The 230686-nt window shown below is 55.5% G+C and carries 216 protein-coding genes, 5 tRNA genes, 1 rRNA gene and 1 pseudogene (1 of these 223 cut by a window edge); 117 read left to right on the top strand and 106 right to left on the bottom strand.

Going from position 1 to position 230686, the window contains the following annotated elements; genetic code table 11:
- Nucleotides 1-102 (top strand): 5S ribosomal RNA (gene rrf / locus ACOTZC_RS06450); the annotation flags it as partial.
- Nucleotides 103-336: 234 nt separating this feature from the next.
- Here rrf and ACOTZC_RS06455 read toward each other — a convergent pair.
- Nucleotides 337-412 (bottom strand) — tRNA-Phe (locus ACOTZC_RS06455).
- Nucleotides 413-581: 169 nt separating this feature from the next.
- Here ACOTZC_RS06455 and ACOTZC_RS06460 point away from each other — a divergent pair.
- Both ACOTZC_RS06460 and ACOTZC_RS06465 read left to right on the top strand, forming a co-directional pair.
- Entirely contained in the window at nt 582-1427 is an 846-nt protein-coding gene (locus tag ACOTZC_RS06460) for an AraC family ligand binding domain-containing protein (RefSeq protein WP_421635682.1), read from the top strand.
- 36 nt (nt 1428-1463) lie between these two features.
- Nucleotides 1464-2054 (top strand): LysE family translocator, encoded by a 591-nt coding sequence (locus tag ACOTZC_RS06465; RefSeq protein ID WP_023310109.1) that lies wholly within the window; start codon nt 1464-1466, stop codon nt 2052-2054.
- Here ACOTZC_RS06465 and ACOTZC_RS06470 read toward each other — a convergent pair.
- The 5 genes from ACOTZC_RS06470 to aspA all read right to left on the bottom strand — a co-directional run bounded on the left by ACOTZC_RS06470 (nt 2051) and on the right by aspA (nt 7633).
- The gene (locus tag ACOTZC_RS06470; RefSeq protein WP_023310110.1) at nt 2051-2626 is read right to left on the bottom strand and encodes a transcriptional regulator; all 576 of its coding nucleotides are present in this window, start codon (nt 2624-2626) and stop codon (nt 2051-2053) included. The genes ACOTZC_RS06465 and ACOTZC_RS06470 overlap by 4 nt on opposite strands.
- A gap of 49 nt (nt 2627-2675) precedes the next feature.
- Nucleotides 2676-4367: a protein-disulfide reductase DsbD gene (locus tag ACOTZC_RS06475; RefSeq protein WP_239631723.1), complete on the bottom strand. Its 1692-nt coding sequence runs from the start codon at nt 4365-4367 to the stop codon at nt 2676-2678.
- Nucleotides 4343-4666, bottom strand: coding sequence for a divalent cation tolerance protein CutA (gene cutA, locus ACOTZC_RS06480; protein WP_014168278.1), 324 nt, complete (start codon nt 4664-4666; stop codon nt 4343-4345). Before cutA ends, ACOTZC_RS06475 begins: the two co-directional genes overlap by 25 nt.
- Nucleotides 4667-4779: 113 nt before the next feature.
- Nucleotides 4780-6081, bottom strand: coding sequence for an anaerobic C4-dicarboxylate transporter (locus ACOTZC_RS06485; protein WP_023334226.1), 1302 nt, complete (start codon nt 6079-6081; stop codon nt 4780-4782).
- A gap of 115 nt (nt 6082-6196) precedes the next feature.
- Nucleotides 6197-7633, bottom strand: coding sequence for an aspartate ammonia-lyase (gene aspA, locus ACOTZC_RS06490; protein ID WP_003855923.1), 1437 nt, complete (start codon nt 7631-7633; stop codon nt 6197-6199).
- 335 nt (nt 7634-7968) lie between these two features.
- Between aspA and ACOTZC_RS06495 the strand changes: the two genes are divergently transcribed.
- Nucleotides 7969-8433: an FxsA family protein gene (locus tag ACOTZC_RS06495; RefSeq protein ID WP_023616652.1), complete on the top strand. Its 465-nt coding sequence runs from the start codon at nt 7969-7971 to the stop codon at nt 8431-8433.
- A 24-nt stretch (nt 8434-8457) separates the two neighbouring features.
- Here the strand turns inward: ACOTZC_RS06495 and yjeH are convergent, their stop codons facing one another.
- Nucleotides 8458-9708 carry an L-methionine/branched-chain amino acid transporter gene (gene yjeH / locus ACOTZC_RS06500; protein WP_213751746.1) on the bottom strand — a complete coding sequence of 417 codons (1251 nt, stop codon included), beginning with the start codon at nt 9706-9708 and terminating at the stop codon, nt 8458-8460.
- Nucleotides 9709-9887: 179 nt separating this feature from the next.
- Here yjeH and ACOTZC_RS06505 point away from each other — a divergent pair, with 179 nt between their 5' ends.
- The 3 genes from ACOTZC_RS06505 to ACOTZC_RS06515 all read left to right on the top strand — a co-directional run bounded on the left by ACOTZC_RS06505 (nt 9888) and on the right by ACOTZC_RS06515 (nt 12344).
- Nucleotides 9888-10181, top strand: coding sequence for a co-chaperone GroES (locus ACOTZC_RS06505; protein WP_003855929.1), 294 nt, complete (start codon nt 9888-9890; stop codon nt 10179-10181).
- Between the two features lie 31 nt (nt 10182-10212).
- Entirely contained in the window at nt 10213-11856 is a 1644-nt protein-coding gene (gene groL / locus ACOTZC_RS06510) for a chaperonin GroEL (RefSeq protein WP_023310114.1), read from the top strand.
- 134 nt (nt 11857-11990) lie between these two features.
- Nucleotides 11991-12344 (top strand): DUF4156 domain-containing protein, encoded by a 354-nt coding sequence (locus ACOTZC_RS06515; protein WP_023310115.1) that lies wholly within the window; start codon nt 11991-11993, stop codon nt 12342-12344.
- Nucleotides 12345-12391: 47 nt separating this feature from the next.
- Here the strand turns inward: ACOTZC_RS06515 and epmB are convergent, their stop codons facing one another.
- Nucleotides 12392-13420, bottom strand: coding sequence for an EF-P beta-lysylation protein EpmB (gene epmB / locus ACOTZC_RS06520; protein ID WP_047174008.1), 1029 nt, complete (start codon nt 13418-13420; stop codon nt 12392-12394).
- 40 nt (nt 13421-13460) lie between these two features.
- Between epmB and efp the strand changes: the two genes are divergently transcribed.
- The 3 genes from efp (at nt 13461) to ecnB (ending at nt 14472) form a co-directional block, all read left to right on the top strand.
- On the top strand, nt 13461-14027 hold the full coding sequence (gene efp, locus ACOTZC_RS06525) for an elongation factor P (RefSeq protein WP_008502940.1): 567 nt from the start codon (nt 13461-13463) through the stop codon (nt 14025-14027).
- Between the two features lie 58 nt (nt 14028-14085).
- Nucleotides 14086-14217 (top strand): entericidin A/B family lipoprotein, encoded by a 132-nt coding sequence (locus tag ACOTZC_RS06530; protein WP_024907352.1) that lies wholly within the window; start codon nt 14086-14088, stop codon nt 14215-14217.
- A 108-nt stretch (nt 14218-14325) separates the two neighbouring features.
- Complete coding sequence (gene ecnB, locus ACOTZC_RS06535; protein ID WP_003025482.1) at nt 14326-14472, top strand: lipoprotein toxin entericidin B; 147 nt, start codon at nt 14326-14328, stop codon at nt 14470-14472.
- Between the two features lie 36 nt (nt 14473-14508).
- On the opposite strand, the gene ACOTZC_RS06540 is transcribed toward ecnB, so the two are convergent.
- Nucleotides 14509-15108, bottom strand: a complete 600-nt coding sequence (locus tag ACOTZC_RS06540; RefSeq protein WP_023310118.1) for a helix-turn-helix transcriptional regulator — start codon at nt 15106-15108, stop codon at nt 14509-14511.
- A 261-nt stretch (nt 15109-15369) separates the two neighbouring features.
- On the opposite strand from ACOTZC_RS06540, the gene sugE reads away from it, so the two are divergent.
- Nucleotides 15370-15687, top strand: a complete 318-nt coding sequence (gene sugE, locus ACOTZC_RS06545) for a quaternary ammonium compound efflux SMR transporter SugE (RefSeq protein WP_008502938.1) — start codon at nt 15370-15372, stop codon at nt 15685-15687.
- On the opposite strand, the gene ACOTZC_RS06550 is transcribed toward sugE, so the two are convergent.
- Together ACOTZC_RS06550 and blaACT are read right to left on the bottom strand one after the other, a co-directional pair.
- A complete protein-coding gene (locus tag ACOTZC_RS06550; protein ID WP_023310119.1) occupies nt 15684-16214 on the bottom strand; it encodes a lipocalin family protein in 531 nt (176 codons plus the stop codon). The genes sugE and ACOTZC_RS06550 overlap by 4 nt on opposite strands.
- A gap of 137 nt (nt 16215-16351) precedes the next feature.
- Nucleotides 16352-17494, bottom strand: a complete 1143-nt coding sequence (gene blaACT / locus ACOTZC_RS06555) for an ACT family cephalosporin-hydrolyzing class C beta-lactamase (protein WP_045404828.1) — start codon at nt 17492-17494, stop codon at nt 16352-16354.
- Between the two features lie 132 nt (nt 17495-17626).
- Here blaACT and ampR point away from each other — a divergent pair, with 132 nt between their 5' ends.
- Nucleotides 17627-18502 carry a LysR family transcriptional regulator AmpR gene (gene ampR, locus ACOTZC_RS06560; RefSeq protein WP_421635683.1) on the top strand — a complete coding sequence of 292 codons (876 nt, stop codon included), beginning with the start codon at nt 17627-17629 and terminating at the stop codon, nt 18500-18502.
- Nucleotides 18503-18531: 29 nt separating this feature from the next.
- Here ampR and frdD read toward each other — a convergent pair whose 3' ends face one another.
- The 4 genes from frdD to frdA are packed head-to-tail and all read right to left on the bottom strand — an operon-like array spanning nt 18532 to nt 21825.
- Complete coding sequence (gene frdD / locus ACOTZC_RS06565) at nt 18532-18891, bottom strand: fumarate reductase subunit FrdD (RefSeq protein ID WP_023310122.1); 360 nt, start codon at nt 18889-18891, stop codon at nt 18532-18534.
- Between the two features lie 10 nt (nt 18892-18901).
- Nucleotides 18902-19297 (bottom strand): fumarate reductase subunit FrdC, encoded by a 396-nt coding sequence (gene frdC / locus ACOTZC_RS06570; protein WP_023310123.1) that lies wholly within the window; start codon nt 19295-19297, stop codon nt 18902-18904.
- Nucleotides 19298-19307: 10 nt separating this feature from the next.
- Complete coding sequence (locus tag ACOTZC_RS06575; protein WP_023310124.1) at nt 19308-20042, bottom strand: succinate dehydrogenase/fumarate reductase iron-sulfur subunit; 735 nt, start codon at nt 20040-20042, stop codon at nt 19308-19310.
- Entirely contained in the window at nt 20035-21825 is a 1791-nt protein-coding gene (gene frdA, locus ACOTZC_RS06580; RefSeq protein WP_248191527.1) for a fumarate reductase (quinol) flavoprotein subunit, read from the bottom strand. The genes ACOTZC_RS06575 and frdA overlap by 8 nt, the downstream gene beginning before the upstream one ends.
- 310 nt (nt 21826-22135) lie before the next feature.
- Between frdA and epmA the strand changes: the two genes are divergently transcribed.
- The gene (gene epmA / locus ACOTZC_RS06585) at nt 22136-23113 is read left to right on the top strand and encodes an elongation factor P--(R)-beta-lysine ligase (RefSeq protein ID WP_069303550.1); all 978 of its coding nucleotides are present in this window, start codon (nt 22136-22138) and stop codon (nt 23111-23113) included.
- Between the two features lie 44 nt (nt 23114-23157).
- Here the strand turns inward: epmA and mscM are convergent, their stop codons facing one another.
- The 3 genes from mscM to rsgA all read right to left on the bottom strand — a co-directional run bounded on the left by mscM (nt 23158) and on the right by rsgA (nt 28619).
- Entirely contained in the window at nt 23158-26481 is a 3324-nt protein-coding gene (gene mscM, locus ACOTZC_RS06590; protein WP_047174004.1) for a miniconductance mechanosensitive channel MscM, read from the bottom strand.
- A 19-nt stretch (nt 26482-26500) separates the two neighbouring features.
- The gene (gene asd / locus ACOTZC_RS06595; RefSeq protein WP_325798986.1) at nt 26501-27469 is read right to left on the bottom strand and encodes an archaetidylserine decarboxylase; all 969 of its coding nucleotides are present in this window, start codon (nt 27467-27469) and stop codon (nt 26501-26503) included.
- Nucleotides 27470-27566: 97 nt separating this feature from the next.
- Entirely contained in the window at nt 27567-28619 is a 1053-nt protein-coding gene (gene rsgA, locus ACOTZC_RS06600) for a small ribosomal subunit biogenesis GTPase RsgA (RefSeq protein ID WP_059445167.1), read from the bottom strand.
- 107 nt (nt 28620-28726) lie between these two features.
- Here rsgA and orn point away from each other — a divergent pair, with 107 nt between their 5' ends.
- The 4 genes from orn to ACOTZC_RS06620 all read left to right on the top strand — a co-directional run bounded on the left by orn (nt 28727) and on the right by ACOTZC_RS06620 (nt 29768).
- Nucleotides 28727-29272, top strand: coding sequence for an oligoribonuclease (orn, locus tag ACOTZC_RS06605; protein WP_163354259.1), 546 nt, complete (start codon nt 28727-28729; stop codon nt 29270-29272).
- A 196-nt stretch (nt 29273-29468) separates the two neighbouring features.
- Nucleotides 29469-29544, top strand: a tRNA-Gly gene (locus ACOTZC_RS06610).
- A gap of 36 nt (nt 29545-29580) precedes the next feature.
- Nucleotides 29581-29656 (top strand) — tRNA-Gly (locus ACOTZC_RS06615).
- 36 nt (nt 29657-29692) lie between these two features.
- Nucleotides 29693-29768, top strand: a tRNA-Gly gene (locus ACOTZC_RS06620).
- 270 nt (nt 29769-30038) lie between these two features.
- Here the strand turns inward: ACOTZC_RS06620 and queG are convergent.
- On the bottom strand, nt 30039-31178 hold the full coding sequence (queG, locus tag ACOTZC_RS06625; RefSeq protein WP_032662410.1) for a tRNA epoxyqueuosine(34) reductase QueG: 1140 nt from the start codon (nt 31176-31178) through the stop codon (nt 30039-30041).
- On the opposite strand from queG, the gene nnr reads away from it, so the two are divergent.
- The 14 genes from nnr to rlmB all read left to right on the top strand — a co-directional run bounded on the left by nnr (nt 31177) and on the right by rlmB (nt 46957).
- The gene (nnr, locus tag ACOTZC_RS06630; protein WP_174259496.1) at nt 31177-32700 is read left to right on the top strand and encodes a bifunctional ADP-dependent NAD(P)H-hydrate dehydratase/NAD(P)H-hydrate epimerase; all 1524 of its coding nucleotides are present in this window, start codon (nt 31177-31179) and stop codon (nt 32698-32700) included. The genes queG and nnr overlap by 2 nt on opposite strands.
- On the top strand, nt 32693-33154 hold the full coding sequence (gene tsaE / locus ACOTZC_RS06635) for a tRNA (adenosine(37)-N6)-threonylcarbamoyltransferase complex ATPase subunit type 1 TsaE (RefSeq protein ID WP_013095283.1): 462 nt from the start codon (nt 32693-32695) through the stop codon (nt 33152-33154). Before nnr ends, tsaE begins: the two co-directional genes overlap by 8 nt.
- 16 nt (nt 33155-33170) lie before the next feature.
- Nucleotides 33171-34511, top strand: coding sequence for an N-acetylmuramoyl-L-alanine amidase AmiB (gene amiB, locus ACOTZC_RS06640; protein WP_163354262.1), 1341 nt, complete (start codon nt 33171-33173; stop codon nt 34509-34511).
- A 9-nt stretch (nt 34512-34520) separates the two neighbouring features.
- Nucleotides 34521-36365 (top strand): DNA mismatch repair endonuclease MutL, encoded by a 1845-nt coding sequence (gene mutL, locus ACOTZC_RS06645; protein ID WP_421635684.1) that lies wholly within the window; start codon nt 34521-34523, stop codon nt 36363-36365.
- Nucleotides 36358-37308, top strand: coding sequence for a tRNA (adenosine(37)-N6)-dimethylallyltransferase MiaA (miaA, locus tag ACOTZC_RS06650; RefSeq protein WP_023310135.1), 951 nt, complete (start codon nt 36358-36360; stop codon nt 37306-37308). Before mutL ends, miaA begins: the two co-directional genes overlap by 8 nt.
- A gap of 85 nt (nt 37309-37393) precedes the next feature.
- On the top strand, nt 37394-37705 hold the full coding sequence (gene hfq / locus ACOTZC_RS06655; protein WP_008502919.1) for an RNA chaperone Hfq: 312 nt from the start codon (nt 37394-37396) through the stop codon (nt 37703-37705).
- 74 nt (nt 37706-37779) lie between these two features.
- Nucleotides 37780-39060: a ribosome rescue GTPase HflX gene (gene hflX / locus ACOTZC_RS06660; protein ID WP_023310136.1), complete on the top strand. Its 1281-nt coding sequence runs from the start codon at nt 37780-37782 to the stop codon at nt 39058-39060.
- A 56-nt stretch (nt 39061-39116) separates the two neighbouring features.
- Complete coding sequence (hflK, locus tag ACOTZC_RS06665; RefSeq protein WP_045402256.1) at nt 39117-40376, top strand: FtsH protease activity modulator HflK; 1260 nt, start codon at nt 39117-39119, stop codon at nt 40374-40376.
- A gap of 2 nt (nt 40377-40378) precedes the next feature.
- Nucleotides 40379-41383 (top strand): protease modulator HflC, encoded by a 1005-nt coding sequence (gene hflC / locus ACOTZC_RS06670; protein WP_023334250.1) that lies wholly within the window; start codon nt 40379-40381, stop codon nt 41381-41383.
- 71 nt (nt 41384-41454) lie between these two features.
- Complete coding sequence (locus ACOTZC_RS06675; protein ID WP_003855996.1) at nt 41455-41652, top strand: DUF2065 domain-containing protein; 198 nt, start codon at nt 41455-41457, stop codon at nt 41650-41652.
- A 104-nt stretch (nt 41653-41756) separates the two neighbouring features.
- Complete coding sequence (locus tag ACOTZC_RS06680; RefSeq protein WP_421635713.1) at nt 41757-43055, top strand: adenylosuccinate synthase; 1299 nt, start codon at nt 41757-41759, stop codon at nt 43053-43055.
- 192 nt (nt 43056-43247) lie between these two features.
- A complete protein-coding gene (gene nsrR / locus ACOTZC_RS06685; protein WP_126303721.1) occupies nt 43248-43673 on the top strand; it encodes a nitric oxide-sensing transcriptional repressor NsrR in 426 nt (141 codons plus the stop codon).
- 38 nt (nt 43674-43711) lie between these two features.
- Nucleotides 43712-46156 carry a ribonuclease R gene (gene rnr, locus ACOTZC_RS06690; protein WP_023310140.1) on the top strand — a complete coding sequence of 815 codons (2445 nt, stop codon included), beginning with the start codon at nt 43712-43714 and terminating at the stop codon, nt 46154-46156.
- Between the two features lie 66 nt (nt 46157-46222).
- Complete coding sequence (gene rlmB, locus ACOTZC_RS06695; RefSeq protein ID WP_028015258.1) at nt 46223-46957, top strand: 23S rRNA (guanosine(2251)-2'-O)-methyltransferase RlmB; 735 nt, start codon at nt 46223-46225, stop codon at nt 46955-46957.
- Between the two features lie 78 nt (nt 46958-47035).
- On the opposite strand, the gene ACOTZC_RS06700 is transcribed toward rlmB, so the two are convergent.
- On the bottom strand, nt 47036-48310 hold the full coding sequence (locus tag ACOTZC_RS06700) for an MFS transporter (RefSeq protein ID WP_023310141.1): 1275 nt from the start codon (nt 48308-48310) through the stop codon (nt 47036-47038).
- Nucleotides 48311-48502: 192 nt separating this feature from the next.
- Between ACOTZC_RS06700 and ACOTZC_RS06705 the strand changes: the two genes are divergently transcribed.
- Nucleotides 48503-50125 (top strand): isovaleryl-CoA dehydrogenase, encoded by a 1623-nt coding sequence (locus ACOTZC_RS06705; RefSeq protein ID WP_126303719.1) that lies wholly within the window; start codon nt 48503-48505, stop codon nt 50123-50125.
- Here the strand turns inward: ACOTZC_RS06705 and ACOTZC_RS06710 are convergent.
- The 3 genes from ACOTZC_RS06710 to bsmA all read right to left on the bottom strand — a co-directional run bounded on the left by ACOTZC_RS06710 (nt 50122) and on the right by bsmA (nt 52979).
- Nucleotides 50122-52053 (bottom strand): methyl-accepting chemotaxis protein, encoded by a 1932-nt coding sequence (locus tag ACOTZC_RS06710; RefSeq protein ID WP_421635685.1) that lies wholly within the window; start codon nt 52051-52053, stop codon nt 50122-50124. The two genes, ACOTZC_RS06705 and ACOTZC_RS06710, sit on opposite strands and share 4 nt — an antisense overlap.
- 172 nt (nt 52054-52225) lie before the next feature.
- Complete coding sequence (yjfN, locus tag ACOTZC_RS06715) at nt 52226-52513, bottom strand: DUF1471 family protease activator YjfN (RefSeq protein WP_032645202.1); 288 nt, start codon at nt 52511-52513, stop codon at nt 52226-52228.
- Nucleotides 52514-52649: 136 nt separating this feature from the next.
- Nucleotides 52650-52979: a biofilm peroxide resistance protein BsmA gene (gene bsmA, locus ACOTZC_RS06720; protein WP_029740376.1), complete on the bottom strand. Its 330-nt coding sequence runs from the start codon at nt 52977-52979 to the stop codon at nt 52650-52652.
- Between the two features lie 137 nt (nt 52980-53116).
- Between bsmA and yjfP the strand changes: the two genes are divergently transcribed.
- On the top strand, nt 53117-53839 hold the full coding sequence (gene yjfP / locus ACOTZC_RS06725; RefSeq protein WP_045402266.1) for an esterase: 723 nt from the start codon (nt 53117-53119) through the stop codon (nt 53837-53839).
- A gap of 169 nt (nt 53840-54008) precedes the next feature.
- Here the strand turns inward: yjfP and yjfY are convergent, their stop codons facing one another.
- Nucleotides 54009-54284 (bottom strand): DUF1471 family protein YjfY, encoded by a 276-nt coding sequence (gene yjfY, locus ACOTZC_RS06730; protein WP_029740378.1) that lies wholly within the window; start codon nt 54282-54284, stop codon nt 54009-54011.
- A gap of 341 nt (nt 54285-54625) precedes the next feature.
- Here yjfY and rpsF point away from each other — a divergent pair, with 341 nt between their 5' ends.
- From rpsF to rplI, 4 genes are read left to right on the top strand one after another with little or no spacing between them, the layout of a single operon-like run.
- Nucleotides 54626-55021, top strand: a complete 396-nt coding sequence (rpsF, locus tag ACOTZC_RS06735) for a 30S ribosomal protein S6 (protein ID WP_014068637.1) — start codon at nt 54626-54628, stop codon at nt 55019-55021.
- A gap of 6 nt (nt 55022-55027) precedes the next feature.
- Entirely contained in the window at nt 55028-55342 is a 315-nt protein-coding gene (priB, locus tag ACOTZC_RS06740) for a primosomal replication protein N (protein WP_008502895.1), read from the top strand.
- Between the two features lie 4 nt (nt 55343-55346).
- A complete protein-coding gene (rpsR, locus tag ACOTZC_RS06745; RefSeq protein WP_000135199.1) occupies nt 55347-55574 on the top strand; it encodes a 30S ribosomal protein S18 in 228 nt (75 codons plus the stop codon).
- A gap of 41 nt (nt 55575-55615) precedes the next feature.
- Entirely contained in the window at nt 55616-56065 is a 450-nt protein-coding gene (gene rplI / locus ACOTZC_RS06750) for a 50S ribosomal protein L9 (RefSeq protein ID WP_023310148.1), read from the top strand.
- Nucleotides 56066-56132: 67 nt separating this feature from the next.
- Here the strand turns inward: rplI and ACOTZC_RS06755 are convergent, their stop codons facing one another.
- The gene (locus ACOTZC_RS06755) at nt 56133-56777 is read right to left on the bottom strand and encodes an OapA family protein (RefSeq protein WP_045402269.1); all 645 of its coding nucleotides are present in this window, start codon (nt 56775-56777) and stop codon (nt 56133-56135) included.
- A 233-nt stretch (nt 56778-57010) separates the two neighbouring features.
- On the opposite strand from ACOTZC_RS06755, the gene fklB reads away from it, so the two are divergent.
- The gene (gene fklB / locus ACOTZC_RS06760) at nt 57011-57631 is read left to right on the top strand and encodes an FKBP-type peptidyl-prolyl cis-trans isomerase (RefSeq protein ID WP_008502892.1); all 621 of its coding nucleotides are present in this window, start codon (nt 57011-57013) and stop codon (nt 57629-57631) included.
- A 311-nt stretch (nt 57632-57942) separates the two neighbouring features.
- Nucleotides 57943-59352 carry a D-serine/D-alanine/glycine transporter gene (gene cycA, locus ACOTZC_RS06765; RefSeq protein ID WP_023310150.1) on the top strand — a complete coding sequence of 470 codons (1410 nt, stop codon included), beginning with the start codon at nt 57943-57945 and terminating at the stop codon, nt 59350-59352.
- Between the two features lie 96 nt (nt 59353-59448).
- Here the strand turns inward: cycA and ytfE are convergent, their stop codons facing one another.
- Nucleotides 59449-60111, bottom strand: a complete 663-nt coding sequence (gene ytfE, locus ACOTZC_RS06770) for an iron-sulfur cluster repair protein YtfE (RefSeq protein WP_163354274.1) — start codon at nt 60109-60111, stop codon at nt 59449-59451.
- A gap of 243 nt (nt 60112-60354) precedes the next feature.
- Between ytfE and ACOTZC_RS06775 the strand changes: the two genes are divergently transcribed.
- A complete protein-coding gene (locus ACOTZC_RS06775) occupies nt 60355-62004 on the top strand; it encodes a methyl-accepting chemotaxis protein (RefSeq protein ID WP_045402276.1) in 1650 nt (549 codons plus the stop codon).
- A 79-nt stretch (nt 62005-62083) separates the two neighbouring features.
- On the opposite strand, the gene ACOTZC_RS06780 is transcribed toward ACOTZC_RS06775, so the two are convergent.
- The 3 genes from ACOTZC_RS06780 to ACOTZC_RS06790 all read right to left on the bottom strand — a co-directional run bounded on the left by ACOTZC_RS06780 (nt 62084) and on the right by ACOTZC_RS06790 (nt 65041).
- Nucleotides 62084-63049: a DMT family transporter gene (locus tag ACOTZC_RS06780; protein ID WP_063409285.1), complete on the bottom strand. Its 966-nt coding sequence runs from the start codon at nt 63047-63049 to the stop codon at nt 62084-62086.
- A gap of 75 nt (nt 63050-63124) precedes the next feature.
- Nucleotides 63125-63949 carry an AraC family transcriptional regulator gene (locus ACOTZC_RS06785; protein WP_023310154.1) on the bottom strand — a complete coding sequence of 275 codons (825 nt, stop codon included), beginning with the start codon at nt 63947-63949 and terminating at the stop codon, nt 63125-63127.
- Between the two features lie 48 nt (nt 63950-63997).
- Entirely contained in the window at nt 63998-65041 is a 1044-nt protein-coding gene (locus tag ACOTZC_RS06790; RefSeq protein WP_421635686.1) for a GlxA family transcriptional regulator, read from the bottom strand.
- A gap of 620 nt (nt 65042-65661) precedes the next feature.
- Between ACOTZC_RS06790 and ACOTZC_RS06795 the strand changes: the two genes are divergently transcribed.
- Nucleotides 65662-67116, top strand: coding sequence for a beta-ketoacyl synthase (locus ACOTZC_RS06795; protein ID WP_421635687.1), 1455 nt, complete (start codon nt 65662-65664; stop codon nt 67114-67116).
- Nucleotides 67117-67242: 126 nt separating this feature from the next.
- Here ACOTZC_RS06795 and ACOTZC_RS06800 read toward each other — a convergent pair whose 3' ends face one another.
- Nucleotides 67243-68091, bottom strand: coding sequence for an SDR family oxidoreductase (locus ACOTZC_RS06800; RefSeq protein ID WP_047743012.1), 849 nt, complete (start codon nt 68089-68091; stop codon nt 67243-67245).
- Nucleotides 68092-68175: 84 nt separating this feature from the next.
- On the opposite strand from ACOTZC_RS06800, the gene ACOTZC_RS06805 reads away from it, so the two are divergent.
- Nucleotides 68176-68562 (top strand): winged helix-turn-helix transcriptional regulator, encoded by a 387-nt coding sequence (locus ACOTZC_RS06805; protein WP_045402291.1) that lies wholly within the window; start codon nt 68176-68178, stop codon nt 68560-68562.
- A 98-nt stretch (nt 68563-68660) separates the two neighbouring features.
- On the opposite strand, the gene ACOTZC_RS06810 is transcribed toward ACOTZC_RS06805, so the two are convergent.
- Nucleotides 68661-70604: a bifunctional 2',3'-cyclic-nucleotide 2'-phosphodiesterase/3'-nucleotidase gene (locus ACOTZC_RS06810; RefSeq protein WP_045402295.1), complete on the bottom strand. Its 1944-nt coding sequence runs from the start codon at nt 70602-70604 to the stop codon at nt 68661-68663.
- A gap of 190 nt (nt 70605-70794) precedes the next feature.
- On the opposite strand from ACOTZC_RS06810, the gene cysQ reads away from it, so the two are divergent.
- Nucleotides 70795-71535, top strand: a complete 741-nt coding sequence (gene cysQ, locus ACOTZC_RS06815) for a 3'(2'),5'-bisphosphate nucleotidase CysQ (RefSeq protein WP_045402298.1) — start codon at nt 70795-70797, stop codon at nt 71533-71535.
- On the opposite strand, the gene ACOTZC_RS06820 is transcribed toward cysQ, so the two are convergent.
- Entirely contained in the window at nt 71529-72086 is a 558-nt protein-coding gene (locus ACOTZC_RS06820) for a YtfJ family protein (protein WP_023310161.1), read from the bottom strand. The two genes, cysQ and ACOTZC_RS06820, sit on opposite strands and share 7 nt — an antisense overlap.
- 324 nt (nt 72087-72410) lie before the next feature.
- Here ACOTZC_RS06820 and ACOTZC_RS06825 point away from each other — a divergent pair, with 324 nt between their 5' ends.
- The gene (locus tag ACOTZC_RS06825) at nt 72411-72617 is read left to right on the top strand and encodes a DUF1107 domain-containing protein (protein WP_008501430.1); all 207 of its coding nucleotides are present in this window, start codon (nt 72411-72413) and stop codon (nt 72615-72617) included.
- A 71-nt stretch (nt 72618-72688) separates the two neighbouring features.
- Here the strand turns inward: ACOTZC_RS06825 and ACOTZC_RS06830 are convergent, their stop codons facing one another.
- The gene (locus ACOTZC_RS06830; protein WP_023310162.1) at nt 72689-74026 is read right to left on the bottom strand and encodes a hemolysin family protein; all 1338 of its coding nucleotides are present in this window, start codon (nt 74024-74026) and stop codon (nt 72689-72691) included.
- A 253-nt stretch (nt 74027-74279) separates the two neighbouring features.
- A complete protein-coding gene (gene msrA, locus ACOTZC_RS06835; RefSeq protein ID WP_023310171.1) occupies nt 74280-74921 on the bottom strand; it encodes a peptide-methionine (S)-S-oxide reductase MsrA in 642 nt (213 codons plus the stop codon).
- A 223-nt stretch (nt 74922-75144) separates the two neighbouring features.
- Between msrA and tamA the strand changes: the two genes are divergently transcribed.
- The 3 genes from tamA to ACOTZC_RS06850 are packed head-to-tail and all read left to right on the top strand — an operon-like array spanning nt 75145 to nt 80998.
- Nucleotides 75145-76878 (top strand): autotransporter assembly complex protein TamA, encoded by a 1734-nt coding sequence (tamA, locus tag ACOTZC_RS06840; protein WP_126303708.1) that lies wholly within the window; start codon nt 75145-75147, stop codon nt 76876-76878.
- Nucleotides 76875-80651 carry an autotransporter assembly complex protein TamB gene (gene tamB / locus ACOTZC_RS06845; protein WP_126303706.1) on the top strand — a complete coding sequence of 1259 codons (3777 nt, stop codon included), beginning with the start codon at nt 76875-76877 and terminating at the stop codon, nt 80649-80651. The genes tamA and tamB overlap by 4 nt, the downstream gene beginning before the upstream one ends.
- 2 nt (nt 80652-80653) lie before the next feature.
- Nucleotides 80654-80998, top strand: a complete 345-nt coding sequence (locus ACOTZC_RS06850) for a gamma-glutamylcyclotransferase family protein (protein WP_014830431.1) — start codon at nt 80654-80656, stop codon at nt 80996-80998.
- Between the two features lie 315 nt (nt 80999-81313).
- Here the strand turns inward: ACOTZC_RS06850 and ACOTZC_RS06855 are convergent, their stop codons facing one another.
- From ACOTZC_RS06855 to ppa, 3 genes are all read right to left on the bottom strand, one after another.
- Entirely contained in the window at nt 81314-81784 is a 471-nt protein-coding gene (locus ACOTZC_RS06855; RefSeq protein ID WP_045402308.1) for a hypothetical protein, read from the bottom strand.
- The gene (locus ACOTZC_RS06860) at nt 81781-82365 is read right to left on the bottom strand and encodes a hypothetical protein (RefSeq protein ID WP_045402311.1); all 585 of its coding nucleotides are present in this window, start codon (nt 82363-82365) and stop codon (nt 81781-81783) included. Before ACOTZC_RS06860 ends, ACOTZC_RS06855 begins: the two co-directional genes overlap by 4 nt.
- Nucleotides 82366-82587: 222 nt before the next feature.
- A complete protein-coding gene (ppa, locus tag ACOTZC_RS06865; RefSeq protein ID WP_008501423.1) occupies nt 82588-83118 on the bottom strand; it encodes an inorganic diphosphatase in 531 nt (176 codons plus the stop codon).
- A gap of 309 nt (nt 83119-83427) precedes the next feature.
- Between ppa and ytfQ the strand changes: the two genes are divergently transcribed.
- The 5 genes from ytfQ (at nt 83428) to ACOTZC_RS06890 (ending at nt 89633) form a co-directional block, all read left to right on the top strand.
- Entirely contained in the window at nt 83428-84384 is a 957-nt protein-coding gene (gene ytfQ / locus ACOTZC_RS06870; RefSeq protein WP_045402315.1) for a galactofuranose ABC transporter substrate-binding protein YtfQ, read from the top strand.
- 57 nt (nt 84385-84441) lie between these two features.
- A complete protein-coding gene (gene ytfR / locus ACOTZC_RS06875) occupies nt 84442-85944 on the top strand; it encodes a galactofuranose ABC transporter, ATP-binding protein YtfR (protein WP_008501421.1) in 1503 nt (500 codons plus the stop codon).
- 10 nt (nt 85945-85954) lie between these two features.
- The gene (ytfT, locus tag ACOTZC_RS06880) at nt 85955-86980 is read left to right on the top strand and encodes a galactofuranose ABC transporter, ATP-binding protein YtfT (RefSeq protein WP_248162513.1); all 1026 of its coding nucleotides are present in this window, start codon (nt 85955-85957) and stop codon (nt 86978-86980) included.
- Nucleotides 86967-87968: a galactofuranose ABC transporter, permease protein YjfF gene (gene yjfF, locus ACOTZC_RS06885; RefSeq protein WP_023293434.1), complete on the top strand. Its 1002-nt coding sequence runs from the start codon at nt 86967-86969 to the stop codon at nt 87966-87968. The genes ytfT and yjfF overlap by 14 nt, the downstream gene beginning before the upstream one ends.
- A 93-nt stretch (nt 87969-88061) precedes the next feature.
- Nucleotides 88062-89633, top strand: a complete 1572-nt coding sequence (locus ACOTZC_RS06890; protein WP_048702586.1) for a methyl-accepting chemotaxis protein — start codon at nt 88062-88064, stop codon at nt 89631-89633.
- Here ACOTZC_RS06890 and ACOTZC_RS06895 read toward each other — a convergent pair.
- Both ACOTZC_RS06895 and fbp read right to left on the bottom strand, forming a co-directional pair.
- Nucleotides 89605-89961, bottom strand: coding sequence for a helix-turn-helix domain-containing protein (locus ACOTZC_RS06895; protein ID WP_109845722.1), 357 nt, complete (start codon nt 89959-89961; stop codon nt 89605-89607). The genes ACOTZC_RS06890 and ACOTZC_RS06895 overlap by 29 nt on opposite strands.
- 150 nt (nt 89962-90111) lie before the next feature.
- Complete coding sequence (fbp, locus tag ACOTZC_RS06900; RefSeq protein WP_023310178.1) at nt 90112-91110, bottom strand: class 1 fructose-bisphosphatase; 999 nt, start codon at nt 91108-91110, stop codon at nt 90112-90114.
- 197 nt (nt 91111-91307) lie between these two features.
- On the opposite strand from fbp, the gene mpl reads away from it, so the two are divergent.
- Complete coding sequence (gene mpl / locus ACOTZC_RS06905) at nt 91308-92687, top strand: UDP-N-acetylmuramate:L-alanyl-gamma-D-glutamyl-meso-diaminopimelate ligase (RefSeq protein ID WP_248162527.1); 1380 nt, start codon at nt 91308-91310, stop codon at nt 92685-92687.
- 76 nt (nt 92688-92763) lie between these two features.
- Here the strand turns inward: mpl and yjgA are convergent, their stop codons facing one another.
- Nucleotides 92764-93315: a ribosome biogenesis factor YjgA gene (gene yjgA, locus ACOTZC_RS06910; protein WP_008501414.1), complete on the bottom strand. Its 552-nt coding sequence runs from the start codon at nt 93313-93315 to the stop codon at nt 92764-92766.
- Nucleotides 93316-93410: 95 nt separating this feature from the next.
- Between yjgA and pmbA the strand changes: the two genes are divergently transcribed.
- The 14 genes from pmbA (at nt 93411) to ACOTZC_RS06980 (ending at nt 104736) form a co-directional block, all read left to right on the top strand.
- Complete coding sequence (gene pmbA / locus ACOTZC_RS06915; protein ID WP_023310180.1) at nt 93411-94763, top strand: metalloprotease PmbA; 1353 nt, start codon at nt 93411-93413, stop codon at nt 94761-94763.
- Between the two features lie 41 nt (nt 94764-94804).
- Nucleotides 94805-95191, top strand: coding sequence for a cytochrome b562 (cybC, locus tag ACOTZC_RS06920; RefSeq protein ID WP_008501412.1), 387 nt, complete (start codon nt 94805-94807; stop codon nt 95189-95191).
- A 315-nt stretch (nt 95192-95506) separates the two neighbouring features.
- Entirely contained in the window at nt 95507-95845 is a 339-nt protein-coding gene (locus ACOTZC_RS06925) for a glycine dehydrogenase (RefSeq protein WP_025911967.1), read from the top strand.
- A 10-nt stretch (nt 95846-95855) separates the two neighbouring features.
- A complete protein-coding gene (locus tag ACOTZC_RS06930; protein WP_045402325.1) occupies nt 95856-96218 on the top strand; it encodes an SFCGS family glycine-rich protein in 363 nt (120 codons plus the stop codon).
- Between the two features lie 2 nt (nt 96219-96220).
- Complete coding sequence (locus tag ACOTZC_RS06935) at nt 96221-96520, top strand: DUF4312 family protein (protein ID WP_006810338.1); 300 nt, start codon at nt 96221-96223, stop codon at nt 96518-96520.
- Nucleotides 96521-96542: 22 nt separating this feature from the next.
- A complete protein-coding gene (locus ACOTZC_RS06940) occupies nt 96543-97319 on the top strand; it encodes a DUF4311 domain-containing protein (RefSeq protein ID WP_023310182.1) in 777 nt (258 codons plus the stop codon).
- 13 nt (nt 97320-97332) lie between these two features.
- Entirely contained in the window at nt 97333-97974 is a 642-nt protein-coding gene (locus tag ACOTZC_RS06945) for a DUF4310 family protein (protein ID WP_023310183.1), read from the top strand.
- Nucleotides 97975-98016: 42 nt separating this feature from the next.
- Nucleotides 98017-99150, top strand: coding sequence for an amidohydrolase/deacetylase family metallohydrolase (locus ACOTZC_RS06950; protein ID WP_421635688.1), 1134 nt, complete (start codon nt 98017-98019; stop codon nt 99148-99150).
- The gene (locus ACOTZC_RS06955) at nt 99134-100252 is read left to right on the top strand and encodes a DgaE family pyridoxal phosphate-dependent ammonia lyase (RefSeq protein WP_059445136.1); all 1119 of its coding nucleotides are present in this window, start codon (nt 99134-99136) and stop codon (nt 100250-100252) included. The genes ACOTZC_RS06950 and ACOTZC_RS06955 overlap by 17 nt, the downstream gene beginning before the upstream one ends.
- The gene (gene dagF / locus ACOTZC_RS06960; RefSeq protein ID WP_126303702.1) at nt 100249-100989 is read left to right on the top strand and encodes a 2-dehydro-3-deoxy-phosphogluconate aldolase; all 741 of its coding nucleotides are present in this window, start codon (nt 100249-100251) and stop codon (nt 100987-100989) included. The genes ACOTZC_RS06955 and dagF overlap by 4 nt, the downstream gene beginning before the upstream one ends.
- Nucleotides 100990-101072: 83 nt before the next feature.
- A complete protein-coding gene (locus ACOTZC_RS06965; protein ID WP_421635689.1) occupies nt 101073-102209 on the top strand; it encodes a lactonase family protein in 1137 nt (378 codons plus the stop codon).
- A gap of 22 nt (nt 102210-102231) precedes the next feature.
- Entirely contained in the window at nt 102232-104142 is a 1911-nt protein-coding gene (locus tag ACOTZC_RS06970) for a BglG family transcription antiterminator (protein WP_023310188.1), read from the top strand.
- A 77-nt stretch (nt 104143-104219) separates the two neighbouring features.
- Nucleotides 104220-104462, top strand: coding sequence for a type II toxin-antitoxin system RelB/DinJ family antitoxin (locus ACOTZC_RS06975; protein WP_008501400.1), 243 nt, complete (start codon nt 104220-104222; stop codon nt 104460-104462).
- On the top strand, nt 104452-104736 hold the full coding sequence (locus ACOTZC_RS06980; protein WP_047742994.1) for a type II toxin-antitoxin system RelE family toxin: 285 nt from the start codon (nt 104452-104454) through the stop codon (nt 104734-104736). The genes ACOTZC_RS06975 and ACOTZC_RS06980 overlap by 11 nt, the downstream gene beginning before the upstream one ends.
- Before the next feature lie 3 nt (nt 104737-104739).
- On the opposite strand, the gene nrdG is transcribed toward ACOTZC_RS06980, so the two are convergent.
- The 5 genes from nrdG to treR all read right to left on the bottom strand — a co-directional run bounded on the left by nrdG (nt 104740) and on the right by treR (nt 112056).
- Nucleotides 104740-105204, bottom strand: a complete 465-nt coding sequence (gene nrdG, locus ACOTZC_RS06985; protein WP_047742993.1) for an anaerobic ribonucleoside-triphosphate reductase-activating protein — start codon at nt 105202-105204, stop codon at nt 104740-104742.
- A 147-nt stretch (nt 105205-105351) separates the two neighbouring features.
- Entirely contained in the window at nt 105352-107490 is a 2139-nt protein-coding gene (gene nrdD / locus ACOTZC_RS06990) for an anaerobic ribonucleoside-triphosphate reductase (protein WP_023310191.1), read from the bottom strand.
- A gap of 376 nt (nt 107491-107866) precedes the next feature.
- Nucleotides 107867-109510: an alpha,alpha-phosphotrehalase gene (gene treC, locus ACOTZC_RS06995; protein ID WP_163354294.1), complete on the bottom strand. Its 1644-nt coding sequence runs from the start codon at nt 109508-109510 to the stop codon at nt 107867-107869.
- Nucleotides 109511-109561: 51 nt separating this feature from the next.
- Nucleotides 109562-110980, bottom strand: a complete 1419-nt coding sequence (treB, locus tag ACOTZC_RS07000) for a PTS trehalose transporter subunit IIBC (RefSeq protein WP_421635714.1) — start codon at nt 110978-110980, stop codon at nt 109562-109564.
- A gap of 128 nt (nt 110981-111108) precedes the next feature.
- Nucleotides 111109-112056 carry a trehalose operon repressor TreR gene (gene treR / locus ACOTZC_RS07005; RefSeq protein WP_045402345.1) on the bottom strand — a complete coding sequence of 316 codons (948 nt, stop codon included), beginning with the start codon at nt 112054-112056 and terminating at the stop codon, nt 111109-111111.
- Nucleotides 112057-112445: 389 nt separating this feature from the next.
- On the opposite strand from treR, the gene mgtA reads away from it, so the two are divergent.
- Nucleotides 112446-115154 carry a magnesium-translocating P-type ATPase gene (gene mgtA, locus ACOTZC_RS07010; protein ID WP_047742989.1) on the top strand — a complete coding sequence of 903 codons (2709 nt, stop codon included), beginning with the start codon at nt 112446-112448 and terminating at the stop codon, nt 115152-115154.
- A 210-nt stretch (nt 115155-115364) separates the two neighbouring features.
- Complete coding sequence (locus tag ACOTZC_RS07015) at nt 115365-117749, top strand: beta-N-acetylhexosaminidase (protein ID WP_421635690.1); 2385 nt, start codon at nt 115365-115367, stop codon at nt 117747-117749.
- Nucleotides 117750-117800: 51 nt separating this feature from the next.
- On the opposite strand, the gene ridA is transcribed toward ACOTZC_RS07015, so the two are convergent.
- The 4 genes from ridA to ACOTZC_RS07035 all read right to left on the bottom strand — a co-directional run bounded on the left by ridA (nt 117801) and on the right by ACOTZC_RS07035 (nt 119806).
- Nucleotides 117801-118187: a 2-iminobutanoate/2-iminopropanoate deaminase gene (ridA, locus tag ACOTZC_RS07020; RefSeq protein ID WP_008501391.1), complete on the bottom strand. Its 387-nt coding sequence runs from the start codon at nt 118185-118187 to the stop codon at nt 117801-117803.
- 73 nt (nt 118188-118260) lie between these two features.
- A complete protein-coding gene (gene pyrI / locus ACOTZC_RS07025; protein ID WP_023310197.1) occupies nt 118261-118722 on the bottom strand; it encodes an aspartate carbamoyltransferase regulatory subunit in 462 nt (153 codons plus the stop codon).
- Nucleotides 118723-118734: 12 nt separating this feature from the next.
- Entirely contained in the window at nt 118735-119667 is a 933-nt protein-coding gene (gene pyrB / locus ACOTZC_RS07030) for an aspartate carbamoyltransferase (protein WP_023310198.1), read from the bottom strand.
- Nucleotides 119668-119701: 34 nt separating this feature from the next.
- Nucleotides 119702-119806, bottom strand: a complete 105-nt coding sequence (locus ACOTZC_RS07035) for a pyrBI operon leader peptide (protein ID WP_022646880.1) — start codon at nt 119804-119806, stop codon at nt 119702-119704.
- Here ACOTZC_RS07035 and ACOTZC_RS07040 point away from each other — a divergent pair.
- Nucleotides 119786-119903: pseudogene (locus tag ACOTZC_RS07040) on the top strand (hypothetical protein). The gene ACOTZC_RS07035 and the pseudogene ACOTZC_RS07040 sit on opposite strands and share 21 nt — an antisense overlap.
- Before the next feature lie 3 nt (nt 119904-119906).
- Here the strand turns inward: ACOTZC_RS07040 and ACOTZC_RS07045 are convergent.
- From ACOTZC_RS07045 to arcA, 5 genes are all read right to left on the bottom strand, one after another.
- Nucleotides 119907-120386, bottom strand: a complete 480-nt coding sequence (locus tag ACOTZC_RS07045) for an arginine repressor (RefSeq protein WP_029739272.1) — start codon at nt 120384-120386, stop codon at nt 119907-119909.
- A gap of 80 nt (nt 120387-120466) precedes the next feature.
- Nucleotides 120467-121870: a YfcC family protein gene (locus ACOTZC_RS07050; protein WP_213751718.1), complete on the bottom strand. Its 1404-nt coding sequence runs from the start codon at nt 121868-121870 to the stop codon at nt 120467-120469.
- Between the two features lie 47 nt (nt 121871-121917).
- The gene (gene argF / locus ACOTZC_RS07055; protein WP_045331738.1) at nt 121918-122922 is read right to left on the bottom strand and encodes an ornithine carbamoyltransferase; all 1005 of its coding nucleotides are present in this window, start codon (nt 122920-122922) and stop codon (nt 121918-121920) included.
- An 87-nt stretch (nt 122923-123009) separates the two neighbouring features.
- A complete protein-coding gene (gene arcC / locus ACOTZC_RS07060) occupies nt 123010-123921 on the bottom strand; it encodes a carbamate kinase (RefSeq protein WP_045348354.1) in 912 nt (303 codons plus the stop codon).
- Nucleotides 123922-123931: 10 nt separating this feature from the next.
- Nucleotides 123932-125152, bottom strand: a complete 1221-nt coding sequence (gene arcA / locus ACOTZC_RS07065; protein ID WP_023310203.1) for an arginine deiminase — start codon at nt 125150-125152, stop codon at nt 123932-123934.
- A gap of 675 nt (nt 125153-125827) precedes the next feature.
- Here arcA and ACOTZC_RS07070 point away from each other — a divergent pair.
- The 5 genes from ACOTZC_RS07070 (at nt 125828) to ACOTZC_RS07090 (ending at nt 132656) form a co-directional block, all read left to right on the top strand.
- Nucleotides 125828-126280 (top strand): YhcH/YjgK/YiaL family protein, encoded by a 453-nt coding sequence (locus ACOTZC_RS07070; protein WP_126303688.1) that lies wholly within the window; start codon nt 125828-125830, stop codon nt 126278-126280.
- 254 nt (nt 126281-126534) lie between these two features.
- A complete protein-coding gene (gene yagE / locus ACOTZC_RS07075; RefSeq protein ID WP_126303686.1) occupies nt 126535-127443 on the top strand; it encodes a 2-keto-3-deoxygluconate aldolase in 909 nt (302 codons plus the stop codon).
- Between the two features lie 14 nt (nt 127444-127457).
- On the top strand, nt 127458-129425 hold the full coding sequence (gene yagF / locus ACOTZC_RS07080; protein ID WP_126303684.1) for a xylonate dehydratase YagF: 1968 nt from the start codon (nt 127458-127460) through the stop codon (nt 129423-129425).
- A gap of 226 nt (nt 129426-129651) precedes the next feature.
- A complete protein-coding gene (locus ACOTZC_RS07085; RefSeq protein WP_421635691.1) occupies nt 129652-131034 on the top strand; it encodes an MFS transporter in 1383 nt (460 codons plus the stop codon).
- A gap of 11 nt (nt 131035-131045) precedes the next feature.
- Nucleotides 131046-132656, top strand: a complete 1611-nt coding sequence (locus ACOTZC_RS07090) for a glycoside hydrolase family 43 protein (protein WP_421635692.1) — start codon at nt 131046-131048, stop codon at nt 132654-132656.
- Here the strand turns inward: ACOTZC_RS07090 and xynR are convergent.
- The 4 genes from xynR to argL all read right to left on the bottom strand — a co-directional run bounded on the left by xynR (nt 132641) and on the right by argL (nt 135579).
- A complete protein-coding gene (gene xynR / locus ACOTZC_RS07095; protein ID WP_248191541.1) occupies nt 132641-133402 on the bottom strand; it encodes an IclR family transcriptional regulator in 762 nt (253 codons plus the stop codon). The two genes, ACOTZC_RS07090 and xynR, sit on opposite strands and share 16 nt — an antisense overlap.
- Nucleotides 133403-133621: 219 nt before the next feature.
- Nucleotides 133622-134056 carry a DUF3828 domain-containing protein gene (locus tag ACOTZC_RS07100; RefSeq protein ID WP_023310210.1) on the bottom strand — a complete coding sequence of 145 codons (435 nt, stop codon included), beginning with the start codon at nt 134054-134056 and terminating at the stop codon, nt 133622-133624.
- Nucleotides 134057-134509: 453 nt separating this feature from the next.
- Entirely contained in the window at nt 134510-135514 is a 1005-nt protein-coding gene (gene argF, locus ACOTZC_RS07105) for an ornithine carbamoyltransferase (protein WP_126303676.1), read from the bottom strand.
- The gene (argL, locus tag ACOTZC_RS07110) at nt 135484-135579 is read right to left on the bottom strand and encodes a putative translational regulatory protein ArgL (RefSeq protein ID WP_213014347.1); all 96 of its coding nucleotides are present in this window, start codon (nt 135577-135579) and stop codon (nt 135484-135486) included. Before argL ends, argF (ACOTZC_RS07105) begins: the two co-directional genes overlap by 31 nt.
- A gap of 99 nt (nt 135580-135678) precedes the next feature.
- Between argL and rraB the strand changes: the two genes are divergently transcribed.
- From rraB to ACOTZC_RS07170, 12 genes are all read left to right on the top strand, one after another.
- Nucleotides 135679-136104 carry a ribonuclease E inhibitor RraB gene (gene rraB / locus ACOTZC_RS07115; protein WP_008501374.1) on the top strand — a complete coding sequence of 142 codons (426 nt, stop codon included), beginning with the start codon at nt 135679-135681 and terminating at the stop codon, nt 136102-136104.
- A gap of 46 nt (nt 136105-136150) precedes the next feature.
- Nucleotides 136151-136909 (top strand): tRNA isopentenyl-2-thiomethyl-A-37 hydroxylase MiaE, encoded by a 759-nt coding sequence (gene miaE / locus ACOTZC_RS07120; RefSeq protein WP_126303674.1) that lies wholly within the window; start codon nt 136151-136153, stop codon nt 136907-136909.
- Between the two features lie 30 nt (nt 136910-136939).
- Nucleotides 136940-137662 carry a topoisomerase II gene (locus ACOTZC_RS07125; protein ID WP_126303672.1) on the top strand — a complete coding sequence of 241 codons (723 nt, stop codon included), beginning with the start codon at nt 136940-136942 and terminating at the stop codon, nt 137660-137662.
- A gap of 105 nt (nt 137663-137767) precedes the next feature.
- Nucleotides 137768-137852: transfer RNA gene (locus tag ACOTZC_RS07130), tRNA-Leu, on the top strand.
- A gap of 189 nt (nt 137853-138041) precedes the next feature.
- Complete coding sequence (locus tag ACOTZC_RS07135; RefSeq protein ID WP_137581862.1) at nt 138042-139289, top strand: tyrosine-type recombinase/integrase; 1248 nt, start codon at nt 138042-138044, stop codon at nt 139287-139289.
- A 111-nt stretch (nt 139290-139400) separates the two neighbouring features.
- On the top strand, nt 139401-140270 hold the full coding sequence (locus ACOTZC_RS07140) for a DUF6387 family protein (RefSeq protein WP_277555069.1): 870 nt from the start codon (nt 139401-139403) through the stop codon (nt 140268-140270).
- A 120-nt stretch (nt 140271-140390) separates the two neighbouring features.
- Complete coding sequence (locus ACOTZC_RS07145; RefSeq protein WP_001523831.1) at nt 140391-140594, top strand: helix-turn-helix transcriptional regulator; 204 nt, start codon at nt 140391-140393, stop codon at nt 140592-140594.
- A gap of 383 nt (nt 140595-140977) precedes the next feature.
- Entirely contained in the window at nt 140978-142183 is a 1206-nt protein-coding gene (locus ACOTZC_RS07150; RefSeq protein WP_421635693.1) for a site-specific integrase, read from the top strand.
- Nucleotide 142184: 1 nt separating this feature from the next.
- Entirely contained in the window at nt 142185-143495 is a 1311-nt protein-coding gene (locus ACOTZC_RS07155; protein ID WP_216684128.1) for a tyrosine-type recombinase/integrase, read from the top strand.
- Nucleotides 143495-145126 carry a DNA-binding protein gene (locus ACOTZC_RS07160; protein ID WP_216684127.1) on the top strand — a complete coding sequence of 544 codons (1632 nt, stop codon included), beginning with the start codon at nt 143495-143497 and terminating at the stop codon, nt 145124-145126. Before ACOTZC_RS07155 ends, ACOTZC_RS07160 begins: the two co-directional genes overlap by 1 nt.
- On the top strand, nt 145127-145525 hold the full coding sequence (locus ACOTZC_RS07165; RefSeq protein WP_137581857.1) for a hypothetical protein: 399 nt from the start codon (nt 145127-145129) through the stop codon (nt 145523-145525).
- A gap of 97 nt (nt 145526-145622) precedes the next feature.
- Nucleotides 145623-146036, top strand: a complete 414-nt coding sequence (locus ACOTZC_RS07170) for a hypothetical protein (RefSeq protein ID WP_421635694.1) — start codon at nt 145623-145625, stop codon at nt 146034-146036.
- A 58-nt stretch (nt 146037-146094) separates the two neighbouring features.
- On the opposite strand, the gene ACOTZC_RS07175 is transcribed toward ACOTZC_RS07170, so the two are convergent.
- The 5 genes from ACOTZC_RS07175 to ACOTZC_RS07195 form a co-directional block, all read right to left on the bottom strand.
- Nucleotides 146095-146760 (bottom strand): hypothetical protein, encoded by a 666-nt coding sequence (locus tag ACOTZC_RS07175; protein ID WP_023279386.1) that lies wholly within the window; start codon nt 146758-146760, stop codon nt 146095-146097.
- Nucleotides 146761-147065: 305 nt separating this feature from the next.
- Nucleotides 147066-148334, bottom strand: a complete 1269-nt coding sequence (locus ACOTZC_RS07180; RefSeq protein WP_421635695.1) for a relaxase/mobilization nuclease domain-containing protein — start codon at nt 148332-148334, stop codon at nt 147066-147068.
- A gap of 5 nt (nt 148335-148339) precedes the next feature.
- Nucleotides 148340-148717 carry a hypothetical protein gene (locus ACOTZC_RS07185; protein WP_039021684.1) on the bottom strand — a complete coding sequence of 126 codons (378 nt, stop codon included), beginning with the start codon at nt 148715-148717 and terminating at the stop codon, nt 148340-148342.
- 1267 nt (nt 148718-149984) lie between these two features.
- A complete protein-coding gene (locus ACOTZC_RS07190) occupies nt 149985-151259 on the bottom strand; it encodes an LlaJI family restriction endonuclease (protein ID WP_111769574.1) in 1275 nt (424 codons plus the stop codon).
- A 25-nt stretch (nt 151260-151284) separates the two neighbouring features.
- Nucleotides 151285-152688, bottom strand: a complete 1404-nt coding sequence (locus tag ACOTZC_RS07195) for an McrB family protein (RefSeq protein ID WP_137581855.1) — start codon at nt 152686-152688, stop codon at nt 151285-151287.
- A gap of 81 nt (nt 152689-152769) precedes the next feature.
- Here ACOTZC_RS07195 and dcm point away from each other — a divergent pair, with 81 nt between their 5' ends.
- Nucleotides 152770-154086, top strand: a complete 1317-nt coding sequence (dcm, locus tag ACOTZC_RS07200; protein WP_225393522.1) for a DNA (cytosine-5-)-methyltransferase — start codon at nt 152770-152772, stop codon at nt 154084-154086.
- Between the two features lie 75 nt (nt 154087-154161).
- Here the strand turns inward: dcm and ACOTZC_RS07205 are convergent, their stop codons facing one another.
- The 5 genes from ACOTZC_RS07205 to ACOTZC_RS07225 all read right to left on the bottom strand — a co-directional run bounded on the left by ACOTZC_RS07205 (nt 154162) and on the right by ACOTZC_RS07225 (nt 157898).
- Nucleotides 154162-155037, bottom strand: coding sequence for an HNH endonuclease (locus ACOTZC_RS07205; RefSeq protein ID WP_204277481.1), 876 nt, complete (start codon nt 155035-155037; stop codon nt 154162-154164).
- A 733-nt stretch (nt 155038-155770) separates the two neighbouring features.
- Nucleotides 155771-156034, bottom strand: a complete 264-nt coding sequence (locus tag ACOTZC_RS07210; protein WP_047173250.1) for a hypothetical protein — start codon at nt 156032-156034, stop codon at nt 155771-155773.
- Nucleotides 156031-156306 (bottom strand): hypothetical protein, encoded by a 276-nt coding sequence (locus ACOTZC_RS07215; RefSeq protein ID WP_047173251.1) that lies wholly within the window; start codon nt 156304-156306, stop codon nt 156031-156033. The genes ACOTZC_RS07210 and ACOTZC_RS07215 overlap by 4 nt, the downstream gene beginning before the upstream one ends.
- Complete coding sequence (locus tag ACOTZC_RS07220; protein ID WP_421635696.1) at nt 156290-157426, bottom strand: PAAR domain-containing protein; 1137 nt, start codon at nt 157424-157426, stop codon at nt 156290-156292. The genes ACOTZC_RS07215 and ACOTZC_RS07220 overlap by 17 nt, the downstream gene beginning before the upstream one ends.
- A 10-nt stretch (nt 157427-157436) precedes the next feature.
- Nucleotides 157437-157898, bottom strand: a complete 462-nt coding sequence (locus ACOTZC_RS07225) for a hypothetical protein (RefSeq protein WP_047173252.1) — start codon at nt 157896-157898, stop codon at nt 157437-157439.
- Nucleotides 157899-158229: 331 nt separating this feature from the next.
- On the opposite strand from ACOTZC_RS07225, the gene ACOTZC_RS07230 reads away from it, so the two are divergent.
- Genes ACOTZC_RS07230 through ACOTZC_RS07240 form a run of 3 tightly spaced genes read left to right on the top strand, consistent with a single transcriptional unit; the run spans nt 158230 to nt 165226 of the window.
- Nucleotides 158230-160590, top strand: a complete 2361-nt coding sequence (locus ACOTZC_RS07230) for a type I restriction-modification system subunit M (protein ID WP_126303660.1) — start codon at nt 158230-158232, stop codon at nt 160588-160590.
- Nucleotides 160590-161981 carry a restriction endonuclease subunit S gene (locus tag ACOTZC_RS07235; protein ID WP_421635697.1) on the top strand — a complete coding sequence of 464 codons (1392 nt, stop codon included), beginning with the start codon at nt 160590-160592 and terminating at the stop codon, nt 161979-161981. The genes ACOTZC_RS07230 and ACOTZC_RS07235 overlap by 1 nt, the downstream gene beginning before the upstream one ends.
- Nucleotides 161978-165226, top strand: a complete 3249-nt coding sequence (locus ACOTZC_RS07240) for a type I restriction endonuclease subunit R (RefSeq protein WP_248162575.1) — start codon at nt 161978-161980, stop codon at nt 165224-165226. Before ACOTZC_RS07235 ends, ACOTZC_RS07240 begins: the two co-directional genes overlap by 4 nt.
- A gap of 139 nt (nt 165227-165365) precedes the next feature.
- On the opposite strand, the gene ACOTZC_RS07245 is transcribed toward ACOTZC_RS07240, so the two are convergent.
- Genes ACOTZC_RS07245 through ACOTZC_RS07255 form a run of 3 tightly spaced genes read right to left on the bottom strand, consistent with a single transcriptional unit; the run spans nt 165366 to nt 167477 of the window.
- Nucleotides 165366-165875, bottom strand: coding sequence for a hypothetical protein (locus tag ACOTZC_RS07245; protein ID WP_248162577.1), 510 nt, complete (start codon nt 165873-165875; stop codon nt 165366-165368).
- 44 nt (nt 165876-165919) lie between these two features.
- On the bottom strand, nt 165920-166579 hold the full coding sequence (locus ACOTZC_RS07250) for a winged helix-turn-helix domain-containing protein (protein WP_248162578.1): 660 nt from the start codon (nt 166577-166579) through the stop codon (nt 165920-165922).
- A gap of 25 nt (nt 166580-166604) precedes the next feature.
- On the bottom strand, nt 166605-167477 hold the full coding sequence (locus ACOTZC_RS07255; protein WP_047173256.1) for a phosphorothioated DNA-binding restriction endonuclease: 873 nt from the start codon (nt 167475-167477) through the stop codon (nt 166605-166607).
- Between the two features lie 300 nt (nt 167478-167777).
- On the opposite strand from ACOTZC_RS07255, the gene ACOTZC_RS07260 reads away from it, so the two are divergent.
- The 3 genes from ACOTZC_RS07260 to ACOTZC_RS07270 all read left to right on the top strand — a co-directional run bounded on the left by ACOTZC_RS07260 (nt 167778) and on the right by ACOTZC_RS07270 (nt 169181).
- On the top strand, nt 167778-168245 hold the full coding sequence (locus ACOTZC_RS07260) for a SymE family type I addiction module toxin (RefSeq protein ID WP_114979171.1): 468 nt from the start codon (nt 167778-167780) through the stop codon (nt 168243-168245).
- A gap of 167 nt (nt 168246-168412) precedes the next feature.
- Nucleotides 168413-168943, top strand: coding sequence for a DUF2778 domain-containing protein (locus tag ACOTZC_RS07265; RefSeq protein WP_163354341.1), 531 nt, complete (start codon nt 168413-168415; stop codon nt 168941-168943).
- A complete protein-coding gene (locus ACOTZC_RS07270; protein ID WP_163354343.1) occupies nt 168918-169181 on the top strand; it encodes a hypothetical protein in 264 nt (87 codons plus the stop codon). Before ACOTZC_RS07265 ends, ACOTZC_RS07270 begins: the two co-directional genes overlap by 26 nt.
- Before the next feature lie 86 nt (nt 169182-169267).
- On the opposite strand, the gene trpS is transcribed toward ACOTZC_RS07270, so the two are convergent.
- The gene (gene trpS / locus ACOTZC_RS07275) at nt 169268-170269 is read right to left on the bottom strand and encodes a tryptophan--tRNA ligase (protein WP_163354345.1); all 1002 of its coding nucleotides are present in this window, start codon (nt 170267-170269) and stop codon (nt 169268-169270) included.
- Nucleotides 170270-170468: 199 nt separating this feature from the next.
- Between trpS and fosA the strand changes: the two genes are divergently transcribed.
- Nucleotides 170469-170894, top strand: coding sequence for a FosA/FosA2 family fosfomycin resistance glutathione transferase (fosA, locus tag ACOTZC_RS07280; protein ID WP_148244983.1), 426 nt, complete (start codon nt 170469-170471; stop codon nt 170892-170894).
- Here the strand turns inward: fosA and ACOTZC_RS07285 are convergent.
- Nucleotides 170880-171887, bottom strand: coding sequence for a LacI family DNA-binding transcriptional regulator (locus ACOTZC_RS07285; RefSeq protein ID WP_047173264.1), 1008 nt, complete (start codon nt 171885-171887; stop codon nt 170880-170882). The genes fosA and ACOTZC_RS07285 overlap by 15 nt on opposite strands.
- Nucleotides 171888-172072: 185 nt before the next feature.
- Between ACOTZC_RS07285 and ACOTZC_RS07290 the strand changes: the two genes are divergently transcribed.
- Nucleotides 172073-173161 carry a cellulase family glycosylhydrolase gene (locus ACOTZC_RS07290; RefSeq protein ID WP_047173265.1) on the top strand — a complete coding sequence of 363 codons (1089 nt, stop codon included), beginning with the start codon at nt 172073-172075 and terminating at the stop codon, nt 173159-173161.
- Between the two features lie 50 nt (nt 173162-173211).
- Entirely contained in the window at nt 173212-174606 is a 1395-nt protein-coding gene (locus tag ACOTZC_RS07295) for an MFS transporter (protein ID WP_248196687.1), read from the top strand.
- A gap of 37 nt (nt 174607-174643) precedes the next feature.
- Here ACOTZC_RS07295 and ACOTZC_RS07300 read toward each other — a convergent pair whose 3' ends face one another.
- The 5 genes from ACOTZC_RS07300 to ACOTZC_RS07320 all read right to left on the bottom strand — a co-directional run bounded on the left by ACOTZC_RS07300 (nt 174644) and on the right by ACOTZC_RS07320 (nt 180757).
- Entirely contained in the window at nt 174644-175885 is a 1242-nt protein-coding gene (locus tag ACOTZC_RS07300) for a hypothetical protein (RefSeq protein ID WP_248196685.1), read from the bottom strand.
- A 125-nt stretch (nt 175886-176010) separates the two neighbouring features.
- A complete protein-coding gene (locus tag ACOTZC_RS07305) occupies nt 176011-176832 on the bottom strand; it encodes an alpha/beta fold hydrolase (RefSeq protein ID WP_248196683.1) in 822 nt (273 codons plus the stop codon).
- A gap of 30 nt (nt 176833-176862) precedes the next feature.
- Nucleotides 176863-178482 carry an MFS transporter gene (locus ACOTZC_RS07310; protein ID WP_045404555.1) on the bottom strand — a complete coding sequence of 540 codons (1620 nt, stop codon included), beginning with the start codon at nt 178480-178482 and terminating at the stop codon, nt 176863-176865.
- Nucleotides 178479-178886 (bottom strand): DoxX family protein, encoded by a 408-nt coding sequence (locus ACOTZC_RS07315; protein ID WP_045404554.1) that lies wholly within the window; start codon nt 178884-178886, stop codon nt 178479-178481. The genes ACOTZC_RS07310 and ACOTZC_RS07315 overlap by 4 nt, the downstream gene beginning before the upstream one ends.
- The gene (locus ACOTZC_RS07320; RefSeq protein ID WP_421635698.1) at nt 178886-180757 is read right to left on the bottom strand and encodes an amidohydrolase; all 1872 of its coding nucleotides are present in this window, start codon (nt 180755-180757) and stop codon (nt 178886-178888) included. Before ACOTZC_RS07320 ends, ACOTZC_RS07315 begins: the two co-directional genes overlap by 1 nt.
- A gap of 218 nt (nt 180758-180975) precedes the next feature.
- Between ACOTZC_RS07320 and ACOTZC_RS07325 the strand changes: the two genes are divergently transcribed.
- The 5 genes from ACOTZC_RS07325 (at nt 180976) to ACOTZC_RS07345 (ending at nt 188198) form a co-directional block, all read left to right on the top strand.
- Nucleotides 180976-181662 carry a hydrolase gene (locus ACOTZC_RS07325; protein WP_045404549.1) on the top strand — a complete coding sequence of 229 codons (687 nt, stop codon included), beginning with the start codon at nt 180976-180978 and terminating at the stop codon, nt 181660-181662.
- Nucleotides 181663-181723: 61 nt separating this feature from the next.
- Nucleotides 181724-181945 carry a DUF1427 family protein gene (locus tag ACOTZC_RS07330; protein ID WP_024909508.1) on the top strand — a complete coding sequence of 74 codons (222 nt, stop codon included), beginning with the start codon at nt 181724-181726 and terminating at the stop codon, nt 181943-181945.
- Complete coding sequence (locus ACOTZC_RS07335; protein WP_024909507.1) at nt 181942-182205, top strand: XapX domain-containing protein; 264 nt, start codon at nt 181942-181944, stop codon at nt 182203-182205. The genes ACOTZC_RS07330 and ACOTZC_RS07335 overlap by 4 nt, the downstream gene beginning before the upstream one ends.
- Nucleotides 182206-182225: 20 nt before the next feature.
- Nucleotides 182226-182606, top strand: coding sequence for a response regulator transcription factor (locus tag ACOTZC_RS07340; protein WP_041911343.1), 381 nt, complete (start codon nt 182226-182228; stop codon nt 182604-182606).
- 9 nt (nt 182607-182615) lie between these two features.
- Nucleotides 182616-188198, top strand: a complete 5583-nt coding sequence (locus ACOTZC_RS07345; RefSeq protein WP_421635699.1) for an ATP-binding protein — start codon at nt 182616-182618, stop codon at nt 188196-188198.
- Between the two features lie 3 nt (nt 188199-188201).
- Here the strand turns inward: ACOTZC_RS07345 and ACOTZC_RS07350 are convergent, their stop codons facing one another.
- Nucleotides 188202-188819 carry a response regulator transcription factor gene (locus tag ACOTZC_RS07350; RefSeq protein WP_045357388.1) on the bottom strand — a complete coding sequence of 206 codons (618 nt, stop codon included), beginning with the start codon at nt 188817-188819 and terminating at the stop codon, nt 188202-188204.
- A gap of 324 nt (nt 188820-189143) precedes the next feature.
- On the opposite strand from ACOTZC_RS07350, the gene ACOTZC_RS07355 reads away from it, so the two are divergent.
- Both ACOTZC_RS07355 and ACOTZC_RS07360 read left to right on the top strand, forming a co-directional pair.
- On the top strand, nt 189144-189746 hold the full coding sequence (locus tag ACOTZC_RS07355; RefSeq protein WP_023310243.1) for an ATP-dependent Clp protease proteolytic subunit: 603 nt from the start codon (nt 189144-189146) through the stop codon (nt 189744-189746).
- Between the two features lie 135 nt (nt 189747-189881).
- Nucleotides 189882-191003 carry a cupin domain-containing protein gene (locus ACOTZC_RS07360; protein ID WP_163354350.1) on the top strand — a complete coding sequence of 374 codons (1122 nt, stop codon included), beginning with the start codon at nt 189882-189884 and terminating at the stop codon, nt 191001-191003.
- 61 nt (nt 191004-191064) lie between these two features.
- Here ACOTZC_RS07360 and ACOTZC_RS07365 read toward each other — a convergent pair whose 3' ends face one another.
- Nucleotides 191065-192483, bottom strand: coding sequence for a PLP-dependent aminotransferase family protein (locus ACOTZC_RS07365; protein WP_045404543.1), 1419 nt, complete (start codon nt 192481-192483; stop codon nt 191065-191067).
- A gap of 176 nt (nt 192484-192659) precedes the next feature.
- On the opposite strand from ACOTZC_RS07365, the gene ACOTZC_RS07370 reads away from it, so the two are divergent.
- A complete protein-coding gene (locus ACOTZC_RS07370; RefSeq protein WP_045404540.1) occupies nt 192660-192821 on the top strand; it encodes a DUF1127 domain-containing protein in 162 nt (53 codons plus the stop codon).
- Between the two features lie 41 nt (nt 192822-192862).
- Here the strand turns inward: ACOTZC_RS07370 and ACOTZC_RS07375 are convergent, their stop codons facing one another.
- Nucleotides 192863-194251, bottom strand: coding sequence for a PLP-dependent aminotransferase family protein (locus tag ACOTZC_RS07375; RefSeq protein ID WP_163354352.1), 1389 nt, complete (start codon nt 194249-194251; stop codon nt 192863-192865).
- Nucleotides 194252-194353: 102 nt separating this feature from the next.
- On the opposite strand from ACOTZC_RS07375, the gene ACOTZC_RS07380 reads away from it, so the two are divergent.
- Entirely contained in the window at nt 194354-194833 is a 480-nt protein-coding gene (locus tag ACOTZC_RS07380; protein WP_008501331.1) for a carboxymuconolactone decarboxylase family protein, read from the top strand.
- On the opposite strand, the gene ACOTZC_RS07385 is transcribed toward ACOTZC_RS07380, so the two are convergent.
- Entirely contained in the window at nt 194820-195722 is a 903-nt protein-coding gene (locus ACOTZC_RS07385) for a LysR family transcriptional regulator (protein ID WP_126303637.1), read from the bottom strand. The two genes, ACOTZC_RS07380 and ACOTZC_RS07385, sit on opposite strands and share 14 nt — an antisense overlap.
- A gap of 100 nt (nt 195723-195822) precedes the next feature.
- On the opposite strand from ACOTZC_RS07385, the gene ACOTZC_RS07390 reads away from it, so the two are divergent.
- The 7 genes from ACOTZC_RS07390 (at nt 195823) to ACOTZC_RS07420 (ending at nt 201521) form a co-directional block, all read left to right on the top strand.
- Nucleotides 195823-197238, top strand: coding sequence for an aldehyde dehydrogenase family protein (locus tag ACOTZC_RS07390; protein ID WP_163354354.1), 1416 nt, complete (start codon nt 195823-195825; stop codon nt 197236-197238).
- 152 nt (nt 197239-197390) lie between these two features.
- Nucleotides 197391-197714 carry an antibiotic biosynthesis monooxygenase family protein gene (locus ACOTZC_RS07395; RefSeq protein ID WP_023310251.1) on the top strand — a complete coding sequence of 108 codons (324 nt, stop codon included), beginning with the start codon at nt 197391-197393 and terminating at the stop codon, nt 197712-197714.
- The gene (locus tag ACOTZC_RS07400; RefSeq protein ID WP_045404534.1) at nt 197707-198102 is read left to right on the top strand and encodes an amino acid-binding protein; all 396 of its coding nucleotides are present in this window, start codon (nt 197707-197709) and stop codon (nt 198100-198102) included. The genes ACOTZC_RS07395 and ACOTZC_RS07400 overlap by 8 nt, the downstream gene beginning before the upstream one ends.
- Complete coding sequence (locus tag ACOTZC_RS07405) at nt 198077-198772, top strand: ArsR/SmtB family transcription factor (protein WP_045404530.1); 696 nt, start codon at nt 198077-198079, stop codon at nt 198770-198772. Before ACOTZC_RS07400 ends, ACOTZC_RS07405 begins: the two co-directional genes overlap by 26 nt.
- A gap of 148 nt (nt 198773-198920) precedes the next feature.
- A complete protein-coding gene (locus ACOTZC_RS07410; protein ID WP_023310254.1) occupies nt 198921-199391 on the top strand; it encodes a MarR family winged helix-turn-helix transcriptional regulator in 471 nt (156 codons plus the stop codon).
- Complete coding sequence (locus ACOTZC_RS07415) at nt 199388-200455, top strand: HlyD family secretion protein (protein ID WP_100245668.1); 1068 nt, start codon at nt 199388-199390, stop codon at nt 200453-200455. The genes ACOTZC_RS07410 and ACOTZC_RS07415 overlap by 4 nt, the downstream gene beginning before the upstream one ends.
- Nucleotides 200445-201521, top strand: a complete 1077-nt coding sequence (locus tag ACOTZC_RS07420) for a DUF2955 domain-containing protein (protein ID WP_023310256.1) — start codon at nt 200445-200447, stop codon at nt 201519-201521. The genes ACOTZC_RS07415 and ACOTZC_RS07420 overlap by 11 nt, the downstream gene beginning before the upstream one ends.
- On the opposite strand, the gene ACOTZC_RS07425 is transcribed toward ACOTZC_RS07420, so the two are convergent.
- From ACOTZC_RS07425 to ACOTZC_RS07435, 3 genes are read right to left on the bottom strand one after another with little or no spacing between them, the layout of a single operon-like run.
- The gene (locus ACOTZC_RS07425; RefSeq protein WP_047173276.1) at nt 201518-202789 is read right to left on the bottom strand and encodes a DUF445 domain-containing protein; all 1272 of its coding nucleotides are present in this window, start codon (nt 202787-202789) and stop codon (nt 201518-201520) included. The two genes, ACOTZC_RS07420 and ACOTZC_RS07425, sit on opposite strands and share 4 nt — an antisense overlap.
- Nucleotides 202790-202792: 3 nt before the next feature.
- The gene (locus ACOTZC_RS07430) at nt 202793-203446 is read right to left on the bottom strand and encodes a LysE family translocator (protein ID WP_248162597.1); all 654 of its coding nucleotides are present in this window, start codon (nt 203444-203446) and stop codon (nt 202793-202795) included.
- Between the two features lie 47 nt (nt 203447-203493).
- Nucleotides 203494-204237 (bottom strand): helix-turn-helix transcriptional regulator, encoded by a 744-nt coding sequence (locus tag ACOTZC_RS07435; RefSeq protein WP_163354357.1) that lies wholly within the window; start codon nt 204235-204237, stop codon nt 203494-203496.
- Between the two features lie 151 nt (nt 204238-204388).
- On the opposite strand from ACOTZC_RS07435, the gene ACOTZC_RS07440 reads away from it, so the two are divergent.
- Entirely contained in the window at nt 204389-205759 is a 1371-nt protein-coding gene (locus ACOTZC_RS07440) for an NAD-dependent succinate-semialdehyde dehydrogenase (protein WP_045404502.1), read from the top strand.
- A 43-nt stretch (nt 205760-205802) separates the two neighbouring features.
- Here the strand turns inward: ACOTZC_RS07440 and ACOTZC_RS07445 are convergent, their stop codons facing one another.
- Together ACOTZC_RS07445 and ACOTZC_RS07450 are read right to left on the bottom strand one after the other, a co-directional pair.
- Nucleotides 205803-206123, bottom strand: a complete 321-nt coding sequence (locus ACOTZC_RS07445) for a hypothetical protein (RefSeq protein WP_028015390.1) — start codon at nt 206121-206123, stop codon at nt 205803-205805.
- Complete coding sequence (locus ACOTZC_RS07450; RefSeq protein ID WP_023310269.1) at nt 206123-206668, bottom strand: YfaZ family outer membrane protein; 546 nt, start codon at nt 206666-206668, stop codon at nt 206123-206125. The genes ACOTZC_RS07445 and ACOTZC_RS07450 overlap by 1 nt, the downstream gene beginning before the upstream one ends.
- A gap of 411 nt (nt 206669-207079) precedes the next feature.
- On the opposite strand from ACOTZC_RS07450, the gene ACOTZC_RS07455 reads away from it, so the two are divergent.
- On the top strand, nt 207080-208438 hold the full coding sequence (locus tag ACOTZC_RS07455) for an esterase-like activity of phytase family protein (RefSeq protein WP_045404500.1): 1359 nt from the start codon (nt 207080-207082) through the stop codon (nt 208436-208438).
- Nucleotides 208439-209030: 592 nt separating this feature from the next.
- On the opposite strand, the gene yjiA is transcribed toward ACOTZC_RS07455, so the two are convergent.
- From yjiA to hpaG, 14 genes are all read right to left on the bottom strand, one after another.
- Complete coding sequence (yjiA, locus tag ACOTZC_RS07460) at nt 209031-209984, bottom strand: GTPase (RefSeq protein WP_163354361.1); 954 nt, start codon at nt 209982-209984, stop codon at nt 209031-209033.
- Between the two features lie 10 nt (nt 209985-209994).
- Nucleotides 209995-210198, bottom strand: a complete 204-nt coding sequence (locus ACOTZC_RS07465; protein ID WP_003856610.1) for a YbdD/YjiX family protein — start codon at nt 210196-210198, stop codon at nt 209995-209997.
- A 100-nt stretch (nt 210199-210298) separates the two neighbouring features.
- Complete coding sequence (locus ACOTZC_RS07470) at nt 210299-212452, bottom strand: carbon starvation CstA family protein (protein ID WP_023334384.1); 2154 nt, start codon at nt 212450-212452, stop codon at nt 210299-210301.
- A 191-nt stretch (nt 212453-212643) separates the two neighbouring features.
- Nucleotides 212644-213561 carry a helix-turn-helix transcriptional regulator gene (locus ACOTZC_RS07475; protein WP_023310273.1) on the bottom strand — a complete coding sequence of 306 codons (918 nt, stop codon included), beginning with the start codon at nt 213559-213561 and terminating at the stop codon, nt 212644-212646.
- 179 nt (nt 213562-213740) lie between these two features.
- Nucleotides 213741-214253 carry a 4-hydroxyphenylacetate 3-monooxygenase reductase subunit gene (locus ACOTZC_RS07480; protein ID WP_126303629.1) on the bottom strand — a complete coding sequence of 171 codons (513 nt, stop codon included), beginning with the start codon at nt 214251-214253 and terminating at the stop codon, nt 213741-213743.
- A 17-nt stretch (nt 214254-214270) separates the two neighbouring features.
- On the bottom strand, nt 214271-215833 hold the full coding sequence (gene hpaB / locus ACOTZC_RS07485; RefSeq protein WP_126303627.1) for a 4-hydroxyphenylacetate 3-monooxygenase, oxygenase component: 1563 nt from the start codon (nt 215831-215833) through the stop codon (nt 214271-214273).
- A 177-nt stretch (nt 215834-216010) separates the two neighbouring features.
- The gene (hpaA, locus tag ACOTZC_RS07490) at nt 216011-216943 is read right to left on the bottom strand and encodes a 4-hydroxyphenylacetate catabolism regulatory protein HpaA (protein ID WP_126303625.1); all 933 of its coding nucleotides are present in this window, start codon (nt 216941-216943) and stop codon (nt 216011-216013) included.
- A complete protein-coding gene (gene hpaX, locus ACOTZC_RS07495) occupies nt 216915-218267 on the bottom strand; it encodes a 4-hydroxyphenylacetate permease (protein WP_047173284.1) in 1353 nt (450 codons plus the stop codon). Before hpaX ends, hpaA begins: the two co-directional genes overlap by 29 nt.
- A 21-nt stretch (nt 218268-218288) precedes the next feature.
- Nucleotides 218289-219086, bottom strand: a complete 798-nt coding sequence (gene hpaI, locus ACOTZC_RS07500) for a 4-hydroxy-2-oxoheptanedioate aldolase (protein ID WP_126303623.1) — start codon at nt 219084-219086, stop codon at nt 218289-218291.
- A gap of 9 nt (nt 219087-219095) precedes the next feature.
- The gene (hpaH, locus tag ACOTZC_RS07505; protein ID WP_023310279.1) at nt 219096-219899 is read right to left on the bottom strand and encodes a 2-oxo-hept-4-ene-1,7-dioate hydratase; all 804 of its coding nucleotides are present in this window, start codon (nt 219897-219899) and stop codon (nt 219096-219098) included.
- A 132-nt stretch (nt 219900-220031) separates the two neighbouring features.
- Complete coding sequence (locus ACOTZC_RS07510; protein WP_348595315.1) at nt 220032-220412, bottom strand: 5-carboxymethyl-2-hydroxymuconate Delta-isomerase; 381 nt, start codon at nt 220410-220412, stop codon at nt 220032-220034.
- A 9-nt stretch (nt 220413-220421) separates the two neighbouring features.
- Nucleotides 220422-221273, bottom strand: coding sequence for a 3,4-dihydroxyphenylacetate 2,3-dioxygenase (gene hpaD, locus ACOTZC_RS07515; RefSeq protein ID WP_045355043.1), 852 nt, complete (start codon nt 221271-221273; stop codon nt 220422-220424).
- Between the two features lie 2 nt (nt 221274-221275).
- The gene (hpaE, locus tag ACOTZC_RS07520) at nt 221276-222742 is read right to left on the bottom strand and encodes a 5-carboxymethyl-2-hydroxymuconate semialdehyde dehydrogenase (protein ID WP_333032930.1); all 1467 of its coding nucleotides are present in this window, start codon (nt 222740-222742) and stop codon (nt 221276-221278) included.
- Nucleotides 222739-224016, bottom strand: a complete 1278-nt coding sequence (hpaG, locus tag ACOTZC_RS07525; RefSeq protein ID WP_348595317.1) for a 4-hydroxyphenylacetate degradation bifunctional isomerase/decarboxylase — start codon at nt 224014-224016, stop codon at nt 222739-222741. The genes hpaE and hpaG overlap by 4 nt, the downstream gene beginning before the upstream one ends.
- 271 nt (nt 224017-224287) lie before the next feature.
- Between hpaG and hpaR the strand changes: the two genes are divergently transcribed.
- The gene (gene hpaR / locus ACOTZC_RS07530) at nt 224288-224728 is read left to right on the top strand and encodes a homoprotocatechuate degradation operon regulator HpaR (protein ID WP_023334396.1); all 441 of its coding nucleotides are present in this window, start codon (nt 224288-224290) and stop codon (nt 224726-224728) included.
- 83 nt (nt 224729-224811) lie between these two features.
- Complete coding sequence (gene tsr, locus ACOTZC_RS07535) at nt 224812-226476, top strand: methyl-accepting chemotaxis protein (RefSeq protein WP_163354366.1); 1665 nt, start codon at nt 224812-224814, stop codon at nt 226474-226476.
- A 92-nt stretch (nt 226477-226568) separates the two neighbouring features.
- Here tsr and ACOTZC_RS07540 read toward each other — a convergent pair whose 3' ends face one another.
- The 5 genes from ACOTZC_RS07540 to ACOTZC_RS07560 all read right to left on the bottom strand — a co-directional run.
- Nucleotides 226569-227075 carry a GNAT family N-acetyltransferase gene (locus tag ACOTZC_RS07540; RefSeq protein ID WP_248194142.1) on the bottom strand — a complete coding sequence of 169 codons (507 nt, stop codon included), beginning with the start codon at nt 227073-227075 and terminating at the stop codon, nt 226569-226571.
- 29 nt (nt 227076-227104) lie between these two features.
- Nucleotides 227105-227578, bottom strand: a complete 474-nt coding sequence (locus tag ACOTZC_RS07545; protein ID WP_045355049.1) for a hypothetical protein — start codon at nt 227576-227578, stop codon at nt 227105-227107.
- A gap of 1 nt (nt 227579) precedes the next feature.
- A complete protein-coding gene (locus ACOTZC_RS07550) occupies nt 227580-228320 on the bottom strand; it encodes a winged helix-turn-helix domain-containing protein (protein WP_126303617.1) in 741 nt (246 codons plus the stop codon).
- Nucleotides 228321-228446: 126 nt separating this feature from the next.
- Nucleotides 228447-229412 (bottom strand): Csu type fimbrial protein, encoded by a 966-nt coding sequence (locus tag ACOTZC_RS07555; RefSeq protein WP_248169302.1) that lies wholly within the window; start codon nt 229410-229412, stop codon nt 228447-228449.
- Nucleotides 229403-230686: the 3' portion of a fimbria/pilus outer membrane usher protein gene (locus tag ACOTZC_RS07560; RefSeq protein ID WP_421635700.1), read on the bottom strand. The gene runs 1005 nt beyond the window's last position; 1284 of the gene's 2289 nt are visible here — the last part of the coding sequence; its start codon lies off the right edge, out of view — the gene reads right to left on this strand; it ends in the stop codon at nt 229403-229405. Before ACOTZC_RS07560 ends, ACOTZC_RS07555 begins: the two co-directional genes overlap by 10 nt.

The raw sequence follows: 230686 nt of genomic DNA on the forward strand, positions 1-230686 counted from the left end.
CGCGGTGGTCCCACCTGACCCCATGCCGAACTCAGAAGTGAAACGCCGTAGCGCCGATGGTAGTGTGGGGTCTCCCCATGTGAGAGTAGGGAACTGCCAGGCATCAATTAGAAGAACCCCGTACCGAAAGGTACGGGGTTTTTTGCTTTGTGCGCAGAAAAGTCCGTTGGCGCTGTGCTTGCCGGGCCTGCGGGCTCAGTAGACCGAAAAAGGCAAAGCCGCCATCCGGCAATGCAGACCGCACGATCACACGGCAAAGAGAAACAGGAATACAAAGATGGGATGTATAAACGCAGAAAAGCAAAAACCCAGCCATAGGCTGGGTTCTTTAAATAGTGGTGCCCGGACTCGGAATCGAACCAAGGACACGGGGATTTTCAATCCCCTGCTCTACCGACTGAGCTATCCGGGCAACGGAGCGCATTAAACCGCAATCACGCTCGATCGTCAACATTATTTCGGGAAAAGCTGTTCAACTGCTTAAGTTTGCGGCAATCTGTCCGCTTTCGCCGTGAAAATGCACAAATCTTCCAGACATAACCAGTGTAATACGGCAATGCTGATAGCAAGAGGAGGGCAGTATGGCAAATGACTGGCTTGAACTGCGTCAGCATGCAGATACGGGTATTGAGACGATTAAAGCGCATTTCGAAGGGCATGCCTTTGATCCGCACTGGCACGATAGCTATCTGGTAGGGATAACCCTCTCCGGCACGCAGCAGTTTCACTGCCGGCGTGAGCGCCATCGTAGCCAGCCGGGCGACGCATTTCTCCTCGAGCCTGGCGAGATCCACGACGGTGATGCGCCTGTAGAGGGCGGCTTTACCTATTTGACCTTCTATCTTGATGAGCGCTGGCTTACCCGTGCGCTACAGGGACTTTACGAATCTACTCCAGGGAGTTATTCACCCCACTTTGCCCAAACGCTGACGCGGGAGCCGCAGCTGGTGCGCGCTATCGGTGAGACATTCTCCACCCTGCATAATGACGAGATGAAAATCGTTCAGCAAAGCACAATGGATAATCTGCTCTCCCGGATCACCGCCCACTGCCACTGGCGTAAGAAACTACCGTCGCAGTTACAAAGCGCTGCTGTGGCGCATCGGGCGCGCGACTATCTCTATGCCCATATCGGTGAGAACGTGGGGCTGTCAGATCTTGCGCGCGAGACGGGCACGGATCGCTTTACCCTGACGCGCAGTTTTAAGCGCGAGTTCAACCTGGCGCCCCACGCATGGCTTATTCAGCTTCGTCTGGCAAAGGCCCGACAGCTGCTGGCGCGTGGCGACCAGCCCGTTGATGTGGCTGCCGCAGTGGGATTTGCCGATCAAAGCCATCTGGGGCGTTGGTTTCAGCGTGCTTACCGCATCTCTCCTGCACACTACCGACGGTTGTGCACAAACCTTCCAGACGTTTCCAAAAAATAACGGCACATTCATGGCTCTAATAAAAAGGAGCCACCTGTGAGTTTGATACCCTTTCTGTTGTTCGCATTTGTCGCCTCCATTACGCCGGGGCCGACCAATATTCTCGTGCTGACGAACAGCCAGCACTTTGGCGTAAAAAATACCGTACCTGCTATTCTGGGCGGGTGTATCGCGGCCAGTGCGATCGTGCTGGTATCCGGCGCGGGCGCGGGGGAAGTGCTGCGTCAGTACCCTTTGATACGTCAGATAATGAGCTGGACAGGCGTGCTGTGGCTAAGCTGGATGAGCTGGCAGCTGTTTCGCGCCCCGGCTGCCCGTCTCTCCGCTGAGCACCGTATCCGATTCACCGCTCGGGCGGCGGCGCTGCTGCAGATCGTGAACCCGAAAACCTGGATGATGGCGCTGGCCGTCGTCAGCCTGTTTGCCCCAGCTGGTGACCATGCATTGCGCGATATTGCGCTAATGGCGCTATGGTTTCTGCTGATCTCGATAGCCTGTTTGATGTGCTGGGCGTGGTTGGGTAAAGCGGTGAACCGAATTTTTCGCACCACCGTGGCGATGGTGCGGTTTCAGCGCCTGATGGCGCTGTGTCTGCTCATCTCCGCCTGGGCGGGCATGCTGGCTTAGGTCAGCGCTCCACCCATTCTGCATTGGGCAAAGCGTAGAATATCTTCCGCCAGGCGGTGCGCCGTATCCACATCTGCCTGGCTACGGTTCACCAGCATGCGGCTTAGGCAACCTTCCAGCACCAGCTCCATCTGTTTAGCCACCATCGCAGGGTCATCGACTTCCAGCGTGGTCAGCAGCTCGTGGGTGAAGTCATGCGCCGCTCGTTTTTGCTGCTCCGCCAACTGGTGGATAGGATGGCCAGGGTCGGGAAAATAAGTGCAGGCGGCGATGAACAGACAACCCGGGTAGCGGTTGTTGCTGACGCATTCCGTCAGCGCGGTATAGCGCGCCAGCAGCTTTTGCTCCGCGGTCAGTTCTTCATTCAGCATCAGCTGTCTGCGCCAGATATCAACCTGCTGGCTGAGATAGCGCAGGGCATCATAGAGTAGCGCCTCTTTATCCGGCCAGAAGCGCTTAAGTTCATCCAGAGGATAATCGATACGGTCGGCTACCATCTCAAGCGTGGTGCTGGCGATCCCTTGAATCTCAAGTAGTTGCAGGGCTTGTCCCAGTACGTCTTCACGTTGCACGGTTATCTCCTCCGCTATTCCCAACGGTTTGTCCCGTTTAAAGTGTTGTTTACGGTTGGCGATTGCGCAAATGCGCGCTAAATGCGGCAGCATCCATAAACCCGGTTACACGCTGCTCAGGCTGCTCATGGCCCTGTTGATTGAAGAACAGAATGGTTGGCAGCCCGAGTACGTCAAGCTGCTTCAGCAGAGCCTTATCCTGTGCATTATTGGCGGTCACGTTAGCCTGGAGCAAAACGGTCTCTTTCAGGGCGCTTTGCACCTGTGGATCGCTAAAAGTATATTTTTCAAACTCTTTGCAGGCGACACACCAGTCGGCATAGAGATCGAGCATCACCGGTTTGCCTTTCGCCTCTGCCAGGGCGCTGTTAAGTTCATCCACGTTTTTAATCTGGGTGAAGTTCAGATGCGCTTGCATCTGACCCACCGGTGTGCCGAACGCCCAGTCCTGCAGAGGGCGTACGCTCACCAGCGCGGCAGCCAGCAGCAGGATTTGCACCAGGCGCATCCATGGCTTCTTCGCCCCCAGGCTGACGATAAACGCCCATGTAAAGAACGCTACGCCGAGCATCGCCCACAGGCGCAAACCCCAGGCGTCGCCGATGATACGCTCAAGGAGGAACACCGGCAGCGCGAGGATGACAAAGCCAAATGCGGTTTTCACCGTCTCCATCCACGGGCCGCTCTTCGGCAGAAGTCGATTACCGAAAACCGTGACCAGAATCAGCGGCAGGCCCATGCCCAGGGCATACAGGTACAACGTTCCGCCGCCGAGCCACATGTTACCGCTCTGGGCGATATAGAGCAGGATGGCGCTCAGCGGCGCGGTGGTGCAGGGAGAGCATATCAGCCCAGCAATGGCACCCATCGCGAACACGCCGCCTGCGGAGCCGCCCTGCTGACGGTTGCTCATCAGCGTTAAGCGAGTCTGCAAAGCCGACGGTAGCTGCAGGGTAAACAGGCCGAACATCGACAGTGCCAGCAGGATGAAGACCGCCGACAGGCCAATAAGGACGTAAGGATGCTGCAGTGCGGCCTGGAACTGTAACCCGGCAGCGGCAACCACGAGGCCGAGCGCCGTGTAGGTTAGCGCCATTCCCTGCACGTATATAAAAGCCAGCAGCAGCGCGCGGGCGGTAGAAAGACGCTGTTTGCCGCCCAGCACGATGCCAGAGATGAGTGGATACATCGGCAACACGCACGGCGTAAAGGCAATGCCGATACCAATCAGTAAAGCCCACAACGCTGAGAACGGAAGATCAGCGCTGTCGTTGGTTTTCTCAACCGAGGGGACCGGCGTTACAGCAGCAGTCGCTTTCACTTCGCTAAGCGGCACGACTTTCGTTTCCGGCGGATAGCAGAATCCCGCGTCCGCGCACCCCTGGTAGGTCACCGTCAGCGTTGCACCTTTATCGGCCTGATTCACCGTCACGGGCACGCTTAAGCGCTGGCGGTAGATTTCACTCTTGCCGTAGAACTCGTCCTCGTGCCACTCGCCTGCGGGCAACTGTAATGCGCCTACGTTTGCCTGGGCAGGGGTAATGCTCACCTGCTTGCGGTAGAGGTAATAGCCCTCTTTCACCTGCCAGGTAAGATTGAGATCGTGCTGGTTTTGCTGAAAGTCGAAAACGAACGCCTGGTCGGCAGGAATAAAGTTCGAACGGCCGGGCGCGTCAAACAACCCGGCAAAAGCTGACGTGCTGCACAGCAGCAGGATCAGCGTAAGGAAGCGTTGAGCCATGAGAGATAGTCGTTATCGCCGTGGACCACTGGCAGCACCAGCAGTTCCGGAGTTTGGTAAGGATGATGAGATTTGAGGCAGTCCAGGAGAGCCTGCTGATTCGCCAGATTGGTTTTGAGCAACATCTGGACTTCGTACTCTTGCTCCAGCTTGCCTTCCCAGTAATAAAGGGAGGTGGCACCGGGGAGGAGCGTCACGCAGGCAGCCAGTTTTTCGGCCAGCACTTTGGCGGCGAGATCCTGGGCAGAGGCTTCATCAGGGGCGGTACACAGTACGACAACAGCATCAGGCGTGTTCACAAGTCGACCTCCTCATCACGAAAGGCTTCACTATATCACGCAAGGCGGTTGGTCATTAATGAAACGGGCCGCAGAGCGGCCCGATTTTAACTATTTTTACAACCACTCACCGTTTACAGCACCACGCCGCCAATGATAAAGCCGAGGATCACGCAAAGTGAAATGGCGACCACGCCCGGGATCAGGAACGCGTGGTTAAACACATACTTACCGATACGTGTTGAGCCGGTGTCGTCCATCTCCACCGCCGCCAGCAGGGTTGGGTAGGTTGGCAGAACGAACAGGGCGGAAACCGCCGCGAAAGAGGCAATCGCCGTCAGTGGCGTAACGCCCAGCATCAGTGCCGCAGGCATCAACGCTTTTGTGGTCGCCGCCTGGGAGTAAAGCAGGGTAGCGGCAAAGAACAGCACCACCGCCAGCAGCCACGGGTAGTTGTGCAGCAGGTCGCCTGCTACGGTCTGAATGTCGCTGATGTGCGCTTTCACGAAGGTATCACCAAGCCAGGCTACGCCGAGGACGCACACGCAGGCGCTCATACCTGATTTGAAGGTGCTGGCGTTCAGCACTTCGCTGGTGTCGATTTTACAGGTGATGCTAATCAGCGTCGCGATGGTCAGCATAAACACCACAATCGCTTCGTTACGCGGCAGGACCGGGTTCTGGATCAGGCCCACGGTGTCGCTGATGGCGGTCGCGTAGAACATCACCGCGACAATACCGATCAGAAACAGCAGCACGGAACGTTTTGCGTGCGGCTTCAGCTCGAAGACCTGGCTGCCGCGCAGCCTCACTTCACCCTTGGCAAGGCGTTCCTGGTAAACCGGATCGTCTTTCAGTTCGGCGCCGAGGAAGTTACACAGCACGGCAGTGATCATCACCGCGATCAGCGTCACCGGGATACAGATCGCCAGCAGCGTCAGGTAGCTCACGCCCATCGGCTCAAGGATACCGGCGAAGAAGACCACCGCAGCGGAAATCGGTGAGGCGGTAATCGCAATCTGGGACGCGACGACGGCAATAGAGAGCGGACGAGACGGACGGATACCCTGCTCTTTCGCCACTTCGGTAATCACCGGCAGCGTAGAGAAGGCGGTGTGGCCCGTACCGGCGAGAATGGTCATAAACCAGGTCACCAGCGGGGCAAGGAAGGTAATGTATTTTGGATGGCGGCGCAGCATACGCTCCGCCAGGCTGACCAGGTAGTCCATACCGCCTGCCACCTGCATGGCGGCGATAGCGGCAATAACTGCCATGATGATTTCGATAACGTCGAACGGGATTGCGCCGGGTTTAATCTGAAAGATAAGGGTAAGAACGAGCACCCCGAGACCGCCGGCAAAACCGATGCCGATACCCCCGAGTCTTGCTCCCAAATAAATCGCCAACAAGACGATGACGAGTTCTGCTCCAAACATAAGGACCTGCCTTGCTTATTAACAAGTTGATATTGAATTGTTGTATTTAGGTAACGCCTAAAAAGAAAAAAGGCACGTCACAAGTGACGTGCCTTAAGAAGCCTAGCCAGAACGGTTACTGTTCGCTTTCATCGGTATATCGTTTCGCTTTATATGCCGGGTGCATCAGGTTCTGGGCCGAGAAGATATCGTCCAGCTCAGCTTCGGTCAACAGCCCGCGCTCCAGCACCACTTCACGTACGCTCTTACCGGTTTCGGCGCAAATCTTACCGACGATATCACCGTTGTGGTGACCGATGAACGGGTTGAGGTAGGTGACGATCCCGATGGAGTTGTAGACATAACCCTCACAGACTTCTTTATTCGCCGTGATGCCGTTAATGCATTTTTCCAGCAGGTTATAGCAGGCGTTGGTCAGGATGTGGATGGATTCAAACATCGCCTGGCCAATCACTGGCTCCATCACGTTCAGCTGCAGCTGACCCGCTTCAGAGGCCATGGTCACGGTCGTATCGTTACCGATGACTTTGAAGCAAACCTGGTTCACCACTTCTGGCACCACCGGGTTCACCTTGGCTGGCATGATGGATGAACCGGCCTGCAGCTCTGGCAGGTTAATTTCATTCAGGCCAGCGCGCGGACCGGAAGAGAGCAGGCGCAGGTCGTTACAGATTTTGGACAGTTTCACCGCCAGACGTTTCAGGGCGCTGTGTACCATGACGTAGGCGCCGCAGTCGGAGGTGGCTTCAATCAGGTCTTCTGCAGGCACAACCGGCAGGTTAGAGACTTCGGCCAGCTTCTGTACCGCCAGCTGCTGATAGCCATCCGGGGTGTTCAGACGGGTACCGATGGCGGTGGCGCCCAGGTTCACTTCCAGCAGCAGCTCGGAGGTGCGCAGCAGGTTTTTGGTCTCTTCGTTCAGCAGTACGTTAAACGCGTGGAATTCCTGGCCGAGGGTCATCGGCACCGCGTCCTGCAGCTGGGTACGACCCATTTTCAGGATGTCCTGGAACTCAACCGCTTTACGCTGGAAGCCATCACCCAGCTGGTTGATCGCATCCACCAGTTTCACCACTGAGGCATACACCGCGATACGGAAGCCGGTAGGGTAGGCGTCGTTAGTAGACTGGCATTTGTTTACGTGATCGTTCGGGTTCAGGTACTGGTATTCACCTTTCTGGTGACCCATCAGCTCCAGGCCAATGTTTGCCAGTACTTCGTTGGTATTCATGTTGACGGAGGTGCCCGCGCCGCCCTGATAGACGTCAACCGGGAACTGGTCCATGCATTTGCCGTTGTTCAGCACTTCATCGCAGGCTGCGATAATCGCATTTGCCGCGCTTTTAGGAATGGTTTGCAGCTCTTTGTTGGCCAGTGCTGCGGCTTTCTTCACCATCACCATGCCACGGACAAACTCAGGGATGTCGCTGATTTTGCTGTTGCTGATGTAGAAGTTTTCAATCGCTCTCAGAGTGTGGACACCGTAGTAGGCATCCGCTGGAACTTCCCTGGTACCCAACAAGTCTTCTTCGATACGAATGTTGTTTAACATGTGAACCTTCTTTTCAAGCTGCCGATGGATTGTACTAAACACACAGTATTTATGTGGTTTTGAATATTTTCTGACCGACGATTATTCCCTCAATCAGCCAGATGCTCGAGATCATATGCTGATGATAGCGAATTGCCGTAAGCTGGATCACTTATTATCGAGCCGATTCCATGATAATTATTAATCTGTGAAATGGGTCACCGCTTTAAAATTTCCAAAAAAAATATCCGTGCAAACTGATTGAATTTTCGCTAACCGTCACCATCTCATACAAACGCGCGTCGCGAACACATTCAGACAGGGGCCCTATGGCCTCTGCCACACAGGAGATGCCAGTGCGCTGGATACCGTTTATTGCTTTCTTTCTCTATGTTTACATTGAAATTTCCATTTTCATCCAGGTTGCCCATGTGCTGGGCGTCCTGCTGACGCTGATTCTGGTGATTTTCACCTCCGTCATCGGCATGTCGCTGGTGCGTAATCAGGGTTTCAAAAATTTCCTGATAATGCAGCAGAAGATGGCCGCAGGGGAAAGCCCGGCGGAAGAGATGATCAAAAGCGTGTCGTTGATTATTGCGGGGCTGCTGCTGATCCTGCCGGGGTTCTTCACTGACTTCCTCGGCCTGCTGCTGCTTCTGCCGCCGGTGCAAAAACACCTGACCATGAAGCTGCTGCCGCATCTGCGCTTTAGCCGTATGCCGGGCGGCGGGTTCAGCACCGGGCCGGGCGATACCTTTGAAGGGGAGTATCAGCGTAAGGATGAACAGCACGACCGTTTAGATCATAAAGACGATCGGTGATTTTGTTGCCCGGTGGCGCTTCGCCTACCGGGCCTCCGGGAGCGCACCGCGCTTCGGCAAAAACACCCACAGCCCTGCCAGCATGATAATCGCGTACAGACTCTTCCATCCCACCATCGCCAGCAACAGCAGGCAAAGCAAACCCCCGACGACCGCCAGAGCTTTATAGCGACCTTTCAGCAAACGACATCCCGCCAGCATGCACAGCAGGTAGATCATGATGAAAATGCCGTTGGCGTAGACGATCAGCGCGTCCAGATTAATCTTCAGTGCGTAAATACACAGCGTGCTCACCGCGCAGCAGCCCAGTACGGTATTCAGGGCATTCAGCGGAAGCTGGCGTTTAGACAGGCGCGCGAGGCGATTCTCAGGTTTGTCGAGCGCCTGCGACCACACCAGCCGGGCAAAGCTCTGGATATAAATATTGAGGCTGGCAAAACAGGCGAGATAGCCGATGACACAGGCGATCCACAGCGCCTTCACGCCGAACAGTTCCACCACGATACCCGGCAGCGATGCCGCGGCGGCGAGATCCGCTCCGAACGCGTGGAAGTGTAAGACCAGCACGGTACATGCCCAATAGACCGTACCTGCCAGCAGCAGGCCTATCATCAGCGCGCGGGGGAAATCGCGTTCAGGCTGCTTAAATTCAGAGGCCAGATGGGCAAAGGCTTCCAGGCCGACAAAACACCAGAACATGACGGAGAGCGCGGCGAAAAGCTCGGAATGGTCGACGTCTGTCACCGCAGGGAAGGGAATTTCCTTTATTGTGATATCGCCCGCCCACCAGATTGCGACAACGAGCGCGACAATCAGCACCGCAACCAGCGTCTGCAGGTTGGCGCTGGAGCTGGTGCCTCGAGAACCCACCCACCAGACGATCGCCAGCGTACCCAGTTCGGCCAGCAATAACTGCTCGTTATGCCAGCCAAACAGCGCCTGACCAAAGCCGGTCGCAATATGCAACGCCGCAGGTAGGCCAACCGGAATGACGGAGAGAAACAGCCAGCCGGTGACACGCTGCAGCCGCGGGCCAAAGGCCAGTCCGACAAAGTGCGCCACGCCGCCCGCGCTGGGGAAATGCCGCCCCAGGATGGCAAACACAATGGCTATCGGGAAAACCAATACAATCAGCGCCGGCCACGCCCACAGGCTATTATTTCCAGCCACCAGAGCCGCCAGTGCGGGTACGGCAAACACGCCCGTACCTAACAAGGAGGTTGAGAGCAGTCCGACGCCCTGCGCCAGCCCCAGCTCCTGCTTGAGTCCACTCATTCACATCGCCCTGCCAGTACCAAAAGAGAGGCGATGGTAACACTTTCGCAAATTTTTTTTTCGACTCCCCCTTGAAGGGGGAAAAAGCTATCCCCATCTCTCAGGGCACTAGTCGGAAAACCGCATGCGGGCCGGCGTCATCCATAACTGATAATGACTTTCTCAAAGGAGAGCTATCAATGAGTATTCGTCCGTTACATGATCGTGTGATCGTCAAACGTAAAGAAGTTGAAACCAAGTCTGCTGGCGGCATCGTTCTGACCGGTTCTGCTGCAGCCAAATCAACGCGTGGCGAAATCATCGCTGTCGGTAAGGGCCGCATCCTGGAAAACGGAACTGTGCAGCCACTGGACGTTAAAGTTGGTGACATCGTAATTTTCAACGATGGCTACGGCGTGAAATCCGAGAAGATCGACAATGAAGAAGTGTTGATCATGTCCGAGAGCGACATTCTGGCAATTGTTGAAGCGTAATTTACGCACGAGAATTTGAGGAAATAAGAACATGGCAGCTAAAGACGTAAAATTCGGTAACGACGCTCGTGTAAAAATGCTCCGCGGCGTAAACGTACTGGCAGATGCAGTTAAAGTGACTCTGGGCCCGAAAGGCCGCAACGTAGTGCTGGATAAATCCTTCGGCGCGCCAACCATCACCAAAGATGGTGTTTCTGTAGCACGTGAAATTGAGCTGGAAGACAAGTTCGAAAACATGGGCGCGCAGATGGTGAAAGAAGTTGCCTCTAAAGCAAACGACGCTGCTGGTGACGGTACCACCACCGCGACCGTACTGGCGCAGGCAATCATCACCGAAGGTCTGAAAGCCGTTGCTGCGGGCATGAACCCAATGGATCTGAAACGTGGTATCGACAAAGCTGTCGCCTCCGCTGTTGAAGAGCTGAAAGCACTGTCCGTACCATGCTCTGACTCTAAAGCCATTGCTCAGGTTGGTACTATCTCCGCTAACTCCGACGAAACCGTAGGTAAACTGATCGCTGAAGCGATGGACAAAGTCGGTAAAGAAGGTGTGATCACCGTTGAAGACGGTACCGGTCTGGAAGACGAACTGGACGTGGTTGAAGGTATGCAGTTCGACCGCGGTTACCTGTCCCCATACTTCATCAACAAGCCAGAAACGGGTGCTGTTGAGCTGGAAAGCCCGTTCATTCTGCTGGCTGACAAGAAAATCTCCAACATCCGCGAAATGCTGCCAGTACTGGAAGCCGTTGCGAAAGCAGGCAAGCCTCTGGTTATCATCGCTGAAGATGTTGAAGGCGAAGCGCTGGCGACCCTGGTGGTTAACACCATGCGCGGCATCGTGAAAGTGGCTGCTGTTAAAGCACCTGGCTTCGGCGATCGCCGTAAAGCGATGCTGCAGGATATCGCTACCCTGACCGGCGGTACCGTGATCTCTGAAGAGATCGGTATGGAGCTGGAAAAAGCGACCCTGGAAGACCTGGGCCAGGCGAAACGCGTTGTGATCAACAAAGACACCACCACCATCATCGACGGTGTGGGTGAAGAAGCCGCTATTCAGGGCCGTGTGGGTCAGATCCGTAAGCAGATCGAAGAAGCGACTTCCGATTACGACCGTGAAAAACTGCAGGAGCGCGTAGCGAAACTGGCTGGCGGCGTTGCGGTAATCAAAGTCGGTGCAGCTACCGAAGTTGAAATGAAAGAGAAAAAAGCACGCGTTGACGATGCCCTGCATGCGACCCGTGCTGCGGTAGAAGAAGGCGTGGTTGCTGGTGGTGGTGTTGCGCTGGTGCGTGTTGCCGCTAAACTGGCAGGCCTGACCGCACAGAACGAAGATCAGAACGTGGGTATCAAAGTTGCGCTGCGCGCAATGGAAGCCCCTCTGCGTCAGATCGTTTCTAACGCCGGTGAAGAGCCATCTGTGGTTGCGAACAACGTGAAAGCGGGCGAAGGTAACTACGGTTACAACGCAGCAACTGAAGAATACGGCAACATGATCGACTTCGGTATCCTGGATCCAACGAAAGTGACCCGTTCTGCTCTGCAGTACGCGGCATCTGTCGCTGGCCTGATGATCACCACCGAGTGCATGGTAACCGACCTGCCTAAAGGCGATGCACCTGACTTAGGTGCTGCTGGCATGGGCGGCATGGGCGGTATGGGCGGCATGATGTAATCGTGCGCTCTACGTCGTAGAATGTGAAAAACCCCCGGGCAGAAATGCTCGGGGGTTTTTCTTTTGGTCATCTTTTAGGTATAAGATTTACACACGGACAACTACTGTCCAGCTTATTGAAAACGAGGAATAACATGCGCGTAAAAGTCTGTGCAGGGATTGTAGGGGCAGCATTGCTGCTGGCGGGTTGTAGCTCCAGCAATGAGCTGTCGGCAGCGGGCCAGGGCGTTCGCTTTGTGGAAGATAAGCCTGGCAGTGAATGCCAGCTGTTAGGCACGGCAACCGGTGAGCAAAGTAACTGGATGTCAGGTCAGCATGGCGAGGAAGGTGGCTCGATGCGCGGTGCGGCGAATGCCTTGCGTAACCAGGCTGCGGCAATGGGCGGTAACGTGATTTACGGCGTGAGCAGCCCAACGCAGAGTATGCTGTCCAGCTTCGTGCCGACCGCCAGCCAGATGAACGGCCAGGTCTACAAGTGCCCGAACTGATGGCCTTTTTCCCTCTCCCTGTGGGAGAGGGTTAGGGTGAGGGGAAGCTAGCACTGCCGCAGCTGCAAATCCAGCGGCGTCTTGCTCGGCTCTCCGCCAATCTCGCGTGCCAGCTTCGGCACCATATAGCCTGAAACCAGCGTTAACAGTTCGCGCATAATCTGCCGGGCTTCTTCATCCGTCACCATGAAATGGGCCGCGCCCTGAACGCGATCCAGCACGTGCAGGTAATAGGGCATCACGCCCGCATCAAAAAGGGCATTGCTCAGGTCAGCCAGCACGCGGGCGCTGTCGTTCACGCCGCGCAGCAGCACGCTTTGGTTCAGCAGCGTCACGCCCGCTTTACGCAGACGCGCCATCGCCGCGCGAAAGTCATCGTCAATTTCGTTCGCGTGGTTGATATGGTTCACCAGCAGCACCTGCAATCTTGACTGCTCCAGGCGTGACACCAGGCCGTCAGTGACACGTGCCGGAATGACAATCGGTAAACGGCTGTGAATACGCAGGCGCTTAATGTGCGGAATGGCTTCAAGCTGGGTCAGCAGCCAGTCCAGCTCATGATCTTTTGCCATCAGCGGGTCACCGCCGGAAAAAATAATCTCATCCAGCTCCGGATGGGCGGCGATATAGTCCAGCGCGACCTGCCAGTTGCGTTTATTGCCCTGGTTTTCGGCATAGGGGAAGTGCCGACGGAAGCAATAACGACAATTTACCGCGCAACCGCCTTTTACCAGCAGCAGGGCGCGGTTGAGATACTTGTGCAGTAAACCCGGCACCACGCTGTTCTGCTCTTCCAGCGGGTCGGTGCTGTATCCCGGCGCGGTGACAAACTCATCCTGCGAAGTAAGCGTTTGTTTTAAAAGTGGATCGTCGGGGTTGCCTTTCTCCATTCGCGCCACAAACGCACGGGGAACGCGCAGGGCGAAAAGGCGCTTTGCCTCGCGGCCTGCAAGCAACTCTGGGTGCTGATCGAGGTCTAAAAGACGCAGCAATTCATCAGGACTGGTGATTACATCGGCAAGTTGCGATAACCAATCTTCTCTGGACGGGGTGTTTAGGGTTACAATATGCGCCATTTTGTGGCTTAGCTACCAGTTAACAAATTTAGAGGGCCTTATGGCAACGTACTATAGCAACGATTTTCGTGCTGGTCTTAAAATCATGATGGACGGCGAACCGTACGCGGTTGAAGCCAGCGAATTCGTTAAACCAGGTAAAGGCCAGGCATTCGCACGCGTTAAGCTGCGCCGTCTGCTGACCGGTACCCGTGTTGAGAAAACCTTCAAGTCTACTGACTCCGCTGAAGGCGCTGATGTTGTTGATATGAACCTGACCTATCTGTACAACGACGGTGAGTTCTGGCATTTCATGAACAACTCCACTTTCGAACAGCTGTCTGCTGATGAGAAAGCGGTAGGTGATAGCGCTAAATGGCTGCTGGATCAGGCTGAGTGCATCGTGACCCTGTGGAACGGCCAGCCTATCGCTGTCACCCCACCAAACTTCGTTGAACTGGAAATCGTTGAAACCGATCCAGGTCTGAAAGGTGATACCGCAGGTACCGGTGGTAAACCAGCCAAACTGTCTACCGGCGCAGTGGTTAAAGTTCCACTGTTCGTACAGACTGGCGAAGTGATCAAAGTGGATACCCGCTCCGGCGAATACGTATCCCGCGTGAAGTAATTTACGTCATGATTGAAGGCGCAGCGCCCGCTGCGCCTGATTTTTGCAGGCAGGGATGATGAAACGTACCGTTAAAATTCTGCTTCTGTTAGCGCTTTCCAGCGCATTGCTTTCCGGCTGTAACACCACCCGTGGGATGGGACAAGATATCCAGGATCTCGGTCATATCATTTCTCACGCCGCCAGCTAAGTTCGTCTAATTTTCCTAAAAATGCTTCCTTTTCCGTCAACCGGCGGGATCTTGTCTATTCTTAAGTTGCTATACACAAAATAACTTTGGCTATAAAAGGAAGATATTATGGTTAAGAAAACAATTGCAGCGATCTTTTCAGTCCTGGTACTTTCTTCAGTCTTAACAGCCTGTAATACCACGCGTGGCGTCGGTCAGGATATTTCTGAAGGTGGTAGCGCAATCTCTGGTGCGGCAACCAAAGCTCAGCAGTAATTAACATACGGTACGAGACCAGCGGGTTTCGTACCGTCAGCTTTCTGATTCCTGCAGGGATAAGAACGGAGAAAAACGCGTATCCATATGCAATTTCATGCGGATATTGCGTTTATAGGTATACACCGTTTTTCCGTTGATACTCAGGTGAGCGGCAATTTTTTGATTGCTCGCACCGTCCATCCACAATGTCAGCACTTTCTCTTCCTGTCGGGTCAGCAAGGGGGCCGCCGCCGTTGGCCTGTCAGCGCTGGCGCGTGAGATTAATGCGTCGTTGATCGTCGTTGCCACTTCTTCGAGACTGGCGTTTTTCAACAGCGACGACCACACCGGGAACTGTCCGAGCCAGTCGGTCATGCCGCGGTCCTCTCCCGATTGCAGCAAAATAAACGGTAATCGTTCACTGGCACTCAGCAACGACGAGAGCTGCTGAAAATGATGAATATCCTGCCTGAAGCCGTAAAGATCGGCGATAACCAGCGTGGGTTTCCATTGCAGAATGTGCTCCCTGGCAAGGAACAGATTATTTAACCCGGTCACAACGTAGTGTCCCGGGAACAAACCGGAATGATTGAGCCATGCTTCAAACCCTGTGCGGGTGAAGTGACAACGGTCAATCAAAAGAATTTTGAACATATTTTATTCGCAGTCGGCTAGTGGTTTGGCTTCCTGCCATCAGAAAGCACATCATCATAGAGAAGTCGGATGAGTGCTAAATGCCGGAACTACGCGCCATACTGCGGCTATTTCTTGCCTTAACGTGTTCAGCAAAAAATGATTGAAAAAAAATAGCACGCTAACCACAATATGGGGCGTAATCTCTGCCTTACGGGACGACCCGTAAGCGTTTCTTTCACCGGGGACGGCCCCAACTTGTATTAAGTTAAGGAGCCTGAAATGTCCTGGATTATTCTTTTTATTGCTGGCCTGCTCGAAGTGGTATGGGCAATTGGTCTCAAGTACACCCACGGATTTACCCGCCTGACGCCCAGCGTCATAACCGTCACCGCGATGATCGTGAGTATTGTCCTGTTATCCTGGGCAATGCGCTCGCTGCCTGTGGGAACGGCTTATGCCGTCTGGACGGGCATTGGTGCGGTGGGGGCCGCCATCACCGGCATTCTGCTGCTGGGAGAGTCAGCGAGTCTGGCGCGTATCGCCAGCCTCGCCTTGATTGTGGCCGGGATCGTTGGGCTGAAGCTCAGTACCCATTAATGGGGTTGTTTTACCCAAATAAGTTTTGACACATCAAACCCTTGCCGGGTCGCGACGTCCAGCATCTGCTGTTTCATTTCTGACGAAATAGTTGGCGTGCGGGAAAGTATCCACAGATAGTCGCGATCCGGCCCGCAGACCAGCGCGTGACGGTACTCTCTGTCGAGCGCGATCACGTTATAGCCGCCATAAAACGGGCCGAAGAAAGAGACTTTGAGCGCGGCCCGTCGCGGGTCGCCCGTGAAGTACGCTTTCCCAATCGACTGCTGCCACATCTCCCGATCGGGATTATAGCCCCGGTTGATCACCTGAATACCGCCATCATCCATCGGGCTGTAATTCGCAGTGACCTTCTCTAAGCCCTGCTCAAACCGATGGTCGAGGCGCGCGATTTCATACCATGTTCCAAGGAAGCGTTGTGCATCAAAAGGCGAGACGACGGTAACGCCTGGAGGCGGGGTAGGGGAACTGCAGGCAACCACTAAAAACGCGGCTGTCACCGCGGCGATAACAGGCAGAATGCGCATAGGAGTTTCCTTACTGTTTTTTGTTAAGTGTAGATGACGGCAAGAAAAATGTGGTTTTTGTGCGGTGTGTTTCGCCGGGTGGCCACCCTGTGGATTTTGTAGGCCGGGTAAGCGTTAGCGCCACCCGGCAATGTTTACTACAGCGCGCTCAAAATACGGTATGCCGCCTCAACGCGTGCCGGGTTCGGATAGCTTTTATTTGCCAGCATCACAATACCGAGCTGCTTTTCAGGAATAAATGCCACGTAGCTGCCAAACCCGCCGGTAGAGCCTGTTTTATGGACCCAGGATGCATTGACCGGGGGCGCTGGTGGATTCACTTCTCTCGCAGGCAGCGGTGCCAGTGCAACCTTATTGTCGCTACCTTCAACCACGGTTTTGGCATCGACCGGCCAGTTAAGCATTTCCCAGCCTAACCCCTGATACATGGCCCCCACGCGCCAGTAGCGAGACTGCGCCAGGGTAAGGCCTTTCCTGAGTGAATTATCCTGAAGGGAGTCCGGCTTCATGTTGACCATCACCCAGCTTGCCATATCCTGCACGTTGGTTTTTACGCCATAGGCTTCAGCGTCCAGCATTCCTGGCGAAACGTGTATCGCTTTACCGTCGCGGTATCCCCAGGCGTAATGCGCCTCTTCCGCTTTCGGAACGTTAATCCACGTATGGTCCAGCTTGAGCGGCTTAAAGACCCGCGTCGTTATGGCCTGCTCATAGCTCATGCCGGAAGGTTTGACCGCCAGCGCGCCAAAAAGACCGATGCTGGCATTGGCGTAAAGACGCGTGGTGCCCGGCTTCCACTGCGGCTGCCAGTTTTGATAAAAGCGCAACAGAGAGGCGTTATCCGTGACCTCATCCGGTACCTGTAACGGCAAACCTCCTGCGGTATAGGTTGCCAGATCCAGCATGCGGATCCCCTGCCACTGCTTGCCTGTCAGCTCAGGCCAGTATTTTGTCACCGGATCGCCCAGCGATATTTCACCCCGAGCAATGGCATCGCCACCGAGTACGCCGGTGAAGGTTTTACTTATAGAACCCAGTTCGAACAAGGTTTGTGGAGTGACAGGTTTGTTCGCCGCAACATCGGCTTTACCGAAGGTGAAGTAGTGCGGCTGACCCTCATAAATCACCGCCACCGCCATACCCGGAATGGCCTGCGCTTTCATCAGCGGCGTAACGGTCCGCTCCACCACCTCAGCCAGCTGTTTTTCTGACATCGGGGTAGCCAATACCGAGCAGGAGGTGCTGAGCAGCAGGGCGCAGCAAAGGGATTTAGTCATCATCATTTATCTTCCGTAATAGCAGTTCAAGGGAGTGTCCGGGCCCGTCAGACCGCTGTAGTCTGTTGGATTTGACTATGGCTGACAAACGGTTAAATTTAGCATTAGCTGTTAATTTTTCTAACGGACGAGACCATGACGCGCAGCTATCTCCCTCTTAATTCCCTGCGGGCGTTTGAAGCAGCCGCCAGGCATCTCAGTTTTACTCATGCCGCTATCGAGCTGAATGTCACCCATTCCGCGATTAGCCAGCACGTCAAGGCGCTGGAACAGCACCTTAATTGCCAGCTGTTTGTCCGCGTTTCGCGAGGGCTGATGTTGACCACCGAAGGCGAGAATTTGCTGCCGGTGCTGAATGACTCGTTCGATCGCATCGCCGGAATGCTGGATCGTTTTGCCAGCCAGCGCGCTCAGGAGAAGCTCAAAATAGGTGTGGTAGGGACTTTTGCCACGGGTGTTTTATTCTCGCTGCTCGCGGACTTTCGCCGCTGCTATCCGCATATTGATCTTCAGCTTTCCACCCATAACAATCGCGTCGATCCAGCGGCCGAAGGGCTTGATTACACTATTCGCTACGGTGGCGGCGCGTGGCATGGAACCGATGCTGAATTCCTTTGCCCTGCGCCGCTGTCTCCGCTCTGTACACCCGAGATTGCCTCAGGTCTCAAAAGCCCGGCAGATATCCTGAAGTTTACCCTGCTGCGCTCCTACCGGCGCGACGAGTGGGCTGCGTGGATGCAGGCAGCGGGCGAACACTCTCCCTCGCCGACGCACCGGGTGATGGTGTTTGATTCGTCCGTGACCATGCTGGAAGCTGCGCAGGCAGGCGTAGGGATTGCCATTGCGCCTGTCGACATGTTTACCCATTTACTCAGCAGCGAGCGCATCGTACAGCCGTTTGCAACGCAGATTGACCTCGGCAGCTACTGGCTGACAAGGCTACAGTCACGGTCAGAAACGCCCGCAATGCGCGAATTTGCCCAGTGGCTGGTGGGGAAGATGCAGAAATAAAAGGCCCGCCGGATGGCGGGCCAGAAGCGTCAGATGGTGACCACGGCAATCAGCGTCACCACGGTCAGGATGGTCGCCAGACCGTAGAACACCCATTTCCCGCTCGGTACATGAATTTTCAGGTCATGCATCGCATGGTGAATACGGTGCAGGCCACACCACAGCGGCAGGACGATCATCAGGAAGATGAACGCGCGGCCGATAAAGCTGCTCGCGAACGCCAGCACGCGCTCGTAGCTCAGCGCATCGCCCGGGAACAGCCCCAGCGGCAGCATAATGCCGACCAGCAGAATGATGACGGGGGCGATGATGGCACTCCACATGCCGCCTGCGCCAAACAGGCCCCAGAAGACCGGCTCGTCAGAACGTTTTGGATTTGGATTGATCACAGGTGTCTCCTTACCAGAACAATGCGACAAACAGAATGACCACAGTGACCAAAATCGTCACTGCCCAGAGCCCTTTAATCACCGGCTCTGGCCCCATTTTCTCGTCTTTTACGATGATGTTCGCCGCTTTTGGCGCCAGCTCAAACCAGGTTTTGGTGTGAAGCAGCGCGGCCGCGAGCACGATCAGGTTCAGAACAACAACGATCGGGTTTTGCAGGAAACCGACAAAGCTGGCCCAGGCTTCCGGGCCATGCTTGAGGGCAAAAACGCCGTACATCAGCTCAAGGCTGAACCAGACCGCCGGTACCGCCGTGCCTTCACGCAGCATGTAGAAGCGATAAAACGGCAGGTTTTTCCACCAGGTGGACGGCACAGGCCGCACATAGGCTTTGCGTTTAGTCGTCATCATGCACTCCTTAGCGTGGTTTCAGGGTAGCGATAAGAAAGTCTTTCGAGCTTTCCACTTTACCCTGTTGAATTGCGGCGGCCGGGTCGACGTGCTTCGGACAAACTTCGGAGCAATAACCCACAAAGGTACAGCTCCAGACGCCGTTCTGGCTGTTAAGCTGCGCCATACGTTCTTTTTTACCGTGGTCGCGGCTGTCTTCGTTATAGCGGTGCGCCAGGGTAATGGCGGCCGGGCCGATGAACTCCTTGTTCAGGCCAAACTGTGGACAGGCGGCGTAGCACAGGCCGCAGTTGATGCAGCCGGAGAACTGATGGTATTTCGCCATCTGCGCCGGCGTCTGGGTATTCGGCCCCTGATCCGGCGTGCGCGGATTACCGATGATGTACGGCTTAATGGCTTCCAGGCTTTCGATAAAGTGGGTCATATCGACCACCAGATCGCGTTCAATCGGGAAGTTGCCCAGCGCTTCGACCTTAATGCCTTTGGTGTACTCGCGCAGGAAGGTCTTACAGGCCAGCTTCGGCACCTTGTTGACCATCATGCCGCAGGAGCCGCAGATTGCCATGCGGCAGGACCAGCGGTAGCTCAGGTCTGGCGCCAGGTTGTCTTTGATATAGCCGAGCGCATCCAGCAGGGAGGTTTGCTCGTCATAAGGGACTTCATAGAAAGCGCTGTGCGGTGCGGCGTCCACTTCCGGATTGTAGCGCACCACTTCAACTTTCATTTTTTGCATCTCAGCCATTCGCCTTCTCCTTCTTCTCGGCGGCTTCTGCTTCTGCACCGTACACGCGTTTAGCCGGCGGCAGCGTAGTGATTTTCACGTCGCTGTAGTCCAGACGTGTGGTGCCATCTGCATCGCGCCAGGCGAGAGTGTGTTTCAGGAAATTGACGTCGTCACGTTCGGTACAGCCTTCGTCCAGACGCTGGTGGGCCCCACGCGACTCTTTACGCGCCAGCGCAGAGTGCGCCATACATTCCGCGACGTTCAGGCCGTGGCCCAGCTCGATGGTGTAGAGCAGGTCGGTGTTGAATACGCTGGAGGTATCGGTGATGCGCACGCGCTTGAAGCGCTCCTGCAGTTCCGCCAGCTTGTCGACGGTTTTTTGCATCAGCTCTGGCGTACGGTAAATACCGCAGCCTTCTTCCATCGACAGGCCCATCTCGTCGCGGATCTTAGACCAGTTCTCGTTACCCTCTTGGTTCACCAGATCTTTCAGGCATTTTTCAACGTCTGCGACCTGCGCATCCAGCGCGGCACCGTTGGCTTCGCCTGCTGTAGCCGCCCGCTCCATCGCGCGCTCGCCCGCCATGCGGCCAAAGACGACCAGCTCTGCCAGCGAGTTAGACCCGAGACGGTTGGCGCCGTGCAGACCCACGGAGGAACACTCGCCGACGGCGAACAGGCCTTTAATTCGGGTTTCGCACTGCTGGTCGGTTTCGATCCCGCCCATGGTGTAGTGCGCGGTTGGACGCACCGGAATCGGCTCTTTCACCGGGTCGACGCCGACGTAGGCTTTCGCCAGCTCGCAGATGAACGGCAGACGTTCCAGCAGTTTCTTCTCGCCCAGATGACGCAGGTCGAGGTGAACGACGTCGCCGCGCGGCGTGGAGATAGTGTTGCCTTTGCGCCACTCGTGCCAGAAGGCCTGAGAGACTTTGTCGCGCGGGCCAAGTTCCATGTATTTGTTCTTCGGCTCGCCGAGCGGGGTTTCCGGGCCCATGCCGTAATCCTGCAGATAGCGGTAGCCGTTTTTGTTGACCAGAATACCGCCCTCACCGCGGCAGCCTTCCGTCATCAGAATGCCGGAGCCTGGCAGGCCGGTTGGGTGATACTGGACGAACTCCATATCGCGCAGGGGTACGCCGTGGCTGAGCGCCATGCCCATGCCGTCACCGGTGACGATGCCGCCGTTGGTGTTATAACGATAAACGCGACCCGCACCGCCCGTCGCCATCACTACCGCGTTGGCGCGGATCTGGACGAGCGTGCCTTCCATCATGTTCATCGCCACCAGGCCACGCGCCTGCCCGTCATCAACCAGAATGTCGAGGACGAAATGTTCATCGAAGCGCTGAATTTGTGGGAACTGGAGGGAGGTCTGGAACAGGGTGTGCAGCATGTGGAAGCCAGTTTTATCGGCGGCGAACCAGGTGCGTTCAATCTTCATACCGCCAAAGCGGCGAACGTTGACGCTGCCGTCCGGACGGCGGCTCCACGGACATCCCCACTGTTCAAGCTGGGTCATTTCAGTGGGACAATGATGCACAAAGTAGTCAACGACATCCTGTTCGCAAAGCCAGTCGCCCCCTGCAACCGTGTCGTGGAAATGGTATTCAAAGCTGTCATGATCCTGCGCAACGGCGGCGGACCCTCCTTCTGCTGCCACTGTGTGACTACGCATTGGATAGACTTTTGAAATCAATGCGATTTTAGCGTTGGGATTAGCTTGTGCTGCAGCAATCGCAGCACGTAATCCAGCCCCGCCAGCGCCTATTACGGCAAGATCGGCTTGAAAAGTTTGCACGACATTCCTCCAGATTTTTGTTATTTCGCAACGCGACAAACTAAAGGTAGTTCACCCGTCCAAAAGGACGATTGCGAAAGCGTTTCCACTGCTCCTTTATGGGTAAAACAGTATAACCGTGTAGATGTCAGGGAAATTTGACGTGTTCGATTTTTTTGCTGTTCTGTACGGCGATTTATCATGAAGATTGATGAAATACGTCACGAAAAAGTTCACCTAAATGAAATGCGCTTTTTTACTGCGCAAAATTTGTCTCTGCCCCTGCTAACGAGTAGACTTCGTGCCCTTGTCTGAAATCGGAGAACAACTCATGAGCGAAACGGCCACCTGGCAGCCGAGCGCATCCATCCCTAATCTGTTAAAACGCGCTGCAATTATGGCGGAGATCCGCCGTTTCTTTGCCGACCGCGGAGTCCTGGAGGTGGAAACGCCGTGCATGAGTCAGGCAACGGTAACGGATATTCATCTGGTGCCGTTTGAAACCCGTTTTGTTGGCCCCGGCCACTCTCAGGGCATGAATTTGTATCTGATGACCAGTCCGGAATACCACATGAAACGCCTGCTGGCGGCGGGATGTGGTCCGGTGTATCAGCTGTGCCGCAGCTTCCGTAATGAGGAGATGGGGCGTCACCACAACCCGGAATTCACCATGCTGGAGTGGTACCGCCCGCATTATGATATGTACCGCCTGATGAATGAGGTGGACGATCTGCTGCAACAGGTGCTGGACTGCTCGGAAGCCGAAACGCTCTCCTATCAGCAGGCTTTCCAGCGCCATCTGGAAATCGATCCGCTGTCGGCGGACAAAACCCAGCTGCGCGAAGCGGCGGCAAAACTGGATCTCAGCAACGTGGCGGATACCGAAGAGGATCGCGACACGCTGCTGCAGCTGCTGTTCACCTTCGGCGTAGAACCACAGATTGGCAAGGATCGTCCGACCTTTGTCTATCACTTCCCGGCAAGCCAGGCGTCGCTGGCGCAGATCAGTACCGAAGATCATCGTGTCGCAGAGCGTTTTGAGGTCTATTACAAAGGCATCGAGCTGGCAAACGGCTTCCACGAACTGACGGATGCCCGCGAGCAGCAGCAGCGCTTCGAGCAGGATAACCGCAAGCGCGCCGCGCGCGGTCTGCCGCAGCAGCCTATTGATGTGAATTTGCTTGAAGCATTAAAAGCGGGCCTGCCGGATTGCTCCGGCGTGGCGCTGGGTGTTGACCGTCTGGTGATGCTGGCCCTGGGCGCAGAGCAGCTTGGCGATGTGATTGCGTTTACCGTAGATCGCGCCTGACGGCAGTTTACCCTCTCCCGCGGGAGAGGGTTGCACCGCTTATCTTACAAACTTCCCGCCGGACGCGTACGCGCCGCTGACGTCAGCGTTCTTCCCGTTTTACGCCCGTCCAGGCTTTCCAGGCGCATCTGGAACGGTGGGAACGGCATATCAATACCGTGCTCGCGGAAGCCCGCCAGAATCAGCTGGTGAATCTCATGGCGCAGCGGCATACGGTGTCCCATTTCGGCGGCGTAGATACGCAGCTCGAAAATCTGGATCCCCTGCTGTAGATCCACAAGGAATACTTCCGGCGCCGGGTTGTCGATCACCAGCGAGCAGCGCTCAGCGGCGGTGTAGAGGATCTGGGTGACCTCTTCGCTGTTGGCGTCCGACGGCGCCGGTACCGTCAGCACCACGCGGGTAACGGAGTCTGACAGCGACCAGTTGATGAACTGCTCGGTGATAAACGCCTTGTTTGGCACGATGATCTCTTTCCGATCCCAGTCGCTGATCGTCGTCGCACGGGTATTGATCTTCGTGATGCTGCCGGTCAGATCGCGAATCGTTACGGTATCGCCAATACGGATCGGTTTTTCGAACAGAATGATCAGGCCAGAGATGAAGTTGGCGAAGATCTCCTGTAAGCCAAAACCTAACCCAACACCGAGTGCCGCCACCAGCCACTGCAGCTTCGACCACTCAATACCGATCATCGAGAAGCCAACCAGCCCGCCAAACAGCATGATCAGATATTTAGTTATGGTCGTAATCGCATATCCCGTCCCCGGGGTTAAATCCAGATGCTGCAGAAGCGCCAGCTCCAGCAGGGCAGGGAAGTTGCGCACCAGCTGCGTGGTAATGATCAGCACCAGAATGGCAATCAGCACCGCCCCTAAGGTGATCGGCTCCAGGCTTTCAACACCCTGCACCGTGGACGTCACGTCCCAAAGAGAGATGTTCTCCAGGAAGCCAAATGCGGAGTGGATCTCTGACCACAGGAAGATCACCGACAGGAGGGCAATCAGCATCAGTATGGAACGAACCAGCCGCAGGGACTGGGTACTGATGGCATCCAGATCCAGTTCGACCTCGTCCGCTTCGGTTGTGCCTTCCGTACTGTTGACATGGTTTGGCTCTTCCTCTCCCCGCGCACGCTGGGCAAGAATCTCTGCCCGGCGATGCTTGGCACGGTCAAACGCCAGACGCCGCCGCTGGATCAACATCCAGCGGCGGATCACGTGGTACACCACCAGAAGCAGGAACCAGATGGCCACCGAGGTTTCCAGTCGCGCCAGCAGCGCCTTCGAGGTCGCCAGATAACCTACTGCGGCTGCCAGCATCGCAACCAACGGTGCGCTAAGCAGCAGGTTCCAGAGCAGCCGGTTGAACATGTTGTCGCCGCTGCCGGATTTATCCAGATAGAGCGGAATGCCAGCGCGTTTCAGGCTGAGCGTAACGATGGCCAGCGCCCCACAAATCAGCATGAAGCAGAGGCGCCCCAGCGAGCCTGAGAACTCCCGGTCATTGAGATTATCAAACATGATCAGCGCCATAATCAGCGGCACAATCAGCCCGATGCTCATCAGGTAGTAACGCATGGCGCGTGCAACGCGGTTACGCGGCCAGCCAAAGTGGGTGATAAACAGGCCATTGGGGCGCGCGAAGGTGGCGCAAATCATGACCACCCACAGCAGCGGCACCGTGGCGGTGACGCCATCGCCAATCGCGACCGCGAGCGGATAGGGCCAGGCTTCCCGCAGGCCATACCCCAGCGTCATCCACAGCACCGGCAGCGGGGAGGCGACAAGAATCGACCAGAATACGGTGCGCAACGTCAGCCAGAAGTGATCCTGGGTGACTTTCCCGACCCTGGAGCTGGAACGCTCCAGGAAGCGGGTGAAATGTCTGCGCGAGTAAATGCTGAAGCCCACCAGAATCAACGCCCCGAGCAGCGGGAAAATGGTCTCTTTGCTGGTAAACATCATCACGCTGGCCTGTCCCAGCTGGCTGACGGTGTCCAGCGAAATCAGGCGGCGCAGGTCCTGGACAATCTCAATCGGCCACGAGAATGTCATCGGACGCACGTCGGACGTCCAGAAGAGATAACGGTGCGTAGCCTCGTTCACCTCTTTCAGCGCATCTTCCAGCTGGCTGTTGGAGACTTTTAGCTTGGTCAGCTCCAGAATCAGCGTATCCCCGCCCTGGAGCAGAGAGTTTAGCAGTTCACGCTGGGTACGCAGCTGGGCTTCCAGAATGCGGTTTTGCTCGCTGGTCAGGGGCTGGCCGTCAGCCTGACGGATCTGGCGGATTTGCGGCTGTTTATTGAGAAGATCTTCAAAGTGCAGTCGCTGAACGCGCAGCTGGGCCATCTCGGTATCCAGCTGCTGCGGCTTCGGCATTTCCGGCAGGCGCGCGACCTGGGCGCGTAACGCTTCGCCCAGCAGGTTTGATGATCCGAGCCACTGGGACTGCTCGCGCAGGGTGTTGAGCGCCTGGCGAACCTGAAGGGTTTGATTGGTCGCCTGACGCTGCTGCGAGGCAACCAGATCCATACGCTGCGCCTGCTGGTTCAGCGCGGCAGAAAGCTCGCGGTTGACCCTGAATTGTTCGTTGATACCGGCAGGCAGGTTTTCGCTGTTTTCCGCCAGCAGTTCGGTGCTTTCCAACGCGCGCTCCGCTTCACGCTGGCGCTGGCTGTTGAGCTGATTGCGCAGGGCCTGGAGATACGCATCCAGCTGCTCGCTCTGCTTCTGAGCGAGTTCAGAGCGCATCCGCGACAGTTCCTGGCGGTTATTGGCGGAAAGCTGCGCCAGCTCCAGCTCATCGACAAGGGCCTTCAGGCGAGCCGATTCTGCCTGCAGGCCCAGATTTTGGGCCTGAGCCTGTGGCGTATTGCCGCTTTGCGTACCCACGCGACGCTCAACTTCATTAAGCTGGCGGCGGGCGTCGGTTTGCTGTTGCGGAAGTTGGCTGAGGGAGTCGGCGATTTCACGCGCTCGCTCCTGCTCCTGCTGGGCAAGGCGGCTCTTTTCCAGAAGCTGGCTGCTGACCTGCAGGATCTCCTGGTTCAGGGCGTCGGAGGTCATGCCTGCGGGCACGTCGCGCGGTTCGTCACGCAGATTATTGAGCTGCGCGCGCAGCGTCTGCGAGAGTTTGGGGAAGTTGTCGATAACCTGCTGATACTGCTGAGCGCGCTCAAGAGAGCCTTTCCGCTCCTCAAGCGCGTTCAGGGCAGCCTGGAGCGACTCGACGGTCTCTGGCTGAGCGGGTTTGGCCGCTTTTGCCTGCTCCAGTTCCTGGGTTATCTGTTTGGCGTCGGGGGCTGTCGCTGCGTACGCCCCCATGCTGAGGCACCAGGCCATCAGTAGAACGATAATCGGGCGCACGTCAGCGATCCTTCTGTTGTTAGCCTTCGTCTTTTTTGTCGTCAACCAGCGGGCTGGCGTTGTGCTCGGCGTTAATCTCTTCCTGTGACAGAGGAGCAGGTTCTGCATCCGGCGTCACGAAGGTTTCAGTAGAGACCGCCAGCGGCTGGCCCAGTTTGGTGACCGACAGGCTTTCGAGCTGTTCAGCCAGCTTCACTTTGCCCGGCGCAAACAGGTTGATTACGGTAGAGCCCAGCTTGAAGCGACCCATCTCCTGACCTTTCAGCAGGGCCACCGAGCCTTCCGCTTCACCGGCAGGCCAGGTCCAGCGTTTGATCACGCCTTCGCGCGGTGGGGTGATGGTGCCGGCCCAGACGGTTTCGATGCTGCCTACGATGGTCGCACCGACCAGAATCTGCGCCATAGGGCCAAATTCAGTATCGAACAGACAGATGACGCGCTCGTTACGGGCAAACAGGTTCGGCACGTTCTGCGCGGTCAGGTGGTTTACGGAGAACAGGTCGCCCGGGACGTAAATCATTTCACGCAGGATACCGTTACACGGCATATGCACGCGATGGTAGTCGCGCGGTGACAGATAGGTGGTGGCAAACGTACCGTTACGGAACAGATCCGCCATCAGGTAGTTACCCGCCAGCAGCGCTTCCAGACTGTAATTATGGCCCTTCGCCTGCAGGATTTTGTCGTCTTCAATGTTACCCAACTGGCTGATCACGCCGTCTGCCGGCATCACCAGGACGTTAGGATCGGTGTTCAGCGGGCGCACTTCGTCACGCAATGGGCGTACGAAGAACTCGTTGAAGGTGCGATAGCTGGCGGTATCCGGCTTTTGCGCCTCTTTCATATCGACCTTGTAATATTTTACGAAAAGGTCGATGACCAGTTTGGTCAGCCAGCCCGCGCGTTTGCTTGCGCCCCAGCCCGCCAGGCGAGTGAGCCACAGTTTTGGCAGAATGTATTGAAGCGAAAGTTTAAATGCGTTTAACAAGGTAGCCTCCAGGCCATTGTTTTGTCGTTCCTGATCCGGCGTCAAGCCGCCGGAACCTGAAAAAAGGGGACGATTTTAGCGATGCTTAGCTTAGTTGTCAGTTATCAGAATCAGAAAAGTTTTTACGCGTTTTTACGTCTTCCATGCTCTCAAGAATACGGTGGTAATTCTCGAAGCGGGTTTCCGCGATCTCGCCTTTCTCAACCGCTTCACGGATAGCGCAGCCAGGGTCGTTATCGTGTTTACAGTCGCGGTATTTACAAGCGCCTAAATAATCATGGAATTCGACAAATCCGTTAAAGATTTGTTCCGGCTCAAGGTGCCACAAACCGAACTCACGCACGCCCGGGGAGTCGATCACGTCGCCGCCGTGCGGGAAATGATACAGACGCGAGGCGGTGGTGGTGTGCTGGCCCAGGCCAGAGACGTTGGACACATCGTTGGTCAGGATCTCTTGCTGGAGGCCAAGCAGGTTGTTCAGCAGGCTCGATTTACCTACGCCGGACTGGCCAGCAAAGATGCTGATGCGGTCGGTCAGCGCCTCTTCCAGCGGTTTAAGGCCATCTTTGGTGTGGCTGGAGACCATCAGCACGCGGTAACCAATCTTGCGGTAGATATCCATCTGCTCATTCACGAAGGCCATGCCGTCGTCATCCAGCAGATCGATTTTGTTCAACACGATAACCGGTTCAACCTGCAGCGTTTCGCAGGCGACGAGGTATCGGTCGATAATGTTGAGAGAAAGCTCAGGTAAAATCGCCGAAACAATGACGATCTGGTTAATGTTGGCGGCAATGGGTTTGACCCCATCGTAGAAATCGGGACGGGTTAACACGGACGTGCGCTCATGAACCGCTTCAACGATACCTTTTACCGTAACGCCTTCCGCCGCCTCTTTACCCGGTCGCCAGACCACGCGATCGCCGGTAACCAGTGAACGGATGGTGCGACGGATATTACAACGGTGGATATCCCCGTCGGCGGATTCGACATCGGCATGCATACCGAAACGGCTGATGACTACGCCTTCTGTCGCTTCACCAAACAGGTTGTCGTCATAATCCGGCTTCTCCGAAGTGGTTTTAAGACGGCGCTGGTGGTTGGCGTTTACGCGGCGCTGCTGCCCTTTGGAGAGTTTATTTTTACTCAATCGCGCTGGCTCCTGGTCGCCCGTAAGGGGCAAAACCTCTATGATACACTCTAATTAATACTAGTTAACCTGCTACTGCCGGTTATGCGAGAAGGGTGGAAAATAACATGAGCGCGGATGAAAACAACCTGATTTGGATCGATCTCGAAATGACCGGGCTGGATCCCGAGCGCGATCGCATCATTGAAATTGCAACGCTGGTGACGGACGCTAACCTGAATATCCTGGCTGAAGGGCCAACGATTGCAGTGCACCAGTCCGACGACCAGCTGGCTTTGATGGATGAATGGAACGTGCGCACCCACACCGGCAGTGGCCTGGTGGAGCGCGTGAAGGCGAGCATGTTCGGCGATCGCGAGGCGGAGCTGGCGACGCTTGAGTTCCTGAAACAGTGGGTTCCGGCAGGCAAATCGCCTATCTGTGGGAATAGCATCGGCCAGGATCGCCGTTTCCTGTTTAAGTACATGCCGGAGCTGGAGTCATATTTCCACTACCGCTATCTGGATGTCAGCACCCTGAAAGAGCTGGCGCGTCGCTGGAAGCCTGAAATCCTCGATGGCTTTAAAAAGCAGGGGACTCACCAGGCGATGGACGATATCCGTGAGTCCGTGGCGGAGCTTTCCTACTACCGCGAAAACTTTATTAAGCTGTGATTTTGCGATCCGGCGCCTTGCGTGGCCGGGTTTTTGTCGTTAAATTGTTCAGCTTGCCGATTAATTAAGCATTTGAACTTAATTTCGAAAAAATCGCTTTAAGGGGGGTTGCAGCTAAAAGGATTTCTCGTATAATGCGCCTCCCGTAACGACAGAGAATTACACGTTACGACAGCAACAAAAGCAGTGCAGATTTGCGGGAATAGCTCAGTTGGTAGAGCACGACCTTGCCAAGGTCGGGGTCGCGAGTTCGAGTCTCGTTTCCCGCTCCAAAATTTGAAAGTGCTTCCAAAGCACGGACCACCCAAGCGGGAATAGCTCAGTTGGTAGAGCACGACCTTGCCAAGGTCGGGGTCGCGAGTTCGAGTCTCGTTTCCCGCTCCAAAATTTGAAAGTGCTTCTAAAGCACGGACCACCCAAGCGGGAATAGCTCAGTTGGTAGAGCACGACCTTGCCAAGGTCGGGGTCGCGAGTTCGAGTCTCGTTTCCCGCTCCAAATTCTTCTTAATCTCTAAAATATCCACAGCGAAAAGAGTCGTTGGGGACGTTTTCTATTGTCTCTGAAATACTATTGTGAACAGAGTTATCCACAGAAACTACGCTTAACCGTAACAGGGTTAAAGCTTAGCAGGGTGAATAATATCTTTGTAACGTGCTGTATTTATTGAATAAATTTTCATTTCAAAATGTTATTGAGATCACTTGACCTCTTCTCCAACCCAGATGGCGCTTGAGTTTGTAATTTTATTCACAGGCTGTGAATAGTTCAGGCATCCCGCGGAAGCCCTTTTTCAATCACCCGCACCAGACGCTGTTTCTTCGGTAGCTGCACCTCGATCGCGCAGGCATTACGCTTCTCTATTTGCTGCGCAATCGCCCATTCTATGTGCTCATCAAGAAGTGGGTGCTCACCTCTACGGCTTTCAAGCGCCCGTATATTGGCTTCATCCCACGGGGCATTACCCAGCGCGACGGCAACATTACGCAGCCAGCGCAGATGACCGATACGGCGAATGGCCGAACCTTCCGTCACTTTCAGGAACCAGGCTTCGGTCCAGGCGAATAGCTCAACGAGCTGAGGCGCATGCAGCGCCTTACGCGGGCTGAAATCCTCTTCGTCCGTGAGCTGCGAATAGCGGTTCCACGGGCAGATCAGCTGGCAGTCGTCGCAGCCGTAGATGCGGTTGCCAATAAGCGGTCGAAATTCCTCTGGAATGGCTCCTTCCAGTTCGATAGTGAGGTAGGAGATGCAGCGGCGCGCATCAACGGTGTAAGGCTCGACGATGGCACCCGTCGGACAGATGGTCATGCAGGCCACGCAGCGTCCGCAGCCTTCCTCTACCGGGCCGTCTACCGGCAGCGGTAAATCAATCAGCAGTTCACCCAGGAAGAAGAACGAACCGGCGTCGCGGCTGAGGATAAGTGAGTGCTTACCTGTCCAGCCAAGCCCGGCTTTTTCGGCGATCGGGCGCTCAAGAATAGGCGCAGAATCGACAAAGGGTCTAAAATTCAGCGAAACACAGTGCTGCTGAATAGTTTCCCCGAGTTTTTTTAAACGGTTACGCAAGAGCTTATGGTAATCACGTCCCAGGGCGTACCGGCTGACGTAACCCAGAGAGGGATTTTTTAGCGTGCGCGCAAAGGCCGCGTTGGCAGGCAGATAGTTCATGCGCACGCTGATGACGCGTAATGTGCCCGGCAAAAGCTCGTGAGGGCGGGCGCGCATCATGCCATGACGCGCCATCCACTCCATTTCGCCGTGGTATTGTTTGTCCAGCCATGCCTGCAGTTTTGGCTCGCTGGCGGAGAGGTCGGTATCGGTAATGCCCACCTTCTGGAAGCCAAGCTCAGCACCCCACTGTTTTATTTTTTGCGCTAATTCATTGAGATCGAGGGGCTGTGACATGACGGACCATACGGTGAAGAAAAACCCCGCAAGTATACCACATTCCATCTGGCATGCGGATGACCTCCGGCGCGCCGAAAAAGAGGCCGCAGACAGCCTCGGGATTACCCTTTATGAACTGATGCTGCGTGCGGGTGAGGCGGCGTTTAACGTTGCCCGCAGCGCGTACCCTCATGCCGCCCACTGGCTGATTCTGTGCGGTCACGGCAATAACGGCGGCGATGGCTACGTCGTTGCCCGTCTCGCGGTTGCGGCAGGTATCCGCGTGACGTTGCTGGCCCAGGAGAGTGATAAACCGCTGCCGGAAGAGGCCAGCGCGGCGCGGGAGGCGTGGCTTAACGCAGGCGGTGTGATTCATGCGCCTGATATCGTCTGGCCGGAAGAGGTGGATCTGATTGTTGACGGTCTGCTGGGTACCGGGCTACGCAGTGCGCCTCGCGAGAACATTGCCGCGCTTATTGAACACGCTAACAGACATTCCGCGCCGGTCGTCGCCCTGGATATTCCCTCAGGCCTGATTGCACAAACCGGCGCGACGCCGGGAGCGGTCATTGAGGCTGCACATACGGTGACCTTCATCGCCCTCAAGCCGGGGCTACTGACCGGTAAAGCGCGGGATGTGGTCGGCATGTTGCACCACCATGCGCTGGGGCTGGAGAGCTGGCTGGCCGGGCAGGAAACGCACCTCGCGCGTTTTGATGCATCCCAGCTTGCGGCGTGGCTCCCGCCGCGCCGGCCAACGTCCCATAAGGGCGATCACGGCAGGCTGGTGATTATTGGCGGCGATCGTGGTACAGCAGGTGCGATTCGCATGACCGGCGAAGCGGCTCTGCGCTGCGGTGCCGGATTAGTGCGAGTACTCACTCGCATTGAGAATATAGCGCCGATCGTTACAGCCCGACCGGAGCTGATGGTCCATGAGCTTACGCCTCAGTCGCTTGAAGAAAGCCTGGAATGGGCGGACGTGGTGGTGATTGGCCCGGGTCTTGGGCAGCAGGCATGGGGTAAACAGGCCCTGCAAAAGGTCGAGAATTTTCGTAAACCGATGCTGTGGGATGCCGACGCGCTTAACCTTCTGGCAATAAACCCGGATAAGCGTCACAATCGCATTCTGACGCCACACCCCGGCGAAGCCGCGCGCCTGCTTAACTGCAGCGTGGCAGAAATTGAAAGCGATCGCTTACTTTCTGCTCAGCGTCTGGTAAAACGTTACGGAGGTGTTGCTGTTTTGAAAGGGGCAGGAACCGTTATCGCCAGTGACGAGACGCAGGGCATTATTGATGCCGGAAATGCGGGTATGGCGAGCGGCGGCATGGGCGATGTGCTTTCCGGCATCATTGGCGCATTGCTTGGACAGAAACTTCCCCTTTATGATGCAGCCTGCGCGGGCTGCGTGGCCCACGGTGTCGCGGCGGATAAACTGGCCGCGCGTTACGGTACACGCGGCATGCTGGCCACCGATCTTTTTTGCACGCTGCGGCGTGTTGTTAACCCGGATGTGATTGACGTAGAAAATGACTAATCGAGCGATTCCTTTACCTGATGAACAAGCCACTTTAGAACTCGGCAAGCGCGTGGCGCAGGCCTGTCAGGGGGCAACCGTCATTTATCTGTATGGTGATTTAGGTGCGGGTAAAACCACCTTCAGCCGGGGTTTTTTGCAGGCGTTAGGGCATAACGGGAATGTGAAAAGCCCAACCTACACGCTGGTTGAACCGTACACCCTTGAAAATCTCATGGTGTATCACTTCGATTTATACCGCCTTGCGGATCCTGAGGAGCTGGAATTTATGGGGATCCGTGATTATTTTGCCAACGACGCCATTTGCCTGGTGGAGTGGCCGCAACAAGGTGCGGGTGTGCTGCCTGACCCGGATGTCGAAATTCACTTAGATTACCAGGCACAAGGGCGTGAGGCACGCATCAGTGCTGTTTCCTCATCAGGCAGTTCCTTACTGGCGCGACTGGCCGGTTAAGCGTAGGGATGACGGGATGATAAATCGCGTTAAAGGTTGGTTGTTGGCTGCCACCGTGCTGCTGTGCGCGCAGGCCGGGGCGGCAAACCTTTCAGATATTCAGGTATCAAACGGCGAAAGCCAGGCCCGGATCACGTTCAGCTTTATGGGCGATCCTGAATATGCGTTTTCACAGCCAGACAGCCACAGCGTGGCGCTGGATATCAAACAAACTGGCGTGATCCAGGGCCTACCGCTGCGGTTCAGCGGTAACAATCTGGTGAAAAGTATCCGTTCGGGAACGCCGCAGGATAGCCAGTCGTTACGCCTGGTGGTCGATCTGACCGAAAAGGGCAAAACGAAGGCGGTGAAGCAGCAAAACGGGGCGAACTATACGGTGGTGTTTACCATCAATGCCGACGCGCCGCCACCGCCTCCACCGCCGCCGGTCGTAGCGAAGCGCGTGGAAGAACCGGTGTATACGCCGCGTCCTTCTGAACCTGCACGTAATCCGTTTAAATCGCAGAACGACCGCATTACCGCGGCAACCAGCAGCAATACGGTGACGCGCCCTGCGGCCAGCGCGCGACGCGCGACGGTCAGCGGTGACAAAGTGATTATCGCCATTGATGCGGGTCACGGCGGGGAAGACCCCGGGGCGATTGGCCCTGGCGGCACGCGAGAGAAAAACGTCACTATCGCAATCGCGCGTAAACTGCGTTCGCTGCTCAATGACGACCCTATGTTTAAAGGCGTGTTGACCCGCGACGGGGACTACTTTATCTCCGTAATGGGACGCTCGGACGTGGCGCGTAAGCAAAACGCGAACTTCCTGGTCTCCATTCATGCGGACGCCGCACCGAATCGTAGCGCGACCGGCGCCTCGGTTTGGGTGCTGTCGAACCGTCGCGCTAACAGCGAAATGGCCAACTGGCTGGAAGAGCATGAGAAGCAGTCTGAACTGTTAGGCGGCGCGGGCGACGTGCTGGCGAACAGCCAGTCCGATCCGTACCTCAGCCAGGCGGTGCTGGATTTACAGTTCGGTCATTCTCAGCGCGTCGGGTATGATGTCGCCACTAACGTATTGAACCAGCTGCAAAGCGTTGGCGTGCTGCATAAACGCCGTCCGGAACATGCCAGCCTCGGCGTTCTGCGCTCGCCAGATATCCCGTCCATCCTTGTGGAGACGGGCTTCATCAGTAACAACGGTGAAGAGCGTCTGTTGGGAAGCGACAGCTATCAGCAGCAAATTGCCGAAGCGATTTATAAGGGTTTACGCAAATATTTTGAGGCGCATCCTCTGCAGTCTGCGCCACAGAGCGGCTCTGCCCAGACGGCCAGCGCAGTGCTGCCGGGTGAGATGACCGCGACCAACTAAGGAGAATTCATGCCGATTCAGGTTCTACCGCCGCAGCTCGCGAACCAAATCGCCGCCGGTGAGGTGGTGGAACGCCCTGCGTCGGTGGTGAAGGAGCTGGTGGAAAACAGCCTCGATGCGGGCGCAACCCGCATCGATATTGATATCGAACGCGGTGGCGCGAAGCTTATCCGCATTCGCGACAACGGCTGTGGCATTAAAAAAGAGGAGCTGGCGCTGGCGCTGGCTCGTCACGCCACCAGTAAAATCGCCTCTCTGGACGATCTGGAAGCGATTATTAGCCTCGGTTTTCGCGGCGAAGCGCTGGCCAGTATCAGCTCCGTTTCGCGCTTAACGCTGACCTCCCGTACCGCTGAACAGCAGGAAGCCTGGCAGGCTTACGCCGAAGGGCGCGATATGGATGTGACGGTCAAACCCGCGGCGCACCCTGTCGGCACGACGCTGGAAGTCCTGGATCTGTTCTACAACACCCCCGCCCGACGCAAGTTTATGCGTACCGAGAAGACCGAGTTCGGCCATATCGACGAGATCATTCGCCGTATTGCGCTGGCCCGTTTCGATGTCACTATTAATCTCAGCCATAACGGCAAGGTGATGCGCCAGTACCGTGCGGTGGCTGAAGGCGGACAGAAAGAGCGTCGTTTGGGGGCGATCTGCGGTATGCCGTTCCTGGAACAGGCTCTGGCCATTGAGTGGCAGCACGGCGATCTGGCTTTACGCGGCTGGGTTGCCGATCCAAACGCGAGCAGTGCTGCGTTCTCTGAAATTCAGTATTGCTACGTGAACGGCCGCATGATGCGCGACCGTCTCATCAATCACGCGATTCGCCAGGCCTGCGAAGACAAACTCGGGGCCGATCAGCAGCCTGCTTTCGTCCTTTATCTGGAAATCGATCCCCATCAGGTAGATGTAAACGTTCATCCAGCCAAGCATGAGGTGCGTTTCCACCAGTCGCGTCTGGTTCACGACTTCATTTATCAGGGCGTGGCCGCCGTGTTGCAGCAGCAGGCAGCGCCAACGCTGCCGCTGGAGAACGACGCCCCTGCACCGCGTCCGCTGCCGGAAAACCGTGTCGCGGCAGGCCGCAACCATTTTGCGGAGCCTGCCGTCGCGCGTGAACCTGAGGCCCCGCGTTTCTCCCCGGCAGGGAGCGCACCGCGGCCAACGGGCGCGAACTACCCGAATGCTCAGCCTGGCTATCAGAAGCAGCAGGGCGCGTTGTACCGCAAGCTGCTGGAAACACCTGCCGTGGAGCGTAAAGAGCACATTCCGCCCGCTCAGCCTTCTCTGGACGGCCATAGCCAGAGTTTTGGCCGGGTGCTGACGATTATCGCGCCCGATATGGCACTGCTTGAACGTGACGGCAAATTGATGCTTCTGGCACTGCCGGTCGCCGAACGCTGGCTCAAGCAGGTGCAGCTTACGCCAGGCGAAAATGCAGCCTGCGCGCAGCCGCTCTTAATTCCGGTTCGGCTGAAAATATCCCCTAATGAAACAAGGGTATTGCAGCGCGCAGAGCCGCAGCTGGCGCAAATGGGTATTGAAACTGTGCTCGAACCACAACATGTGACAATTCGTGCAGTGCCTTTACCCTTACGCCAACAAAATTTACAAAACTTGATTCCTGAACTGATAGGCTACCTGGCGCAGCAAACATCGTTTGATGCAGCCAACACCGCGCAGTGGATCGCCCGCCATCTGGCAAGCGAACACGCGCCGTGGAGTATGGCGCAGGCCATTAGCGTGCTGGCGGAGGTGGAACGCCTCTGTCCGCATCTGGTGAAAACGCCGCCGGGTGGGTTATTACAACCTGTTGATTTAAAAACGGCGATGAACGCCCTGAAACATGATTGACGCAAGTAAGGCGAGCCTGCCTAAGGCAATTTTTTTAATGGGCCCAACGGCCTCCGGCAAAACGGCGCTAGCCATTGAGTTGCGTAAAGTTTTGCCTGTAGAGTTGATTAGCGTCGACTCCGCCCTCATCTACCGAGGGATGGACATTGGCACGGCGAAGCCTGACGCAGAAGAGCTGCGTGCGGCACCGCACCGTTTGCTGGATATTCTCGACCCGGCTCAGGCGTACTCCGCAGCGGATTTCCGTCGGGATGCCTTAGCCGAGATGGCCGAGATAACGGCGGCGGGACGTATACCGCTGTTGGTTGGTGGAACCATGCTCTATTTCAAGGCGTTGCTGGAGGGGTTGTCACCTCTGCCATCCGCGGATCCGGAAATAAGAGCGAAAATTGAGCAGCAGGCGGCAGAGCAGGGTTGGGACGTTTTGCATCAGCAACTGGCGGAGATTGACCCGGTTGCAGCAGCACGGATCCATCCAAATGATCCGCAAAGGCTTTCCCGGGCACTGGAAGTTTTTTTCATTTCGGGTAAAACTTTAACGGAACTGACGCAAACGTCAGGAGACGCTCTGCCGTATCAGGTGCATCAGTTCGCCATCGCCCCGGCGAGCCGTGAACTGCTCCATCAGCGAATTGAGCAGCGTTTTCATCAGATGTTAGCTTCAGATTTTGAAGCAGAAGTGCGGGCGCTATTTGCCCGTGGAGATTTGCATACGGACATGCCTTCCATTCGTTGTGTGGGATACCGCCAGATGTGGTCGTATCTTGAAGGTGAGATTTCATACGATGAAATGGTTTATAGAGGTGTTTGCGCCACGAGACAGTTAGCGAAGCGCCAGATCACCTGGTTGCGCGGTTGGGAGGGTGTTCACTGGTTAGACAGTGAAAAACCGCAACAGGCGTTAAACGAAGTGATTGAGGTTGTTGGTGATATCGCTCACTGAATGTGTACAATTGAGACGTATCGTGCGCAATTTTTCAGAATCGCAAGGTTCTAAGTACAAAACAAGCATATAAGGAAAAGATAGAATGGCTAAGGGGCAATCTTTACAAGATCCGTTCCTGAACGCATTGCGTCGGGAACGTGTTCCAGTTTCTATTTATTTGGTGAATGGTATTAAGCTGCAAGGTCAGATTGAGTCTTTCGATCAGTTTGTGATTCTGTTGAAAAACACGGTCAGTCAGATGGTCTACAAGCACGCTATTTCTACTGTTGTTCCGTCCCGTCCGGTATCTCATCACAGCAATAACGCTGGCGGCGGCACTGGTAGTAACTACCATCATGGCAGCAACGCGCAGGGTTCTTCAACGCCGGCGCAGGACAGCGACGAGACCGAATAAGGTTTCGCACTGTTATCCACACGGGGAGCCAGGGATCCTGCGTTCCCCGCTGATCTTTTTAGAGAGGTTTACGCTTGTTTGACCGTTATGATGCCGGTGAGCAGGCGGTGCTGGTACACATCTATTTTTCGCAAGACAAAGATATGGAAGACCTCCAGGAGTTTGAATCTCTGGTCTCTTCCGCCGGTGTCGAAGCAATGCAGGTGATTACCGGTAGCCGTAAAGCGCCGCACCCAAAGTATTTTGTTGGTGAAGGTAAAGCAGTCGAAATTGCGGATGCCGTAAAAGCAACCGGCGCGTCAGTCGTGTTGTTTGATCATGCGCTGTCTCCAGCCCAGGAGCGCAACCTGGAAGCCCTTTGCGAATGCCGTGTTATCGATCGCACGGGTTTGATTTTAGATATTTTTGCTCAGCGTGCACGTACCCACGAAGGGAAACTGCAGGTTGAGCTGGCGCAGCTGCGCCATCTGGCAACGCGTCTGGTGCGTGGCTGGACACACCTTGAAAGACAAAAAGGCGGGATTGGTTTGCGCGGCCCGGGTGAAACCCAGCTGGAAACCGACCGTCGTTTGCTGCGTGGCCGAATTACCCAGATCCTTTCACGTCTGGAACGTGTAGAGAAACAGCGCGAACAGGGGCGTCGGGCGCGAACCAAAGCCGACATCCCGACGGTGTCGCTGGTGGGCTATACCAACGCCGGTAAATCCACCCTGTTTAACCAGATAACCGAGGCCCAGGTTTATGCCGCAGACCAGCTGTTTGCGACCCTGGACCCTACGCTGCGCCGTATTGACGTTGCAGACGTTGGTGAAACGGTGCTGGCGGATACCGTAGGGTTTATCCGCCACCTGCCGCATGACCTGGTGGCGGCGTTTAAAGCCACCCTGCAGGAGACGCGACAGGCGACTCTGCTGCTGCACGTGATTGATGCGGCAGACGTGCGCGTGCAGGAGAACATCGACGCGGTGAACGTGGTGCTCGAAGAGATCGACGCCCACGAGATCCCAACGCTGTTGGTCATGAATAAGATCGATATGCTGGACGATTTCGAACCGCGTATCGACAGAGATGAAGAAAACAAACCGATTCGGGTCTGGCTTTCTGCCCAGACCGGTATTGGTGTGCCACTGCTTTTCCAGGCTTTGACAGAACGTCTTTCCGGTGAGGTAGCTCAGCACACGCTGCGACTGCCGCCACAGGAAGGCAGGCTGCGCAGCCGGTTTTATCAGCTTCAGGCGATAGAAAAAGAGTGGATGGAGGATGACGGCAGCGTGGGGATGCAGGTGCGTATGCCGATCGTTGACTGGCGTCGCCTCTGTAAACAAGAACCTGCGCTGGTCGACTATATCGTCTGATCAGAAAGGGGATGCCTGAATAATTCGCCCTTGCATAACAAATATGGAGCATATACATGGCGTGGAATCAGCCCGGTAATAACGGACAAGACCGCGACCCGTGGGGAAGCAGCAAACCTGGCGGCAACTCTGAGGGAAATGGCAACAAAGGTGGTCGCGAGCAGGGGCCGCCGGATCTGGATGATATCTTCCGCAAACTGAGCAAGAAGCTTGGTGGCCTTGGCGGAGGAAAAGGTTCTGGCTCGGGTGGCAACTCCACTCAGAGTTCGCGCCCGCCAATGGGTGGCCGCGTAGTGGGCATCGTGGCCGCTGCGGTAGTCATCATCTGGGCAGCCAGCGGGTTCTACACCATTAAAGAAGCAGAACGCGGCGTAGTCACCCGTTTCGGTAAGTTCAGCCATCTGGTTGAGCCGGGTCTGAACTGGAAGCCAACCTTCATTGATGACGTGACCGCGGTAAACGTGGAATCGGTCCGTGAACTGGCCGCCTCCGGCGTGATGCTGACCTCTGACGAAAACGTGGTGCGCGTTGAGATGAACGTGCAGTACCGCGTGACCGATCCTGAGCGTTACCTGTTTAGCGTGACCAGCGCCGATGACAGCCTGCGTCAGGCGACTGACAGCGCCCTGCGTGGTGTCATCGGAAAATACACCATGGACCGTATCCTGACCGAAGGTCGTACCGTTATTCGTAGCGATACCCAGCGCGAGCTGGAAGAGACCATTCGTCCGTACAACATGGGGATTACCCTGCTGGACGTCAACTTCCAGGCTGCGCGTCCGCCGGAAGAGGTGAAAGCCGCATTTGACGATGCGATTGCTGCCCGTGAAAACGAACAGCAGTACATCCGTGAAGCAGAAGCGTACACCAACGAAGTTCAGCCACGCGCTAACGGTCAGGCGCAGCGTATTCTGGAAGAAGCGCGCGCGTATAAAACGCAGACCATCCTGGAAGCTCAGGGTGAAGTGGCCCGCTTCGCGAAGATCCTGCCGGAATATAAAGCGGCACCGGAAATTACCCGTGAGCGTCTCTATATCGAGACCATGGAAAAAGTGCTGAGCCACACCCGCAAAGTGTTGGTTAACGACAACAAAGGCGGAAACCTGATGGTTCTGCCGCTGGATCAGATGCTGAAAGGCGGTTCTGCACCAGCAGCGAAAGGCGACACCAGCGGCGCGAACAATCTGCTGCGTTTGCCGCCAGCCTCAACAGGCAGCGCCAGCACGAACACAACGCCTTCTTCGAACGATGGTGACATTATGGACCAACGCCGTGCTAACGCGCAGCGTAACGACTACCAGCGTCAGGGGGAATAAGGATGCGTAAGTCAGTTATTGCGATCATCGTCATCGTACTGGTCGCGCTTTATACCTCGATTTTTGTGGTGAAAGAAGGCGAGCGTGGGATTAAGTTCCAGTTCAGCAGCGTCGTGCGTGATGGCGACAAACGCCCGGTGATTTACGAGCCGGGTCTGCACTTCAAGGTGCCGTTCATTCAGTCCGTGAAAACGCTGGATGCACGTATCCAGACCATGGATAACCAGGCCGACCGTTTCGTGACCAAAGAGAAGAAAGACCTGATCGTTGATTCCTATATCAAATGGCGCATCAGCGATTTCAGCCGTTACTTCCTGGCAACGGGCGGCGGCGACGTTTCTCAGGCAGAAGTGCTGCTGAAACGTAAGTTCTCTGACCGTCTGCGTTCCGAGATTGGTCGTCTGGATGTGAAAGACATCGTGACCGACTCCCGTGGTCGTCTGACCCTGGAAGTTCGCGATGCGCTGAACTCCGGTACAGCGGGCACTGAAGATGAAGTTTCAACGCCGGCAGCAGATGATGCGATTGCCAAAGCGGCTGAACGCGTTCAGGCGGAGACCAATGGTAAAGTGCCGGTGATCAACCCGAACAGTATGGCTGCGCTGGGTATCGAAGTGGTTGACGTGCGTATCAAGCAGATCAACCTGCCGGTGGAAGTGTCCGAGGCGATTTACAACCGTATGCGCGCCGAGCGTGAAGCGGTAGCCCGTCGTCACCGTTCACAGGGCCAGGAAGAGGCTGAGAAGCTGCGTGCAGCAGCGGACTATGAAGTCACCAAGACGCTGGCGGAATCTGAGCGTCAGGGCCGTATCCTGCGCGGTGAAGGCGATGCCGAAGCGGCGAAGCTGTTTGCTGATGCCTTCAGCCAGGATCCTGACTTCTACGCCTTTATCCGTAGCCTGCGCGCTTACGAGAATAGCTTCCAGAGCAACCAGGATGTCATGGTGCTCAGCCCGGACAGCGATTTCTTCCGTTATATGAAGACGCCGACTAACGCAACGCGATAAACTCAGGCTCGTTTGAGTATTCAAACCACCGCTCTCAACGGAGCGGTGGTTTTCTTTTATAAGGAATAAAAATGAATTCAACGATCTGGCTCGCACTGGCCCTGGTCCTGGTGCTGGAAGGTCTTGGACCGATGCTTTATCCGCGCGCCTGGCGCCGAATGATCGCCACGATGAGCCAGCTGCCGGATAATATTTTGCGTCGTTTTGGCGGCGGTCTTGTGGTTGCGGGCATCGTGATCTACTACATGTTGAGGAAAACGATTGGCTGATCAAAAAATAGGCACAATCGGCGTATTTTGAGGTCAAAAAGTGCTGTATATCTGAAAAAGCGATGGTAGAATCCATTTTTAAGCAAACGGTGATTTTGAAAAAAATGGGTAACAACGTCGTCGTACTGGGCACCCAATGGGGTGACGAAGGTAAAGGGAAGATTGTTGATCTTCTGACTGAACGGGCTAAATATGTTGTACGCTACCAGGGCGGTCACAACGCAGGCCATACTCTCGTAATCAACGGTGAAAAAACCGTCCTCCATCTTATTCCATCAGGCATTCTTCGCGAAAACGTCACCAGCATCATCGGTAACGGCGTTGTGCTGTCTCCTGCTGCGCTGATGAAAGAGATGAAAGGTCTGGAAGGCCGTGGTATCCCTGTTCGTGAGCGTCTGCTGCTCTCCGAAGCCTGCCCGCTGATTCTGGACTATCACGTGGCGCTGGACGTAGCGCGTGAGAAAGCGCGCGGCGCGAAAGCGATCGGCACCACCGGTCGTGGTATCGGCCCGGCTTACGAAGATAAAGTTGCACGTCGCGGTCTGCGCGTGGGCGACCTCTTCGACAAAGCAACCTTCGCTGAAAAACTGAAAGAAGTGATGGAATATCACAACTTCCAGCTGGTGAACTTCTACAAAGCTGACGCTGTTGACTACCAGAAAGTGCTGGATGACGTCATGGCGATCGCTGACATTCTGACCGGTATGGTTGTTGATGTGTCCGATCTGCTGGACCAGGCGCGCAAGCGTGGCGATTTCGTCATGTTCGAAGGTGCGCAGGGTACGCTGCTGGACATCGACCACGGTACCTATCCGTACGTCACCTCCTCTAACACCACCGCGGGTGGCGTGGCGACCGGCTCTGGCCTGGGGCCACGTTATGTGGATTACGTACTGGGCATCATCAAAGCGTACTCCACTCGCGTGGGTGCGGGTCCATTCCCGACCGAACTGTTTGATGAAACCGGCGAGTTCCTGTGCAAGCAGGGTAACGAGTTTGGCGCGACCACCGGTCGCCGTCGTCGTACCGGCTGGCTGGATGCGGTTGCCGTGCGTCGTGCAGTGCAGATCAACTCCCTGTCTGGCTTCTGCCTGACCAAGCTTGACGTACTGGACGGCCTGAAAGAAGTGAAAATCTGCGTCGGCTACCGTATGCCAGATGGCCGCGAAGTGACCACCACTCCGCTGGCTGCTGACGACTGGGAAGGCATTGAGCCAATCTACGAAACCATGCCGGGCTGGTCTGAGACCACCTTCGGTGTGAAAGAGCGTAGCGGCCTGCCGCAGGCGGCGCTGGATTACATCAAGCGCATTGAAGAACTGACCGAAGTGCCGATCGATATTATTTCTACCGGCCCGGACCGTACTGAAACGATGATTCTGCGCGATCCGTTCGACGCATAATCTTCGTGACTGCTGGCCTGCGGGGAGACCCGTAGGCCGGATAAGCGTAGCGCCATCCGGCGACCGCTCCTGGATCTCCGCTTTTTCGCCCCGTCTGTCAAATAAATTAGCCGCTAACTATCTGGCTGGTTTATCATCATTAATGAATATCTCTGCGGTTTGTCCGCGATTTCCCTTTTTCCTGAGGTTGATGTGCAGTTAACAAGTTTCACCGATTACGGCTTACGTGCGCTGATTTACATGGCGTCGTTACCCGATGGGAAGATGACCAATATCTCTGAAGTTACAGAGGTCTACGGCGTATCCCGTAATCATATGGTCAAAATAATCAATCAACTTAGTCGTGCCGGATACGTTGCTGCCGTCCGCGGGAAGAATGGTGGGATCCGTCTCGGTAAACCGGCACAGAGTATTCGTGTTGGCGATGTGGTACGTGAACTGGAGCCGCTGTCTCTGGTGAACTGCAGCAGCGAGTTCTGCCACATCACGCCCGCTTGCCGCCTGAAAAAGGCGCTTTCAAAGGCCGTGCAAAGTTTTCTCATGGAACTGGATAACTACACGCTGGCCGATTTGGTTGAAGAGAATCAACCGCTTTATAAATTATTGCTGGTGGAATGAAGAAAATTTCCACCGGAGCTGACAACGGAGGAACCGACATGTCACATGATCCTTTCCAGGAACGCGAAGCCGAAAAATACGCGAATCCTATTCCCAGCCGCGAGTTCATCATTGAACACTTAACAAAACGCGAAAAACCCGCCAATCGTGAAGAACTTGCTGTTGAATTAAACATTGAAGGTGAAGAGCAAATTGAAGCCCTTCGCCGCCGCCTGCGCGCGATGGAGCGCGACGGGCAACTGGTCTTTACCCGCCGCCAGTGCTACGCGCTGCCAGAACGTCTCGATCTGCTGAAAGGGACCGTCATTGGTCACCGCGATGGCTTCGGCTTCCTGCGCGTGGAAGGCCGTAAAGACGATCTGTACCTCTCATCTGAACAGATGAAAATGTGCATCCACGGCGATCAGATCCTGGCGCAGCCGCTGGGAGCTGACCGTAAAGGTCGCCGCGAAGCGCGCGTGGTACGCGTTCTGGTGCCAAAAACCAGCCAGATCGTCGGCCGCTACTTTACCGACGCGGGCGTGGGCTTCGTGGTGCCGGACGACAGCCGTCTGAGCTTCGACATCCTCATCCCACCTGAAGAGGTGATGGGTGCCCGCATGGGCTTTGTGGTGGTGGTGGAACTCACCCAGCGCCCAACCCGTCGCACCAAAGCGGTAGGTAAAATCGTCGAAGTGCTTGGCGATAACATGGGCACCACGATGGCCGTTGATATGGCATTGCGCACCCATGAAATTCCGTACATCTGGCCGAAAGCGGTTGAAGATCAGATCGAAAGCCTGCGCGAAGAAGTGCCGGAAGAGTCCAAAGTGGGCCGCGTGGATCTGCGCTCCCTGCCGCTGGTCACTATTGATGGCGAAGACGCCCGCGACTTTGATGACGCCGTATACTGTGAGAAAAAACGCGGCGGTGGCTGGCGCCTGTGGGTCGCTATTGCAGACGTAAGCTATTACGTCCGTCCGCACACCCCGCTGGATAACGAAGCCCGCAGCCGCGGTACGTCGGTCTACTTCCCGTCCCAGGTCGTGCCGATGCTGCCGGAAGTGCTGTCTAACGGCCTGTGCTCCCTGAACCCGCAGGTTGACCGCCTCTGTATGGTTTGCGAGATGACCATCTCCACCAAAGGGCGCTTAACCGGCTACAAGTTCTACGAAGCGGTGATGAGCTCGCACGCGCGTCTGACCTATACCAAGGTCTGGCATATGCTGCAGGGCGACCAGGATCTGCGCGAACAGTACGCGCCGCTGGTCAAACATATCGAAGAGCTGCATAACCTCTACAAAACGCTGGATCAGGCGCGCGAAGAGCGCGGCGGGATCTCGTTTGAGAGCGAAGAAGCGAAATTCATCTTCAACGCCGAACGCCGCATTGAGCGTATCGAGCAGACCCAGCGTAACGACGCGCACAAGCTGATCGAAGAGTGTATGATCCTGGCGAATATCTCGGCGGCACGTTTCGTCGAGAAAGCCAAAGAGCCAGCGCTGTTCCGTATTCACGATAAGCCGACCACGGAAGCCATTACGTCGTTCCGCTCCGTGCTGGCTGAACTGGGTCTGGAACTGCCTGGAGGCAACAAGCCAGAGCCGCGCGATTACGCCGAGCTGCTGGAGTCCATTGGCGACCGTCCTGACGCAGAAATGCTGCAGACTATGCTGCTGCGCTCCATGAAGCAGGCGATTTACGATCCGGAAAACCGCGGACACTTCGGCCTGGCGCTGCAGTCTTACGCCCACTTCACCTCGCCGATCCGTCGTTATCCTGACCTCTCTCTACACCGTGCGATCAAGTATCTGCTGGCGCAGGAGCAGGGCCATAAAGGGAACACCACCGAAACCGGTGGCTACCACTATTCGATGGAAGAGATGCTGCAGCTGGGTCAGCACTGCTCCATGGCCGAACGTCGTGCCGATGAAGCAACACGCGACGTGGCGGACTGGCTGAAGTGTGACTTTATGCTCGATCAGGTCGGTAACGTCTTCAAAGGCGTGATTGCCAGCGTGACCGGCTTTGGTTTCTTCGTTCGTCTGGACGAGCTGTTCATCGACGGTCTGGTGCACGTCTCCAGCCTGGATAACGACTACTACCGCTTCGACCAGGTCGGCCAGCGCCTGATTGGCGAATCTGGCGGCCAGACGTATCGTCTGGGCGACCGTGTGGAAGTGAAGGTCGAAGCCGTGAATATGGACGACCGTAAGATCGACTTCAGCCTGATCTCCAGCGAGCGCGCGCCGCGTAACGTCGGTAAAACCGAGCGTGAAAGGGCGAAAAAAACCGGTAACGGTAAACCGGGCGGCGGTAAACGTCGTCAGGCGGGCAAGAAGGTAAACTTCGAGCCGGACAGCGCGTTCCGCGGCGAGAAGAAACAGAAGCCGAAGGCGGCGAAGAAAGAAGCCCGCTCAGCGAAAAAGCCTTCCGCGAAAACGCAGAAAATCGCTGCCGCCACCAAAGCGAAGCGCGCGGCCAAGAAAAAGCAGGCGGAGTAAATTCTCCCCTCAACCTGACCCTCTCCCCAACGGGGGGAGGGGAAATACTTATTACGAGAACCATCAATGAGTGAAATGATTTACGGCATCCACGCGGTGCAGGCCCTTCTCGAGCGCGCACCGGAGCGTTTTCAGGAAGTGTTTATTCTGAAAGGGCGTGAAGATAAGCGTCTGATGCCGCTGATCCACGCGCTGGAAGCGCAGGGCGTGGTGATTCAGCTGGCGAATCGCCAGTTCCTGGATGAGAAAAGCGAAGGCGCGGTCCACCAGGGGATCATTGCCCGCGTGAAGCCGGGTCGTCAGTATCAGGAAAACGATCTGCCGGATCTGATCGCCGAGCTGGAGAATCCGTTCTTCCTGATCCTCGACGGCGTAACCGATCCGCACAACCTCGGCGCGTGTCTGCGCAGCGCCGATGCGGCGGGCGTGCACGCGGTGATCGTGCCGAAAGATCGCTCCGCGCAGCTGAACGCGACGGCGAAGAAGGTGGCCTGCGGCGCGGCGGAAAACGTTCCGCTGATCCGCGTGACCAACCTCGCGCGCACCATGCGTCTGCTGCAGGAAGAGAACATCTGGATCGTTGGTACCGCCGGTGAAGCGGATCATACTCTGTACCAGAGCAAAATGACCGGCCGTCTGGCGCTGGTAATGGGGGCGGAAGGCGAAGGCATGCGTCGTCTGACCCGCGAGCACTGCGACGAGCTGATCAGCATCCCGATGGCGGGCAGCGTGTCGTCCCTGAACGTTTCCGTTGCAACGGGCATCTGCCTGTTTGAAGCGGTGCGTCAGCGCGGAGAATAAACAGCAAGGCCGTCCACAGGACGGCCTTTTGTGTTTTATCCCTCTCCCCGTGGGAGAGGGCACCAGACGTTGACAACCTCACTCCTCTAACGACCGCAAATGGTCATCCTTCCTCAGCGTCATCAGCGCGAAAATACTCACTACCGCCGTTGCCATCACGTAATACGCCGGAATATCCAGGTTGCCCGTCTGCTTAATCAGCCCGGTAATGATTAGCCCTGCGCATCCCGAGAAAATCGCGTTCGACAACGAGTAGGCCAGCCCCAGCCCCGTATAGCGCACGCGCGTCGGGAACATCTCAGACAGCATCGCCGGGCCCGGCCCCGCCAGCATGCCCACCAGACCGCCCGCAATCAACACCACACCAGCCTTCACCGCCAGCGTACTCGACTCCGCCTGCAGGATTTTCAGCAGCGGCAGGGCGAGGATCAGCAGCAGCGCGGTGGCGATAATCATCACCGTGCGGCGGCCGATCCGGTCGCTCAGGATCCCCGACGGAATGATGGTCAGCGCAAAACCAATATTCGAAATCACCGCTATCAACAGCGCCTGGTTAAACCCGGTGTGCAGCGCCGACTGAAGATAGGTCGGCATAATCACCAGGTAGGTGTACCCCGCCGCAGACCAGACCATTACGCGCCCAATCCCCATCACGATGGCCCGGAGCGTAGCGGCAGTATCCGCCTGAGCGACAGCCGGTTTATCCTGCTGCTGCACAAAGCTGGGCGTCTCCTCCATGCTGACGCGAAGCCACAGCGCCACAACGCCCATGGGCAGCGCCAGGAAGAACGGAATGCGCCAGCCCCACTCGTGCAGAGCTTCAGGCGTGAGAAGGGCGGAGAGCAGCGCCACGATGCCTGCGCCCGCTAACAGTCCCAGCGCCACGGTAAAGGACTGCCACGCGCCATAGAGCCCACGCTTGCCGCGCGGGGCGAACTCCGTCATCAGCGAGACCGCACCGCCGTACTCGCCGCCCGCGAACAGCCCCTGCAGGATGCGCAGCAGCGTAATAATCAGCGGCGCGGCAATTCCGATGCTGGCGTAGACCGGGACAATGCCGATGGCGGCGGTAGCGAGCGTCATCAGTACCAGCACGATGATTAGCGTCGGCTTACGGCCAATCCGGTCGCCGATGCGGCCAAACACCACCGCACCCAGCGGGCGGAAGAAGAAGGCGATGGCAAACGAGGCGTAGGTGAGGATCAGGCTGGTCAGCCCCGCCTCTCCTTCAAGCTGGAAGAAGTTTTTCGCAATCACGGTCGCCAGAAAACCGTAGACCGCAAACTCATACCACTCGATAAAGTTACCAATGGAGCCTGCAATTAATGCTCGCTTGTGCGCGTCCGGTTGCATAACGATCCTCACTTAAGGTGTGAGAATAAATTATTCAACAAAAGCGGATGTATGAAATAGTTTATTCTTATGTTCTGTGAGCTATTTCACGAATGATATCAGCGGGATCGTGAACGTGTGACTCCCCTCCCATGCAGCGCGTGCGCGGTCTGTCCATACTTATCGTCATTGCCACTGAAGGAGGGAGACAGCATGCACTGGCAGACCCACACCGTTTTCAATCAACCTGCACCGCTTTCCAACAGCAACCTTTTCCTCTCGGACTGCGCCCTGCGCGATGCGGTCGCGCGTGAAGGGGCCGAGTGGGATATCGAACTCCTCGCCAGCATTGGCCAGCAGCTGGGTACGGCGGAATCACTGGAGCTGGGCAGGCTGGCAAACGTTAATCCGCCCGAGCTGTTACGCTATGACGCCACGGGCGAGCGGCTGGACGACGTGCGTTTTCATCCGGCCTGGCATCTGCTGATGCAGGGGCTTTGCGCCAACCGCGTGCATAACCTGGCGTGGGAAGAGGAGGCGCGTAAAGGGGCGTTTGTCGCTCGGGCCGCGCGCTTTGTGCTGCATGCGCAGGTGGAGGCGGGCACGCTGTGCCCTGTCACCATGACGTTCGCCGCCACGCCGCTGCTGCAGCAGGCGCTCCCCAAAATATTTCACGACTGGCTGACACCGCTGCTCAGCGATCGCTACGATCCGCATCTGGCTCCCGGCGCGCAAAAGCGCGGCCTGCTGATCGGTATGGGGATGACGGAAAAGCAGGGCGGCTCGGACGTGCTCAGCAATACCACCAAAGCGGAAAAATGCAGCGACGGCAGCTACCGGCTGGTGGGGCATAAATGGTTTTTCTCCGTCCCGCAAAGCGATGCGCATCTGGTGCTGGCCCAGGCGAAGGGCGGACTATCCTGCTTTTTTGTGCCGCGCTTTTTGCCTGACGGACAGCGCAACGCCGTCCGGCTGGAGCGCCTCAAGGACAAGCTCGGGAACCGCTCCAACGCCAGCAGCGAGGTGGAGTTTCTTGATGCCTCCGGCTGGCTGCTGGGGGAAGAGGGCGAAGGGGTACGGCAGATCCTCAAAATGGGCGGTCTGACGCGCTTTGACTGCGTGCTGGGCAGCCACGGACTGATGCGTCGGGCGCTCTCGGTGGCGCTGTACCATGCCCATCAGCGTCAGACCTTCGGCAAAAACCTCATCGATCAGCCTTTAATGCGCGAGGTATTAAGCCGGATGGCGCTGGTGCTGGAGGGGCACACGGCGCTGCTGTTCCGCCTGGCCCGCGCGTGGGACAAGCGTGCCGATCCGCAAGAGGCCGCCTGGGCGCGGCTGTTTACCCCGGCGGCGAAATTTAGCGTCTGTAAAGCGGGCATCCCGTTTGTCGCGGAGGCGATGGAGGTGCTGGGCGGGATCGGATATTGCGAAGAGAGCGAACTTCCCCGCCTGTACCGCGAGATGCCGGTGAACAGCATCTGGGAAGGGTCAGGTAATATCATGTGTCTGGACGTGCTGCGCGTGCTGGCGAAGCAGCCGGGTATTCACGACCTGCTTGCCGACGAGTTTGCGCAGGTGAAAGGGCAGGACAGACACTTCGACCGCAGCTGGCGACAGCTTCAGCAAAAACTGCGTAAACCGCAGGAGGCGCAGGCGCGGGAGATCGCACAGCAGCTTTTCTTGCTGGGTGCCGGAAGCCAGATGCTGCGGCACGCATCGCCCCCGGTGGCGCAGGCGTGGTGCCGCATGATGCTGGATACCCGTGGCGGCACGCTGATGAGCGAGCAGGTGCAAAGCGACCTGCTGCTGCGTGCGACGGGCAGAGTCGGTTAGCCTTTTAGCTGGAACAGGCTCACCAGCTGAGTCAGGTGCGAACCCTTCTCGCGCAGCGTTTGGGCCGTTTGTTCGCTGCGTGAGATGCGATCGGCATTGATATGCGACGCTTCGCCAATATGGGTCATGGCGAGGTTCACCTGGCCGATCCCGGCGGACTGCTCGCGTGAGGCATGGTTAATCTCGGTGACCAGCTGGCTGATGTTATCGATATGAATGATGATGTCGTCCATCGCCAGGCGTGTTTGTTCAGACAGCGCATGACCCTCACTCACTTTTCTGAGCGTATCGCCAATCAGCTGTTCAATCTCCTTCACCGCGTTAGCGCTGCGTCCCGCCAGCGCGCGAACTTCCTGCGCGACTACCGCAAATCCTTTTCCGTGCTCGCCTGCGCGGGCGGCTTCCACTGCCGCATTCAGCGCCAGAATATTGGTCTGGAAAGCGATGGATTCGATCACGCGCGTGATGTCTTCGATGCGTTTTGACGCTTCGCGAATGTCGTCCATGGTCGACACCGCGTGGGTGACCGTCTCACCGCCCTGATGAACCGCAAGCGAGGTTTCACCCACCAGCTGCTGCGTTTGCTCCATGTTGGCGGCATTTTGCTGCACGGTGGCGGCCAGCTGCTCCATGCTGGCGGACGTCTCTTCCACGCAGCTGGCCTGCTTGTTGATCTGCTCTGAAATCTCGCCAGTGTCGGCGGCCAGCGCGTTGGTGCCCAAATGGATCTCGCCTGCGGCCTCACGAACCTGCAGCACAATTTTTTGCAGGCCGCCGCCGATGCCGTTGATAGCATCGATCAGCTGGCCGACTTCGTCCTGACGCGTCACGGGCAGGCTGGAGCGGAGATCCCCTGCGGCATATTGTCTGGCAAGATGGATTACGCTGCGCAGCGGTCGGGTCAGCACGCGGCGAATAATGACCACGAACAGGCCAGCAAAAAGGATGGATAAGACCACGCCGGCCAGCAGGAAGCGATCGCGCATGGCGGTAACGCTTGAGAGCAGCACCGATTTATCCACTTCGCCCACGATAGTCCAGTTCCAGCCCGGCAGCGGGGTATAGGCCATTTTCAGCGTCCGGCCGTCGTCGCTTGTACGCTCCAGCGTGCCGGGTTTGTCACTCAGAAGCTGTTGCTGCGTCGCTGCGTCCCACTTCGGCAGTTTTCCCTCTTCGCCGGCATGGAACAGGTATTGCCCGCGCGTTTTGCCGTTGCTGCGATCCAGCACGAAGAAGTGACCGCTCTCGCCCAGGCGGCGGTTGAGGATTTTCTCGCGCATGACGTTCCAGGAGTGGGTGATGTCCACCCCGACAAAGACGATCGCAATGACCTGCCCTTCGGCGTTTTTAACGGGCTGGTACTGGGTGATGTAGCGTTTGCCAAACAGCAGCGCCAGGCCGCGGTAGACTTCACCTTTGTTGACGGCAGCAAAGGCCGGGCTGGCGTTATCCAGAACGGTACCCATAGCGCGATCGCCGTTCTCTTTGCGCAGGGAAGTGGCTACGCGCACAAAGTCGTTACCGCTGCGTACAAACAGCGTCGAAATGGCGCCCGTACGGTTCAGGAACTCGTCCGAAAGGGTGTTATTTTCATGCAGCCCGGTTTCTCCGCCTTTCAGAAGCGGAACGCTAAGTCCGTTAATCGTCTGGGGTTGGGAATTATCAATGTTCAGGGGCTGCGGTAAAAAGGTGGTGAACAGACGGGTATAGCTCTCAACCTCTTCACTCAGGCTGGTATTAAACATCTGCACCATGTCGACCATGCCGGTGGACTGATTATGCAGATCTTCGACCGCAAGGGCTTCAAGCTGCTGGCTGGCTTTTTGGCTGAGCAGAAAAGTGAATAGCAGAAACAGCGTGGCGACACTGACGCCAGTCAGCAGCGAGAGTTTCGACCCCAGGCCCGCACGGCGAAAAAAGTTGATCATAAATTGCTCATCATTGAAAAGTTATGGTTCTTCAACGGCAGAGCGGGGATTACGTTTACTGTTTTAATGTAACAAAATGTTATTAAATTGTTTTTTATTGGTTTTATACAAGATAAAAAATTTGCAAAAACGAAAAGCCACTAAAAATAAGTGGCTTTTATCGGGAGGGAGTTTACACGTAGAGAATGGCCTGTACCCGCCAGTGGTCGATATGGTTATCTTCCTGCATCTGGATGATGCGATACCATGAAGCACCCTGCTCATCGGCCTTTAATGCCACGACACGTTCAACGTCTTGCGGGCTCCCCGAGATATTATTCACGGAGATCTGGCCAATTTCATTCAGGCCAGTCACGCAATCAGCACTGGCGAATTCTGCTGACTGCGCGGTGGTGCTCAGCAGGCCTGCTGAGAGCAACAGTGAGGTCAAAGCAAGAGTTCGTTTCATTGTCAGCTCCATTTCACATATATCCGGTATCCGCCGGGCAATCCTTCGCTAATAAACTCCCTTCCATTGATGCGGGCGTGGAGTTTATTGTGGACAGGAAAATGTCTATGGACGCAAAGCAGTGTAAATCTCGTTCAAAGGAAAACCATTATTTACGGTACAAAATAGCCTGTGAATACCACTGTCCCGTTATGATGGTTTCGTCGATCATAATGATGACGTAATAATCTGCTTTGGCAGCGACGGCCTGCGCTTTTATTGCCGATTCTGCGTCATCCGGAGAGCCGCGGACCAGCGCGGAGATGGTGCCCATTCGTTGTAATCCTTCCGTCTGATTACGACGAATCTCCTGTGGATGATCGGCGACCGGTGGAGCGGGTTGCGGCGTTCCCTGCAGCGCGCTACAGCCACTCAGCAGAAAGACCAGCAATAAAGCAGCAAACCTGCGCATAACCATATCTCGTTTCCTGATAGCCATAGTGTAGTTGTCTGTGAATTTAGTTTTGGGGGAATGTTCCCGAAGTGTTATCTGGGACGTATATTTCGAATGAAAATGACGCGAAAGCGTAACCCAGTTCTCAACATTATGAATCATAGATTCGCACAGGGTCGACAATGATTGAAATTGAAATACGCCACCTCGGCGACCATGAAGTTTTACACGCGATGCCAGCGGGTAAACGTGATAAACCGCTGCCTGTTGTGGTTTTTTATCATGGGTTTACCTCATCGAAGCTGGTTTACAGTTATTTTGCGGTAGCGCTGGCGCAGGCGGGTTTTCGCGTGATGATGCCAGATGCACCCGACCACGGCGCACGCTTTACGGGTAATGAACAGGCGCGGCTGGGGCAGTTCTGGCACATTCTGCACGGGAGTCTGACCGAGTTTTCCGGGCTGCGCGATGCGCTTTATGAGGCAGGGCTGGTGGCCGACAATCGTCTGGCGGTAGCCGGGGCGTCGATGGGCGGTATGACGGCGCTGGGGATTATGACGCATCATCCTGAAGTGAAGTCTGTCGCCTGTCTGATGGGCTCGGGCTACTTTACTTCGCTGGCGAAGACCCTTTTTCCCCCTCAGGATTTAACGGAAATGACCGCGACGCTGGCAAAGTGGGAAGTGACCCGGGCATTGCCGCGCGTGGCCGATCGCCCGCTGTTGCTGTGGCACGGTGACGCGGATGATGTGGTCCCGCCTGAGGGAACCTTCCGTCTGCAGCAGGCGTTAATGAATGAAGGGCTGGACGGTAATCTGACCTGCCTGTGGGAACCGGGCGTCCGCCACCGCATCACGCCAACGGCGCTCGACGCCACGGTGGCGTTTTTCCGCCAGCACCTGTAAACGCGCAGGACTTTGATGTCCATATCTTCCCGCTTATGGAGGATCTCTGAGGGGTTATTTTACCGGTAGTATTCCGGAGCCATTCACAAAAAAAAGCCCCCGGGCAGGGGGCAACGTCATCTATGGCTATGTTCTCGTTGTTGGCTTTCCTGGTGCTAGCGTTAAAGCGTTATCGGTAAATATCTGCACTGGCGTGCATGTTGCCGTTGCTGCCGGGCTCACGGGTTAACATCACGTGGTAATAGGTTGCGCCCTGCGCATCGGTTTCTGCGTTTAATGCCTGATCTGCTTCACTTTCCGTGGCGAAATTATGATTGATGTAAATTACGCCCAAGCTTTGCACATCATCCATGTTTCTGGCCTGTCGGCTGTCTATCTTAATGGCTGCCATCGCGTTTGCACTGAGCAAAAGCGCCGCCATTATGGCTAATGCGATTTTTTTCATGATATGCGCTCCACGACTACGTGCTGCGAGAGGGGGGATGCTCCTTCTTTAATTCAGGCGATCTCTGATTAAAGTGTAATCACTCATCCGGCGGGGATGCGTGACCATTTCTGATGCAGTTGTTCAAAAAAACAACGCTTCCGGGTGTGACCAATTTTAAATCACCCACTTAGACCCGCTTCGCGCTTTGTGCGAATTATTTGTGCAATCAGCTTGAGTTTCCAGGGGCGCGCAAGTATTATGACGCGTCAATTTTTCAGCCGACCTTTAACACGTTCCTTGCCTCCCCGGGCCTCGGCTGACCCAGACAGGAGGCTGAATAATCCGTAAGGAGCAATTCGATGCGTCATTACGAAATCGTTTTTATGGTCCATCCTGACCAGAGCGAACAGGTTCCGGGTATGATCGAGCGTTACTCTGCTGCCATCACTGGTGCAGAAGGTACGATCCACCGTCTGGAAGACTGGGGCCGCCGTCAGCTGGCTTACCCGATCAACAAACTGCACAAAGCACACTACGTTCTGATGAACGTTGAAGCGCCGCAGGAAGTGATCGATGAGCTGGAAACAACCTTCCGCTTCAACGATGCCGTTATCCGCAGCATGGTTATGCGTACCAAAAACGCAGTTACCGAAGCATCTCCGATGGTTAAAGCGAAAGACGAGCGCCGTGAGCGTCGCGATGATTTCGCAAACGAAACCGCAGATGATTCTGATGCTGGGGATTCTGAAGAGTAATTTCTGATGACCAACCGTCTGGCGTTGTCCGGCATCGTATGCAGGGCTCCCCTTCGAAAGGTCAGTCCATCAGGAATTCCGCATTGCCAGTTCGTGCTTGAGCATCGTTCTGTGCAAGAGGAAGCCGGGTTTCACCGGCAGGCGTGGTGCCAAATGCCCGTTATTATTAGCGGACACGAAAACCAGGCCATTACTCACAGTTTAACGGTCGGTAGCGCAGTAATCGTTCAGGGGTTCATCTCTTGCCACAAGGCAAAGAACGGCCTGAGCAAAATGGTTCTGCATGCCGAGCAGATTGATTTGATAGATTCTGGAGACTAGCCATATGGCACGTTATTTCCGTCGTCGCAAGTTCTGCCGTTTCACCGCGGAAGGCGTTCAAGAGATCGACTATAAAGATATCGCAACGCTGAAAAACTACATCACCGAAAGCGGTAAGATTGTCCCAAGCCGTATCACCGGTACTCGTGCAAAATACCAGCGTCAGCTGGCTCGCGCTATCAAACGCGCTCGCTACCTGTCCCTGCTGCCGTACACTGATCGTCATCAGTAATCGGGCACGGTCCATTAATACGACTTTAAGAGGATAAGGTAATGCAAGTTATTCTGCTTGATAAAGTAGCAAACCTGGGCAGCCTGGGTGATCAGGTTAACGTTAAAGCGGGTTACGCACGTAACTTCCTGGTTCCACAGGGTAAAGCTGTTCCAGCTACCAAGAAAAACGTAGAGTTTTTCGAAGCACGTCGCGCTGAACTGGAAGCCAAACTGGCTGACGTTCTGGCGGCTGCTAACGCTCGCGCTGAAGCAATCAACGCACTGGGCACCGTTACCATCGCGTCTAAATCAGGCGACGAAGGTAAACTGTTCGGTTCCATCGGTACCCGCGATATCGCTGATGCAGTTTCTGCAGCAGGCGTGAAAGTGGCTAAGAGCGAAGTTCGTCTGCCGAACGGCGTTCTGCGTACCACTGGTGAGCACGAAGTTGACTTCCAGGTTCACAGCGAAGTGTTCGCTAAACTGGTTGTTAACGTTGTAGCTGAGTAATTTTTTACTCTGCTCACGTTGAAACGCCGGCCTTGTGCCGGCGTTTTGCTTTTTACAGATCCAGGTCTTAACGCGCCCTGATGAAACTGCCGTCTGGCTGGCGGGTAAACAGCACCTGTTGTCCATTTCCCGTATCAATTGTTAATCCTGTCACCACACCGCTGGCATTCTGGCGAACCTGTACCATCTGTCCATTCTGCAGGTTACTGAGCGGTTTACCCGCACCTTCCACCTTCGCCATAGCATACACGTCGGTTGGCGGCAGGTTGTGGTCGCGGAACAGCTGTGCCAGCGTTTTGCCCGGCTCTACGCGATAGGAACGCCACTGTTGCTCAATGCCGGTAGGCTGTTGCGTCTGAGGCTGAGACGGGGCGGCAGCTTGATCCTGCGGCTGTTCATCCTGAATGGGTTCTGGCTCAACCGGCGCGACCTGACCCGGATCGTTAGACGGGGTCACAAGCTGCGTTTGCATCGGCTGTGCGTCAGGCTGCGGCCGCGTCTGCGATTGAATGTCCAGTTGGGCATTGCGGGTGACGGGGGCGGTATCGACATCATCGCCCCCGGAAGGAAGCAGGAAGCCCACGATCACCATCAGCGCGCCAATGATGATCCCTCTGCGATGCAGAGGAGGCAGCGGGTCCATGATGCGAAAATTGTCCGGCGCCTGCCAGATTTTCGCCAGGGTAGGTTTCAGTTCAAATCGCCCGGGCATGGCACTCCTCCTGCTCCGCGTATTTTTTATCCTGTGCCCCGAAGTATAGTTTGCTAACTGCCTGAACGGCGTAGTAAACCCGACATCCGTGACATCAGTTCGGGATTAATCCTGGTTATCTCTATTGTTTCTGTTTCGTCGCGGTTTGTCACCTTAACTTCAGACAAAGTTTTACCCATAAGGGCATGGCTGATATGCTGCCCGCTACTTTAAATGTGATGGAAGGAAAACCCATGACCACCCCGACTTTTGACACTATCGAAGCGCAGGCAAGTTACGGTATCGGCTTGCAGGTAGGACAGCAGCTGAGCGAATCCGGCCTGGAAGGTCTGTTACCAGAAGCGCTGGTGGCGGGTATCGCTGACGCGCTGGAAGGCAAACAGCCTGCCGTTCCGGTAGACGTTGTGCACCGTGCGCTGCGTGAAATTCACGAACGTGCTGACGCCGTGCGTCGCGCGCGCTTCGAAGAGATGGCAGCTGAAGGTGTGAAATATCTGGAAGAGAACCGTGAGCGTGAAGGCGTGAACAGCACCGAGTCTGGTCTGCAGTTCCGCGTGATCAATCAGGGCGACGGCGCAATCCCGGCGCGTACCGATCACGTTCGCGTGCATTACACCGGTAAACTGATCGACGGTACCGTGTTCGACAGCTCCGTAGCGCGCGGCGAACCGGCTGAGTTCCCGGTTAACGGCGTGATCGCAGGCTGGATTGAAGCGCTGACCCTGATGCCAGTGGGTTCCAAATGGGAACTGACTATCCCGCATAACCTGGCCTACGGCGAGCGCGGCGCTGGCGCGTCCATCCCGCCATTCAGCACCCTGGTATTTGAAGTCGAGCTGCTGGAAATTCTGTAATCGAATTTTCTTATTTCCTCTCCCCGGTTGGGGAGAGGAAAATAGTGCAAAAACCTATAGTTATGGCGCTATCAACATTTTATCTTGCAAACGAAACTGTTGCGTGTATTTTTGTGAGCTGTTTCGCGCTGTATGAGTGATATGACACTCACTTTCAACATATTATTAACATAATATCTAAATCATAGTATTCATCCCGCCGATTCTTACCTAATATCGATAAACCCTTACAAAGGGACCGTCATTTTTTTGACGTTTTTAAAGGCCAGAAGAGCCTTAACAACACAGACAGGCATAAACAGGAAAATTACATGGTAGATCAGGTCAAAGTCGCCGCTACAGAAGAGGCGACGTCTGAACAGTCGCTACGGCGCAATCTCACAAACCGTCATATTCAGCTCATTGCGATTGGGGGTGCCATCGGTACCGGGCTGTTTATGGGGTCAGGCAAAACCATCAGTCTCGCCGGGCCGTCGATCATCTTCGTTTATATGATCATCGGTTTTATGCTCTTCTTCGTGATGCGTGCAATGGGTGAACTGCTGCTCTCGAACCTCGAATACAAATCCTTTAGCGACTTCGCTTCTGACCTGCTCGGGCCGTGGGCGGGCTATTTCACCGGCTGGACCTACTGGTTCTGCTGGGTCGTCACCGGTATGGCGGACGTCGTGGCGATTACCGCCTACGCGCAGTTCTGGTTCCCGGGGCTGTCGGACTGGGTCGCCTCGCTGGCGGTCATTGTTCTGCTGCTGAGTCTGAACCTCGCCACCGTTAAAATGTTCGGTGAGATGGAGTTCTGGTTCGCGATGATCAAAATCGTGGCGATTGTCGGGCTTATCGTCGTGGGTCTGGTGATGGTGCTCACCCACTTCCAGTCACCAACGGGCGTTCAGGCGTCGTTTACCCATCTGTGGAATGACGGCGGCTGGTTCCCGAAAGGCATTAGCGGCTTCTTTGCCGGCTTCCAGATCGCGGTATTTGCGTTCGTGGGAATTGAGCTGGTGGGCACGACGGCAGCGGAGACCAAAGATCCCGAGAAGTCTCTCCCGCGCGCCATTAACTCAATTCCGCTGCGTATCATCATGTTCTACGTCTTCGCGCTGATCATTATTATGTCCGTGACGCCGTGGAGCTCCGTGGTACCAACCAAGAGCCCGTTCGTTGAGCTGTTCGTGCTGGTAGGCCTGCCTGCTGCCGCGAGCCTGATTAACTTCGTGGTGCTGACCTCTGCTGCCTCGTCTGCCAACAGCGGCGTGTTCTCCACCAGCCGTATGCTGTTTGGCCTGGCACAGGAAGGCGTGGCGCCGAGCGCGTTCGCCAAGCTGTCGAAGCGCGCGGTACCGGCAAAAGGGTTGACCTTCTCCTGCATGTGCCTGCTGGGCGGCGTGGTGATGCTCTATGTGAACCCAAGCGTGATTGGCGCGTTCACCATGATCACCACTGTCTCTGCGATCCTGTTTATGTTCGTCTGGACCATCATCCTCTGTTCATACCTGGTGTACCGCAAGCAGCGCCCACACCTGCATGAAAAATCGATCTACAAGATGCCGCTGGGCAAGCTGATGTGCTGGGTGTGCATGGCGTTCTTCGTCTTCGTGCTGGTTCTGCTGACGCTGGAAGATGATACCCGTCAGGCACTCATCGTCACGCCGCTATGGTTTATCGCGCTGGGGCTGGGCTGGGTGTTTATCGGTAAGAAACGTATGGCAGGCGTAAGGTAAAAGCAAAACGGCAACTTCGGTTGCCGTTTTTAGTTTTTGCACCTTCTCCCCGTGGGAGAGGGGCGGGGTGAGGGCATCAGGCCGCAGCGGCCTTTTTTATTCCCCAGCTAATGCCCGCGGGAACAGAACGTTGTTCTCAAGACTGATGTGTTCCATCAGGTCGTCAATCAACTCGTTAATGCCGTTGTACATCGCTTTCCACGTTGTGCACGCTTCTGGCGGCGGCGTGACGTTGTGGGTAGTGTGTTTGATCACTTCCAGCAGTTCGCCTGCATCATCATGCTCGCTTTCCATCACGCTGATAGGCCCCATCGCCTGGCTTCCCATTCCCTGCTTAATCATCGGGAAGAGGATCTGCTCTTCTTTCATCATGTGGCTGGAAAGCTCTTCGTGCAGCAGGGTCAGGTATTTCGCCAGACCGCGCGGTACGGACGGTTTGTCGGCATGGACGCGCTCAACTTTGGTTGCCTGCAGGATCAGTTCCGGCAGCTGCTCACGGTGACGGTCATGGTAACGCACGATGATATGGTCGATGATTTCAGCGAGCGGGGCGGCTCGCCAGTCTTTGTCGACGGGCTGCTGGGCCAGCAGCGCCAGCTCTGATTCAATCACCTCAACGTCCAGCTCTTTTCGTGAGGCCGCACGCGCCAGGGTTTGCTTACCGCCGCAGCAGTAATCCATATCGTATTTACGGAACAGCGCAGAAGCGCGAGGAATGGAGAGCGCCAGCTCGCCAAGGGGTTGGTCGCGAAAGGCCATAGCAGTTACCTCGTCATCAATAATATAAATTGCATATTAAATGCATCTTTATGGCGGCGCTATAACCCTTTAGAGGGAAGGGGGAAAATGAGATGCGGATCACAAAAAACACCCCGTTTAACTCTCTGAATGGGCTCAGGAAAGTGGTTTAGAAACTTTTTAAAGGTGTAGAAACAGTAAACAACCCGCCGCGCCTGCCGATATATCCACGTCAGACAAACCTGCATATAACAAAGGCAACGCATGTTTAAACGTATAAAAGTCATTACCCTTCTGATTTCGGTGCTGCTTGTGCTCGGCATCATGCAAGTGATTTCCGCGGGTATCTTTATCAACGCGCTGAATAACGATAAAGACAATTTCACCGTGTCGCAGCTCTCCAGCAAGAACGTGGCGGAGTTTACCGATGCGTGGATCAGCCTGAACCAGGCGCGCGTGACGCTGAACCGCGGGATGCTGCGTCTGCAAAGCAGCATGGCCTCTCAGATTAACGGTGGGCAGCTCAATGAGCTGGTCAACACGGCGAAAAATCTGCTCGCCGATGCGCAGGTCCATTACGATAAATACTATGCCCTGCCAAATACGCCGGGCCTGGACGAGAACCTGGCCAAGCGTCTGGAGGAGCAGTACCGCATTTACTCCTCAACGCTGACGCAAATGAACGTCCTGCTGAGCCAGGGCAATCTGGAAGACATGTTCAAGCAGAACGCGGAGCAAAAGCAGACTGCGATGCAGGCGGTTTACCGTGAATGGCGTGAAGCGCAGGCAACGCTTACCGATAAAGGCATCCAGGACAATGAAAGCGACTACAAGCGCATCCTGTGGATCCTCTCTGCGGTTATGCTACTGGTGATTGTGGTGATTATCTCCAGCTGGGTAGCCATGCGCCGCGTGCTGCTGCTGCCTCTGGAAGAGGTGATTAACCATATTCGCGCCATTGCGGCAGGGGATTTAACCCAGCCGATTCAGGCTGAAGGTAAGAACGAAATGGCTATCCTGGCGCGCAACGTTCAGGAGATGCAGACCTCGCTGGCGAACACCGTGGGCGTGGTGCGTGAAGGCGCAGATACGATTTACACCGGTGCAGGCGAAATCTCTGCGGGCAGTAACGACCTCTCTTCCCGTACCGAGCAGCAGGCCGCGTCTCTGGAAGAGACGGCAGCCAGCATGGAACAGCTGACGGCAACCGTGAAGCAGAACGCCGATAACGCGCGTCAGGCGTCCCGTCTGGCGCTGGACGCCTCCTCAACGGCGAAGAAGGGTGGTAACGTGGTTGAAGGCGTGGTGCGTACAATGGACGAAATCGCCACCAGCTCCAGTAAAATCGCGCAAATTACTAACGTGATCGACGGTATTGCCTTCCAGACTAACATCCTGGCGCTAAACGCGGCAGTGGAAGCGGCGCGCGCGGGCGAGCAGGGCCGTGGTTTTGCGGTGGTGGCTGGGGAAGTGCGTACTCTCGCCCAGCGCAGCGCCCAGGCGGCGAAAGAGATCAAAGCGCTGATCGATGATTCCGGCGAGCGCGTAAACGCGGGCTCCCAGCTGGTTAACGAAGCCGGGGAGACGATGGCGGAGATCGTCAATGCGGTCACCCGCGTCACCGACATCATGGGCGAAATTGCCTCGGCCTCTGACGAGCAGAGCCGCGGTATTGACCAGGTGGGCCAGGCGGTAGCCGAGATGGACCGCGTGACCCAGCAGAACGCCTCGCTGGTAGAGGAGTCTGCGGCCGCGGCGGCGGCGCTGGAAGATCAGGCTGCACGCCTGAACGAAGCGGTGGCGGTATTCAAAATCACCCGCAACCAGGCGGTTAAAGCGGCGCCGGTAAAAACCTATGTGCCCAAAGCGCAGCCCGTAGCGGCGGCGTCTGAAGGGAACTGGGAAACGTTTTAAAGACTTGCCCGGTAGCGGTTACGCCTTACCGGGCCTACGATTTTGTAGGCCCTGCAAGCGCAGCGCCGCTGGGCAATGCTCACACCTCCGATGCCGGAACGACCCTCGGTTTTTCCGGCTTCGCTCTTACCGCCATCACCACTCCCACCACCAGCAGCGCGATCCCGCAGGCCGTAAATAGCGGCGGCACGCTCTGACGCATCAGGAAGGTATAAAGCAGTCCGGCCAGGGTTTCGAAGACAATCAGCGGCCCTAAAATCACCGTTGGCAGCTTCTGGCTGGCAATGTTCCAGCACAGCGCGCCCACCCATGAGCACAGCACCGCAATCGCAACCATCAGACCGATAAACACCCAAGGTCTTGGCCCGAAGGGCTGGGCGAAGTCTGGCAGTTGATGGCCTAACCAGATGCACGCCCCGGCATAGCCCACCAGCGAGACGGGCAGCGTGACCAGCGCCTGCGCCGTCGCCCACATCATCGGATGCTTGTCCGGGTTCTCCCGCAGCCAGCGCGCGTTGCGCAGGGCATACCATGCCCAGCACGCCACGGAAATGAACGCCAGCACAATGCCAGAGCCGTAACGCCACAGGTCAACATCCGCCTGCCCGTGACGCAGCTCGGCAATATTGACGCACACCAGCCCCACGGCGGTGCATACCAGCGCCGGCGCCATTTTTGACCACGCCAGTTTGCCATCGCGGTGGCTGTAGAGCAGGTTAGCAAAGACGGGGATGACGACCGGCAGCGTGCCGATAATCATGGTAGATACCGGCGCACCGGTACGCTGAATGGCACTCGCAAGGCAAACGTAGTAGATAAGATTGCCCATCATGGTCAGCGCCAGCGCGGTGCCCCAGTCCTGACGGCTGAGCTGACGCAGGCGCGCGCGTCCCAGCCACGCCAGGGGCAGGGCAATCAGCCCCAGCGCCAGATAGCGTCCGGTCGACTGCAGTATTGCCGGATACTCGGGCACGATCAGCGGGCCGACAAAAATCAGTCCCCACATCATCCCGGCCAGCAGGGCATACAACACTCCACTAATCATTTTTCCATCCACAGGTATTTACGCTGCATGCAGTGTAGGAGGGGAAAATGCGCGCGTATTGTATGAGGTTGCGCATTAGCGCCGGGTGACCTGCTTCTGGTAGCGCACGGGCGTAATGCCGTAGCGGTGGGTAAACGCGCGGGTTAAATGAGACTGGTCCGTCAGTCCGGTCGCGGCGGCGACCTCTGCCGCAGGCATACCGTGGGTGAGGAACGCTTTGGCGCGCCAGAGGCGAATGGCCATCAGCATCTGGTGCGGCGTAACGTGAAAATGGGCTTTGAACTGGCGCTGGAAATGGTACGGGCTGAGCGATACGACGCTGGCCAGCTCGTCCAGCGTCAGGGCGCGCATATAGTTGTCGTGCAGATACTCGCGCACGCGTTCGAAGCGGTGCGCGCCCTCCTGAATCACCGGCGCGTGATGGGCCAGCGGCCGGAAGGTCTCAATCAGATCCAGCAGTAATCCTTTTTGCGCAAGCGGATCGTCCGTGTGCCACAGGCCGTAAATCAGCCTGCCGATTTGCTGCGAGCGAAGCGGGTCATGACGCGTGACATCGCTAAACCACCAGTGCCGCAGGCCGGTCACCTCTTCCAGCAGGTCGGGTTCGATATAGACCATCCGGTAGCGCCAGCCGCCTTCGGTGGCGGATTCACCGGTATGGATCTCGTCCGGGTTCATGGTGACGACGGATTTTTCCGCCGCGAGATGCTGAGTACCGCGATAGCGAAAGCGTTCGGCGCCGGTTTCAATCGTGCCGATCCCGAAGGCTTCATGGGTGTGAGGCTCAAAGGCGTAGTCAGAAATATGCGCGTGATAAAGCTCCAGGCCCGGCAGCTGCGCCAGATGGCGAAAGCGCGCGCTGTCTCTTTCATCATTAAACTGTTCCGGTACGCCTTGCACGTTGAGCCTCCTCGTGGTCATCTTTTCATTATCAGAGATGACCAGCGTTTATGCACTAAACATCTTTGCCCGGACGGTCTTACGGTAATCCCCCGGTGAAACCGTGGTTTTATGCTTAAACTGGCGATTAAAGTGCGCAATATCCTGATATCCAACCGCATTCGCGATCTCCTGAATGGAAAGATTGGTGGATTGCAGCATTGTCATGGCGGATTCAATTCTGGCGGTTAATAAATACTGCAGAGGAGACATGTCGGTGGCATTTTTAAAGCGGCGATTAAAGTTGCGCAAACTCATGCCGGCCATATCTGCGAGACTTTGCATGGATATATCCGAAGCGCAGTTGGCTTTTATCCAGATTTGAATTTGAATAATATCCTCATCCGGATGGGGTTTGTTTTCTTCACTGTAACATTGACGTTCAAACTGGCTACGAATTTCATGGAAAAATGTCCGTTGAGTATGTGTGGCTACACGTTTCCCGTATATCGTTTCGATAAAATGAATCGTCAGATCTGACAGGGCCTTAACGCTTGCGGCGCAGAAAATATTATCGGCCTGAGTGAGAAAATGCTTTGTCTGTAATTTTACGCTGGGGTAGTCACGCGAGAATTGTTTGAAGTAGTGCCAGTGGGTGGTGGCGGGCTTTTCGTTGAGCAGTCCCGACTCCGCCAGAAAACAGCAGCCCGTTCCGACGGCGGCGATGCGGGTTCCTCGCGCGGCCTGCTCGGTCAGCCATTCCAGAAGTTCAGGCTGTTGTCTGACCACTGCGCGAGGATTGCGCAACAGGGCAGGAAGATAGATAACGTCATAGTGTCTGTCTTCGGCAAGGGTGGTATCGGCGGTAATGCTAAAGCCGCTGTGCGTCAGGATGGGCTCGCTGTTTATGCCAATGGTATTCACCTTCAGAATATTCTCCGGGCGACAGAGCCTGAAGGGTGACTTCTCCGGTTTGTGCGTGCCTGCGTGGGATGTTGTTTTTTGCTCAGCTAAATAGCTACTGGCTGCCGCTTTCCACATTTCAATCGGAAGACTGAGACCGGAACTTAGCATGCGTTCACATAACACAAATCCTATTTGTGTATTTGTCATTTTTGATTAATACCTGTTTTGACTATTATTTTTGGTAGCTCATCGTTGCCGTGGCCAAAAAAGTCAGCGTTTTGGCTGGATTTTCATATTAGCTTTTGTCGGTGATTTGTAAACTAATATCTGAAATTATCGCACTTGCTTAATAAAATAAATGCACGACCACGAGAGGAAGAATTATGGTGAAATTACCCGTAATAACGGCTTTTGGCGGCTATGGTCCAGCTGGTCGTAGTTCTTCACATCATGCATTTCGTCGCATGATTATTGAGTCATTATCGGAAAAGGAAAGGCAGGAAACATTATTATCGTTAGCCATTCTGATGGGCATGCTTAAATATGATGAAGGTGGGCATTGCGATATTTCTGGTAAAAGATTCACACCTGCTCAGGCCGCCGCGAGGATAAAAGACGAGGTGCTTGAGGGAACCCTTATCAGAAAAATTACGCGCGACTATTTTGATGTCGATGCTATTGCCAGCCATGCAAAATTGAATATGGCTTCAGGCGAAGAGGGATTCAGTTTTGATATATCTGCCAGGCAATTACCTCAACCCTTACCGGCGGGATGGCACGTTGAAGAATTAGCGGATCGGCGTGTCCGTATTACCGTTCAGGGAGAGATGGACTGCAAAATTGAGGCGTTGCTGCGCACGGAGGTTCAGGCTGCAGGGCTGTTGCCGCAGGGATTCCGTCCGGGCGACCATTACAATTCGCAGTTCCATCCGCGGGCGTTACAGATGGCGATTGTCGGGGCGTCAGACGCCATCAATGCCCTGGGGATCCCGTGGCGAGAGATACAGGCCAAAATCACGCCGGATCAGCTCGGCGTCTATTCGGGCAATATCATGGGGCAGCTCGACGATTATGGCTTTGGCGGAATGCTGCAGTCGCGCCTGAAAGGCCATCGCGTCAGCGCCAAACAGTGCCCGCTGGGCCTGAACAGCATGTGCGCCGATTTCCTCAATGCCTATGTGCTCGGTAGCGTCGGTCATACCAGCGCCACGCTGGGGGCGTGCGCCACGTTTCTGTATAACCTGAATGCGGCAGTCGAAGATATCAAAGCGGGGCGCATTCGCGTAGCCGTCGTTGGCAGCGCCGAAGCGCCGGTTACCTCAGAAGTGATTGAAGGCTTCGATGCCATGGGCGCCCTGGCAACGGAGAGCAAGCTTAAGCACATTGATGAAACGGAAACGGCCGACTGGCGCAACAGCAGCCGCCCGTTTGGCAACAGCTGCGGTTTTGTTATCGCAGAATCCAGCCAGTATGTCGTGTTAATGGACGACGAGCTGGCGCTGCAGCTTGGCGCAGAGATCCACGGTTCGGTGGGAAATGTCTTCATCAACGCTGACGGCTATAAACGTTCTATTGCGTCGCCGGGGCCGGGGAACTACATCACCATGGCGAAAGCCGTAGCCTCTGCGGTATCGATGGCCGGGATAGAGACGGTGCAGAAGGGATCGTTTATTCAGGCGCACGGATCAAGCACGCCGAAGAATTGCGTCTCCGAGGCGGATATTTTTGACCGCGTTGCGCAAGCCTTTTCGATTCGCGACTGGCCGGTGACGGCGGTGAAATCGTATCTCGGCCACTCTCTGGGCCCCGCCAGCGGCGACCAGCTGATCGGCTGCCTCGGCGTCTTCCGCTATGGTATTTTGCCGGGAATTAAAAGCGTGTCCCACATCGCGCCGCAGGTGAACAACGCGCGCTTAGCCATTCCTCTTCAGGACTGCAAATTAGAGGAAGACCAGGGACAAATCGCCTTTATTAATTCAAAAGGCTTTGGCGGTAATAATGCCACGGGGGTGGTTTACTCGCCAAAGCTTACCCATCAATGGTTGCGCAAACGCTATGGGGACGCTGTGTTTGCGGAATATCAGCAGAGTAACCGCCAGGTGCGACGTCAGGCTAACGCGTACGACGAGGCGGCGTCGCAGGGTGAACTCAATGTCATTTATCTGTTCGGACAGCAGGGAATAAATGAGGAAGATATTAAGATTGATATGAATGGCATCACCATTCCCGGATTTGAAAAGCCGATAACGTACGCGACGGATAAACAATACCCGGACTTTTAATCGTTATCTCTGTTTTTATTATTAATAAAATAAGGTGCCTGTATTTTCTCAGGCACCTTATTTTTGCGCAGCATAGCGTGCCGGGTAAGATGAATGACCCGGCCGCAGGAAAAAACGCTCAGGCCGTTACAGAATAGCTTTAATGCTCTGCGCCAGCGGCGTCGTTGCGCGCCCGATCAGTTTGCTCAGCGTATGGCTATCGTCAAAGAGTCCCCCTTTGGACGCACCCACATCGGAGTCCGCCAGCATATCTGCCAGCCCGGCAGGCAGGCCGACGCTTTTCAGCGCGGCGGCAAAATCCGCTTCACTGAGATTCTGATAGGCTACCGGCTTCCCGCTCTGTTTGCTGAGTTCTGCCGCCAGTTCGCTCAGCGTCCAGCCGTGGTCGCCCGCCAGTTCATAGACCTTGCCCGCGTGGCCCTCTTCTGCGATCACTTTCGCTGCCGCCGCGGCATAGTCTGCACGGGTGGCAGAGGCAATTTTGCCTTCGCCTGCCGCACCAATAAATACGCCGTGTTCCAGCGCAGGCGGCGCGCTCGCCAGGTAGTTTTCGGTATACCAGCCGTTGCGCAGCAGGGCATAAGGAATGCCGGATGCCGCCAGCGCTTTTTCAGTGGCAACGTGTTCAACGTGCAGGCCCAGTGGGGAGTTGTCCGCATGCAGCAGGCTGGTGTAGGCGATAAATTTCACGCCAGCCGTTTTGGCGGCGTTAATGACGTTCTGGTGCTGGGTCGCGCGCTGGCCGACTTCGCTGGAAGAGATCAGCAGCAGCTTATCCACGCCGCTCAGCGCGGCGGTGAATGCGGCTTCATCCGTGTAGTCCGCCTGACGAACCACAATTCCCTGCTGGCTTAAGGCCTGCGCTTTCGCCGGGTTACGTACGATGGCCACAATCTGGCTGGCCGGTACGGTTTTCAGCAGCTGTTCGATAACGAGATGGCCAAGCTGGCCGGTAGCGCCGGTAATCGCGATCATGATGAATCTCCTTCGTGTTTGTCTGGTGTTGTGGCACACTAGCACCATAGCTAACTTTTAGTAAGTACGTACAAAAAGGTAAGTATGAAAACAACGATACCGACGCTCAGCGAACTCGTGCGCGATGGCAATCTTTTCGCGGAACAGTGCCCTTCACGCGAAGTGCTCAAACACGTCACCAGCCGCTGGGGTGTCCTGATTTTGCTGGCCCTGCGCCAGGGTACGCATCGCTTTAGCGATCTGCGCCGTAAAATGGGCGGGGTGAGCGAAAAGATGCTGTCTCAGTCACTCCAGGCGCTGGAGCTGGACGGGTTTGTCGATCGCATGTCGTATCCGGTGGTGCCGCCGCACGTAGAGTATAGCCTGACCCCGCTGGGGATTGAGGTCAGCGAGAAAGTCGCCGCGCTGGCGGACTGGATTGAGGTGAATACGCCGAAGGTGATGGCGAACAGGGACGATCGTGCGGCTTAAACGCCGGATATATGCGGCCTGATGCCCTCACCCTGGCCCTCTCCCACAGGGAGAGGGAACAAACACGAAAAACGGCAACGCATGCCGCCGTTTTGTTTTTACTTGCTCAAATCCACCTGATAAATCGCGAACCCAATATCATCCGTTGCGACCTTCTTCATCGGATACTGGGCTTTATCCTTGATAAACGCGGCTGCCTTATCGGATGGCGACGTTTCGAAGCGGATATCCAGTTTCGTATCGCTGTGGATCGGCGCGAGACGCCAGTTGTTGTCCACTGCCGGATGAATTTCGCCCGCCTTCTTCGACTCCGCGCTGATCCACGCCGCCAGCACCGAGCGGTTCTCGTCCGGCGAGGCAAAGGCGATGTGGCTATCTCCCGTACCAGCAAACTTACCGCCGTAGGCGCGGTAGTTATTGGTCACGACCAGGAAGGTGGCATTCGGGTCAATCGCCTTGCCGTTGAAGGTCAGGTTTTTGATGCGCTCCGCCTGCGAGTTGATCGCCTGACACTCGCCGTCATATTTCGCCGGCTGGGTGACGTCAATCTGGTAGTTCACGCCGTCGATCACGTCGAAGTTATAGGTACGGAAGCCGTCCCAGTTAATCAGCGACTGCGGCTTACTGCTGTGCGGGTCAATCTGGTTAAACTGTCCGGCAGAGCACTCCAGCCACTCTTTCACCTCCTGGCCCGTCGCTTTTACCACCACCAGCGTGTTCGGGTAGAGGTAGAGATCGGCGGCGTTACGGAAGGTCAGCTGGCCCTTTTCGACTTCAACATAGCTTGCCGGGTCGTTCTTACGTCCGCCCACCTTGAATGGCGCAGCGGCTGACAGAACCGGCAGTTTTGCCAGATCCGGATCGCCCTGCACAAAGTGTTCGGCATAGGCTTTCTGCGCCATGTTGACGACCTGAACGGTCGGGTCATCCTGCACCAGCGCCAGGAAGCTGTACATGTTGTCGGCGGATTTGCCGATCGGCTTGCTGACGAATTCGCGCGTGGCGTCGTGATCGTGCTTTAGCACGTCGACCAGTTTTTTATCTTCCGCCGCCAGAGATTTTTTAGCCGAAGCGTCGTAAATCGGGCGCGCTTCGGCTTTTGACTGCGTCACCTTCCAGCTGCCGCCGTCGTTATTCAGCACCAGATCCACCACGCCAAGATGGTCGCCCCACATGCCCGGCATCACCGACGGCACGCCGTTGAGCGTCCCTTTCTCAATGTCCGCCCCTTTGATGCTGGCGAAATCTTTGCCCGGGAAGACCGCGTGGGCGTGGCCGAACAGGATCGCGTCGACGCCCGGAACTTCACTCAGATAGTAAACGGAATTTTCTGCCATGGCCTGATACGGATCGGCGGAGAGACCCGAGTGGGCGACAACGACTACCAGATCGGCGCCTTTTTCGCGCATTTCCGGCACGTATTTTCGCGCGGTTTCGGTGATGTCGTTAACGGTCACTTTGCCGTCGAGGTTGGCTTTATCCCACGTCATGATCTGCGGCGGCACAAAGCCGATATAGCCGATTTTCAGCGTCTGTTTTTTACCGTCCTGGTCGACGACGTTTGTCTCTTTAATCAGATAAGGGGTAAAGAGCGGATTTTGGGTCTTAACGTCGATGATATTGGCGTTAACGTACGGGAATTTCGCACCAGCGAGCGCATCGTGCAGGTATGTCAGACCGTAGTTGAATTCGTGGTTACCGAGGTTGCCGACGGTATAGTCCAGGGTGTTCATCGCTTTATAAACAGGATGGATCTCGCCTTTTTTCAGCCCCCTGGTCGCCATGTAATCCCCGAGCGGACTGCCCTGAATCAGATCGCCATTGTCGACCAGCACGCTGTTTTTCACTTCGCCACGCGCCGCATCGATCAGGCTTGCCGTGCGTACCAGGCCGAATTTTTCCGTCGGGGTATCTTTGTAATAGTCGAAGTCCATCATGTTGCTGTGCAGATCGGTCGTTTCCAGAATACGCAGATCTACCGTCGCCGCCTGCGCGCTCGCTGCAATCAGCGTCGCCAGAAGCGTTGCACTAAACTTAATCATCAGAGGAGTCCTTTTTTCGATGCAGAGCACAAAAGAGTATGTATCTATAGCTTGTTGCTTACAGAAATGTGAATCCTGACAGAAAAAAGTAACCTGAAACCGGAATTGCTTCACAGATAGCGGAATTGTTCACATTACGATATAACTAAAACAAAGAGTTAACCTCACTGCGTTAACAAAGAGGTGGAAAATGCTAGATAAAATTTGTCAGCTCGCACGGGATGCGGGAGATGCCATCATGCAGGTATATGACGGCAGTAAACCTATGGAGGTGGTCAGCAAAGCCGACGACTCTCCGGTCACGGCGGCGGATATCGCGGCGCATAAGGTGATCCTGAAAGGGTTACAGGCCTTAACGCCGGACATCCCCGTTCTGTCAGAAGAAGCGCCGCAAAGCTGGGACGAGCGCCAGCACTGGCAGCGCTACTGGCTGGTCGATCCGCTGGACGGGACAAAAGAGTTCATCAAGCGCAACGGTGAATTCACCGTCAATATCGCCCTGATTGAGAAGGGCAAAGCGGTGCTGGGCGTGGTCTACGCGCCGGTAATGAAGGTGATGTACAGCGCTGCAGAAGGGAAGGCGTGGAAGGAAGAGTGCGGCGTGCGCAAGCAGATCCAGGTGCGCGATGCGCGTCCGCCGCTGGTGGTGATTAGCCGCTCGCACAGCGACAACGAACTGCAGGAGTACCTGCAGCAGCTGGGTGAACACCAGACCACCTCGATTGGCTCATCGCTGAAATTCTGCCTGGTGGCGGAAGGCCATGCGCAGCTCTACCCTCGCTTTGGGCCAACCAACGTCTGGGATACCGCGGCAGGTCATGCCGTTGCCGCGGCCGCCGGGGCGCATGTTCATGACTGGCAGGGCAAGCCGCTTGACTATACCCCGCGTGAATCCTTCCTCAACCCCGGCTTCCGCGTCTCTATCTACTGAGCCAGCAGCTTATGCAGCAGGTCGACAACCTGCTGCACCTCTTCCTGGGTTAACGCGCCGTCTTTCGCCCACTGTACGCGGCCCTCTTTATCCAGCACGATAATCGCGGAGCTCTCTTCCTCCAGCTGCCAGGCCTTACGGGTTACGCCGTTGCTGTCGACGATAAACTGCGACCACGGGTAGAGCTTTTTATTGCTCTCAAGACTGGAGCGCACAAACATTCCGGAGCCCGGAATGGCGTCGTCGGTGTTAACAATGGTGGTCGTCTGGTAGCGGTCGTGAGGGAATTTTGCGGCCTTGATCGCTTCCACCAGGTTGGCATTTTTCTCTTTTGCGGATGTACGACCGGCAATATGTTGTACAACTCTCACTTTGCCCGCGAGCTGCGCGCTATTCCAGGGTTTGTAGCTAAACTTATCATTGTCGAGAATCAATTCTCCCCGGTCAGCAATGCCGACTGGCGGTACTCGTTGTCCTTTTTCAATGTTGTGAGCGGAAGCCCACAGGGGCAGCAGCAGGCAGGCTGCTGCAAGGATATTACGTAGGGTCATGGCGTTTCCTTATTGTTTGCAGGTGATCCGACCACTTGGTCTTGCGCTTTTAATCATAAGTGCGATCAATGTGGTTTTCCCGCAATCCGGATGCCAGTTTGCGGGCGAACGCACATATCCATGAAAAAACGACGGCTTATACTGCGCCCGGTCACGCTTTGCAAAGATTATTCTGAATAATTGTAATCAAACGGTAAATAAACTTATGCACACTGGGTAACACCGTAGTTCTGGTCTATAGTCATTGGGCATTAAAATTTGCGCTCAGGACAGTCGGGCCGATTGTGGCACCGCAAGAGCGTATGATTCGCAGGAGATACAAGAATGAAAATTTTCCAACGCTACAACCCGCTTCAGGTGGCGAAGTACGTGAAGATCCTGTTCCGTGGACGGTTGTATATCAAGGATGTTGGCGCTTTTGAGTTTGATAAGGGCAAGATCCTTGTCCCAAAAGTGAAGGACAAACAGCACCTGTCTGTGATGTCCGAAGTCAACCGTCAGGTTATGCGTCTGCAGACTGAGATGGCTTAACCAACGTGCTATGCAGTAGTTAAAAAAAACGGCTCCCAATGGGAGCCGTTGATGTTTGTGGGGCCAGAATTTTACGCCGACACCTTCTCTTCCGCGTCCGGCAGCTTTGGCACCAGTACGGTCGGTTTGTTGTCGATGCGCGTCACCAGCAGCTGGTCGATGCGGTAGTTATCAATATCCACCACCTCAAACTTGTAGCCGGAGAACTTCACCGAGTCGGTACGTTTCGGGATTTTACGCAGCATAAACATCATAAAGCCGCCAATGGTCTCGTAGTTACCGGACTGCGGGAACTCGTCGATATCCAGCACGCGCATCACGTCTTCAATCGGCGTGCCGCCATCAATCAGCCATGAATTATCGTCACGCTGAACAATCTGCTCTTCCAGCCCCTGGCCAACCAGGTCGCCCATCAGCGTGGTCATCACGTCGTTCAGGGTGATAATACCCACCACCAGCGCGTATTCGTTCATGATAACCGCGAAGTCTTCCCCGGCGGTTTTGAAACTTTCCAGCGCTTCTGAGAGCGTCAGGGTGTCCGGCACAATCAGGGTGTTGCGGATCTGCACGCCGCTGTTAAGCGCCAGGCTCTGGTTTGCCAGCACGCGGTTCAGCAGGTCTTTGGAGTCGACGTAACCGATGATGTGGTCAATATCTTCATTACAGACCAGGAACTTAGAGTGCGGATGCTGCGCCACTTTGTTCTTCAGGCTCTGCTCATCTTCATGTAAATCGAACCAGATAATGCTTTCACGGCCCGTCATGGAAGACGGCACGGTACGGGATTCCAGTTCGAATACGTTCTCAATCAGCTCGTGCTCTTGCTTGCGCAGCACCCCGGCCAGCGCGCCGGCTTCTACTACCGCATAGATGTCGTCAGAGGTGATGTCGTCTTTACGCACCATAGGCAGCTTAAAGATGCGGAAAATCACGTTCGCCAGGCCGTTAAAGAACCACACCAGCGGACGAAACACGTACAGACAGAAGCGCATCGGGTTGATGATACGCAAAGCCACAGCTTCTGGCGCAATCATACCGATGCGTTTCGGGGTCAGGTCTGCAAAGAGGATGAACAGGCCGGTTACCAGCGAGAAGGAGAGGATAAAGCTGAGCTGTTCGGCCAGTTCAACGGACATGTACTTAACAAACAGACTATAAAACGCCGGGGAAAACGCCGCATCACCCACGATACCGCCGAGAATGGCGACCGCGTTGAGGCCAATCTGCACCACGGTGAAGAACATCCCGGGGTTTTCCTGCATTTTCAGGATGCGGGTGGCATTGATGTTGCCTTCATCGGCAAGCAGCTTCAGTTTGATTTTACGGGACGCGGCCAGCGAGATCTCAGATATCGAGAAAAACGCGCTGACGGCAATCAGACAAAGTATTACTAAAATACTGTTTAACATAGTTTATCCGGCTTATCGCCAGATCCTCAGAAGGGGAGTTGATACCATTTGTGTGAAAACACATTGAAAATCAGCTCGTAGCGTTGAGCCGATTATTTCAGCGGGTAGTATAGCGTAAAGAGATGTAAATCTGCCAGAGGTCACAATTTGGCGAAGATGGCTGGCGGGGGCGGCTGGTGGATGGATGTTAAGCTATGAGACAACGCTGTCGCTTCTTTGAGCGCCACGCGGCTCGCGTGGCGCTGGGTAGGTATCAGGCCAGCTGTGGCGGCAGGCAGACGCCGATGCCTCCGATGCCGCAGTAGCCGTACGGGTTTTTATGCAGATACTGCTGGTGATCGTCCTCGGCATAGTAGAACGGTTTCGCGGTGGTGATTTCGGTCGTCACCTCGCGCGTATCGCCCGCTTCACGCATGGCCTGCTGGAAACGCTCAAGGCTGGCGCGCGCGGCGGCATCCTGTTCGGGCGTGAGCGGATAAATAGCCGAACGGTACTGTGTGCCGTGGTCGTTGCCCTGACGCATGCCCTGCGCCGGGTCGTGGTTCTCCCAGAAGACCTGCAGCAGCTGTTCGTAGCTGATTACCGCAGGGTCATAGACCACGCGCACCGCTTCCGCATGCCCGGTTTCGCCGGAGCAGACTTCGCGATAGGTAGGATTCGGCGTGTAACCGCCCGTGTAGCCAGCCGCCGTGCTGTAAACGCCGGGGAGTTGCCAGAAGAGGCGCTCAACGCCCCAGAAACAGCCCATGGCGAACAGGGCGATTTCCATTCCCTCCGGCACGTTGGTCATGGAGTGGTTATTGACGGCGTGTAAGGTCGCCACAGGCATAGGGGTGTTGCGTCCCGGTAATGCATCAGCTTGTGAAACCAGATGCTTTTTGTCGAATAAACTCACGATGGGGCCTCCCGGGGTGCGATGTTTCAGTTAAGGTTGTCACGAAGCGTTTAATTGAACACAATAAATGCGCTGAATCAGTCTAGATTTAATCATAAGAAATATTTGGGTGTTACACCCATTTTCAACCCGCGATTCGGGTTTTTGGCCACAGGCCGTATTTTGCCGCGGAGCGGCACTTCATTTGCTTCCAGGGTGGAAACAGGGATATTCAGGAGAAAACGTGACAAAAATCCGCCAGTTATGTTTAGTCAGTGTGTTGCTGACAAGCGGGATTGCCAGCGCGGCGAATGTCCGTTTGCAGGTTGAGGGGTTATCCGGGGCGCTACAAAAAAACGTGCGTGCGCAGTTGTCGACCATCCAGAGTGATGAGGTGACGCCGGACCGGCGTTTTCGCGCGCGCGTGGATGACGCCATCCGTGAAGGGCTGAAAGCGCTGGGGTATTACGAACCCACCATTGATTTCGATCTCCGCCCGCCGCCAAAGAAGGGGCGCCAGGTCCTTATTGCCCGCGTTTCGCCGGGTGAGCCGGTACTGATTGGCGGTACGAACGTCATCCTCCGCGGCGGGGCGCGTACCGACCGGGATTATCTGGACCTGCTCAGCACGCGGCCGAAAATCGGTACCGTGCTTAACCACGGTGACTACGACCATTTCAAAAAAGAGCTGACGAACGTTTCCCTGCGTAAGGGCTACTTCGACAGCCAGTTCAATAAAAGCCAGCTGGGGATTGCGCTGGATCGGCGTCAGGCCTTCTGGGATATCGACTACGACAGCGGAGAACGCTACCGTTTTGGCGATGTCACGTTTGAAGGTTCGCAAATTCGTGAAGAGTATCTGCAAAACCTCGTGCCGTTCAAAAAAGGGGATTACTACCAGTCGAGGGACCTGGCGGAACTGAACCGTCGTCTTTCCGCTACCGGCTGGTTTAACTCCGTGGTTGTCGCACCGGAATTTGATAAGTCTCGCAAAACGAAGGTGTTGCCGCTGCATGGCGTTGTTTCGCCGCGCACCGAGAACACCATTGAGACCGGTGTTGGCTACTCGACGGATGTTGGACCACGCGTGAGAACCTCGTGGAAAAAACCGTGGATGAACTCGTACGGTCACAGCCTGACCACCAGCCTGAGCCTCTCTGCGCCCGAGCAGCAGCTGGATTTCAGCTACAAAATGCCGCTGCTGAAAAATCCGCTTGAGCAATATTACCTTCTGCAGGGCGGTTTTAAGCGCACCGACTTGAACGACACCAAGCAGGACTCTACGACGCTTGCGGTCTCACGCTTCTGGGATCTCTCCAGCGGCTGGCAGCGCGCCATTAACCTGCGCTGGAGCCTGGACCACTTTACCCAGGCCAACGTCACCAATACCACCATGCTGCTTTATCCGGGCGTGATGATCAGCCGTACCCGCTCGCGCGGGGGCCTGATGCCGACCTGGGGCGACTCACAGCGCTACTCGATCGATTATTCCAACTCCGCCTGGGGCTCCGACGTGGACTTCTCCGTCCTGCAGGCGCAAAACGTCTGGATCCGCACGCTGTATGACAAACACCGCTTTGTGATGCGCGGCAATCTCGGCTGGATTGAAACGGGAGACTTCGAGCGCGTTCCGCCGGATCTGCGCTTCTTCGCCGGGGGCGACCGCAGCATTCGTGGGTATAAGTACAAATCGATCTCACCTGAGAACGAAAAGGGCCAGCTGACCGGTGCGTCAAAACTGGCGACGGGATCGCTGGAGTATCAGTACAACGTCAGCGGAAAGTGGTGGGGCGCCATGTTTGTTGACGGCGGTGAAGCGGTGAACGATATCCGCCGCAGCGACTTTAAAACCGGCGCGGGCGTGGGCGTACGCTGGCAGTCTCCAGTCGGACCCATCAAGCTCGACTTCGCCGTGCCTGTCGGCGACAAAGATGAACACGGATTACAGTTTTACATCGGTCTGGGGCCTGAATTATGAGTTTATGGAAGAAAATAAGCCTCGGGGTGCTGATTTTTATCGTGCTGCTGCTCGGTACGGTGGCGTTTCTGGTGGGAACGACGACCGGGCTGCATCTGCTGTTTAACGCTGCGAACCGCTGGGTGCCGGGGCTGGAGATTGGCCAGGTTACGGGCGGCTGGCGCGATCTGCGTCTGAAGAACATCCGCTACGAGCAGCCGGGCGTGGCGGTGAACGCCGGGGAGTTCCACCTGGCGGTGAAGCTGGGCTGCCTGCGTGACAGCAAGCTCTGCGTCAACGATCTGGCGCTAAAAGACGTCAACGTGGCGATAGATTCGAAAAAAATGCCGAAGTCTGCGCCGGTCGAGGAGGAGGACAGCGGCCCGCTGAATCTCTCCACGCCGTACCCGATCGCGCTCTATCGGGTCGCGCTCGATAACGTCAATATCAAAATCGACGACACTACCGTGTCCGTGATGGATTTCACCTCCGGCCTGCGCTGGCAGGAGAAAAACCTCACCCTGACGCCGACGTCCCTGCAGGGATTGCTGATCGCGCTGCCGAAGGTGGCCGACGTGGCGCAGGAAGAGATCGTCGAGCCGAAGATCCAGAATCCGCAGCCGGAAGAAAAGCCGCTGGGCGAAACGCTGAAAGATCTCTTCTCGAAGCCTGTGCTGCCGGAAATGACCGACGTTCATCTGCCACTAAATCTCAACATCGAGGAGTTCAAAGGCGAGCAGCTGCGCCTGACCGGCGATACCGATCTGACGGTCTATAACATGCTGCTGAAAGTCAGCAGCATTGACGGCAACATGAAGCTCGACGCGCTGGATATCGACACCAATCAGGGCTCGGTGAATGCGTCGGGGAATGCCCTGCTGCGCGACAACTGGCCGGTGGACATTACGCTTAACAGTGCCCTCAACATCGATCCGCTGAAAGGCGAAAAGGTGAAGGTCAAAGTGGGCGGGGCGCTGCGCGATAAGCTGGACGTCGGGGTGAATCTCTCCGGCCCGGTGGACATGGTCCTGCGCGCACAAACGCAGCTGGCGGAAGCCGGGCTGCCGCTCAATCTTGAGGTTGTCAGCAAGCAGCTTTACTGGCCCTTCACCGGCGAAAAGCAGTTCCAGGCCGATGACCTGAAGCTGAAGCTGAGCGGCAAGATGACCGACTACACGCTCTCGTTCCGCACCGCCGTGAAGGGGCAGGGCGTGCCGCCCGCGAACATCGCGCTGGATGCGAAGGGCAACGAACAGCAGGTCAACCTCGACAAGCTGACCGTCGCGGCGCTGGAAGGTAAAACCGAGCTGACCGCGCTGCTTGACTGGCAGCAGGCGATCAGCTGGCGCGGCGAGCTGAAGCTGACGGGCATTAACACCGCCAAAGAGGTGCCGGACTGGCCGTCGAAGCTGGATGGCCTGATTAAAACCCGCGGCAGCCTGTACGGCGGTACGTGGCAGATGGACGTGCCGGAAATCAAGCTCACCGGGAACGTGAAGCAGAACAAGGTTAACGTTGAAGGCTCGGTAAAAGGCAACAGCTATCTGCAGTGGGTTATCCCGGGGCTGCACGTGGCGCTGGGCCGCAACACGGCGGATATCAAAGGCGAGCTGGGGGTGAAGGATCTCAACCTGGACGCCACCATCGACGCGCCGAATATCGACAACGCCCTGCCGGGTCTGGGCGGCACGGCGAAAGGTCTCGTGAAAGTGCGCGGTACGGTGGAGGCACCGCAGCTGCTGGCGGACATTACCGCCAATAACCTGCGCTGGCAGGAGCTGAGCGTTGCCCGCGTCCGCGTGGAAGGGGATGTGAAATCCACCGATCAGATCGGCGGTAGCCTGAACCTGCGCGTGGAGCGCATTTCTCAGCCGGACGTGAACATTAGCCTGGTCACCCTGGACGCCAAAGGGAACGAGAAGCAGCACGACCTCCAGCTGCGCGTGCAGGGCGAGCCGGTCTCCGGCCAGCTTCACCTCACCGGCAGCTTCGACCGCAAGGAAGAACGCTGGAAAGGGACGCTGGACAACACCCGCTTCAATACGCCGGTCGGGCCGCTGGCGCTCTCGCGATCCATTGCCCTCGACTACCGCAATGCCGAGCAGAAGATCAGCATTGGGCCACACTGCTGGACCAACCCGAATGCGGAGCTGTGCGTGCCGCAGACCATCGATGCGGGTGCGGAAGGGCGTGCGCAGATCAACCTCAATCGCTTCGATCTGGCGATGCTGAAGCCGTTTATGCCGGACACAACCCAGGCCAGCGGCGTCTTCAGCGGGAAAGCCGATGTGGCCTGGGACACTACCAAAGAGGGGCTGCCGCAGGGCAGCGTCACGCTGTCAGGGCGTAACGTGAAGGTGACGCAGGAGGTCAACGACGCGCCGCTGCCGGTGGCTTTCGACACCCTGAACCTGAGTGCCGATCTGCATAACAATCGCGCACAGCTGGGGTGGACGATCCGCCTGACCAACAACGGTCAGCTGGACGGGCAGGTCCAGATTACCGATCCGCAGGGACGACGTAATCTGGGCGGCAACGTCAACGTCCGTAACTTCAACCTGGCGATGGTGAACCCGATTTTCGCGCGCGGGGAAAAAGCGGAGGGTATGCTGAACGCTAACCTGCGGCTGGCCGGTAACGTGCAAAACCCGCAGCTGTTCGGTCAGATGCGGCTCAGCGGCGTGGATATCGACGGCAACTTCATGCCGTTTGACATGCAGCCCAGCCAGATAGCGATGAACTTCAACGGCATGAGCTCGACGCTGAGCGGCTCGGTATTGACGCAGCAAGGGCAAATCAACCTGAGCGGCGACGCGGACTGGAGCCAGCTAGACAACTGGCGCGCCCGTATTGCCGCGAAGGGCAGCAAGGTGCGCATCACCGTACCGCCGATGGTGCGCCTGGACGTCTCGCCTGATGTGGTCTTTGAAGCCACGCCAAGCCTCTTCACGCTTGACGGACGCGTCGACGTGCCGTGGGCGCGCATCGTGGTTCACGACGTGCCGGAAAGCGCGGTCGGCGTCTCAAGTGATGAAGTTATGCTCAATGAAAATCTGAGACCTATAGAACAGAAGAGCGCGGGCATACCGATTAATAGCAACCTTATCGTGCACGTGGGGAATAACGTGCGGTTGGATGCGTTTGGGCTGAAGGCGAGGCTCACGGGCGATCTGAAAGTGGCGCAGGATAAACAGGGGCTTGGCCTGAACGGGCAGATCAATATTCCTGAAGGGCGTTTCCACGCCTATGGTCAGGATCTGATTGTGCGCAAAGGCGAGCTGCTGTTCTCCGGTCCACCGGATCAGCCCCTGTTGAACATCGAAGCGATTCGTAACCCGGAAGCGACGGAAAACGACGTCATTGCTGGCGTTCGCGTCACCGGTTCTGCCGACGAGCCGAAGGCGGAGATCTTCTCTGACCCGGCGATGTCGCAGCAGGAAGCTCTCTCTTATCTGCTGCGTGGACAAGGTCTGGACAGCGGACAAAGCGACAGTGCGGCGATGACCTCGATGTTAGTGGGTCTGGGGGTTGCACAAAGTGGGCAGGTTGTGGGTAAAATCGGCGAGACGTTCGGCGTAAGCAATCTGGCGCTGGACACCCAGGGCGTGGGTGACTCCTCGCAGGTGGTGGTCAGCGGCTATGTACTGCCGGGTCTGCAGGTAAAATATGGTGTGGGGATCTTTGACTCACTGGCAACTCTCACGTTACGCTATCGCCTGATGCCCAAGCTATATCTGGAAGCAGTGTCCGGCGTAGACCAGGCACTTGATCTGCTCTATCAGTTTGAGTTTTAGCAATGCGAATATTTGTCTACGGCAGTTTACGAACCAAGCAAGGCAACAGTCACTGGATGACCAATGCCCTGCTGCTGGGGAATTACAATATCGAGAACTACCAGTTGTACAGCCTGGGCCACTATCCAGGCGCGGTTCCGGGCGAAGGAACAGTACAGGGTGAAGTCTATCGTATTGATAACGCGACGCTTGCCGAACTTGATGCCTTGCGCACCAGGGGCGGTGAATACGCACGCCAGTTGATCCAGACGCCGTACGGAAGTGCGTGGATGTACGTCTACCAGCGTCCGGTCGAAGGGTTAACGCGGATTGTAAGCGGTAACTGGTTAGACAGAGACCAGTACTGAAAAAAAACAACGCCACCGTGAGGTGGCGTTGTTTTTTTATTCTTTCAATTCTCTTCTGTATCCCGGCGTCGGGTTAAAAACAGAGGAACGAACAGCATGATGTACGGGGCAATAAGCCATAAAAAACACAAGGCTCGTGAACGGCCATAGTAGTTTATGCACCGTGTATTGCTTGAAATGACGGGCAGAAAAAACAGTAAAAACAGCAGAATCACATAATCGCTTCGATAAGGGATCCATAAGTAAAACAAAAACCAGGCAAGCTGGAATGTCATGATGCAGAGATACTGCCATTTGCTGTCTTTGCCGTAACAGTCAAACGCCTTTATGTAGCCCATCTTTATGCTTTGAAGAAAGAAACTTAGCATGTATAACGCTCACGATCGCGACGGTCAGGAGTGTGCTCGTCAGCAACGCCCCTAAAAAATAGCCGTGGGTGATATCAGTAGCACCCGAGCCTAACGTATGCAACTTACTATATCCTCTATCTACTGCAACAAAAAGCGTATATAGCCCGATGTTAATACAGAACTGCAGCAGACAAGAAACGACGATATTTCTGGGAATTCTTTTTAATAGAGTGAGTAACGCATAAATAATGCTTGATGATAGAGCGAAGTAAAGTCCGTTAAATAAACTGGATAGTAAGGAGCTATTTATTTCGCTGAATATTAAATTATCGCTTCCATAGTACCATGCGAGGTATTCATTATACGTGCTTCTGCCAAAGATAAAGGCGGCAATAATAAGGACGAATAGACTCACGATATGTCTTTTCTTACTCATAATTTTGCTCCCTTAGATAGCAGTTCCTTCATCGTTTTACTGGCTTCTAGCTGATCTTTGATTATGGCAAGATCACGAGTGTTGTGATTATATTTTGCAATAGCAGTTGGCGTACCTTTACCACCATTGTCCATAAAGAAGACAATATCCTTACGACCATAAAGAAGAACTTGTGGGATGGGATCACGCCCATAACTCACCGCCTGCGGAAGAGAGTGGATAGACTCTGTCGTGAGGAAGCGAGGAATATTTTCATGCTCAATATTACCTAAAGGCGTTGTGGCAACAAGGGAGCCGATAAAATCGGTCGTATACACTAACGCATCTGTATCTTTGGTCGTTACTTTTGAACCTGTAATATATTTTATCTGTTGCCAAAGGGTAATATCTTTAGGGATAACCTTAACACCATCCATAAACATATCTTGCTTGCGTTTTAGCTGAATGACGGTACGGTGCACCTGTGTCAAAGAGGGGCTGATTTCCCCAACAGAAGGCATAAGGCCATCGCGGGAATACAGTCGTTCAATGATAAAATAAATTCCAGTTGGGCGGGCAACATCAATGTTAATGGATGACATATGAATCCTAAAATGAATGGGGATTAATGTTCATCATGACAGTATGTTATTAACAGCCAGGCTATTCAACCACTCCCACCATAAATGATAGGGTGTCTTTTTTGTTTTTAATACCCTGACCAAAAGGAATGGGATTCTTCTTAAAAAATCCGTTTATACTGCTTTTAACCAGGGAAATAAAAAAGCCCCGACTCGCGGGGCCTTCATTAACAGCAGTAAGAATTACTTCTTAGCAGCGCGTTCGAAAGAGGCGATGATTTCTGCTTTCGCCGCTTCTGCGTTGTCCCAGCCGTCAACTTTAACCCACTTGCCTTTTTCGAGATCTTTGTAGTGCTCGAAGAAGTGAGTGATCTGCGCTTTCAGCAGTTCTGGCAGGTCGTTCACATCTTTGATGTGATCGTATTCTTTGCTCAGCTTGGTGTGCGGTACCGCAACCAGCTTCGCATCTTCACCGGATTCGTCGGTCATTTTCAGCACGCCAACGGGACGGCAGCGAATCACTGCGCCTGGCTGCAGTGGGTATGGCGTTGGGACCAGCACGTCAACCGGGTCACCGTCCAGAGACAGGGTGTGGTTGATGTAACCGTAGTTGCACGGATAGAACATCGCGGTAGACATGAAACGGTCTACGAACAGGGCGCCGCTCTCTTTGTCCACTTCGTATTTGATCGGATCTGCGTTAGCCGGGATTTCGATAACTACGTAGATGTCTTCTGGCAGTTCTTTACCTGCTGGGACGTTGAGTAAGCTCATGTCGGTGTCCTTTAAAATGGATGGTAAACAAGTGGCAGGTATTATAGCCAACTCGCGCTGAATGTCTCCGCCTGTTTTCGCCTTCTCTCCACGTTCTTCCCACTTTTCAGACCGTTTCCATGACAGAAAAATCCATAAACTCAGCCGCATTTTTCATGGAGAAATGAAAGCGATTACAAACTTGTGATTAACGTTTTATTCACTTTTCTGAAGTGTGATGTAACGCAATTCGTTACATATTTCATGGGCTATAGTCATTCCGCAGAACATCTTTTAACCAACAATAACTCACCCTACGAGGACGTTCATATGTGGAAGCGCTTACTCCTGGTCACAGCCGTTTCGGCAGCCATGTCGTCTATGGCGATGGCCGCTCCCTTAACCGTAGGTTTTTCGCAAGTCGGCTCTGAATCTGGCTGGCGAGCGGCAGAAACCAACGTGGCGAAAAGCGAAGCTCAGAAACGCGGTATTACCCTGAAAATCGCCGATGGTCAGCAAAAACAAGAGAATCAGATCAAAGCCGTGCGCTCCTTTATCGCCCAGGGCGTGGATGCCATCTTTATTGCACCCGTCGTGGCGACCGGCTGGGAACCCGTCCTGAAGGAAGCGAAAGACGCTGAGATCCCGGTCTTCCTGCTCGACCGTTCCATCGACGTCAAAGACAAATCCCTCTATATGACCACCGTGACCGCCAACAACGTGCTTGAAGGGCAATTGATTGGCGACTGGCTGGTGAAACAGGTCGACGGCAAGCCGTGTAACGTCGTTGAACTGCAGGGCACTGTCGGCGCGAGCGTGGCCATCGACCGTAAAAAAGGCTTTGCTGAGGCCATTGCTAAAGCGCCAAACATCAAGATTATCCGCTCTCAGTCCGGCGACTTTACGCGCAGTAAAGGTAAAGAGGTCATGGAGAGCTTCATTAAGGCTGAAAACAACGGCAAGAACATCTGCATGGTTTACGCCCACAACGATGACATGGCGATCGGTGCGATTCAGGCCATTAAAGAAGCGGGCCTGAAGCCGGGCAAAGATATCCTCACCGGCTCTATCGACGGCGTGCCGGACATCTATAAAGCAATGATCGACGGCGAAGCCAACGCCAGCGTGGAGCTGACGCCAAACATGGCGGGCCCGGCATTCGACGCGCTGGAGAAATTCAAGAAAGACGGCACGATGCCTGAGAAGGTGACGGTCACCAAGTCCACGCTCTACCTGCCTGACACGGCGAAAGAAGAGTTAGAGAAGAAGAAAAATATGGGCTACTAAGCCTGTCTGAACATGCCGGGTGGCGCTGCGCCATCCGGCTTGATGCAGGGGGAAACCATGACCACTGAACAACACCAGGAAATCCTCCGCACAGAGGGCTTGAGCAAATTCTTCCCCGGCGTAAAAGCGCTGGATAACGTTGATTTTAGCCTGCGGCGTGGGGAGATCATGGCGCTGCTGGGCGAGAACGGCGCGGGAAAATCGACGCTGATTAAATCCCTCACCGGCGTTTATCACGCCGATCGCGGCACCATCTGGCTGGAAGGCAACGCCATTTCGCCGAAAAATACCGCCCATGCCCAGCAGCTGGGGATCGGGACGGTGTACCAGGAAGTAAACCTGCTGCCGAATATGTCGGTGGCGGATAATCTGTTTATTGGCCGTGAGCCGCGACGTTTTGGCCTGCTGCGCCGCAAAGAGATGGAGGCGCGGGCGACAAAGCTGATGGAATCGTACGGCTTCTCCCTCGACGTCCGCGAGCCGCTGAACCGCTTTTCCGTGGCGATGCAGCAGATCGTCGCCATCTGTCGCGCGATCGATCTCTCCGCGAAGGTACTCATCCTCGACGAACCCACCGCCAGCCTCGATACCCAGGAGGTGGAGATGCTCTTTACCCTGATGCGCCAGCTGCGCGATCAGGGCGTCAGCCTGATCTTCGTTACCCACTTCCTCGATCAGGTATATGAGGTAAGCGATCGCATCACGGTGCTGCGCAACGGCAGCTTTGTCGGCTGCCGCGAAACCCGCGAGCTGCCGCAGATCGAACTGGTGAAAATGATGCTGGGCCGCGAGCTGGAAACCAATGCCCTTCAGCGCGCCGGGCGCACGCTGCTGAGCGAGAAACCGGTCGCCGCGTTCAGCGATTACGGCAAGAAAGGCGTGATATCGCCGTTTAATCTGGAAGTCCGCCCGGGCGAAATTGTCGGGCTGGCGGGCCTGCTGGGCTCCGGTCGGACCGAAACCGCCGAGGTGATCTTCGGGATCAAACCGGCCGACAGCGGCAGCGCGCTGATCAAGGGCAAACCGCAAACCCTGCGATCGCCGCATCAGGCCTCCTGTCTCGGCGTCGGCTTCTGCCCGGAGGACCGGAAAACGGACGGCATTATTGCCGCGGCCTCGGTGCGGGAAAATATCATCCTGGCGCTGCAGGCCCAGCGCGGCTGGCTGCGCCCGATCCCCCGTAAAGAGCAAAACGCCATCGCCGAGCGCTTTATCCGTCAGTTGGGTATCCGCACGCCGAGCGCGGAACAGCCCATCGAGTTCCTCTCCGGCGGCAACCAGCAGAAGGTTCTCCTCTCCCGCTGGCTGCTGACCAAACCCCAGTTCCTGATCCTCGATGAACCAACCCGCGGCATTGACGTGGGGGCGCACGCCGAAATTATCCGGCTTATCGAAACCCTGTGCGCGGACGGTCTGGCGCTGCTGGTTATTTCGTCCGAGCTGGAAGAGCTGGTGGGCTATGCCGATCGCGTCATCATCATGCGCGATCGCAAACAGGTGGCAGAGATCCCGCTGGATAAGCTGTCCGTTCCGGCGATCATGAATGCCATCGCGGCATAAGGAGTGAATCGTGATGCCCCGTTCGCTTTCGCAAACCGGTGAGACAAAGCGCCGCTTCAGCTGGCCGACCGGCACGCCGCAAATCGCAGCGCTGCTGGTGGTTCTGCTGGTTGATAGCCTGGTCGCGCCGCATTTCTTCCAGATTATCGTGCAGGATGGTCGCCTGTTTGGCAGCCCGATAGACATTCTAAACCGTGCCGCGCCGGTGGCGCTGCTGGCCATCGGGATGACGCTGGTCATCGCCACCGGCGGGATTGACCTTTCCGTCGGCGCGGTGATGGCCATCGCCGGGGCCACGGCAGCCTCCATGACCGTATCCGGACACAGCCTGCCGGTGGTACTGCTGGCGGCCTTAGGCACCGGCGTGCTGGCCGGATTATGGAACGGCATTCTGGTGGCGGTGCTGAAAATTCAGCCCTTTGTCGCCACCCTTATCTTAATGGTGGCCGGGCGCGGCGTGGCGCAGCTGATTACCTCCGGGCAGATTGTCACCTTTAACTCGCCGAGCCTGGCGTGGATCGGGAGCGGCAACCTGCTGTTCTTCCCGACGCCGGTGATCGTTGCCCTGGTCACGCTCATTGTCTTCTGGCTTTTCACCCGCAAAACGGCGCTGGGCATGTTCATTGAAGCCGTCGGGATCAACATCCGCGCCGCGCGCAACGCCGGGGTTAACACCCGCCTGATGGTGATGCTGACCTACGTGCTGAGCGGCGTCTGCGCCGCCATCGCCGGGGTCATCGTCGCGGCGGATATTCGCGGGGCCGATGCCAATAACGCGGGACTCTGGCTGGAGCTGGACGCGATCCTCGCGGTAGTGATCGGCGGTGGATCGCTGATGGGCGGGCGCTTTAACCTGCTGCTCTCGGTAATTGGCGCGCTGATCATTCAGGGAATGAACACCGGGATCCTGCTTTCGGGGTTCCAGCCGGAACTCAACCAGGTGGTGAAAGCGGTGGTCGTGCTTTGCGTGCTGATCGTCCAGTCGCCGCGCTTTGTCAGCATCATTAAGGGGATCCGTGGCCATGATAAAACGTAATTTACCGTTGATGATCACGCTGGGCGTGTTTGTGCTGGGGTACCTCTACTGCCTCACCCAATTCCCCGGTTTTGCGTCGACGCGCGTGATTTGCAATATCCTGACCGATAACGCCTTTTTAGGCATCATCGCCGTCGGGATGACCTTTGTGATCCTCTCCGGCGGGATCGATCTCTCCGTCGGGTCGGTGATCGCGTTTACGGGCGTGTTCCTCGCGAAGGCGATCGGCTTCTGGGGGATCTCTCCGCTGGTGGCGTTTCCGCTGGTGCTGGCGATGGGCTGTGCGTTTGGCGCCTTTATGGGGCTGCTGATCGACGCGTTAAAAATTCCGGCGTTTATCATTACCCTCGCGGGAATGTTCTTCCTCCGTGGAGTGAGCTATCTGGTGTCGGAAGAGTCGATTCCGATTAACCATCCGGTGTACGACACGCTCTCCAGCCTGGCCTGGAAAATTCCCGGCGGCGGCCGCCTGAGCGCGATGGGGCTGCTGATGCTGGGCGTGGTGGTGATTGGCATCTTCCTCGCCCACCGTACCCGGTTTGGCAATCAGGTTTACGCCATCGGCGGTAACGCCACGTCGGCAAACCTGATGGGGATCTCCACCCGCAGTACCACCATCCGCATCTATATGCTCTCGACCGGCCTGGCGACGCTGGCGGGTATCGTCTTCTCGGTGTATACCCAGGCGGGCTATGCCCTTGCAGGCGTGGGCGTGGAGCTGGATGCGATTGCTTCTGTGGTTATCGGCGGCACGCTGCTGAGCGGTGGGGTCGGTACCGTGCTTGGAACGCTGTTCGGCGTGGCTATCCAGGGGCTGATACAAACCTATATCAACTTTGACGGCACGCTCAGCTCCTGGTGGACGAAGATCGCCATCGGCATTCTGTTGTTTATTTTTATTGCCCTGCAGCGCGGTCTTACGGTGCTCTGGGAGAACCGCCAAAGCTCACCTGTTACCCGCGTAAACACATCGGTAACAGAGCGATAACACGCTGAATTTGCTTAAAGTCTAAACATTTTCCGGTAGCGGCCGATACTCTTTTTTTATGCCCAGAAATATCTCGCTACCGGAAATAATATCATGCTTAAAACGCTATCGATTCGTACCGGCTTGCTCTCTTTACTGGCCGTTATGACCCTTCTGCTGCTGATTGTCAGCGGCATTGGCATTTATGCCCTCACACAGAGTTCTTCTTCACTGCAGCGTATTAATCACCTTCAGGGTGAGCAGATGGTGCAGCTTAATTCAGGCTATACGCTGATCCTGCGCGCGCGCAATGAGGCGGGCCAGGCCGTCCGCATGATGGAAATCGGCATGCTGGACGATGCGGCCAAAGCGGTAAAAAACATCAATCAGGAAGTTGCCCTGGCCCAGAAAACGCTGAAAGGCGTGATCGACGGCGGCGTGGCTGACGAGCAGGGGCAACAGCTGCTCGATAAAGTGGCGGCCAGCCTGGCGACCTATAGCCAGCAGGGGATCAACCCGATGCTGAAAACCCTGAATGACCAGAGCGCGGACGGGTATTACGATCTGCTGGAGAAGACGCTGATTCCGGTGGCGAAGCAGTTTGATAACGATATGCAGGCGTTTCAGAAATGGAGCGAAGCGCGTGGTCAGGCGGAAGTGAGCGCCGTGCAGGCGAGCAAAACCCGCGTCCTGATCCTGATTATCGTCGCCGCGCTGCTGACGGCGGGCATTATCGTGCTCGCGTGGCTGGCGCTGCGCCATATGCTGCTCAAGCCGCTTTCGGCCTCGATCGCTCAGCTGGAGAACGTGGCGGCGGGGGATTTAACCCATACGCTGAATGCCCCCGCGAGCCAGGAATTTAACCGCCTCAACGCGGTGATAGAGCAGATGCGACAGTCGCTAATGAACTCGGTTATGCGAGTACGCGATGCCAGCGCGCAGATTGACACCGGTAGCCGCGAGCTGACGCTGGGGAACCGCGATCTTGCCGAGCGTACGGAATCCACCGCCACGTCGCTGGAGCAGACGGCGGCCAGCATGGAACAGATCACCGCGACGGTGAAGCTCAACGCCGATAACGCCGAGCAGGCGCACCAGCTGGCGAAGTCGGTGTCCGACACGGCCGATCACGGCAGCGAAATGGTCTGCTACGTAATTGAAAAAATGCGCGATATCTCGGGCAGCTCGGCGCGCATCGCCGACATCCTGAGCGTGATCGACGGTATTGCCTTCCAGACCAATATTCTGGCGCTTAACGCCTCCGTGGAAGCGGCGCGCGCGGGCGAGCAGGGGCGCGGGTTTGCCGTCGTCGCGGGCGAAGTGCGAAACCTTGCCAGCCGCAGCGCCGACGCGGCGAAAGAGATCCGATCGCTTATCAGCGATTCGCAGACCCACGTTAACGAGGGCAGCGAGCTGGCCCAGCAGGCTGGCGAAACCATGGACGAAATCGCAACAGAAGTGCTGCGCATGACCAAACTGATGCGTGAGATTGCGACCGCGTCTCAGGAGCAGAGCCGTGGTATTGAGCAGGTGAATATTGCGGTGAATCAGATGGACGAAACCGCGCAGCAGAATGCGGCGCTGGTGCAGCAATCCTCCGCCGCGACCCGCTCCCTTGAGGAGCAGTCGCGTCAGCTGATGGAAGCCATGTCATCATTCAAAGTGACGACTCAGACCGCTGCATAATATTACCCAGCCCCGGTACGTTCTGTGCCGGGGTTTTATTTTTTCCGGAATTAACTGCCGCAATATTATCGTGAATATCACCCATTAATATTTCCAGCGAACTGGTTAAGGCTAACGCTTTTTCCGTCGGTTCAAGGTATAAACCTTTGCGGAAAAATAACGGTTCATCAAAGAGTTGATTAAAACGCTTTAAGGCCAGGCTCACCGCCGGACGTGACATCTCCAGACGCAAAGAGGCTTTTGCCATGCTGCCGCAGCGGACGACTTCAATAAATACAGGGATAAGATTTAAATCAATGCCGGTATTAGCACGGGAATAATTTTTCATTACGTTTCTGCTCCACGAAATATCTGTCAAACTGTTATGGAAATAATGCAGGAGCAGTGGTGAATATTAAAGCATGTTTTTTATAAACACTTATACGGTAAAATATATAAATGACCAGGGGAGCCAGAACGGCTCCCCTGTAGAGAGGCATTACGCGTCCGGGTACTCGCGGATAAAACGTTCAACGTCTTCAACCATGTGGTTGTTGCCGACGAAGAATGAACGGCGCTGGTGAAGGCTTTCCGGCACGATATCCAGAATACGCTCTTTACCGTCGCTCGCCTTGCCGCCCGCCTGTTCGGCGAGGAACGCCATCGGGTTGCACTCGTACAGCAGACGCAGCTTCCCGTCCGGGTGGCTGGCGGTGCTTGGGTAGAGGTAGATACCACCTTTCAGCAGGTTACGGTGGAAATCCGCGACCAGAGAGCCAATATAGCGGGACGTGTACGGGCGCTGGGTCGCTTTATCTTCTTCCTGGCAGAATTTAATGTACTTCTTCACGCCGTTCGGGAAGCGGATGTAGTTGCCTTCGTTGATGGAGTAGGTGTTGCCCTTCTCCGGGAAGCGCATGCGTTCCTGGCTCAGGCAGAAAACGCCGAGTGAAGGATCGTACGTAAAGGCGTGAACTCCGCAACCGGTGGTGTACACCAGCATGGTGGAGGAGCCATAAACGACGTAACCGGCAGCAACCTGGTTAATGCCCGGCTGCAGGAAATCTTCTTCGGTTACCGGCGTGCCGACAGGCGTGACGCGGCGGTAGATGGAGAAAATGGTACCGACAGAAACGTTAACGTCGATGTTTGAGGAACCGTCGAGCGGATCCATCAGAACAACGTATTTCGCGTGTTCACACCCTTCGAAAACAACAATTTCATCTTCTTCTTCGGAGGCGATACCCGCAACGATGTCGCGCGCGCGCAGTGCAGCTTTCAGTTTTTCATTTGCGAACAGATCGAGTTTCTGCTGAACCTCGCCCTGAACGTTCTCGGCACCGCTGGCACCCAGGATATCGACCAGACCGGCCTTGTTGATATCGCGGTGGATGATCTTAGCGCCCAGCTTTATTGCCGACAGCAAAGCAGTGAGTTCACCGGTAGCATGAGAGAACTCGTGCTGCTTTTCGACAATAAATTCACCTAACGTTTTCATAACACTTTCCCTGCATCTTTGTGAGTAGAGCGATTGTATGTTCACTAAAACGACTAAAGCCCAACAATCTTAACAAACATTCAAATATTAGCGCAGAGGTGAATCGCGCCAGCAGGATACGGATTTTCCTGAAATGCGTTTCACACCCGCTAACATGTGAGTAAAATGTGCGCCACATTGAAGAAGGATAGTGACGTATGCGCATTCATATATTGGGGATTTGTGGCACTTTCATGGGCGGACTGGCAATGCTGGCGCGCTCGCTGGGCCATGAAGTGACGGGTTCGGACGCCAATGTGTATCCGCCAATGAGCACACTTCTGGAGAAACAGGGCATCTCGTTAATTCAGGGCTACGATGCCAGCCAGCTGGATCCCGAGCCGGACCTGGTGATCATCGGCAACGCCATGACCCGCGGCAATCCGTGCGTCGAGGCGGTTCTGGAACGCAATATTCCGTTCATGTCCGGTCCGCAGTGGCTGCATGACTTCGTCCTGCGCGACCGCTGGGTGGTTGCCGTTGCCGGTACCCATGGCAAAACCACGACCGCAGGGATGGCGACCTGGATCCTCGAAGCCTGCGGCTACAAGCCGGGCTTCGTGATTGGCGGCGTACCGGGTAATTTCGACGTTTCTGCGCGTCTGGGCGACAGCCCGTTCTTCGTGATCGAAGCCGACGAATACGACTGCGCGTTCTTCGACAAGCGCTCCAAGTTCGTGCACTACTGCCCGCGCACGCTGATCCTCAACAACCTTGAGTTCGACCACGCGGATATTTTTGACGACCTGAAAGCGATCCAGAAACAGTTCCACCACCTGGTGCGCATTGTTCCGGGCCAGGGGCGCATCATCCTGCCGGAAAACGACATCAACCTGAAGCAGACGATGGCGATGGGCTGCTGGAGCGAGCAGGAGCTGGTGGGCGAGCAGGGCCACTGGCAGGCGAAGAAGCTCAACGCCGATGCTTCCGAGTGGGAAGTGCTGCTCGACGGTGAAAAAGTGGGTGAGGTGAAGTGGGGCCTGGTGGGCGAGCACAACATGCACAACGGCCTGATGGCCATTGCTGCGGCGCGTCACGTGGGCGTTCAGCCTGCGGATGCGGCCAATGCGCTAGGTTCGTTTATCAATGCCCGTCGCCGCCTGGAGCTGCGCGGTGAAGCCCACGGCGTTAGCGTGTATGACGATTTCGCGCACCACCCAACGGCCATTCTGGCGACGCTTGCCGCCCTGCGCGGCAAGGTCGGCGGGACGGCCCGCATTCTGGCGGTGCTGGAACCGCGCTCGAACACCATGAAGATGGGCATCTGCAAAGACGATCTCGCGCCGTCATTAGGACGCGCCGATGAGGTCTTCCTGCTGCAGCCGCAGCATATTCCATGGCAGGTGGCTGAAGTAGCCGATGCCTGCATTCAGCCTGCGCACTGGAGTGCGGACGTGGATGCGCTCGCGGATATGGTGGTGAAAGCCGCTCAGCCCGGCGACCATATTCTGGTGATGAGCAACGGCGGGTTCGGTGGGATCCATCAGAAGCTGCTGGACGGTCTGGCGAAGAAAGCGGAAGCGGCAGCCGACGCGTAAAAAAAGCCCGGTGGCGCTCGCGCTTACCGGGCCTACGTTCTTTTCTCCCTCGCCCCTTCGGGGTGAGGGGAACGAATTACTCTTCGTTCTCAGACAGCTCGCGCAGATACTGGAAAATCAGGCGCGCAGACTTCGGCGGCTTATTCCCTTCTTTCTCTTTCTTCGCGTTGCGGATCAAGGAACGCAGCTGCTGGCGGTCGGCATCCGGCCACAGGTTCAGCACTTCCGGCACGGCGTCATCACCCTGTTCAATCAGACGATCGCGGATCTGCTCCAGCTTATGGAACAGCGCAACCTGCTGGTTGTGGCGGTTTTTCAGCTTGTCCAGCGCCTGGCGGATCGGATCGACGTCGCGCTGACGCAGCATTTTCCCGATAAGCTGAAGCTGGCGACGACGGCCTTCTTTCTTGATTTTCTGTGCCAGTTCAATGGCATCGCGCAGATCCTGGTCGAGCGGGATCTTGTCCAGCGCGTTTTTACCCAGTTCTACCATTTCCGCGCCAAGCTGTTTTAACTCTTCGGCGTCACGTTTAATTTCACTTTTACTGACCCAGATGATCTCATCATCTTCGTCTTCGATGTCATCACCGGGAACGTCGTCGAGCCAGTCTTCGGGCTGCTTAGTCATGTCAGGCTCCTTAAAAAAAGAGGCTAATGTTACCAGTTAAGACGCGCACTGAAAAACGGTTCTCTGTTAGACTTCAGTTAACTCTCTCTTACAGTATGGCATTTGCGATGAAAGTAACCTCACAAGTTGAAGCGCAGCGTAAGATTCTGGAAGAAGCCGTCTCCACCGCGCTGATGCTTGCTTCAGAAAAATCAGATGGCGCCGAAGTGGCGGTCAGCAAAACCACCGGCATCAGCGTAAGTACCCGCTATGGTGAAGTGGAGAACGTAGAATTCAACAGCGATGGCGCGCTTGGGATCACGGTGTATCACCAGAACCGCAAAGGCAGCGCGTCATCCACCGATCTCAGCCCGGATGCCATTGCCCGCACGGTGCAGGCGGCGCTGGATATCGCCCGTTATACCTCCCCGGATCCTTACGCAGGCGTGGCGGATAAAGACCTGCTGGCGTTTGACGCGCCGGATCTCGATCTTTTCCACCCGGCGGAAGTGACCCCGGACGAAGCGATCGAACTGGCCGCGCGCGCCGAGCAGGCTTCGCTGCAGGCCGATAAGCGCATCACCAATACCGAAGGCGGCAGCTTTAACAGCCACTACGGCATCAAAGTCTTCGGCAATAGCCACGGCATGCTGCAGGGCTACTGCTCCACCCGTCATTCGCTCTCCAGCTGCGTCATCGCCGAAGAGAACGGTGACATGGAGCGTGACTACGCCTACACCATTGGCCGCGCGCTGGGGGATTTGCAGTCTCCTGAGTGGGTGGGTAAAGAGTGTGCCGAACGCACGCTGTCACGCCTGTCGCCGCGTAAACTCTCCACCATGAAGGCCCCGGTCATTTTTGCCAACGAAGTGGCAACCGGTCTGTTTGGCCATCTGGTGGGCGCTATCGCGGGCGGCTCGGTTTACCGTAAATCGACCTTCCTGCTCGACTCGCTGGGCAAGCAGATCCTGCCGGAATGGCTCACCATTGAAGAACATCCGCACCTGCTGAAAGGGCTGGCCTCCACGCCGTTCGACAGCGAAGGCGTGCGCACCGAACGTCGCGATATCATCAAAGACGGTATTCTGACCCAGTGGCTGCTGACCAACTACTCCGCGCGCAAGCTGGGGCTGAAAAGCACCGGACACGCTGGCGGCATCCACAACTGGCGCATTGCCGGACAGGGCCTGAACTTTGAGCAGATGCTGAAAGAGATGGGCACCGGTCTGGTAGTCACCGAGCTGATGGGTCAGGGCGTAAGCGGCATCACTGGAGACTACTCGCGCGGCGCGGCGGGCTTCTGGGTGGAAAACGGCGAAATCCAGTATCCGGTGAGCGAAATTACCATCGCCGGTAACCTTAAGGACATGTGGCGCAATATCGTTACGGTCGGTAACGATATTGAAACACGTAGCAATATACAGTGTGGTTCTGTACTTCTGCCGGAAATGAAAATCGCCGGTCAGTAATATCCGTAAAGGCGTTTTAATAATAAAAAAGGAAGTGAGCAATGCGTAAACATCTGTTAGCGATCGTCGCGGCTTCAACGCTGGTTCTTGGCTCTTCTGCGTTTGCTGCCGATCTTGAAGACGACATGGGCATCCTCGGTCAAAACCTGAAGGTGGTGCAGAAAACTGACAATGCGGCTGAAATGAAAGACGCGCTGACCAAAATGCGTGAAGCGGCGCTGGACGCACAAAAAGCGACGCCTCCTAAGCTGGAAAGCAAAGCGGCAGACAGCGCAGAGATGAAAGACTACCGCCACGGCTTTGACGTGCTGGTCGGCCAGATCGACGGCGCGCTGAAGCTGGCTAACGAAGGCAAAGTGAAGGAAGCCCAGGCGGCGGCCGAGCAGTTTGTGACGACCCGTAACACGTATCACAAGAAATACCGTTAACCGATCGCGCATCTGACAAACAACCAGCGGGGGCCAGCGGCTCCCGTTTTTTTTACGCGGTAATAAGTAAACCCTATCGCCATCACATTTTTGCGTCACCACGCCTGAACGTTTCGTTTCCCTTGCGCGCGTTTTGCCGCTGGAATACGTGATATTCATCACGCAAATACCGGGATTAATTCAGATTCACCGCATTTATGTGGCACAGATCACTGCTGCGGCTCGCCTTTCCACTTCGAAGTGGAAAACAACTCGCTACAAACAATTCCCCCCCAACGTTAGTTTTATTCCAGAGCCATTAACGGGGTAAGACCAGTGATTAACGGAGCGGTAATGAACGACGTTGGGGAACAGGCGGAGCAAACAGAACAGCTCGCGAACACCATGCTGCAGCAGGTTTATGCCCTGCTGGCCCGGAACAACATCATCCCCAATGCGGTACAGGAGCAGATGCTCACCTCCCACGTGCGCGCCATGGCGCACCGGTCCGTGACCGGCGAGCCGCTGCCGGAGGTTGAAGCAGAGCTGTTTGACGAAATTTCACCGGATTCAATGCGGCTCGCCCGTGAAGTGGTCGCGCAGTTTGGCAACCTTCCTGATGAAGAAGCCTGGCTGCTCTCCGTTCACTTTGAAGTCGCGAAAGACAACCTTTAAGGAGCAACACATGGAACAGATTACAGTCGTGATTGGCGATCGCCTGGGTAAAGGTCAGAAAGTGGCTGCCGGTGTGGAAAAAGCAGGTGGACGCGCGGTGGTCGTACCGGGCATGGCGGCGGACATGAAGCTCGGCGACGTGATGAAAGCGGAAAACGCCACCTTCGGCATCTCCTTCTGCGGCAGCGGCGGCGCGGGTGCCATCACTGCCCAAACCAAATATGGCTACAAGGCCAAATACGGCATGCGTTCCGTGGAAGAGGGCATGACCGCCATTAACGAAGGCTGCAACGTGCTGGGCTTCGGCTTTATGGATAAAGAAGAGCTGGGCGAGCGTCTGGTGCAGGCGTGGCAGAAGAAATACGGCGCATAAGCATGAAAGAACAGTTCACAACCACGGTGAGAGTGAAGGGCAAAGGCGACGCCAAAGCGCGCGCCTTTGCCGACGCGCTCAACCACGTTCAGGCCGCGGTGATGAAAGCCTCACCGCATATCTTACTGCGTATTGAGCCACAGGATGTGCAGGTCGTTCAGGCGCAAGAAGCGGTGCGAAAAGAAGCGTTTCTGTTCTTCTTTCTGCGCCGGGAAAGACGCACCTACAGCGTGGAGCTGGATGTGACCGTCAACGTGACCGCCATCAATCTTGACCAGGTGGATTTCGTCACGCAACGCTGATTATTCATAAAAGGGCAGACTGATGTTCTTAATTATATTAATAAAATCGCTCATCATTGGCGGCCTGGTTGGCGTCGGTGTGGGTGCCGGGGCTGCACGCATGTTTCATGCGCCTACCACTCAGGGTATGGGCGCGTTTCGTACGTTGGGGGAACTGAACTCCTGTGAAGGGGATCCGGCGTCCCACTTCTCCTTTGGGTTAGGTTTCTTCTTTAACGCCTGGGCCTCTTCCGTGGCCGCAGGGGCTTTCACACAGGACGTTGACCACCGCATCATCCCGAACTGGGGTGCTGCTGCACTGATGATCAAAAACCGTAACGTCGGCGAAACGCTGCACGATCCCCGCAAAATGGCGATTGCCTGCGGCGTGATTGGCATGCTCGTCGTCACCTTCCTGAACCTGACCGCCTCCTCCGTTCCGGCAGCGCTTCAGGTCACCGCCGTGAAGGTGCTGGTACCGGCGGCAAACCTGCTGGTGAACACCGTGATGCCGGTGATCTTCTGGCTGGCGGCCATCGACGCGGGTAAAAAATCGGGCTTCTGGGCCACCATCTTCGGCGGCGCGGCGCAGCTGATCATGGGCAACGCCGTACCGGGCCTGGTGCTGGGGATCCTGATCGGGAAAGGCGTGGAAGAGAGCGGCTGGAACCACGTCACCAAAGTGATGATGGCGGCTATCGTTCTGCTCTTCGTGCTGAGCGGCTTCTTCCGCGGCTTCGACATGAAGATGATCGAATCCTTCCATCTGACCGTGCCGAACTGGCTCGACATGATCCACAACTCGCTCAGCGGTAAATAACAGGAGCCTCTAAATGGAACAGAATAAAGGTTTTTGGTATGCCGACTGGTCGTTCCCGATCTTCGTTGGCCTGCTCTCCTCCGGCGTTTTCGCCGGGACGCACATGTACTACCTCTACGGCATCGGCGCGTTTAACGAAGTGGCCTTCGTAGCGATGCTAAAAGCGGGGATCGATACCGGCGTCTACGGCGCGGTGGCGGCGTTCGGCGCGAGCTTCCTGTTCGCCCGTATTATCGAAGGGTCGCTGGTCGGTATTCTCGACATCGGCGGGGCGATCCAGACCGGCGTAGGCCTCGGCGTTCCGGCGCTGCTGCTGGGAGCGGGCATCATGTTCCCGGTGACCAACTTCATTGCCGCGCTGATTACCGGCCTGGTGATTGGTCTGGCGATTGGCTACGTCATCATCCTGGCGCGTAAGTTCACCATCAACCAGAGCAACTCCACCTACGGCGCAGACGTGATGATGGGCGCGGGCAACGCCTCCGGCCGCTTCCTCGGGCCGTTGATTATCCTCAGCGCCATGACCGCCTCCATTCCTATCGGCGTAGGTTCCCTGCTGGGTGCGCTGGTGTTCTACATCTGGCAGAAGCCGATCACCGGTGGCGCCATTCTCGGCGCGATGCTGTTGGGCTGGCTGTTCCCGGTCGCCCTTTAATACCCGCGGGCGCTAAGGCGCCCGCCTTATCAGGAGATCCTCATGTTTGATTTACTCCTGCGCCGTGCGCGCCTTGCCGACGATACCCTGACCGATATCGCCATTCAGGACGGGAAGATCGCGGCGCTGGGCGACATTGACGCCCCCGCGCATAAAACGGTTGAGCTGAACGGCGACGTGTTCGTCAGCGCAGGCTGGATTGACTCTCACGTTCACTGTTACCCGAACTCCCCGATTTACCACGACGAGCCGGACAGCGTGGGTATTGCCACCGGCGTCACCTCCTTAGTGGACGCGGGCAGTACCGGTGCCGACGACGTGGATGATTTCTATAAAATCACCCGCAGCGCCTCCACCGAGGTATTTGCCCTGCTGAATATCTCCCGCGTGGGGCTGATTGCCCAGAACGAGCTGGCCAACATGGCGAATATCGACGCTGACGCGGTGAAGCAGGCGGTGAAGCGCCACCCTGATTTCATCGTCGGCCTGAAGGCGCGCATGAGCAGCAGCGTGGTCGGTGAAAACGGCATCACGCCGCTGGAGCGCGCCAAAGCCATCCAGAAAGAGAACGGCGACCTGCCGCTGATGGTGCACATCGGCAACAACCCGCCGAACCTCGACGAAATTGCCGAGCTGCTGAGCTCCGGAGACATCATCACCCACTGCTACAACGGCAAGCCCAACCGCATTCTGACGCCCTCCGGCGAGCTGCGCGCCTCCATCACCTCCGCTCTGAAGCGCGGCGTACGTCTGGACGTGGGGCACGGCACGGCGAGCTTTAGCTTTGAGGTGGCAAAACGCGCCATCGCGATGGGCATTCTGCCGCACACCATCAGCTCGGACATCTACTGCCGCAACCGCATCAACGGCCCGGTCGGCTCGCTGGCAAGCGTGATGTCGAAGTTTCTCGCCATCGGCATGTCGCTGCCTCAGGTGATTGACTGCGTGACTGCGAACGCCGCCGACGGCCTGCGCCTGGCGCGCAAGGGGCGCATCCAGCCGGGTCTCGACGCCGACCTGACGCTGTTTACGCTTAAGCGCCAGCCGACGGTGCTGACGGATGCCGAAAACGACAGCCTGCAGGCTGAACACATTCTGGTGCCGCTTGCCGCGATCCGCGCGGGCAAGGGCTACATGACCGAACAAGGGAGCACGGAACATGCCTTCGATTTATGAGAAGTACAACTTAAAGCAGGTGATCAATACCTCCGGCCGCATGACGGCGCTGGGCGTCTCCACGCCGCGCCCGGAAGTGGTGCAGGCGGCGATGGACGGCATGAATCACTATTTCGAGATGAAGGATCTGGTCAATAAAACCGGGGAATACATCGCGAAGCTGCTGGATGTGGAAGGCGCGACGGTGGTTTCCTGCGCGTCGGCGGGCATAGCCCAGTCGGTGGCGGCGGTGCTGGTCAAAGACAGCGACTGGCTGCTGGAAAACCTGCACGTGACCCCGATTGAGAACAACGAAATCGTCCTGCCGAAAGGCCACAACGTAAACTTTGGCGCGCCGGTGGGCACCATGGTGGCGCTGGGCGGCGGCAAGCTGGTGGAGGCGGGCTACGCCAACGAATGCTCTGCCGATCAGCTGGCGGCGGCGATCACCCCGCGCACGGCGGCGATCCTCTACATCAAATCGCACCACTGCGTGCAGAAAAGCATGCTCAGCGTCGGGCAGGCGGCGGTGGTGGCGCGCAAGCACGATCTCCCGCTGATCGTCGATGCGGCGGCGGAAGAAGATCTGCACGCGTACTACCGATCCGGCGCCGATCTGGTGATCTACAGCGGCGCGAAGGCGATTGAAGGCCCAACCAGCGGGCTGGTGATCGGCAAAACCCAGTACGTTGAGTGGGTGAAGCGTCAGACCGCGGGCATAGGCCGCGCGATGAAGGTGGGGAAAGAGGGCATTCTTGGCCTGACCTGCGCCATCGAACACTACCTTACCGCGACCAAAGAGAGCGGGGCCGAGATGGTGGCGAAGATGACGCCGTTTATCGAGGCGCTCAACACCCTGAACGGCGTGACCGCGCGCGTGGTCTGGGACAGCGCCGGTCGCGATATCGCCCGTACCGAGATTAAGTTCGACGAAGCCACGACCGGCGTCGGCACGGGCGATCTGGTGGCGAAGCTCAAGCAGGGCGAATACGCCATTTACTTCCGTGGCTACAAGGCCAATGAAGGGATTATCGAGGCGGACGTGCGCAGCGTGAACGCTGATCAGCTGAACATCGTCTACCGCCGCATTAGCGAAGTATTAGGACAGGAGAAAAACGCATGAAACTGACCCCCAACTTTTACCGTGACCGCGTCTGCCTGAACGTGCTGGCAGGATCGAAAGCCAACGCCAGCGCCATTTACGAGGCGGCAGAAGGTCACGTGCTGGTGGGCGTGCTCTCCAAAAATTACCCGGACGTGGCGAGCGCCGTTGCCGATATGCGTGAATACGCCGAGCTGATTGAGAACGCCCTCTCCGTTGGGCTGGGCGCGGGCGATCCGAACCAGTCTGCTATGGTGAGTGAAATCTCCCGTCAGGTGCAGCCGCAGCATGTTAACCAGGTCTTTACCGGCGTGGCCACCAGCCGCGCGCTGCTGGGGCAGAATGAGTCGGTGGTCAACGGTCTGGTCTCTCCAACCGGCACCGTCGGGATGGTCAAAATCTCCACCGGACCGCTGAGCAGCAACGCTCCGGACGGCATTGTGCCAGTTGAAACCGCGATTGCCCTGCTGAAGGATTTCGGCGGCAGCTCCATCAAATACTTCCCGATGGGCGGCCTGAAGTGCCGTGACGAGTACAAAGCGGTGGCGGAAGCCTGCGCCCGTCACGACTTCTGGCTGGAGCCGACCGGAGGTATCGATCTGGAAAACTATGAGGAGATCCTGCAGATCGCCCTCGACGCGGGCGTGAGCAAAATCATCCCGCATATCTACAGCTCGATTATCGACAAAGCCAGCGGCGACACGCGCCCGGAAGACGTGCGTACGCTGCTGGAAATGACGAAGAAGCTGGTGAAGTAGTATCTGCCCTCACCCTAACCCTCTCCCTTTGGGAGAGGGCCGGGGTGAGGGAAAACACACCGCACAAACCTGAAGGAGCGACCATGCACACCCGTACCCTGCTTGTTGCTTCACTCTCAATGTTCGCCACCGCCGCTATCGCCCAGACGCAGTACGCCTGGGTGGGCACCTACAACCCCAACGGCGAAGGGTTGTACCGCTTTACCGTTGACCCGCAAAGCGGCGCGCTGGCGAATAAAACGCTGGTGAGCAAGCTGCCGAACGCCGCGCAGCTGGCCGTCTCGCACGACGGCAAAACGCTGTATCTGGCAAGCGAAGTGGAGCAGGGCGTGGTGCAGGCGCTGCGGGTGGGGGATAACGGCCAGCTGAGCGAGCTGAATCATGTGGCCTCCGGCGGCGCGGGGCCGGTTTACCTGTCGCTGACGCCCAACGGTCGCCATCTTCTGGTGGCGAACTACGTCAGCGGATCTATCGCGGTGCTGCCCGTTAAAGCAGACGGTAGCCTGGGTGAGGCTACGGATAAGCATCAGGATCAGGGCGAGCCGGGCGCGGCGAAGCCGGAAGCGGCAGCGGAGGGCAGCTTTGCCATCAGCGATCATAACGGCCCACACGCGCACATGATCGCCGCCGATCCGAGCGGGAAATACGTCTTTTCCACCGATCTTGGGCTGGATCGCCTCTACCAGTACCGTTTTGACGATCGAACAGGAAAGCTGACGCCGAACGATCCGCCGTTTATCAACGCCTCCTCAAAAGGCGCCGGGCCGCGCCACTTTGTCTTTACGCCAAAAGGCGATGCCCTGTGGCTGATTAACGAAGAGGCGTCTACGCTCACCCATTATACCGTGAGCACCAACGGCACCTTAAAAGAGGGCAAAACGCTTTCAGCCCTGCCGGAAGGCTACAAAGGCACCAGCTTTGCTGCCGGGCTCGCATTAAGCGCCGACGGTAAACAGCTGTATGTGGCTAACCGTTTGCATAACAGCATCGGGCACTTTACCGTAACAGCGGAGGGAACGCTGACGCATCAGGACGACGTCTGGACGCGCGGCGACTACCCGCGCACCCTGACGCTCGATAAGCAGGGGCGCTGGCTGTACGTCATGAACCAGCGCAGCGACAACATCACCCGTTTCCGCGTGGCGCAGGACAGGAAATTGAGCTTCGAGCCAGACTATACCCCGGTCGGCAGCCCATCCCAGATGGTCATTTCACCTTAAGCTGTAATAAGAGGACAAGCCCGTGCGATTTCCGAACCAACGTTTAGCGCAACTGTTCGATCTGTTGCAAAACGAGACGCTGCCGCAGGACGAGCTGGCGCAGCGGCTGTCGGTCTCCACGCGAACCGTCCGTGCCGATATCACCGCCCTGAACGCGCTGCTGGCAGGCCACGGCGCGCAGTTTATATTGAGCCGGGGCAACGGCTATCAGCTCAAAATTGATGATGCCCAGCGCTACCAGCAGCTGCAGGCATCCCACCCGCGCGCGCTGCGTATTCCCCGGACCGGGCCGGAGCGCGTGCACTATCTGGTGGTGCGTTTTCTCACCTCGGCGTTTTCTCTTAAGCTTGAGGATCTGGCGGACGAGTGGTTTGTCAGCCGCGCCACGCTGCAAAGCGACATGGCCGAAGTGCGCGAGTGGTTTCACCGCTATAACCTGACGCTGGAAACGCGTCCTCGCCACGGCATGAAGCTGTTTGGCAGCGAGATGTCGACCCGCGCCTGCCTGACCGATCTGCTCTGGGAGCTTGCGCAGCAGGACAGCCTGAACCCGCTGGTGACCGACGTGGCGCTGAATGCAGGCGTGGCGGAGCAGATGGTGCCCGTGCTGCACGAGGCGCTGACGCGTCACCACATTCGTCTGACCGATGAAGGCGAGCTGTTCCTGCGCCTGTACTGCGCGGTGTCGGTGCGGCGCATCAGCGAGGGCTATCCGCTGCCGGAATTCCACGCCGAAGACGTGGAAGAGAACGTGCGCGAGGCGGCGAAGGATATCGCCGTCACTATCCAGCAGCTGGCGGGCAAAGCGCTTTCACCTTCGGAGGAGAGCTGGCTGTGCGTGCACATTGCGGCGCGGCAGATTCAGGAGATTGCCCCGAGCGCAATTAACGCGGATGACGACGAAGCGCTGGTCAACTACATCCTGCGCTATATCAACACCCACTATAACTACAACCTGCTGAGCGACGCGCAGCTGCACGCGGACCTGCTCACGCACATCAAAACCATGATCACCCGCGTGCGGTATCAAATCATGATCCCCAATCCGCTGCTGGATAACATCAAGCAGCACTACCCGATGGCGTGGGATATGACCTTGGCGGCGGTGTCGAGCTGGGGAAAATACACGCCTTATGTGATCAGCGAAAACGAGATTGGCTTCCTGGTGCTGCATATCGGCGTCGGGCTGGAGCGCCACTACAACATCGGCTACCAGCGTCAGCCGCGCGTACTGCTGGTGTGCGACGCAGGTAATGCCATGGTCCGCATGATTGAAGCGGTGCTGCAGCGCAAGTACCCGCAAATTGAGGTGGCCCGCACGCTCACCCTGCGCGAGTACGAGCTGGCGGAAACGATTAGCGAAGACTTTGTGATCGCCACCGCCCGCGTCAGCGAAAAGTCCAAACCGGTGGTGACGATCGCCCCGTTCCCGACCGATTACCAGTTAGAGCAGATCGGCAAGCTGGTGCTGGTGGACCGCACCCGCCCGTGGATGCTGGATAAATACTTCGACGCGGCCCATTTCCGCATTATCGACAAGCCCGTTGACCAGCAAACGCTGTTTCGCGAGCTGTGCGCGCAGCTTGAAGGCGAGGGGTTTGTCGGCGCGGAGTTCCTGGATTCGGTCGTCGAGCGTGAAGCCATCGTCAGCACCATGCTCGGCGACGGCATCGCGCTGCCGCACTCCCTCGGCCTTTTAGCGCAGAAAACCGTGGTCTATACCGTGCTCGCCCCGCACGGCGTACAGTGGGGCGACGAAACCGCGCACGTCATCTTCCTGCTCGCCATCAGCAAAAGCGAATACGAAGAGGCGATGGCGATTTACGATATCTTCGTCACCTTCCTGCGTGAACGGGCGATGTCGCGGCTCTGTAGCTGCAGTGACTTTGCCGAATTTAAGGCGGTGGCAATGGAGAGTTTGAGTCGGTTTTGAGAGGCATTATCCAGAATTCGATGTAATGCGAATGTAATGCTAAACTGCATTACACATTCGATTTTACCGGAGGCATAATGGCCACGCTGAACGTCCGTCTGGATGACAAACTCAAAAACGAGGCTTATGCCGTGCTGGAAAAACTCAATATCACCCCAACGGAAGCCGTGCGATTACTGTTTCAGTACGTCGCGGAGACGGGACGTATGCCGGTGAAAACGGTCACGATTAGCGACAGCGAAGATGCGTTGATACAGACGGTCCGGGAGCGACTGGCGAATCCGCAAAAGGGAATCAAGGTTAGTCTGGATGACTTATGAACTGGCATTTGACCCGAGGGCGTTAAAGGAGTGGAGCAAGCTGGGGCAGACTGTAAAAGGCCAGTTTAAGAAGAAACTTGCGGACGTGCTGGTGAACCCCAGGGTCGAATCGGCCCGCCTGCATGGTCTGCCGGATTGCTACAAAATAAAACTCAGAACGCAGGGTTATCGTTTGGTCTATCAGGTTCAGGACAACGTTGTAACGGTATTTGTTATCGCTATCGGTAAGCGAGAGAAATCAGCCGTTTATCATGATGCAAACAAACGGCTTTAGCGATCATCGTAAATGGTGCACAACCTGATTGCTGCTGCCGCGCCAGATGAGCGCCGGGTCTTTTAAATCTTGCACAAACTTGCCGTCAACCAGGACGTTAATCAGATCCACCACTTCCATTTGCTGCGCGTTCAGCTCATCCAGCCTGTAGCCTGTCCAGACCCAGATATCTTTTCCCGGACACTCTCCCCGAATGCGCTTCACCAGCTTCAGGATATCCGGCACGTTTTGCGGGTGCAGGGGGTCGCCGCCGGAGAGCGAGATCCCCTGGCGTTTGATGCGCGTGTCGTTAAGGTCGTTGACGATCCGGTCTTCCATTTCGGCGGTGAACGGCATGCCGGAATTCAGGCGCCAGGTGCTTTTGTTATAGCAGCCGGGGCATTCGTGGACGCAGCCTGAGACGAACAGGGTGCAGCGGGTGCCGGGACCGTTAACGATGTCGACGGGGTAGTATTGATGATATCGCATAGAAAATGTCCAGAGAATTTGTGCGCGCTGATGCCCTCACCCCGACCCTCTCCCACAGGGAGAGGGAGAAAACCGGCGGCCGGAATAACAATGTGCTCGATCGGTCCCCTCTCCCTTGAGGAAGAGGGGTAGAACCCTGCGCAGAACTTACCCGATCTGCCCATTCCCCAAATGCTTCACGCGACGCTTCACCTCTTCCTGCTTCCCGGCGTTAAACGGACGCGCATCCGGGCTGCCGAGATAGCCGCACACGCGACGGGTCACGGAGACGCGAGCCGCATCGTGGTTGCCGCATTTCGGGCAGGTAAAGCCCTTGCTCGTACACTCGAACTCGCCGGTAAAGCCGCACTCGTAGCACTCGTCGATTGGCGTGTTGGTCCCGTAATACGGCACGTGCTGATAGCTGTAATCCCACACGTCTTCCAGCGCCTTCAGGTTGTGCTGAATGTTAGGGTACTCGCCGTAGCAGATGAAGCCGCCGCTGGCGATCGGTGGATACGCTGCTTCAAAGTCGATCTTGTCATACGGGTTCACCTTTTTCTCCACGTCGAGGTGGAAGCTGTTGGTGTAATACCCTTTGTCGGTCACGCCTTCCACAATCCCGAACTCGGCGGTGTCCAGACGGCAGAAGCGGTCGCACAGGTTCTCGCTCGGGGTGCTGTAGAGGCTAAACCCGTAGCCGGTTTCCTCTTTCCACTGGTCAACCGCGTCGCGCAGGCGCTGAACAATCGCAATGCCTTTTTCGCGCAGGGCCTCGCTGTCGTACATATGCGTATCGCCAGCCAATGCGTTGATGGTCTCGTGAATACCGATATAGCCCAGCGAAATCGACGCGCGACCGTTTTTGAAGATCTCAGACACGTCATCGTCCGCTTTCAGGCGCACTCCGCAGGCTCCTTCCATATAGAGGATCGGCGCGACGCGGGCTTTGACCCCTTCAAGGCGCGCAATGCGGGTCATCAGCGCCTTACGCGCCAGCTGCAGACGCTCGTCCAGCAGCGTCCAGAATTCCGCTTCATTGCCTTTCGCCTCCAGCGCGATGCGCGGCAGGTTCAGGCTGATGACGCCCAGGTTGTTGCGCCCGTCGTGGATCTGCTCGCCGTTTTCATCTTCGTACACGCCGAGGAAGCTGCGGCAGCCCATTGGCGTTTTAAACGAACCGGTCACTTTGACGACCTGATCGTAGTTCAGGATGTCCGGGTACATGCGCTTGCTCGCGCACTCCAGCGCCAGCTGTTTGATGTCGTAGTTTGGATCGCCAAACTTGTGGTTCAGGCCGTCGCGAATGGCAAAGACCAGTTTCGGGAACACCGCCGTTTTGCGGTTCTTGCCGAGGCCGGAAATGCGGTTGCGCAGGATGGACTGCTGGATCAGGCGCGATTCCCAGCTGGTGCCCAGACCAAACCCGAAGGTTACAAACGGCGTCTGGCCGTTGGCGGTGTGCAGCGTGTTCACCTCATACTCCAGCGACTGGAAGGCGTCGTAGCACTCTTTCTCGGTGCGGGAGTGCGCGTAGCCGTCGGCGTCCGGGATCTGCCACTCTTCGGCCGTTTTACGATGCTTGTTGAAGCTTGCCGTCACGAACGGGGCCAGCACTTCATCAATGCGGTTAATCGTGGTGCCGCCATAAATATGGCTGGCGACCTGAGCGATAATCTGCGCGGTGACGGCAGTGGCCGTGGAGATTGATTTAGGCGGTTCAATCTCGGCGTTACCCATTTTAAAACCGTGGGTCAGCATGCCCTTCAGGTCGATCAGCATGCAGTTGAACATAGGGAAGAACGGCGAATAGTCGAGATCGTGGTAGTGAATTTCACCGCGCTCGTGCGCCGACACCACGTCGCGCGGCAGCAGGTGCTGACGGGCATAGTGTTTGGCGACGATACCGGCCAGCAGGTCGCGCTGGGTCGGGATCACTTTACTGTCTTTGTTGGCGTTTTCATTGAGCAGGGCGGAGTTGGTCTGCTCCACCAGGCCACGGATCTCCTGGTTCAGACGACCGCGCTTCTCACGCTGCACGTCACGATCGTGACGGTACTCAATGTAGGCACGCGCCAGCTGCTTGTAAGGCCCCGCCATCAGCTGGTTCTCAACCGCGGTCTGGATCTCGTTGATATCGACCTGGCTGCGTTCGTTCATCTGGCTGCTAACGACTTCTGCGACGGTGGCGCAGTAATCTGCGTCATCGACTCCCGCTGCTTTAGCTGCACGCAGAATGGCTTCCTGGATGCGCTCTGATTTAAACGGCACTTTACAGCCATCACGTTTCATCACATGCGGTGTCATGATCACTCCATTTTTTGAAAACAGGTTATCCACAGAGGTGGAGAAGTAATAACCGGGCGTATTCCCCGCCGGGCCAAAGACTTCCCGCGTTCCCAGCTCGTGTTATCCACAATTCCGGCCAGCGTAAGCGCCGTCTTGTTGTTGGAATAGTAGACGATAAATACAAGATGTTGGGTCGGAGTGCATTTTAAGTGCTATATATAGTGATTTGCATCAAACATGTTTGCGATTTATTTGATGCAGAACAAAGTAAAAAGACGAGAGTACAAACGACGGGCGCTTCAGCGATTGTAAAGGCGCGCGAGAAAAATCTGATTAATTATTCAACAAAAACAGTAAAGTAAGCCGGGTGCTGAGCCGCACCCGGCAGGGAAAGTTACTGCTGCAACCACCAGACGGCTTCAAACGGACGCAGCGACGTCGTTTGCGGTGTCGGGTAGTTACTCATCAACACCTGCAACTTACCGCTGAGAAAGTCTGTCTGCCATTCCTGAGGCGTATTACTCAGGTTCGCCGCAACGATCAGGGTCTGCCCCTGCCACTGGCGACGGTAGCACCACAAAGAAGGGTGTTCCGGCAGGAGATCCTCATAATCCCCCCACGTCAGCACCGGCAGGGTTTTGCGCAGGCTAATCAGCGACTGATAGGTATAGAAGACGGAATCCGCATCGTCGAGCGCCGCGCGGGCGTTCACCGTCTCGTAGTTATCGCAGACCCCAATCCACGGCTCGCCCTCGGTAAAACCCGCATTGTGCGAAGCTTCCCATTGCATTGGGGTTCGCCCGTTATCACGGGACTTACTCGCCAGAATCGCCAGCAATTCCTCAGGCTCGCGGCCGTTGGCGCGCAGTTCGGCGAACATGTTCAGGCTCTCCACGTCGCGGTAATCGGTGATGCGGCTGAAGTGCGGGTTGGTCATCCCCAGCTCTTCGCCCTGGTAGATATACGGCGTGCCCTGCATGCCGTGCAGCACCATGCCGAGCATCTTCGCGGCCTGTACGCGGTATTCTCCTTCGTCACCAAAGCGCGACACGATGCGCGGCTGATCGTGGTTACACCAGAACAGCGCGTTCCAGGCCCTGTTGTGCATGCCCTGCTGCCAGTGGCGGAAGAGGGTTTTCAGCGCCACGAAGTCCGGCTTCGCCTTCGTCCACTTTTCGCCGCCGGGGTAGTCCACCTTCAGGTGATGGAAGTTAAAGGTCATCGACAGCTCGCTGCCGTCGAGCGAGGCGTACTGCTGGCAGTTCTCCAGCGAGGTCGAGGACATCTCGCCCACCGTCATCAGGTTGCGCGGGGTGAAGACGTCCCGGCTCATCTCCTGCAGATATTCGTGAACGCGCGGCCCGTCGGTATAGAAGCGGCGGCCGTCTCCGGTGTTGTCGTCCGGGAAATCCTGATCTTTTGAAATCAGGTTAATCACGTCGAGACGCAAGCCGTCCACGCCGCGATCGGCCCAGAACTCGCACACCTTTTTCAGCTCGGCGCGCACTTCAGGGTTTTCCCAGTTGAGGTCCGCCTGCTCCGGGGCGAACAGGTGCAGATAGTACTGCTCGCTCTCGGCGTGCCAGCGCCAGGCGTTGCCGCCAAACTTGGAGCGCCAGTTGTTGGGAAGCTGCTCCGGCGTGCCGTCGCGCCAGATGTAGAACTGGCGGTACGGGCTCGCTTTGTTCAGCGACTCGCGGAACCAGGCGTGCTGCGTGGAGGTGTGGTTAAACACCATATCCAGCACGATGCGAATGCCGCGCTCGTGCGCCCGGGCAACCAGCTCGTCGAAATCATCCAGCGTGCCGTAGGCCGGATCGATGGCGGTGTAATTCGCCACGTCGTAGCCGTTATCCACCTGCGGGGAGATATAAAATGGCGTCAGCCAGATGGCGTCGATGCCGAGGATTTTCAGGTAGTCCAGACGCGTCGTCACGCCGCGCAGATCGCCGGTGCCGCTGCCGGTGGTGTCCTGGAAACTCTTTGGGTAAATCTGATAGATGACGCCGTTCTGCCACCAGTGAGGAAGGGTATTCATAATGCGTTCCTGCAAATGCGAAGGGGCGCAACTGCGCCCCGAAAGAAGAAGTTAAACAATCTGCAGCGAGCCCTGACGGAACTTACGCTGGTAAACCACGGTGGTGAGCGCCATTGGGACGATAATCGCGATGGCCATCGCCAGGGCAAACACCTGCCAGTAAGCGGGCTGGATGGAGAGAATGCCCGGCAGGCCGCCGACGCCAATCCCGTTCGCCATCACGCCGTTCAGACCACACACCAGGCCAGCCAGACCGGAACCGATCATCGCGCAGAGCATCGGGAAGCGGTACTTCAGGTTGATACCGTACATCGCCGGTTCGGTGACGCCGAGGTAGGCAGAGATGGCCGCCGGAACGGAGATCTCACGCTCGTTGTGCTTGCGGCTGACGATGATGATGCCGGTAACCGCCGACGCCTGTGCAATGTTAGACAGGGCGATAATCGGCCAGACCGGCGTGCCGCCGAGGCTCTGGATCATCTGCATATCAATGGCCAGCGTGGTCTGGTGCACGCCGGTGATCACCAGCGGGGCGTACAGGAAGCCAAACAGTGCGGCTCCAATCGGCGCGAAGCTGCCGGTCATCAGGTGACGCACCGCGAAGGCCACGCCGTCGCCGATCATGCGGCCAAACGGACCGATAAAGGCGTGCGCCAGGAACACCGCCAGAATCAGCGAGCAGACCGGCACCACCACCAGATAGAGGTAATCCGGCACGATGCGCTTCAGGCGCGTTTCAATAAAGCCCAGCGCCAGGCCCGCCAGCAGGGCCGGAATGACCTGCGCCTGATAGCCCACTTTGGCGATAGTAAACAGGCCGAAGTTCCACACCTCAGGCACCTGCTGACCAAGTAAGTAAGCGTTCATTAACTGTGGAGAGACCAGCGTGACGCCCAGCACGATACCGAGAATCGGCGTGCCGCCCATCTTGCGCACCGCGGACCAGCAAATCCCGACCGGCAGATAGAAGAAGATCGCCTCGCCAATCAGCCACAGGAAATCGTAAACGGTGTTCAGCGCCGGATACATCTGCGCCAGGGTTTTGCCGTCGCTCATCGGTACATCGCCGATGACGTTACGGAAGCCTAAGATTAAGCCCCCGCTGATCAGCGCCGGCAGCAGCGGGAAGAAAATTTCCGCGAAGTGGGAAATCAGCTGCTCGTGCCACTTCATATTCTGGCGCGCGGCCTTCTTCGCCTGCTCTTTATCGGCGGAGGAGTGCCCGGTTGTCGCCAGCAGAGCCTGATAGTAATCGCCCACTTCGGTACCAATAACGACCTGGAACTGCCCGGCGTTGGTGAAGCAGCCTTTGACCATGGAAAGTTCTTCAATGGCCTTCGGGTTGGCTTTGGCCGGATCGTTCAGCACGAAGCGCAGGCGGGTAATGCAATGGCTGACGGTAGCGATGTTTTCGCGGCCACCGACCAGGACGATCAGCCGATCGATATCTGCTTGTTTGACTTTACTCATCATGAAACCTCATGACAGATGGTGAGGGGTGTAATGACCTGAGCGCAAGCCTACTCCTTCAGCGTGACGGCGAAAATGGGAACGTTCCCGAAATCAGGCGAAGATCACAATAATCTGTTTTAGAGGGGTTACGAAAGGTGAGCGGGAATGACGATCTGACGGGGCTCTGAACGCCCGTTTATCTGCTCGATCAGCTGCGCGGCGGCCTGTCTGCCGGACTCGGCGTAGCCCGGATCGACGGTGATGATCTCCGGGTGCAGGAACTTCATAAGCGGCGTGCTGCCAACGCTCGCCACCTGCAGGTTCTCGATGCGCTGCTCCTGCAGATATTTGCTCGCACCCAGCGCCAGGGTATCCGTGGCGCACACCAGCGCGGTGGTCTGCGGCGTCAGAACGCTGGCGGCCTGCTCGTAGCCCTGCTTCATGCCCAGCCCCGGCAGGGAGGCCACGGCGGAGAGATTGTGCTTTTTGCAAAAAGCCAGGTAGGCCTCATGCCGACGCTTGCCGGTGGTGACGTCCGCGTGCGGGACGCCGAGGAAGCTGATGTGGCGATGGCCTTCGTCAAACAGGCGCTGCATCAGGGTGATAATCGCGCCCTCGTCGTCGTAGCAGACGGAGGCAAACCCGTGGGCATCGCGCGCCAGCAGCACCAGCGAAGGCTGCCAGGGTTTCAGCATCTCGTCTTTGATGCCGGTAAAGCCAAACAGCACCACACCGTCAATGTTGCGCCGCTGGAGCATGCCCAGGTGCTCTTCAACCAGCTGCACAGAGAACTGGCTCTCCATCATGATCGGATCATACCCCTGCTCGTAGAAGGCGGGCAGCATGGTCTGCACGGCGAGGTTTTCAGACAGAGAATCTAGACGCGAGACAATAATGGCGACGACTTTGTCACTCTGCCCGCGCATGGCGCGCGCGGATCGGGAAGGGGAAAAACCGTGCTGATTCATGACCGCCTCAACGCGCTCGCGGGTGCGTTCGCTGACGCCGCTTTCGTTGTTCAGCACGCGTGAGACGGTCGATTTTCCCACGCCGCTTAAACGCGCGATGTCTTTAATCGTAAGGCGGTTCTGCATGCTGTATTCCCTGTAACAACGACGATGTAGTGAATTGAGCCTAATGCTATAGCGCGATTTCGCTATGGGCAAAGTCTGGTTTACGTTTGGTTTATTTGCAGGGGGGTATAATACCGCCCGAATCGTCATAAAGGGTATGCCTAAATCCCTGGACTGCGCGGCAACACCCTGTTTTTTTTACTTACCGGAGGCTTCATGGATCCCGATCCCACACCTCTCCTGAACGGGAGAATGCGTTCTTTCCGGTAAGCCAGCTTTTGCTGTCTCACCGGCGTGAGGCAGCAACGTCTTAAACGTTCCTGCTTAAAAAATTAAGTGCCTCTCAGGTACGGCCTTGCCACGCCTGAAGGAATTGCTGCGTCCGCATTCGCGGATGCGGAGGAATGACTATGTTTAAAAATATCACCCGGCAGCTGCAGGCGCTGCTGAGCCGCCACCTGCCACACCGTCTTGTTCAGCGCGACCCGCTGCCAAACGCCAAAAACATGGCGGGGGCGGCGATCCCCGCGTCCCTGACCGAACGCTGCCTGAACGTGGCGGCGATGGATGAAAACGAAGTCTGGCGAGCGTTCGGCGGACACCCGGAAGGGCTCAACGCGGCCGAAGTGGAAAAAATCCGCGCCGTACACGGCGATAACCAGATCCCGGCGCAAAAGCCGTCTCCGTGGTGGGTGCACCTGTGGCTCTGCTACCGCAACCCGTTCAACCTGCTGCTGACCGTGCTCGGCCTCATCTCCTACGCGACGGAAGATCTGTTTGCCGCAGGGGTGATTGCCCTGATGGTGGGTATCTCCACGCTGCTGAACTTTATTCAGGAGGCCCGCTCCACCAAAGCGGCGGACGCCCTGAAGGCGATGGTCAGCAACACCGCGACCGTCTCGCGCGTGATTAACGATCTCGGCGAAAACGCCTGGGTGGAGCTGCCTATCGACCAGCTGGTGCCGGGCGATCTGGTGAAGCTGGCCGCGGGAGACATGATCCCGGCGGATTTACGCATCATCCAGGCGCGCGATTTGTTCGTGGCGCAGGCCTCGCTGACCGGGGAATCCCTGCCCGTTGAAAAGGTAGCGCGCAGCCGCGACCCGCAGCAGATGAACCCGCTCGAGTGTGACACCCTGTGCTTTATGGGCACCACGGTGGTCAGCGGCACCGCGCAGGCGATTGTCACCGCCACCGGGGGCAACACCTGGTTTGGACAGCTTGCCGGGCGCGTCAGCGAGCAGGAGAGCGAGCCAAACGCCTTCCAGAAAGGGATTGGCCGCGTCAGCATGCTGCTGATCCGCTTTATGATGGTGATGACGCCGATCGTGCTGCTGATCAACGGCTACACCAAAGGCGACTGGTGGGAAGCGGCCCTGTTCGCGCTCTCCGTAGCCGTCGGCCTGACGCCGGAAATGCTGCCGATGATTGTCACCTCCACGCTGGCGCGCGGGGCGGTGAAGCTCTCTAAACAGAAAGTGATCGTCAAACATCTCGACGCCATCCAGAACTTTGGCGCGATGGACATCCTCTGCACCGATAAAACCGGCACCCTGACGCAGGACAAAATCGTGCTGGAGAACCACACCGATATCTCCGGCAAAACCAGCGAGCGCGTCCTGCACAGCGCGTGGCTGAACAGCCATTACCAGACCGGGTTGAAAAACCTGCTCGACGTCGCGGTGCTGGAAGGGGTGGACGAGGAATCCGCCCGCACGCTCTCCGGCCGCTGGCAGAAGGTGGATGAGATCCCGTTCGACTTCGAGCGCCGCCGCATGTCGGTGGTGGTGAGCGAGCAGACGGACGTGCACCAGCTGATCTGCAAAGGGGCGCTGCAGGAGATCCTCAACGTGTCGACGCAGGTTCGCTATAACGGCGACATCGTGCCGCTGGACGACACCATGCTGCGCCGCATCAAGCGCGTCACCGATAACCTGAACCGTCAGGGGCTGCGCGTGGTGGCGGTCGCGAGCAAGTTCCTGCCCGCGCGCGAGGGTGACTATCAGCGTATCGATGAATCCGATCTGATCCTCGAGGGCTACATCGCCTTCCTCGATCCGCCGAAAGAGACCACCGCGCCGGCGCTGAAGGCGCTGAAGGCGAGCGGTATTACCGTCAAAATTCTCACCGGCGACAGCGAACTGGTGGCGGCCAAAGTGTGCCATGAAGTGGGGCTGGACGCGGGCGACGTGGTGGTGGGGAGCGATATTGAACATCTCTCTGATGACGAGCTGGCGAAGCTTGCCCAGCGTACCACGCTGTTTGCCCGCCTGACGCCGATGCACAAAGAGCGCATTGTCACCCTGCTTAAGCGTGAAGGGCACGTGGTGGGCTTTATGGGCGACGGCATCAACGACGCGCCCGCGCTGCGTGCGGCGGACATCGGTATCTCCGTCGATGGCGCGGTGGATATCGCCCGCGAAGCGGCGGATATCATTCTGCTGGAAAAAAGCCTGATGGTGCTGGAGGAGGGCGTGATCGAAGGTCGCCGTACCTTTGCCAACATGCTCAAGTACATCAAAATGACCGCCAGCTCCAACTTCGGTAACGTCTTCAGCGTGCTGGTGGCGAGCGCGTTTCTGCCGTTCCTGCCGATGCTGCCGCTGCACCTGCTGATCCAGAACCTGATGTACGACGTGTCTCAGGTAGCGATCCCGTTTGATAACGTCGACGACGAGCAGATCCAGAAGCCGCAGCACTGGAACCCGGCGGATCTCGGGCGCTTTATGCTGTTCTTTGGGCCGATCAGCTCCATCTTCGACATTCTGACGTTCTGCCTGATGTGGTTTGTGTTCCACGCCAACACCCCGGAACACCAGACGCTGTTCCAGTCCGGCTGGTTTGTGGTAGGTCTGCTGTCGCAGACGCTGATTGTTCATATGATCCGTACCCGCCGCATTCCGTTCATCCAGAGCCGTGCCGCGTGGCCGCTGATTGTGATGACGGGCATTGTGATGGCGCTCGGTATCGCGCTGCCGTTCTCGCCGCTGGCAGGCTATCTGCAGCTTCAGGCGCTGCCGCTGGGCTACTTCCCGTGGCTGGTGGCAATCCTTGCGGGCTATATGGTGCTGACGCAGATGGTGAAAGGATTCTATGCGCGTCGGTATGGATGGCAGTAAAAACATATCTTCACCCTAACCCTCTCCCTGGAAGGGAGAGGGGACCGCTCGGTGCCGCCTTTCACCCTCGCCCATTGGGGGAGAGGGGACTGGCTTTCCTCCCAAATTCAACAACCTGTGATCTCCGTCGGCGCATTCGCTTGACGACAAATTGAGCGCATGTTAACAGAATGTTTTGCCTTTATTTGGCCCGTCAGATAAGGAACATTCATGTTACGGTACAGTCTCTTAACCGCCGGGCTGATGCTCGGCGCCTCTGCGTATGCCGCCCCGGCAGGCGATCTCCCTTTGATGCCCTGGCCTGCCAAGGTCGAACGCCTGACGACCCAGGGCGCGCTGGTGCTCAGCAACAACGTATCCATTAGCGTCAGCGGGGACGATCTCGGTGACGCCGTCAGCCGCCTGCGCCAGCGCATCGCCCTGCAAACCGGCTGGACGCTGCAGCCGCAGGCTGAAAAGCCAGACAAACCGACCATCCGCATCGCGATTGCCAAAAAGGTGAAGCCGCAGCCTCTGCCGGACAGCGATGAAAGCTACAGGCTGACGGTGGACGCCAGCGGCGTCGATATCTCCGCCAACACCCGCTTCGGCGCGCTGCGCGCCATGGAAACGCTGCTCCAGCTGATGCAGAACGGCGAGGAAAACACCTCGCTGCCGTGGGTCACCATTGAAGATTCGCCGCGCTTCCCGTGGCGCGGGCTGCTGCTCGACTCGGCGCGCCACTTTATTCCGCTGCCGAATATCAAGCGCCAGATCGACGGCATGGCCGCGGCGAAGCTCAACGTCCTGCACTGGCACCTGACCGACGATCAGGGCTGGCGCTTCAGCTCGAAGCGCTACCCTAAGCTGACGCAGCTTGCCAGCGACGGGCTGTACTACACGCCTGAACAGATGCGCGAGGTGGTGCATTACGCCGCCGAGCGCGGCATTCGCGTGGTGCCGGAGATCGACATGCCGGGCCACGCCTCGGCGATTGCCGTGGCCTACCCGGAGCTGATGAGCGCGCCGGGACCGTACGCCATGGAGCGCCACTGGGGCGTGCTGAAGCCGGTGCTGGATCCGACAAAAGACGCAACTTACGCTTTTGCCGACGCGATGGTCAGCGAACTGGCGGCGATCTTCCCCGATCCGTATCTGCATATCGGTGGTGACGAGGTCGACGACAGCCAGTGGAAAGCGAACGCCGCGATCCAGAATTTCATGCGCGACAACAGGCTGGCGGACAGCCACGCGCTGCAGGCGTACTTCAACCGTAAACTGGAGACGATCCTTGAGAAGCATCACCGGCAGATGGTCGGCTGGGACGAGATCTACCATCCCGACCTGCCGAAAAGCATTCTGATCCAGTCCTGGCAGGGCCAGGACGCGCTGGGGCAGGTGGCGCAGAACGGCTACAAGGGCATTCTCTCCACCGGTTTCTATCTCGACCAGCCCCAGTCCACCGCCTATCACTACCGCAACGAAATTGTCCCGCAGGGCCTGAACGGCGTGGACGTGATTGCAGACACCGACAGCGTCCAGAGCTGGGCCTTTTCCATGCCGCGCCTGAAGGGCAAGCCGGTGGAGGGGAGCTTCACGCTGGTGAAAGGGGACGCAGGCTGGCGCGGATTTATTGATTTTGCCGGGAAATCCCGCCGCGCGGTGCAGGATATTGAATGGCGCGATGACAGCCAGGTGACCTTCACTGTCGATACGTGGATGGGCGAGACGCGCCCGGTGGTCTCCGTTGATAACGACAAGCTCACCGGCTATTTCCTGGTGGGGAATACGCGTTACCCAATCAGCGGCACGCGTCTGGACGCGGTGCCGAAAGGCATTCCGCCCGTCGTGCCGGACGCCGCGAACCAGGCCAACCTGCTCGGCGGGGAAGCCGCGCTGTGGGCGGAAAACGTGGTGGCGCCGGTTCTGGATATCCGCCTGTGGCCGCGCACCTTCGCGGTGGCGGAGAGGCTGTGGTCCGCGCAGGACGTCAACGACGTCGATAACATGTACACTCGCCTGCAGGCGATGGACAGCTGGTCGACGGTGTCGGTCGGGCTGCAGCAGCATACCCAGCAGCAGGTGCAGTTCACGCGCCTTGCCGGTAATGCCGACACGCTGCCGCTGCAGATCCTCGCGCAGGCGGTAGAGCCCGCGCAGTATTACACCCGCCAGCACCTGAAGTTCCAGGCCGGAAACTACCATCAGTTCGAACCGCTCAACCGCTTCGCCGATGCGCTGAACGCCGAAAGCGCCACCGTGCGCCAGATGAACAAATGGGCGGACCGCCTGGTGAGCGATGCGGAAGACGCGGAAAGCGCCGACGCGCTGCGCCACGTTTTCAACCGCTGGCAGAGCAACACCAGCGACGCGCTGGCGCTAAGCGAAAACAGCTATCAGCTAAAGGCGATGAAGCCGGTGATCCAGGAGGTGGATAAGCTGGCCTCCATTGGCCTGCGGCTGACGGATCTGGTGGCGCGCCAGGGCACGCTGGATGACAAAGAGATAGCCTCGATTCAGAGCGAGCTGGATAACGCGGCGAAGGTTCAGGACGAGGTGGTGATTGCGGCGGTCTATCCGCTGGAGACGCTGCTCAGGGCGACGCGGAATCAGTAGCAAGCAACAGAAAAGGCAGCCCGGGCTGCCTTTTTTTATCGCCGAAGCGAATTAGCGACGTACGGCGATCGCTTCGATTTCAATTTTCACGTCTTTTGGCAGACGGGCCACTTCCACGCAGGAGCGCGCCGGGAAGGTGGCGTTGTGCTCTGTGAAGAACGCTTCGTAAGTGGCGTTAACGGTCGCGAAATCGTTCAGATCCTTCACGAAAACGGTGGTTTTCACGATATCGCCCACTTTCAGACCGGCAGATTCAACGATAGCCTGCACGTTTTCCAGCGACTGACGCGCCTGCGCCGCGACATCTTCCGGCACCGCGCCGGTTTTTGGGTTCACCGGGATCTGACCGGAAGTGATGATCATGCTACCCAGATCAACGCCCTGAACGTAAGGGCCGATAGCAGCGGGTGCATTTTCCGTCGCGAGTACTTTGCTCATGTTTTCTCCAGAATGACAGCGTTAAGAATGTTCCCGGCCATTATAACAGCCGGGATTTCATTACCAACCTCAATTAGTTGGCCAGCACCACATAATGAGAAAACTCTTTTTCGCAGTATTTGCATTTGAGCGCGATGTCATCGGCACGTTTTTTCACTGCAAAGCTGGAAGAAACCGGCTCAGCGTGACTGATGCAGTTGCTGTTCGGGCAGACCAGTACGCTTTCAATGCGATCCGGCAGGCTCGGGCGGGATTTGCCGACCACTTCATACTCGTCGATGCGGTTGACGGTGGCGTCCGGCGCGTACAGCGACAGCTGGTTGACCTGCTCGTCGGTCAGGAACGTGTTCTCGATTTTAATCAGGTCCTTGCGGCCCATCTCGCCGGACGGCAGGTTCAGGCCGATGGTGATGCGCTGGTCCGTTTCGGTCAGTTTGAACAGCGTCAGCAGCTTAAAGCCCACCTGCGCAGGGATGTGGTCAATCACGGTGCCACGCTTGATGGCTTCAACCTGGAGTTTGTTATCGTGCGTCATGGTCGTCTCCCCTTACAGAGCTAATTCGCGATTCAGAACCAGTGCCAGTAATGCCTGGCGGGCGAAGATGCCGTTTCCTGCCTGCTGGAAGTACCAGGCGTGCGGCGTTTTGTCCACGTCTGTGGTGATCTCATCGATGCGCGGCAGCGGGTGCAGCACCTTCATATTGTCGCGCGCGCCCTCGAGGTCGCTGGCGCGCAGCACGAACTGTGCCTTCACGTTGGCGTATTCGGACGGATCCAGACGCTCTTTCTGCACGCGGGTCATGTAGAGAATATCCACGTGGCTCATCACCTCTTCGATGCTGGCGTGCAGGCTCCACTGAATGCCTTTTTCGTCCAGCATGTCGAGAATGTACTGCGGCATCGCCAGCGCGTCCGGGGCGATGAAGAAGAAGCGGTTGCCGTTAAATTTCGCCAGCGCCTGGGTCAGGGAGTGGACGGTGCGGCCATACTTCAGGTCGCCAACCATGGCGATATTCAGGTTCTCGAGCTTGCCCTGCGTCTCCTGAATGGTGAACAGATCCAGCAGGGTCTGCGTCGGGTGCTGGTTGGCACCGTCACCGGCATTCAGCACCGGAATGCCGCCGGAAAACTCGGTCGCCAGGCGCGCCGCACCCTCCTGCGGATGACGCATCACAATCGCGTCGACGTAGGTGCTGATCACTGAAATGGTATCCGCCAGGGTTTCGCCTTTTTTACCCAGCGACGTGTTGCTGCTGTCCGAGAAGCCCACCACGCTCGCGCCCAGGCGGTGCATGGAGGTTTCAAAGGAGAGGCGGGTGCGGGTCGAGGCTTCGAAGAAGCAGCTCGCAATCACCTTGTGCTTCAGCAGCTCCGGTTGCGGATTGGCCTTCAGTTTTGCCGCGGTTTCCAGAACCAGTTCCAGCTCTTCGCGGCTGAGGTCGTTTATGGAAATGATGTGTTTTTGATAAAGCGGATTCATGTTTATCTCCTGACGCCGGGCAAAAAAAAGCCCCTCAAATGAGGGGCTCTGGGAATAGGTTTAGCAACGGGAAGAAAAACGGCAGGCCAGCGTCTGATTTCAGACGCGGTAAGACGTTATGTCGTACACGCTTGACCATGCTTCCTCCCGGCAAATTGTCGGGCATTATACGCAGCTCGCTTTTCGGATCAAGCGATTTAATGCACGCTTTACTCAATGCAAACGGTTCTTTATGAATATTAATGCGTTCTGAGTAAATAATTAATTTGCTTATGCACCAGTGCGGTGCGCTTCACGACCCGGGGAGCGACCCAGACGATACTGCTGCCGGCCACCACGCCTAAAATTTCCGGTAGCTGGTGATAATCCAGAATACGCGCCACCGCGCGGCCATATCCGGCAACGGTATGAACAAGGATAAACTCGCTATTGTGCTCGACGCTGACCACCATTTCGGACACGGTACGCGCGGCGTCGGGGGCAGGGCGCAGCTGGGGATTCAGCGAATAAATCTTTAGCCCTTTGGCATTTCGAATTTTTATGACGCCGAGCAATTTAAGCAGACGTGAAACGGTGGACTGGCTGATGGTTTCAAAACCACGCTCCTGCAAATCCCGGCGGATCTCCTCCTGAGAAAGATAGCTCTTTTCTGCGATCAGGCGCTGGCAGACCGTCAGCTGTAGTTGCTCTTTGGGAGAGTACTCTTCGTAATCCATCATAGTTCCCATATCAGTTCCTGAAATAACCGGTGGCACCGCACCGATCCGTAGGCCGGATAAGCGCAGCGCCATCCGGCAAATCACAACAAGGCACCCAGACTTAACGCCACCATAATCACCACCGTTAAAATGCCCAGCAGCGGCGCCACCCATTTCAGATAACGCACGTAGGGCACGCGGGCGATAGCCAGCCCGCCCATCACGACGGCAGAAGTGGGCGTGACGAGGTTAACGATGCCGGAGGCCGACTGGTAAGCCGTCACCACCAGGTCGCGGTTGACGTTAGCGAAATCGGCAAGCGGCGCCATGATCGGCATCGTCAGAACGGCCAGGCCGGATGAAGAAGGCACAAGAAACGACAGCACGACCTCCAGCCAGTACATCACGTTGATAAACGCTACCGTGGACAACCCGCTGACCAGCCCTTCCGCGCTGTGCAAAATGGTGTGGGTAATCATGCCCTTATCCATGATGACTACGATACCGCGCGCGATGCCGATAATCAGCGCGACGCCCAGCAAATCTCGCGCGCCGTTGATAAACGTCGACGTCAGCTCCTCTTCGCTCATGCGGGCAATCAGGCCGACGATGATCGCGCTGGCGAGAAACACCGCCGAGATCTCCGCCATCCACCAGCCCAGCACCGCCACGCCGTAGATCATCACCGCGAAGGCGAGGGCGAAAATCACCAGGATGATTTTGCGCACCAGGGTGAATTCCAGGGTCTGCTCACCCTTATTGCCAAGGAAATGGGCGCGGTTCTCTTCCTGCTTATCCGCAACGATCGACAGCGACGGATCCTGGCGCACCTTGCGGGCGTAACGCATCACCCACGCCACGCAGATGATCCAGCCGATGACCAGCAGCGCCACGCGCAGGGCGATACCGTTAGTGAAGGGGATCCCGGCGGCGTTGGCGGCGATCACCGTGGCAAACGGGTTAATGGTAGAGCCGAGCGTGCCGATCCCCGCCCCGAGCAGCACGGTAGAGGCGGCGACAACCGGATCGAACCGGGCGGCCAGCATCACCGGCACCAGCAGGGTGTAGAACGGCAGCGACTCTTCGGCCATGCCGTAAATCGTGCCGCCCGCGGCAAACAGCGCCATCAGGATCGGGATCATCCACTCCTCGCGCCCGCGCAGCCGGGTGGTAACGCGCTCGATCCCGGCGTCAATCGCCCCGGTTTTGGTGACGATCCCGAGAAAACCGCCGATGATCAGGATAAACAGCGCGACGTCGATCGCCCCGGCCTGGCCCGAGACCGGATCGTACAGCCCGGCGATGGGCGCCATCAGGACGGAAACCAGCCCCTGCGGATGTGCCGCCACGTGCGCGTACGTTCCGGCAATCGGGACTTCTTTACCGAGGGTTTCGTTCATCGCCATCTGGTACTGACCGGCGGGGACGACCCAGCTCAGCGCCGCCACAACGGCAATCAGGAAAAAGAGAATGGTGTAAGCGGAGGGAAACTTAAACTTGCCCATGATGTTCTCCTTAAACCCGGCGCACCCCTTGGCGCGCCGGGCGGTGATTAGTCGCCGAGTGTCGCCACCATGACCGCTTTAATGGTGTGCATGCGGTTCTCTGCTTCGTCGAAGACGATGGAGTTCGGTGATTCGAAGACCTCTTCCGTCACCTCCAGCCCCTTCAGGCCGTACGCCATCTCGATCTCGCGGCCCACTTTGGTGTGTTCGTTGTGGAACGCCGGCAGGCAGTGCATAAACTTGACGTTCGGGTTGCCGGTGGCCTTCATCACGTCCGCGTTGATTTGATACGGCTTCATCAGGCTGACGCGCTCGGCCCAGGCTTCCTTCGGCTCGCCCATGGAGACCCACACGTCGGTGTAGAGGAAATCGGCCCCCCGCACGCCTTCTTCCACGTCGTCGGTGAGGGTGATGCGCGCGCCCGTCTCTTTCGCGATGGCGCGGCACTGTTCAACCAGCCCCGCTTCCGGCCAGAAGGATTTCGGCGCGACGAGGCGGATATCCATCCCCATCTTGGCCGCACCGACCATCAGGGAGTTGCCCATGTTGTTGCGCGCGTCGCCGAGATAGGCAAAGCTCAGCTCAGGCAGGGTTTTGCCCGGGGCGTGCTCCAGCATGGTCATCAGGTCGGCGAGGATTTGCGTTGGGTGGAACTCGTCGGTCAGGCCGTTCCATACCGGCACGCCCGCGTACTCGCCAAGCTCTTCGACGATGGCCTGGCCGTAGCCGCGGTACTCGATGCCGTCATACATGCGGCCCAGCACGCGGGCGGTGTCTTTCATCGACTCTTTATGGCCAATCTGCGAGCCGCTTGGGCCGAGATAGGTCACCTGCGCGCCCTGATCGAACGCGCCCACTTCGAAGGCGCAGCGGGTGCGGGTGGAGGTTTTTTCAAAGATCAGAGCGATGTTTTTCCCGACCAGGGTTTGCTTTTCACGTCCGGCTTTTTTGGCGGCCTTCAGCTCGATGGCGAGGTCGATCAGGTACTGGATCTCCGCCGGGGTGTAGTCCAGCAGTTTCAGGAAGTTACGGTTTTTCAGATTGATGGTCATGGGTAAATCCTTTTTAAAATTTGCTGTTTGATGCCCTCACCCCGGCCCTCTCCCACGGGGAGAGGGTTAGGGTGAGGGGAAAACGACTCAGTTGCGAATCAACGTGCCTTTCTCGCCCGCGAGGATCTCCGCGCCGTCGGCCAGCGCGCCGATCCCGGCTATCCCATTGCAGGCTTCAACGAACTCGCGGCAGGCGGCCACTTTCGGCCCCATCGATCCGGCGTCGAACTGCATGCCTCTGAGCAGCTCCGGCGTCACCTGCGCCAGCGGGCGCTGGGTCGGCTTGCCCCAGTCGAGGTACACCGCATCGGCATCGGTCAGGATCAGCAGGGCATCGGCCTCGATCTGGCGCGCCAGCAGGGCGGCGGAGAGGTCTTTGTCGATCACCGCCTCAATGCCGCGATAGCCGTTGGCGTTCTCCACTACCGGCACGCCGCCGCCGCCGTTGCAGATCACCAGGTGATCGCGCTGGATCAGCGCCGTGATGGCGTCGCTCTCGACGATGCGCTTCGGCTGCGGTGACGGCACCACGCGGCGGAAGTAGCTGCCGTCGGCCTTAAATACCCAGCCTTTTTCCGCGGCCAGCGCTTTCGCCTGGGCTTCGCTGTAGACCGGGCCGATGTATTTGGTGGGGTTGCTGAAGGCCGGGTCGGCGGCGTCCACTTCCACCTGGGTGAGCAGGACGCTCACCTCGCGCTGCGGCAGATTGTTTTTCAGCGCCTGCTGAAGCATGTAGCCGATCATTCCCTGGCTTTCGGCACCGAGAACGTCCAGCGGGTAGGGTGTGACTTTGTCGTAGGCGCTGTTCTGCAGCGCCAGCAGCCCGACCTGCGGCCCGTTGCCGTGCACCAGCACCACGCGCCACTGTTCTGTTAATCCGGCGATGGTGCGCGCGGCCTGCTCGATGTTCTGGCGCTGGATATCCGCTTCCAGCGGCTCGCCGCGCTTGAGCAGCGCGTTGCCGCCCAGGGCCACAACCAGAGTGGGTTTTCGTTCCATGATGGCTCCTTTAAATTCCGTCGCGCTCAAGCGGACAGCTCATGCAGCGCGCGCCGCCGCGGCCGCGTCCGAGCTCGTCGCCCGGGATAGGCAGCACGGTGATGCCCGCCTTGTCGTACTTCTCGTTGGTCCAGACGTTGCGCTCGTAGCCGATCACCACGCCCGGGCGGATGGTCAGCACGTTATTGGCGTCGTTCCACTGCTCGCGCTCGGCCTCAAAGGCGTCGCCGCCGGTGGTGATCAGGCGCACCTGGCTAATGCCGAGCGCTTTCTCGATGGCGTGCAGCAGGTCGGTTTCCTGAGTGCGCAGCAGGCCGCCGCGTCCGTCCGGGGTGAGCGTCCAGCACTGGGCGTCCTTGCGCACCACTTCCGGGTAGACGGAGAAGGTGTCCACGTCGATGTGGGTCATGACGGTGTCGAGGTGCATGCAGGAGCGGTGTTTTGGCAGCTCAACGGCGATCACGCGCTCGGCCTGACGGTGTTTGAACAGGCTGTTGGCGAGGAACTCCACGCCCTGCGGCGTCGTGCGCTCGGACATGCCGATCAGTACCGCCCCGCGGCCAATCACCAGTACGTCGCCGCCTTCTAGCGTGGCGTGGTCATAATTAATATTCTCGTCGCCGAAATACTTAATAAAATCGCCGTCGGCAAACGCCGGGTGCCAGCGATATATTGCCCGCAGGTTATTGGTTTCGCGCTGACGGGCCGGTTTGGCCATTGGGTTAATAGAGACGCCGTTATAAATCCAGCATGAGGTATCGCGGGTAAATAAATGGTTCGGCAGCGGCTTCATAATAAAATCATTCGCCGTGTGGGTATCCACCACCATATTTTTAATGGCCGCCGGAATTTCGCCGTAGGTTAATCCGCCGCTCAGCCTGCGCGCCAGTTCCCGGTGCGGCATATCTGCCAGCCAGCCGCGCACGTCGCCGGCAAAGGTTGGGCCGAGGCGATAGTCGGAGATTTGGGTATCCAGCAGCCAGGCTTTCGCTTCTGCAATATCAAGGGATTGCGTCAGAAGGTCGGTCAACAGCAGGACTTCCACACCCTGCTCGCGCAGCGTGTTGGCGAAGATGTCATGCTCCTCACCCGCCCGCTCAACCGAGAGCACGTCATCGAAAAGCAGCTCCTGACAGTTTGATGGCGTTAAACGTTTCAGACTTAAATTAGGACGGTGCAGCATAACGCTACGCAATTGACCAATTTCAGAACCGACGTAATGCTTTTCCATAATTATTCCTTTAACTGTTTTTCAGAATAAAAAGGGCATGCGCCATGTGATGTGTTTAATTTCATGGCGGCTAAGCTCAATTGATTTCGTGATTCATACTAGGGGGTTAAATAATCCGTATTGTGATATTGCTCACGCGAAAATGGATATTAAGCGGTTTGTTTTCATTTGCATGATTCGCATCAGATAATGATTAATTGATTATTCTGGCGAGGTGAATAGCTAAGCACTATCCGTTGTCATTATTTTCACTTGTTAGTGTTTTGTAGAATTTAATGCTTTGAAATATTTTGTTAAGGTATTGATTTTAATTGTTTTTATAGTTTTTGTGGAATGACTATGCATTATTGCTAATTAACTATTTTTGGCTTAAGGAAAATCAATAAATATTTATTGAATTTAATAGCAAATTATCAAAGTGATAAAATGTGAAGCGGTAGCGAGTTTTGTTGTTAAGGCCTGGCGATCAATGAGTTAGCGCAAGGGCGTGATAACGAAGAGCTGAAGATATGCATAATGACTGCATAAATGCCTGCGAGGGCTTAACAGCAAATTAACACCATTCCCGATAAACATGCGTTCGCGCAAAACCCGTCTAAAAAGCGCTGGTATGGCAGCCTTAACTCTCGTATAAGAGATAAAAATGAAACGTTGTTTTACATAGAGAGATTTCACATGATTATCGGCAACATCCACCATCTGCACTCCTGGCTGCCTGACGATCTGCGTCAGGCCATCGAGCACGTTAAAGCCCACGTCACCGACGCCACGCCGCTCGGCAAGCACGACATCAACGGCAGCAGCCTGTTTTATCTGGTCTCGGAAGACATGACCCAGCCGTTCGCCGAGCGCCGCGCCGAGTACCACGCGCGCTATCTGGACATCCAGATAATCATGAAGGGCCAGGAGGGGATGACCTTCAGCACCCTGCCGCACGGCACGCCCGACACCGACTGGCTGGCGGACAAAGACATCGCGTTCCTGCCGGAAGGCGAGCAGGAGAAAACCGTGGTGCTTAGCGAAGGGGATTTTGTGGTGTTCTGGCCGGGTGAGGTGCACAAGCCGCTGTGCGCGGTGGGCGCGCCTGCGAAGGTCAGGAAAGTGGTTGTTAAAATGGTGGTGGAGTAACCCTGACCCCTCACCCTCACCCTCACCCTCACCCTCACCCTAACCCTCTCCCACGGGGAGAGGGAACTTTTACACCCTCTCCCCGTGGGAGAGGGCACCAGACCGCACCAACGCAATATGTGATCCAGCTTAAATTTCCCACACTCCCTCTTCCCTTCCCATTTACCTGCGCTTTTTCTGCGTCATAGTATGATCGTTAAAATAATGAACGATGTTCTATAATGTAGAACAAAATGATTCAGCAAGGAGATCTCATGCCGAAGTCCGCGTTGTTCACGGGAATCATTCCCCCTGTCTCCACCATCTTTACCGCCGACGGCCAGCTCGATAAGACGGGCACCGCCGCGCTGATCGACGATCTCATCAAAGCAGGCGTTGACGGCCTGTTCTTCCTGGGCAGCGGCGGCGAGTTCTCCCAGCTCGGCGCCGAAGAGCGTAAAGCAATTGCCCGCTTTGCTATCGATCACGTCGATCGTCGCGTGCCGGTGCTGATCGGCACCGGCGGCACCAACGCCCGGGAAACCATTGAGCTGAGCCAGCACGCGCAGCAGGCGGGCGCGGACGGCATCGTGGTGATTAACCCCTACTACTGGAAAGTGTCGGAAGCGAACCTGATCCGCTACTTCGAGCAGGTGGCGGACAGCGTCACGCTGCCGGTGATGCTCTATAACTTCCCGGCGCTGACCGGGCAGGATCTGACCCCGGCGCTGGTCAAAACCCTGGCCGACTCGCGCAGCAACATCGTCGGCATCAAAGACACCATCGACTCCGTCGCCCACCTGCGCAGCATGATCCATACCGTCAAAGGCGCCCATCCGCACTTCACGGTGCTCTGCGGCTACGACGATCACCTCTTTAATACCCTGCTGCTCGGCGGCGACGGGGCGATCTCGGCGAGCGGTAACTTTGCCCCGCAGGTGTCGGTGAATCTTCTGAAAGCCTGGCGCGACGGGGACGTGGCGAAAGCGGCTGAGTATCATCAGACCCTGCTGCAAATCCCGCAGATGTATCAGCTGGATACGCCGTTTGTTAACGTGATTAAAGAGGCGATCGTGCTCTGCGGTCGCCCTGTCTCCACGCACGTGCTGCCGCCCGCCTCCCCGCTGGACGAGCCGCGTAAGGCGCAGCTGAAAACCCTGCTGCAACAGCTCAAGCTCTGCTGAGCCGGACGATAACGATGACCATTGAGAAAATTTTCACCCCACAGGACGACGCGTTTTATGCGGTGATCACCCACGCGGCGGGGCCGCAGGGCGCGCTGCCGCTGACCCCGCAGATGCTGATGGAATCTCCCAGCGGCAACCTGTTCGGCATGACGCAGAACGCCGGGATGGGCTGGGACGCCAACAGGCTGACCGGGAAAGAGGTGCTGATCATCGGCACCCAGGGCGGCATCCGCGCCGGGGACGGACGCCCGGTCGCGCTGGGCTACCACACCGGGCACTGGGAGATCGGCATGCAGATGCAGGCGGCGGCGAAGGAGATCACCCGCAGCGGCGGGATCCCGTTTGCGGCCTTCGTCAGCGATCCGTGCGACGGACGCTCGCAGGGCACGCACGGCATGTTCGATTCCCTGCCGTACCGCAACGACGCGGCAATCGTGTTTCGCCGCCTGATCCGCTCCCTGCCGACGCGTCGGGCGGTGATTGGCGTCGCCACCTGCGATAAAGGACTGCCCGCCACCATGATTGCCCTGGCCTCGATGCACGACCTGCCGACCATTCTGGTGCCGGGCGGGGCGACGCTGCCGCCAACCGTGGGGGAAGACGCGGGCAAGGTGCAGACCATCGGCGCGCGCTTTGCCAACCACGAACTCTCCCTGCAGGAGGCCGCCGAGCTGGGCTGTCGCGCCTGCGCCTCGCCGGGCGGCGGATGTCAGTTCCTCGGCACGGCGGGCACCTCTCAGGTGGTCGCGGAGGCGCTGGGTCTGGCGCTGCCGCATTCCGCGCTGGCGCCGTCCGGGCAGGCGGTGTGGCTGGAAATCGCCCGCCAGTCGGCGCGCGCGGTCAGCGAGCTGGATAACCGCGGCATCACCACGCGCGATATCCTCACCGACAAAGCCATCGAAAACGCGATGGTGATCCATGCGGCGTTCGGCGGCTCCACCAACTTACTGCTACACATTCCGGCCATCGCCCACGCGGCGGGCTGCACGATCCCGGACGTTGAGCACTGGACGCGCGTCAACCGTAAAGTGCCGCGCCTGGTGAGCGTGCTGCCCAACGGCCCGGACTATCATCCGACCGTGCGCGCCTTCCTCGCGGGCGGCGTGCCGGAGGTAATGCTCCACCTGCGCGATCTCGGCCTGCTGCACCTGGACGCCATGACCGTGACTGGCCAGACGGTGGGCGAGAACCTTGACTGGTGGCAGGCATCCGAGCGCCGGGCGCGCTTCCGCCAGTGCCTGCACGAGCAGGACGGCGTGGATCCGGATGACGTGATCCTGCCGCCGAAGAAGGCAAAAGCGAAAGGGCTGACCTCAACGGTTTGCTTCCCGACGGGCAACATCGCGCCGGAAGGAGCGGTGATCAAGGCCACGGCGATCGACTCGTCGGTCGTCGGTGAAGATGGCGTTTACCGCCACACCGGTCGGGCGCGGGTGTTTGTCTCGGAAGCGCAGGCGATCAAGGCCATCAAGCGGGAAGAGATCAAGCAGGGCGATATCATGGTGGTGATCGGCGGCGGGCCGTCCGGCACCGGCATGGAAGAGACCTACCAGCTTACCTCCGCGCTGAAGCATATTTCGTGGGGCAAAACGGTATCGTTAATCACCGATGCGCGCTTCTCCGGCGTGTCGACGGGCGCCTGCTTCGGCCACGTGTCGCCGGAGGCGCTGGCGGGCGGGCCGATTGGCAAGCTGCGCGATAATGACATTATCGAGATAGCCGTCGACCGGCTGACATTAACAGGTAGCGTGAACTTTATCGGCAAGGTGGACAACCCGCTGACGCCGGAGGAGGGCGCGCGCGAGCTGGCAATGCGGCAGACGCACCCGGACCTGCACGCCCACGACTTTTTGCCGGACGACACCCGCCTGTGGGCAGCATTACAGTCGGTCAGCGGCGGCACCTGGAAAGGCTGTATTTATGACACCGATAAAATCATTGAGGTAATTAACGCCGGTAAAAAAGCACTCGGCATTTAATTATTTTCAGAGATAAAACCGTCTGCGGGAAATATTCCGCGGACGGCTTTTCTGTTTCTGTTATTTAATAATATAAACAATAGGTTGAGATATATCGTCGGCGTCACAAAAGCAAAATAACGTAATTCAGAAATAAGATATGACCATTGCTGGTTAATTGAACAGCTCATTACACTCTATTAACACGATGTTGTAATTCAGCACACTACATAAGGGTGTAATTCTGATGACGCAATTAACCATGAAAGACAAAATTGGCTACGGGCTGGGTGACACCGCCTGCGGCTTCGTCTGGCAGGCCACGATGTTCCTGCTGGCCTACTTCTACACCGACGTCTTCGGCCTGTCGGCGGGCATTATGGGCACGCTATTTCTGGTCTCCCGCGTGCTCGACGCCGTCACTGACCCGCTGATGGGGCTGCTGGTAGACCGCACCCGCACGCGGCACGGCCAGTTCCGCCCGTTCCTGCTGTGGGGCGCCATCCCGTTTGGCATCGTCTGCGTGCTGACCTTCTACACGCCGGACTTCTCCGCGCAGGGCAAGATCATCTACGCCTGCGTGACCTACATTCTCCTGACTCTGGTCTACACCTTCGTTAACGTGCCGTACTGCGCCATGCCGGGCGTCATCACCGCCGACCCGAAAGAGCGTCACGCCCTGCAGTCCTGGCGCTTCTTCCTGGCGGCGGCGGGCTCGCTCGCCATCAGCGGCATCGCGCTGCCGCTGGTCAGCATCATCGGCGAAGGGGACGAACAGGTGGGCTATTTTGGCGCCATGTGCGTGCTGGGGCTGAGCGGCGTGGTGCTGCTCTACGTCTGCTTCTTCACGACCAAAGAGCGCTACACCTTTGAGGTTCAGCCGGGTTCGTCGGTGGCGAAAGATCTCAGGCTGCTGCTGGGCAACGGCCAGTGGCGGATCATGTGCGCGTTCAAGATGATGGCGACATGCTCCAACGTGGTGCGCGGCGGGGCGACGCTCTACTTCGTGAAATACGTGATGGATCACCCGGAGATGGCGACCCAGTTCTTACTCTACGGCAGCCTCGCCACCATGTTCGGCTCGCTCTGTTCGTCCCGTCTGCTGGGACGCTTCGACCGCGTCACTGCCTTCAAGTGGATCATCGTCGCCTACTCGCTCATCAGCCTGCTGATTTTCGTCACCCCGGCGGAGCATATCGCCCTGATTTTTGCCCTCAACATCCTGTTCCTGTTCGTCTTTAACACCACCACGCCGCTGCAGTGGCTGATGGCCTCTGACGTGGTGGATTACGAAGAGAGCCGCAGCGGGCGCCGACTCGACGGGCTGGTGTTCTCCACCTACCTGTTCAGCCTGAAGATTGGCCTGGCGATTGGCGGGGCGGTGGTGGGCTGGATCCTGGCGTATGTGAACTACTCCGCCAGCAGCAGCGTGCAGCCGGTCGAAGTGCTCACCACCATCAAAATTCTGTTCTGCGTGGTGCCGGTGGTGCTCTACGCGGGCATGTTCATCATGCTGTCGTTCTACAAGCTCACCGACGCCCGCGTGGAGGCCATCAGCCAGCAGCTGATCAAACACCGCGCGGCGCAGGGCGAGGCCATTCCCGACGCAGCGACAGCCGCATCCCATTAACCGGAGGCAATATGGAAATCACCAACCCGATACTCACCGGCTTCAACCCGGACCCGTCCCTGTGCCGCCAGGGCGAGGACTACTACATCGCCACCTCGACCTTCGAGTGGTTCCCGGGCGTGCGCATCTACCACTCTCGCGACCTGAAAAACTGGTCGCTGGTCAGCACGCCGCTGGACCGCGTGTCGATGCTGGATATGAAGGGCAACCCGGACTCCGGCGGCATCTGGGCACCGTGCCTGAGCTACGCCGACGGCAAATTCTGGCTGCTCTACACCGACGTGAAGATTGTCGACTCGCCGTGGAAAAACGGCCGCAACTACCTCGTTACCGCGCCCTCCATCGAGGGGCCGTGGAGCGAGCCGATCCCGATGGGCAACGGCGGGTTTGACCCGTCCCTGTTCCACGACGACGATGGCCGCAAATATTACCTCTACCGCCCGTGGGGGCCGCGCCACCACAGCAACCCGCACAACACCATCGTGATGCAGGAGTTTGACCCGCAGACCGGCACGCTCTCGCCCGAGCGCAAAACCCTGTTTACCGGCACGCCGCTCTGCTACACCGAGGGGGCGCACCTGTATCGCCACGCGGGATGGTACTACCTGATGGTGGCCGAAGGAGGAACCAGCTACGAGCACGCCGTCGTGGTGCTGCGTTCCAAAAACATCGACGGGCCGTACGAGCTGCACCCGGACGTAACGATGATGACCAGCTGGCACCTGCCGGAGAACCCGCTGCAGAAGAGCGGCCACGGCTCGCTGCTGCAGACCCACACGGGGGAGTGGTACATGGCCTACCTCACCAGCCGCCCGCTGCGCCTGCCTGGCGTGCCGCTGCTGGCCTCCGGCGGGCGCGGCTACTGCCCGCTGGGGCGCGAGACCGGCATCGCCCGCATTGAATGGCGCGACGGCTGGCCGTACGTGGAAGGCGGCAAGCACGCGCAGCTGACCGTGAAAGGCCCGCAGGTGGCGGAGCAGCCTGCAGCCGTTCAGGGCAGCTGGCGGGAGGATTTCGACGCCAGTTCGCTTGACCCGGAACTGCAGACCCTGCGCATTCCGTTCGACGACACCCTCGGCTCGCTCACCGCCCGCCCCGGCTATTTACGGCTCTACGGCAACGACTCGCTCAACTCGACCTTTACCCAGTCGACCGTGGCACGCCGCTGGCAGCACTTCACCTTCCGTTCAGAAACGCGGATGCAGTTTTCGCCGGTCCACTTCCAGCAGAGCGCGGGGCTGACCTGCTACTACAACAGCAAAAACTGGAGCTACTGCTTTGTGGACTACGAGGAGGGGCAGGGAAGAACCATCAAGGTTATTCAGCTCGACCACAACGTGCCGTCATGGCCGCTGCACGAGCACCCCATTCCGGTGCCGGAGAGCGCGGAGAGCGTCTGGCTGCGCGTGGACGTGGATACGCTGGTCTACCGCTACAGCTACTCGTTTGACGGCGAGACGTGGCACACCGTCCCGGTAACGTATGAGGCGTGGAAGCTGTCGGACGACTACATCGGCGGGCGCGGCTTCTTCACCGGCGCGTTTGTGGGGCTGCACTGCGAGGACATCAGCGGCGACGGTTGCCACGCGGACTTCGACTACTTCACCTACGAGCCGGTATAGCCCAGCGCGCGTGACAGCTCGAGCCCGGCCTGCTGAAGCTGCTCGCGGAAGCGGGCCAGCTCGGCGTCGTCCACGCGTGAGGTGAGCGTCGACAGGCTCAGGGCGGCGATGACGCGGGACTCGTGGTTCCACACCGGCACCGCCACGCAGCGCACGCCCTGCTCGTTCTCTTCGCTATCCTGGGCATAGCCCTGCGCGCGGGTCTGCGCCAGGGCGCTCATTAAGGCTTCACGAGAGGCGAGGGTGGAAGGGGTATAGGTGGTGTACTGATAGCCCTCCAGCAGGGCGTTCAGCTCGGGCTCGCCCAGCCAGGCAATCAACACCTTGCCGATGGCGGTGGCGTGAACCGGCAGGCGGCGGCCGATGCGCGAATAGGCGATGGCGGCCAGCTTGCCTTCAATCTTCTCGATATAGACCCCTTCACGCCCGTCCAGGATCCCCAGATGGGTGGTCTGCCCGGTCCGCCGGGACAGCTCCGTCAGCCAGCCTTTTGCCTTCTGCCGAATATCGATGGAGCCCACGACAAAATGGCCGCGCTCGACCAGCTTCATGCCGAGGCGATACTTACCGTTTTCCGGGTTCTGATCGATATAGCCATGAAGCTGGAGGGTTTTCAGCAGCGAGTGGAGAGTACTCTTGCTCAGCCCCATCAGTTTGCTGATGTCGGTGATCTTAAGCTCGGTGGCCTGCTCGTTGAACAGGTCGAGGATCTGCAACGCACGTTCAACAGACTGAATAATCGGCATAATGCTGGTATGTCCACGCTGGAATTAAGGCGAAAACGTACCTTTTTCGGGGTGAAAAATCAATGAAATGGAGCCGGTGTTCTCCCTCTGCCCGTGGGAGAGAGGCTGCCTGATTTGCCCGGCGGCGCTACGCTTGCACGGGCCTACGGGTTGTGTAGGCCGGGCAAGCGCAGTGCCACCCGGCAACAAAGGCGGCTACATTATTGTTAGCGGGGGGCATCAATTATTATCCCGGGCGGCAACAGACTGGATTTTCCAGACCCCATCTTCTTTAACCATGCAATCAATGACTGTGTGCTGGGTCTTTTTGCCAAACGTGATATTCACGTTTACACAGACCGGGTCTGAAACATACGAATCAATAGCCACATTCTCAGCCCAGTCCTCGCCGATATACTGCGATTTCATAAAAAAATCAGCCTCGTAAAATTCAGCGTCGGCATAACGGGGATCGTCTGCATGACGTAATTTTTTCATGGTGCTGGCCGTAACGAACTTATCGATTTCATTTCCCTCTTGGATGGGATAACGATCGTTGTTCACCTGTTTGACGTACCAGCGATTGAATTCAAGGGCACGCTGCATCGGTATCTGAAAATCTTCGGCCCCCAATGCGGCTGTGCTGAATAACACAATTAAGATGAGCTTATTCATATTAATAATGCCTGTATAAGGTTACGGCTGGCTGGAGTTGGCGATAGGTTGGCCCCTTCGATTTTAAGCCCTCCGGCTCGAATGGCGGCGGCGATTGCGCGAGCGCAATAGTGTCCAGTATGGGTTAGTGCGTGGCTACGGGCGTATGACACAGCTTCATGCTTATTCCATGACATAAATAATCCTTATTAACGAAATGCAGCAATAAGGAAATGTTACGCCGATAATATACGGTGTTTTGTAATTGATAATGACCTGATATTAACCATTATCTACTCAGTAAATAATGGTCAATAAAAATATAAATATCTATTATGGTTAATGCCTATCTGAAAAAGCGTCAGTAAAATGAATTTTTCTGCCCGACGATAACGCTGTTGTCGTTTTTAGTGTTTTCTCCCTCTCCCCGTGGGAGAGGGCCGGGGTGAGGGCACCAGCGCGCAGAAGACCCAATCACTCTCCAAGCGTCGCCACCATCACCGCCTTAATCGTATGCATCCGGTTTTCCGCCTGGTCGAACACGATGCTCGCCGGCGACTCAAACACCTCGTCCGTCACTTCCATCCCGCCGTGCAGGTCGAACTCCTTCGCCATCTGCTTGCCGAGCGTGGTCTGGTCGTCATGGAACGCCGGAAGACAGTGCAGGAACTTCACGTCCGGGTTTCCGGTCAGCGCCATCATCTGCGCGTTCACCTGATACCCGCGCAGCAGCGCGATACGCTCCGCCCACTTCTCTTTGGCTTCACCCATCGACACCCACACGTCGGTATAGATAAAGTCCGCGCCCTTCACGCCCGCCGCCACGTCTTCCGTCAGCGTGATTTTCCCGCCGTGCTTCTGGGCCAGCGCGCTGCATTCCGCCACCAGGCTCTCTTCCGGCCAGCAGGCTTTCGGAGCCACCAGGCGCAGATCCAGCCCGGTCAGCGCCGCCGCTTCCAGCATCGAGTTGCCCATGTTGTTGCGCGCGTCGCCCGCGTAGACCAGCGTCATCTCGTTAAACGCCTTGCCCGGCAGGTGCTCCTGCATGGTCAGCAGGTCAGCCAGCAGCTGCGTCGGGTGGAACTCGTTGGTCAGCCCGTTCCACACCGGCACGCCCGCGTACTGCGCGAGCGTCTCGACCACTTCCTGGCCGTGGCCGCGATACTGAATGCCGTCGTACATCCGCCCGAGAACCCGCGCGGTGTCCTTAATTGACTCTTTATGCCCAATCTGGCTGCCGCTCGGCCCTAAATAGGTGACGCGCGCGCCCTGGTCAAATGCGGCAACTTCGAAAGAGCAACGTGTACGGGTCGAGTCTTTTTCGAAGATGAGCGCGATGTTTTTACCGGTAAGCTTCTGTACTTCCTTGCCATTTTTTTTATCGGCTTTGAGCTGTGCGGCAAGGGTCAGCAGAGAAGTGAACTGTGCAGGGGTAAAGTCGAGCAATTTCAGAAAGTGTTTCTTGTACAGATCAGACATTTTATCCTCACATGGCGAACGCCACTTATTGAATTAAAATTCACTTTATATGTGTAATTATTCATTTGCAACCCCGTTTCACAAATCTTTCCAACAAAGGTGGAGGCAAACCCGTCCGTGTGTGAAAATAGAAGTATCTGCCGCACTTTAAAGAGGATTGAGCCATGGCAAACCCGGAATTACTGGAAGAGCAACGCGAAGAGACGCGTCTGATTATTGAAGAGCTGCTGGAAGACGGTAGCGATCCGGACGCGCTGTACACCATCGAGCACCATTTCTCTGCGGATGATTTCGACGCGCTGGAAAAAATGGCGGTAGAAGCCTTCAAGCTGGGTTACGAAGTGACCGAGCCGGAAGAGCTGGAAGTGGAAGAGGGCGACACCGTCATCTGCTGCGACATCCTTAGCGAAGGCGCGCTGAAGGCGGAGCTGATCGACGCGCAGGTCGAACAGCTGATGAACCTGGCCGAGAAGTTTGACGTGGAATACGACGGCTGGGGAACCTACTTCGAAGATCCGAACGGTGAAGACGGCGAAGAAGGCGACGACGAAGATTACGTCGACGAAGACGACGACGGCGTGCGTCACTAAGCGTTTCAGGCGGTGGCGCGCGCTACCGCTTTTTCAAGGCAGAACCATGGATTACCCGCAGATACTCGCCCCCGTACTCAACTTCCTCCAGTGCCCGACCCCGCAAGCATGGATTGAAAAAGCCCGCGATCCGGCGAACCTGCCGCTGCTGCTCACCGACCACATGGTGTGCGAGCTCAAGGCCGCCCAGACCGCGCTGCTGCTGGTGCGTAAATACGTCGCCGACGAAAGCGGTGCCGACGCGCTGCTCGACTGGCTCAAGCCCTACGAACAGTTCACCTTCCGCGACGGCCCGGAGCCGGACTTCATCGCCCTGCACAGGCAGATTGGCAAAAGCGTGATGCCCAAAACCGACGACCCGTGGGGCCAGGCGCTCATCGACAGCATGGTGCTGCTGATCAAAGAGGAGCTGCATCACTTCTGGCAGGTGCGCGAGGCGATGCTGGCCCGCGACATTCCGTACGTCAAAATCACCGCCAGCCGCTACGCCAAAGGGATGCTGAAGGAAGTACGCACCCACGAGCCTCTGACGCTGATCGACAAGCTCATCTGCGGCGCCTACATCGAAGCCCGCTCCTGCGAACGCTTCGCCGCGCTGGCCCCGTTCCTCGACGACGACCTGCAGAAGTTCTATCTCTCGCTGCTGCGCTCGGAAGCGCGCCACTATCAGGACTACCTGACGCTCGCCCGGCAGGTGAGCGACGACGATATCTCACCGCGCATAAAGCTTTTTGGCGAAATTGAAGCCACACTTATCTCGACACCGGACAACGAGTTTCGCTTCCACAGCGGCGTGCCGGTGTAAACCGGCACAACTCAAGGATAAGGATGCGAGATGAATAAAACGTGGACCCGTATTGTGATTGTCGTCGTCGCGGCTGCCGCCGTGGCGTTCTGGGTGTTTTTCGACAGGCAGCGCGCCCCGGAACGGCAGATGGATAACGCCCTCAACGCGATGCCCGCCTGGCAGGTGATCAAGGAGCAGGAGCCTGTGCTGCATCAGCGCATCCTCGACCAGATGGCCGCCCTGCAAAAAGCGGGCGAGCCGGAGCAGCAGATTATCGATACCATTCAGCCGCAGATCCTGCATCTGCAGATGTCGCGCCTGCAAAACGCCCCGGACGCCAACGTGGTGAACTACATGACCATCAACATGGAGCAGACCGCCGCCATCCAGAAGGTGAGCGACGACGCCTGCTTCCGCTTCCTCTACCCGACGGTGAAGGGCGGCGTAAACCCGATGCGCATGCTGGATAAAGACCTGATGGCGCGGCGCATGCAGGCCGACGCGGACATGATGCGCGCGGCCTACGGCAAAAACCGCCACACCGTGACCCAGGCCGAACGCGAGGCCGCTGTCGAGGACGTGCGGCCGATTATGAAGGCACTTGCCGATAAGTACGGCGAGGACATCCAGCTGCTGCAGATGCCGGAGAAGGCGGCGGGCAAAGAGAAGCTCTCCTGCGATATGGTGCAGGAGATGTGGGCGAAAGTGCTGGCGCTGCCGGAGCAGAAGGCGGCGGGGGTGATTCGTCTGGCGGTCTCTGAGCTGGAGTGACAAAGGCGCTGGTTTTTTGGGCACTTAGCGCGGGTTTCGCGCGTCGTCGCTTGCATGGCGGCGCGCGACAGGTATAATCCACAACGTTTCCGCATCCCCTTCAGTGCCGAAGTGGCGAAATCGGTAGACGCAGTTGATTCAAAATCAACCGTAGAAATACGTGCCGGTTCGAGTCCGGCCTTCGGCACCATAAAAAGCTTTTTTCAAGTCTACTAACGTCTACTTTAGTCCAGAAAAACAGTAAGTTAAGCGAGTTTTTGACTTGGCTTAGTCTGTTCACGTCTACTCAATTCCTTGAACATATACCAACCGATGATGGTATAACTGATGGTATTCTCGGTTCGATTGATTTTGGTACCAACAACGGAGGTATCAACTGATGGCACTCACTGATATCAAAGTTCGAACAACAAAGCCCTCCGATAAACCTTTCAAACTCACAGATGGGCAGGGTATGCACCTGCTGATCAACCCCAATGGTTCAAAGTACTGGCGACTCCAATACCGTTTCGGGGGCAAACAGAAAGTTTTAGCATTGGGTGTTTATCCAATGGTCTCTCTTGGTGAAGCCCGCAGGAAGCGAGATGAAGCCAAAAAGTTGGTATCTGATGGTATCGATCCTTCTGAAAAGAAAAAAGCAGATAAGATTGAGCAAAGCGAAGCCCTGACATTCGAAGCTGTTGCAAGGGACTGGCATACTGCCTGTAAAAGGAAATGGTCAGATTCTCACAGCGAAAGAGTTCTAAAAAGCATGGAGGATGGTCTCTTTACTGCTATTGGTAAAAGAAAAATATCCGAGCTTAATACCAGAGATCTTATCGCCCCTATCAAGGCCGTTGAAGCTTCTGGACGACTGGAAGTTGCTTCCCGACTACAGCAAAGGACTACGGCAGTAATGCGATATGCCGTCCAGAATGGCTTAATTGACTACAATCCAGCACAAGATATGTCTGGGGCAATTACAGTTGCGAAACGAACCCACAGACCAGCCTTACCATTTGATAGGTTCTCAGAGCTTTTAGAGCGCATTGAAAGCTTTAAAGGTAGGAAACTTACTAAATTAGCTGTGAAGCTGACATTGCTCATTTTTATCCGTTCCAGTGAACTCCGATTCGCAAGATGGTCGGAGATCGACTTTGAAAATGCGATGTGGACTATCCCTGGAGAACGCGAGCCATTGCCAGGAGTCAAACATTCCCATCGAGGTTCAAAAATGAAGACCCCACACCTCGTGCCGTTAAGTCGTCAGGCTTTAGAACTTCTAAAAGCCATCAGAGAAATCAGCGGCGAATGCGACCTGGTATTCATTGGCGATCATGATTTCAGAAAACCTATGAGCGAAAACACAGTGAACAAGGCGCTCAGGTCGATGGGTTATGACACAACCGTTGAGGTATGTGGGCATGGTTTTAGAGCGATGGCTTGTAGTGCTTTGATCGAGTCAGGAAAGTGGTCGAGAGATGCTGTTGAGAGGCAGATGAGCCATCAGGAGCGGAACTCAGTTCGTGCCGCATACATTCATAAAGCTGAGCATTTGGATGAGCGTAGGTTGATGTTGCAGTGGTGGGCTGATTATCTTGATGAAACAATTAAGAGAAGAATTGCACCTTTTGATTTTAATAACTAACTGATTTTTATGAGTAAAATGGCGTATTCAATAACCAATTGAGACGCCATTTTTTTATTTGCGATTTATGTGCTATTACGAAGTAAAACTTTTTACAACGGAGTGGCATTAATGAAATCTTGGGTAAAAATGAATAGTTGGACATCAGAAGACACCAAAGCAGTGAAAACGTGGTTTGATTTGGACAAATATCGAAAGTTTGAAAACATGTCTATTAATATGCTTTACCATGAAATATGGGCGAGAACCTATTTTTTCAAACCAGTAATAGAAGAAGGAATGCAGAAAACAGTATTGAAAAATTATATGCAGATATTGGATGGTGATCCTTTTCTTATCAAAGAGAAGCACTTAAATTATATGGATGCCGAAAATAAATTATATCAACCCCCATACTTTTTTATTACTACTGTTGATCGAATAGCAAATATCAGTTTTGATTGTATGAGAAAGGCTTTATTCATTAGAGCAAATACAGAACAATATAAAATTGATTCCACTATTGAAAATGAATATATTTCCGAAAAAATTCCTGAACAGTTTCCTACTACGATTATGTTAGAAATCGATCTTGCGGGTGGAAGCGATGATGAGATAGCTGAGGCCCTGCGAGTATCATTACCACAATGGCGAAAAGTAAAAGGCGTTAAACCTGCACCACTTGATGCAGTCAGATTTGGTTATGGGGCAATAAAAAAATTAATTAGCTATCGAATTATCCCTATGCTTGATTTGCTCGCATGGTCAGAAAGAAAAAAAGTACTTCTGTCAGACGACAGATTATCTCGATTGCTATACACGGATGAAGATGATGATAAGGCGATTCGCCAAGGATATCATATAAGAGATGCTGATCGGCCTTTCGCAATGAAAACTGTAGAAATTGATTTTTTAAGGCAATTTAACTTTTTTATCAATAAAAATCAGCATGTTAAAGAAATGAGGGTTTCGGATGTTATGAAACTCTCAGACTCTGAGTGATATGAATCTCCAAAGACTCATAGTTTCGAGCCAGGGATGGCTCTGATGTTCGTAATCTCGCTTCATCCATTCGAAATTCATTTGTACTGTAGCCCTGTAGACACAACAGAGGACATACATATGGAAAATCAAGCTCGTCTCATCCGTTTACCAGAAGTCATGAAGAAAACTGGATTTGGTAAAGCGTGGATCTATCGTCTTATCAGCCAAAATCGGTTCCCACAGCCAGTAAAGATCGGTATTCGTGCTACCGCTTTTGTAGAAAGCGAAATCGATGAATGGATTCAATTAATTATCGAAAATTCAAGAAAGCATGTCGCTTAACAGGAATGCTGCTTCATGGATTTTTTAACTTTTGATAATGTATTAAGAAAAAGGAATTTAGAGATCTTTTGAGTTTACTTAGTGGCTTTGAAAAAAAAAGAGGCTTTGTAAAGTTTGTATCTGAAAAATAAGTATATTTGACGTAATTCTTTACCTTTTTTCTAGCAGAGCTTTTGCTATAAGGGTTGAAGATGGTTTTCTTAATATCGGGTATGGATACCTTTTACTAGCCGTACCTGTTTATTTGACGTCAAATAAATTTTTCCAAGCCATTAATATATATACCAAATAAACTAAAGTCATTGTAAAAAATTTGAATTATTTTGAATTGGAATATATTTAATAAGTGAGAGTGATATTAATTTGTAAAGAATGAGGTCAAAATGGGATATAAAATAAAGAAATTCATCATGAGTAATGGGGAGCGAGGATGCCTGATCCTTGATAAAAATAGTAATTTACCAGCTTACTATCAAAATCTATTTCTTACTACAGACATAAGAAATAGAGGCGCAACCGCCTCAACTATGGAAATAGTTGCAACTAACTTACTAATTTTTAGTAATTTCTTAGATAGTAGGAAAATTAATATAGTTGATAGAATTGAGCTTAAAAAGTATCTCAGCGTTGCAGAAATAGATGATCTGGTAAGATATGCGAAACAAAGATTCGACAGACAAAAAATTATAAATATAAAATCAGCAAGTAATAGGTTTATTGCGAAGAGAACCTTTAGTTATAGAATACACGTTTTTTCACGCTACCTTAAGTGGTTATGTGGATTAGTTCATTCGTCAAAGGGGATTCATGCAAAGTATGAAGTAGACGTATTTATTGAAAGTATCAGAGCACATATTCCAAGAAACAGTTCATTGAATATGAATGAAATATCTGAAAAATCGTTAAATGAAGAAGAGATCAAAGTGCTTTTCCGTCTATTGGAAATTGGCGGGATTGAAAACCCTTTCCATAAGGAAGTACAGGTCAGGAACAGACTAATATTTACCTTGCTCTTAAATTTAGGTTTAAGGGCTGGAGAGTTGCTCAATCTTAAAATAGATGATTTTGATCTCAGAGACAACACTTTGAGTGTAGTCAGAAGACATGATTCAAAAGAAGATGGAAGATCTTATCAACCATTAGTAAAGACTGGAGAAAGGGTTATTCCGTTATCTGATGAGTTAGTCTGTGAAATTTTTGATTACATAAGCAATAGCAGAGAAAAAATGACAAAAAGGAAAAAGCATAATTTCTTATTGGTGGCTCATTGCACCGGAAAAAACGCAGGAGAACCCTTAAGCATTTCAGCTTATGAGAAGGTGATATCAACACTGAAACGAGCAAGTCCAGAGCTATATAATCTTTCAGGCCATAGGTTAAGGCACTCTTGGAATTATATGTATTCTAAAGGAATAGAAGGTGCTGAATTAGAATATAGTAGAAGGAAAGATTTAAGGAATTATCTAATGGGTTGGTCAAAGGAGTCAATAATGTGTGATAGATACAACTATAAATATATATCGCAACAAGAGAAGAATGTCGTCCTAAAGATCTATAAATCAGTAAGTAAAATAATTAGTGGAGTTTAGTATGGAAAACAAATGTATTGAAAGTGAGCAAATCTTTTTTGCTAAGATGAATAGGTATAGTTTCAAACTGTCAGATAAGAAATGGCAACTGGATAAAGAAAACTGCGTATACCCTCATAAAGTTGTAGATAGAATGCCTACAAAAATGAAACTTAGCTACTTAAAAACATTGGCTTACTATGCGTCTGAATATAGTTCTTTCTATATTCAAAGCATTAACAATCTATTTTATAAGTGGTTTGGTGCGATGACTATCGATACTATTGATGACAAAGCCATATATCAATTGAATGTTTATTTAGGTTCAGCGAGAAACTATAAGCTAAACATAGTTAAGGCCTTCATCACTAAATGGAAAAAACTCAATTACCCTGGAGTAGAAGCGACTGCCCTTAGAATGTTGGAGAAAATAAAAATCATTCCAAACCAAACAGGAGAGGCAGTTAAAAGACGAGATCCAAATAAAGGACCTTTAACTGAAACGGAACTAAATTATATCCTTAACTCTGTTAGCAAATTTTATCTTCAGAAGAAAATTCAACGCTTCTTATATTGTTATATTCTTCTGTTGGCAATAACAGGAAGAAGGCCATTACAATTAATCTCTCTAAAAGCTAAGGATCTCATTAAAAATGATAAAGGGTATTTTTTAAATGTACCAAAAGTAAAACAAAGGAAATCATTCAGAAATGAATTTAACATGGTAATGATAGAAAAGTTCTTATATGACAGCTTATCAATGCTAATTAATGAAAATCAGGTGTTTGTAGAAGATAAATTTAGTGTTGGGATTAATAACTATAGAGGCGAATTGCCAATCTTCATGGATTTAGACAAGATTACGGAAATAAAAAGAATTGAGGATTTTCTATCTGATTTAACAACAGATTTTTTCCATATGAAAAATTCAGTCATGTCAAAGCTATTAAAACGCTTTCCTTCAAAATTCGATGTTAGATCAGAAAGGACTAACAGCTATATAGAGCTTAATGCCAGAAGATTCAGATATACATTAGGGAGTCGACTGGCTAATGAAGGAGCCTCAATTGAGGTGATTGCTAAAGCGTTAGATCATAAATCAGCAAACTCTTCTATGATTTATATAAAAAATAATCCTGACAGTGTTTATGATATCGATAAGAAACTAAGTGCATTTTTTAAGCCCTTATCTAATATACTTATGGGCATAGAGATTGAAGAAAACAAGAACTTTTTTATCAAGTATGTTTTAGATTCATTTTTATTATTAGAAGATACGGAAGAGGAATTTAAATGTTTATCTTGTAAAAAATTCAACCCCTGGAGAGTATAATGAATAATATATTTATTTTTGAACCGAGTAATAGAAACAACCCACACGATAATGTTATTAAGTTCATCGAGTTTTGTAAGGATACCATTTCTAATAATAATTTAACAACTTCCTGGGAAAGCAATAAATGGAAAGGTTTATATAGGTTTACTAAGTTTAACACAAAAAACAACCTAAACAGCAAGGAATGCTTAGATGTTAGTTTTATTAACTTTGCTAAAGCATATATGTTGTATGTGCATTCATTCAATAAATCTAAGACGAAACACTCAACATTATCAATGTTGAAGATTGTAGAATTCGTTTTACTGAAAATCAATATGCAAGCTAATGTAAGCTATTGCAACAATTCAGTTTTTGATGAATGCATAAGAATAGCCTCTGAAAAGTATTCTAAAGCACATGCATTTGCTATTGGGAAAGAACTTGAGAAATTGAGTTCATTTTTAAGTGATAATAGGATGACTAATTCATCTTATTTATTTTGGGTAAATCCAATTAGATATAGGATTACTCAGTCTTGGACTGGTTATGATTCTTCACTTGTAGGCCATCCTAGATTGCCTGATATCAAATCAGTTATTGCGATTGCTGAGATTTTTTCAAAGCGGGATGAACAATTATCTTCAAGAGATATATTTACTACATCTGTGCTTGCTTTACTTATGTGCGCACCAAGTAGGATATCAGAAATTTTAGCTTTGCCAGCGGATTGTGAAATTACAGAATGTGATGGAAAGGGTATTCAAAGATACGGATTGAGATTTTTTTCAGCAAAAGGGTATGAAGGTAATATAAAATGGATTCCAACTTTAATGATACCTGTAGCTAAAAGGGCTATTAGCAGATTAAAAGAATTATCAAGTCAAGCGAGGTTATTGGCTGCTGAATTTCAAAAAAATCACTCTAATTCAACGATGGGGACCCTTAAAGAGAATATACCTCAAGATTTCCCTTGGTATGATAGAGAGAAGAAAATTGAATATTCTAATGCGCTTTGCTTGTTAACTGAAGGACAGTTAAATCAAAACAAAAAGAAAATGTTAGATAAGTTATTCAGGCCTACAATGAGTTTTTTTAAAACTGACATTGTTGATTCTGATTATATAAAAGGACATTTTAATATCTTTAAAAGATATGGTTATATAAATGAAGATGGTAGCCCATATTTGCTAAGAACACATCAACTGAGGCATCTTCTCAACACATTTGCTCAAATAAATAGCATGGATGAATTCAGTATAGCTCGCTGGTCTGGACGAAAGCTTATTTCTCAAAATGTTTCTTATGACCACAGATCGCATCTTCAAATGTCTAAAGCAATAAGAGAACAAAAGTTATCAGTGTGTGTTAATGAGCACAGAATAAAGGATATTCCAGTGGTGGATCTTAATGAGTTTGATTCACTTAGTAGTGGTGCAGTACTTGTATCAAAACATGGCTACTGCAAACACTCATATGCGTTTAAGCCGTGTGAACATTATCCGATTGAGAATTCTGGTTTAGATAACGAAACTATTTCAAACATTCACGATAAAATTTTAAAAAGAACACTGTATGATAAAAATGATGGGAACATAAATGCTGATAGATGGTATGAATTTCATAAGAGAATAAAAAAAGGAGAATAAATGGCTAAGCATATAAATGGTTATCATGAGAAGAAGATTGTAGATGTTATTAATACATGGTCTATAGATGAAAAACTAACCTGGGATGCTTTGTGCGACAGGTTAGTAAGGATTATTGGCAAAAGGCCATCAAGACAATCCTTAAGTAGTCATGTAAGGATTGCAGAAAGCTTCAGTGTGAAAAAAGCCACTATCAAATCTGGTGCAATACACACTGTAAAACCTGCTAATTTAAAAGTGGCTTCTCAACGAATTAGAAGACTTGAAGCAGAAAATGAAGCTTTGAAGGTATTAAATGAACGCTATTTAGAGCAGTTCAAAGTATGGCTTTATAATGCTCACCTTAAACAAATAACGATTGAAGAACTTAATAATCCGTTACCTGCAAAATACCTTTAATAGAATTGATAGGTTTTAGCTATTGACATGGTAAAATATTATGTTATTTGTTTTCTTGTCAGGACGACAAAATTTCACTATTGCAAGGATGCATATTATGGATAAAACAAATATTAACTTAATGGAAAGGTATCTACTTCTGCTTGATCGATTCGTTGATAAACTCGCTGAATCAGGTTTCTCAGAGCAACGAATTATAGAACAATCATATCTTTTTTGTGCAGGATTTTATGTCAAATACCAGAGTGGTATCGAAAAAATGACCTTCTCCAACAGGGAGGTTGTTTTAACCTTTCTGCTACTTTCATATTATAGTCATATAAATAAACTGGATGATGATTTGATCAACAAAGAGCGTATGAAAAATGTATGTTCTTCATTGATTAACTTTATAGTCAGTAATGGTAGCCGAACAGAGAAAGTCTATGCTAATGAGAAAAGGAAATATGAGGCTTCGACCCTAAAAAGATCGTTATCCATCAAAGAGAAGAAAAGAAAATATGGATTGTGATTATTTTAAAAGCCCGTAGTAGGAATCTACGGGCTAATTCTTTGTTGCTTATGATTTTTTATTTTTTTACTAAATCGATAAGATTTCTGATTTCATGATCAAATCTAGAGCTTCTTCTTTTAATCCAATTGATACAAACGAAGCTTCCGATCCTTGATAGGAAATATGTGAGCCACATATACTTGTGCTCATCCCACACATATCCATCTTTAAAGCCCCAAGGCAATGTGAGAAATGAAATAAGTGCAGCAGCACAAAGTAAAATGAAAACAATAGAGAATAGTTTCGAAACAGGCATTGCTCTGTAATACGATGCTGTAGAAGCATTATGGAACAGCATTGTCAGAAAAGCGGGGATGACAACTTTTTTCCTGTTTAAGTTTACTTCATGTTCTCCCGTGTTCTTATTAACGATAAGTGCATCTTTATACACGTTATACGAACCATCCTCACTATACTGGTGCAGCTCGTATTTATAAATAGTGTGTGAACTTCTGAAGGGGATACCATAGTCGGAAATCTGCTTCTCATCCCCAGCGTCGGTTTTTACCCAGATCTGATTATTGCTTGGGTTGGAATTAATTACAGTGCCAGAGAAAGTCTTAACAAACGTGTAAGTTTCACCAAACAGATCAAACGTTGGGGCTGTAATCTCTGCTTTCCGACGATCAGAAAGACCAACGTTGACTTCTTCATTGCGGCGTTTCGTGGTGGAGATGCTCATACAAGTTCCTTTGTGTTAGATGTTAAATTCATATTCGATGTATGAAGAAATCAGGGACTACAGATGAGATGGTATCTGCCATTTCAAAACCTGCATGTTAGTTGAATACGTAAATAGGCTAGTTAAATCAGTCTGTTATACTTTTTGGTGTGAAATCACATTTTGACTGGGTTTACAGGAAAGGCAAATCACTTGTACCGATCGATTAAAGATTAATGATAGATGCAGGCTATTGGCATTAAAATATCGATCGGTATAAACGATCAATTTATTGGCCTTTATCTATCAAAAAAGGCTTGCCAGCCCTACATTGAAAGCGAAGCTCTATGCGATTTATGTGGTGTTTCAATGGCAGTTTTGGGGGGGGATGATGTTATCTCTATCATTCTCACGCCAGTGATGGTTTTGTGTTTTCGAAGGCGTTTGAGGGGGGGGATTTTGAGGTTTTTCAACATACGATAAATTACATCGAGGTAGGGGATGTATTCCAACCACCTGAACGCTGACACTGCATAGCTTCGCTTGGGCGCTACTTTTAACGCTACGGTTGCTATCGCTTCTTTGTTAGTTGCAACAGCTTCTGGGAGAAGCGCTTCGACAGAAGCGATAGAGTATTCGTCCTGACCAGCAGCTCGTTTATCGAGGATAAGTGCTTCTATGGGGCGGTTAACGTATTCTTTCGTGGTTTCAGGAGCATCTGTAGTTATGGCCATATCATGAGGTGCACTAACAGATGTTTCTCTGACAGATGATTTCAGTTTAAACAGGAAAGCATTATCACGTTCCTCTTGGTAGTCGATTCTGCTTTGCAAGGCAGACCAGGAATACCCTTTTCCCAATTGAGATGCTTTGAAAGCAATCCCTTTGTATTCGAATGAGAAGCCGTTCATGCGTCCGGTAGAAGCGATGTTCGGGATTGCTCTGATGTTTTGTGCGGCAAGCTGATGCACAAACTCAGTGGTTGACGGTCTATCGGCAAGGAATACTTCCAGAGCGTTTTGGATGATGGTTTTCGGGCAAAGCTCACCAGCCCTTTTCTCCATCATCGCTTCACTACGTGATTTTTTACGTTTGGCAGGTGAGGTTGAAGGTTTCAGGGCATCAGTTCCTTTGGTTCTTATTAACTGATAGTCTTTTTCAAGATCCTGGATGATACGGGTGCTGATAAGGTTCTCATTTTTACCAAGGTAGAGCTTCCCCGAAGTTGCATCTATGCGACTTGCAACTATATGGATATGTTGGCCATCTTTATCATCATGCAGGACATAAGCGCGTAGATGCGTCTCAGAGAAGCCCATACGCTTCATATAGTCATCGGCTAACAGCTTCCATTGTTCTGTGGTGATCTGTTCGCCAGCAGGCAGACGCAGAGAATTGTGCCAAACAGGTTTACTGACATCGGTGCGTAGGAGCTTCGTAGCGTTGAACTCTGCACTTAGCGCTTCTGCGAAGCTTTCTATTACATTGCCACCAACTACATACGGATCTGACTTGTGGTGCGAAGCAGGTTTTAATAAATAAGAAATAAGCCCGTTAAAGGTTTTTCCTCTTTTGATTTTTTGCATTCCCTTCATGAAAACTATTTACCACTTGGCAAATCAGAAGCTGTGAGGCATGAGCGAAGCTCTGATATCTGACGCTTTATAGCGAAGATTTCAGTTTTGGTAAGCTCACCTCCGCTGCTTTTGGTATTAAGATGGCATATTAGGTTATTCAGATTCTGAGATATTTCGGCTAATGATTTCCAGGCTTGTATGTTGATGGCAGGAACAGACAAAGGAAGCTTATCCAGGGAAGCTAAGCGAAGCCACTCTCCCTTGCTTTTACCACCACGTTTTTTGTTGAGAAGCTTTAGCTCATCTTGATTAAAACGAACACTGACACAATGGGTTCGCAATGATTTAGCTGGGACTTTGTTATTCTGCTTACAGAATTGTATTGCTATAGTTTCTTTCATAGAAGCTCCTTTTCGTATATTAGGGTTTGTGTTGGTTTTATTGTGAGCAATTCCTTTGCGGCACTTTGTACATTTATATTTCAAAAATGTGATATGTCAATATTTTGAATTTGACCTAGCTTTTCTTTTTCAACCAAAGGGCGAAAAAGCAAGGTCAACTTGAGAAGCGTAGCTTCGATAAGTTAGCCCTTGCTTGATCATATTATTTTACATAAGAACGGTCATTGACTAATTCGTTAATGATGTTAAATATAGTAAATAAAAGCAAGATATTACATGAGGTATCAAATGAATTACTTTAAAAAATTAAAATCAGATGTTAATTATAAAAAAAGGTTGATAGTCAATGTGCTATTTTTAGGGCTTATATTTTCCATACTCTCCATGATTTATGTGTTTGCAGATGCTGAGAACTTTTTAAGTTATTTTTTAATAGTCTCGTTTTTGAGCTTCCCTGCATACCTAACTCTCACTTTTCCTTTAGCAGATTTTAAAAAAAACGTCTAAAAATAGATGGGAATCTTTTATAAAGATGTCTGGTTCTGTATTTTAGTCGCAATAAAATTGTAGGGGTCAGATTATTAGAATGGGAATTTTCGCAAAGAATAATATATTTGCTAAAACTTTCTGAATATGCAATGGAGCATTTTATTATCGTACTACCTGCTATGATGCATAAAGCTAAATAAACATACCAGTGTTGTATCTCTGCTTTTTTTAGCTCATCATTTATATTAGTAACAGTGTTGAGTATATAACATACTGCTAATATTGACGCTGGTATGTATAATACTGTGTCTACTAAAGGTTTTAAAAAATCATTAATTTTTGGAATGCAATAAAAAGATATCACCAGTCCGAAAAACATTGGGATAAATAATAGAAGGAAAACTTTAAAAAAATTGATGTTTAAGGATGTTGTATATATAGAGATAAATACAACTGATACTATTATTAGAAAGATAGCTAACGGCTTTTTCATAAATAAAACGGCGTTTTTATTTCGTTCTCTAATCCTTTTTAGGCGTATCTCAACTAATTTTTGTGAGTTATTGGAAGTAGTATTTATCATGTTAAATCATCCTTAACCTTAGCTCTCTAATTAAATTGTAAAAATAATAATGATGATAGAATTATTTTGCTTTCTTAATTATCTTTATCTTTGGAATCATTTCCATGCAATGCTATCCTTAATATAACGCTCATAACTATTATAGATTGTAAACCAAAAGCAATCTATCCTTTTGTAGGATTTAACTTGCTTTTTCTACTTACGTAATCCTTTAGGAAAATCGAGATTCGTTTTTTTTCCATTCGCATATAAATGTATTAATCTAATAGGATCTTTATATAAACAAAATATAGGTGGGTAGTGTTCATCAAGTAAATCTTTTTGGTCAAGTTTGGTTGATTTGTCTTTTAAAGCCATATGGATTGATTCTATATTTCCCTTCACTCCAGGGAAAACAAAAACACTAAAAATCTCAACAGCTTCTTTTGCAATCAAACTCATAGACTTAACATAATAAAATTGCTTGATAATATCAGGCAAGCTAGGGGCGTTATTAGCATTACTTGCTCTGTAATATTTGGCGTCTATTATATAATATAACTCATTGATTTTAAGAACTATATCCGTCTTTTGACCTCTTGAGGACGCATGAATATATTCATTAGATATTTTGTATACAGGTGCTGCAAATTTATTATTGATGTTTATTCTGTCATTTAAAACTGAACCGAGAATGCTTTCCCACATCCCATGAAACTCTTTAATACCAATAATAATATTTGACTTGTCATATCCAGAGTTTTTTTCAAGATAGTTGCTGATTGATTTCAGCAGATAAATATCTCTTTCGCTATATATTGTGTCCAGTTCTTTTTTGATGGTAGCTATCTGAATCTCTTCGCTTAATTCAGAGCGACCAATCGAGTTTAGAACACTTTCGTAATAAGCTGGTTCTGAGTAAGTGAGCCATCCCAAATCTTTGCTTATGTCATAAATAATTCCAGCATGAATTTTTGAGATCTCACTGTCGAGTTCAGTTCGCTTTGAAATACCCTCGTACTCAAGATAAAGCGGCGAGTTATCAGAAGGATATGGTTGAAAACTATGAATGGTTTTCTTCCAATTAATCTTGCCTGCATTGTAGACTTTTCTTTTACTTCTTCGTTTGTATAAACCGTTGAGATTAAAATCCTCCAAAAGAGAGATGATTAATGTGAGATTTTCTTCGCCTATAAAACCTTCTCCATTGTCTCTATTATCAATACTATTTTTTTTCGATTGTTGATAAATATTAATCGAAAACATTAATTCTCTTGCAATCTTTTCTTTTTCAGAAATTGAGTATTGTTGAAGATTATTTACATCGCTATTCCTTGGAAGGAAAATATAAGGTTTACCTTTGAAGTATACCAACCCAACAAAGTGAATAAAAATGTCATCTTGAACAATAACACCTTTAGAAGTCAAAAAAGCTCTTAAATCTGCCGGTAACTTATTTACGTTATATCTATCACTATAAAAAATTAGCATACTTCCACCAAATATTTATTTGAATCTACAATTTGAAAATTTTAATTTTCTCTTCAATCGTATCATTAAAAATTGGTTTTCCAGACAGAAATGCATTATGCAATTCACCAAATGTTTTAAATTCTTCAGTACGAAATATAAGGCTTTTTTTCCCATGTCGTAACACATCGTCCCAAAGATAGACTAATAACTTACCAGCAACTGTGTCATTGGCTTTTTCTTTTGTTTTTAGTTCATTATCATCAAGGAAACGATGTCCAAGTAATCTATCTTCAGGAACATTTAGCTCTTTCAATTCATCGTTAAGTATCTTAGAAAAATCACCCCAAGTAATATTTATTGTTTCTATATTAGCTTCGTCATTATATATGTTTATTGGTATTTCACCTTTAGTAGCATTACTATAATCGATGAGAAGATACTCAAATTGCCAACGGCGTTTAAATGCTGTGTCCATAGGCATTACTGCTTGATCGCTACTATTCATGGTCGCTAAGATTGAGAGGTTGCGAGGAATTCTTAAGCTTGATAGATTGTCGTCCACTCTTTCATTGATGTAATCCAACATGTCAGGATCAATTATATCAATTTCATATTTGCTTTCACCATACTCATTACGATCTAATAGCTGGAATAATTCACCAAATACAGCGGAGGCAGAAGCTCTATTTATTTCCTCAATTACCAAATATACATTTTCTTCTTTTGAATTTAACGCAAGTATTAAAGCTCTTAAAAAAGGGCCTGCTCTATATTCATAAACTACTTTTTTATTTCCTTCGCTATCTTCGATTGTTCTTGGTCTTAGACTTCCTACAAAGTCTGAATAGAGCATGTCTGGATAAAAAACTGTTCTTATATATTTCGATGAACCTAATATCTCGTTAATCCGATGGCTTTTACCTGTCCCTGGGGCACCATAAAAAATTTTGTTGACTGATTCGATTAATTTTGAGTGCTCACTATATTTAGATAATTCTAATATATACTCATTATTATCAGGTATCTGTGTTTCAAGATAGTTTATTGTATTTCTAAGAGACTCTTTACTAATTTGCATTGTTTTTTCTGAGTAATTTTTACCATCATCATTAGCAATAGTAACAACTTTATTTATTAATGAAAAAAGCGGTAGTGTCTGTGTTGTAGATAGTGTATTGACAACTGCGTCTTTTATATTTACTTCAAATAAGTTACGCCATGTAGATTCGTTATAGGTATTAAAATTAATAAATTCATCTATATTTGATTCAATATCTTTTAAAACTGAAATTAGTTGAGGCAGAGTTATTGAAAAAAATTTAACGCTATTTCTTCTGCCAGTATTTGAAAATACAAAACTCGGTGCTACTTGACTATAGCTGACAGACATTGAACTTGATAGATTTGAACAATCAATAATGAAATCGTTAATGTTTTTGTTGTACATAAAATTTTCCATTGCATGTGTTTTTGTACAGCGCTATCATTGCCCGGAAAGAAACCGGATAAGTATGGACAACCATAGCTAATGACAATAGATAGAGCATACTACATCAAGGAGTTGAGAAAAAGGATGGGGATTGGATGCTCAGCCTTTGCTCAAATCTTAGGTATGGGGTCTTCTGGAGAACGTACCGTTAGAGGGTGGGAGTCTGGCGAACATGAGCCTACACTCAATTACTGGAATCAGATTATTAAACTGGAAGATGTCATGAACACAAACACTGAAAACTCTCCATTTAAACAAGAATCTATTGAAAATAGTAAATTTACTTTCATAGATTTATTTGCTGGTATTGGCGGTATACGTTTACCTTTCCAGCAGTTGGGAGGCCATTGTGTTTTTACATCTGAATGGGATAAATTCGCTCAAAAAACCTATTTTGCTAATTATGGCGAAATGCCTGATGGTGATATCACACAAATCAAAAATTCAGATATCCCAGATCACGATGTTCTCTTAGGTGGTTTCCCTTGCCAGGCTTTTTCTCAGGCAGGGCTGAAACAAGGATTTAGCGATACCCGTGGAACAATGTTTTTTGAAATACAAAGAATACTTGCAGGTAAGAGACCAAAAGCATTCCTTTTAGAAAATGTAAAACAATTACAGGGGCACAATAAAGGTGATACTTTAAAGACAATTATCAATATCTTACAAGGTAAAAATGCGCAAGATATACCCTCTGATATACCTATGAGCAATGATGCACGAAGCGCCTTATCACAACGTTTAAACTACTGGGTTGATTATAAAGTTTTGCGCGCTGCTGATTTTGGTGTACCTCAAAATAGAGAACGAATTTTCATCGTAGGATTTGATAGAGATTATTTTAAAAATGTTGATTTTGATAAACTATTTTCTTGGCCTGAAGCTCCTAAAGAAAAAACGCGCTTAGGTGATATCCTTCTTTCAAGAAAAGAATTAAATGAGCTTGAAAAAGTTCATGGAAAAGATTTTTACACTATTTCCGATAAATTATGGACTGGTCATAAAAAAAGAAAAGAAGAGCACAAAACTAAAGGGAATGGCTTCGGGTATTCACTCTTCAATGAGAACAGTTCTTACGTAAATACCATCAGTGCTCGTTATTATAAAGATGGCTCTGAGATTTTAATTGATCAAGCATCTCTTGGGAAAAACCCTAGGAAATTGACTCCAAGAGAGTGTGCAAGGCTTCAAGGGTTCCCTGAAGAATTTATTGTAGATGCAGTTTCTCATGGGCAAATTTATAAGCAATTCGGTAATTCTGTTTGCGTAAAAGTCATAGAAGCTGTAGCTGAAAATATGATTACCGCTCTGAATAGAGCAACAGATCTTATTGAAGAAAAAAATAAAGTTGCTTAATAGCTTTGTTTTTTTCTGCACCATCTGAAAGCTCAAACACCAGCTTTCAGATGGTATGATAAACTTTATCTAAAGTTATATTCCATAATAAAAGCATAACTTACCGAAATCAGTTCCTAACTGATTTTCAAAAAACATATTTCGTGAGTAATAAAGTTTTTCCAAAATTATTCTTTTCGTTTGACTATCACCGTAGTGAATAGCTCTATGGCAGATAGGGCAAAGTGAGTAAATGTTGCCAATATTATCCAAAGAATGTATATGATTTTTTTGGAATGCAAGAGGAATTAAATGATGTGCTTCCATAAAACTTTTCTGTGTAATCGGTGAAATGAAAGTAATGTGTTCTGGATTATATTCACATTTAAAATTTGCATTTTCTAATGCTTGTAGTGCTAAGGAATAGTTGCGTTGGAATCTATAGCTACTAAATGGAACTGCCTGACCTGCTTGTTGAAGTACTATATTCTTAAGATAAACGTCGTCATCATGATCTTGCTCATATAGTATGAAATTTCTCTCTGCCTGCCTTAACAGTTGCTCCCATTGTAACGGTGATAAGAAACCTATAATAGGTACATCATTCTCTTGCCTATTAAATATAAGGAATACATCATTTGTATTTCCTTGGAATCTTAATCTTCCTTGCATATATAGCCTAATTTCGTTTCCACTTTCTTTAGGATAGACGATAGGGATATCGTTATATTCAAAATTATTTAATTGATAGTCAGTGAAAGTAATGAATTTTAATCGTTCTGATCTTGTTTCCTCAATGTATGATCCTTTTCTAACAATTTTTGTTAAATCATATTTTTCTGCCATTACTTCTTTTTCATAGCGATCTAATGTAATGCTTCTATCACCGGTAGCTTCTCTGTTTGTAACAATTGAAAATGCACCTGATGTTGCGTTTAAGGTTCTTAATAATCCTAAATTCATAAATGCCATCTACATATCCTTATTATAAAGTGATAATACTTGCAGGAGTTTAATGAATTATTTATGTACAAAGATACAATTTTTTAAGTATGATGTACAGAGACAGTGCCCTCTCTTGTCTCAGTATTAAGGTAGGGATGTAATTATTTCATTCTAGAATAAATCGGATATTTTTTTATGAAAAATGTTCGATTATCACCAATAGGGACTGATGGTATCAATGATGGGATCATGCCTAATGTGGTAAGTTTTAATCTCTTAAGATCATAAGGATAGTTGCGATGTTCGAGTCCGGCCTTCGCACCAAGTCACTAAATTCCTTACTGTACAGTTAGTTAGGCGATTAAGTTTGTCTCTTTTGCCTGTAAGAAATGCTCTGTTATATCCCTTGAAAAAGCCGCTGTGTTTGATAGTGGTAATTGGGATGTTAACTCATTGCGGCGTGTAGTTCCAGGCGTCAAACACGTACCGATTGAACACTGACTGAACTCGAATGCTATGACGTTGCAGGGAATAAACAGGTTTATGGTGGTGTTCGTACCTGCACACGAAATGCAGGCTCTGCCAGCGATTCGGCCTCGCTCCTTCGGGTACATGGTCATCCTGATAAACTTCACTATCTGACACTCCCAGTGAAGTTGCCTAACGGCTCCGCGCGTTGTCTTGCCACCAACGACATGAGGCTTGTATTGTCTAAAATCAGTGAGGAGGGGAAAGGCTGGATCTCTCCAGCCTTTGACGGTCATCTCACTTTTTTGAAGATGAGCAGAATCAGAGGGACGCAGACAGCGAAACCAATGATAGAGGCTAAAGCCGAATCAGAGTGATTTTGCGATAGCTCCATAACAAACGACGTTAGCTGAGAAGGGGTAAAATCCCATCCTTGGCTCACGGTTTCTGAGAAGTTAACGGCGAAGACCAGATCGAAATACAGCACGATAACGTAATACACTATGCAAATCAGCGCGATACACCCCCACGTGATCCAGAATTTCTTATTCATCATCTCACCTTTTTAAAGATCAGTAGGATGAGTGGCACGCAGATCGCAAAGCCAAAAAAGGCGACAGTAAAAACGCCATCAGTGGCTTGCATGATCGAGTCTATAGAAGCTTGGTACTCTTTTAATGGGATTGGGCCAGAAAACTGCATACTTTCACTCTCGCTGAATGCGGAAAAAGAGAAGGTAGATAGCACCAGTGCGATAAAGTAGCATAGCGATACAATGACAATCCCACCCCATCGGAAAACGGTTTTAGTTTTATTCGTCATCGCCATATGATCCCCCTAATACGCCACCTACAGTGCCGCCGGAAAACGGAGACAATGAATCGCCAGTGGCAGCACCTTCCGCAGCAACATGCTGAACTACCCCGCCGGGAGTTTCATGGAATGGTTGTAAGTTATCTGAATTAGGGTATTGCTCTTTGAATAATTCTGTCATCTCAACGACAAGCATTGAGGACATGTCTCCACCCTTCGCGATGAGAAATCTTTGCAGCGATACCGGAACGGTGAAATCTTCCTCGGCTTCAACAGGTAGTTGGGTCGTCGTAGATGTGTAACCGTGCTCAAATACCGTAGAGCCAGCATACTTAATCCCCGCAACTGAATGTGTTGTGCAGTTGCTGCCAGTAACGTCATACTCATCAATGGTATGGCCTCTCCTTCTTGTTGTCTCTGGAATTTTTGATGTGTGTATAGCTGGCTTACTGCTGTTCCATAAGTCTTCGAAGAATGCTCTTGTCTTCACCGGGTCGGCATCGTCTATGCGGAAAACACGAGCACCCATCTCATAGAGTTCAGAACGATAGTAAACCCTTGCATCTTCATCTTGTAGGAAGTTAAGAACACCATCTCCCGTAAATCCTCCATGATTGGTTCTGCCATAGCGACCATACGTGAAGAGATAGACATTGTTATTCTCGTGTACCGAAACGAAAGTGTGACCTGCGTTTTTGGTTTCAGTCCAGATGTAAACGCCGTTCAATAGCGAGTTATCTTCTGGCTTGCAGGTGTCAGTAACGCTGTTCTGCTTCTTCGCTGCTTGGGCGTGCTGCACTAGCTCTACAGGCGCTATAGCCCAGGAAGGGGTATTAACCTCAACGGTGCCAGGCGCGATAAGAAAATTAGTACCCTGTGGACAACCGCAGAGGATTTTCGCACCATCCACGGCGACTGCGGCGCTATTAAAGCAGCGAGGATCTCCGCTCACAATTACCCCCACTTTCCCGCATTTCGGGCAAGGAGTGGTCTTATCGCCGATGTAGAGTTTCCACAAGCCCATAACAGACATACCGGGGCGAGCGGCAATACATTGTGCGCCTGTAGAGGTTTTATCTCCGTGCAGACCAACGTTCTTACCGTGAACCGTGCAACCCCTGTTAACCGATGCCATAGTGACCACCTTATTTCAGAAAGTTTTCTGGCAACGATTCCCCTGCTCGGACTACCTTTCTTCCGGCATTTTGTGGGCAGCTAATAATTTCATCGCCGTTATCCAGCGAGCTACCAACAAGGGCAATAGATTCGCCTGGTGTGTTTCCCACACCATTGGAGATCTTCGCGGACGTTCCATCTGGGTAACGCACTTCATCACCAACTCGAGACACGTTTAGCATTGTGCCGTCATCAAGTTTGATCTGCCGTCCGTTATATTCACTGAAAACTTTCCCACCATTACGTGTCAAGCTGCCCTCTGTAGCGATCAGATAAGCAGCTGTAACGGGATGAGCGAGATTGTAGGCGTTTTGTTTTTCGATGAGAGAACGGGCTTCGTCGTTCATTCCGGCGAGTTGTTCGGTTGTAAATGGTGACTTGTCAAAGGCTGTCAGCGTTTCTGGTGTAAGTTCGTTGGTGTACTGCTTCATAGGTCCCTCTACTTGCTATGGAAATAATACGAATGGCTATTTTACAAACAATAACCATACAAACAACAAGTATTAGACTTAAGCGAAACCGTGTTTCGTAACAACCAGTAAAGGGGGGTTATCCACCCACTTATTTTCCTTCATGAACAGCAAGCAGTAATCCACATTACTCACTCTGCTGATAATCAGTTATTCAATATCATTGTCCATTTCTTTGCCCTGTATCGTTTGCGATAGCCTTTATAGCGGGTATGATTTTGCGCACTGGATTCCAATAATGAATATTTGCCGTGCACATTTGCACTATGGCCGCGATCTCCCCGAGGGTTTCATGACTAACACTAACTTTTCTCAAACGGCTGCGTTTATCTGGTCTGTGGCTGATCTGCTGCGCGGTGATTTTAAACAGTCTCAATACGGACGTGTGATCTTGCCTTTTACGCTACTGCGTCGTCTAGAGTGTGTGCTGGCGGAGACCAAAGACGCGGTTGTGGCAAAATATGATGAATTAAAAACCAGCCCACTGCCGGAAGATGCCAAAGAGAAGTTTCTGCTGCGCGCCAGCGGCCTTTCCTTCTTTAACACCTCGAAGATGGATCTGGGCAAGATGGGGCAGAACGACATCAAAGCCAACCTGGAAAGCTACGTACAGGCGTTCTCCCCGGACGCGCGTGAAATCTTCGAACACTTCAAATTCAGCGAGTTTGTCGGCCTGCTGGAAGATGCCAACCTGCTGTTCAAAGTGGTGAAGAAATTCGCCACCACCGATTTGAGCCCGAAGGCGATTTCCAACTATGAAATGGGCCTGGTGTTTGAAGAGCTTATCCGTCGTTTCGCGGAAAGTTCTAACGAGACCGCCGGCGAGCACTTCACCCCACGCGATATCGTGCGTCTGACCACCTCGCTGGTGTTTATGGAAGATGATGAAGCCCTGTCGCAACCCGGTATCATCCGCACCATTTATGATCCGACGGCCGGGACCGGCGGCTTTCTCTCTTCAGGCATGGAATATGTGCACGAGTTGAACCCCAAGGCGGTGATGCGTGCCTTTGGTCAGGAGCTGAACCCGGAATCCTACGCAATCTGTAAAGCCGACATGCTGATCAAAGGTCAGGATGTCAGCCGCATTAAGCTGGGCAACACTCTCTCTAACGACCAGCTGCCGCTGGACCAGTTCGACTACATGCTCTCTAACCCGCCGTTTGGCGTGGACTGGAAGAAGATTGAGGGCGAGATTAACGACGAACATACGCAGAAAGGTTTTAACGGTCGCTTTGGCCCGGGCCTGCCGCGTGTATCCGACGGCTCGCTGCTGTTCCTGATGCACCTGATCAGCAAAATGCGCGACAACCACAATGTGGATGGCAGCGTGAGCAACGGCGGGCGTATCGGGATTATCCTTAACGGTTCGCCACTGTTTACCGGTGGTGCGGGCAGCGGTGAGAGCGAAATCCGTCGCTACATTCTGGAAGCCGACTTGCTGGAAGGCATTGTCGCGCTGCCAACGGACATGTTCTACAACACCGGCATTGCCACCTACGTCTGGATCCTCTCCAACAAGAAAGCGCCTGAGCGTAAAGGCAAAGTGCAGCTGATTGATGGCACCAACCTGTGCGGCAAGATGCGCAAATCGCTGGGGTCCAAGCGCAACCTGATGGGCGAAGACGATATCAAACTAATCACCCAGACCTTCGGTGATTTTAAGGTAGTGGATGCAACAACTCTGGAAGAGCTTGGTCTGGAAAAAGCCGCCGAGCAAAAATCCAGTCGTGGCCGTCAACCTGCCACCGCCAAACCCGAAGCGCCGAAAACCTTCGCCAGCAAAATCTTCAACAGCACTGACTTTGGCTATCGTCGCCTGACCATTGAACGCCCGCTGCGGTTATCCGCTCAGGTAACGGATGAGGCGATTGCGACTCTGCGCTTTGCGCCGAAGCCGTTTAACGCGCCGATGGAACGTCTGTATGAAGAGTTCGCATCCCAGTGGCAGGAGGATATCTACGGTGATTTCTCCGAGCTGGAAACAGAAGCGCGCGCCACCATCAAAGCCGAATTTTCTGAGCTGAAAGAGAAGCAGATCAAAGACCTGCTCGACAGCAAGCTGTGGCTGGCGCAGCGTGGGTTAATGGAAAAAGCACAGCAGATTCAGGCTGCTCTGGGTACGCAGGCGGGTGGCAAAACGCTGGTAAGCAATGACTTCAATCAGTTCCAGCTGACCCTGAAAGGGGCCATTAAAACGGCTGGCGTGAAGCTGGATGCGAAAGAGAACAAGCAGTTTATCGATGCCATCACCACCAAAAACCCGGATGCCGAACCGGTGGTGAAGAAGGTGCTGAAAGAAGCCGCTCAGCCGTTGTACGGTGCGTTTGAGTACAAAGGCAAAGTGGTTGAGTTTGAACAGGACGGCGAGCTGCGCGATAACGAGAACGTGCCGCTGAACCCAGCATTGTCCACCAGCGACCTGATTGAAAACTATTTCGAGTCTGAAGTGCTGCCGCATGTGAATAACGCCTGGATCAACGCCGATAAGCGCGATGCGAAAGATAACGAAGTGGGGATTGTGGGTTATGAAATTCCGTTTAACCGCCATTTTTACGTTTATCAACCACCGCGCCCGTTGGAAGAGATCGATGCCGACCTGGACGCGGTCAGCGCCGAGATTATGAAGCTGCTGCAGGAGGTACATTCCTGATGGCTAAGTATAAGGCGTATCCGGAGTATAAGGATTCTGGGGTTGAGTGGCTGGGGGAGGTTCCTCTGAATTGGCAGATCCATTCGCTAAAACGTGCAGTCGAAGGTTGTACTAATGGCGTTTGGGGGGGGGAGCCTGATGATAAACATGATTTAATTGTGCTTCGTGTTGCTGATTTTGATCGTCAATCATTTAAAATTTCTGATTTAAAATTAACGACAAGGTCTATCCTTCCTAAGGATAGAGGTAGCCGTTTGCTCAAACAGGGCGATTTGTTAATCGAAAAATCAGGTGGCGGTGAAAAGACCTTAGTTGGCTGTGTTGTTTTATTTGATAAAAAATACGAGGCAGTGACTTCAAATTTTGTTGCAAAAATGACACCAAGAGACAGCTATGATGGTCATTTTTTGACATATGCTTTTTCACAGCTTTACGCAGGGAAAGTAAACTATCCATCGATTAAGCAAACAACCGGCATTCAAAATCTAGATGCAGATTCTTATTTGATGGAGAAATTCTGTTTTCCTCCTAAGCATGAACAGCGAAATATTGCATGCTTCCTCGACCACGAAACCGCAAAAATCGACAACCTGATCGAGAAGCAGCAACAACTGATTGAACTGCTGAAGGAAAAACGTCAGGCAGTGATTAGTCTTGCTGTTACCAAAGGGCTAAACCCTGATGTGCCGATGAAAGATTCTGGTGTTGAGTGGTTGGGGGACGTGCCAGAGCATTGGGGAATAACTAAATTAAAGTGGGTCGGTCGAACTACTAGTGGTGGAACACCAACGACTTCTAAATTTGAAATTTATTATGAAGATGGTCATATTCCATGGATTAGAACTACAGATTTAAATAATGGTGAGCTTTTCGACACACCAATTAGGATTACATCAAAAGCAGTAAATGATACTGCATGCTCGATTCTGCCGGTGGGAAGTGTGCTGCTAGGTATGTATGGAGGTGCGGGTTCTATAGGTAAGCATGCTATCCTACGCTTTGAATCTACAATAAATCAAGCCGTATGTGGTGTTTTACCGTGTGGAAGAATATTGCCAGATTTTTTACATAAATATTATGAATTTTACCGACCTTTTTGGATGATAGATGCGGCTGGTACAAGAAAAGACCCTAATATAGGTCAGGATAATATTAAGGAAGGGATTATTTTAATACCTCCTTTCGAAGAACAAGTCGAAATCAATAATCATATTGATAATATGCGTAATATTTATGAGTGTATAATTGAAAATGCTCTTGAAGGGATGGATTTACTTCAAGAACGCCGAACCGCCCTTATCTCCGCTGCCGTCACCGGAAAAATCGACGTCCGCGATTGGGTTGCCCCTGAGACGCAGGATGTTGAGGAGCCACAGGAGGTCACCGCATGAGCACGGATAGCACCAAAGAGTTGATTTTCCAGAATGAAATGATTGCTCAGATGGAAGCAAAAGGCTGGATTTGCGGTAAAAATGACGGCTACGATCGCGAACGTGCACTGTACTCGCAGGATGCGCTGACCTTTGTGCAAACTACGCAGCCGCATGAGTGGGAGAAATTTGCAAAAATTTATCCTACCGATACCGAGCGTCATTTCCTCGATGCGCTGGTGGCGCAGCTGAAAAAAGCGGATATCAACGCCACCGATATTTTGTCTCGCACCTACGGTACGCTCGGCGTGCTGCGTCATGGTATCAAAAGCCATAATGCGCGTTTTTCACTATGCCAGTTTAAGCCGGAACATAACCTCAATCCGGAAACCCTGACGCGCTACAAGCAGAATATCTGCCGAATCGTGCCGGAGCTGGTTTACAGCCCGCATGCGTCAAACGCCGCGTTTGAAGAAACTGGCGTTAAGGCGAAGAAATGGCGTATCGACCTGGTACTGTTCGTCAATGGCCTGCCGGTAGCGACGCTGGAACTGAAGTCTGAATTTAAGCAGACGGTACAAAACGCCATTACGCAATATAAGAAAACGCGTTTGCCGAAAGATCCAGGCACCAATAAACCTGAGCCGCTACTGACCTTTAAGCGCGGCGCGCTGGTGCACTTTGCCGTCAGCCAGTACGAAGTGTTTATGGCGACCAAACTGGATGGTGATAAAACCTTCTTCCTGCCGTTTAACAAAGGGACCCATGAAGGCGGTGCGGGGAACGATATCCCGGAAGATGCCAACGACTATGCCACCAGCTATCTTTGGAATGAGGTGCTGTTGCCGGACAATCTGCTGAAAATTCTCGCCAGTTTTGTGCATCTGCAAATCGTCGAAAAAGAAAACGCCATTGGCCTGAAGTACAAAAGTGAGAGCCTGATTTTCCCGCGCTATCACCAGTGGGACGTGGTGAACAAACTCATCACTGCCGCGACGGTTGAAGGCACCGGCAATAAATACCTGATTCAGCACAGTGCCGGGTCGGGTAAATCGAACTCTATCGCCTGGACAGCGCATCAGCTTTCCCGCCTGTACGATGAAAATGGCGAGAAGCAGTTTCACTCGGTGATTGTGGTGACGGACCGCACCGTGCTTGACGATCAGCTGCAGGACACCATCTATCAGTTTGAACATCAGGACGGCGTGGTCGGGCGTATCAATAATAAAGAGGGCGACGGCTCTAAATCGGAGAAGCTGGCGAGCGCGCTGGAAAACTCGCAGCCGATCATTATCGTTACCATCCAGACATTCCCGTTTGTCCTGAAGGCGATTGAAAACAGCGTCAGCCTCAAGCAGCGTAAATATGCGGTGATTGCCGATGAAGCGCACTCCTCGCAGAGCGGTTCTACGGCGCGCCAGTTGAAAGAAGTGCTGATGACCGAAGAGGCGGATGACGATGTGGAGATGTCTTCAGAAGATATTCTGGATGCTACCGTCGCGGCGCGTAAAGGCAGCAGCAATCTCAACTATTACGCCTTCACCGCCACGCCGAAGGCCAAAACGCTGGAGCTGTTTGGCCGTCGTCCTAACCCGCAGGAACCGGCATCGAAAACGAACAAACCGGAAGCGTTCCACGTTTATTCCATGCGTCAGGCCATCGAAGAAGGCTTTATTCTTGATGTGCTGAAGAACTACACCAACTACAAGGTGGCGTATAAGCTGCTGCAAAAGCTGGACGATCCTGACCGGGAAGTGGACAGCAAGAAAGCGAAGATCAAACTCAACCAGTGGGTTTCGCTACACGATCATAACGTGTCGCAGAAAGTGAAGGTGATTGTTGAGCACTTCCGCAAGCATGTAATGCATTTACTGGCTGGCCAGGCGAAAGCGATGGTGGTGACCAGTTCCCGCAAAGCGGCGGTGCGTTACAAACTGGCATTCGATAAATACATCGCCGAGCATAAGTACGACAAGATCAGCGCAATGGTAGCGTTTTCCGGGGAAGTGGAATTCCATGAAGATGACCACAACAACCTTGCGCTGCTCAATCAGAAGTTCACTGAGATCAATATGAACCCCGGACTGAAAGGCCGGGATATGCGTACAGCGTTTGATACTGACGACTACCAGGTGATGCTGGTGGCCAACAAATTCCAGACCGGTTTTGATCAGCCTAAGCTCTGCGCTATGTATGTGGATAAAAAGCTGGGCGGCGTGGAGTGCGTACAGACCCTGTCGCGCCTGAACCGTACCTATCCGGGGAAGGCGCAGTCCGGCACATTTGTACTCGATTTCTACAACGAACCTGACGAGATTTTGGGGGCTTTCCAGCCGTACTACCAGACAGCAGAGCTGATGGATGTCAGCGACCCGCAGTTGGTCTTTGAGCTTTATGAAAAGCTGCGTACCAGCGGTATTTTCCTGTGGAACGAAGTGGAGCAGTTCTGTGAGGCGTTCTTCAGTAAAAACAAATCCAACGCGGCCATTAGCAATATCTGCAAACCTGCGGTAGAGCGCTGGAAGCATCGTTACACCTCAGCGATTGATGCCTATGTGCTGGCCAAAGAGATGTTTGAACGCACTAAAAAAACCGGCGATGTTGTGCTGATCACCAATTCGGAAAACACCTTTAAGGACTGCGAGAAAGAAAAAAGTAAGCTGGATATCTTCAAGAAAGATCTCGGCAGCTTTGTCCGCTTTTACGAGTTTATGTCGCAAATCGTCGATTATGACGACAAGAATCTTGAAAAGTTGAGTCTCTTTGCTCGTCATTTGCGTCCGTTACTGCATGAACAGCGTATTGAAGAAGATGAAATTGATTTAAGCAACGTGGAGATGAGCCATTACCGCCTGTCAAAACTCCACGAACAGCACCTGAAGCTGCAAGAGGATGCTGAAGAATACAAAATCAAACCGGGTAATGATGTCGGAACGGCGAAACCAAAGGACAAGAAAGAGGAGTTTCTTTCAAATATCCTGGCTCGTCTGAACGAGCTTTTTGTCACCGATAATCTGACCGATAAAGACATGATCAATTATGCCTTTGCGGTGCGCGACAAGCTTTCAGAAAACCAGGCGGTAATGACCCAGATCGCGAACAATACGCGCGAACAGGCGATGTTGGGTGATTTCCCGAAGGCGATTGATGATGCCGTCATGGATAGCAACGAAGCCCAGCAGGAGATGATGGTGCAATATCTCTCCAATCCTGAACTGGCGAAGGGCTTTGCCCGCGTGGTGTTTGATATGTTGAAAGGGGCATAAGGTTTCACTTTCTGTCAGAATGAGGGATGTTATGTCAGGTGTAAAATAAGACATTTCATCCCTATTCTTAGATTTTAAAAATATGTACTGCTGACTGTCAGTAATTAACTCGTATTTTTTTTGAACTTCAAATGTAAATTTATCGTGAAAACCAATCAAGTTTTTTTGTTATTTTAGGTTGTTCTATTTCATAGATATCATTGTATGTTAACTTTAATTCGAGATTGGATAATTCAGAACGCAATTGTTGTCTAATGAAATTTTTACCTGTTTCAAAGCTTGCTTGTATAAGAGTTATTTCTTTATCTACAGCAATAATTCTGCCATCAACATTCCCAGTAAAACGGTCCCAGACAAGATCCCGTTTGATGTGACTTATTGCATCCAGGAGCTGATGGTGATGATTGTTATCTTTCTGCGTTAAAAACTCTTTTATAATTAAAGGGCCTGTCCCTTGATTTTTTATTTTTAAAAAAATCACGTCTTCATAATCCCCGATTAAAAATTCTGCCAATGGTTTTACCGATAATTGATTGTGCTTTTGCTGATTAACTTGTGCTTTATATGCTATGAATAACGATATTATTGAGGTTACCATTGCACAAAATGAAACGATTAATTCTGATTTACTTGCCAGGAAATTTAACATTATTGCTTTTCATTTAATGTCATATATATTAGTGGGCGTTTTTTCTATTTTTGTGTTTTTTTCATCAAAGCCTTCAATTCCTCAATAGTAAGTGAGGGTTTTCGTCTGTGGATCATTGCATGGCAATTGGGACAGACAGGGCGAAGATCATTTACAGGATCGAGTTTGTAGCGCTCCCCAATCTCAGACAGAGGCGTGATATGGTGGACGTGAATATAGTCCTTGCCGGTTTCACCATACGTTTTCTCAAAGTCCATATTGCATACGCTACATTGGCAGCCGTAGTGGTCTATACATTTGTCTCTTGCTGTTTTGCTCCGTTCGTACTTGTTAACTTTGATCTGTTTTACGGCCCCTTCATAAAAGGTTTCCGGGACTTCATCTGGATAATCGATATCTAACTTGGTAGAAAGCGATTCTGCTTTTTTGATGCCCTCATGAGTGAGTTTCCAGATGCCGAGGCCTGATTCTTTGGCATTATGAAGATACTTGTAATCAACAAGCTTTTTACGCGCCCATTGGACCATATTGTTCCATTGGGGACGGTTGCTATCATCAGGAAGTAAGATGCTCATTTCTTCATCGGTAAGGCCGAACGCCCTCCCCAACGGCACATAACATGAGGAAGAACTAACTTCTCCCCCTCGGTTATAGATATTCAAAAGTAAGGGGATTTCAATTTCTTTATAACTTGGGAATGCCATGTTTATCACCATCAAAATGAACAAGTTACTTTCTGAAAATTTCGCGTATATGCCACTCTATATAACTATCCTGCGGATAATTTTTTTTCTGTAGTGGGAGGTGAATTTGAGCTCCTGCGAAGTCCCAAAAGAATCTGGATACAACGCTATTACCATTTACAGCGGAAGATATTTGAACGCGCATGTTTTCATCCACTCCAAGAGAGCCTTTATCAAAGGCTTTATGATGGATTGAGCAGAGAGCTAAGCCATTAGCAATCTCACATGGCCCTCCAAATTGCTTCCATTTGATATGAGCGGCTTCAAGTGCGACAGAGGTATTATCATGTCGCATATTGAAACCGCAAACGGCGCACTGATAGTTATAGGCTCGCAGTACCTGCTGTCGAAATAAGGGATCGCGCTGTTTGCGAATTTGCAGGAGATCGAATCCCAACTCGTCGGCGAGTTCTTCCTGGATGCTTTCGGTAAAGTGTGCTTCGAGGATTTGCTGAGCTATAGAGTTAATCAGATTCTTACTGTTTATCAAAAGAGAGTAATGCTGCTCGTCAAAACCGCCTGCAACATGATTTTCAACCAGCTCTCCTGCAGGAGGTTGTTTACTGGTACCTGATGTGGAACAGCGCTCCGCATTGCGTAGTTCCCAAAAGCCATCACCCTGTAAACGCCAGAACGGCATATCAGGACGGTACTGTGCACGCTGTGGTCCAAAACGTTCCAGCAGGCTGTGCAGCTGATCGCGTACTTCAGTACCGTAATCAAACAGTCGCGCATGCCCCTGCTGATACTTCGCCAGCACGTACAGAAGCAATAAAGGCTTATGCGGCGCACGCTGTTCGCCTTTGCGCCAGATAGTGATGTCGGCAATTGCCTGTTCAAGAGTTTTGCTGGAAGCCATCGCGTTACGGAAGAAGGTAAATAATTGCGATGATGCTCGCAAAACTCAGGACAGGCAACCCACAATCAACAAAAACATGAGCTTACCGCACACTACGCTATTTCCTGAATCCCCCTCGCAAAATCCAAATTTACCCCGCACCAAACCGCTGTATTTATATTCAGCACGGTATAATGAGCACCAGAAATTACGCCGAACGGCAAAGGAAATATTGAAGAATATTTAATGAACAATTCGCGATATGAAGGTGCTGCAACACCCCCATACCGCTAACCACAAACAACTTACAAGGAGTTGAAAATGGCTGCGACGAATTTTAAGCCAGAGTTTACTGTTTGCAAAACAGAATCAGACGCTTTCACCGGCATGATTGAAAACCGCGAGCTGGTACGCAAAAACAGCGCCCGCCGCCTGCACGGCAACCAGACCAACGCGGCACCCGTCCATCCACGCGCGGAAACACCGCAGGACAGTGCCGCCTGCTGCGAACTGTATGCACGCATAGATATGAAATACCTTCTTCTGGGCGGAGACTGGTTAACCCGTGCAGGCTTTATCAACGGCATGCCGGTAAAAATCCGCGCCATGAAAGACTGCATTGTGATTACACCACAGCATACAAGAGAATTATGGGGATGCCTGGAAGGTATGAGTGTGGTGAATATCAATAAACAGAAAGTCGCGCAGTGGTTGAAGACGTTTCCGGGCGCGTTGAATGATACGGGAGATATACCTATGGTGAAGCGCGGAAATGGTCTGGCAGAATAAGAATAATATCTAAAATCTCCCTTCGTTAATCCTGTAAAAGGATAAATCAATACGGACATGCGCATTCATGTCCGTATTTCTTGTTTTTCACGTGAATTATCTATCACCGCTGGTGCACTCAATAAATCGGTTGTAACATTCTCCGCAAAGCGAGAGGGAGAATTGCTATGCAGATTTGTAGGATGGATTACAACGATGTCTCCGCCGATGGAAGAAGACTGAAACTACATGTTTATGGCGTTGGGACGTTTCCCGTTTTTTCAGGGATAGAACCCGTAACCAATATTGCAGAGTGTGCCTTTATCAGGAATGCTGCATTACCTGTGGGTACGTACTGGATCGTTGATGCACCGGAAGGCAGCATTGCTAATCGGGTTGAGCGGTTTGTAAAAGACTTCAAGAACGGTACCAATCATTCTGAATGGTTCGGCTTGTTTAATGCATCGACCATGGCTGATAACGTATTTGTGAATGGGGTCGACAGAGGCTCATTTCGACTTCATCCATTGAGGCCGAATGGTGAGGGAGAGTCGTGGGGATGCATAACGTTCTATAATATCCCTGATTTTCAACTGGTCAGACAATCTTTGCTTGCACGTAAAAAGATTCGTGTTCCTGGCGGTAAAGGGTTGATGGCATATGGACCTATTGATGTGACAGGAAGGGCTGATTATGCTTCATGCAAAGTTAAAAAATAATATCCTGATTGGTCTGGCATGCCTCATTGCTTCCTTTTTTATCGTCCTGTTTCCTCTGGGAGGCCTGCTCGATTACTTATCTCAAGTCAGCAATGATTTTTTAAATCGCACCGGTCTGGGGTTTGCTGATGGTGAAGCGGACCCATCATTCCTGTGGGTGTTGGGGGGGATGATGGTCGTCGTTACCGTACTACTGATGATTATCATCAGAAAGATATGCAACCTGAAGCAGGGATGAAATATTTCATAGCCGCTTTCTAAAACAATTAAGCGGCGTCATGCCAATCCCACACTCCGCCGCCCAACCTCAATCAACTCACCTCATCAAAATACCGGCACCCCCATCCCAACCTTCACCTCCCTCAACGTCGCCTGCGTCACCCCCTGCGCCCGTTCTGTTCCGCGCTTCAGCATCGTCATCAGCTCACCTTTATCCTGCATATACATCGCCCTCCGCTCCCGCATCGGCGCAATCAGCTCTTGCAGGCACGCCTCCAGTTCGTTCTTGCAAACCCGGTCACCCAGCCCGCCCGCCTGATAGTGCGCCTTCATCGCCGCCACTTTCTCCTTGTCCGGATGAAATGCATCGAGATACGTAAACACCACGTTCCCCTCAATCTGCCCCGGGTCGCTCACCTTCAGGTGGTTCGGGTCGGTGTACATGGCGCTCACCGCACGGTGAATGGTCTCTTCGCTGGCCGAAAGGTGCAGCGTGTTGCCCAGCGATTTCGACATCTTGGCGCTGCCGTCGATGCCGGGCAGGCGGCTGGTGTCGCTCAGCATCGCCTTGCAGTGGCGCAGCACCGGGGCAGGCAGCAGGCTGTTCATCTTGTGCACAATCTCGTTGGTCTGCTCAATCATCGGCAGCTGGTCGTCGCCGACGGGCACGAACTCAGCCTTAAACGCGGTGATGTCCGCCGCCTGGCTGATGGGATAGGCCATAAACCCGACCGGCAGCGAGCGGGCGAAGCCCTTCTGCGCAATCTCGTTTTTCACCGTCGGGTTACGCTCCACGCGGGCGACGGTGACGATGTTCATATACAGCATCGTCAGCTCGGCGAGGGCGGGCAGGGCGGACTGCAGGCAGATGGTGGTCAGGTTCGGGTCGATGCCGGCGGCGAGGTAGTCGGCCAGCACTTCTGGGATGTTGTCGCGAATTTTCTGCGGGTTGCTGCCGTTGTCGGTCAGCCCCTGCAGGTCGGCAATCAGCACAAACTGGCTGTGCGTCTGCTGAAGCGCCACGCGCTGGCGCAGCGATCCGACGTAGTGGCCGAGGTGCAGCGGGCCGGTTGGGCGGTCGCCGGTGAGGATGGTTGGTGCGTTCATAATGACTCCTTAATGGGCAGTTGCCGAAAGGGGTCTTAGAAATGTGAAAGCCGCCTTTCGGCGGCTATCTGAAAATGGGGAAAACTACTCCGTGCCGCCTTTAAGAAGGCAGCCACCAGCGGTTTACGGTGAGCACGGCGTGGTTTATGTTCATCTCTTTACCGTACCACGTCCGGCGCGAAAAACAAAAGGGCACGTCATGCTGCAATCACTCAACCATCTGACCCTCGCGGTCAGCGACCTGCAAAAAAGCGTCACCTTCTGGCACGAGCTGCTGGGGCTTGCGCTGCACGCCCGCTGGAATACCGGGGCCTATCTCACCTGCGGCGATCTGTGGGTCTGCCTGTCTTACGACGAGGCGCGCCGGTACGTGCCGCCGCAGGAGAGCGACTACACCCATTATGCGTTTACCGTCGCGGAAGCGGATTTTGAACCGTTCTCGAACAAGCTGGAGCAGGCGGGCGTCACCGTCTGGAAGCAGAACAAAAGTGAGGGGGCATCGTTCTATTTTCTCGACCCGGACGGGCACAAGCTGGAACTGCACGTGGGCAGCCTCGCCGCGCGGCTGGCGGCGTGTCGCGAGAAGCCCTATGCGGGCATGGTGTTTACCTCAGACGAGGCTTGAGGCGCGCACCTTCAGCCTGCCCGCCAGCGTCACGTGCGTGGCGGCATCTTCCTGATTACACAGGTACTCCACCGCCAGCCGTCCCAGCTCGCTGTAGGGCAGCTGGATACTGGTCAGCGGCGGGGTGAGCTGCTCTGAGATCTTCTGGTCGTCGTAGCCCGCCAGCAGCATATCCTGAGGGATGCGCACGCCGTTCACCGCCAGCGCCTGATAGCAGCCAATCGCCAGCCAGTCGCTGGCGCAGAAGATGGCGTCCGGGCGCTCGGCCAGTTCCAGCAGGGCAGTTGTGGCGGTAAAGGACTCGCTGAACTGCCAGTTGGTCTGCCGCACCAGGTCGTCGTCGCACGCGAGTCCGGCCTGCTGCAGCGCCGCCTGGTAGCCCGCCAGACGCTGGCGCGAGGCCTCCATCCAGCTCTCGCCGGTGATGTGGGCGATGCGCGTGGCCCCGCAGGCGATGAGGTGTTTAGTGACCTGGAAGGCGTTGGCGTAGTCGTCCGGGATAAACGACGGCAGCAGCGGCGAGCCGGGGTCGCGCTGGTTGAGCAGCACCAGTGGGATGCGGGTGCAGTCCTGGAACGCCGTCATGTCCACCAGCGTGGTGACCGGAGAGGCTAGAATAATCCCGATGCAGTTGCGCTTCTCCAGCTGGCGGATGATGTTCAGCGCCAGCTCGATGTCGTCGCCGTAGTCGTAGACGGTGAGCAGGGTCTCGTTGCGCCACGCGGCTTCACGCGCCTGGCTGATGGCGTCGATAAACGGGTCGAAGCTCTGCATGGAGCTCACCAGCAGGGCGATCTCTTCCTGGTTGCGCGGGGCGTGAACGGCGGGGAGGCGGTCGTAGCCGAGCTCGGTGGCGACGCTAATCACCCGCTGGCGGGTGTCGTCGCTGAGCTTGATGTTGCGGGACTGGTTAAGCACCAGCGATACCGTCGCCTGCGACACGCCCGCCGCCCGAGCTATATCGTTCATCGTCACTTTCGTTTTTCGCTTCATCCGTCCTCTCCCTTTCGCGACTTCGCATCATACCCTAACCGCACGCTTACGCGCCGTCGATCACGTTTCTCATTCATCGAAGCGTGAACTTTGTGAGGGGCATCGCTTTTCTTCACGCCATGATTTGCGCATTTATCCTGCAACTAATATTTATTAGCTAAATATTATCAGTGAGAGGACGCGTAATGAAAGAGCAGTGGAGCAGGGAGCAGGCACAGGCGTGGTATGAGCAAAAAGGCTGGCTGTGCGGGTTTAACTATCTGCCGTCGACGGCGGTGAACTGGACCGATATCTGGCAGGCAGAAACCTTCGACGCCGGGACGATTGACCGCGAGCTGGGCTGGGCGGCGGAGGCGGGCTACAACACCCTGCGCATCAACCTGCCGTTTATCGTCTGGGAGCACGACCGCGACGGGCTGATGGCGCGCATCGACCGCTTTTTGACGATTGCCGACGGTCGCGGCTTCAGCACCATGCTGACCCTGATGGACGACTGCGGCTTCTCCGGCGACGAGCCGTACCTCGGCCCGCAAAAGCCGCCGGTGCCGGGCAAGCACAACAGCCAGGCGGCGGCGAGCCCGGGGCGCGACAGGGTGTGCGATCCCGACTGCTGGGCAGACATTGAGCGCTATATCCGCGACGTTGTCCGCCAGTTCCGCGACGATAGGCGCGTCCTGCTGTGGGATCTCTATAACGAGCCGGGCAACCGCGGCATTTTCGCGACCGGCACGCAGGAGGTGCAGTACGACGCGAAGCTGGAGACCTGCGCCCACGCGCTGATGAAGCTCGCATTCCAGTGGGTGCGTGAAGAAGACCCGACCCAGCCGCTCACCGTCTGCGCCTGGCGTCTGCCGCCGGAAGAGGAGGGCGAGACGTTCTTCCGGCATCCGCTGGACCAGACCGCGCTGGCGCTCTCGGACGTGGTGAGCTTCCACGCCTACACCCACACCGGGCGGATGACGGCGATTATCCAGCAGCTGCAGACGCTCGGTCGCCCGCTGTTCTGCACCGAATGGCTGGCGCGCCACGTGGGCAGCACCATCGAAGAGCAGCTCCCGCTGATGTACGCGGCGAAGGTCGCGCCGTACCAGTGGGGGCTGGTGCGCGGCAAAACCCAGACCTGGCTGCCGTGGCCGGTGGTGATGAAAGAGTCCACGGACTACTGCCGCCTCTGGTTCCACGACGTGTTCGAGGAGAACGGCATTCCGTTCTCGCGCCGTGAAATCGCATTAATGCAGCAGCTGCGCAAGATCGCCCCGAAAGTTAAGGGCTAATAATATCGACCCGGCGGACCACCGCCGGGCAACCAGGCAGGCATATAACAATGGCAACGACAATGAAAATACCGTCTCGCGAGCTGTGGTCTTATTTTGGCTATGGTTTAGGTCAGTGTTTTAGCTTTGGTTTAGTGGGTTCGTTTATTAACTATTTTTACACCGACGTGCTGGGGATTTCGGCGCTGGCGGCGAGCACCATCTTCCTGATTGCCCGCGCTTGGGACGCGGTTCACGATCCGCTGTTTGCCAGCATCATGGATACCATTAACAGCCGGTTCGGCAAGTTTCGCCACTTTTTACTGATCGCGCCTTTGCTGATCACCGGCGTCACGCTGCTGTCGTTCTATAAAATCGAAGCGGACATGACCACCAAAATCCTCTACGCTGGGGTGACCTACATCCTGTGGGGGACGCTGTACGCCATCTCCGATATCCCGTTCTGGTCGATGTCGTCGGTGATGACCAACGACTCCGCCCAGCGCACCCGCGCGGTGACGGCGGCGATGCTCGGGGTGAACGCGGGGATTGCCTGCGCCAACATCTTCTTCCCGAAGCTGGCGGCGTTCTTCGCCCAGTACAGCAACGATAAAGGTTATTTTATGGCGGCGCTGGTGATGATGCTGGTGGGCCTGCCGCTGATGCTTAACGGCTTTATGCAGATCAAAGAGCGCGTGCCGCCGAGCCCGGAAAAGGTGACCATCCGCGACACCTTCCACAACCTGCGTCAGAACAAGCCGCTGTTTATCGTCCTGCTGTCGTTCTTTTTCTGCGTGTTTCATAACGTGGCGGGCGGGCTGTATATCTACTTCTTTATCAACAATCTGGGCGACGGCAGCCTGCAGATGGCGATTGGCGTGATGGGCATTGTGGCGGCGGTGCTGTGTCTGGTCGCGCCGATGCTGACGCGGCGGATGCAAAAGCGGAAGCTGTTTATGATCCTCTGCGGGCTGGACGTGGCGGTGCGCGTGGTTATGTGGTTTGTCGGGTATCAGCAGGTGACGATGCTGTTTATTCTGCTCGGCCTGAGCACCGTGTTCGTGATGATGACCAACATCCTCACCTCGTCGATGATTGCCGACACCATCGAGTACGCGGAGTACCACACCCACAAGCGCTGCGCGGCGATCACCTTCTCCGGGCAGACCTTTACCGGCAAGATGTCGGTGGCTGTGGGCGGCGGGTTAATCGGCGTGTTCCTGACGATGATCGGCTACGTGCCGCAGGCGCAAATCCAGAGCGAAGGCGTGCTGTCGGGGCTGTTCTTCGGGATCTGCCTGCTGCCGGCGATAGGGTCGCTGATCCGCATGGGCTTTATGTCGCGCTTTACCTTTACCGAGGAGAAGCATGCGGAGATTTGTCGGCTGCTGGCGGAGCGCGAGCACGGAGTTGTGCAACGTGGTGAGCCTGGGCAGAAGCATGAGCCTAGGCTTACGGTGAATTGATTAAGTAGCGCCCGCGCTGCGGGCGTTTCTTAAAAGGCTACTTGATATCATGAAGCAACTTTAATAAAAGGCTTTCATCGGTAGATTTAATTTTCTGAAAATAAACAGGCTCAGCTATAGGAGAATCCCATTGGTGTATCTCATCCTTCTTAAACGGGATACATTTCATAGCGGTGTTTTTTAATCGTTTTATGCGAAGGTCATATTCGTCAAAGTTGTCTGGCGTAGTTTTCAGGCTCAGCGATCTGGCATGATTGATTTGCGTAGGGCAAATAAGCTGAATGTTTCCAAGCGAGAAAATGTTTACGCCGGTGATAAAGAATCTCGAAGGGATATCTTTATAATAACGTGTGTTCCACGTTAAACCATCAAACATCGCTGGTGGGTGAGTGTGAGTATCTATGTAATATTGATGTGTGCGCCAATCGCTTATGCCGGAAAGATTCATGGTCATGTTAATGACCATATTGGGGGTGGGGCGGAAAATCATTGTCAGGACAAGCATGCTGACGGGAATAATGATTAGTGTATAAATGATTATTTGCAATAAACTTTTATTTTTCTTTTCATTTATCAGGATTATTCCTGGGAAAATACCCACAATAATCATCGCGACCGAGAGTGCAAGGAAAATGATAACCTGTAAGAACGTATTACTTTCTTCGTTAAAATCTAGCTGACCCGCGATAAAAATGAGTGGGAAGATTTGTGTAAAAGCAGGTGCAATCAATAACAGAGGCAGACAGTTCCTGATGGCCTTTTTCTGCAAATATTTTACATCACGCGTATCATCAACATCCTTGTACGAGTGAACGTTGAACATAAGCTTGTAGCATAAGCCATACGATGCGGCCAGTATTATGGCTATCGCTAAGGCAAGAACGATAAAACCATTTATATCCAGAAAAAATTGTAAGCAGAACGCTCCGATAAGCACAACGCACATCACAAAGCTATTACCAAAACAGACTGAGGTAAAGCTATGTGTTAAACCTTCGTATTTAACAAACTCTTTCTCATGTGCGGTGTAAATTAAGTAAGTAAGGAAAGATGAGATAAAAATGACAAGGCTGAAACCAAGTAGTGAGACAAGGGTAAACCCAAATATTATTCCTACTGCGCTACTCACGCTTAATGCATCATATAAAATATCAAGCCGGTCAATATTCGCAAGATAGAACCATATAACGCTAAATGTACAGGCTGTGACAAATGAAGAGGATGTTAAAATAGCGATGATAAACTTTCGGGTTAGCCGCTTATGAAGCTGGATATTCATCTTATGTCGTCTCCCTTTGAAATGAAGGAATACTAGTCACAAAGGAGAGGGAGTTCTACGCTCAAATTTAGTATGCCGGGAAGTGCATATTCAGGCTGACGCCTTCTGGCGTCAGCCCCGGGAAATTACAGTGACTTCACAAATGCCAGCAGATCTTCGTTGAGCTGGTCCTGGTGGGTCAGCGCGAAGCCGTGCGGCGCGTTGTCGTACACCTTCAGCGTGGCGTTTTTGATCATCTCTGCCGCCAGCTTGCCGGTGCTTTCAAACGGCACGATCTGGTCGTTACTGCCGTGGATCACCAGCGTCGGCACGTCGATTTTCGCCATGTCCGGGCGGAAGTCGGTTTCGCCGAACGCGGTCACGCAGTCGATGGTGCCCTTCAGGGACGCCAGCAGGGCGATGTTCAGCGTCTGGGTCAGGGCACCGGCGGAAACGGTCTGCCCGGCGTTGATGCCGTAGAACGGCGTCGCGAAGTCGCTGATGAACTGGGCGCGATCTTTACGCAGCCCGTCGCGAATGCCGTCGAACACGCTCTGATCCACGCCCTGCGGGAAGGAGTCGGATTTGCCGAAGATAGGCGTTACCGCGCCCAGCAGCGCCAGACCTGCCACGCGCGCGCTGCCGTAGTTGTTGATGTAGCGGGTCACGTCGCCGCCGCCCATGGAGAAGCCCACCAGCGTCACGTCCTGCAGGTCCAGGGTGGTGATCAGGTCGTTGATGTCGGACGCAAAGGTGTCGTAGTCATAGCCGTTCCACGGCTGATCCGAGCGGCCAAAGCCGCGGCGGTCAAAGGCGATGGCGCGGAAGCCGCGCTCCGCCAGGTAGTTCAGCTGGCTGTCCCACATGTCGCCGTCCAGCGGCCAGCCGTGGCTGAAGAGAACCGATTTGCCCGCGCCGCCGTCCTTGTAGTAAATCTGCGTGCCGTCTTTTGCCTTAAACGTTGCCATAGTGTGTTCCTGTGCAGGTGATGGTTATGGTTATACCGGCGCGACCAGGTAGCGAATTGCCGGTGATGTTGTGCCCTGATGAAAAGCCAGAACGCGGCTCTGCAGCAGGAGGTCATTCATGGTGTGGCGCTCCTGCTGGCGCAGATGCTCAATCCAGGAGCCCATCAGGAAGGTCTCGATAAACAGGCCGGGACGCTCGATATCCTCGTACACCGCCCAGCTCATCGCCCCGGCGCGGCGGCGCACCCGGCGCAGCTCGTGAACCGCCTCCAGGAAGGCCTTCGTATTCTGCGGGTCGATGATGTACTCGTGCGACACAAGCACCGGGCCGCGCTCGTTCGGCAGGTCAATCTCCACGCCGTCCAGCGGCTGGCCGCTGAGGTCGAGGTTCAGGTCGGGATCTTTGCCCAGCTTCCAGCGGAGCACCGTCGCGCTCGCCAGCACCATCCCCAGCGTGGCGACCACCAGCGATGTCGGGGTGCCGAAGCGGGAGGCGATCTGCCCCCAGATGGCGCTGCCCGCGGTCATCGAGCCGAAGAACACCGTCAGGTAGACCGCCAGCGCGCGGGCCTTCACCCAGCGGGCGGCGCTGCGCTGCGCGCCGAGGTTCAGTGTTGAGAGCACCGCAATCCAAGCGAAGCCGGTGAAGAACTCAAACAGGTTGAGCAGCCAGACGTGGCGCACGAACGCCAGCGCCAGCATGGTGAGGGCAAAGGTCAGGCTGGCGGCCACCATCAGGCGGTCGGCGTCGAGCCGCTGGCGCAGGCGCGGCAGAAGGATCGCCCCGGCAATCGCCCCCAGGCCAATGCACGCCAGCATCACGCCGTAGCCCGCCGGGCCTAAGCCCAGCTCGCGGCGCGCCACCAGCGGCAGAAGCGCCCAGCCCGCGCTGCCGAAAACAAAGAAGGCCACGGTGCGTACCAGCACGTTGCGCAGCACCGGCGCGGCGTGCACGTAGCGGATGCCGGAGCGCACCGCGGAGAAGAAGTGCTCCGGCGGCAGGTGCTGAATGGACGGTGCCGGACGCCAGCGCCACAGCACCCACGCCACGCCGACCACGGAGAGCGCGTTCAGGGCAAACACCATCCACGGCCCGGCGAGCGAGAGCAGAAAACCGCCCAGCGCGGGGCCAATCGCCCGGCTGATGTTCACCCCGAGCGAGTTCAGCGCCACGGCGGCGCCCAGCTCGGGCTTGCTCACCAGATCGGGCACCACGGCCTGGAACGGCGGCGAGCTCATCGCCGCGCCCACGCTCAGCAGGAACGTCGCCACCAGCAGAACGGTGGGGGTGACGTGTCCGGTGAAGGAGAGCACCGTCAGCCCGGCGGCGGCGATGAACACCCACAGCTGGGAGAAGAGCAGGTATTTACGTCGGTCGACGATGTCCGCCATCACCCCGGACGGCAGGGCGAAGAGGAACATCGGCAGGCTGCTGGCCGCCTGCACCAGCGCGATATCTAAAGGATCGGCGCTCAGGGTCAGCATGCTCCAGTTGATGCCGACGTCGCTCATCCATGAGCCGACGTTAGAGACCACCGTGGCGATCCACAGCATGCGGAACACCGGCTGGCTCAGCGGCTGCCAGGGCGAAACCGTCGATGCGGGCGTCGTCTCGACGTGTGCGTCGCGAACGTCGTTAACCTGGGTCATGCGAACCTCTCCGCTGTCTTACGCTGCAGCCGCCACTGGCCCGGCCCGGTGAGGGCGAGGGTGGTGAAGATAATCAGCAGCAGCCAGCCAAACTGCCCTTCGGCAATCGACCAGTTGGGGTGGACCGCCAGCATCGCCACCAGCAGCACGGCGATAATCGGCAGGCACGCCAGGCGGGTGTACACGCCCGCAATGATAAACAGCGGGCAGATCACCTCGGCGACAATCGCCGGGATCAGGCTCGCCCAGGGCCCGAAGCCGAACGGATCTTCAATGCGCGTCAGCTCGTCGCTGAAGTGCAGCACCTTCGGCAGGCCGTGCACGTAGAGCAGCAGCAGGCTGCCGGTCAGGCGCAGGAAGAACAGCCCCAGGTCGACCCGGGGCAGAGCAAAGGTGTTTTTCATCAGAATGCAAAGCAGCTGCAGCCCAGCGCCCCCCAGAAAGCGTTATCGTCGGACACCGGCATCTCTGACATGCGGGCGAAATCATGCTGGTGGCTGTGAACCCCGCACGGGCCGCTGCAGTGATGAACGGCGCTCATCCCGACGCGGGCGGCCTGCGGCGGCGCGCTGCGGTAGTGGCCCGGCACCTTCACCACCGGGGACCACTCGGGCAGAACCGGAATGGCAGGCGGCGCGAGCGGACCAAAGCTGCCTGCGGCGTAAACGATATCGCCGTTGACCACCGTCAGGACGGACTCGATGCCCTTGATCTCCTCTTCCGGCACGCGGAAGTAGTCTTTGCTCAGCACGGCCAGGTCGGCGAGCTGGCCGACCTTGATCTGCCCCTTCTGGTTCTGCTCGCTGGAGAACCACGCGCTGCCCTGGGTCCAGAGCATCAGGGCGGTATCGCGGTCCAGACGGGCGCTGTGGTCGTACATCTGCATTCCGCCGACGGTGCGGCCGGAGACCAGCCAGTAGAGCGCGGTCCACGGGTTGTAGCTCGCCACGCGGGTGGCGTCCGTCCCTAAGCCCACCGGCACGCCGGTCTCGAGCATTTTCGCCACCGGCGGCGTGTGGCGGGTGGCTTCGATGCCGTAGCGCTCGGCAAAGTATTCCCCCTGGAAGGCCATGCGGTGCTGCACGGCAATGCCGCCGCCGAGCGCTTTGATGCGGTCGATATTGGCCTGGGTAACGGTTTCCGCATGGTCGAAGAACCAGTGCAGGCCGTTGAACGGAATGTCGCGGTTCACCTTCTCGAACACGTCCAGCATGCGGCTGATGGATTCGTTGTAGGTAGCGTGCAGGCGGAACGGCCAGCGGTGCTCCACCAGATGGCGCACCACGCGCTCCAGCTCGTCCTCCATGCCCGGCGCGAGGTCCGGGCGCGGCTCGAGGAAGTCTTCAAAATCGGCGGCGGAGAAGACCAGCATCTCGCCCGCGCCGTTGTGGCGGAAGAAGTCGCTGCCCTGGCCCGGCGTGAGCATGTCGGTCCATTTTTCAAAATCTTCCAGCTCGTGGCCCGGACGCTGGGTAAACAGGTTGTAGGCGATGCGGATGGTCATCTGCTTTTTCTCGTGCAGCTCGGCAATCACCTCGTAATCTTCCGGGTAGTTCTGGAAGCCGCCGCCCGCGTCGATGGCGCTGGTCAGCCCCAGACGGTTCAGCTCGCGCATGAACTGGCGGGTGGAGTTAACCTGCTGCTCCAGCGGCAGCTTCGGCCCTTTCGCCAGCGTGGCGTAGAGGATCATGGCGTTTGGACGGGCGATCAGCATCCCGGTCGGGTTGCCGTTGGCGTCGCGCTGGATCTCCCCGCCCGGCGGGTTTGGCGTGTCTTTGGTGTAGCCGACCACCTTCAGCGCGGCGCGGTTGAGCAGGGCGCGGTCGTACAGGTGCAGGATGAAGACCGGGGTATCCGGCGCGGCGTCGTTAATTTCGTCCAGGGTCGGCATGCGGCGCTCGGCAAACTGGAACTCGGTCCAGCCGCCCACCACGCGCACCCACTGGGGCGACGGCGTGCGCAGGGCCTGCTCTTTCAGCATCCGCAGGGCGTCGGCCAGCGACGGCACGCCTTCCCAGCGCAGCTCGAGGTTGTAGTTCAGCCCGCCGCGAATGAGGTGCAGGTGCGAGTCGTTCAGGCCGGGGATGGCGGTGTGGCCTTTTAAGTCGATTACTTTGGTGCCTTCGCAGTGGTGTTGCATCACCTCGGCGACGGTACCCACTTCCAGAAATTTTCCGTCGCGCACGGCAACGGCTTCCGCGACAGGATTTTCGCGATCGACGGTGTGAAACTGGCCGTTAACCAGAATGAGATCGGCTTTACCGAGGGTAACCATAAACTGCTCCTGACTGAGAGGGGAATGGTCAGGATTATGGGAACCGGTTTCGGCAAAGATCCAGTTATACAATAGGATAGGTATACCAAAGTATAACTATACCTAAGGTTAACTATACGAAGAGATAATTACGCGCAGGGACGGAAAACCGCAGGATGAGGGTGACTTTATCGTCGCGGCGCTCGCGGCGATTTCACCCTTAACCACTGGAAAATGCTATGACCTCTTCAAAGCTCGAAGTGTTAACCCCTGCGAACTGTCAGATCATCTTTATCGATCACCAGCCTCAGATGGCGTTTGGCGTGCAGTCGATTGACCGCCAGGTGCTGAAAAACAACACCGTGGCGCTGGCGAAAGCGGCTAAGGTGTTCAACATCCCGACCATCATCACCACCGTAGAGACCGAAAGCTTCTCCGGCAATACCTATCCTGAACTGCTGGATGTATTCCCGGGTCAGGACATTCTGGAGCGTACCTCCATGAACTCCTGGGACGACCAGAAGGTGCGCGACGCGCTGAAGGCCAACGGCAAGAAGAAGGTCGTGGTGGCCGGTCTGTGGACCGAAGTGTGCAACAACAGCTTTGCCCTGTGCGCGATGCTGGAAGGCGACTACGAAATTTATATGGTGGCGGACGCGTCCGGCGGCACCTCCAAAGAAGCCCACGACTACGCGATGCAGCGCATGATCCAGGCGGGCGTGATCCCGGTGACCTGGCAGCAGGTAATGCTGGAGTGGCAGCGCGACTGGGCGCGTAAAGAGACCTACACCGCGGTGATGGATATCGTGCGTGAGCACTCCGGCGCGTACGGCATGGGCGTGGATTACGCCTACACCATGGTGCACAAAGCGCCGTCTCGCCAGAAGAGCGAGCACCACACCTTAGCGCCGGTCCCGGCTCGCTAAGTTCCGCTGGCGGGCTGGTCCCTCATCCGGCTCGCCGCTGCCTCTTTCTCTGGAGTTCACAATGAGTACTGGGCTGATATCCCTTGCGGCAGGCGTGTTGATTGGCCTGATGTATGCCGTGCTGAAGGTGCGATCCCCCGCGCCGCCCGCGCTGGCGCTGATTGGTCTGCTGGGGATGCTGGCGGGTGAACAGGCGACGCGCCATCTCTTATCCCGCGACGGCGCCCCACCTCCTCAGGTGACCGTTCCGCAGGCGGCATCGCAGACGGGAGCGTCATCATGAAAGCATGGATAATTTCGCTGGTGTGCGGCGTGGTTGCTGGGGTAATTTACGCTCTGCTCGACGTCCATTCCCCGGCACCACCGGTTGTCGCCCTGCTTGGCCTGTTTGGCATGCTGGTGGGCGAACAGCTTATCCCGGTGGGACGACGTTTACTGAGTCGCGAACCGCTCACCCTCGCCTGGTTTCGTCACGAATGCGTACCGAAAATCAGCGGCACGGCGCCCCCTGCGCCCGCGAAGGACCCTCGCGACGTTAAATGACTGGTTAGAGGAATAACAGCATGACGCTGCCGTGGCGCATTGCCATCATTGATGACGAACGTTCCGTCCGCAGCGGGTTGAGTAATCTCCTGGAGTCGGAAGGCTATTCAACCGACACGTTTGATTCGGCAGAGGTATTTCTGAGCCATCCGCTTGCCCTGTCCGGCGCGGCGCTGGTGATCACCGATATCAAGCTCCGGGGCATGAGCGGCCTTGAGCTGTTTGACAAGCTGCGGCTGCTGGCCGTACCGCCTCCGCCCGTGCTCTTTATCTCCGGTCATGCTGATGAAAATATGCAGCGGTACGCTCTTAATCTGGGCGCCGCTGCTTTTTTGCGTAAGCCGATTAACATCGATATTCTGCTGGATCATATTCAGCGGGAGCTGGCCCGCCGACAATAAGGATCGCGGATGAACGAACACGAGCAGCCTGCATTCTGGCCCGCCCAGGGGAATTTTCACCAGGGGCGGGTTTTTGTCCTTAAAGAGGATGTGATTTTTACCGTGCTGGCGCAGGAGGGCGGAATCGCCTGGATGCACGCGCGACATCCTCACTCCGGCGGTTCGTTCATTATCGCCACCGCGGTGAGCGACGAAGAGGAAGAGCGGGCCACCCGGCTGCTTAAAAACGAGTTTGCGCTGCGCGACGCGCTGCAGGACAGCTGGGCCATCCGCGCCGTTGCGTCCACCCAGTACCGGGGGCGCTTCGCGCTGGTGTACGCCCCGTTTTCGTTTGAGCTGCTGGCGCGGCGCGCGGGCAGAGCGATCTCGGGGATCGCGCGCTTTCTCGAGATGGCGATCCAGATCTGCGTTCCCCTGCGCCAGATGCATCTGCAAAACCTGATCCACGGCGATATCAAGCCCGGCAGTATTTTTGTTCATCACGATGCCACCTGCCGTCTGGGCAGCTTTGGCCTTTCCAGCAGTCTTTCCGATGCCGTCACCCAGACCCGGCTTCCTGTTTCAGGGGGCACGCCCGCCTATATGTCGCCGGAGCACACCACCCGCACCCAGCGCCCCGTCGACGGCCGCAGCGATCTCTACAGCCTCGGCATGGTGCTGTATGAACTCCTGACCGGACGCCTGCCGTTTGAGCTGGGGGAGGACGAGCAGACCAACTGGGCGCACTACCATATTGCCTCGGCGCCGCTGGCCCCGGACGCGATCCGCCCGGACGTGCCGGGAATGCTGTCGACCATCATCCTGAAGCTGCTGGAAAAGCACCCCGATAACCGCTACCAGACGGTCGACGGATTGATTGCCGACCTTCGCCGCTGCCAGGCGACGCTGACCTGCGAGGGCGAAATCGTCGCCTTTACCCTTGGCCAGCAGGACCGCACCCCGGCGATCCATCTGGCGGACTCCCTGTTCGCGACGCATCCGCAGGCGAACGACGTTATTGCGGCGTTTGAGCGGGTGGGGCAGAGCCTGGTGCCGGAGCTGGTGACGATCGGCGGGCCGTCGGGGATCGGCAAATCTTCGATCATCGCGACGGCGCTCAAAACGCTGCAGCAGCGCACGGTGCTGCTGGCGGTGGGCAAAGTCGACCAGTTTTCGCCGTCGCTGCCCTACGGCGTATTAAGCTCCGCGTTCCGCACCCTGACGCTGCACCTGCTGGGGCTGCCCGCAGAGGAGGTAACGAAGTGGAAAATCCGCCTGTCTCGCGCCCTGGAGGGGTACGAGGCGCTGGCCGTCAGCCTGGTGCCCGAGCTGGGCCTGCTGCTTGAGAGCAAGCCGCGCTTCTCGGCGGATACGTTTTCCATTGATGCCCGGGCGCGCTTCAGCCATATGGTGCTGGCGCTGGTAAAAACCTTTGCCTCGCAGGGCTGCCCGCTGGTGCTGGTGCTCGACGACCTCCAGTGGAGCGACGCCGCCAGCCTGCATACGCTTAAATACCTGCTGATGAACTGCGGCGCTGTTCCGCTGCTGGTGGTCGCGGCCCACCGGGATATCAGCGCCGTGTCCGACGCCGCCCTGCAGGCGCTGCTGGCGGGCCTGCCGGAGGCGGCACAAAACGCGAGCGAGATTGTTCCGCAGGCGCTTTCCGTGAAAGCGGTGGCGCGCTGGCTGGCGACGGTATTTCGCACCCGCAGCGCGGCGACAACCGATCTCGCCACGCTGATCCACGAGAAGACGGGCGGCAACCCGCTCTTTGTGCACGAGTTTTTCCGCCGCATCGTGGATGACGGCCTGGTAGTGCACAACAAATATCAGGACAAGTGGCACTACGATCTGCAGGCGATCCGCGCCAGGCATTACACCGAAAACGTCGTCACCCTGGTGCTGGAGCAGCTCGAAGAGCTGCCCGACGAAACGCGCCGCCTGCTGGGCAGCATCGCCTGCCTCGGCGGCACGGGCGAGATGGAGATGATCTGCCGCGTGGTCGGCATGTCGATGGCGGAAATGCGCTATGCGCTGCACCCGGCGGTGATGGCCCAGCTCATCGTGCTGGCGGAAAAAAAGTACGCCTTCACTCATGACCGGGTGCAGGAGGCGGCCTTTGCGCTGCTCGATCGGCATGAGAGAAGCCATATTCACCTGACCACCGCCAGCCTGCTTGCCGACGCCGCGCGTCAGGCGGCGGGGAATGAGCTGCTGTTCCGTGCCGTTCACCACGTCACGGCCGCGCTGGACAGCATCCAGCCCGCCCCGCAGCGGGAGATGTTCCGCGAGCTGAGCCTGCTGGCCGCGCGGCGCGCGAAGCGTTCGGGAGATTACCTTTCGGCGCTTGGCTATATCCAGACCGCCAGAGCGCTGGGCAACGCCGGGACGGTGTCGGACTTTATGCTCGATATCGAAGAGGCGGGCTGCGAGTTTGCGCTGGGGCATCTGGAGCGCACCCGCGAGCTGTGTGACGCCATTCTCGGCTGCCCAGGCGGGCTGACAGAAAAGGCGCTGGCGGCCAACCTGCTGGTGGAGGTGTACATTCGTCAGTCGGACAGCCGTCTGGCGCTGGAGGCGGCGCTCTGCTGGCTGGGGATTTTCGGGATCCAGATTAGCCGCTATCCGGAAGATGCCGACTGCGACGAGGCCTGGGCGCTCTTTTGCAACCGCACGGCCGACGCGCCGCAAAACCTGTTTGCCCAGCTGTCGCGGTTGGATAACCCGGAAACCGAAGCGGTGATGAACCTGCTCTACAGCGCCAGCATTTGCGCCAGCTTCATCTGCCCGCGCCTGCACTTTTTGCTGCTCTGCCGCATGATGCACCTGACCCTCGACCACGGCATTACCGGCGCCTCCACCACGGCGATGGCCTGGTTTGGCGTGCTGATTGGCCACCGCTACGCCGAGTACCGCCTCGGGTTCCAGTACGGCACCCTTGCCCGCGAGCTGGTGAATCGCCACGGCTACGACGCGTTCGAAGCCAAAACCCTGCTGCCGCTCGACCAGCTCAGCGTCTGGACCCAGCCTTTATCGTTTACCATCGAATGCGCGAAGGCCTGCTTCACCTCGGCGGTGACCCACGGGGATATGACGATGGCCTGCTTTGCGGCCTGCCACCAGGTGATTAACTTCCTCTCGCGGGGCGATCACCTGGACGGGGTGTTGACCAGCATCGAGCGCGGCCTGGCGTTCGTGCGTAAAACCCACTTCCAGGACGTGGAGACCATTCTGATGGTCCAGCGCGGCTACGTTGAGTTCCTGCGCACGCCGGTCATCGGCACCTGGACCGCGTCGCAGGTGCTGCCGGAGGCGCTGCTTCCCGCGTCGCCGGAGCAGGCACCGGAGAAGAACTCCACCATGCTCTTCTGGTACTGGCTGTATCGCGGCATGGCGCACTTTACCTGCGGCGAATATGCCGACGCGCAGGCGGATCTCGAGATGGCGGGCTGGTACGCGTGGTCTGCGCCGGGGCATATCCATCTGCTGGATTACCATCTCTACAGCGCCCTGGCGCTGTCACGTCAGCTGACGTCGGAGAGCTTCTCGGCGAACCACCGCCGCAGCATTCACGCCCACTACGACAAAATCGCCCTCTGGGCGCGCGTTAATCCCGGCACGTTCGCGGATAAAGAGGCGCTGATCTACGCCGAAATCGTGCGTCTGGACGGGATGAACAGCATTGCGCTCGAGCAGTATGAGAAGGCGGTCCGGCTCTCCCGCGAGGGCGGGTTTAACCCGATCAACGCTCTGGCCCACGAGCTGGCGGGCCGGTTCGCGCTGGCCTGCGGTTACCCAACCGCCTCGGACGCCCACTTCCGCGGCGCAATTGCCGCCTGGGGCCGCGCGGGCGCGCAGGCCAAGGTGCGCCAGCTGGAGCAGGATTTCCCGCACCTGCTGGCCTCCGGGCAGGCCAGCGCCTACGACACGGTGGCTTTCGCCCAGAACGAGACCATCCGCGATCTGCAAAGCGTCATCAAAGCCTCCCGCGCGCTGTCGGAAGAAATCAACCTGGAGCGCTTAATCGAAAACCTGATGACCATCCTGCTCGAACGCGCCGGGGCGCAGCGCGGCCTGCTGCTGCGCGTGAGCGAGAGCCTGATTCCGGAGATCGAGGCCAGCGCCTGGACCAGCACCGAGGGCGTGCGGGTGCGGATCCTGAAAGACGTGCCGACGGCGACCGACCTGCCGCTGTCGGTGCTGGCGGCGGTGATCCGCACCGGGCAGGAGATCCGCACCGGCAGGCCGGAGGAGTTCCATCCCTTCAGCCAGGACCCTTATCTGGTGACCTCGGGGGCGGCGGTGATGTGCGTCCCGATGTTCAAACAGGCGCGGCTGGTGGGCGTGCTGTACCTGGAAAACCGCCTGATGCCGGAGGTCTTCACCGCCGAGCACTCGCGCGTGGTGAGCCTGCTGGGCGCGCAGGCCGCGGTATCCCTGGAGACGGCGCGGCTGTACGCCGAATTGCTGGCGGAGAACATCCAGCGCCGCCGGGTGGAGAAAGAGCTGCGATCCAGCCAGACCTCGCTGATGCTCGGCGAGCAGATCAGCCACACCGGCAGCTGGCGCTGGGAGCTGGAGCAGGATCTGATGTTTGTCTCGGAAGAGTACGCCCGCATTCTCGGCCTGCCCGAACGGCAAAAGACAATCTCCATGGCGGAGTTTTTGACCTTCGTCCATGAGGACGATTACGCCCGCATCAGCGCCATCGTCACCCAAAGCGTGCGCGACGGGCTCTCCATGCGCGCGGAGTTTCGCGTTAAGCGTACCGACGGCTCAACCCGCTACATCCTCGGGATTGGCGATCCGGTGGGCGTGGGCAGCGAGGTGAACGAGTATTACGGCATCATCACCGATATCACCAGCCAGCGCGCCGCGGAGGATGCGATGCGGGTTGCGCAGGCGGATCTGGCGCGGGTCTCCCGGGCCACCACCGTCGGACAGCTGACCTCCTCCATTGCCCACGAGATCAATCAGCCGCTGATGTCGATCGTCTCGAACGCCGGGGCGAGCCTGCGCTGGCTCAACCGCGAGCCCGCCCGGCTGGATAAAGTGCGCGAAGGGCTGGAGGAGATCGCCGCGGAAGGCGCGCGGGCGGGGGAGATCATTCGCAGCATCCAGTCCCTGACCCGCAAGCAGGATCCCACCTTCTCGCGCATTGACATGCACTACCTGATCCACCATATCATCACGCTTTCGCGCAGCGAGCTGGAGCAGAGACACATTAGCGTTGATTATCTGTTAAGGGCGCAGGACAGCTTTATCACCGGCGATAGCGTGCAGATTCAGCAGGTGCTGCTCAATCTGGTGATGAATGCGGTAGAGGCGATGGCCGAGGTGAAGGATCGCGCCAGTACCATTACCCTCAGCACCGCCAACGCGGACGGGAAAGTGATCGTCGAGATCGCCGATACCGGAAGCGGAATTGAGCCCGAGCGGCTGGAGCAGATTTTTGATTCGTTCTACTCCACCAAAGCGCAGGGGATGGGGATGGGGCTGACTATCAGCGCCAGCATCATCGAGCGCCACTGCGGGAAGCTGAGCGCGCGCCGCCGGGAGCCGTACGGCACGGTGTTTGCGTTTGCGCTGCCGCTGGCGGCGCAGGAAGGGTAAGCGTTACTCCGCAGGCAGGCTTGAGGTCAGGCGCTCAACGGCCCTGACCAGCTCCGCCACGGAGCGCACCTGCATTTTCTCCATCACGCGGCGACGGTGCACCTTCACCGTGATCTCGCTGACGCCCAGCTCGGCGGCAATCTGCTTGTTCAGCATGCCGCTTATCGCCAGCGTCAGCACCTCGTGCTCGCGCGGGGTGAGGGACATGTGGCGCTGCTTCAGGGCGTAGTGCTCTTTATTGCGCTCGGCGTTGTGTTCCGCCAGCTGAAGCGCGGACTCGATGGCGTCGATAAGCGCGGTGGATTCGACGGGCTTGGTGAGAAATTCGTACGCGCCGCCTTTAATGGCGCGCACCGACATCGGGATAGTGCCGTGGCCGGTAAGAAAAATAATCGGGATTTCGCGCCCGCTGTCCTTAAGGGCATCAGCCACCTCAAAGCCCGAAATGGCGGGCATTTGCATATCGAGGACCACGCACGACGGGAGCTCTTCAAAGCGGTGTTGAAGAAACGCTTCTGCCGATGAAAAGCCGACGGCGTTCAGGTCCGCCGAATCCAGCAGCCCGATCACGGACTGTCTGACCGCGTCATCGTCATCAACCACATACACAATGTGTTCCATTCACCGCCCCGGTGCTGATTTACATGTCGAGGATGCAAACAATCCCGCCGGTTACGTAAGGGACTGTTTATGCTGACTTTCATCTTAACACATTAACTATCATTATCATTTAACAATATGATAACCGTATGAAGATGAAGTATAGCGATACGTGACCGGGGCGGTTAAGGAACGAAACGCTGATTTTATGCACCCACAAGCTCAATGCGGTTGCCGTCCGGATCCGCGATCACCGCTTCGTGGATTGCGATCTGTCCGTGAGGACTTTGACCCGTAAAACAGGCTACACTCTGGTTTTGAGCGCGACAAGCTGAGGAAATAACAATGCACTACACACTGAAAGATAGCGACAAGGAAAAAGCGGAAGGGTCAAACGGCGCGGGCGCTCTGCAGCAAAAACTGCTGGAGTCTCGTTCGATTGTTATCTCCGGTGAGATCAACCAGGAGCTGGCGCAGAAGGTCATCACCCAGATGATCCTGCTGCAAAGCGTCAGCAACGATCCGATCAAGCTGTACATCAACAGCCAGGGCGGCCACGTGGAAGCGGGCGATACCATCCACGACTTCATCAAATTCATCCGCCCGGAAGTGCACGTCATCGGCACCGGCTGGGTGGCGAGCGCCGGGATCACCATCTTCCTGGCGGCGAAAAAAGAGCACCGCTACTCGCTGCCAAACACCCGCTTTATGATCCACCAGCCGCTCGGCGGCGTGCGCGGTCAGGCGACGGATATTGAGATCGAAGCGCGCGAGATCATCCGCATGCTGGATCGCGTGAACAAGCTGATCGCCGACGCCACCGGCCAGCCGCTGGAAAAAGTGAAAAAAGACACCGATCGCAACTTCTGGATGTCTCCGGCAGAAGCGCTGGACTACGGCATCGTGGGTAAACTGATTACCCATTATGACGAGCTGAAGCTGGATTAAGTTTTCGCGGCGTGTTTGAGTCGGGTGGCGGCTTCGCCTTACCCGACCTACACGCCCTCGTTTGACCCATGACAAGTTCCCCCTCTGCCTTCTTGCCTATAATCGCGCCTGTTTCCCCTCTCACTGGTGCTACCCATGGCGTATCAACTGAACCTGAACTGGCCGGAATTTCTTGAGAAATACTGGCAAAAACAACCCGTAGTGCTGAAAAATGCCTTCCCGAATTTTGTCGACCCGATTACTCCGGACGAGCTGGCAGGGCTGGCGATGGAGCCGGAAGTCGATAGCCGTCTGGTGAGCCATTTCAACGGCAAATGGCAGGCCAGCAATGGTCCGTTTGAGCAATTTGACGATCTGGGTGAAACCGGCTGGTCGCTGCTGGCGCAGGCGGTGAACCACTGGCATATGCCCGCCGCGGAGCTGGTGCGTCCGTTCCGCGTCCTGCCGGACTGGCGTCTGGACGACCTGATGATCTCCTTCTCCGTGCCGGGCGGCGGCGTGGGCCCGCATATCGATCAGTACGACGTGTTTATCATTCAGGGGATGGGTAGCCGCCGCTGGCGCGTTGGCGACAAGCTGCCGATGCGTCAGTTCTGCCCGCATCCGGCGCTGCTGCATGTCGATCCGTTCGAGCCGATCATCGACGAAGATCTGGCCCCGGGCGATATCCTCTACATCCCGCCAGGATTCCCGCACGACGGCTTTACCCATGAGACGGCGCTTAACTACTCCGTCGGCTTCCGCGGACCGAACGGTCGCGATCTGATCAGCAGCTTCGCCGATTACGCGCTGGAAAACGATCTGGGCGGCGAGCACTACAGCGATCCGGATCTGACCTGTCGCGAACATCCGGGCCGCGTGGAGCAGTACGAACTGGATCGCATTCGTCAGATGATGATCGACATGATTAGCAAGCCGGATGATTTCACAAAATGGTTCGGCAGCTTTGTCTCCACCCCGCGCCACGAGCTGGATATCGCCGCCGCCGAGCCGCCGTATGCGCCGGAAGAGGTGCTGGACGCGCTGCAGGGCGGCGAAACGCTGTCTCGCCTGAGCGGCCTGCGCGTGCTGAACGTTAACGGCAGCTTCTTCATCAACAGCGAACAGCTGGAGACGGTAGACGCGAAAGCGGCGGATGCGCTGTGCCGCTACACCGAACTCGGTCAGGCCGAGCTGGGCGATGCGCTGAAAAACCCGGCGTTTGTAGAAGAGCTCACCGGGCTGATTAACCAGGGATACTGGTACTTCGACGAATAATGCGGCACGGTTTTCTCCCTCTCCCTGTGGGAGAGGGTCGGGGTGAGGACATCAGGCCGCGCTAGCCCTCCTCCATCGCAATCACAATCGCTTCACCCATCTTCTTCAACGCCTCGCGATTCTTCTCCGTCGGCGGCAGCGCCACGTTGATCCGAAGACAGTTGCGGTACTTCCCGGAGGCGGAAAACAGCGACCCGGCCGCGGCCTGGATCTTCAGCCGACACAGCTGCTTGCTGACGCACACCATGTCGACCTTCTCCGGCAGTTCAATCCACAGCAGGAAGCTTCCCTGAGGGCGCGTGACGCAAATCTCTGCCGGAAAATACTGCCGCACCCAGCAGGTGTAGGTTTCCATATTCTGCTGATAAATTTGACGCATACGGCGCACGTGGCGATGGTAATGGCCGTCGCGAATAAACGCCGCCACCGCCATCTGCGTGCCCGGCACGTTAAACCCGCCGGCGGCATATTTCATGTGCATCACCCGGTCGTAATAGCGCCCCGGCACAATCCAGCCGACGCGCAGGCCCGGCGCCACGGTTTTGGTAAACGAGCTGCAGAGGATCACGCGGCCGTCGATATCCATCGAGTGAATGGTACGCGGGCGCGGGTACTCCGCCGCCAGCTCGCCGTAAATGTCATCCTCAACAATCACGATATCGTGCCGCTGCGCCAGGGCTAAGACCTGCTTTTTCCGCGCTTCCGGCATGATAAACCCGAGCGGATTGTTGCAGTTGGGCACCAGAATCACGGCCTTGATCGGCCACTGTTCCAGCGCCAGCTCTAACGCCTCGATGCTGATCCCGGTTTCAGAGTCGGTGGGAATTTCAATCGCCTTGATGTCAAACCCGCGCAGCATCTGCATGGTGCCGTGAAACGACGGCGATTCTACCGCCACGATGTCCCCCGGCTTGCACACCGAGAGCAGGGCAATCGACAGCGCGCCGTGGCAGCCGTTGGTGATGACAATCTCGTTCGCTGCCACGGTGGAGCCGCCGTCCAGCATCAGACGGGCGATCTGCTCACGCAGCTCCAGGCGGCCATCGAGCACGTCATAGCTCAGCATCTCGGCAGGGTTATGCTGCGCTATGCGGCTCATCTCGCGCCACAGGGGCTTCAGGCTCGGCTGGTTAATGTCCGGCGAGCCGCCGCCAAAGGAGATCATCTCTTTGTCGGCGCGGGCGTCCAGCAGCATCATCACCTCATCCCACTGGGTAACGTCCACGGGGCGCTGCACCGGTCGCGTCATGGCCGGAACCGGCGGCTGGGCCTTGCGCTGCGAGACAAAATAGCCGGAGCGCGGCTGAGGGGTGATCAGCTGGAGGTTTTCGAGGATCTGGTAGGCCTGCTGTATGGTGCTGATGCTTACGCCGTGCTCCTGGCTCAGCGCACGCACCGACGGCAGACGTTCGCCGCTGCGATACAGACCTTGTTGAATGCGTTCCGCCAGAAGATTGGCCAGATGTTGGTAGCGCGTCATGCTGTATCCTTTTTTTTCACCATACAGATTATGAAACCAGTACAGATTGCTGCGAAAATTGGCATGCAGATACTGTTTTAGCGGATCTGTATGTTAAACAAAAGGTGTTTTTGCATCTGTATTGCACAGGCCGATTTCCGGGATGATAACCCCACTGACACAGTGAGGAGAGCATCATGGAATTCTACGAGAATCGTTCAAAACGTCCGTTTATTGTGTTTGTCTGGATCGGCAAAACGATCTGCCGCTGGTATCGCATCAACCGCACCCGCCGCATCCTGAGCCGGATGAGCGACGAGCAGCTTAAGGACGTTGGGTTGTCGCGGAATGATGTATGAGCCACGTCATCGCCGGGCGAGCGCAGCGCACCCGGCGATGTTCAGCTCAGCAGCGCAAGCGTCTGCCGCTTCGGCCTTTCCAGCAATTCCACCGCCTCTTCATACGACCGCACGTTGTTATAGCCCATCACCAGCCCGTAGCGTTTGCCCGACCCGCGATACCACTCCGAAAGCGCATTCACCTGCAGCTGCTGTTCCTGCCAGCAGCGTGCCACTTCCCGGTCACGGCTTCCTTTGGTCAGGAACGCCACGATATGCATCCCGCCGTCATTTTGCTCGGTGAAAAACAGATCGCCATACACCTCGCGCAGGGCTGCAATCATCCAGTCGCGGCGGGTTTGATACAGCGCGCGCATCTTTTTCAGGTGACGGAAAAAATGCCCTTCGTTGAGAAAGGCGGTGAGGATCTTTTGCGTCAGCACCGGCTGGCCGCTGGTGGTAATGTCCGCGCAGTCGGTAAAGGCCCCGACGGTGCTGGCGGGCATCACCACGTAGCCCATGCGCAGCGACGGCATGATTGTTTTACTGAAGGTGCCCATAAAAATCACCCGGTCGTGCCGATCGAGACTTTTCAGCGACGGCAGCACCTTGCGGGTGTAGTGAAACTCGCCGTCGTAATCGTCTTCGATAATCCACGCCTCGTTCTGGCTGGCCCAGTCGAGCAGCTGCTGCTTGCGCGGCAGTGAGAGGGTGACCGCCAGCGGGCTCTGGTGCGACGGGGTGACGATGGCAAAACGTGCGTCGCGATGGTAGCGGAGCAGGTAGTCCGTATCGATGCCGCAGCGATCGACCGGCACGGTGTGCAGGCGCGGCACGATCCGCTTGAGCAGCTGCTGGCCCATAAAATAGCCCGGATCTTCAAACACCACCTTGTCGCTGCGGCTGGCAAGCGTGTCTAGGATCAGCCGCAGGCTACCGCTGTACCCGCTGGTAATCAGCACCTGTTCGGCAGTGCAGGAGAGCCCGCGCGAAATGTTGAGATAGCTGGCGATGGCCTGGCGCAGCGGATACCAGCCCAGCACCGGCGGGTTGAGCATCTCCTCCTGGCGCATGGAACGGGTCGCCTGCCCCGCCAGCAGCAGCCATTTTTTATAGGGGAAGCTGTCGAGGGCAGGGATGCCGGGACGCAGAAACCCAGCTCGTTCCCGCTGGCTGATAAGCGATGCCGGGAGCGTGCCGGTGGGCTGTTCCGCTGCGGCATTTTGCGCGGGCAGCAGAAGAGCCGGGTTCACCCGCGTGCCGCGCGCGCCCTGGCTAACCAGATACCCCTCGCCCGTCAGAATGGCATACGCCGTTTCGACGGTTTTACGCGCCACCTTCAGCTCTTCCGCCAGCACGCGGATGGCAGGCACCTTATCGCCCGGCTTCAGCACGCCACGCGTGATGTTGTCGCGATAGCGGGAATAAATCTCGTGATAGCCCGGCTTCATGTCCTACCTCTTTTCACGATTTTTGTATCTTTTTACTATGTCATGAACGGCGTAGATTTACCTCATCGCATGACACATACAGTGTAAATTAGAGGAAAGACCATGAGCACTCGCGTCAACCACCACAAAGCCACACCTGCCCTCGCTAACGCGCTGTCCGCCCTGAGCATGGAGGTGGCAAAAACCTCCATCGACCCGGCGCTGAAGCACCTGATCGACATTCGCGTATCGCAGCTCAACGGCTGCACCTTCTGCCTGGATATGCACTCGAAAGAGGCGAAAATCGCCGGCGAGCGAGAGCTGCGCCTGTACCACCTGGCGGCCTGGCGCGAGTCTCCGCTGTTCAGCGCCCGCGAGAAAGCCGCGCTGGCCTTCACCGAAGCGCTGACCCAGATTGGCGTTCACGGGGTAAGCGACGCGCTGTACCGCAGCGTGGCGGAGCACTTCTCGGACGTGGAGATTTCAGAGCTGAATTTCGCCATCGTGGCGATCAACGCCTGGAACCGTCTGGGGATCACTTCCCGCATGGCACCCGGCTCGCTGGACGCGGCTTACGGGCTGAACAAGGCTAACCTGGAATAATCCCGCGCTCGCGGATCGTTGCCACCAGCGCCCGCAGGCCTGGCGGGACGTGGCGATGGCCGGGGTAGTACAGGCGCAGTCCGGCAAAGGGCTGCGCCCAGTCGTTTAGGACGCTCACCAGCTCTCCACGCTCCAGCTCTTCCCGGATATACAGCTCCGGCAAAAATCCCACCCCTAATCCCGCTTTTACCGCCCGGATCGAGGCAAAAAGATCGGACGTCGCAAAGCGCGGCGGCACGGCAAGGGCGTACGTTTCCCCCCGACGGGCCAGCTCCCAGCGGTAGATCCCGCCGTGGGCCATGCGCATGCCAATCCCCTGATGCGAAAGCAGATCGTCCGGCGTCTGCGGAATGCCGTGGCGTGCAAAATAGTCCGGCGTGGCGGTGACCAGCTGGCGGATCTCCCCGGTCAGCGGCACGGCGATCATGTCCTGAGGCACGGACTCCTCAAGGCGGATCCCCGCGTCGTAGCCTTCCGCGACGATGTCGATCATTCGCGCTTCGCTGACGGTCTCTACGCGCATCTTCGGGTAGCGGATCATAAAGTCGATCAGCAGCTGGTCCAGAAACAGGGCGCCGATATGGTTCGGCACGTTCAGACGCAGCGTGCCGGCGGGTTCCCCGGTGTCGCTGTGGATCTCCTCGCTGGCGAGACGGATCTCCTGCAGGGCCGGGCCGATACGCGCAACGTAGCGCTGTCCGGCGTCGGTGAGCGCCACGCTGCGGGTGGTGCGGTTAAAAAGGCGGCTATCAAGGCGGCTCTCCAGCCCGGCGATGGCGTTGCTAACCGCCGTGGCGGACATGCCCAGCTCCTGCGCGGCGGCGCGAAAGCTGCCGCGCCGCACGACCGCCATCACCACTTCCAGCTCTGTCAGACCTGAACGATGCATAGATTATCCTGAAAATCGAAATAACCCTTGCAGCATAGCGTGGATTATCGCAACGGAGAAGCCGTGACAGACTGTGCTCACACAGCCTGAGGAGGTTTATATGCACACCATCGAACAGATCTTTATTAACGGCGAATTTATTACCCCGCACGGCACCGAGTGGTTTGATTTGTACAACCCGGCGACGGCGCAGGTCATCGGCCAGGTTCGTCTGGCGGATGAGGTTGACGCGGAGCGCGCCGTTGCGGCGGCGAAAGCGGCGTTTCCGGCGTGGTCGCAGACCACAAAGCAGGAACGCCTCGCGGCGCTAAAACGCATGCACGCCGCCGTGGCCGCCCGTCACGACGATCTGCTGGAAGCGGTCATTGAAGAGTACGGCGCGCCCGCCTCGCGCTCGGCGTGGATGGCCAGCTATCCGGCGGAGGTGATTGCTCAGGCCATCGAGGCGCTGGAGGCGTTTGAGTTCGTCATCCCCGCAGGCGCAGCGACGGTGCAGATGACGCCGCTTGGCGTGGCCGGGCTTATCACGCCGTGGAACAGCGACGCGGGGTTTATCTGCGGCAAGCTGGCGGCCGCGCTGGCTGCGGGCTGTACGGCAGTCATCAAGCCGAGCGAAATGAGCGCCCTGCAAACCCGGATTGTCACCGAAGCGCTGCGCGATGCCGCGCTGCCGCCGGGGGTGTTTAACATCGTCACCGGGCGCGGCGAAACCGTCGGTGAAACCATCAGCCGCCATCCGGATGTGGCAAAAATCTCGTTTACCGGCTCGACGAATACCGGCAAGGCGATCCTGCGCAACGCGGCGGAGAGCTTTAAGCGCGTGACTCTGGAGTTAGGCGGTAAATCGCCGACGATCCTGCTGGATGATGTGGATCTGGCGCAGGCGATCCCGCTGGTGATTCAGGCCGGGTTTATGAACAGCGGGCAGGCGTGCGTGGCCGGAACGCGCATTCTGGTGCCGCAGGCGCGCAAGGCTGAGATCGAAACCGCGCTGGCGCAGGCCGTGGCGGCGGTGAAATCGGGCGATCCGCGCGATAGCGCGACGGACGTCGGCCCGATGGTCAGCGAAAAGCAGTGGCAGCGGGTGCAGGGCTATATCCGTAAAGGTATTGAAGAGGGGGCGCGTCTGCTGGCGGGTGGTGAAGGGAGACCGGACGGCACGCGAGACGGCTGGTTTGTGCGCCCGACGCTGTTTGCCGACGTGAACAACCAGATGACGGTCGCCCGTGACGAGATTTTCGGCCCGGTGCTGTGCGCGATCCCCTATCGTGACGAGGCGGAGGCTATCGCCATTGCCAACGACACCGATTACGGATTGAGCGCGATGGTGCTGGGCGGCGATGCGAACCGCGCGCGACGCGTGGCGCAGCAGATTGTTTCCGGTCGCGTGCTGGTGAACACCCTGGCCCATGAGCCGAAAGCGCCGTTCGGCGGGTTTAAGCACTCCGGCGTGGGGCGCGAGATGGGCGAGTGGGGAATTCGGGCGTTTATGGAGCCGAAGTCGATTCTGAGCTAAAACCTGCCCGGTGGCGCTGCGCTTGCCGGGCCTACATCTTCCCACTGGCCGGATAAGCGCAGCGCCATCCGGCACAACGCTTCGCTCTTTGCCGAAGCATCGTTCCTCTCTACCCTGCATTCTCTCCCCAACATCATTACGGAGAGACCATCATGATTGCAGTCATTTTCGAAGCCAAAGCCGCGCCCGCCCATCAGGCGCGCTATCTTCAGCTCGCTGCCGAACTCAAACCTTTGCTGGCGGACATCGACGGCTTTATTGATATTGAACGGTTCCAGAGCCTGACGACCGACGGCAAAATCCTGTCGCTTTCCTGGTGGCGGGATGAGGAGGCCGTCCGTAGCTGGAAGCAGAACGTCTTCCATCAGGCCGCGCAGGCCGAAGGGCGGGAATCGATTTTCGCGTACTACCGCATTCGGGTGGCGCAGCTGGTGCGGGAGTACAGTTCCGAAACCGGAGGGCACGCGGATGTATGACGTTCATGTGATTTTTAGCGACAGGCCCGGCGAGCTGGCGCGCTTTGGACAGCTGCTGGGGCGCAACGGCGTGGGGCTGGAGGGCGGAGGCGTATTTGGTACCGATGCCCATTTTCTGGTGGAAGACGGGGAAAAAGCGCGACGCGTGCTGCTCGACGCCGGGTTTACCGTGCAGGCGTTGCGTAAGCCGGTGATCCGGAAACTCAGGCAGGAGCGCCCCGGCGAGCTGGGTGAAATTGCGGCGGTGCTGGCGGCACGCGGCGTGTCTATCCTTACCCAGTACAGCGACCACGCGAATCACCTTATTCTGCTGACGGATGATGATAAGCTGGCCGCAGAGATCACCGAACCCTGGGCAACACATGTTAAAAACGAGCCTACCTCCTGAGAACGGCGCGGCGCTGGAACAGGCCATTGCCGCGGTGGCTGCCGCAATGGCCGATCCCTCGCGCGTAAAGATGCTGTGCGCGCTGATGGACGGGCGGGCGTGGACCGCCACCGAGCTGAGCGCGGCGGCAGAGGTTGCGCCGTCGACCGCCAGCGGGCATCTCGCCCGGCTGGTGGAGGGAAAGCTGATTACCTGCCTGTCTCAGGGGCGGCACCGCTATTATCGTCTGGCGGGGCACGACGTGGCGGAGCTGGTGGAGCAGATGATGGGGCTCTCCTGGAGCCGCATTACCCCGCCGGAAACGACCGCGCCGAAGGCCATGCGCGAGGCCCGAACCTGTTACGACCATCTTGCCGGAACGGTTGCGGTGCACATCTACGATTTTATGCAGGCGGAAGGCTGGCTGGAGGCTGACGGTTCAGCGCTCACGCTGTATGGCCGGGAGCAGTTTCTGAAGCTCGGCGTTTCGTTAAGCGCTCACCCGCGCCGCAAAGCCTGCTGTGCCTGTCTGGACTGGAGCGAGCGGCGGTTTCATCTTGGCGGTGAGGCGGGCGCGGCGCTGCTCATTCATCTGGAAAGCAAAGGGTGGATCCAGCGGGTGGCGGGATACAGGGAGGTGGTGGTGACGGCTTCAGGTAGGGCTGCTGTTAAGAGACTTTTTAGCCGCTAAACTTCGCTGCGGGCTGGTGCCCTCACCCCAGCCCTCTCCCACGGGGAGAGGGGGACGTCGTTTCGCAATTCCTGCTCTTTCGCCTCTCGTTTCTTGATACTTATCCTGATAACTATTATCGTGACCGCGTGTGACGAGAGGTTTCCCCATGAGCGAAGAAGAACTGTTTAGCCGCAGGCCGATGGGCATGCGGATGGCGATGATCGTGCGCCAGTGGCGTGCGGTAATCGACGACGCCATTCTCGATACCGGGTTAACCCAGTCGAGCTGGACGGTGATGATGCAGCTTCATCAGCTCGGGGATAACGTCTCCGTGAGTGAGCTGGCGGAGGTGCAGGGCATTGAACTGCCGCCGCTGATGCGCACCCTGGCACAGCTGGAAAAGCAGGGTTACCTGCTGCGCTCCGTATCGCCTTATGACAAGCGCATCCGGCTTCTGACGCTGACGCCTGAGGGAAAAGCCATATTAAAAAGGCTCACTCAGGTGATTGAGACCTATCAGGCGCGCGTATCGCAAAACATCGCGCCGGAACATATCGACATTTTCAGCGCCACCCTGAATCAATTCGCCTGCAATTTGCGGACTATCCGCGAAGAAGATAACAAGACCGAAAAATAATGACCCCTGAACAAAAGTTTGCCCGCTGGGTAAGGGTGAGTATTGCCTCTTTCCTGCTGATGTTTGTCTACTTTATCGTCGCGGATATCTGGATCCCGCTGACGCCGGACTCCACCGTGATGCGCGTGGTGACGCCGGTTTCTCCGCGCGTCTCCGGCTATGTGGCGGCGGTACATGTCCACAACAACAGCCAGGTGAAAAAAGGCGATCTGCTGTTTGAGCTCGACGACACGCCGTTTCGCAATAAAGTGGAAGCGGCGCAAATCGCGCTTGAGCAGGCACGCCTTTCCAACGACCAGCTGGATGCGCAGATCGCCGCCGCGCAGGCCAGCCTGAAAACCGCCGTGCTGACCGCGCGTAACGACAAAGTGACCTTCGATCGCTACCAGAAGCTGAGCACCTTGCAGAACGTCTCGCAGGCGGATCTGGATAAGGTTCGCACCACCTGGCAGAGCAGCGAGCAGTCCGTCAGCTCCATCCAGGCCAATATCCATAACCTGCGTATTCAGCGCGGCGAGCGGGACGAGCATCGCAACGTGACGCTGCAAAAATACCGCAACGCGCTGGATGAGGCAGAGCTTAACCTCGGCTGGACGAAGGTCTACGCCCAGGCGGACGGCACGGTCAGTAACCTGCAGTTAAGCCCGGGCTTTTACGCCTCCTCGGGTTCCGCCGCGCTGGCGCTGGTGAACAACCAGATCGATATCGTGGCCGATTTTCGCGAAAAAAGCCTGCGTCACACCCATCAGGGCACCGATGCCGCCGTGGTGTTTGACGCCTTCCCGGGGCACGTTTTCCGCGCCCACGTGACCAGCAGCGACGCGGGGATACTGGCGGGTCAGGAGGCCGTGAACGGCCAGCTGTCCGAACCGGAAACCTCCAACCGCTGGGTGCGTGACGCCCAGCGCATGCGAATTCACGTTGCGCTGGACGAGGCGCTGCCGAAGCATCTGCCGACCGGCGCGCGCGCGACCGTGCAGCTCTATAACAGCGAGGGGCCGTTTGCGCGCTTTTTCTCCGGGATGCAGATCCACCTGGTGAGCCTGCTTCACTATGTCTATTAGCACCCTGGCGCGGGTGTTTACCCCGCACGGCAACATCGTCTATACGGCAAACGACTTTCGCCAGACCCTGCGCATCGTCTTCGCCGGGATGATTGCGCTGAGCATCTCCAGCTTTTACAACACCAGCTACGGCGTATTTTTCGTGGTCTATCCGATCATGCTCCTGTCGCTGGTGCCGGTGTTTAACCGCCACGTGGCGAAGCAGTTTATCTTCAGCGCCGCGCTAAACTGCGTCGAAATGATCTTCATTATCGGCTATCTGTCGCAATGGCCGGTCATTATGACGCTGGTGGTGTTCGCCCTGTACGTGATGCGCTTTCGCTTTATGAGCAAGGGGCCGCTGTTCCTGTTTGGCTCAATGGGCGTGGTGTGCCAGAGCGTGATGCTCAACTTTATGAGCTACCCCACCACCAGCTGGCACACGCTGCTGTTTTCCAACATCGAAGCGAGCGTGATGGCGGTGTGCCTGAGCGCGTTGATGAACTATCTCCTGCCTGACGTGGAGCCCCGCAGGCCGCCGCCGCTGATTGAGAAAGACGATGCCCGCGTGCGCCACGAGTCGCTGCTCTCCGGTACCGTCGCGACGCTGATATTCGTGGTGTTTCAGATTAGCGACTTAAGCGATTCGCTTTCGGCGCTGATGGCGGGGATTTTGATCCTGTTCCCGATGCACTATCGCGGTTCGGTGATGAGCTCTATCTGGCGCGTGGTCGGCGTGGTGCTGGGCTGCCTCTATATTCTGGTGGTGCAGCTGATCCTCTACGATCACAGCAGCCATATGCTGTTGATGATGCCCCTGATCGGCCTCGGGCTGGCGTTTGGCGCGCGCCTGCACGTGATGGAAAAGGTGGGCGCGGGCGTGGGGTTTTCCAGCATCACCACCATCGGCATTATGTTCGGGCAGAACATGCACCCGGACACTGACCTGGTGTTCAGCGATCTCTATCGCATCACTTCCGTCACCTTTTCGCTGGTCGCAACGCTGACGATGGTCTTCCTGGTGCACCTGATCCTCAATCGCTTCGAAGCGACGCGCTACGTCATCGCGCCGCCCAAGGTAGATTAATGTCCCAGCACGGCAGGCAGCTGCGAGAGTAAAAACAGGATCAGGCCAATCGTCCCGCCGACCAGCGTGCCGTTGACGCGGATGAACTGCAGATCTTTACCGATATTGAGCTCAATCTGGCGGGACATGTCTTTGGCATCCCAGCTTTTGACCGTGTCGCTGATGTGGCGCGTCAGGAAGGCGGCAAAATCCGGCGCGAGGCGGTGCGCGGCCTGCTCCAGATGCTCGTTCAGCGACGCCCGCAGGCTGGCGTCGTTAGACAGCGTTTCGCCAAACCACAGCCCGGCGTTGGCGATGCGCTGCTTCACCCGCGAATCCTCGCTTTGCATATCCGCTTTCAGCCACTGGCGCAGGTCAGCCCACATCTCTCCCAGATAGCGGTTAAACGCCTCATCGTTTTTCAGGTAGTGCTTGATGTTGTCGGCTTTCGCCGCCATTTCCGGATCGTTTTTCAGGTTGTCGATAAGCTTCAGCGTGGCGCGGTCGAACGCCTGGCGGATCTGGTGCGTGCGGTCGTGGCTGATATCGTCCAGCAGCGTGTTCACCGCGTTCGACACCATCTCCGCGCTTTGATCGCCCAGCCACTCGGTGGGCAGCACCATCGCTTTGCGCGGATGCTCGGTCTTCAGCCAGTGGACAATCTGATCGGCAATAAAGTCCCGCGTGCTCTCCCGCTGAATCAGGGTAATCAGACGGTTGATGATCGCATCCAGCAGCACCTGGTGGCGGTTGTTTTTGGTCATGCTCTCCAGCATCACGGCGCTGGTTTCGGTGAAATCAACCTTGTCGATGGCCTTATGCACCGCCCGTTTGAGCAGGCGCTGAATACGCCCGTCGTCCGTGAGTTCGAGAAAACCGCTCATCACCTGCATCAAATGCAGCCCGACGCGCTGGGCGTTGTCGGGCTTGCTGAACCAGGCGCCGATCATCTGCGCAGGTTCATAGCGGCGAATCAATGCGACCAGCGACTGGGTATCAAGAAACTTCTCCTGCACAAATTGGCCGAGATTGTCGCCGATCCGGTCTTTATTGCGCGGGATAATTGCCGTATGGCGCGAGATAAATGGAATGGGCACCCGGCGGAACAGCGCAACCACGGCAAACCAGTCTGCGAGCGCGCCGACCATCGCCGCCTCGGCAATGGCCTTTACGCCGCGCACCCAGAAGGTCTGCGGCAGGAACAGGGTGGTGATAAAGGCCGCGACTGCAACCAGCAGCAGCGACAGCGCCAGCAGCTTGGCGCGTTTGAGTTCAGCTATTTTTTCCATGGGTTAAGGATAGAGGGAAGCGGGGGGAATGTGCAAAAACCGCCACAGCACCCACCCCCCAAACCCCATCAGCACCACCCCCGCCGTGCGCTCAATCCACCACAGCGAACGGCTGAGCTTCTGTTGTACCGCCGATAGCCCCAACAGCGACACCAGCGCTAAATCCCACGCCAGCACCACCATCACCATCCAGACGCCGCAGGTCGCCTGCTGAAGCAGCGTTACGTCCGGCCCCAGCAAGGCCGTCATCAGCGCCAGATAGAACAGCGCGTTCTTCGGGTTTAACAGCGCCGAACCGAGCCCCAGCAGGATCTGCTTTTGCAGCGAGGGAAAGCGCTGGTGGGTTTCATTCAGCGCCAGCGACTGCTGGCGGCTGCGAATCAGATGCGATCCGATCCACATCAGGTACAGCGCCCCGCAAAGCTCGATCAGCGTAAACAGCCACGTAAACTGGCGCAGCGCGCTCCAGCCGATAATCACCAGAACAATATAGAGCGCGTTGCCCGCGGCGATGCCGACGCACAATCCGGCGCTGCCGCGCAGCCGGTAGCGCGCGGCGTAGCCCACCAGCAGGAAGAAATCCGGGCCCGGGCTTAGCAGGGCAACAAAATGCGCCAGCGCCAGGGCGAGAAAAGCGGAAGGGAATAACAGTTCCATAGCGACCTCAGTAAATAATCTGCGGTCAGACTACGGCGCTGCAGAACCTATTTATTGTCTGATATTGATCGGCCCGTCGCGTACTGGCGCGGCGTGGCGGCGGTATAGCTGACGAAGGTCTTATGAAAATGGCTCTGGTCGGCAAAGCCGCTCTGGTAGCCAACGTCGGCAATATCATCCCCGGCGCGCAGCCGCGCTTTGGCGAATTCCACGCGGGAGATGTTGAGAAAGCTGCCCGGCGTCAGGCCGGTGTCCTGCCTGAAGGTGCGGATCAGCGTCTCCTTGCGCAGCGAGAAGCGTTGGGCAAGCTCGTCGAGGGAAGGCGGGCAGGTGAGATCGGAAAGAAACGCCTGCTGAATCTGCTGGCTGGTTGCGCGAAGCGCGTCAGCGTTATCCACGGCGCGGGGAAGGGCAGAAAGCAGCGTTTCCAGTGATGCCGGAGACAGGGTCTCGACAACGTCCAGGTAATGGGCAAACAGGGTGGGGCTACGAATCACCTGTAGCGCCAGCGGAAGCCCGGTGTCGATGTAGAGCATATGGTAGCTGCGCGGTTGCCCGGCGACGGGGTTACAGCTGTGCGGCGCACAGGCCGGGATCACGATGAGGTCCCCGGGGTTAAGGATGTACTCTCTGTCGTGACACACGCAGCAGGTCTGGCCCTCCACAATCGCGCCGATGGAGAGCTGAGAGTGACTGTGGCGTTTGTACGCCTGCGTACTCTGCCAGGTGCTGCGCAGCTCAAGGCCTGAGGTGCGGTGAAAAGTCTGGCGGATATGTCGGGTATCGGTCATGGGCGCTCCTTCTGAAGATTTTTTATACCATGTCAGCGACCCCTCTGGCAGCGCTTCATTAAGAACCTTCCGGATATACCCAACTTTACGTCCATAGCCAGTCATGTTGACTACCCTTAATACCCTAAGCGGTAAAACAAGGAGATTCGACATGGCTTATCAGACAGTAAATCCTGCCACTAACCAGCTCATCAAAGAATACCCCTCACATACCGACGCGGATATCGAAGCGGCGCTCCGCGCGGCCGATGCGCTTTATCATTCGGACTGGGCGAAAGGCGATATCAGCCAGCGCCTGCCGGTGCTCCATAAGCTTGCCGATCTGATCGACGAGCGCGTGGAGGATCTGGCTAAAATCGCCAGCCAGGAGATGGGTAAGCTCATCGAACAGAGCCGCGGCGAGGTGAAGCTGTGCGCACAAATAGCCCGCTACTACGCCGATAACGCGAAGCAGTTCCTGGCCCCGGTGAAGTACGACTCGGAGCTTGGGGATGCGTGGGTTGAGCATCACCCCATCGGCGTGCTGATGGCCGTTGAGCCGTGGAACTTCCCGTACTACCAGCTGATGCGCGTGCTGGCGCCAAACCTGGCGGCGGGGAACCCCGTCATCGCCAAGCATGCCAGCATCGTGCCGCACTGCGCCGAGACCTTTGCCCATCTGGTGCGCGAGGCGGGCGCGCCGGAAGGGGCGTGGACCAACCTGTTTATTTCGTCCGAGCAGGTGGCGAATATCATTGCTGACGATCGCGTGCAGGGCGCTGCATTAACCGGCTCCGAAAAGGCCGGCAGCGTGGTGGCCGCTCAGGCGGCGAAGCACATCAAGAAATCCACGCTGGAGCTGGGCGGTAACGACGTGTTCGTGGTGCTGGATGACGCAGACCTTGAGAAGGCCGTGAAAATTGGCGTTAACGCGCGGCTCAACAACGCCGGGCAGGTCTGCACCGCGGCGAAGCGCTTTATCCTGCATGAAAAGATTGCGGATGCCTTCCTGAGCAAATTCACCGAGGCGTTTAAGCAGGTGAAGATTGGCGATCCGCTGGACGAAAGCACCACGCTGGGGCCGCTGTCGTCTAAAGATGCGCTCGAAACGCTGACCAAACAGGTTAACGAGGCGGTGAAAAACGGTGCGACGCTGCACTATGGCGGCAAACCGGCGCAGCGCGACGGGAGTTTCTTCGAACCGACGATCCTGACGAATATCTCCCGCGATAACCCGGCGTATTTCGAAGAGTTCTTCGGCCCGGTGGCGCAGATGTACGTGGTGAAAAACGACGACGAGGCGGTCGCGCTGGCGAACGACTCCCACTACGGCCTTGGCGGGGCGGTATTCAGCCAGAATATCGAGCGCGCGAAGAAAATGGCGTCGCGGATTGAGACCGGGATGGTGTACATCAACTGGCTCACCGATACTGCACCGGAGCTGCCGTTCGGTGGCGTGAAGCGCTCCGGCTACGGACGCGAGCTGTCGGATCTGGGGATCAAAGAGTTTGTGAACCAGAAGCTGGTGGTGGTGCGTAAGTAAGAGATAATAAAAAACCTGCCAACCGGCAGGTTTTTTTAAGGGATTATTGCACTTCGATCTTGTCCCAGCCGCTTTTGAACATGCAGCTGTCGACTAACGTATCCCGGCGATATTCATTCGCGTCTTCAACCGTGTAGCTCGTGGAAATATCCTTTTTCTTGTTCTTTTTGTCCGTTTTTTCCGAGCTGGATCCGGTCACGACGTTATCCGGGGGCAGATCGATTAGCGCCTGCGCTTCGCATTCCGTGAGCTTTTTATTCATTTCCGCATCGCTGACGCCCGGTTTCACCCATTTGTACTGGACGCAGCCGGTGAGCATCAGCGTGAGGCTCAGAACGCAAAGCGCGGTTATGCGGTGTTTCATCAGAAGGTGACTCCACCGCCTACATATGCGCCGTCAATCAGCGTGTGGCCAGGACGACCGTCTTTGCCATCCACGCTCACGTGGCGGTAGCCCACTTTCAGGGTCACTGGCGTAATTGGCGTCCAGCTTACGCCGCCGTTAGCTTCAACGTAGTTTTTCACGCTGTTGTTCAGGCCTTCTGGCGCCACATAGCCTTCACCGTACACGTGGATGCTGTCGGTCAGGGCAACGTTTACGCCGCCGCCAATCGGGAACGCCACGCCGTTATCGCCTTTTTTCGGGCCGAGGTAGATGGCTTTTGCGCCCGCATTCAGCATCACCGGGCCAAGACCCAGGTTGTAGCCTGCGCCCACGCCCCCGGTCTGGGTACCGTCATCGGTGTTTTTGAGCCAGTTGCTTTCGAGATAAACACCGGATGAGGATTTCCCCATTTCCAGATTGAGGTTGGTAAAGTTTTTACCCTGCTCAACGGTGCCGCCCATCGCCAGTGCGGAACCCGATACGGCAGCCAGAGCAGAAAGAAGAAGGATATTCAGTTTTTTCATGTTTTATGCCTCGTCATTAAATTCATCTGGGCGCACCTTAACAAGCGATGTTAATGACTGCAAATGTGATATAAATCGCGGTTTTATACTGATATTGTTAACTTTTTTATTGAAGTTGTTGCAATGATGTTTGATTGTCGGGGTGTCAACAGGGGATGTTTTTAGCGTTTAGGAACCGTTTAGTTTTTTGACTAAACATAAACTGAACGAGGTGGGGATAGTGATTTGAGATGAATTAATTGGGTTTCTAATAATTTCCAAAAATGTTTCGCCTGTCACACAAAACAACAAAGCCTTACATTTCGAGCGATGAATATACGTTCAATCGCGCAGGCCGGTTTCCCTTCCATGTCATTTTTCTGACACGTTTATTCTTTACGTTGTTGGCTTCACTAACTGGATGCTAACAATATGAAAAGAAAAATTATTCCTGTACTAATCGGCTGTGCGCTCTCTTTCTCTGGCCTGGCGGCGCAGCCCACTGCTGAGCGCTATGTCGTCAGCTTCCCTGAAGGCTCCCACGTGAGCTACAGCGGCGCGTTTGCCAGCGCGTTTCCGAACGGACTGCCCGTGGGCATTGGCTCCGGCCTGCTGTTTACGGGCAAGCAGGGCGACGCCCTGACCTTTGCGACCGTGACCGATCGCGGTCCAAACGCCGATGCGCCAAAAATGGGTAAAAACGAAGCCAAAATATTTGTCACGCCAGATTTCGCGCCGCTGCTGATGACCATCCGCGTTCAGAACGGCAAAGCGGAGGCTGTTGATGCCCGCCCGCTGCATGATGATAAAGGCGAGATCAACGGTCTGCCGCTGCAAAGCGGCGTGATTGGCTCCACCAATGAAGTGGCGTTCAGCGATACCCTCAAGACCCTGAAGGGTGACAACCGCGGCATGGACACGGAAGGCATCACGCCGGACGGGAAAGGGGGCTACTGGCTGTGCGACGAATATGGCCCGTTCCTGATTAACGTCGACAGCAAAGGGAAGATCCTGGCGATCCACGGTCCGCAGGCGGCGGAAGGGGAGAAATCCATCGCGGGCGGCCTGCCAAACATTATCAAATGGCGCCAGGCGAACCGGGGCTTTGAAGGCCTGACCCGGATGCCGGACGGACGGATTATCGCCGCCGTGCAAAGCACGCTGGATATCGACGGTAAGAGCAAAAAGCAGTCCCTGTTTACGCGTCTGGTGAGCTTCGACCCGGCAACCGGGAAAACGGCGATGTACGGTTACCCTATCGACAGCGCGGCCTACAGCAAAAACAGCGACGCCAAAATCGGCGACATCGTGGCGCTCGATAACCAGCATATCCTGCTGATTGAGCAGGGAAGCGATAAAAACGACGGCATGCGTAACCTTATCTACAAGGTGGATCTCAGCAAGGCGAGCGACCTGACCGCCTTCGACAAGCCGGGCGAGTACCCGGAGTTTGATGATGAGAAAACCCTGGCGCAGCGCGGCATTACCCTTGCGGCAAAAACGCAGGTGGTCGATCTCCGCGCGCTGGGCTGGCAGCAGGAGAAGGCCGAAGGGCTGGCGCTGATCGACAGCAAAACGCTTGCGGTGGCGAACGATAACGACTTTGGCGTGAAGGTGGCGATGCAAAACCCGGTCGAGGGCAAGAAGCTCAAGGATTATCGGGTGAACGCGGAAGGCAAGCTGACGCTGGATGATAAGCCGGTGGAAACCACGCTCAGCGTGAAGCCGCTGAAAAAGCCGGAGTCGGACAGCGAGCTGTGGATTGTGACGCTGCCGGAAGCGGTGAAATAAGTTTACCCTTCTTGCTAAAGGCTGGGGTATCCCCACAAGATAATGCCTGCACAGACGGCTCCCTCTCCCTTGAGGGAGAGGGCTGGGGTGAGGGGGAACATACGGCTGTGGAGGTTATTCCGTTCACTCTATGTTCCTTGCTACTCTGTAACGGCATGACCTGTGAACGTGCCAGGGTGGCTCAGTCGCCACCACCCTGGCGACCCGGGCTCCCGGCGGTAAATCGCCGCTTCGCGGATTGCTCGCCCCATCCCTGTGGCTCACCCTTTCAGGGCCAGCGCAGGCGCTGTCCAAAATTGCTCCCGGCAATTTTGTCCTCAGCTTATTCCTTCAGGCTATCGGGTCGGGCGTGGCCTGCATCCCTGCAGGCCACGCCCTCTCGGCGCATCCCTGCGCCCTCTCGGCGCATCCCTGCGCCCTCTCGGCGCATCCCTGCGCCTCGCCTCGGCCTTACGGAAACGCCTCGGCGATTTACAGCCGGACCAGGGCATCGCTGTAAGCCATTAATTTTTCTGAAGCAACATTCATCGCTTCAGGTTAAAAAATTACCGTGGATCCCTCAGCCCCACAGGGGAGAGGAGATGCATAGCGGTTATTTCTTCAGCCCTGCAAACGCCGCCCGAATTTCTTCTTCCGGCAGCTGTATGCCTATAAACACCATCACGCTGTGCGGTGCTTCCTCGCCCCAGGGTCTGTCCCAGTCGGCGCTGTACAGGCGCTGTACGCCCTGGAACAGCAGGCGGTTCGGCTCGCCGTCAATCCACAGCATCCCTTTGTAGCGCAGCAGCTTGTCGGCAAACGACAGCAGCAGGTTTTCCATCACGCGCGAAACCTCGCCGATGTCCACCGGGTAGTCCAGCTCCACCACAATCGACGCCACGTCGTTTTGCTTATCTCCCATAAAGTGGAAGCGCGGTTTCGCGGTGACGTTCTCTTCCAGCATAAAGCCGTTGGTGTTGAACAGCTGAGACAGATCGATGTCGCCGTGCGTCACCGTGTAAACCGGCGCGCGGGAGTTAATGCGCGTCAGGCGCTCGAGCAGTTTTTCGCTTTCGCCCGCCACGTCGGTTTTGGTCAGCAGGATGCGGTCGGCGTAGCCCACCTGAGACTGGGCGATGGTGAACTGGTTCATCTGCTCGTCGGCGTGAACCGCATCCACCAGGGCAATCACGCCGTCCAGCAGGTAGCGCTGGCAGAGGATCTCGTGAGAGAAAAAGGTCTGAATAATCGGGCCGGGGTCGGCCATGCCGGTGCATTCGATCACCAGGCGGTCAAAGTCGATCTCGCCGCGATCGCGGCTGTCGAGCAGGTCCAGCAGGGCGTCTTCTAATTCGTTAGAGCGGGTGCAGCAGATGCAGCCGTTGGTCAGAGTTTTGATCTGGGTGGCGCGATCGCCGATCAATTGATCGTCAACGGAGACCTCACCGAATTCGTTTTCGATGACGGCGATTTTGAAGCCGTGCTGTTCGTTCAGGATGTGGCGCAGCAGGGTGGTTTTACCGGCGCCGAGAAAACCGGTCAGCAGGGTAACGGCAATCGGGGTCATGGTCTCTCCTTTAGCAGCAGCGAACGCCGCCTTCTCCACTTCCGCCGTAGCGCGCTTCCTGACGCTCGCGGAAGAATTCGGTGTAGGTCATGTACGGCTTATCCGGATGGTTGGTCTTCATGTGCTCAACGTAGTTGTCATAGTCCGGAATGCCAATCAGCATTTTCGCCGCCTGACCGAGGTATTTTTTTGCTTCGCCTAAGTTACCAAACATTGTGGGTTCCAGACAGAAAAAGCCCGGCGATGTGAGTCCGCTGGGCTTATGTTTCCCTCATCCCAGCCCTCTCCCAAAGGGAGAGGGCTGGGATTGCGGATTAATGATGTGAAGAGGTCTTCACGCCGCCTTCCGGCACCGGCACGTACGGGGTTTCTTTATCCGTACGGCCGTCGGCGTTACGCACGTTCAGCCAGGTTTTGATGCCGTAGAAGATGATGCTGTACACCACCACCAGGAACAGAATGCTCAGACCCGCGTTGGTGTAGTTGTTCACCACGATATGGTTCATGTTGGCAATCTGCTGCGCGGTAAGGTCCGCGCCGCCTGCGGCAATCTTCTCTTTGTACTGGTTAGCCATGAAGAAGAAGCCTTCCAGCTGCGGGTTGGCGCTGAACAGCTTCAGGCCAAGCGCCCAGGTGGTGCAGAGCAGCAGCCACAGCGCAGGAACAACGGTTACCCAGATGTATTTGGTGCGCTTCATCTTCACGAGGACCACGGTACCCAGCACCAGAGCAACGGCTGCGAGCATCTGGTTAGAGATACCGAACAGCGGCCACAGGCTCTTCACGCCGCCGAGCGGGTCGACAACGCCCTGATACAGCAGGTAGCCCCACAGTCCGACGCAGCCCGCAGTACCCAGAATGCCCGCTACCAGAGAGTCGGTTTTCTTCAGGAACGGCACGAAGTTACCGAGCAGGTCCTGCAGCATGAAGCGGCCCGCACGGGTACCGGCGTCCAGCGCGGTCAGGATGAACAGCGCTTCGAACAAAATACCGAAGTGGTACCAGAAGCCCATGTCCGCCCACGGCAGCACCTTGTGGAACACGTGTGCGATACCCACCGCCAGCGTCGGTGCACCACCGGCGCGGTTCAGCACGGACGGTTCGCCGATGTCCTTCGCCGTCTGCATAATCTGCTCCGGCGAAATCACGAAGCCCCAGGAGCTAACGGTCGCCGCCGCGTGTGCGCTGGCGTCCTTCAGCTGCGCCATAATCAGCGCCGCGTTGTCACCGCCCATTTCGTGCAGGTTTGGCATGGTGATACCGAGGCCCGCCGGTGGGGTGTTCATCGCGAAGTAGAGACCCGGTTCGATAATGGAGGCTGCAACCAGCGCCATGATCGCCACGAAGGACTCCATCAGCATCGCGCCGTATCCGATCAGACGCGCGTCTTTCTCGTTCGCCAGCAGCTTAGGCGTGGTACCGGAGGCAATCAGGGCGTGGAAGCCGGAGACCGCACCGCAGGCGATGGTGATGAACAGGAACGGGAACAGGGCGCCTTTCCACAGCGGGCCGGTACCGTCGATGTACTGGGTCACTGCCGGCATTTTCAGATCCGGGTTAATCACCAGGATGCCGATCGCCAGACCGACGATAACGCCGATTTTGAGGAAGGTCGCGAGGTAGTCACGCGGGGCCAGAATCAGCCAGACCGGCAGCAGCGCTGAGATAAACGCATAGCCAATCAGCGCGAAGGTAATGGTGGTGTCCTTGAAGGTCAGCGCCGGGCCCCAGTACGGGTCGTGCGCAATCACGCCGCCGAAGTAGATGGAGGCCACCAGCAGCACGATACCAATCACCGACACTTCGCCCACGCGTCCCGGACGCAGGAAGCGCATGTAGATACCCATGAACAGCGCAATCGGCACGGTTGAGCATACGGTGAAGACACCCCACGGGCTTTCGGCCAGCGCTTTCACCACGATCAGGGCCAGCACCGCGAGGATGATGATCATAATCAGGAAGCAGCCGAACAGGGCGATAGTCCCCGGCACGCGGCCCATCTCTTCTTTGACCATCTCACCCAGAGAGGCCCCGTTACGGCGAGAAGAGATAAACAGCACCATAAAGTCCTGCACCGCACCCGCCAGCACCACGCCGGCGAGCAGCCACAGGGTTCCCGGCAGGTAGCCCATCTGCGCGGCCAGCACCGGGCCAACCAGCGGGCCTGCGCCAGCAATAGCGGCAAAGTGGTGACCAAACAGCACGTAGCGGTTGGTTGGCACGTAGTTCAGGCCGTCATTGTTAATGACCGCCGGGGTGGCGCGCGTTGGGTCGAGCTTCATGACCTTCTGCGCGATGTACAAGCTGTAGTAGCGATAAGCAACAAGATAGACGGAAACGGACGCGACCACGATCCACAGGGCGCTTACGTGTTCGCCCCGGCGTAATGCGACAACCGCCAGACAGAAAGCGCCGAGGATCCCGAGTAAGGCCCAGGGCACGTGCTTCAGTAGTTTTTTAGTATCCATAGTAAGACCTGGTTTTTTATGTAAAGAAAAAAGGGTCAGGGTTCGTTGTGAGGAGGTATTGATTAATGCTGGAGCGATCGTGCCAGATCCTCGCGCGTGTAAAGGACGGTAAATGAATGAGTGGTTGAAAGTGCCGGGTGAGCGGTCAAAGGGGGCGACGAGCGGTTCCGGCTCGCCGCCAGGGGGCGAAATTATGTGATTGAGATCACTTGATTATTCGGATTACGCTCCACGGCCAGATAGTTCTCCAGGGTTCTAATCAGTTTTTCCTTCAGCCAGTTCGGTTCCAGAATCTGAATGTGGGGCAGCCAGTAGAACAGCAGCGGCAGGATCTGGTTCTCGTGCGCCGCCTGGCAGCGCAGCGTGACGCCGCCCTGTTGCTCCTCCACCAGCTCCTGTTCCGGCAGAAGATCGCGGCGCAGGAAGTAATGTGAAATATTATCTTTGATAAATATTTTCACTGCGAAAGTATTTTCAGAGACCCAGGGGTCGAGGCTTTTCTCCAGCAGCTCAAGGACATTTTCTTCGGGCGTGAAGGTCGTTTTCTGAATATCAAACCAGCTAATCTGGCTCAATGAGAAGGATTTCAGGCGGCTATTTTCGGTGGCTTGTAAATACCATATATTTTTTTTGTTAATGAGTTTATAGGGATTAATCAGACGGGTTTTCCCCTTATAAACGATCTGACAAACATTATGGTTTTTAATCGATTTCTCGATTTTCGTTAAATGACGGCGAATATCACGTTCTACCGTGTGTTCTGCCTCATTGCCAAGAATAAGAATATGGTTTTCGTCAACGCGCGTTTCGAGCTTCTGCCAGAATTCCGTATTTCTTTCAGGGAAAAAGCTGTCAGCATTCAGGAAGTTAGCAAGGGTGTGATGTAAGCCTTGTCCGCCGGGCGATTGCGCAGAATGGATCAGTCGATATAGCCCGTTACCGGTATGTTCAACAATAGGAGATAGGGCATTTAAATCCCGGTAGACGGTACGCTCGGTAATTTTAAATTTTTCCATTAGCGCACTGCGGTTTACCACACCGTTTAAATGTAGCTCAACCAGAATATCGACCAGACGTTCAGCCGAGCGGCTCCGCGTCGTTTTAGCCATAAGGTCATCCTGTATATTTAGGTATGCGCTGAATGATGCGGATGCACTGACAAAGGGTGTCAGTATTCAGTCACAGAAAATTTCTCTTATGGTTATATAACGGCGTGATTTAGCGGAAACCTTAGGAGTTTTTGTAGAAAGCGGCGCTGGCCGAAGAAAAAGGCCAGCGCGAGGGGGGATCACACGGCGGCTTCCGCCTCCAGCATGACCGGGTGGAAGCGGCGCTTGAAGTAGATCAGACCGTGTCCCGCGTCACTCAGAATGATGTTCTTAACTTCAACAAGGTAGACAAGATGCGTGCCGATGGTTTGCACCTGGCTAATCTCACCTTCAAGGCTGGCGAGCGCGCCCTTGAGCACCGGCTGCGCCAGCGGGCCTTTCTGCCAGCAGGAGAGGGTAAAGCGCTCCTCCATCGTCATACCGGTCATCCCGGCGAAATGGCGAGCCATGATCTCCTGCTCGTGATTCAGCACGTTAACGCACAGCCTGCCGTTGCCCTGAAATACCGGGTTCATGGCGCTGTTGGCGTTGATGCACACCATGACCGACGGCGGGGTGTCGGTGACCGAACAGACGGCGGTGGCGGTAATGCCGCAGCGGCCCGCCTCGCCCTCGGTGGTGATCACATTGACCGCCGCCGACAGGCTACTCATTGCGTCGCGAAAACGCAGGCGTTGTTCATCTAAATGCATTGCAACCTCCCGCTGCGCTATTTCAGCAGCTTGTCGAGCATGTTGATATCGCTGTTGTTGTGCAGGTGCGGCACCGTCCAGCCGTGCTGGTCGTATTCAGACATGCAGCGGTCGACCATCGCCATCATCTTGTCCATGTTGCCGGAGCTCTGCGCCTGGCGCAGACACTGCAGGCGGATCTCATCCTGGCTTCCGGAGTAGTTGATTTCGTATAGCTCGTGACGACCGCCAAACTCGCTGCCGATGGCATCCCACATCAGCTTCAAAATCTTGATGCGTTCGACGTGATCCATGCCGTTGGAGCCGCGCACGTATTTCGCCAGATACTGGTCGATCTGCGGGTTGTTCAGATCCCGGGCGCTGGACGGCAGGTAGATCAGCCCGGACGTCACGTTACGCTCGATGATGTTCTTGATCTTCGCGTAGGCCATCGGCGCCATCACGCGGTAGGTTTGCAGCGCGGCGTGATCCGGCAGATACGCGCCGTTGACCCACGGGGTGGCTTCGGAGCACATGGAGTCGCTCAGCGCCCAGAACATGTTGCGCCAGGCCACCACTTCGCCGAGATCCGCCTGCACGCCGCGGAACTCCAGGGTACCGGTGCACTCCAGGGATTTCTTCAGCAGGGCGGTGATGAAGTCGAGCTTCACCGCAAGGCGCACGCAGGCCTGCAGCGGGTACATTCGCGCAAAGCCGCCCTCCATCGTCCAGCGACGGCAGCGGTCGAAATCGCGGTAGATCAGCACGTTTTCCCACGGGATCAGCACGTGATCCATCACCAGGATCGCATCGTTTTCATCAAAGCGGCTGGAGAGCGGGTAGTCGTACGGGGATCCGGTTGCGCCTGCCACCATCTCGTAAGAGGCGCGGGAGATCAGCTTCACCCCCTCGGCGTCCATCGGCGCGACGAACATCAGCGCGAAGTCCGGGTTTTCGCCCATCACCTGCGCGGAGCCGAAGCCGATCATGTTGTAGTGGGTCAGCGCCGAGTTGGTTGCCACCACCTTCGCGCCGCTGACGATGATCCCGGCGTCGGTCTCTTTCTCCAGCTTGATGTAGACGTCTTTCACCTCGTCCGCCGGCTTGTGGCGGTCGATCGGCGGGTTAACGATGGCGTGGTTGAAGTACAGGCCGGTTTCCTGAATGCGCGTGTACCAGCTGCGGGCGTTCTGTTCGAACTGGCCATAGAAGGCCGGGTTGGCGCCGAGCGCGCAGCCGAACGCGGCTTTGTAGTCCGGCGTGCGGCCCATCCAGCCGTAGCTCAGGCGCGACCACTCGGCGATGGCGTCGCGCTGCTGGCGCAGGTCGTCGGCGCTTTTCGCCACACGGAAGAACTTGTGGGTGTAGCCGCCGCTGCCGGTGTCGGTGCCCCAGCAGAGGGTATCCTGCATGTCCGGCTTGTGAAGCGCGTCGTACATCTGCGCGATGGAGGCCGCCGCGTTGCGAAACGCCGGATGGGTGGTGACGTCGTTGACGCGCTCGCCGTAGATGTAAATCTCACGGCCGTCCTGCAGGCTTTTTAAATACTCTTCGCCGGTTAACGGACGTTTGGCATAAGCGCGGAAATCTTCAGGCTTCATAGGGACCTCGTATCGGAATAGGGTTGTTAAATTTATGTTTTGTTTTTGTTGTTTAATTGAAGCCTGAGAGGGGCGGAACGTGAAGGGACGATTGGGACAACGGCGGGTACTTTTCGCGAGAGATCGCAGAGTGTGATTTCTCTCACCCTAACCCTCTCCCAAAGGGAGAGGGGACGGTTACTCTCTCTCCCTTTGGGAGAGGGCCGGGGTGAGGGGAACAGGCGATACCGGTACTTTCTGCGCCCGATACGCGCTCGGCGAGCACCCCACTAAGCGGTTAAAAAACCGGGCAAAATAGGCCGGGTCCTTAAACCCCAGCTGCCAGGCAATGTCGCTGACCGCGCTGTCGGAGAAGAGCAGCAAGCGTCTGGCCTCCCGCAGCTGGCGGTCGAAGATCAGCCGCTTCGGCGGGCGGTTGGCGAAGCGGCGGCAGATATCGGTCAGGCGGGATTCGGTCAGGTGCAGCTCGCTGGCGTATTCCGGCACCGTCCAGTGCTGGTGGTAGTGGGCATCTATCAGCTGGGTAAAGCGCTGGAACAGCTTCAGCTCGCCGCGCATGCCGCCTGAAGCGTGGTCGTCGAGCTTCGCGTTGCGCAGCAGCAGGGTAAACACCGCCTGCGCCAGCAGGACCAGCGTGTGTTCGCGCCCCGGCAGCTGTTCCGTGGATTCCCGGGCAATGAGCTGCCAGTAGTGCTTCAGCGCCGCCAGCTCGTCCGGCCTGTCGGCCAGCGAGAGGCAGATCCCCGGCAGGCCAAACGCCTCCCGCGTGCCGGGGTAGAGCACCTCCAGCAGCGGCCAGATCAGATCCTCGCGCACCGTCAGCACGTGTCCGTCGCTGTCGGATTCGGTGATAAACGCGTGCGGTACCGACGGCGGCGTGAGGACGAACAGCGGGGCCTGCACCGAGTAGCGGTGATCGTCGAGCTGGAGTTCAATCTGCCCGGTATCGAGAAAGTGCATCTGAAAATACTGGTCGTGACGATGCGCCTGCATGTCGCGGCCAAAAAAGGCCGCCATGCGCGCGAACGACTGGTAGTGCACGTCGTCGGTGCCCAGACTTTCGTCGTACTCCTTGCTGATATCAATGTTGGCGATAGGGTTCTGGCACACGATCGTTCCTCTGTTGATCCCGCTGCGTCATCGGAATGCGCGTCAGCACCAGCGCGCCCACCACCAGCAGACCCGCCACGAACCACAGTCCCGAGCTGAAGCTGCCGGTCGCGTCGCGCAGAATACCTATCAGCAATGGGCTGACGGCAGACCCGACGTTGCCGATGGCGTTGATCACCGCCAGCGCCACCGCGCGGGACTGCAGGCTAATCACCCGATCCGGCGTGGTCCAGAATATGGCCATGGCGGTAAAGGATCCGGTTGAGGCCATAATGATGCCAAGCAGCTGGATCAGGCTGTGATCGGTGGCCGAGGCCAGCATCCATCCCGCCGCGGCGAACAGGTACGGCAGGATGGTGTGCTTTTTTCGCTCTTTCAGCCTGTCGGAGCGTCGACTCCACCAGATCATCCCGAGAATGGTGCAAAACTGCGGGATCGCCGCCAGCAGGCCGATGACGATATTGCTGCTTCCCGTGTTAAAGCTTTGCAGGATCTGCGGCGTCCAGATGTTGATGGCGCTGAGCGTGTTGGTCAGGCAGAAGTAGGCCAGCGTGTAGAGCAGCACCGCCGGGGTCAGCACTTCGCGCAGCGTCGAGCGCGGCGTGACGGATTGGGCGATGGCGACCTCCTGCTCGCGGGCGATCATCGTTTTCAGCGCCTGCTTTTCGTCGTCGTCCAGCCAGGTGGCCTGATCAGGCGTGTCGTTGAGGTAAAACCAGGTCACCACGCCGAGCACCACCGACGGCAGCCCCTCCAGCAGGAACAGCCACTGCCAGCCCTTCAGGCTCCACAGCCCGTCCATCGCCAGAATATAGCCGGAGAGGATCGAGCCGAGCATCATGGTCACCGGCATGGCGATCATAAACAGCGCGTTGGCGCGGGCGCGGTGATAGGCCGGGAACCACCAGGTGAGGTAGACCAAAATCCCCGGCAGGAAGCCCGCTTCGGCAATGCCCACCAGCATGCGCAGGACGTAGAGCGTTTCAGGGCTGGTGGCGAACATGGTGCAGGTGGAGGCGATGCCCCACACCACCATGATCCCGGCGATCCAGCGCCGCGCGCCGATCTTCGCCAGCATGATGTTGCTCGGGATCCCGCACAGCACGTAGGTGACGTAAAACAGCGTCGCGGCCAGGCCAAACATGGTCGACGTAAGGCCCAGATCTTTGCCCATCGTCAGCCCGGCAAAGCCGATGTTGATGCGATCGAGAAACGAAAAGACAAACAGGATAAAGAGAAAGACGATCAGGCGTCGGAACAGCTTGTTAATGGCGCGATGTTCAACAGCTTTATTATCATGAGTTTGCAGGGTAGAGGTCGTCATGGTGCGCTCCAGATCTTACGTTTAGTAGACGGATTTATTGTTATTAACTGACGTAACCGGTTGTTCGATAAAACGTGCCGCCAGCGCTTCGGCGCTGCGGGCGAGCAGGGTGGTGTCGACGCCGACGGCGACAAACAGCGCGCCAAGCTCGAGGTAGCGTTTCGCCAGCGGCTCGTTCGCCATCAGGATGCCGGGCGCTTTGCCCGCGCTGAGGATCTGCGCGATAGCCTGCTCGATGGCGGCCTGCACCTCCGGGTGCTGCGGATTGCCGGCAAAGCCCATGTCGGCGCTCAGATCCGCCGGGCCGATAAACACGCCGTCGACGCCTTCCACGTCCAGGATCTGCGGCAGGTTTTTCAGCGCCTCGCGAGTTTCAATCTGTACCAGCACGCACATGGCGTCGTTGGCCTGCTGCAGGTAATCCGGGACGCGGTTCCAGCGCGAGGCGCGCGCCAGGGCGCTTCCGACGCCGCGAATGCCCGCGGGCGGGTAGCGGGTGGCACGTACCGCCAGCCGCGCTTCGTCGGCGTTTTGCACCATCGGCACCAGCAGGGTTTGCGCCCCCACGTCGAGCAGCTGTTTGATCTGCACCGGGTCGTTCCACGACGGGCGCACCACCGGCTGGCTGGGATAGGGCGCGATGGCCTGCAGCTGGGTTAAGACGGTCTGCACGCTGTTCGGCGCGTGCTCGCCGTCGATCAGCAGCCAGTCGAAGCCTGCCCCCGCCAGCAGCTCTGCGCTGTAGCTGCTGGTGAGCCCCAGCCATAAACCGATTTGCGGGCGGCCCGCCTTCAGCGCCGCTTTGAATGCGTTTTGCATGGTCCTCTCCTAAACAAAGCGGCAGCTGATGGAGCCCATGTTGCCGTAGTCGACGTGGAAGGTGTCGCCTCTGCTGGCGGACACCGGGCGGGTAAACGAGCCGCCGAGGATGATTTGCCCCGGCTCAAGCTGCACGTCGTACGGCGCCAGCTTGTTCGCCAGCCACGCCACGCCGTTCGCCGGGTGGTTAAGCACGCCTGCGGCGACGCCGGTCTCTTCGATCACGCCGTTGCGGTAGAGCAGAGCGGAGATCCAGCGCAGATCCAGTTCGTCGGGCTTAATCGGGCGGCCGCCGAGGATCACCCCCGCGTTGGCGGCGTTATCGGAGATGGTGTCGAACACCTTGCGCGGGCGCTGGGTTTCCGGATCAACGTTGTGACAGCGGGCGTCGATCAGCTCCAGCGCGGGGATGACGTAGTCCGTAGCGTTGTAGACGTCGAAGATCGTGCAGTTCGGGCCGCGCAGCGGTTTCGCCAGCACGAAGGCCAGCTCCACTTCGATGCGCGGAACGATAAAGCGATCGACCGGGATGTCGCTGCCGTCGTGGAAAAACATGTCGTCCAGCAGCGCGCCATAGTCCGGCTCGCTAATCTGCGAGCTGGCCTGCATCGCTTTGGAGGTCAGGCCGATCTTATGGCCCTTCAGCACGCGGCCTTCGGCGATTTTCAGACTGACCCATTCGCGCTGAACGGCGTAGGCGTCTTCAATGGTGATCTCCGGGTAGTCCAGCGAGATCGCGCGGATCTGCTCCCGGGTTTGTTCCGCCTGATGCAGGCGGTGGGCGATCAGGGTATGGGTGTGTTTGTCGAGCATGGCGATATCCTGTTTTACGTTTGTTTTCTCCCTCTCCCTGTGGGAGAGGGTCGGGGTGAGGGCATCAGGCCGCATAGATTTCCCCTCACCCTAACCCTTTCCCAAAGGGACAGGGGGCTGGCCGTGCCGGTATTACTTAAACAACGCGTGCACGTTGTTTTGTTTGTAATTGAGCGTCGGGTGCAGCTCGTCGAGCCCGAACGACAGCGCCAGATAGCGGTCGGCCATCAGCTCCGCGAAATGTGCCTTGATCAGCGCAAAAAGCATCTCCCCCACGGCTTCCCGGCTCTCCAGGCTGCGCCCGGCGCCAATCTTCAGCGTCATATGCACAAAGGCGTAGTCGTGCCTGCCGTCGGCCATCTGCCAGGTGTCCAGCCAGTGGGCGCGGCTGCGGATGCCGCCGATGGGGAAGATGCCCGTGGCGGCCAGCGCCTCGTTGACTTTGGCGAACAGCCCCGGCAGGTCCGCCTGCTCGCGGATGTTGTCGGTACATTCAGCAATAAAGTGCGGCATGGTGACTCCTTACGCGGGCAGCGGGAAAACGGCGTTAACCTGGCCGGTGCCGGAGCTGGCGAACAGCTCGGTGAGGAACTCCACCTTACCGTCGTACTGGTCCCAGCCGAGCATCCCCAGCAGCATCACCGTGTCGTGCATGTTGCCCTCGCCGTAGCAGTAGTCGGCGTACTCCGGCAGCATGCTGCAGAATTCTTTGAACTGCCCCTCGCGCCACAGCTTCACCACGCGCTCGTCCATCTGACGGTCGAACTCGCGGGTGTAGCTGTTCATCCCTTCCTCCGCGCGCTGGTCGTCGATAAAGCGGTGCGATAGCGAGCCGCTGGCGAGCACCGCCACGGTGCCGTCGTATTTCTCAATGGCGCTGACGATGGCCTCGCCCAGCCTGCGGCTGTCGGCGAAGTCGTGAACCGTGCAGAACGCCGAGATGGAGACTACTTTGAAGTGTTTATCCGCGTTCATGTAGCGCATCGGCACCAGCGTGCCGTACTCCAGCTTGAGGCTCGGGATGTTGTGCGCTTTGGCGCGCACGCCGAGCTTCACCGCCTCGTCGGCGATCAGCTGGCCGAGTTCCGGGTTGCCGTCGTAGTCGTAAGTCATGTCGCGGATAAAGTGCGGTAGCTCGTTGCTGGTGTAGACGCCCGCAAAATGGTCCGCACAGTTGATGTGGTACGCGCTGTTCACCAGCCAGTGGGTGTCGAACACGATGATGGTGTCCACGCCCAGCTCGCGGCAGCGCTTGCTGATTTCTTTATGCCCGTCGATGGCCGACTGGCGGCAGCCGTGGTTTTTCCCCGGCAGCTCGGAGAGGTACATCGACGGCACGTGGGTGATTTTTGCCGCTAGCGCTAATTTACCCATGGTCAGATCCCCCACTTTGGAATCGGATGGTCGCCCATGGAGATGCAGACGTTCTTCATCTCCGCGAACACTTCAAAGCTGTACTCCCCGCCCTCGCGGCCGGTGCCGGAGGCCTTCACGCCGCCAAACGGCTGACGCAGGTCGCGCACGTTCTGGGTGTTGACGAACACCATCCCCGCTTCGATATTCCGTGCCAGGCGCAGTACCTTGCTGACGTCCTGGGTCCAGATGTACGACGCCAGGCCATACTCCACGTCGTTGGCCAGGCGCAGCCCTTCCGCTTCGTCCTTAAACGGCAGCAGGCAGGCCACCGGCCCGAAGATTTCTTCCTGCGCCACGCGCATGCGGTTGTCGACGTCCGCCAGCACGGTCGGGCGCAGGAAGTTGCCGCCCTTCAGGTGCGCAGGCAGATCGGTCGGTTTGTCCGGGCCGCCCGCCAGCAGGGTTGCCCCTTCTTCGATGCCGAGACGGATGTAGCCGGAAACCTTCTCCCAGTGCTGCTGGCTGATGAGCGCGCCAATCTGGGTATTCGGATCGGTCGGATCGCCTACGCGCAGGCGGTTGGCGCGCTCGGCAAATCGCTTCACGAATTCCGGATAGATACTCTGCTGGATGAAGATGCGCGAGCCCGCGGTGCAGCGCTCGCCGTTGATCGAGAAGATAGTGAACAGGGCGGCGTCCAGCGCGCGCTCGATGTCAGCGTCTTCAAAAATTAGCACCGGGGATTTGCCGCCCAGCTCCATGGAGTACTTCTTCAGCCCGGCGTTTTTCATGATGTTGCGCCCGGTGGCGGTGCCGCCGGTGAAGGAGACGGCGCGCACGTCGTGATGGCGCACCAGCGCGTCGCCCGCCGTCGCGCCGTAGCCCTGCACCACGTTGAGCACGCCCGCCGGAATGCCCGCCTCCAGCGCCAGCTCGCCCAGACGGTCGGCGGTCAGCGGGGAGAGTTCAGACATCTTCAGCACCGCGGTGTTTCCGAGTGCCAGGCACGGCGCAACCTTCCAGGTGGCGGTCATAAAAGGCACGTTCCACGGCGACACCAGCGCGCAGACGCCCACCGGCTGCACCAGGGTGTAGTTGAGCATCTTGTCGTCGACCGGGTAGGTTTTGCCGTTCATCTGCTGGCACACCTCGGCGAAGAACTCGAAGTTGTGCGAGGCGCGCGGAATCAGCACGTTTTTGGTCTGGTGGATCGGCAGGCCGGTATCGGCGGTTTCCATGGCGGCGATCTCGGGCACGTTCTGGTCGATCAGGTCGCCCAGACGACGCATCAGGCGCGCGCGTTCCTTCATCGGCAGGTTGGCCCATTTCGGGAACGCCTCTTTGGCGGCGGCGACGGCCTGGTGAATTTCAGCTTCACCGCCGGAGGCGACTTCTGCCAGCACCTCGCCGGAAGCCGGGTTGGTGGTGTGGAAGTACTCGCTTCCGGTAACGTTTTTACCGTTGATCCAGTGGTTAATCTTTTTCATTTTGCAGTCTCCTCGCTGACAATTCGGTTCACCAGGCGTCCCACGCCCTCCACTTCCACCACCACCTCATCGCCCGGCACCACGTCGGACAACCCCTTCGGCGTGCCGGTGGCGATCATGTCGCCAGGCTGCAGGGTCATAAAATCGCTCAGGTACGCGATCAGGTACGGGATGCTGAAAATGAGATCGGCGGTGGTGCCTTCCTGGCGCAGCTCGCCGTTAACGAAGGTGCGCAGGGCGAGGTTGTGCGGATCGGGAATTGCCGCTTTCTGCACGATGTGGGGGGAAATGGGCGTCAGCCCGTCGCGGCTTTTTACCCGCAGGTTCGGGCGGTAGTAGTTTTCCAGGTAGTCGCGGATGGCGTAGTCGTTGCAGACCGTATAGCCCGCAACATAGTCCATCGCCTCGGCTTCGCTGACCTTACGCGCGGTTTTACCGATGACCACCACCAGCTCCGCTTCGTAATGCATGTATTCGATATTGTTCGGGCGCACCGACGTCTGGCCGTCGCCGTTGAAGGTGTTTGGCGCTTTGATAAATACCAGCGGCTCGGTCGGCGGCTTAAAGTCCAGCTCGCTGGCGTGATCGGCATAGTTCAGACCGAGGGCAAACAGCGTGGCGTGCGGCGGCGTGCTGTGCGTGATAGCGACGTCGCGTTCATCCACCACCGGGTTTTCCAGCGGCGGAAAGCCTTCTGCCAGAACACGCACGCGATCGCCCGGGCGGATCTCCACGCGGCTTTGCGGGGTGCCGAGCAGGATCGCATCGCCGGGATTGAGGGTGGCGAACTCGCTCAGGGCGCTCAGCAGTTCGGCGGCGTTACGCTGAAGATCGGCCGTGCTCCAGTGGTCCGCTTCGCGGCCGTTGATCTCGGTGATGATGGTCAGGTTATCCACGTTACCAACGGCGACCAGCTCGCCGAGCGGGCAAAATCCGTCCCGGCATTTGGCCTTGATGGCCGGGCGGTAGAAGCTCTCTTCCGGCAGGCTCACCTCGTTGGCGAGCGCATATCCCGCGATGTACGCCGCGGCGTCCTCCGGGCGCACCTTGCTGGCGGTTTTGCCCACGACCAGCGCCACCGTCGCACCGCTCAGCACCGTTTCCCCGTGAGGGAAGGGGATCGGCTCGCCCGCGCGAATCACCGTGTTATGCGGCTTGATAAACCACACCGCCGTTTTCGGCGGCGTGTTGTAGGGCGCTTTTTCAAAGGCCTCACGCCAGGCTTCACGCTGGCTTTGATGGTTGAGGGCGACTGCAAAAACGGTACCTTTCATTCATATACTCCTCACCCCGGCGGTCCGGGTTGTGATTTCATTAATATGTTAATGATCTGGTTTTATGCTTTTGCTGTTTATTTCGCAATCAGAAGTGAAAGATTTGTGATGGGAATAACAATAAATTTACATTCTGTGATTTGTTTATAGTAAAATCAAAAAGTTAATAAAATTATTGGGTTTCTGTTAGACTTTTTGACGGAAAACATGTTGTTTATAAAAACATCTTTTAGTGATTGTTTACTTGTTAATGATGTTAAGGGGAAAGGCTATGCATGATTCATTAACCATCGCGCTGCTGCAGGCGCGGGAAGCGGCGATGTCGTACTTCCGCCCGATCGTGAAGCGCCATAACCTGACCGAGCAGCAGTGGCGCATCGTGCGCGTGCTGGCTGAACATCCGTCGATGGATTTTCACGATCTGGCGTTTCGCACCTGCATCCTGCGCCCGAGCCTGACGGGCATTTTGACGCGGATGGAGCGCGACGGCCTGGTGCTGCGCTTAAAGCCGGTGAACGACCAGCGCAAGCTGTACGTGTCGCTAACCAAAGAGGGGAATGCGCTGTATGAACACGCCCAGGCACAGGTCGAAGAGGCGTATCAGCAGATCGAGGCGGAATACACGCCGGAGAAGATGAAACAGCTGACGGCGCTGCTGGAAGAGTTTATTGAACTCGGAAACCGGCATAACGCAGCGCGGGAAGAAGAGTAAAAACCACAAATTCCAGGATGATTTTCGTAAAGTTTTCCCTTTCCAGGCCGAAAATTCTGTATCTGTCTGAGGAAAGAGAAAACATGTTAAACCGTATCAAGATTGTCACCAGCTTAATGCTGGTTTTAGCGATATTTGGCCTTTTACAACTCACGTCCGGTGGTCTTTTCTTTAATGCCCTTAAGAATGACAAAGAGAATTTCACCGTCCTGCAAACCATTCGCCAGCAACAATCCACGCTGAACGCCAGCTGGGTAGCGTTGCTGCAAACCCGTAATACCCTGAACCGTGCGGGTATCCGCTACATGATGGATCAGAGCAATATCGGCAGCGGCGCGACCGTTAACGATTTGATGCAAATCGCGTCTGCGTCTCTGAAACAGGCGGAAAAAAACTGGGCTGCCTACGAAGCCCTGCCGCGCGATCCGCGTCAAAGCGATGCGGATGCCATGGAGATCAAGCGCAACTATGATATTTACCACGGCGCGCTGGCGGAGCTGATTCAGCTGCTGGGTGCCGGCAAAATCAACGCCTTCTTCGACCAGCCGACCCAGAGTTATCAGGACGGTTTTGAGAAGCAGTATGTGAGCTATCTGCAGCAGAACGACAAGCTGTATCAGACGGCGGTCGAAGACAGCAACAGCTCCTTCAGCCAGGCTATCTGGGTGCTGATCGGCGTCCTGATTGCCGTGCTGGTGGTGATCGTGGCCGTCTGGCTCAACATCAAGCAGACGCTGATCTCTCCGCTGAATCGTCTGATCGACAACATTCGCCATATCGCCAGCGGCGACCTGGTGAAGCGCATTGAGGTTCAAGGCACCAACGAGATGGGTGAACTGGCCGACTCGCTGCGCCATATGCAGGGTGAGCTGGTGCGTACCGTCGGCGACGTGCGTAACGGCGCGAACGCGATCTACAGCGGCGCGAGCGAAATCGCGATGGGCAATAACGACCTCTCTTCCCGTACTGAACAGCAGGCCGCTTCCCTGGAAGAGACCGCTGCCAGCATGGAGCAGCTGACGGCGACCGTTAAGCAGAACGCCGAAAACGCCCGTCAGGCGAGCCATCTTGCGCTGAGCGCCTCTGAAACCGCGCAGAAAGGCGGCAAAGTGGTGGATAACGTGGTGCAGACCATGCGTGATATCGCGGGCAGTTCGCAGAAAATTGCCGACATTATCAGCGTGATCGACGGCATCGCCTTCCAGACCAACATTCTGGCACTGAACGCGGCGGTAGAAGCGGCGCGTGCGGGCGAGCAGGGTCGTGGTTTTGCGGTGGTGGCAGGTGAAGTACGTAACCTGGCCCAGCGCAGCGCCCAGGCGGCGCGCGAGATCAAGAGCCTGATTGAAGACTCCGTGGGCCGCGTGGAAGTGGGCTCAACGCTGGTAGAAAGCGCCGGTGAAACCATGGGTGAGATCGTGAACGCGGTGACCCGCGTAACGGACATCATGGGTGAAATCGCCTCTGCGTCTGACGAGCAGAGCCGCGGTATCGACCAGGTGGGTCTGGCGGTAGCTGAGATGGATCGCGTGACCCAGCAGAACGCCTCGCTGGTTGAGGAATCTGCCGCAGCGGCGGCCGCTCTTGAAGAGCAGGCGAGCCGTCTGACTCAGGCCGTGGCGGTGTTCCGCATTCAGCAGGAGCAGATGAAAGCGCGCGAGTTCGCTGCGGCTAAAGCGGTTTCCACGCCGGTGATGGCGCGTAAAACCGCGACGGCCGATTCAGGCGATAACTGGGAAACGTTCTAACTCGGTGCGTTGTGCCGGGTGGCGGCTGCGCCTTACCCGGCCTACGGTTCAGGGTTTTGTAGGCCCGGTAAGCGCAGCGCCACCGGGCGATATTACAGAGGCAGGCGCATGGCGCAGCGCGTTTCAAAGGCGAAACCGTGCGCTGTCTCTTCTTCCCTTTTCTGACGCAGTTCAGGCGTCAGCGTCGTCATTTTTTCAAACCCCAGCCGCGCATAGAACGGCGCATTCCACGGTACGTCCCTGAACGTCGTCAACGTCAGCGCTGTCAGCCCTCTTTTACGGGCATGGTCTGCCACGCAGGCGATGAGCTGCCTGCCGATCCCTTTTCCCTGCCAGTCCAGATCAACCGAGAGTTCGACAATAAACAGTGATGAAGGATGGGCCTCGGCAAGGATAAACCCGACGGGCTGGTCGTTCGCCAGCGCCAGCCAGCTTAGCCCACGTTCGGCATACTCAAGGTGCTGCTCAGCGGAAATGACCTCGCCGTCGGCAAGCCAGGCGAGATCCGGGCTTTCACGAAAGCGCTCGCCCGCCGCGCGTTCAATGGCGGGCAGGGCGATAATGTCGTGAGGTGTAGTGGGGCGAATGCGAATATTCATGGCGGGAAGTATAGCCTGACCCGTCGGCATTATTCCGAGCAGATCAGCACCGGCGAGTAAAAATTGCTGATCACCAGCGCGTCTTCCGGCGTGCGCTCTATCGTCAGGAGCCTTTTATTGCCCAGCGTCAGGCCCGCGACGTACTTTTCAAAGACCCCGGGCGGCATGGCATCGTGGCTAAAACGCTCCACTTTTTGAATAGCGATCTCATACAGTTCGCCCTCCACGTGACGCCATTTAAACATCTCCTGGCGGGAAACCTCCCAGCTGCGCGGGGCATTCACCACGCTGCCGTTTAGCGTGATGTATCCCGTTTTGTCGGGATGAAAACGCATAATGATCTCACCGTCAAAGGTGAAATCGTGGCTGTCGCGCCTGTCGGAGAAGGTCAGGTTTCCATCGCAGGCTACCGAGAGCGGGGGCGTGTGGAAGTACCAGGCCAGCGCGGCGCCCAGCAGCAGCAGGTTCAGGATCAGGATTAGCCAAACTTTTTTGTGTCTCATATCACCACTCGTAATAGTAAAGCGTACGACAGGCGCTGGCTTTACCCCGCGTGAGGGAACACTGGGAGAGCACCAGCCGCCCTTCGTGGCCGTAGAAAAGCGTTCTCTGAATGTGCATGTAGAAAATCGAATTTTTCAGGCACGGAAGATGGCCGTCCTTTTGAAGCGTTTGCGCGAGCGTAATCGCCTTCCCGTGAAAAACGTCCGCCAGCGGCGTAAAGGTGTAGACCGGACAGGTGCCGATATGCGTGAGCAGATGGATCTCCCGCTGCGAGTTTTCTGGCTTGATGAGCGCGATCCAGAGGCATAGCGCAACGACTACCAGCGTGAGCGCGCCGCAGAACAGCCATTCCGGGCGAACGCGCCTTGCCGGTTTCGCCGTTTCCGCGGTCGGCGGGGCCTCCTCAAGCGGGGTGACCGTGACGTCTGCGCTGAGCATAAAGCCTGTTTTCGGTACGGTAACGATAAAGAGCTCGTCGGGAAGCAGAGTCGCCAGCATTTTGCGCAGAATGCTGATGTACTGGTTTAAGGAGTTGTTAGACCCCTGGAGCCCTCGCCGATCCCAGACTTCCTGAAGAAAGGTTTCCCGTTCGACCACGTTCCCATGATGCTGAACCAGCAGCCTCAGGATGGTATTCGCCGTACAGGTGAGGAGCTGCGCATCTTCATCCGGCGCATTGATAAGAGAAACAAAACCGTCCTCGTCGTTATAGACGATGGCGTCAGCAAGCAGGTATTTCATAAGTTCTTGTAATAAAAACAGAGATAACGAATAAAAAGAGAAGGCTTACGCCTTCCGGGCAGCACTGCTGGCTATTTTAACGCCACTGTTACCGATAACATTGATCCAGACAGGATTTTGGGTGGTTTAATAAGTCAGCGTGATAATCACGTCATCAATAAATTCCCCGGTACCGGTTAGCGGCTGTGCCGGGACTTCGCCGTAAATAGTGTAGTTCTGGGTGCCGCCTGCAGGGTTGGTGACCTGCAGCGCATCACCGCTGCTTTGATCCCCCCAGCGTTGCGTGGCCGCCTCATCCTGCCAGAGCCCGTAGCGCAGGCACTGGCCCTCGCTGTTGCAGAGCTGTCGCTGATTACCGCTGGCATGGTTACCTTTGTCCATGGCAAGGGTGAACGCGATTCCGGCCGGACAGCGCGTGGTGACGGTGGCGGTGGATCGCGTCGGGCGCAGGGTAGCGGTGCTGGTCAGGGTGCCGAAGTTAAGCGGCGTCACGCGCTCGATGTAGCATCCCTGGCTGATTTCGGCCTGCGCGCTGGTGCCGCCCTGCACCTGCTCTCCCTCAGCAGAACCGTCCGAGCAGTTTTGCAGCGCATCCTGACGCACCGCGCTGTGCCAGGCGATGCGCAGATTCATGTTGTAGTTGTAATAGTGGTATGCCGGGAGCTGGCTTTGCCCTGCCGGAATGGTAGCGATAAGCGGAAAGATACCGCTGACGTTGGCATTGCTTTTCGCGGCAAGGGTCTGCTGGATCAGGTTCCCGTTGCTGGCAGGCGCCAGCTCCTGAGAGCGCGCTGCGCCGTTAAGCAGGCGAAAGAGGAGGGTGTACTGTTTCCCCTCCTGATCCCCCTGCGAGATCATCTCAAAGGGCGGTGCATCAACGCTGCTCAGGCAGACGTTGATATATTCCATCCTGCCCTCGTTGTCGACCTGGTCGGCCTGGCAGCTAAATTTGACCTCGGTGTTGACGGAGGTTGTGTTGCCCGCCACGACGTTGCCAAAGTTAATGGCGGGCGTGGAGGTTATCCAGCAGGCTGCCGCCATCGCCTTCACGGACAGGACGAGCAGCAATAATAATGGCGCTCTTAATGACACAGTTGTTCTCCGATATTCTGTATTGATGACGCGGTACGCGGCGCCGGAAGCGTGACCCGGCACTCTCCCTCACCGGTCTTCACCACCAGTTCACCCGGCAGGGGCGGATCTTCAAGCCAGATAAAGCCGTCGCGTCCCACGATCGTGGCGCCCTGCGGCGTAGAAACTACGCTGCCCAGCGGGAGCGGCCTGCGGCGGCTGTCGACCAGCCGGGCCTGAACCGTGACGGCGTGATGGACGTTAAAATCGACTTTTACCGCGCTGCTGTTGCCCAGTCTGGCATGCATGTCGGTGACGGGTGCGATCACGTCGGCAGGCAAATCGAGCGGGTTAATGCTGACTTTGCTATTGTGGTAACGCGGCAGGTCGGTCAGCAGGAGATAACCGTTCTTATCCGTTTCACCGGCCGGGCGGTTTTCCAGCATCACCGGTACGTGCCCAATGCCGTGCGTGGACACCAGCGCCATGCCCTGCTGGATGTAGCGCAGCGCGTGCAGGCTGCCGTCCAGCAGCGTCAGGCTACCTTCGGCTGAGGCGTACTGGTTGCCCTGGTGAGCACTTTGCTGCAGCCCAACGTGCCATTCGCCCGCCCGGCCCAGATAGCCTACGTCCGCATATCTTTCACGTCGTTCGCCAAAGCCCTGGCCCAGCTCCCATGACCAGCCGCCGGCCTCATCGTCCGGCTGGTGGCGGTAATCCATGCGCGGTTTATCCCGGCTGTCCTGGACGGAGAGCGTGTCCTCGCGACCCAATGGGACGGAAAACAGCAGCTGAACGTGACTCGATGAATCCGTAAACGAGCGGGTATAGCTCAGCGTGGTGGAGATGTGTGCCGGCAGCGACAGCGACCAGGAGGCGTTGAGGTAGCGCTGTGTGCTGCCCTGCATGTTTTGCTGTACCCAGCCCGCGCCCACGGCGCCGAAGTGGGGGACGGAGTGGCTTACCCAAACGCTGTCGCTGCGTCTGACGGGCGCGGCACCGCTCATGCGGGCGTTGTCGGCGAAATCCGCCCCGGTACGGACGGTGCTGGCTGAAATGCCCGTTCCTCTGCCGTTCCACTGCCAGCCGAGGCCCCACTGAACGCCCTGGCCGTAAGGGCTGTCGCTCACGGCAACGTGCTGGCTGACCACCCCTACGGCGGGAGAGACCAGCCAGTCAGTGCCCATACCCACGTTGCGCAGCCTGCGCTGCTGCTCCGTATGCAGTGCCAGCGTCAGGTGATTATTAACCCCATAGCGCCAGCCCGCGTCCAGCAGAGGCGAGGCGGCATAGTC

It is taken from the genome of Enterobacter cloacae complex sp. SHL009 (genome assembly GCF_049237205.1).
GTDB classification, from domain to species: domain Bacteria; phylum Pseudomonadota; class Gammaproteobacteria; order Enterobacterales; family Enterobacteriaceae; genus Enterobacter; species Enterobacter cloacae_M.

Coding starts and splice junctions, on each gene's coding strand:
- ACOTZC_RS06460 (WP_421635682.1), top strand. CDS start 582: ATGGCAAATGACTGGCTTGAACTGCGTCAGCATGCAGATACGGGTATT.
- ACOTZC_RS06475 (WP_239631723.1), bottom strand. CDS start 4,367: ATGGCTCAACGCTTCCTTACGCTGATCCTGCTGCTGTGCAGCACGTCA.
- ACOTZC_RS06485 (WP_023334226.1), bottom strand. CDS start 6,081: ATGTTTGGAGCAGAACTCGTCATCGTCTTGTTGGCGATTTATTTGGGA.
- aspA (WP_003855923.1), bottom strand. CDS start 7,633: ATGTTAAACAACATTCGTATCGAAGAAGACTTGTTGGGTACCAGGGAA.
- yjeH (WP_213751746.1), bottom strand. CDS start 9,708: ATGAGTGGACTCAAGCAGGAGCTGGGGCTGGCGCAGGGCGTCGGACTG.
- ACOTZC_RS06505 (WP_003855929.1), top strand. CDS start 9,888: ATGAGTATTCGTCCGTTACATGATCGTGTGATCGTCAAACGTAAAGAA.
- groL (WP_023310114.1), top strand. CDS start 10,213: ATGGCAGCTAAAGACGTAAAATTCGGTAACGACGCTCGTGTAAAAATG.
- ACOTZC_RS06515 (WP_023310115.1), top strand. CDS start 11,991: ATGCGCGTAAAAGTCTGTGCAGGGATTGTAGGGGCAGCATTGCTGCTG.
- epmB (WP_047174008.1), bottom strand. CDS start 13,420: ATGGCGCATATTGTAACCCTAAACACCCCGTCCAGAGAAGATTGGTTA.
- efp (WP_008502940.1), top strand. CDS start 13,461: ATGGCAACGTACTATAGCAACGATTTTCGTGCTGGTCTTAAAATCATG.
- ACOTZC_RS06530 (WP_024907352.1), top strand. CDS start 14,086: ATGAAACGTACCGTTAAAATTCTGCTTCTGTTAGCGCTTTCCAGCGCA.
- ecnB (WP_003025482.1), top strand. CDS start 14,326: ATGGTTAAGAAAACAATTGCAGCGATCTTTTCAGTCCTGGTACTTTCT.
- ACOTZC_RS06540 (WP_023310118.1), bottom strand. CDS start 15,108: ATGTTCAAAATTCTTTTGATTGACCGTTGTCACTTCACCCGCACAGGG.
- sugE (WP_008502938.1), top strand. CDS start 15,370: ATGTCCTGGATTATTCTTTTTATTGCTGGCCTGCTCGAAGTGGTATGG.
- ACOTZC_RS06550 (WP_023310119.1), bottom strand. CDS start 16,214: ATGCGCATTCTGCCTGTTATCGCCGCGGTGACAGCCGCGTTTTTAGTG.
- blaACT (WP_045404828.1), bottom strand. CDS start 17,494: ATGATGACTAAATCCCTTTGCTGCGCCCTGCTGCTCAGCACCTCCTGC.
- ampR (WP_421635683.1), top strand. CDS start 17,627: ATGACGCGCAGCTATCTCCCTCTTAATTCCCTGCGGGCGTTTGAAGCA.
- frdC (WP_023310123.1), bottom strand. CDS start 19,297: ATGACGACTAAACGCAAAGCCTATGTGCGGCCTGTGCCGTCCACCTGG.
- ACOTZC_RS06575 (WP_023310124.1), bottom strand. CDS start 20,042: ATGGCTGAGATGCAAAAAATGAAAGTTGAAGTGGTGCGCTACAATCCG.
- epmA (WP_069303550.1), top strand. CDS start 22,136: ATGAGCGAAACGGCCACCTGGCAGCCGAGCGCATCCATCCCTAATCTG.
- orn (WP_163354259.1), top strand. CDS start 28,727: ATGAGCGCGGATGAAAACAACCTGATTTGGATCGATCTCGAAATGACC.
- nnr (WP_174259496.1), top strand. CDS start 31,177: ATGACGGACCATACGGTGAAGAAAAACCCCGCAAGTATACCACATTCC.
- queG (WP_032662410.1), bottom strand. CDS start 31,178: ATGTCACAGCCCCTCGATCTCAATGAATTAGCGCAAAAAATAAAACAG.
- tsaE (WP_013095283.1), top strand. CDS start 32,693: ATGACTAATCGAGCGATTCCTTTACCTGATGAACAAGCCACTTTAGAA.
- amiB (WP_163354262.1), top strand. CDS start 33,171: ATGATAAATCGCGTTAAAGGTTGGTTGTTGGCTGCCACCGTGCTGCTG.
- mutL (WP_421635684.1), top strand. CDS start 34,521: ATGCCGATTCAGGTTCTACCGCCGCAGCTCGCGAACCAAATCGCCGCC.
- miaA (WP_023310135.1), top strand. CDS start 36,358: ATGATTGACGCAAGTAAGGCGAGCCTGCCTAAGGCAATTTTTTTAATG.
- hfq (WP_008502919.1), top strand. CDS start 37,394: ATGGCTAAGGGGCAATCTTTACAAGATCCGTTCCTGAACGCATTGCGT.
- hflK (WP_045402256.1), top strand. CDS start 39,117: ATGGCGTGGAATCAGCCCGGTAATAACGGACAAGACCGCGACCCGTGG.
- hflC (WP_023334250.1), top strand. CDS start 40,379: ATGCGTAAGTCAGTTATTGCGATCATCGTCATCGTACTGGTCGCGCTT.
- ACOTZC_RS06675 (WP_003855996.1), top strand. CDS start 41,455: ATGAATTCAACGATCTGGCTCGCACTGGCCCTGGTCCTGGTGCTGGAA.
- ACOTZC_RS06680 (WP_421635713.1), top strand. CDS start 41,757: ATGGGTAACAACGTCGTCGTACTGGGCACCCAATGGGGTGACGAAGGT.
- rnr (WP_023310140.1), top strand. CDS start 43,712: ATGTCACATGATCCTTTCCAGGAACGCGAAGCCGAAAAATACGCGAAT.
- rlmB (WP_028015258.1), top strand. CDS start 46,223: ATGAGTGAAATGATTTACGGCATCCACGCGGTGCAGGCCCTTCTCGAG.
- ACOTZC_RS06700 (WP_023310141.1), bottom strand. CDS start 48,310: ATGCAACCGGACGCGCACAAGCGAGCATTAATTGCAGGCTCCATTGGT.
- ACOTZC_RS06705 (WP_126303719.1), top strand. CDS start 48,503: ATGCACTGGCAGACCCACACCGTTTTCAATCAACCTGCACCGCTTTCC.
- ACOTZC_RS06710 (WP_421635685.1), bottom strand. CDS start 52,053: ATGATCAACTTTTTTCGCCGTGCGGGCCTGGGGTCGAAACTCTCGCTG.
- yjfN (WP_032645202.1), bottom strand. CDS start 52,513: ATGGAGCTGACAATGAAACGAACTCTTGCTTTGACCTCACTGTTGCTC.
- bsmA (WP_029740376.1), bottom strand. CDS start 52,979: ATGGCTATCAGGAAACGAGATATGGTTATGCGCAGGTTTGCTGCTTTA.
- yjfP (WP_045402266.1), top strand. CDS start 53,117: ATGATTGAAATTGAAATACGCCACCTCGGCGACCATGAAGTTTTACAC.
- yjfY (WP_029740378.1), bottom strand. CDS start 54,284: ATGAAAAAAATCGCATTAGCCATAATGGCGGCGCTTTTGCTCAGTGCA.
- rpsF (WP_014068637.1), top strand. CDS start 54,626: ATGCGTCATTACGAAATCGTTTTTATGGTCCATCCTGACCAGAGCGAA.
- priB (WP_008502895.1), top strand. CDS start 55,028: ATGACCAACCGTCTGGCGTTGTCCGGCATCGTATGCAGGGCTCCCCTT.
- rpsR (WP_000135199.1), top strand. CDS start 55,347: ATGGCACGTTATTTCCGTCGTCGCAAGTTCTGCCGTTTCACCGCGGAA.
- rplI (WP_023310148.1), top strand. CDS start 55,616: ATGCAAGTTATTCTGCTTGATAAAGTAGCAAACCTGGGCAGCCTGGGT.
- ACOTZC_RS06755 (WP_045402269.1), bottom strand. CDS start 56,777: ATGCCCGGGCGATTTGAACTGAAACCTACCCTGGCGAAAATCTGGCAG.
- fklB (WP_008502892.1), top strand. CDS start 57,011: ATGACCACCCCGACTTTTGACACTATCGAAGCGCAGGCAAGTTACGGT.
- cycA (WP_023310150.1), top strand. CDS start 57,943: ATGGTAGATCAGGTCAAAGTCGCCGCTACAGAAGAGGCGACGTCTGAA.
- ytfE (WP_163354274.1), bottom strand. CDS start 60,111: ATGGCCTTTCGCGACCAACCCCTTGGCGAGCTGGCGCTCTCCATTCCT.
- ACOTZC_RS06775 (WP_045402276.1), top strand. CDS start 60,355: ATGTTTAAACGTATAAAAGTCATTACCCTTCTGATTTCGGTGCTGCTT.
- ACOTZC_RS06780 (WP_063409285.1), bottom strand. CDS start 63,049: ATGATTAGTGGAGTGTTGTATGCCCTGCTGGCCGGGATGATGTGGGGA.
- ACOTZC_RS06790 (WP_421635686.1), bottom strand. CDS start 65,041: ATGACAAATACACAAATAGGATTTGTGTTATGTGAACGCATGCTAAGT.
- ACOTZC_RS06795 (WP_421635687.1), top strand. CDS start 65,662: ATGGACTGCAAAATTGAGGCGTTGCTGCGCACGGAGGTTCAGGCTGCA.
- ACOTZC_RS06800 (WP_047743012.1), bottom strand. CDS start 68,091: ATGATCGCGATTACCGGCGCTACCGGCCAGCTTGGCCATCTCGTTATC.
- ACOTZC_RS06805 (WP_045402291.1), top strand. CDS start 68,176: ATGAAAACAACGATACCGACGCTCAGCGAACTCGTGCGCGATGGCAAT.
- ACOTZC_RS06810 (WP_045402295.1), bottom strand. CDS start 70,604: ATGATTAAGTTTAGTGCAACGCTTCTGGCGACGCTGATTGCAGCGAGC.
- cysQ (WP_045402298.1), top strand. CDS start 70,795: ATGCTAGATAAAATTTGTCAGCTCGCACGGGATGCGGGAGATGCCATC.
- ACOTZC_RS06820 (WP_023310161.1), bottom strand. CDS start 72,086: ATGACCCTACGTAATATCCTTGCAGCAGCCTGCCTGCTGCTGCCCCTG.
- ACOTZC_RS06825 (WP_008501430.1), top strand. CDS start 72,411: ATGAAAATTTTCCAACGCTACAACCCGCTTCAGGTGGCGAAGTACGTG.
- ACOTZC_RS06830 (WP_023310162.1), bottom strand. CDS start 74,026: ATGTTAAACAGTATTTTAGTAATACTTTGTCTGATTGCCGTCAGCGCG.
- tamB (WP_126303706.1), top strand. CDS start 76,875: ATGAGTTTATGGAAGAAAATAAGCCTCGGGGTGCTGATTTTTATCGTG.
- ACOTZC_RS06850 (WP_014830431.1), top strand. CDS start 80,654: ATGCGAATATTTGTCTACGGCAGTTTACGAACCAAGCAAGGCAACAGT.
- ACOTZC_RS06855 (WP_045402308.1), bottom strand. CDS start 81,784: ATGAGTAAGAAAAGACATATCGTGAGTCTATTCGTCCTTATTATTGCC.
- ACOTZC_RS06860 (WP_045402311.1), bottom strand. CDS start 82,365: ATGTCATCCATTAACATTGATGTTGCCCGCCCAACTGGAATTTATTTT.
- ppa (WP_008501423.1), bottom strand. CDS start 83,118: ATGAGCTTACTCAACGTCCCAGCAGGTAAAGAACTGCCAGAAGACATC.
- ytfQ (WP_045402315.1), top strand. CDS start 83,428: ATGTGGAAGCGCTTACTCCTGGTCACAGCCGTTTCGGCAGCCATGTCG.
- ytfR (WP_008501421.1), top strand. CDS start 84,442: ATGACCACTGAACAACACCAGGAAATCCTCCGCACAGAGGGCTTGAGC.
- yjfF (WP_023293434.1), top strand. CDS start 86,967: ATGATAAAACGTAATTTACCGTTGATGATCACGCTGGGCGTGTTTGTG.
- ACOTZC_RS06890 (WP_048702586.1), top strand. CDS start 88,062: ATGCTTAAAACGCTATCGATTCGTACCGGCTTGCTCTCTTTACTGGCC.
- ACOTZC_RS06895 (WP_109845722.1), bottom strand. CDS start 89,961: ATGAAAAATTATTCCCGTGCTAATACCGGCATTGATTTAAATCTTATC.
- fbp (WP_023310178.1), bottom strand. CDS start 91,110: ATGAAAACGTTAGGTGAATTTATTGTCGAAAAGCAGCACGAGTTCTCT.
- mpl (WP_248162527.1), top strand. CDS start 91,308: ATGCGCATTCATATATTGGGGATTTGTGGCACTTTCATGGGCGGACTG.
- yjgA (WP_008501414.1), bottom strand. CDS start 93,315: ATGACTAAGCAGCCCGAAGACTGGCTCGACGACGTTCCCGGTGATGAC.
- pmbA (WP_023310180.1), top strand. CDS start 93,411: ATGGCATTTGCGATGAAAGTAACCTCACAAGTTGAAGCGCAGCGTAAG.
- cybC (WP_008501412.1), top strand. CDS start 94,805: ATGCGTAAACATCTGTTAGCGATCGTCGCGGCTTCAACGCTGGTTCTT.
- ACOTZC_RS06930 (WP_045402325.1), top strand. CDS start 95,856: ATGGAACAGATTACAGTCGTGATTGGCGATCGCCTGGGTAAAGGTCAG.
- ACOTZC_RS06935 (WP_006810338.1), top strand. CDS start 96,221: ATGAAAGAACAGTTCACAACCACGGTGAGAGTGAAGGGCAAAGGCGAC.
- ACOTZC_RS06940 (WP_023310182.1), top strand. CDS start 96,543: ATGTTCTTAATTATATTAATAAAATCGCTCATCATTGGCGGCCTGGTT.
- ACOTZC_RS06945 (WP_023310183.1), top strand. CDS start 97,333: ATGGAACAGAATAAAGGTTTTTGGTATGCCGACTGGTCGTTCCCGATC.
- ACOTZC_RS06950 (WP_421635688.1), top strand. CDS start 98,017: ATGTTTGATTTACTCCTGCGCCGTGCGCGCCTTGCCGACGATACCCTG.
- ACOTZC_RS06955 (WP_059445136.1), top strand. CDS start 99,134: ATGCCTTCGATTTATGAGAAGTACAACTTAAAGCAGGTGATCAATACC.
- dagF (WP_126303702.1), top strand. CDS start 100,249: ATGAAACTGACCCCCAACTTTTACCGTGACCGCGTCTGCCTGAACGTG.
- ACOTZC_RS06965 (WP_421635689.1), top strand. CDS start 101,073: ATGCACACCCGTACCCTGCTTGTTGCTTCACTCTCAATGTTCGCCACC.
- ACOTZC_RS06975 (WP_008501400.1), top strand. CDS start 104,220: ATGGCCACGCTGAACGTCCGTCTGGATGACAAACTCAAAAACGAGGCT.
- ACOTZC_RS06980 (WP_047742994.1), top strand. CDS start 104,452: ATGACTTATGAACTGGCATTTGACCCGAGGGCGTTAAAGGAGTGGAGC.
- nrdG (WP_047742993.1), bottom strand. CDS start 105,204: ATGCGATATCATCAATACTACCCCGTCGACATCGTTAACGGTCCCGGC.
- nrdD (WP_023310191.1), bottom strand. CDS start 107,490: ATGACACCGCATGTGATGAAACGTGATGGCTGTAAAGTGCCGTTTAAA.
- treC (WP_163354294.1), bottom strand. CDS start 109,510: ATGAATACCCTTCCTCACTGGTGGCAGAACGGCGTCATCTATCAGATT.
- treB (WP_421635714.1), bottom strand. CDS start 110,980: ATGAGTAAAGTCAAACAAGCAGATATCGATCGGCTGATCGTCCTGGTC.
- treR (WP_045402345.1), bottom strand. CDS start 112,056: ATGCAGAACCGCCTTACGATTAAAGACATCGCGCGTTTAAGCGGCGTG.
- mgtA (WP_047742989.1), top strand. CDS start 112,446: ATGTTTAAAAATATCACCCGGCAGCTGCAGGCGCTGCTGAGCCGCCAC.
- ACOTZC_RS07015 (WP_421635690.1), top strand. CDS start 115,365: ATGTTACGGTACAGTCTCTTAACCGCCGGGCTGATGCTCGGCGCCTCT.
- ridA (WP_008501391.1), bottom strand. CDS start 118,187: ATGAGCAAAGTACTCGCGACGGAAAATGCACCCGCTGCTATCGGCCCT.
- pyrI (WP_023310197.1), bottom strand. CDS start 118,722: ATGACGCACGATAACAAACTCCAGGTTGAAGCCATCAAGCGTGGCACC.
- pyrB (WP_023310198.1), bottom strand. CDS start 119,667: ATGAATCCGCTTTATCAAAAACACATCATTTCCATAAACGACCTCAGC.
- ACOTZC_RS07035 (WP_022646880.1), bottom strand. CDS start 119,806: ATGGTCAAGCGTGTACGACATAACGTCTTACCGCGTCTGAAATCAGAC.
- ACOTZC_RS07045 (WP_029739272.1), bottom strand. CDS start 120,386: ATGATGGATTACGAAGAGTACTCTCCCAAAGAGCAACTACAGCTGACG.
- ACOTZC_RS07050 (WP_213751718.1), bottom strand. CDS start 121,870: ATGGGCAAGTTTAAGTTTCCCTCCGCTTACACCATTCTCTTTTTCCTG.
- argF (WP_045331738.1), bottom strand. CDS start 122,922: ATGACCATCAATCTGAAAAACCGTAACTTCCTGAAACTGCTGGACTAC.
- arcC (WP_045348354.1), bottom strand. CDS start 123,921: ATGGAACGAAAACCCACTCTGGTTGTGGCCCTGGGCGGCAACGCGCTG.
- arcA (WP_023310203.1), bottom strand. CDS start 125,152: ATGGAAAAGCATTACGTCGGTTCTGAAATTGGTCAATTGCGTAGCGTT.
- ACOTZC_RS07070 (WP_126303688.1), top strand. CDS start 125,828: ATGATTATCGGCAACATCCACCATCTGCACTCCTGGCTGCCTGACGAT.
- yagE (WP_126303686.1), top strand. CDS start 126,535: ATGCCGAAGTCCGCGTTGTTCACGGGAATCATTCCCCCTGTCTCCACC.
- yagF (WP_126303684.1), top strand. CDS start 127,458: ATGACCATTGAGAAAATTTTCACCCCACAGGACGACGCGTTTTATGCG.
- ACOTZC_RS07085 (WP_421635691.1), top strand. CDS start 129,652: ATGACGCAATTAACCATGAAAGACAAAATTGGCTACGGGCTGGGTGAC.
- ACOTZC_RS07090 (WP_421635692.1), top strand. CDS start 131,046: ATGGAAATCACCAACCCGATACTCACCGGCTTCAACCCGGACCCGTCC.
- xynR (WP_248191541.1), bottom strand. CDS start 133,402: ATGCCGATTATTCAGTCTGTTGAACGTGCGTTGCAGATCCTCGACCTG.
- ACOTZC_RS07100 (WP_023310210.1), bottom strand. CDS start 134,056: ATGAATAAGCTCATCTTAATTGTGTTATTCAGCACAGCCGCATTGGGG.
- argF (WP_126303676.1), bottom strand. CDS start 135,514: ATGTCTGATCTGTACAAGAAACACTTTCTGAAATTGCTCGACTTTACC.
- argL (WP_213014347.1), bottom strand. CDS start 135,579: ATGAATAATTACACATATAAAGTGAATTTTAATTCAATAAGTGGCGTT.
- rraB (WP_008501374.1), top strand. CDS start 135,679: ATGGCAAACCCGGAATTACTGGAAGAGCAACGCGAAGAGACGCGTCTG.
- miaE (WP_126303674.1), top strand. CDS start 136,151: ATGGATTACCCGCAGATACTCGCCCCCGTACTCAACTTCCTCCAGTGC.
- ACOTZC_RS07125 (WP_126303672.1), top strand. CDS start 136,940: ATGAATAAAACGTGGACCCGTATTGTGATTGTCGTCGTCGCGGCTGCC.
- ACOTZC_RS07135 (WP_137581862.1), top strand. CDS start 138,042: ATGGCACTCACTGATATCAAAGTTCGAACAACAAAGCCCTCCGATAAA.
- ACOTZC_RS07140 (WP_277555069.1), top strand. CDS start 139,401: ATGAAATCTTGGGTAAAAATGAATAGTTGGACATCAGAAGACACCAAA.
- ACOTZC_RS07145 (WP_001523831.1), top strand. CDS start 140,391: ATGGAAAATCAAGCTCGTCTCATCCGTTTACCAGAAGTCATGAAGAAA.
- ACOTZC_RS07150 (WP_421635693.1), top strand. CDS start 140,978: ATGGGATATAAAATAAAGAAATTCATCATGAGTAATGGGGAGCGAGGA.
- ACOTZC_RS07155 (WP_216684128.1), top strand. CDS start 142,185: ATGGAAAACAAATGTATTGAAAGTGAGCAAATCTTTTTTGCTAAGATG.
- ACOTZC_RS07160 (WP_216684127.1), top strand. CDS start 143,495: ATGAATAATATATTTATTTTTGAACCGAGTAATAGAAACAACCCACAC.
- ACOTZC_RS07165 (WP_137581857.1), top strand. CDS start 145,127: ATGGCTAAGCATATAAATGGTTATCATGAGAAGAAGATTGTAGATGTT.
- ACOTZC_RS07170 (WP_421635694.1), top strand. CDS start 145,623: ATGGATAAAACAAATATTAACTTAATGGAAAGGTATCTACTTCTGCTT.
- ACOTZC_RS07175 (WP_023279386.1), bottom strand. CDS start 146,760: ATGAGCATCTCCACCACGAAACGCCGCAATGAAGAAGTCAACGTTGGT.
- ACOTZC_RS07180 (WP_421635695.1), bottom strand. CDS start 148,334: ATGAAGGGAATGCAAAAAATCAAAAGAGGAAAAACCTTTAACGGGCTT.
- ACOTZC_RS07185 (WP_039021684.1), bottom strand. CDS start 148,717: ATGAAAGAAACTATAGCAATACAATTCTGTAAGCAGAATAACAAAGTC.
- ACOTZC_RS07190 (WP_111769574.1), bottom strand. CDS start 151,259: ATGCTAATTTTTTATAGTGATAGATATAACGTAAATAAGTTACCGGCA.
- ACOTZC_RS07195 (WP_137581855.1), bottom strand. CDS start 152,688: ATGTACAACAAAAACATTAACGATTTCATTATTGATTGTTCAAATCTA.
- dcm (WP_225393522.1), top strand. CDS start 152,770: ATGACAATAGATAGAGCATACTACATCAAGGAGTTGAGAAAAAGGATG.
- ACOTZC_RS07205 (WP_204277481.1), bottom strand. CDS start 155,037: ATGGCATTTATGAATTTAGGATTATTAAGAACCTTAAACGCAACATCA.
- ACOTZC_RS07210 (WP_047173250.1), bottom strand. CDS start 156,034: ATGATGAATAAGAAATTCTGGATCACGTGGGGGTGTATCGCGCTGATT.
- ACOTZC_RS07215 (WP_047173251.1), bottom strand. CDS start 156,306: ATGGCGATGACGAATAAAACTAAAACCGTTTTCCGATGGGGTGGGATT.
- ACOTZC_RS07220 (WP_421635696.1), bottom strand. CDS start 157,426: ATGGCATCGGTTAACAGGGGTTGCACGGTTCACGGTAAGAACGTTGGT.
- ACOTZC_RS07225 (WP_047173252.1), bottom strand. CDS start 157,898: ATGAAGCAGTACACCAACGAACTTACACCAGAAACGCTGACAGCCTTT.
- ACOTZC_RS07230 (WP_126303660.1), top strand. CDS start 158,230: ATGACTAACACTAACTTTTCTCAAACGGCTGCGTTTATCTGGTCTGTG.
- ACOTZC_RS07235 (WP_421635697.1), top strand. CDS start 160,590: ATGGCTAAGTATAAGGCGTATCCGGAGTATAAGGATTCTGGGGTTGAG.
- ACOTZC_RS07240 (WP_248162575.1), top strand. CDS start 161,978: ATGAGCACGGATAGCACCAAAGAGTTGATTTTCCAGAATGAAATGATT.
- ACOTZC_RS07245 (WP_248162577.1), bottom strand. CDS start 165,875: ATGTTAAATTTCCTGGCAAGTAAATCAGAATTAATCGTTTCATTTTGT.
- ACOTZC_RS07250 (WP_248162578.1), bottom strand. CDS start 166,579: ATGGCATTCCCAAGTTATAAAGAAATTGAAATCCCCTTACTTTTGAAT.
- ACOTZC_RS07255 (WP_047173256.1), bottom strand. CDS start 167,477: ATGGCTTCCAGCAAAACTCTTGAACAGGCAATTGCCGACATCACTATC.
- ACOTZC_RS07260 (WP_114979171.1), top strand. CDS start 167,778: ATGGCTGCGACGAATTTTAAGCCAGAGTTTACTGTTTGCAAAACAGAA.
- ACOTZC_RS07265 (WP_163354341.1), top strand. CDS start 168,413: ATGCAGATTTGTAGGATGGATTACAACGATGTCTCCGCCGATGGAAGA.
- ACOTZC_RS07270 (WP_163354343.1), top strand. CDS start 168,918: ATGCTTCATGCAAAGTTAAAAAATAATATCCTGATTGGTCTGGCATGC.
- trpS (WP_163354345.1), bottom strand. CDS start 170,269: ATGAACGCACCAACCATCCTCACCGGCGACCGCCCAACCGGCCCGCTG.
- fosA (WP_148244983.1), top strand. CDS start 170,469: ATGCTGCAATCACTCAACCATCTGACCCTCGCGGTCAGCGACCTGCAA.
- ACOTZC_RS07285 (WP_047173264.1), bottom strand. CDS start 171,887: ATGAAGCGAAAAACGAAAGTGACGATGAACGATATAGCTCGGGCGGCG.
- ACOTZC_RS07290 (WP_047173265.1), top strand. CDS start 172,073: ATGAAAGAGCAGTGGAGCAGGGAGCAGGCACAGGCGTGGTATGAGCAA.
- ACOTZC_RS07295 (WP_248196687.1), top strand. CDS start 173,212: ATGGCAACGACAATGAAAATACCGTCTCGCGAGCTGTGGTCTTATTTT.
- ACOTZC_RS07300 (WP_248196685.1), bottom strand. CDS start 175,885: ATGAATATCCAGCTTCATAAGCGGCTAACCCGAAAGTTTATCATCGCT.
- ACOTZC_RS07305 (WP_248196683.1), bottom strand. CDS start 176,832: ATGGCAACGTTTAAGGCAAAAGACGGCACGCAGATTTACTACAAGGAC.
- ACOTZC_RS07310 (WP_045404555.1), bottom strand. CDS start 178,482: ATGACCCAGGTTAACGACGTTCGCGACGCACACGTCGAGACGACGCCC.
- ACOTZC_RS07315 (WP_045404554.1), bottom strand. CDS start 178,886: ATGAAAAACACCTTTGCTCTGCCCCGGGTCGACCTGGGGCTGTTCTTC.
- ACOTZC_RS07320 (WP_421635698.1), bottom strand. CDS start 180,757: ATGGTTACCCTCGGTAAAGCCGATCTCATTCTGGTTAACGGCCAGTTT.
- ACOTZC_RS07325 (WP_045404549.1), top strand. CDS start 180,976: ATGACCTCTTCAAAGCTCGAAGTGTTAACCCCTGCGAACTGTCAGATC.
- ACOTZC_RS07330 (WP_024909508.1), top strand. CDS start 181,724: ATGAGTACTGGGCTGATATCCCTTGCGGCAGGCGTGTTGATTGGCCTG.
- ACOTZC_RS07335 (WP_024909507.1), top strand. CDS start 181,942: ATGAAAGCATGGATAATTTCGCTGGTGTGCGGCGTGGTTGCTGGGGTA.
- ACOTZC_RS07340 (WP_041911343.1), top strand. CDS start 182,226: ATGACGCTGCCGTGGCGCATTGCCATCATTGATGACGAACGTTCCGTC.
- ACOTZC_RS07345 (WP_421635699.1), top strand. CDS start 182,616: ATGAACGAACACGAGCAGCCTGCATTCTGGCCCGCCCAGGGGAATTTT.
- ACOTZC_RS07350 (WP_045357388.1), bottom strand. CDS start 188,819: ATGGAACACATTGTGTATGTGGTTGATGACGATGACGCGGTCAGACAG.
- ACOTZC_RS07355 (WP_023310243.1), top strand. CDS start 189,144: ATGCACTACACACTGAAAGATAGCGACAAGGAAAAAGCGGAAGGGTCA.
- ACOTZC_RS07360 (WP_163354350.1), top strand. CDS start 189,882: ATGGCGTATCAACTGAACCTGAACTGGCCGGAATTTCTTGAGAAATAC.
- ACOTZC_RS07365 (WP_045404543.1), bottom strand. CDS start 192,483: ATGACGCGCTACCAACATCTGGCCAATCTTCTGGCGGAACGCATTCAA.
- ACOTZC_RS07370 (WP_045404540.1), top strand. CDS start 192,660: ATGGAATTCTACGAGAATCGTTCAAAACGTCCGTTTATTGTGTTTGTC.
- ACOTZC_RS07375 (WP_163354352.1), bottom strand. CDS start 194,251: ATGAAGCCGGGCTATCACGAGATTTATTCCCGCTATCGCGACAACATC.
- ACOTZC_RS07380 (WP_008501331.1), top strand. CDS start 194,354: ATGAGCACTCGCGTCAACCACCACAAAGCCACACCTGCCCTCGCTAAC.
- ACOTZC_RS07385 (WP_126303637.1), bottom strand. CDS start 195,722: ATGCATCGTTCAGGTCTGACAGAGCTGGAAGTGGTGATGGCGGTCGTG.
- ACOTZC_RS07390 (WP_163354354.1), top strand. CDS start 195,823: ATGCACACCATCGAACAGATCTTTATTAACGGCGAATTTATTACCCCG.
- ACOTZC_RS07395 (WP_023310251.1), top strand. CDS start 197,391: ATGATTGCAGTCATTTTCGAAGCCAAAGCCGCGCCCGCCCATCAGGCG.
- ACOTZC_RS07400 (WP_045404534.1), top strand. CDS start 197,707: ATGTATGACGTTCATGTGATTTTTAGCGACAGGCCCGGCGAGCTGGCG.
- ACOTZC_RS07405 (WP_045404530.1), top strand. CDS start 198,077: ATGTTAAAAACGAGCCTACCTCCTGAGAACGGCGCGGCGCTGGAACAG.
- ACOTZC_RS07410 (WP_023310254.1), top strand. CDS start 198,921: ATGAGCGAAGAAGAACTGTTTAGCCGCAGGCCGATGGGCATGCGGATG.
- ACOTZC_RS07420 (WP_023310256.1), top strand. CDS start 200,445: ATGTCTATTAGCACCCTGGCGCGGGTGTTTACCCCGCACGGCAACATC.
- ACOTZC_RS07425 (WP_047173276.1), bottom strand. CDS start 202,789: ATGGAAAAAATAGCTGAACTCAAACGCGCCAAGCTGCTGGCGCTGTCG.
- ACOTZC_RS07430 (WP_248162597.1), bottom strand. CDS start 203,446: ATGGAACTGTTATTCCCTTCCGCTTTTCTCGCCCTGGCGCTGGCGCAT.
- ACOTZC_RS07435 (WP_163354357.1), bottom strand. CDS start 204,237: ATGACCGATACCCGACATATCCGCCAGACTTTTCACCGCACCTCAGGC.
- ACOTZC_RS07440 (WP_045404502.1), top strand. CDS start 204,389: ATGGCTTATCAGACAGTAAATCCTGCCACTAACCAGCTCATCAAAGAA.
- ACOTZC_RS07445 (WP_028015390.1), bottom strand. CDS start 206,123: ATGAAACACCGCATAACCGCGCTTTGCGTTCTGAGCCTCACGCTGATG.
- ACOTZC_RS07450 (WP_023310269.1), bottom strand. CDS start 206,668: ATGAAAAAACTGAATATCCTTCTTCTTTCTGCTCTGGCTGCCGTATCG.
- ACOTZC_RS07455 (WP_045404500.1), top strand. CDS start 207,080: ATGAAAAGAAAAATTATTCCTGTACTAATCGGCTGTGCGCTCTCTTTC.
- yjiA (WP_163354361.1), bottom strand. CDS start 209,984: ATGACCCCGATTGCCGTTACCCTGCTGACCGGTTTTCTCGGCGCCGGT.
- ACOTZC_RS07465 (WP_003856610.1), bottom strand. CDS start 210,198: ATGTTTGGTAACTTAGGCGAAGCAAAAAAATACCTCGGTCAGGCGGCG.
- ACOTZC_RS07470 (WP_023334384.1), bottom strand. CDS start 212,452: ATGGATACTAAAAAACTACTGAAGCACGTGCCCTGGGCCTTACTCGGG.
- ACOTZC_RS07475 (WP_023310273.1), bottom strand. CDS start 213,561: ATGGCTAAAACGACGCGGAGCCGCTCGGCTGAACGTCTGGTCGATATT.
- ACOTZC_RS07480 (WP_126303629.1), bottom strand. CDS start 214,253: ATGCATTTAGATGAACAACGCCTGCGTTTTCGCGACGCAATGAGTAGC.
- hpaB (WP_126303627.1), bottom strand. CDS start 215,833: ATGAAGCCTGAAGATTTCCGCGCTTATGCCAAACGTCCGTTAACCGGC.
- hpaX (WP_047173284.1), bottom strand. CDS start 218,267: ATGACGACCTCTACCCTGCAAACTCATGATAATAAAGCTGTTGAACAT.
- hpaI (WP_126303623.1), bottom strand. CDS start 219,086: ATGCAAAACGCATTCAAAGCGGCGCTGAAGGCGGGCCGCCCGCAAATC.
- hpaH (WP_023310279.1), bottom strand. CDS start 219,899: ATGCTCGACAAACACACCCATACCCTGATCGCCCACCGCCTGCATCAG.
- ACOTZC_RS07510 (WP_348595315.1), bottom strand. CDS start 220,412: ATGCCGCACTTTATTGCTGAATGTACCGACAACATCCGCGAGCAGGCG.
- hpaD (WP_045355043.1), bottom strand. CDS start 221,273: ATGGGTAAATTAGCGCTAGCGGCAAAAATCACCCACGTGCCGTCGATG.
- hpaE (WP_333032930.1), bottom strand. CDS start 222,742: ATGAAAAAGATTAACCACTGGATCAACGGTAAAAACGTTACCGGAAGC.
- hpaG (WP_348595317.1), bottom strand. CDS start 224,016: ATGAAAGGTACCGTTTTTGCAGTCGCCCTCAACCATCAAAGCCAGCGT.
- hpaR (WP_023334396.1), top strand. CDS start 224,288: ATGCATGATTCATTAACCATCGCGCTGCTGCAGGCGCGGGAAGCGGCG.
- tsr (WP_163354366.1), top strand. CDS start 224,812: ATGTTAAACCGTATCAAGATTGTCACCAGCTTAATGCTGGTTTTAGCG.
- ACOTZC_RS07540 (WP_248194142.1), bottom strand. CDS start 227,075: ATGAATATTCGCATTCGCCCCACTACACCTCACGACATTATCGCCCTG.
- ACOTZC_RS07545 (WP_045355049.1), bottom strand. CDS start 227,578: ATGAGACACAAAAAAGTTTGGCTAATCCTGATCCTGAACCTGCTGCTG.
- ACOTZC_RS07550 (WP_126303617.1), bottom strand. CDS start 228,320: ATGAAATACCTGCTTGCTGACGCCATCGTCTATAACGACGAGGACGGT.